We start from the raw sequence: 230686 nt of genomic DNA, 5'->3' as shown, positions 1-230686 counted from the left end.
GCGGCTGGTTCAGCTTGCGCTGCAGCCACTTCGACAGGGGCTGCCGGCACGATCACTTCAGCAACTGGGGCAACTTCTGCGGCAGGAGCGGCTTCTTCGACCTTGGCGATGTCCACGACCTTGGCCACTTCCACCACTTCCACCACTTCAGCCACGACGGCTGGCGCGGCTTCGGCGGCAGCTTCCACTGGCGCGGCAGCGACAGCGGCTTCCGGCGCCGGAGCAACCGTAAAGCTGATCACTGGCGCATCCTGGCCTTCGTTCTCGCCATTTGCCGATTCGATCAGCTCGCCCGTTTCGCGGTCGCGGCGGTTGCGGTTGCGGCCGCCACGACGACGGCGGCGGCGCGGTTCTTCGCCTTCCACGTCGTTTTCCGTCTCTTCGCCTTCAGGACCGGCATTCGCCGGTGCTTTCAGCAGGTTGGCCGGTGCGGCGTCGGATTCCGGGCCGCTGGACGGCACGACGACGTTCACTGCGCTGGCGGTGGCGCCAACCAGTGCCAGCTCTTCAGCTTTCACTTCAGCAACAACAGCCTTGTCGGCGCGCGGTTCGCGGCCTTCGCGTGGCTGGCGTGGCGGACGTTCGGCACGTTCCGGACGCTCGGCGCGCTCCGGGCGTTCCGCGCGTTCAGGACGTTCGCCCCGTTCGCGTGGTGCTGCCGTTGCATCGCCGCCTTCGCGTGCTTCACGCGGTTCGCGTGGCGGACGCGGCGGGCGTGGCGGACGGGCCGCTTTTTCCAGTGCTTCCGCTTCTTTCGCGGCATCGTCCTGGGCTGGGCGGCCCTGGCCCGGTTCGCGTTCTTCGCGGCCAGGCTTGCCGTTGCGGCCACGGCCACGCGGGCCACGGCTGTTGCGGTCGCCGCGGTCGGCGCCGGCCGGCTTGGCCGGGGCGACAGGGGCGGGTGCCGGTGCCACCGGTGCCGGGGCGCCGGTGAAGAAGCTGATGATCTTGGCGATCAGACCTTGTGGCGCGGCAGGCGCGGCCACGGGAGCCGGTTTCGCTTCGACGGGCTTGCGCTCGACCAGCGGTGCCGGCTGGTCAGGGGTGATCGTCTTGACGACGGCTTCCTGGCGCGGCTTGGCTTCTTCCTTCTGGCGCTTGCTGTACGCCATGTCGGTTTCAGCGCTTTCGGCCAGGTTGTAGCTGGCCTGGCTGTCTTCCAGACGCGGATCGTCGTGCTTGATGCGTTCGAGCTTGTAGTGCGGCGTTTCCAGATGCTTGTTCGGGATCAGGATCACGGCGATGCGGTGGCGGTTTTCGATTTTCAGCACTTCGCCGCGCTTTTCGTTCAGCAGGAAGGCGCCCACGTCCACGGGCACTTGCACGTGGATGGTGGCCGAGTTTTCCTTCATCGCCTCTTCCTGGATGATGCGCAGCACCTGCAGGGCGGACGATTCCGTATCGCGGATGTGGCCGGTGCCGGAGCAGCGCGGGCACGTCACGTGCGAGCCTTCGGACAGCGAAGGACGCAGGCGCTGGCGCGACAGTTCCATCAGGCCGAAGCGGGAAATCTTGCCCATTTGTACACGGGCACGGTCATGGTGCAGCGCATCTTTCAGGCGCTGTTCCACTTCGCGTTGATTCTTTGCCACTTCCATGTCGATGAAGTCGATGACGATCAGGCCGCCCAAGTCGCGCAAGCGCAGCTGGCGGGCCACTTCTTCGGCCGCTTCGCAGTTGGTGTTGAAGGCGGTCGTCTCGATGTCCGAGCCGCGCGTGGCGCGGGCCGAGTTGACGTCGACGGAGACCAGCGCTTCCGTATGGTCGATCACGATGGCGCCGCCCGATGGCAGCGGCACGGTGCGGCTGTACGCCGTTTCGATCTGGTGTTCGATCTGGAAGCGCGAGAACAGCGGCACGTCGTCGCTGTAGCGTTTCACGCGGTGCACCATGTCGGGCATCACGTGGCTCATGAACTGGTGCGCCTGGTCGTAGATCTCGTCGGTGTCGATCAGGATCTCGCCGATGTCGGGCTGGAAGTAGTCGCGGATGGCGCGGATGACGAGCGACGATTCCTGGTAGATCAGGAAAGCGCCGTTGGCCGACTTGCCGGCGCCTTCGATGGCGCGCCACAGTTGCATCAGGTAATTCAAGTCCCACTGCAGTTCATCGACGTTGCGGCCGATGCCGGCGGTGCGGGCAATGACGGACATGCCAGCTGGCAAGTCCAGTTTATCCATGGTTTCGCGCAATTCCTGGCGCTCTTCACCTTCCACGCGGCGCGATACGCCACCGCCACGCGGGTTGTTCGGCATCAATACCAGGTAACGGCCGGCCAGCGAGACGAACGAGGTCAGGGCGGCGCCCTTGTTGCCGCGCTCTTCCTTTTCCACCTGGACCATGATTTCCTGGCCTTCGCGCAGCGCTTCCTTGACGGAAGCGTTACGCACGTCCACGCCTTCGCGGAAGTACGTGCGGGCAACTTCCTTGAAAGGCAGGAAGCCGTGGCGGTCTTCGCCATAGCTGACGAAGCACGCTTCGAGCGATGGCTCGATGCGCGTGATCACGCCCTTGTAGATGTTGGATTTGCGCTGTTCGCGCCCGGCTGTCTCGATATCGATGTCGATCAGTTTTTGTCCGTCGACAATCGCTACGCGCAGTTCTTCTTGCTGCGTGGCATTAAACAACATGCGTTTCATTTTTATAACTCCGCGACCCGTAGGCCATCTCAAAGCCGCTTCCGGGGAAGCGGCGAAGTACAGGGATATATGCGAGAACGGGAGTGCTGGCGGGGGAAATGCCTAGGCGTGCGGAGCAACAACGCGTACGAGGTATACGTTACGGCCGCAACAGGCGCGGTGAGGTCGATCGTCATGCCGAGTGCACAGGACACCTGCAACTCATCTGAAGCAGCCCGGATGTCGGGGGCAGAGAATGCAAGTGGTCAGCAAATTCAGAGCCAAATCGTAAGCCGGCTCATTACAGGGATCGCGATGGCGAGGCTTGGCCTCAGCCTATTCATCGACAACCCTCAGTATTGTGGCCGCATACGGGGTTTGGCGAAAACGGCAAGCGTTATCAACTTCATCAACCCGCGAGCCCGACTCGATAAGTCGCGCTAACGGGTACTTATCCTTATAATCCAATACACTCACTTCAGCATCTCCACGCGTTATCCGATTACAACTACGGTGCAACCTTGATTCGCGCAGGGATGGTGCATATACATTTTTTTCCACCGAATTTGCAATTTGGCGAGGCCGGTGGAGACGCCCCTGTGTAAAATGTGCTTTTATTCTTACACTCGCAGCAGCCAGGGCCGCAGCAAAAACAATTATATATTCAAAATGAAGGACTTAGAGAGATTTCTGGGAAGACATAGTAAATGAAGAGTCAAAATGATGTTGTTCCCCCTTCAACACCCCCGGTTCAGCCGCAAGCCCAATTCGTAACGATCGCCGAGGAAGAAGCAGGCCAGCGCATCGACAACTACTTATTAAGAGTGTGCAAGGGAGTGCCTAAAAGCCACATCTACCGGATCTTGCGATCGGGAGAAGTGCGGGTTAATAAAGGCCGTATCGATCAGCTGTACCGTCTCGCCGCCGGCGACGTGGTGCGCATTCCACCCGTGCGCGTGGCCGAAAAGGCCGCCACGGGCGCGCCGGCCGCCGAATTCAAGATCATCTTCGAGGATGCGCAGCTGCTCGTCATCGACAAGCCGGCCGGCGTGGCCGTGCATGGCGGCTCGGGCGTCTCGTTCGGCGTGATCGAGCAATTGCGCGCTTCGCGCCCCGACGCCAAGTTTTTGGAACTGGTGCACCGCCTGGACCGCGACACGTCCGGCTTGTTGTTGCTGGCAAAGAAACGTTCCGCGTTGACGAATCTGCATGAACAGATGCGCGACGGCGTCACGGACAAGCGCTACCTGGTGCTGGTGGCGGGCGACTGGAAGAATGCGCGCCAGCATATCAAGTTGCCGTTGCACAAATATACGACGGCCGAAGGCGAGCGCCGGGTGGCCGTGCAGGCCGATGGCCTGGCGTCGCACACGGTGTTTTCACTGTTGCATAAATATCACAACTTCGCCTTGCTGGAAGCGGAATTGAAGACGGGACGCACGCACCAGATCCGCGTGCACCTGTCTTCGTCCGGTTTCCCCATCGCCGGCGACGATAAATATGGCGACTTTGCCCTCAACCGTGCCCTGTTGAAAGCCGACAGCACGCGCGGCGCCCTGAAACGCATGTTCCTGCACGCGCACCAGATCACGTTCACGCATCCGGAAACGGGCAAGACGATGACCTTGAACGCGCCGCTGGCTGCCGAATGCGAGCGTTTCTTGGTAAGCTTGGGCAAACCATTGGCCGTTGCCGCACGCTAAATATCCACCGTGCGCGCGACACTACCCACAAGGTAGTCAGTCGCCAGCATTCATTCTCAAGGAGCCGGCGGCTATGCCGTCGGGAAACATGGCAAGAAAGCAATTTGATCTGATCGTCTTCGATTGGGACGGTACCCTGATAGACAGTACCTCGACCATCGTCAAGTGCATCCAGGCGTCGGCCAAAGACCTGGGCTTGCCAATTCCCACCGAGTTGCTCGCTTCGCACGTGATCGGCCTGGGCTTGCAGGAAGCCATGCAGCTGGTGATGCCCGACGTGGAGCCGAAATACCATGCGCGCATGGCGGAACGCTACCGTTATCACTACCTGTCGCGCGACCATGAGCTGGCCTTGTTTCCTGGCGTCTACGAGATGCTGCAGGAACTGTCGCAGCAAGCGTATTTCCTCGCCGTCGCCACGGGCAAGAGCCGCGTCGGCCTGAACCGCTCCTTGAATGCCGTCAAGCTGCTGTCCCTGTTCGATGCGACGCGTTGCGCCGATGAAACCTTTTCCAAGCCCCATCCAGCCATGCTGCAGGAACTGACGCGGGAACTGGGGCAGGACATGCGCCGCACCGTGATGATCGGCGACACCAGTCATGATTTGTTGATGGCAAGCAATGCAGGCGCGGCCGGTATTGCCGTAGAGTATGGAGCGCATCCGGTGGCGCAGTTGCAAGCTTGCAATCCCCTGTATTCGGCCGCCACGGTGGCCGAGCTGCATCAATGGCTGAGCGAGCACGCATGATGAACGATGTTGTCGACGTTTTCATCTGTGCCGCCGACGCCGTGGCCGATGGCGGCAAGGGTGTGCGCTTTCCCGTCTCGGCCGGCGGTGAAACCACCACGGGCTTTGTCGTGCGCCATGGCGGCAAGGCGTATGGCTACCTGAACCGCTGCGCCCACGTGCCGATCGAACTGGACTGGGCGGAAGGCGAGTTTTTCGAGTCCAGCGGCTTGTACCTGATGTGTTCGACGCATGGCGCCATCTATGTGCCGGAAAGCGGCTACTGTGCGGGCGGTCCCTGCAAGGGCGGGCGCTTGCGCCCGATCGCCGTGGCCGAACGCGATGGCCAGCTGTACTGGCAACCCGACGAGTATGTCCAGCCGCTGCCGGCCTGAGGCCGGGGCAGGCCTTCTGTAATTTACGCAAAGTGAACCATGAGCGATAACACGAATGACAAGCTGGACAGTAGCGCGCCGGCCGCCGGCCACGGCGCCCCTGCGGGACACTGGGAGCGCGAGGTGCTGGAAAAGCTGGTATTTGCCACTTTGCAAGAGCAACGCGCGCACCGCCGCTGGAGCATCTTTTTCAAGGTCTTCGGCTTGCTGATCGTGCTGTTCGCCCTGTGGGTGTTTTATGACTACAACACGGCCGACGACAGCGAAACCCTGGGCCGCCACACGGCCCTGATCGACATCAGCGGCGCCATCGAGTCCGAAGGCAGCGGCTCGGCCGCCGTCGTCATCCCCGCGCTGGACAAGGCGTTTTCCGATGCCGGTTCCGTGGCCGTGGTGCTGCATATTAATAGTCCGGGCGGCAGTCCCGTGCAGGCCGGCATGATCGTCGACGAGATGCAGCGCCTGCGCAAGGGCTATCCGGACAAGCCTTTATATGTGGTGGTCGATGAAATGTGCGCCTCGGGCGGCTATTACATCGCCGCCGCCGCCGACCGCATCTACGTCAACAAGGCCAGCGTGGTCGGTTCCATCGGCGTGCTGATGGATGGCTTCGGCTTCACGGGCGTGATGGAAAAGGTGGGCGTCGAGCGCCGCCTGCTGACGGCGGGCGAGAACAAGGGCTTCATGGACCCGTTCAGCCCCCTGACGGAAAAACACAAGGCGTATGCGCAAGGCATGCTCAATGAAATCCACCAGCAATTCATCGACGTGGTGCGCGCGGGACGGGGCAAGCGCCTGAAGGAAACGGCCGATACCTTCTCCGGCCTGTACTGGACGGGCGCGAAAGCCGTGGAAATGGGCCTGGCCGACGATTTCGGCACGGTCGACAGCGTGGCGCGCGACGTCGTCAAGGCGGAAGACATCGTCGACTACACGCAGCATGAAGGCTTGCCGGAACGGGTGCTGAAGAAGTTTGGCGCCGCCATGGGGGCGGGCGCCATGAAGGCGGCCGTGCAGCAGTCGCAACCGGCGTTGCGCTGAGGACATCACTCTTGGCAGGCAGGCAAGCCAGTCGAGAATGATTTTCAATAAGGTGGTAAATTGGCTTGAAAATAGGGCTGCTTGGGCTATAGTGAAAGCGTAGTTCTTTTCAAGGAGGGGCGATATATCAACTATGTTGTCAGTACTAACTTGATTGGCAGGTCTTGGAACTACTCGCCGCATCGCAGATGTGGTTTTGAGTGAATTTACATTCCTCACTAAAGTCCCGATGGGGCTTGGGAACGGCGGCGCAATGCCGCCGTTTCCTTTTGTGCGTCGTTCATGCTCGATGGTCCGGTATCGCTGGATGGGGTTGGGCGTGCTGGCAAGGCAGGCATGCGAGGGCGTGGCATGGCTGGTCGGATGGGCCGCGCTCAGACGGCGCAGCCGTTGCAGTGCACGGGCAGGGGAGCGGCGCTGGTTTCCCGGGTCGCCGTTGCACCGGCACCAACGTTTATGCTGGTATCGGACGGCATGTCCGCCAGGGCGGGCGCGGGCGCGGTCGCGTTGTCGGCCTGCGCATCCGCGTGCGCAAAACCGCCCAGTTCCAGCCAGCACATGAAATGACATTGCGCCTCGGCATGCCAGCGCTTCTGGCTTGCCGGCGATGGCGGCGCGTCCGCATCCTGCGGCGCAGGGGCGGTGCTCCAGCGCGCCACGCCGAGTCTGACCTTATGCATGGCCGCCTGTTCTGCGGCGATGCGCAGGCGCATGTCGGCGATGCTGCCTTGTAAGGCGATGGTATCGGTATGCTCCATACGATGTCCTTGTCAGTCGTTGCCTAGTTATTATTCCTAAACCTCGTTAGGCGGATTCCTAACGAAGTTTCAGTCTATCAACGCGATATTCCGAGCGCTTGATATTTCTCAAAGGAATCAACCATTTCTCGCCAAATCTCACCTTGTTCTTTTTGGTATTTCTGCGTGCACCATGGTTTCGTGCCGCCTGGGCCGCCGCGCGGACGCCAGGCACCGCCGCTTCACGCTGCCAGCCGCTTCTGGTAAAGTCACGCCCATGAGTAAATTATCCCTAGACCGCATCCTGCAATCGCAGGGTTTTGGCACCCGTAAATATTGTCGTTCCCTCATCGAGGATGGCGATGTCGTCATCGATGGCGTCACCCAGACCAATTACCGCACCACCGTCGAGACCGAAGGCCTGGTGCTGCACGTGTTCGAAGAAGAGTGGGTGTACCGCGCGCACCTGTACCTGGCGTTGAACAAGCCCGCCAACTTCGAATGCTCGCGCAAGCCCAGCCATCATCCTGGCGTGCTGACCCTGTTGCCGGAACAATTCACCTGGCGCGAAGTCCAGCCCGTCGGCCGGCTCGACCACGATACGACCGGCATGCTGCTGATGTCCGACGATGGCCCGTTTATCCATGCACAATCGTCGCCGAAGCGCCACGTTCCGAAGGTTTACCAGGCCACCACGCAAGAGCCCGTGACGGATGAGCTGGTGGCCCTGCTGTTGGCCGGCGTGCAATTGCACGACGAGCCGGCCCCGCTGGCGGCCCTCGTCTGCGTCAAGCGCGGCGAGCACCAGCTGGAAATCGTGCTGGAACAGGGCAAGTACCACCAGGTCAAGCGCATGCTGGCCGCCGCCGGCAACCATTGCAGCGCGCTGCACCGTTCCGCCATCGGCAGCCTGACCCTGGAATCGCTGGGCATCGCCGAAGGCGAGTGGTGCTACCTCACGCCCGAGCAGATCGCGCTCCTGGCCTAGCCCCTTCCTGACCGCCAAAGCCGGGGATATCCCGGCTTTTTGGCGTCTTTAGTCTCCATTGCCTGCATTTGACGAAGTTTCCCGCACATGAAATTAGCTACCCTGAAGGATGGCACGCGCGACGGCCAGCTGGCTGTCGTCTCGCGCGACCTGAAAACGGCCCATCTGGCCGATGGCATCGCCTCGACCCTGCAAAAGGCGCTCGACGACTGGAGTTTCATCGCGCCCCAGCTCGATTTGCTGTACCAGACCATCAATAGCGGCCGCGGCCATCGCGCCTTCGAATTCGATCCCGCCAACTGCATGGCGCCCTTGCCGCGCAGCAGCCTGCGCGTGGCCGGCGCAGCCTACCTGCAGCAGATCGAGCGCGCCTGCAAGGCGGCGGGCAGCGAGGCGCCCGCCAATCTGCGCGATGCGCCGCGCCTATACCAGGGCGCCAGCGACGATTTTCTGGGCGCCCAGGACGAGATCGTGCTGGCGCACGAGCAGTGGGGCATCGACTACGAGGCGGGCATCGCCGCCATCACGGACGACGTAGCCATGGGATCGACGCCGGACCAGGCGCACCTGAACATCAAGCTGTTGATGCTGGTCAACGACATCACCCTGCGCAACCTGGCGCCGGACGAGCAGGCGAGTGGTTATGGTTTCCTGCAGGCGAAACCGGCCATGGCGTGCTCTCCTGTCGCCATCACGCCCGACGAGCTGGGGGACGCCTGGCGCGGCGGCAAGGTGCATTACGCGCTGCGCTGCAGCCTGAACGGCAAGTTGACGGGCCAGCCCCACGCGGGCGCCGACATGGCGTTCAATTACCCGCAATTGCTCGCCCATCTGTGCCAGACGCGCAACGCGCGCGCCGGCAGCGTGGTCAGCGCGGGCGGGGTCGCCAACAAGGAAGTCAAGAAAGGATTTTCCAGTATTTTTGAGCGACGTAACCAGGAGATGATCGCCGATGGCGTCGCCAGCACGCCGTATTTGCTGTTCGGCGACGTGGTCCGCCTGGAAATGCTGGGCGATGACGGCAAGTCCCTGTTTGGCGCCATTGAGCAGACCGTGAAACAGGCCGAAGCGAGGAAAAACCGTTAGGAGCCCCGAGAAAATGGCCATGACTGCGTTGCAACCCCTCGCCGTACTATTCGTACTGTCTTCGGGGCTGCGCCTTGTCCTGACCATTTTTCGGTCTCCTTTGAAGTGGGCGCCTGCGGCGCCTTGTTTCATTTAGGCAAAGGAAATACAGGGCATTTGCCCTCCTGTTCCGCTGATGGTAAACAGGCACTTGACTCGATAATGCCACATGCCCAGTCCGTATTGCGCCTAGCCAGGCTGCAGGACTTCACCGGAGTTGATTGATGTCGGAAGACAGCGACGCAGAAAAGACCGAAGCCGCGTCACCGAAGCGCCTCGAGCAGGCGCGTGAGGAAGGCGACGTTCCGCGATCGCGTGAAGTGGCTACGTTCACTGTGTTGATGGCGTCCGGCTGCTGCCTGTGGTTTGCCGGCGACGCCATCGTGCGGCGGTTGACGGCCGTCATGGTATCCGGGCTGACCCTGGACCGGGAACAGATACTCAATCCCGACGCGATGATGTTGCGCATCGGCTACGACGTGGGTTCGGTCTTGCTGACGTGCCTGCCGTACGCGCTGGCCATCATGCTCGTCGCCCTGGCTTCGCCCGTGCTGGTGGGCGGCTGGCTGTTCAGTTCCAAGGCGTTCACCCCCAATTTTGGCAAACTCAACCCGATTCGCGGCCTGGGCAACATGTTTTCGAAGAATGCGCTGGTGGAATTGCTCAAGGCCATCGCCAAGACCCTCGTCGTCGGCGTCGTCGCCTGGATGGTGATGCAGCATCAAAAGGACGCCGTGCTGGGCTTGTCGGTGGAATCCCTGCGCGCCGGTTCTGCCCATCTGATCAGTTTGCTGATCACGGCTTTCCTGCTGATCGTCGGCGCGCTGGGCTTGATCGCCGCCATCGACGGTCCGTACCAGATGTGGCATTACGCCAACAAGATGAAAATGTCCTTGCAGGAAGTCAAGCAAGAATCGAAGGAATCGGACGGCAATCCGCAGATCAAGGCGAAGATCCGCCAGATGCAGCATGAAATGTCGCGCCGCCGCATGATGGCCGACGTGCCGACGGCCGACGTGGTGGTGACCAATCCTACCCACTACGCGGTGGCCTTGAAGTATGGCGAGAATTCGCGCGGCGCGCCGCAGGTGGTGGCCAAGGGCGTCGACGAGGTGGCGGCGAAGATCCGCGAACTGGCCGGCGAACACAAGGTCGCCATCCTGGAAGCGCCGGCCCTGGCGCGCGCGCTGTACAAGCATACGGACATCGGCGACGAGATTCCCGAGGCGCTGTACGGCGCCGTGGCCGAAGTGCTGGCCTACGTGTTCCAGCTGCGCAGCTATGGCAAGGGCCAGGGCGAGCGTCCCGACAAGCCGAAGAAACTCGACGTGCCGCCCGAGCTCGACCCGCAGAATCCCGCCTCACAGACACCGCCCGCAGCCGGCGCAGAAGACAAGAATAAAGGAAGTACACCATGAACGGCCTGAGAATGCCAGCCTGGCTCAGTGGAATGGGTGGCAACGCCAGCAAGGGCATCGCCGCGCCTGTCATCATCATCATGCTGCTGGCGATGATGGTGCTGCCGCTGCCGGCCTTCATCCTCGACATCTTCTTCAGTTTTAATATCGCGCTGTCCATCATCGTGCTGCTGACGGCGCTGTACACGGTCAAGCCGCTCGACTTCATGGCGTTCCCGACCATCCTGCTCGTGTCGACCATGCTGCGCCTGTCGCTGAACGTGGCGTCCACGCGCGTGGTGTTGACGGAAGGCCATACGGGCGCCGACGCGGCCGGTAAAGTGATTGAAGCGTTCGGTCACTTCTTGATCGGCGGCAACTACACGGTCGGTATCGTCGTGTTTATCATTTTGACGATCATCAACTTTACCGTCGTGACCAAGGGTGCGGGCCGTATCGCCGAGGTGGGCGCCCGTTTCGCGCTGGACGCCATGCCTGGTAAACAGATGGCCATCGATGCCGACCTGAACGCGGGCCTGATCGGCGAAGACGAAGCGCGCCGCCGCCGCACGGAAGTGGCGCAGGAAGCGGAATTCTATGGCGCCATGGACGGCGCCAGCAAATACGTGCGCGGCGACGCCATCGCCGGCATCATGGTCACCGTCATCAATATCGTCGGCGGCCTGCTGGTGGGCTTGCTGCAGCACGACATGGGCTTTGCCGATGCGCTGAAGAACTACACCTTGCTGGCCATCGGTGACGGCCTGGTGGCGCAGATTCCTTCGCTGATCATTTCCACGGCGGCCGGTATCGTCGTCTCGCGCGTGGCCAGCGAACAGGACATCGGCACCCAGCTGGTGGGGCAATTGTTTGCGAAACCGCAAGTGTTATATATTACTGCCGGCATCATCGGCGGCATGGGCTTGATTCCCGGCATGCCGAACATGGTCTTCATCCTGCTGGCGTCCCTGCTGGCCGGCTCCGCCTATCTGATCAGCAAGAAACGCACGCAGGAAAAAGCGGCGGCCGAAAAGCCGGCCGAAGTGCCGCAAGCAACCGTGGCGCCCGAGCAGGAAGAAGCCAGCTGGCAAGACATCATGCCCGTCGATACCCTGGGCCTGGAAGTGGGCTACCGTTTGATCCCCCTGGTCGACAAGACGCAGGGCGGCGAATTGCTCAAACGCATCAAGGGCATCCGCAAGAAATTTGCCCAGGAAGTGGGTTTCCTGGCGCCGCCCGTGCATATCCGCGACAACCTGGAATTGAAACCGTCCGCCTACCGCATCACCCTCAAGGGCGTGGAAGTGGGCGTGGGCGAAGCGTTCAACGGCCAGTTCCTGGCGATTAATCCCGGCATGGCCAGCGGCACCTTGCCCGGCCTGGCCACGAACGACCCCGCCTTCGGCCTGCCCGCCACCTGGATCGACGCCAGCCTGCGCGACCAGGCCCAGTCGATGGGCTATACGGTGGTCGACGCGGGGACGGTGGTGGCCACCCACCTGAATCACCTGATCACTTCGCACGCTTCCGAGCTGCTGGGCCGCGCGGAAGTGCAATCGCTGCTCGACCACCTGGGCAAGGAGTCGCCGCGCCTGGTGGAAGACCTGGTGCCGAAGATGCTGTCCCTGTCGACCTTGCAAAAGGTGCTGCAGAACCTGCTGGCCGAGGGCGTGCACATCCGCGACATGCGCACCATCATCGAAACCCTGGCCGAGCATACGGTCAGCACGCAAGACCCGAACGACCTGACGGCGCTGGTGCGCGTGGCCCTGGGCCGCGCCATCGTGCAGCAACTGTTCCCCGGCTCGGCCGAACTGTCCGTGATGACCCTGGACAGCCGCCTGGAGCGGCTGCTGATGCAAGCGATGGGCAATGGCGGCGACGGCGCCGGCATCGAGCCGGGCCTGGCCGACACCATCGCGCACCAGGCGGGCCTGGCTGCCCAGCAGCAGGAAGCGCTGGGCCTGACGCCCGTGCTGCTGGTGCCGGCGCCGCTGCGCGCCTTGCTGTCGCGTTTCCTGCGCCGCGCCTTGCCGCAGCTCAAAGTGCTGTCGCATGCGGAAGTGCCGGAAACCAAGACCATCCGCGTCACGGCGCTGGTGGGCGCGCAGTAGTTGGCAGCATTAGTACCGGGGTCAGACCCGCCGGGTCTGACCCCAGCCCTTGTCTTTGGTCAAATAAACATCAATTTCCTCTCGGCAAACTGAATAACGGGTACTTTCCCGTCCTGTTCCTTCGATCATTTCCTGTAAGCATCGCTAATAATGGAAACTGTCCGGGTGATCTGTGTCCATGTGGAAGACAGCACTCAAGCAACAGGAGTCGACGATGGTCACACAGTTCAGCCAATATTGCGCCACCCCCGCCCTGGGAGGCCGGTCATGAATGTGAAGAAATTTACGGGCGCCTCGTCGCGCGATGCGCTGCGCAAGGTGCGCGAAGCGCTGGGCCCCGACGCCGTGATCCTGTCGAACCGCCAGGCCGATGGCGTGGTGGAAATCCTCGCGCTGGCCAATGACGACGCCGCTTCGCTGGCGTCGCCGCCGGCCGCCTCCGAAATGGCCCAGCCCCGTCCCCAGTTGCAGACCCAGTTCGCCACGCCGCAGCGTCCGGCCGCCCCGGCCCAGCGTCCGGCCGCGCCACGTCCTGCCGCGCCGCGCCAGGCTGCCTCCGAGCCAGTGGACATGGCCCGCATGCAGCAGATGATGGCCAGCGCGCTGGCGCACGTCAAGGAAAACGCCGCCGCCGAGATGAGCGGCATGATGAATGAAATCCGCGCCATGCGCGGCATGATGGAAACCCAGTTGGCGGAAATCTCGTGGGGTTCGACGCAGCAGCGCGAGCCGCAAAAAGCCGTCGTGCTGCGCGAAATGCTGGCGGCCGGCTTCTCGGCCAGCCTGGCGCGCTACCTGATCGACAAGCTGCCGGCCGGCCTCGACGGCGCGCAAAGCATGCGCTGGATCAAGACGGTCCTCAGCCGTAACCTGAATACTGTGGCCAATGAAGACGCCATGCTGGAGCAGGGCGGCGTGTTTGCCCTGGTCGGCCCGACGGGCGTCGGCAAGACCACCAGCACGGCCAAGCTGGCGGCCCGCTGCGTGATGCGCCACGGCCCGGAAAAGCTGGCCCTGATCACCACGGATGCCTACCGTATCGGCGCGCATGAACAGCTGCGCATCTACGGCAAGATCCTCGGCGTGATGGTGCATTCGGTGAAGGACGAGGCGGACTTGCGCATCGCCCTGAAAGAATTGAAGAACAAGCACACGGTGCTGATCGATACGGTGGGCGTGAGCCAGCGCGACCAGATGGTGACGGAACAGGTGGCCATGCTGTCGGGCGCCGGCGCCGACGTGAAGCGCCTGCTGTGCCTGAACTCCACGGCCACGCAGGAAACGTTGAATGAAGTGGTGCGCGCGTATCAGGGCAGCGGCCTGGCCGGCTGCATCATGACCAAGCTCGATGAAGCGGCCTCGATCGGCAATGTGCTCGACGTGGTGATCCGCCAGAAGCTGAACCTGTTTTATGTGTCGAACGGCCAGCGCGTGCCGGAAGACCTGTACCTGGCCGACCGCGGCTACCTGATCGACCGTGCCTTCAAGCTCAAGCGCGATGCGGCTGCGACGCAGTTTTCCGACGCCGAACTGCCGCTCCTGATGGCGCAGGCGGCCGCCCGCAACAATGAAGCGCGCGGGGTGCACCTTGGCTAATTTCGATTTCGACCAGGCCGAAGGCTTGCGCCGCATGCTGGCCGGCCCGCAGCCGCGCGTCATGACGTTCCTCTCGGCCACGCCGCAGGACGACAAGGGCGCCATGCTGGTCAACCTGGGCGCGTCGCTCGTCTACGGCGGCAATGACGTGCTGCTGTTCGACGCCAGCGGCGGCAGCGATGGCGTGGCATCGCGCCTGGGACTGGCGCACGGCGCCAGCCTGCGCGACGTGGCGCGCCAGCAGTGCGGCTTGAACCAGGTCATCCACCAGGTGCCGCAAGGCTTCGGCGTGGCCAGCCTGGGCGCGCGCAACCATTTGATGGACAGCATGGATTATGCGGGCGAGGATGAACTGCGCCGCCTGGGCAAGACGTTCGAGGTGCTGGCGCGCCAGAGCGGCATCGTGCTGGTCGACGGCGTCGTGGCGGACGAGGGCGCCTGCTTCCCCGTGCCACTGATGGCGTCGTCGGATATCGTCGTGCAAGTCTCGACCAGCGCCACCTCGATCAAGGCGGCGTACTGCCTGATCAAGCGCCTGAGCCAGGAACTGGGACGCCGTCCGTTCGGCATTCTCGTCACCGGCGCTTCCGAATCCGAAGCAAAAGTGGTATACGATAATATGGCGCAGGCGGCGAGCCGCTACCTGGCCGTGAAGCTGACTTCGATGGGGTCCGTGCCTGCCGACGAGTATCTGCACCGCGCGGCGCGGCTGGGCCGCAGCGTGGTCGATGCGTTTCCGCTGGCGGGAGCATCGGTGGCGTTTCGCGGACTGGCCGAGCGGCTGGCCCGTTCGGCGGCGCCGGTGCTCGGCGGCACCTTGTACCAGACGGGGAGCCCGCACCAGTTCAGCGCCTGAATCGAACCGCAGCACCAGATAAGATGAGAAAACAATAAGCAGCCTATGTACACGGTCAAAGGGAAATCGAACAAGGACTATTTGCTGACGGAGCATATTCCGCTGGTGAAGCGTCTGGCGCACCATATGAAGGCGAAATTGCCGCCTTCGGTCGAGGTCGATGACCTGATCCAGGCCGGCATGATCGGCCTGCTCGATGCCATTACGCGCTATGAAGAGACGCATGGCGCGCAGTTCGAGACGTATGCCGTGCTGCGCATCCGCGGCGCCATGCTCGACGAATTGCGCACCAGCGACTGGCTGCCGCGCAGCATGCGCCAGAACATGCGCAAGATCGAAGAGGCGATGAGCACCCTGCAGCAGCGCCTCGGCCATCCGCCGACGGAGTCGGAAGTGGCGAAGCTGCTGAAAATGTCGCTGGCCGACTACCAGGAAATGCTGGGCGACGGCGGCGGCCACCAGCTCGTGTACTACGAAGACTTTCATGACCCGGACGGCAATGACAGCTTCCTCGACCGCCACTGCGTGGACGAGGACAGCGATCCCTTGCGTTCCCTGCTCGATACCGATTTCCGGCAATCCGTGATCGATGCCATCGACGCGCTGCCGCCACGCGAGAAAATACTCATGGGCCTGTATTACGAAGAAGAGCTGAACCTGAAGGAGATCGGCGCGGTGATGGGCGTATCCGAATCGCGCGTCTCGCAGCTGCATACCCAGGCCGTCGCACGCCTGCGCGCAACCTTGAGGGAGCTGGCGTGGACTGGTCCAGCGTAATCGGGCTGGCGCTGGCGCTGGCGGGCCTGCTGGTCGGCCAGGCACTGGAAGGCGGCAAGATGGCCTCCCTGCTGCAGCCGGCCGCCTTTGCCATCGTCATCGTCGGCACCTTCGGCGCCGTGCTGCTGCAGACGCGGCTGCGCACTTTTGTCCGCGGCCTGGAAATGCTGCGCTGGGTGTTCCTGCCGCCGTCCGACACGCGCGCCGCGCTGGCGCGCGACATCGGGCAATGGAGCCTGACGGCGCGCCGCGACGGCCCGCTGGCGCTCGAACGCCTGATGGAAAACACGGCCGACCGCTTCAACGCCAAGGGTTTGCGCATGATCGTCGACGGCATCGCGCCCGACAAGCTGCGCCAGTTGCTCGACGTGGAAATCTCCGCCTACGAAATGGCCGAGCGCCAGGCCGTCAAGGTGTGGGAATCGGCGGCCGGCTATTCGCCCACCATCGGCATCCTGGGCGCCGTGCTGGGCCTGATCCACGTGATGGAAAACCTCACCGACCCCAGCAAGCTGGGCGGCGGCATCGCCGTGGCGTTCGTGTCGACCATCTATGGCGTGGGCCTGGCCAACCTGCTGTTCCTGCCGGTGGCCAATAAACTCAAGGCCATCGTTTCGCGCCGCGTGGTGCAGTATGAAATCACGGCCGCCGTGCTGTACGACATCGCCACGGGCGACCATACGCGCATCATCGAAGAGCGCGTGTCCAGCCTCTTGCACGAGCATTGACCATGATGCGGCGCGCGCGCAGGAAGTATGACGAGGAACCGGACAACCAGGACCGCTGGCTGATCTCGTACGCCGACTTCATCACCCTGCTGTTCGCCTTTTTCGTCGTCATGTATGCGATTTCGCAAGTCAACGAAGGCAAATACCGCGTCTTCCAGAATGCCATCGGCCAGGCATTCAGCCTGGAAAAGGGCGCGCCGCCCATCATCATGGAAGCGCCGCAGGCCATCCCGTTGCCGAACCCCGCCCTGAAACGCCGCACGGAAGCCATCCGCCGCGAGCGCGAACACATGACGCGCCTGGCGCAGGACTTGACGTCAACCCTGGCGCCGCTGGTCAAGGAAGGCAAGGTGCGGGTGACGCAGACGAGCCGCGGCGTGAGCGTGGAAATCAATGCCAGCGTGCTGTTCGATCCGGGCGCGGCGGGCTTGACGGCGGAGTCGGACCAGGCCTTGCGCGCCGTGGCCGTGCTGCTCAAGGACGACACGCACGACGTGCAGGTGGAAGGGCATACGGATGTGCAGCCGATCAGCAATTCGACCTTTGCCTCGAACTGGGAATTGTCGGCCGCGCGCGCCAGCGCCGTGGTGCGCCTGTTCATCGCCAGCGGCGTCAAGGCGTCGCGCCTGACGGCCGTGGGCCACGCCGACAATATCCCCGTGGCGCCGAACGCCACGCCGGAAGGGCGCGCGCGCAACCGCCGGGTCGCCGTGACGATTTTGTCGGGCATCCCCGAAACGGTGACGGAAGTGCCGACGGCGCCCGTGGCGCCTGCGCCGGCCAACTGACGCTCGTCAACTGCGGGCTGCCGCTTGGTACAATCGCGCTTTCTTCCTCTTTTATCGTTCCCTCATGAAAAGCAGCTCCCTGGGCGGTCTCGTCTATTCCACTGAAACGGGCCGCATGTGTCCCGCCTGCCGCCAGCCGCTGGCGCAGTGCGCGTGCAAGGCGCAAGCGAAGGCCGCGCCCGCGGGCGATGGCGTGGTGCGCGTCTCGCGCCAGACCAAGGGCCGTGGCGGCAAGAGCGTCACCGTGGTCAAGGGCTTGCCGCTGGACGCCGTCGCGCTGGCCCTGCTGGGCAAGCAGTTGCGCACGCAGTGCGGCTCGGGCGGCACCGTCAAGGATGGCGTGATCGAAGTGCAGGGCGACCATGTGGACGCCATCCTGGCCGCGCTGGTCAAGCTGGGCCACCAGCCGAAAAAGGCCGGCGGCTGAGCGTGCGGAGGCGTGCGGCCCGCCGCCGCGCGCCTGTGGTAACGTGCGTTTCCCATCCACGCGCTTCCTCACCATGAACGTCAAATTCACCGGCCTGGCCATCGCCGCCGCCATCGCGGCAGCGCTGGCGCTCGCGTACTGGCCCGCTCCCGAGAGCGGCGCGCCGGACGCTGCCGCCGTCTCCGCCGCTGGCGCGCCGGCGGGACGCAGCCTGGAATCGTATCTGAATATCGATGCCAGCCCGGTCGCCGATGCCGCGCCGATGCCCGTCACCCTGGCGCAGCAGCTCGCGCGCCTGGCGGCCAGCGGCAAGCCGGAAGACGCGTATGCGGCCTACAATCTGCTCGACGACTGCATTTCATTTGAGAAAGAAAGGCGCTTGCCGGGGCTGGAATTCGAGCTGGGGCGCGAGATGACGGCGCAGGAAAAAGCCGCCCAGCAGCAGCTGTGCGCGGGCCTGACGCAGCGCCAGCGCGAGGAGCGCCTCGGCTACCTGGCGACTGCCGCCAGGGCGGGCGTGCCCGGCGCGGCGACTATCTTCCTGTCGGAAGGGCCGTTCGGCGACCGCAGCGCGCTGCGCAACCGCCCCGACGATCCGCTGGTGCAGGCGTGGAAGCGGCAAGCGATCGCCCAGCTGACGGCGCAGGCGGACGAGGCGGAGCTGACCAGCGTGTCGACTCTGATGATGGCGTATCTGCGCGATGGCGAGGTGGTGCAGAAAGATGCGCCGCAAGCATATGGCTACCTGCTGGCGCTGCGCCAGGTCTACGACGACATCCTCGCGCCCGGCGTCACCAATCCCTACCAGGATGAGTACTGGCACTGGCTGCAGGCGGAACTGACGCCGGAGCAGCAAGCGACCGCCAGCGCCAGGGCGCAAGCCATCGTGGCGAAATACCGCCAGCATGCGGGGCGTCCCGCGCACGGTTGAAGGGCAAGGCGGCTGCGCCTTGCCGGGGAATTGCTGTTAACTAGGGGAAATCAGCCGATGACGACGCGCCGGCTGGCCGTGTTCGTCGTCGGTTGGCCGCTGGGGCCGTAGAAATTGCCGCTCTGGGCCGGGGGGCGCATGGCGTTCAGGGCGCCTTGCGTGTGCAGCATGTGCTTGTTGACGAGCAGGCTGTTCAGGCGGTTTTGTTCCTTGGCTTCGCGCGTCGTCTCGAGCAGGGCTTTCCACAGGGGCGCCGCGTCGGCTTCATTGGCGCCGACCAGCCAGTCTTCCATGCCCGCTTCTGCCGCCGTGAAACCGGCCGCCGCCAGCGCCTGGTGGCGTTGCGCCGCCAGCTGGCTCAATTGTCCTACCAGTGCCGTCTTGCGCGCCGTGAGCTCCGTGATTGCATCGATGTCAGCCGCAACCAGATGCCGCTGTTCTTCTTTCATCAATGCCAGCAATGTGGTCATGAGCTGTTGCTCGTCGCGCAGGCTGGAAAACGGAGTCACTGATTGCATGAGGGAACCTATCTATTTCGTGAGTGCAGCAAGTCCTTGACCGTGTCGAGGAGACCGTCCGCCACTTTTTCTGAGTTGACCTGGAACTGGCCGTCGGCGATCGCGAGCTTGATGCGTTCGACTTTTTTCGTGTCGAACACGGCGCCGCTGCCGGCAGTTGCACTGGCCGCTAATGCCTGTCCTTGCGGCGACAGGCGTACATTGTCCGACGTTGTCGGTGTTGCCTGGGCTTTCTCGGCATTCCGGGCGCCGGAGGTACTCGCGGGCGCCACCGGCAGGCCGGGATTGCTTTTAATGGTGTTATCGGTAATTTTCACAGCGTGATCCTCGTCTGGTCGAAGTCAAAAAACTCCGGGATATGTGTCATTATCGGCACCTTTTGCCGAAACTTTAGTGCGCCAGACCACAATATCGCTGTCCATCCGTGTTTAAAACGCCACCTCCACCAGGCCGCCAGCCCGCGCCACGCCGCTGATCTGCTGGCCGCTCTGCGTGCGTACCTGCACCGTCTGACCATCGCCGGCGCTGCCGATGGCGCGTCCTTCTGATGCCACCTGGAAACCGTTGCCACTCGAAACGACGCGCACCAGCTGGCCTTGCATCACCACCGGTTTGCGGCGCAGGGTGTCGAGGCGCATCGGCGTGCCTGGCGGCAAAGAAATATTCGTGCTGGCGCCCACGACCTGGGCCATGTCGGTGGCGATGCCTGCCGGCAATGCGGCCAGGTCGCCCTGCATCGTCACCAGCTGGCTGGCGTCGATGGCTTGTCCTTGCGCCAGCGGCACGGCGCTGGCCACGTAGTCGCCGACGACGGCCACGTTCGCTTGCAAATAAATAGTCCAGCTGGAGGGCGCCGTGCAGCGCACGCCGACGGTGGTCTTGCCCCAGGCGCGCGCGCCCGGCGCCATGAACGCCTGCGGCGCGGGGCAGGCAGCCAGGTTCAGGCGCGGATCGACGGCGCCGACGGTGACCGTCACCTTGCCGGGCAAGCCGTTGCTTTGCACCTGCAGGAATTGTTCCACGCTGCTGCGCAGCGCTTCCGGCGTTTGCCGGCCGGCGTTTTGCGCCTGCGCCAGCAGTGGCAGGGCGGCAAAAGCAAAGAAGAAAGCGAGCGGTGTTTTCATGGTGATAGGCCTCTGGAATAGTGCCATGATAGTGCGCGCCGCCCCGATCGAAGCGCCGATTAAGGGGTAAAAGTACGGTCTGATCCGGCGATGGTCTTGCTGGCGGGCCCCTTACTATGTTTCCTGTCATCACTAATCCGCCATCCTTCCGCCATCTCGGGCGCCAGTGGCAGATCTTTCCGGAGCCTGACATGATAGGGAAACTCGACGATTACATGCGCTTCAACGAGACGGCGCTGAGCCTGCGCTCGACGCGCCAGGAATTGCTCGCCTCGAATATCGCCAATGCCGACACGCCCAACTACAAGGCGCGCGACGTCGATTTCGCCGCCGCCCTGAAGGGGGCGATGGCGCGCAAGGATGGCGTGCCGCCGGCCCTGAAGGGCACGGCGCCGCAGCATATGCCGGGCAAGGGCGTAGCCGCAGCTGCGGGCGCACCCGGTGGCGGCAAGGTCGAGACCCTGGCCGACGGCACGCCGCTGCTGTACCGCGCGCCGGCCCAGGGCGCCGTCGACGGCAATACGGTCGACATGGATCTTGAGCGCAACGCGTTTGCCGACAATGCCATCCGCTACGAGGCGGCCGTGACGTTCCTCAATTCGCAGATCAAGGGCATGCTGACGGCCATCCAGGGAGGACAATAATCATGTCGCTATTTAATATCTTCAATGTTTCCGGTTCGGCCATGAGCGCCCAGGCGCAGCGCCTGAACACGGTGGCCAGCAACCTGGCCAATGCCGACAGCGCCACCAGCGCCACGGGCGAAGCCTACCGCGCCAAGCAGGTGGTGTTCGAAGCCGTGCCCATGGCCAACGGCGCCACGGCCGTCAAGGTGCAGAAGGTGATCGAAGACCCGTCGCCGATGAAGCTGGTCTACGACCCGAAGAACCCGCTGGCCGACGAGAAGGGCTACGTCACCATGCCCAACGTGAATACGGTCGACGAAATGGTCAACATGCTGTCGGCTTCGCGTTCGTACCAGACCAATGTGGAAACCATGAACGCGGCCAAGTCGCTGCTCCTGAAAACCCTTACGCTCGGCCAATAAGGCTGACTGATCATTATGGCAATCATCGATACGAACACCTCCAAAGTCACCGACCTGATGGCGACGATGAATCCGAAGAAGACGACGGCCGAGGCAGGCAGTGTCGAAGCGGAAACGAACAAATTCCTCACCCTGCTGGTGACCCAGCTGAAAAACCAGGACCCGATGAATCCGCTGGACAATGCACAGCTGACCAGCCAGCTGGCCCAGCTGTCGACGGTGACGGGCGTCAACAAGCTCAATACCACCGTGGAAAGTTTGAAAGCCAGCTACCAGCAAGCCGAATCGATGCAGGCGGCCAACATCATCGGCCATGGCGTCTTGACGGCGGGCAAGGACATCAACCTGAGCAAGAGCGCCGCGCTGCTGGGCGTGGACCTGGCCACGGCCGCCGACAAGGTCAAGGTCGTCATCTACAAGGATGGCAAGGAAGTCCATTCCATCGACCTGGGCGCCCAGCCGGCGGGCACCTTGCCGCTGGGCTGGAACGGTTCCACCGCCGACCTCGACAAGGATGGCAAGCCGGTCGTGCTGGCCGACGGCGCCTACACCTTCGCCGTGGAAGCGACGCGCGGCGGCACCAAGCTCAAGGATGCAACGGCGCTGATGTTCGGTTCGGTTGCCAGCGTGTCGACGGGCGCCAATGGCGTGAAATTGAATGTGCCGGGCGTGGGCAGCATCACCATGGCCGACGTGAAACAGATTTTGTAAGCCGCTTCCCCTTAGCGTGACCCTCTACCCCTAATTTCTACCAGGAGAACACAATGTCTTTCCAACAAGGCCTGAGCGGCTTGAATGGCGCCGCCAAATCGCTGGACGTCATCGGCAACAACATCGCCAACTCGTCGACCGTGGGTTTCAAGCAGTCGCAGGCCCAGTTCGCCGACATTTATGCCAACTCGCTGTATGGCGTGGGCGGCAACCAGGCGGGGATCGGCGTGTCGGTCTCGCAAATCGCCCAGCAATTTAACCAGGGTAACCTGGAAACGTCGCAAAATCCCCTCGATATCGCCATCAATGGCGGCGGTTTCTTCCGTACCAGCGTCAACGGCGCCATCCAGTATTCGCGCAATGGCCAGTTCCAGGTCGACAAGAGCGGTTTCATCGTCAACGCCCAGCTGGCGCAGCTGACCGGCTATCCGGCCGACGTCAACGGCAAGATCGTCGCCGGCGCCGTCGTGCCCCTGCAGATCGACCAGTCGGACATGAAGCCCCAGGCAACGACCAAGGTCGACACGCAAGTCAACCTCAATTCGAACACGGCCATGCCGACCACGGTGCCGTTCAAGTCGACGGACGACACCTCGTACCACAAGCAGTTCCCCGTCGAAGTCTTCGATTCGCTGGGCAATTCCCACAACATGGCCAATTTCTATGTCAAGACGGGCACCAATACCTGGGATGTCTACTCGGCCATTGACGGCACGGAAGTAACCAGCATGAAGGTCGCGGCCGCCCTGCAGACGGACCCAGCCTCGCTGGCCGCGCGCGCCGCCTACCAGGCCGCCGCCACGGCCGTGCCGCTGGTGCCGGCCAACGTGACGGCCGCCGCCGTCGCCTATGGCAATGCGGTCGGCGCCGCCGTCTCGGCCGCCGCCGCCGCCGCGGGCGCCACGCCGGCGCAACTGGCCGCCATCGCCGCCACCTACGGCAGCGCAGTGCCGAACGGCGTCAACTCGAGCCGCACGCCCGACCAGATCGACGAGGCCATCCGCAACGTGACCGTGGTGCCGGCCGTCAAGACCGGTTCCCTGGTCTTCAACACGGTCGGCAGCCTGGACCGGGCCGCCATGCTGGCCCTGACGCCGCCGCAAACCTTGCCCGTCACCGTCAACCTGCCGATCTTCCCGGCCACGGGCGCGAATGCGACCCTGTCGGTCCAGGTCGACTTCACCAGGTCGACCCAGCTGGGCACCACCACGGCGGAAAAGAAAACGGAAGCGGACGGCTACAAGGCGGGCCAGCTGAGCCAATTCATCGTCGGTGACGACGGCGTCATCCAGGGCCAGTACAACAATGGCAAGACGCGCGCCCTGGGCCAAGTGGTGTTGAGCAACTTTACCAACCCGAACGGCCTGGAGCCGCTGGGCAACAACGCCTGGGTGGAAAGCTCGGCCTCGGGCAAGCCCATCACGGGCGAACCGAAGACTGGCACCCTGGGCAACTTGCGCGCCTCGGCGGTGGAAGTGTCGAACGTCGACCTGACGGCGGAGCTGGTCAACATGATCACGGCTCAGCGCGCCTACCAGGCGAATGCGCAGACCATCAAGACGCAGGATTCCGTCCTGCAAACCTTAGTCAACCTGCGTTAAGAGTAAGGGGAGCGGTTCTTTCGGACTGCTCCCGGCTTTCGTTTTGCACGGAGAAAACACATGGACCGTCTCATCTACACCGCCGGCTCGGGCGCCAAGCACATCCTCGACAAGCAGGCGACCACGGCGAACAACCTGGCGAACGCCACCAGCACGGGTTTCCGTGCCCAGCTCGACTCGTTCCGTGCCGTGCCCGTGGTGGCCGACGGCATGATGCCGACGCGCGCCTTCGTCGTCGATTCGACGGTCGGTTCCGATTTCACGCAAGGTCCCATGCAGCACACGGGTCGCGCGCTCGACGTGGCCGTGGAAAACGGCGGCTGGATCGCGGTGCAGTCGGCCGACGGTTCCGAAGCCTACACGCGCAACGGCGCCCTGAAACTCAATGAAAACGGCATGCTGCAAACGCAGGGTGGGCTGATGGTGCAGGGCGATACGGGCCCCATGGCGATTCCGCCCGGCGTGACGGTGGCCATCGCCAGCGACGGCACGGTGGGCACGATTTCCACGGACGTGCCGCCAGGCCCCTCGACGGTGCTGGGGCGCATCAAGCTGGTCAACCCGCCCGAGCAGCAACTGGTGCGCGGCGACGACGGCCTGTTCCGCCTGAAGGATGGCACGGTGGCGCAGGCCGACCAGGCCGTCAAGCTGACCACCGGTGCTCTGGAAGGCAGCAATGTCAGTCCCGTCGACTCGATGGTCAGCATGATCGCCCTGGCGCGCCAGTTCGAAACGCAAATGAGCTTGTTGAAGAATGCCGAGAATAACGCGGCGAAAGCCACCCAGATCCTCGCTTTGAATTGATGGGGGCCACCGCATAATGGTCGCATAGAAATAGTCTACAGGGCTGGTTAGCGCTGTTATTGGAGAAATATCATGATTCGTTCCCTTTGGATTGCCAAGACCGGCCTGGAAGCGCAGCAAACGCAGATGGACGTGATCGCCAATAACCTGGCCAACGTCAGCACCACCGGCTTCAAGAAGTCGCGCGCCGTGTTCGAGGACTTGCTGTATCAAAATGTGCGCCAGCCGGGCGCGCAATCGTCGCAGCAGACCCAGCTGCCATCGGGTTTGCAGATCGGCACGGGCGTACGCACCGTGGCGACCGAACGCATCCATACGCAGGGCAATCCCCAGGCCTCGGGCAATTCGCGCGACGTGATGGTCAACGGCACCGGTTTCTTCCAGGTGCTGATGCCGGACGGCGCCACCGCCTACACGCGCGACGGCTCGTTCCAGACGGACGCCAACGGCCAGCTCGTCACCTCGGAAGGTTTCGTCATCCAGCCCGCCATCACCGTGCCGACCAATGCGCTGAGCCTGACCGTGGCGCGCGACGGCACCGTCTCCGTCACCTTGCCCGACACCGTTGCGCCATCGCAAATCGGCTCGCTGCAGCTGACCACCTTCGTCAATCCCGCCGGCCTGGAATCGAAGGGCGAAAACCTGTACATGGAAACGGGCGCCTCCGGCGTGGCGCAAACCAACACCCCGGGCACCAACGGCGCCGGCGTGCTGATGCAGGGCTATATCGAGACATCGAACGTCAACGTGGCCGAGGAAATGGTCAACATGATCCAGACGCAGCGCGCCTACGAGATCAACAGCAAGGCCATCACCACATCCGATCAAATGCTGCAGAAATTGTCGCAACTTTAATTTTCATAGTCGTCATGCCATCCGCCGCCGGATGGCAGCGGAGGTTCGCCATGCAATACCCCATCATCGCTTTGTTCTCTGCAGTCCTGCTGTCCGGCTGCGCCATCACGCCTACGTCCATCGTGCAATATCCCACCACCACGCGCGCGCCGATGCCGGAACCCGTGGTCGTCAACAACGGTTCCATCTACCAGCCGTCGACCTACCGTCCCGCCTTCGAAGACCGCCGCGCGCGCCACGTGGGCGACACCATGACGATCGCCATCACCGAGCGCACGAATGCCGTCAAGGCGGGCGCCAGTTCCGGCAACAAGTCCGGCAGCGTGGGCTTTTCCACGCCCGGCTTCGCCCAGGGCCGTTTCGGCGGTACCGTGGCGGCGAATGGCGCGACGAAATTTGCCGACGGCGACAACCAGTCCGCCAGCAACACGTTTTCCGGCACCATCGGCGTGACGGTGATCGAGGTATTGCCAAACGGAAACTTGATCGTCGCCGGCGAAAAACAGATCGCCATGAACAAGGGCACGGAATTCATCCGCTTCTCGGGCATGGTCAATCCGGATACCATCGGCACGGGCAATGTCGTGCCCTCGACCCAGGTGGCCGAAGCGCGCGTCGAATACCGCACCAACAGCCAGATCGACCGCGCCGAAATGGCGTCGATGGCGTCGCGCTTCTTCCTCAGCCTGTTGCCGTTCTGATCATGGCAACGTCGACCTTTCCCCGCTTTCTCGCCATTTTCGGCCTGGCCATCTCCCTGCTGGCGCCCGTGGCGCAAGCCGAACGCATCAAGGACCTGGCCAGCATCGCCGGCGTGCGCCAGAATCAGCTGATGGGCTATGGCCTCGTCGTCGGCCTCGACGGCAGCGGCGACCAGACCACGCAAACCCCGTTCACCATCCAGAGCGTGGCAGCGATGCTGCAGCAGCAGGGCATCAACTTGCCGCAAGGCACCAGTTTGCAGCTGAAAAACGTGGCCGCCGTGATGGTGACGACGGCCTTGCCCGCGTTTGCCCAGCCGGGCCAGTTGCTCGACGTGACGGTGTCGTCGATGGGCAATGCGAAAAGCTTGCGCGGCGGCACTTTATTGATGACGCCCCTGAAGGGCGCCGATGGCCAGGTGTACGGCATGGCGCAAGGCAATGTGCTTGTGGGCGGCGTGGGCGCGCAGGCGGCCGGCAGCTCCGTCGTCATCAATCACCTGAGCGTGGGCCGCATCTCGGGCGGCGCGACCGTCGAGCGCACCGTGCCTTCGGCGCTGGGCGCCAACAACACCATCCGCCTGGAATTGAACGCCACCGATTTCGCCACCGCCAGCCGCGTGGTCGACGCCATCAACAGCCGCTACGGCGCCGGCACGGCCGCCGCGCTCGACGGCCGCGTGATCCAGGTGCAGTCGCCGAGCGGCAGCGACCAGCGCGTGTCCTTTTTGGGCCAGCTGGAAAGCATCGAAGTCAACCCGGCCCGCCTGGCGGCCAAGGTCATCATGAATGCGCGCACCGGTTCCGTCGTGATGAACCAGTCCGTGACCCTGGAAACGTGCGCCATTTCGCACGGCAACCTGTCCGTCACCATCAATGTCGAGCCGCAAGTGAGCCAGCCGGCGCCCTTGTCGGGCGGGCGCACGGTGGTCACGCAGACGGCGCAGATCGATATCAAGAAGGAACCGGGCAAGGTCATGCTGGTCAAGGGCGGCGCCTCGCTGTCCGACGTGGTCAAGGCCCTCAACGCCATCGGCGCTTCGCCGCAAGACTTGCTGGCCATCCTGCAGGCGATGAAGGCGGCCGGTTCGCTGCGCGCCGAACTTGAAATCATTTGATGGACACGCCATGATCAGTCAAACCGACCTCAGCAATACCGCCGCCTATGACGTGAAAGGCATGGATGGCTTGCGCCAGTCCGCCAAGGCGAAGGACCCCGCCGCCCTGAAAGAGGCGGCCACGCAATTCGAAGCCATGTTCATCAACATGATGATGAAAAGCATGCGCGAAGCCACGCCGCAGGACGGCATCATGGACAGCCAGCAAAGCAAGATGTACACCTCGATGCTGGACCAGCAGACGAGCCAGAACCTGGCCAAGCGGGGCACGGGCCTGGCGGATGTGCTGATCCGCCAATTGTCGTCGTCGAACCAGGCGCTGGCCGCCGATGGCGCCGAAGCGCCGTCGCCCCGTTCCTCGAGCATGGCGCAGGCGCTGGCCGCCTTCCGCCAGCAGCAGGGCGCCCTCGCCGAGGGGGCCGGCAGCGCCGCCGCCAGCGGCAAGACCCTGAGCGACAAGGCCAACGCCACGCAGGCGCCGCACGTGCGCGCCTTCCAGGAAAAGCTGGGCGTGCATGCGGAAGAAGCCAGCCGCGCCACGGGCATCCCGGCCAAGTTCATGCTGGGCCAGGCGGCGCTGGAAACGGGCTGGGGCAAGCGCGAAATCATCAGCCGCGACGGCAGCAGCAGCCACAACCTGTTCGGCATCAAGGCTTCCAGCGACTGGAAGGGCAAGGTCACGGAAGCCGTCACCACGGAATATGTAAATGGCAAGGCGCAGCGCAAGGTGGAAAAATTCCGCGCCTATGACAGCTATGCCGACAGCTTCAAGGATTATGCGCAGTTGATTACCAACAACAAACGCTACGAAAAAGTCCTGGCCAGCGCGGGCGACGCCAGCACCTTCGCTCAGGGCTTGCAGAAAGCCGGTTATGCGACGGACCCGAATTACGCTGCCAAATTGACAAAAATTATTAAAAATTCTCTGGTCGGCTGACGCCCCGCCTTGCCCCCGTGCAAGCCGCGCGCTTCAAGTTTTCGCCGCGGCTGCCGTAAATACATTTGACGGTAACCAATAAGACACCATGACTTCGAATCTACTCAGCATCGGTAAGAGCGGTTTGCTTGCAGCGCAGGTGGGCCTGTCGACGACCGGGCATAACATCACCAATGCCAACGTGGACGGTTACAACCGCCAGGTGGTGCTGCAGCAGACGGCGCAGTTCAACAATGCCGGCTATGGCTTTGTTGGCAATGGTACCGAGGTATCGCAAGTCAAGCGCCAGTACGACGGTTTCATGGCGGCCCAGGTGAATGCCGCGCAGTCGGCCACCAGTTCGCTCGACGCGTATTACACGCAGATCACCCAGATCGACAATATGCTGGCGGACCCCACGGCCGGGCTGTCGCCGGCGATGGCCGATTTCTTCAAGGGCGTGCAGGATTTCAGCTCGAATCCCTCGTCCGTGTCGTCGCGCCAGGCATTGTTGTCGAGCGCAAACTCGCTGACGGCCCGTTTCCAGGGCCTCAGCGCGCGCCTGACGGAGATCGGCGACGGCGTCAATTCGCAGATCACGTCGAACGTCAAGGTGATCAATTCCTACGCCAAGCAGATCGCGGAACTGAATACCTCGATTACCAACCTGACCGTGAATGAAAGCAATCAACCCAACGATTTGCTGGACCAGCGCGACCAGTTGATCACGGAACTGAATAAATACGTCAAGGCAACGGTTCAGCCTGGCGCCGGCAACTCGATTACCGTGTCGATCGGCTCGGGCCAGCCGCTGGTGGTGGGCGACAAGAACTTTGAACTGGCCACCACGCCGTCGCCGACGGATCCGAATCGCCTGGACATCGGCTATGTGACGGGCTCGAGCGTCAGCAAACTGTCGGAAAGCTCCCTCAGCGGCGGCGCGCTGGGCGGCTTGCTGGAATTCCGCAGCGGCAGCCTGGACCGCATCCAGAATTCGCTGGGCAAGGTCGCCATCGCACTGGCTTCCACCTTCAATGAACAGCACAAGCTGGGCCAGGACTTGAATGGCGACATGGGGACCGACTTCTTCAAGTTGCCCGATCCCGTCATCGGCGCCGACTACCGCAACAATGCGACTAGCACGACCGTTCTGTCGGCCAAGGTCAGCGATCCGACCAAGCTGACGGCCAGCGATTATGCCGTCAAGTATGACGGCTCCAATTATGTGGTGACGCGCCAGAGCGACGGCGCGAAAACGACCATCAACCCGTATCCGCAAACCGTGCCGCAAACCATCGACGGCGTGGATTTCTCGATCTCGGGCGCGGCCGCCGAAGGCGACAACTTCATGGTCAGGCCGACGGCGCACGGCGCTTCCGACCTGGCCGTGGCGATTACCGACCGCAACAAACTGGCCGCCGGCGCGCCGATCGTCACGGCTGCGCCCGTCAGCAACACGGGTAGCGGCAAGCTGGGCGCAGGTAGCGTGGACAAGGCGTATTTGACGCCAGGCAACGCCTTGACGGGCCCCGTCACCTTGACGTACGACAAGGCGACCACTTCGCTGTCGGGTTTCCCCGCGGGCCAGGCCGTGACCGTGAAAGGCTTGAACGGCGCCACCACCACGTATCCGGCTGGCACGGCGAACATCCCGTACACGGAAGGCGACAGCTTCAGCTTTGGCGGCATCAACGTCAACATGACGGGGACGCCCGCGCAGGGCGATAAGTTCACCATCGGGCCGAACTCGGGCGGCGTGGGCGACAACCGCAATGCCTCGCTGCTGGCGGGCTTGCAGACGAAAAACATTCTCGACGGCGGCAAGGCCACGTTCCAGGGTTCGTACGCGGAAACCGTCAGTTTTGTCGGCAACAAGACGCGCGAAGTACAGGTCAGCGGCCTGGCCAGTCTTGCGTTGTTGCAACAAACCAGCACGCAGCAGCAAGCCGTCTCCGGCGTCAACCTCGATGAAGAGGCGGCCAATCTGCTGCGCTACCAGCAAGCCTACCAGGCTTGCGGCAAGGTCATGCAGATCGCCAGCACCCTGTTCGACGTGGTCATCGGCCTCGGACGTTAATTATTCAAGCGGCGGCGCCTGGCGTCCGCCGCCATCAGGAAGGGCAGCATCATGCGCATCAGTACAAAAATGATCTATGACGCGGGCAGCACGCAGCTGAACAACCTGCAGGGCGCGTTGAACCGTAGCCAGATGCAGCTGTCGGCGAATCGCCGCAACCTGACGCCGGCCGACGACCCGATCGCCTCGGCGCGCGCGCTGGAAGTGACGCAGTCGCAAACGATCAACACGCAATTCGTGACGAACCGCTCGAACGCCAAGAATTTCCTCTCGCAGGAAGAGCTGGCCCTGGCCAGCACCACCTCGCTGCTCGCCGACGTGCAGGAACTGGTGCTCAAAGCCGGTAATCCGGCCTTGAAGGATGTCGACCGCCAGAGCCTGGCCACGGAACTGCAGGGGCGTTTGACGGACCTGCTGGGCATCGCCAACACGTCCGACAACGCGGGCGGCTACCTGTTCGGCGGCTACAAGTCGACGACGCAACCGTTCAGCCAGACGCCGGGCGGCGCCACCTACGCAGGTGACCAGGGGCAGCGCGAACTGCAAGTGGGCTCGGCCCGCTACCTGGCCACCAGCGATTCGGGCGCGGCCGTGTTCGAGAATAATTTGACGGGCAACGGCAAGTTCACCACGGCGGCCGATCCGGGCAACTTCACGCGCGGCGGCGCCGGCATCATTTCCGGCGGCACCGTCACCGATCCCACCAAGTTGACGGGGCACAAGTACTCGATCGATTTCCAGGTGACGGGCACGGGCACCGCCGCCGTCACGACCTATACCGTGACGGACGTGACCCTGGGCCAGACCATCCCGAATCCGGCCGTGCCGGTGGCCTACAAGTCGGGCGATGCCATCAACTTTGACGGCCAGCAAGTCAATGTCGCGGGCAAGCCGGCCGACCTGGACAAGTTCACCCTGGAGCCCAGCAGCAAGGAATCGATCTTTAGCACGATTACCAACCTGATCGGTGTGCTGGGCCAGCCGGCCTCCGGCGACGCGGGGCAGGCGCGCCTGACGGCCGGCCTGAACGCGGCACACGACATCCTCGATACGGCCTATGACAACGTGCTGTCGGTGCGCGCGGAAGTCGGTTCGCGGCTGAAGGAACTCGACACGCTCGACAGCGCCGGCGACGACCTCGACCTGCAGTATGCGAGCACCCTCTCGGGCTTGCAGGACCTGGACATGGTGAAGGCGATTTCCCTGTTCAGCCAGCAGCAGATCACCCTGCAGGCGGCGCAGAAGTCGTTTACCTCGATCTCGGGCCTGTCGCTGTTCAATTACATCAGCTAAGCGGACCGCATCGCAGGCTGGCCGGCAAGCCGGGGCAGGGAGGAGATCTCCCTGCCCCGGCTTTTTTGCGTCCGCAAGATGGCCTCCTTGATAAGATATGCAGGCAAACTGTGCAGTCTACCTGTCTATCTGGTATAGTGGAGGCCGTTGATCCACTACATGACTGCCATGACCACCCCGCAAGAAGACCACGAACAAGTTCTGCAACTGGCCGGCGAATTGCGCATCCTGGTCGGCAAGCTGCGCCGCCGCCTGCGCGAAGAGGCGCACCTGGGCGATGTCAGCATGTCGCAGGCATCCGTGCTCAGCCGTCTTGAACGCGACGGCCCGGCCACGGCCAGCAGCCTGGCGCGCGCCGAAGGCATGCGGCCCCAGTCGATGGCCGCCACCGTGCTGGCGCTGACCGAGGCGCAGCTGGTGACGGGGTCGCCCGACCCCGCAGACGGACGCCAGACGATATTGACCCTGACGGACAGCTGCCGCGCCTGGATCGCGGCCAGCCGCGCCGCGCGCGAAGACTGGCTGGCGCGCACCATTGAAACCCGGCTCACGCCGGACGAAGTCACCGAGCTGAACCATGCGGTGGCCCTACTCAAACGCTTGGCGGAGTGATCCGCTGAATTTTCCACCACGACCCCGGCAAGGAGCCCGCACGCCCAGATGAACAACACATTCCGTTCGCTACGCATTCCCAATTACCGTATCTGGGCCGGCGGCGCCGTCGTGTCGAATATCGGCACCTGGATGCAGCGCACGGCGCAGGATTGGCTGGTGCTGAGCGAATTGACGCAGCACAATGCCAGCGCCGTCGGCATCGTCATGGCCTTGCAATTCGGCCCGCAACTGCTGTTGCTGCCCCTGACGGGCATGGCGGCCGACTTGCTCGACCGCAGGAAATTGCTGTTGTGTACGCAGGCGGCCATGGGTTTGCTGGCGCTGGGCCTGGGTTTGCTGTGCATCAGCGGCCTCGTGCAACTGTGGCACGTGTATGTGTTTGCTTTCCTGCTGGGCTGCGTGACGGCCTTCGATTCGCCCGTGCGCCAGACTTTTGTGGCCGAAATCGTCGGCGAGGAAGACTTGACGAATGCCGTGGCGCTCAATTCCACCTCGTTCAATGCGGCGCGCATGCTGGGCCCGGCCGTGGCCGGCTTGCTGATCAGCAGCGTCGGCAGCGGCTGGGTCTTCATCATCAACGCCGTCTCGTTTGCCGCCGTGATCGGTTCGCTGTTGCTGCTGCGCGTGGAATTGCTGCGCCGCGCGCCGCGCCTGAAGGCTACGCGGGCCAGCCTGGGCGACGGTTTCCGCTACGTGCGCCAGCGGCCCGACCTGATGGCCATTTTGCTGATGCTGTTCCTGATCGGCACCTTCGGCCTGAATTTCCCCATCTTCCTGTCGACCATGTCCGTGACGGCCTTCCATGCGGGCGCCGGCCAGTATGGCGTGCTCAGTTCCGTGATGGCTTGCGGCTCCGTGGCCGGCGCCCTGCTGGCGGCCGGGCGCGGCCAGCCTACGCTGGCCTTGCTGCTGGTCGCCGCAGCGCTGTTCGGCCTGGCTTGCGCGCTGGCCGCCGTGATGCCCAATTATTGGCTGTTCGGCATGATGCTGGTAGTCATCGGCATCGCCGCGCAAACCTTTACCACCAGCGTCAACAGCAGCGTGCAACTGTCGACGGCGCCCGCCATGCGGGGCCGGGTGATGGCCATCGTGCTGGCCATCTCGGCGGGCGGCACGCCGCTGGGCGCGCCCATCGTGGGCTGGGTGGCCGACACCTTCGGCCCGCGCTGGGCGCTGGGCATAGCCGCCTTGTCGGGCCTGGCGGCGGCGCTGGTCGGCGTGCGCTACCTGGTCAAGCATCACCAGCTGCGCCTGAACGTCGACATGCGGCGCTGGCGCGCGGCGCTGAGCAGTGACCCGCGGTGAGTCAGCGCGCCGGCGCGGCCGGCGCCGGAGGGCGCAAGGGATTCGGCGGCAGGGGTGGCGGCGGCCGGTCGCGCGTGGCAAAGCCGCGCGGCAGCAGACGCGCCGTTTCTATGCCGCGCAGGAACATGTTCTGGAAGGGCGTGGCCAGGTAGGGCAGGACCATACTGATCACCAGCAAGCCCACGCCCAGGGTGACGGGAAAACCGATACCGAAGATGTTCAGCTGCGGCGCGGCCCGCGTCAAGATGCCCAGCGCCACGTTGGTCAGCAGCAGGGCGGCGATGATGGGCAGCGAAATTTGCAGGCCGGAACGGAAAATTTCCCCACCCCACGCCGCCAATTGCTGGAAACCGCCGCCGCTGATGGGGCTCGATGAAATCGGCAGGCTGACGAAGCTTTCCGCCAGCGCCGCCAGCAAGACCAGGTGGCCGTTGACTGTCAAAAACATCAAGGTGGCCAGCATGACGAGGAACTGGCTGATGGCGGAAGACCTGCCCTTGGTTTGCGGATCGAAGAACGAGGCGAAGCCCAGGCCCATGGTGAGACTGCTGATTTCGCCGGCCATTTCGATGGCGGAAAACACGATGCGGATGGAAAAGCCCATGGCCAGGCCCACCAGCATCTCCTGCGTGAGGATCAGCAGGCCGGGCAAGGACATCGGGTTGACGGCAGGCAAGGCCGGCACGGTGGGGGCGATGATCATGGCCAGCAGGGCGCCCAGGCTCACCTTCACGGTGGCGGGCACGGCCGCGTTGCCGAACAGGGGGGCGGCCGCGATCAGGCCGAGGATGCGGCTAAGCGGCCACAGCAGTGCTGCGATCCAGGTATTGAGTTCGATGCTGGACAGGGTCAGCATGGCAACAAGCGCAGCACTAGCCCACCAGGTTCGGGATGCCCGTGAAGACCTGGCGCATGTAGTCGAGCATGACGGACAGCATCCAGGGGCCCGCCACGACGAGGGCGACGAAAATGCCGACCAGCTTGGGGATGAAGGACAGGGTCGCCTCGTTGATTTGCGTTGCCGCCTGGAAAATACTCACGATCAAGCCGATGATGAGGGCGACGAGCAGCATCGGTGCGGCCACCATGAGGGTGATTTCCATCGCATGGCGGCCCAGGGTCATGACGCTTTCGGGTGTCATCGTATTTCCCCTAGTAAAAACTCTGTGACAACGAGCCCAGCAGTAACTGCCAGCCATCGACCAGCACGAACAGCATCAGCTTGAACGGCAGCGAAATCGTCGCCGGCGACATCATCATCATCCCCATCGACATCAGCACGCTGGCGACCACCATGTCGATGATCAGGAACGGGATGAAGATGGCAAAGCCGATCTGGAACGCCGTCTTCAGTTCGCTGGTGACGAAGGCGGGCACGAGGATGCGCAGCGGCACGTCTTCTGGACCTTGCAGGGCCGGCGAGCGCGACATCTTGGCAAACAGGGCCAGGTCGGCCTGGCGCGTCTGCTTGAGCATGAAGGTTTTCAGGGGATCGACGCCCTTGTCCATCGCCTGCTGCATGGTGATCTTGTTTTCCTGATAAGGAAGATACGCATCCGTATAAATCTTGTCGAACACGGGCCCCATGACGAACAGGGTCAGGAACAGGGCCAGCCCCACCAGCACCTGGTTCGGCGGCGCCGATTGCGTGCCGATGGCCTGGCGCAGCAGGGACAGCACGATGATGATGCGCGTAAAGCAGGTCATCATCAGGAGGGCCGCCGGCAGGAAGGTGAGCGACGTCATCAGGATGAGCGTCTGCACCGGCAACGAGTAATTCTGGCCTCCGCCTGGGGCCGGCGTGCTGTTGAAGGCCGGAATGCCCGGCTGGGCCATGGCCCACAGCGGCAAGGCCAGGGCGGCGGCCGCCAGCAGCCAGGTCAGGGGAGTCTTCAAGGTGGACCACGCCATCTGCTGCTTATTTCCCATTGCGTTTTTCGATGGTCTGTTTCAGCCACTCGGAAAAATTGGCGGCCGCGGGGCCGTTTTGCGCCGTGGCCAGTTGCGGCAAGTCGCCTTCCTGGCGCGGCATGGTGGCCAGCGCGTTGATCCTGCCGGGCGAGGCGCCGACGACGATCCACTGGTCGGCCACTTCGACGAGGACGATGCGTTCGCGTCCGCCCAGGTTGAGCGAGCTGACGACGCGCATCTTGCTGTTGCCGCCCATGACCTTGGGGCCATAGCGCTTCATGAACCAGGCCAGGCCGATCAGGAGGGCCAGCACGAACACGAGTGCGAAGATGGTTTGCAGCAAGCTGCCGGCCGAACTGGTCGGCGCCATCGTCATCGGTGCGCCGGGCGGCATGGCGGGCAGGGCGGCGGCAGGCGCGGAGGCCGGCACCGCCGTTGCAGCCGAGGCGGCCGGCGCCGTGGCGGCTGGCGGTGTCTCGCTTGCCGCCGCGACGGAAGTGCTGGCGGCGCTGGCCGCCGGCGCTGACGCGGTTGCCGGTTCGGCGTGCGCGATGCTGCATGCCGCCAGGAACGGCAGCACAGTGGAAATCAACAGGCCAGGCTTCATTTATTCAATTTTCGGATGCGTTCGGAAGGCGTGATGATGTCCGTCAGGCGGATGCCGAACTTGTCATTCACCACCACCACTTCGCCCTGGGCGATCAGGCAGCCGTTCACCAGCACGTCCATCGGTTCGCCGGCCAGGCCGTCGAGCTCGACCACGGAACCCTGCGCCAGTTGCAGCAGGTTCTTGATGGCGATCTTGGTGCGGCCCAGTTCGACCGTCAGCTGCACGGGGATATCGAGGATGAAATCGATATCGTTGTGCGTTTCCGACTTCGATGCCTGCTTGGAAAAGTCCTTGAACACGGCGGCGCTGGCGGCGCTGGCCGTATTGGCGGCCTGGTTTTGCAGCGCTTCGGCTTCCGCCTTGGCCTGCTCGGCAATGGCCGCGCCCCAATCGTCTTCCGCGCTTTGGTCGTCTTGGTTGTCAGACATGTGTTTCTCCTGTTGTACAGATGCGGGCCGCAGCGGCCCGGGTATTTTTTAATGATTGTTCATGTTATCGGCGTTAGCCAGCAACTTTTCAACCTTCAGCGCATATTGTCCGTTCAACACGCCGTACGTGCAATCCATCACGGGCACGCCGTCGACGGTGGCGGCGATCAGTTCGGGAATATTCAGCGGGATGATGTCGCCCACCTTCATGTTCAGGATTTCATCGAACGACACGCGCGCCGTGCCCAGCGAAGCGACCAGCTCGACTTCGGCGATCTGGATCTGCTGCGTCATCAGGCGGATCCAGCGCTTGTCCACTTCCAGCGCCTCGCCCTGCAGGCTGGAGGTCAGCGAATCGCGGATCGGCTCGATCATCGAATACGGCATGCAGAAGTGGATTTGTCCGGAAACGGAGCCCAATTCCACCGTAAACGTGGACGCCACCACCACCTCGTTCGGCGTGGCGATGTTGGCGAACTGCGTGTTCATTTCTGAACGGATATATTCGAACTCTACGGGGAAGACCGGCTCCCACGACTTGGTGTAGGCCTCGAAGACGATGTCGAGGATGCGCAGGATGATGCGCTGCTCCGTCTGCGTAAAGTCGCGTCCTTCGACGCGCGTATGGAAGCGTCCGTCGCCGCCGAACAGGTTGTCGACCAGCAAGAACACGAGGCCCGGATCGAAGACCATCAAGGCCGTGCCGCGCAGCGGCTTCATGTGCACCAAATTCAGGTTGGTCGGCACCACCAGGTTACGGATGAACTCGCTGTATTTCGATACGCGCACGGAACCGACCGACACTTCGGCGCTGCGGCGCAGGAAGTTGAACAGGCCCACGCGCAGCAGCCGGGCGAAACGCTCGTTGATAATTTCCAACGTTGGCATCCGGCCGCGCACGATGCGCTCCTGGGTTGCCAGGTTGTAAGTACGAACTCCCGTGACATCTTCCGGCGCCTGCGCGTCGTCCTGGTCTCCGTTGACGCCCTTCAGAAGGGCATCGACTTCTTCCTGGGAGAGGAAATTATCGGCCATGGCTGCTTATTGAATGATGAATGCGGTAAATAATACGTCCGTCACGTCCTGCTCCGGCCCTTTGTCCTCGAACGGCTGGTTCACCTGATTGATGATTTCGGCCGCCAGTTGCTGCTTGCCTTCCACGGTATTGAGTTCGGACGCCTTCTTGCCGGACAGCAGCAGCAATAAACGGCTGCGCACTTTCGGCATGTTGACCTTGATCAAGTCCATTTCTTCCGGGCTGCTGGCCTGCAAGGTAAACGCGATTTGCAGGTATTGCTCGCCATTTTCCGGCTGCAAGTTGACGGTGAAGGCATCGATGGGCACGAAGACGGGCGGACCTGCCTTGGAAGCGGCATGTTTTTTCTTGCTGGGCGCCGATTCTTCTTTATCGACCTTGCCATGCAGGAAATACCAGGCGGCACCGCCACCGATACTGCCAGCCACCAGCACCGAGGCCAGCACGATGATCAGAAGCTTCTTTTTCGAGGCGCCGGCGGGAGCCAGGCCTGCATCTGCTTTCGGATCTGCTTTCATTTTTGGATTTGCTTTCAATGGTACTCGAGTGCATGGAAGTGGATCACGACGCCATTATGTCATTATCGGCAAATTCTGCGCAGAAGGATGCAGTGAAAAGAGGGCGGAAGCGCCCTCAACTCGCTGTTTTTAGACGAAAAGTTACGTCAGGGGGCGCGCCAGCGGCTGGTGGACGACGAATTGTCCTCAGGCAAAGGTATCCACGGCACTCAGGCTGGGCCGGCTGCGCCCGCCTGCCGCCGGCGCGATGGCGATCTCGCCACCCGCTACGCCGCCGCCCTGGCCATTGCCACGGCGTCCGCCGGATGCTTCCCGGTTACCCTGGTCCTGCTGTTCCGGCGTGCCGGCCGAGACGGTGGCGCTGCCAAAGGCGATGCCCGCTTCGCTCATCATCTCGCGCAGGCGCGGCATGGCCGCTTCCAGCGCCTGGCGCACTTCCGGCTGGGCCGACATGAAGGCGGCATCGGCCTGGTCATTGGTGACTGTCAGTACCACTTGCACAGGTCCCAGGTCGGGCGGATTCAAGGTCAGGGTGGCGCTCTGGTCGCCGCCGGCCGCCATCCACACGACTTTCTGTCCCAGTTGCTGGTCCCAGGCCGGCGTGCCGACCCGGCCCGTCAGCTTGTCGGCCGGCACCGCCACGGCGGCCGCGGCCTGTTGCAGCGCGCCCGGTTGCAACTGGGCCGCCAGGCGGCTCAGGTCGGCAGGTGTTTCCTTGAGAATCGGTTCGGCCACGGCGGCGCCCGCCTTGGCGGTGGCAGCCAGCTGGGCGTCGATGGCCAGCTTGCCAGGTTCGGCCTTGCCGGTTGGCACGCTGGCGCCCGGTGTGGCGACCGTCCTCCCCTGGGCCTGGCCCAGGCTGTCGGCAAAGTCGCCGCCGTCGGCTTGCGCGATGACGGTGGCGGCAGCCTTGCCGCTGCCCTGGCCCGCTGCCAGCAAGGGGCCTGTGGCCGGGTTCTTGCCGTCGGCCTTGATGCTGGCGCGCGCGGGCAGTTCCGGCACGGCCTTGGCGGCTGCGGCCGGCGGCTGGATGGCCAGCTGGATGCTGCCCACCAGGGCCAGCATCTCGGCGGCCGGATCGGCTGGCGGCGCGACTGTCGCGGTAACGGGGGCGGCGGGTACGCTGGCCTCGGCCGGGGCGCTGGTGTTGTCGGCGGTGGTGGGCGCAGCCGCCTCGCTGGATTGCGCTGGCGGCTGTTCGCTGCTGGCCGCCTGTTCGGTACCCGTTGGCGCCGGTTTCGCTTCGCTCGCTGGCGCCTGGGCCGGTGTGGCCGCGGGGCTGGCAGGACGTGCCGCCGGCGCAGGCGCTTGTACTTGCGCCTGCGCCATATTGCGGCTGGCCTGGCGCTGCTCGATCTGGCGGTTCAGGGTGCGCTGGAAGTCGCCCGCCGTGCCGCTGGTGGTCGGCTGGCTGCGGTTGGCGGCGCCCGGCGTGGCGTTCGGCGAGATAATCTGGGAAATCGGTGTTGGCTGGGTTTGCATGATGCTGCCTCAGTGTTGCTTAGCGTTTGTAATAGGCTTGTCGCGCCGCGTGCTCATCCATTGCTTTCTGGTCGCGTTTGTTTTCCAGCTTCAGCGCCTGTTCCTGCGCCCGGTTGTTCAGGGTGGTGTACGACATGCGCTTGCGTTCGGCCAGCTGCCAGCGCATCTTTTCATTGTCGCTGCGCGCCTGCGCATGCTCGACTACCTGCTGCTGGCCCAGGATGGCGCTGTCAAGCTTGACCATGAAGGCCTGGAAGTTGCGGTAAGCCATGGGCGTAATGCCGCTGCTCATGCTTGTCTCGAAGCGCTTGGCGTAGTCGTCGCGGTAGCCGGACAGCATGTCGAGCTTCTGGCGGCAATCGTCGAGCGCTTTCAGGGCCGCGCCCAGGCGCTTGGCGCAGTCATCCGTTTCGCGCTGGGCAAGGTCGATCAGGGTTGCAAGTTGGGAAGGAGAAGCCATGGCTGATTATATTCCCGCTATGCAAGCCCTAATCAGTCGAATAGAGCGGTAAGTTGCCCCAAGCTCTCGTCCATGCTGACCCGCTCCGTGATTTGCTGTTGCAAAAACGCCTCGATCTTTTCATGCAGGGCGATGGCCTGGTCCAGTACGGGGTCGGTGCCGGCACTGTAGGCGCCCACGCTGATCAGGTCGCGGCTGCGTTCATAGCGCGAATACAGCTGTTTCAGCTTGCGCGCCTGCTGCTGGTGTTCATGCGTGGTAATCGAGTGGGCGGCGCGCGAAATCGATTGCTCGATGTCGATGGCGGGATAATGGCCCGCTTCGGCCAGGCGGCGGTTCAGCACGATATGGCCGTCGAGAATCGCGCGCGCCGAGTCGGCGATCGGGTCTTGCTGGTCGTCGCCCTCGGTCAGCACGGTGTAGAAGGCCGTGATCGAGCCGCCGCCTTCCTCGCCATTGCCGGCCCGCTCCACCAGCACGGGCAGCTTGGCGAAGACGGACGGCGGATAGCCCTTGGTGGCGGGCGGTTCGCCGATGGCCAGGGCGATTTCGCGCTGCGCCATGGCGTAGCGGGTCAGCGAATCCATGATCAGCAGCACGTTTTGCCCCTGGTCGCGGAAGTGTTCGGCAATCGCCGTCGCATACGCGGCCCCTTGCAGGCGCATCAGCGGCGGCGTGTCGGCCGGTGCGGCCACGACGACGGAGCGGGCCAGGCCTTCGGGTCCGAGGATCTGTTCGATGAATTCTTTTACTTCGCGTCCCCGTTCGCCGATCAGGCCGACGACGATCACATCCGCCTCCGTGTAGCGGGCCATCATGCCCAGCAGCACGCTCTTGCCCACGCCGGAACCGGCGAACAGGCCCATGCGCTGGCCGCGCCCCACGGTCAGCATGGCGTTGATCGAGCGCACGCCCACGTCGAGGGTATCGACGATGGGGGCGCGGCCCAGGGGATTGGCGGGGCGTACATTGATGGGGGCGCTGTCCGTCGTGTGCAGCGGGCCCAGCTGGTCGAGCGGGCGGCCCGCGCCGTCGAGCACGCGGCCCAGCAGTTGCGGACCCACGGGCAGGTGGCGCGCGCGGTCGCTGGGGCGGCGGCGCGGGTGCGCCACGCTGCCGGGACGGGGAATGGCCGGTTCGACGGAAAACACGCGCGTGCCGGGCACGATGCCCTCGACGTCGCTTTGCGGCATCAAAAACAGGCGTTCGCCTTCAAAACCGACCACTTCTGCCTCGACCCGGCCGCCATTCGGCAGCGGCACGGTGCAGGCGGCGCCGACGGCCAGGCGCAGGCCCACGGCTTCCATCACCAGGCCGGCCACGCGCGTGACGCGGCCTGAAATCTGCATCGGTTCGACAAAGCCGACCACGGCCGTACAGTCGCTCAGGTAGGCGCGCCAGCGCGCCGCATGGGCAGCAGGGCCTTTGACGGGCTCGCTCACGGCGCCAGCCAGTCCAGGTCTTTGCCCAGCGCATGCGTCAGGCGGTGCCAGCGGGTGGACGTCTGCGCATCGATCTGGTTGCTGGCTGTGTCGATCTTGCAACCGCCACGTTCCACGGACGGGTCTTCGATGACGCGCCAGCCGCCCTTGTCGAGCTCATCGCCGATGCCGTCGCGCACCACTTGCGCATCGTCCGGGTTGAGCATCAGCAAGGCTGGTTGTTGCAGTACAGGCAAGTATTCGATGGCTTCGCGCACCATCGGCAGCATCAGCTCGGGGCGCACGGGCAGGGCCGTCTTCAGCATGCCCTTGGCCAGCTGCAAGGCCAGTTCCATCACGTCATTGGCGATCAGCTCGTCGGCCTGGTGCACGGCCGTGCCGAAGTCGACGGCGATGGTTTGCAAATGCGCCAGTTCCACGGCGGACGCCGCCTTGCCTTCCGCATACGATTGCGCATGGCCATCGGCATGCCCGGCCGCATGGCCTTCCGCATAGCCGGCCGCGCGGCCTTCGTCGAAGGCCGTGGCGCGCGCTTCCTCGCGGATGGCGTCGAGTTCTTCCTGCGTCGGGTATTCCAGCGGCGGGGCCAGTTCTTCCTGGTGCAGCTCGCCGTAGGGATCGGCTTCCGGATCGATTTCGGGCTCGGGATCCGGTTCCAGCAGCTTGCGCGCCGCCACCACGCTGGGACGCTCGTCGCCAAACGAGGTCATTTCCCAGCGCTGGTAGGCGGTTTGCTGCTCTTTGGGAATTAAACTAGACAAACGAATCCTCGCCTTTTCCGCCTAAGACAATCTGCCCCTCGTCCGCCAGGCGGCGCACGATCTGCAGGATCTGTTTCTGCTGCGATTCCACCTCCGACAGGCGCACGGGGCCTTTCGACTCCAGGTCTTCGCGCATCATCTCGCCGGCGCGCTGCGACATGTTCTTGAAGATCTTGTCGCGCAGCTCTTGCGAGGCGCCTTTCAGGGCGATGATCAGCATTTCCGACTGCACTTCGCGCAGCAGCAGCTGGATGCCGCGGTCGTCGATATCGATCACGTTGTCGAACACGAACATTTCGTCCATGATCTTTTGCGCCATGTCATTGTCGTAATTCTTGATATTGTCCATGACGGAGCCTTCTTGCTCGCCGCTCATGAAGTTCAGGATCTCGGCCGCCGCGCGCACGCCGCCCAGCGACGATTTCTTGATGTTTTCGTTACCGGACAGCAGTTTCGTCAGCACGTCGTTGAGTTCGCGCAAGGCGGCCGGCTGCACGCCGTCCAGGGTGGCGATGCGCAAGACCACGTCGTTGCGCAGGCGGTCGGTAAAGTGGCCGAGGATTTCGCAGGCCTGGTCGCGTTCCAGGTGGACGAGGATGGTGGCGATGATCTGCGGGTGCTCGTTGCGGATCAGCTCGGACACGGATTGCGAATCCATCCACTTCAGCGATTCGATGCCGGACGCATCCTTGCCGCCCAGGATGCGCGACAGCAGCACGGATGCCTTGTCGTCGCCCAGCGCCTTGGTCAGCACCTGGCGGATGTATTCGTCCGAATCGAGGCCGACGGTGGAATTGAGTTCCGTCTGTGCGCGGAAGTCGTCGAGCACCTCGACCACCTGGTCGTGCGCGATGCCCTTCATTGTGGCCATGGCGGCGCCCAGTTTCAGCACTTCGCGCGGCCCGAGGAATTTCATGACCTCGGCCGCTTCGCTCTCGCCCAGTGCCAGCATCAGGATCGATGCTTTTTGCAGTCCCGTTGTCTCAGTCATTATTGCCTATCCATGCTTTGATTACGTTGGCCACGACGCGCGGGTCTTCCTGCGCCAGTTTCCGGGCCATCGCCAGGTTTTCGCGATAACCGCGGGCCGTATCTTCTTCCAGTTCTTCCAGCTCCGCTTCGCTGAGCAGGACTTCGTTTTCTTCGCCGTCCTTGCTCAGTTCCGGCTCGATGACGGGCGGCGGGGCGCCGAAATCGTCGATCTTGCGCATGACCGGGCGCAGCATCGGGCGCACGATCTTGATGAAGATATACAGCAGGATCAGGGCCGTGATGAGGAATTTCGCCAGTTCCTTGGCCAGCGGCAAGTTGGCCGGGTCGCGCCACCACTCCAGCTTGCCTTCCGGCGCGCGGTCGATGCCGTCGAAGGGCGAGTTGGCCACGCTGAAGCTGTCGCCGCGCTCCTTGTTGTAGCCCATCGCTTCCTTGACCAGGTTATTGATCTGGATCATTTCTGCTGGGGAAATCGGCTTGACCGTGACCTTGCCATCCTTGTCGAAGCTGCGGCGGTAGTTGACGACGACGGCCACCGACAGGCGGCGCAGGCCGCCCATGGATTTCTGTTCGTAGCGCACGGTCTTGTCGACTTCATAATTCGTCGTCGATTCCTTCTGTGTCGGCGCCGTCGGCGCGCCGCCCGGGGCGCCCGGCGCCTCGGCCGTCAATGGCGCCGTGGCCACGCCTGGCGGCTGGTTCGACAGCGCGCCCGGCACGCCGGACGGGTTGGCATTGCCGGCGCCCGTCGATTCGCTCGTCTGCTGGCTGCGGATGGTGGACGCTTCCGGCGGGGAATTCGGCTTGTAGGTTTCGGCTGCCTGCTCGCTTTGCGAAAAATCAACATCGGCCGTCGCTTCGGCGCGCACATTGCCTTCGCCGACGATGGGCAGCAGGATCGACTCGACCTGCTTGATCACGCTTTGCTGCAATTGCTGCACGTACTTCAGCTGGTTCGGGTCCAGGCTCTTGATGCCGTTGGCACGGTCCTTGTCCTTTTCCTGGTTCGACAGCAGGGTGCCGGCCTGGTCCACCACGGTGACATTGATTGGCAGCAATTCCGGTACGCTGGACGCCACCAGGTGCACGATGGCGCTCACCTGCAGCTGGTCCAGGCCGCGGCCCGGGTGCAGGTTCAGCAGCACGGAAGCCGTCGGTTTTTGCTGTTCGCGCACGAAGACGGATGGTTTGGGCAGGGCCAGGTGGACGCGCGCCGTGTCGACGGCGGACACCGATTCGATCGATTTCGCCAGTTCGCCTTCCAGTGCGCGCTGGAAATTGACCTGTTCCAGGAATTGCGAGACGCCCAGCTTCTGGTTTTCCATCAGCTCGAAACCCACGTTGCCGCCCTTCGGCAAGCCTTGCGCGGCCAGTTTCAGGCGCGCGTCGTGGACTTGCTCGGATGGCACGAGAATGGCGCCGCCGCCTTCGGAAAACTTGTGCTTGATGCCCAGCTGGTCCAGCGATGCGGTGATGGCGCCGCCGTCGCGGTCCGTGTAGTTGGAAAACAGGACCTTGTATTCGGGCGGCTGGTTCCACATGTACAGGGCCACGCCGATGGCGACCAGTGCCGCCACGCCCAGGCCGCGCAGGAAATTCTTGCCCATCGGCGTCTTGGCGAACGCTTGTACGGACTCCACGGGCGAGCGGGCAGGCGCCGGTTCCGGCGGTATGCGGTTCACATCGATTTCTTCGGCTACAGCCATGATTGCCTTCCAGGGCGGTGTATTTACGTGTATTGGGTGGTGCGTGGGGGCCGCTTCCTCGGGAGGATTGGGCGATATGCAGAATTATCCGCCACTGTCACGTGCTTCAATCGTCCAAATAGAAGGCGCTTTTGCCGCCTGCTCGGCCGAGCGGCTGGCGTTGGCGCTGGTATTGTGGAACCCTGGCAACATGTGACGGAAGTTATTGTACCCGTCGTTGCCTTGCAAGCCAGGGTTTTGTTCTCTGGGTGCAACAGGCATGGAACAGTTACGAAGCACACCAGAATCGGGAGGCAAAGTGAAAACAGGCGGTATCGATAGCAGCAGGATCGAGGCGATGATCGCGCAACTGAAGTCGGCGGCCACGCGGCCGGAGGCGAAAATACCGGCGATCCAGACCGAGATGCCGGCGGCGAAGGTGAATTTCGCCGATGCCTTCAAGAGCGCGCTCGACTCCGTGAGCGGCGCGCAAAAAGCCTCGTCCGCGCTGGGCCAGCGCTTTACCATGGGCGATGAAAAGGTCAGCCTGTCGGACGTGATGGTGTCGATGCAAAAGTCGAGCATCGAATTCCAGGCGACGGTGCAGGTGCGGAATAAATTAGTTTCTGCATATCATGAAATCATGAATATGCAAGTTTGATTTTTAGCTACCCCAACGGCAGATTCCGGGGTCAGACCCGCCGGGTCTGACCCCAGCTTTCGTTTTGGGTTATCAGCCCAGCCCAGCCATGCGCGCATTCCGTTCTCGTTCGAGGCGCGTGATATAGCGCTGCACGTGTGCCAGCATGCTGCGCGGCAGGTCGACGAATTGGCAGCCGAGTCGGCGGTTCAGCTTATTGTTTAGCAAGGTCATGTCCAGCGAGTTGCGAATTTGCAAGGTCGCGGTGACGATGCCGACGTCGGGCAAGTCGATGCGGCAGCCGGGATAGTCCCTGCCGATGGTTTCGCCCAGCATCAGTTTATTGTCGAGGATAGCGATGCCGCCGCAGCTGATGTCGGCCAGCGGGAACAGGGTGTCGGCGCCGCCCAGCGAGGGCGGCAGGGGAATCGCCACGCGCACGGGATTGCTCACGGGCGTAGTCATGCGGTAATACTCGCGCCGCTGCAAACGGATCAGTGTTTCTGGAATGGCAATTTTCAAGGCGGGCGTGCCGCCGTAATTGCACTCTTCCACCAGGGCGCTGGCAAACAGGATGCGGATCTTGTCGAGCGAGGTTTCAAACGAAATGCCCTTGGCGGCCACCATGCGCCGGTTCTGGTCGGCGTTCACGGAACGGTCGAGGATGACGCTATCGTGGTCGGCATCGACTTCCAGGATGGACGTGACGCACACATCGGATTCACCGTGGATCAGCATGCGGATCAGCTGGTTCTTTTCGCCTATGCTGCGCAGCAAGGCGATGATTTCCCGCCGCGATTCCACTTCAAAATCATGCCAGTTTTCGAGGCCGGAATCCATAATATGTGCTTGCATTGATGCCTGTCTATGTATCGGTGAGGTTGATGCTGGTGTCGGGCGGCGGCGGGATGGGCCCGCCATTCGCAGATTCAATATGATATAACCAGGCCAGCAGTTCCGCAATCGCCCGATACAGGCCGGGCGGAATCTGGCGGTCCAGGTCGACATCCATCAACAACGCCACCAATTCCTTCGATTCATGCACGAAGACGCCGTGTTCGCGCGCCGTGCTGATGATCTGGTCCGCGATCAGGCCGCTGCCCTTGGCCACCACCTTGGGTGCGGGCGCGCCGCTCTGGTAGGCCAGCGCGACGGCCGTCTGCGGCACCTTGCGCTTGGTGTCGTCAAGCATCGTCCGCTTCCGTTGGCCCGGCGGCGTCCGGCTTGCCGGCGATCGTCAGCGACGTCAATGGCCAGCCGGCCGCGGCTAGCGACGCTTCCAGCGCCGCCGCATGCTGGCGCAAGGTGTCGGCGCTGCCTTCGCTGCCCGCTTGCAGCTGGATGGCCACGCGGCCGCCCTGCAAGACCACGTGCGCGGCCAGGTCGCCCAGCAGGGGAAACTGGAAGCGCACGTTGCTGCGCCAGGCCGTCGCTTCCTCGTCGCCGTCGCGCCCATCGTGCTGCTGTCCTTCCGGCGCATCCTTGCTGATATCCCACTGCATCTTCTGGCCGGGCCACGCTTCGCCCTGCCATTGCACGCGCGCCTGTTCGTGCGTATGCAGCTGCAAATTGATCAGTTGCGCCGAGGCAAGGTCGGTCCCCGTCCTGGCCGCCTCGCCTTGCGGGGCTTTCTGCATCTGCGGCTCCAGCAGCAGCGACGCCAGCGGCCGCTTGCCTTCGGCCCATTCGGCCACATGCGATTCATAGAACAGGCCGCTGCTGCCCACCGCCTCCTGCAGTTTTTGCGCCACTTGGGCCGGAGCTGCGCCCGGCGTCGTCATCAGCGGCGTCTTGCCGACCAGGGACAGGGGCGCGCCGGGCACGCTTTCCGCCTGGCTGAGCACAGTGCTGATGGCGCGCGCGGTGGTGCTCAGCTCGGGCGCGGGCGTGTCGCCCGCCAGGGCGGGCAACAGATTGGCCGGCGTCAGGGGCGCGCGGCTGAGCAGGGTGGCGGCCGTGCTGCTGGCGCGCATGCCCGCCTGGGCGGCGCCGGGCTGGGGGCCGCGCGTTTCAGCGGCGTCCGGTTCGGCTTCCGCGTCCGCATACGTCAGCAGGGCGCTGGCGGGCTGGTCGCGGTTATTGTCGATTTGAAAAGAGGGGCGGGGATTGATGCCGATCAAGGTCAGCGGGATTTCCGTGCCAGGCTGGGCGCCGGCGGGCAGCTGCATGCGGGCCGGCGTACCGGCCACGCGCACGAGAAAGCTGCCGTCGCCCATGCGGGCCAGCACCTGTCCCTGCATGGATTTGCCGATGAGTCCCTGCAGCGAGCGCTGGAACTCGGCCTGGCGCGGGTCGGCGACGGCGTCGGCCACCCGCGTGGCCTTGACCGGGGTCAGGGGCGTCATGCCGATCGCATCCATCTTCGGCAACATGATAGCGGACCTTGCCCCGTGGGCGCTTACGCGCCGTAGGCGTTTGCCAGGCGCCGCTCGGTGCCGGTGCTGCTGATCAGCTTGGACAATTGCGCCATCCACGGCATGGTGAGGTCGCGGATCTTGCGGTCGTCTTCCAGGATCTGCTTGATCAGGGCGACCTTGCGCTGGCGGCCAGCGCTTTCCAGCACGACTTTTTCTTCATTCGCCTTCAGCGCGGCCACATGCGTGCTGATACGCTGTTCCAGCGCTTCGAGCGCATCCCAGTCGGCGTTGGTGGCGGCGGTCACCATCTGGCCCGTCAGGGTCTGCATGGCTTCGTAGGTGGTCAGGACTTCTTGATTCGTCATCATGGGTCAGGCGCTCGCAAGGCTGGGCATACGTTTCAGATCGGCGCCAGGCATGGCGGCGGGGGTGGCGCCGATGGCGTTCCAGGTTTCGCGCAAGTCGGTGAGCAAGCGCTGCACTTCTTCCAGCAGGGTAATATCGTTGTGCAGGTTGGCCGTCAGCAGGCGCGCACTCATGTATTCATACAGGGCGTCGAGGCCTTCGGCGATCTGGCCGCCCGCTTCCTTGTCCAGGCTGGCGCGCAAGCCATTGTCGATGATCTGGATGGCTTTCGAGATGGACTTGCCTTTCTCCGGCACATTGCCCGATTTCATGTGCATCTGCGCGCTGAGCACGGCCACCAGGGCGCCGTCGTACAGCATCACGATCAGCTTGTGCGGCGAGGCCGAAACGATGCCCGTTTCCAGACCGACCTTGGCATAGGCGTTGACGCCGCGTTGTTGGGTTCCAAACATGTAATTCTCCTGATGAATGGGCTTAACGGTTGGCGGCGATGGCGGCCAGCTGCTGGGTCAAATAGGTTTGCATGCCCTGCAATTTATTCAGGGACACATCCAGGCGCGAGTATTGCGCGCGGTAACGCGCTTCGATGTCGGTCAGCTTCTCGCTGAACTTGTCGCGCTGCGCCGCTATCGACTTCAGGGTTTCGTTGATGCCGCTCGTGCGTCCGGTGATCATGCCTTTTGTGCCGAGGAAGGACGTGGCCAGGTTGTTCAACTGATAGGCATAGCCTTGCGAGAAACTGACCGTGCCGCGCGAACCGGTGGTGCCGCCGGTCACTTCAATTTTCAAGCCTTCCGCTGGCGAACCGGGTGCGCCCGTCAGGCTCTGGCCGGAACCGACGACCGGTTGCCCTCCAAGGGTGCCGGCTACGTCCGCGCCCTTGACGGGCTTGGCGGTGCCAAACAGGGTCTCGATACCGGTCCCCTTGCCGTTACTCAAGGCCAGATTCGATACCGAGCCATAGCGGCTCGACACCAGGACCAGTTTGCCGGTGCCGTCAATCGAAGCGGAGACCGTTGAGCCAATGTCCGAGAAAGCCTTCACCCCGTTGATCGACGATTGTATCAGCGATGCCATCTGCGCTGGAGTATAGGTGCCCGCCGGTATCGACACCTGGGCCGTATTCTTGGCGGAGCTGGGATCCGTATCGTTGAGGGTGATATTCCAGGTAGTGTCGCTGGCAATCGTGGTGCTGGCTGCCAGCACGCCGTCGGACGTGAGCGAACCCTGGCTGGCCATGGTCGTGATGCTCAGATCATAGGTGCCGGGCTTCGTGGCGGCCGTCGAACTGGTGAAGGCGACGTTGCTGTCGCTGGCCTTGCCGATGGCTGAAAACAGACCGGCGATATCATTGAAATTTGTACTGATGGCTTTGTCAAGCTTGCTGGAATCCAAGGCCAGGCTGCCATCTTTTTGGAATGAAATACCCACCTGGCTCATATTGCTCATGCCGCTGCTCAAGCCGGTAATCGGTGCGCCCAGCTGCCGGCGCAACTGGCTTTGTATCGATTGAACGGTCGAATCTCCCAGCAAGATGCCTCCCGTCTTGGTTTCGGGATTGTAGGCTGTCATCTTGCCGATCGAAGTGTTCAGCTCGTTGTAGGCCTTGACGAAGGCGGTGATGCTGGTCTTGACCGTCGTTGTATCCTTGGCCACCGACAGGCTGGACGTGCCTATCTTGGTAATGCCCAAGGTGACGCCTTCGATGGCCGTATCGACGTTGTTCGAACTGCTGGTGATGGCGATGCCGTTGACGCTGAACATGGTGTTTTGCGCCGCGCTGTTCTGCTTGAGGTTTTGCGTGCCGCCCGCATCGTACGACAGCAAGTCGTTCAGGGCGCTGTCGGCGGGCTGGCCATCGCTGCCGCTGAGCGAAATCTTCATGGCCGAATTGGCGCCTGTCTTGGTCGAACTGAGCACCAGGTGATACGGTTTGTCCGTGCCATCGGAAACGATGCTGGCGGTGACGCCCAGGCCGGCGTTATTGATGGCGTCGCGTATGCCTTGCAAGCTGTTGTTGGTGGAATCGATCACCACCGAACCCGTCGCCTGCGTGCCATCCTGGGTAAAGTTCGTGTTCATGTAGCTGCCGCCCGTGCCCGCGGTCAGCCCTGCTGCGGCAGGATTGCTCCCCCCGACGACGATGGGACTGGCGTTGCCCGAGGCGAGGGTAATCGAACTGGCAATCGTTACGTTCGAGCCGTCATTGACCGAGTTCGATGCATGGCCGATGCCGCCCTTGACCGAACCCGTCACCACTTCCTCGATGTTGAGGTTGGAGCCGTCGGCGCGCGTAAATTTCAGGGTGCCGTCGGCGGCCTTGCCGGTGACGGTAATATTCGCGGCGGCCAGTGCATTCGAGACGGCATTCGGGCCTTCGAGCGTCGTGTCGAGCGACGCGGCCGTAATGCCGGCGCCTGCGGCGACGCCGTTACCCTGGGTCACGATCTCGATGCCGCCTATCGACAGCGAGTAGGTGCCGTCCGCGCCCGTTTCGATATTGCCGAAACCGTTGAACATGGTGGCGTTGCTGGCCGTCGGCTGGGCCGTGGCTGTCACACCCGTGGTGCTGCTCTTGGCGTTGATGGCGTCCGCCAGCGCGCGTGCGCTCTTGGTACTGGCGTCCGTCGGAATAGCCGTGCCATTGATGATCAGCGAGCCGTTGCTTACGCCCGTGAGCAGGGTGCTGCCGCTCAGTGTCGTGCCCGTTACGCCAAAGGTGCCGCCGGCGAGTGAGCCCAGCTGGAAGGAAATCGTGGTCTTGGCGCCGCTGCCGATGGTCGACAGTTTGCTGGCCATGCCGCCCGACGTCAGCGTCTGCGCCTGGGCTAGCTGGGAAACATTGATGTTATAGCTGCCGGCGACGGCCTTGGCGCCGGCACTGGCCGATAGCACCAGCGGATCGGACGGCGTGGCGCTGACGGCGCGGAAGTTGCTTGAGTTGGTGAGCGCTGATAACGAGCCCTGGAAAGTGCTGACGGCGCCGCTCAGCGTGCCCAGCGCGCTGAGCTTGGCCTGGTACGAGGCCGTTTTCTTGTCAAAGGTACCCAGCGGCGCGGCTTCGGCCGTCATCAGCTTGTCGATGATGGCATTCACATCCAGGCCGCTGGCGCCGGCGCCGATGCCTATGGATGAAAGGGTAGGTGTGATGGCCACTGAATACTCCTAGGAAAACGCTAATATAAGCTGTTATCGGCAGAATCAATCAGGACTTGAGAGGGGGATTTACCGTGCTGTTTTCAGCGGGAGCAAAAAAGCGGGGAAGAGATAGGAAAATATTGTACGAGTTGCAATAAAAAACGGGGCCGGATAGCCAGGCTACCGAACCCCGTGGTCATGCTGATGCCTGCTGCCGCGATGTCGCATGTTCGTGAGCCATGCCATCATCAGGCGCTTTGGCGGATCAGCGAACCCTTGGCCGAGTCAAAGGTCTTGGCCAATTCCAGCGCTTCCCGGGTGGGAATCTGGCGCAGTACTTCCTTGGTTTCCTGGTCGATGACCTTGACGACCGTGCGCTGGCTGTCTTCATCGATGGAAAATTCCAGGCCTTGCGTCTTCATCTGCGACGACTGGTTCAGCTCCGATACCGCCTTGTCGAGCTGCTCGCGGCTGGGTTCCTTGCTGGCTTGCTGTGGTGCAACCTTGTCGGTTTCCGTGGCGGCGCGTGGCGCTGCCGGGCGGGCCGGTGATGTGTCCGCAGACACATAACTCTTGTCTATCCTGGCCGCGGAGGCGGCCGCTATCGTGTCGATAGTCATGGTGCTCTCCTAGTGAAAATTCCCCGGCCGAAAAAATCCGGCAGGGGAATCAGAGTCCTACGCTGTTGCGATACTAATCAGGGATTAGCCACGCAGCAGGCTCAGGACGCCGTTTGGCAGCGAGTTTGCTTGTGCCAGCATGGCCGTACCAGCTTGTTGCAGGATCTGGCCGCGGGTCATGTTGGCCGTTTCCGATGCAAAGTCGGTATCGACGATGCGGCTGCGCGATGCGGACAGGTTTTCCGTGGTCGATTGCAGGTTGGAAATCGCCGACGAGAAGCGCGATTGCAAAGCACCGTACTGGGCGCGTTGGCCGTTCACCGTTGCCAGTGCTGCATCGGCAATTTTCAGTGCCAACTGGGCGCCGTCAAACGACGTCACGTCCAGCGAAGCCACCGATTTCAAGTCCGATGTCTTGTTCGTGGCTTTCAAGCCCGACGTGTCGGTGATGGCAAAGCTGCCCGGCGCATCGTAGGTAACGGTGCCGTTGGCGACGGCGACCGCGTTATTGGCTTTTGCGTCGAACGCGGAACCCGTCAAGGTTTTGTCGGCCTTGTAGGAGTCGATATTGAACACCGTGTTACCGGCAGCTGCCGTGTTTTTGATGGCAATGTCGGCGCCGTCAGCATGCGTCAGTTTCATGCTGCTGGTCGATGCATCGTATTCGGCAGTGATGCCGGTTTTCGACGTTTGCGCATTGATTGCATTGATGCCTGCCGCATAGTCCGAAGCCGACTGGCCTGCGCCCACCGAGAAGGAAATCTGCGCTTCCTTGCCGGTGGCCGTATTGTCGCCCACCAGGGTGAACGAGTACGCTTCGGTGGAGCCGAGTTTCAGGCTGGTGGCGGTTTTTGCCGTTGCCGTGACGCCCGTGTCGGCGCTAACCTTGTTGACGCTGGCGGCGATGGCTTGCGCGCTGTCGTTGGCTTTGGTGGTGACGGTGGAGGTGCCGCGTGCGCCGGCGACGACCACCGAACCTGCCGTTGCCGTTGCCGAGGTGGCGAGGACGGCGGTCGCATCATTTTCCACGCGGTTATTGCCGTAGGTGCTGGTCAGGAAGTTCGCGCCGCTGGCGGAAATCAGCTGATTGGCATCTGCGCCGACCTGGAAATTGGCCGTACCCATGGTGCCGTCCAGCAGCGCCTGGCCGTTGAACGAAGTCGTGGTGGCGATGCGGTTCAGTTCCGAACCCAGCTGGCCTACCTCGGTTTGCAGCGCCTGGCGGTCGCTGGCCGAGTTGGTGGCGTTCGACGATTGCACGGCCAGTTCGCGGATACGTTGCAGGATGTCGCCCGAGCTTGCCAACGCGCCTTCAGCCGTTTGGGCCAGCGAGACGCCGTCGTTTGCATTGCGGGTGGCTTGGGTCATGCCGCGGATTTGCGACGTCATGCGGTCGGAAATTGCCAGACCTGCGGCGTCATCCTTGGCGCTGTTGATGCGCATGCCGGAGGACAGGCGTTGCAGCGAGGTGCTCAGGGCCGACTGCGAGGTCGACAGGTTGCGTTGCGAATTCAGGGACGAGATGTTGGTATTAATTACTGCAGCCATGATAATTCTCCAAACAGGTACTACATTGCGCTATGTGCTAGTCACTTTGGCCTGCCCCGCTGTTCCGGGACAATCAAGCCGCTGTTGTTTAGGGTAACGGTTGCTCTGCGGGAAAATTTATGGCGAAAAGTGCTTTAAATTTTAATTTTTAGCCCTTCAGTTTGCCGCCGGCCGCGCGCTAGACGACATGATTTAAAGAAACTTGAGGGTAAAAATAGTTTTATTTTCATACCGCGCGGACGCCGGCGGAAGGCGGGAAGGCGATGAATGTTATTGTTCTTGCCATAAAAAATGCCGTCCGGCCGGGTGGCGGGACGGCATGGCGTGAAGCGGACCGGGCTTAGTCGGCCACCACCACGCGGTTCTTGCCCGTCTGCTTGGCCTGGTACATGGCGCGGTCGGCGCGCTTGACCAGCTCGGCCTGGTCTTCGTTGGGCAGGCGCAGGGCCACGCCGGCGGAAAAGGTGATCAAGACTTTTTCGTTGTCGTGCAGGAAGAAATGCCGGGTCAGCTCGCGCTGCAAGCGCGTCATCGTCGACGAGGCGGCTTCGACCGTGGTTTCCGGCAGCAGGATGAGGAATTCCTCGCCGCCGAAGCGGGCGATGACGTCCATCGAGCGCAGGGTTTCCTTGACGATCTTCACCAGGTGTTTCAAGGCGGCATCGCCGGCAAGGTGGCCGTAGGTGTCGTTCAGGCGCTTGAAATCGTCCAGGTCCAGCATGGCGATGCACAGCGGCGTGCCGCGGCGGTCGGAGCGGGCCGTCTCGCGTTCGAACACGTCGTCCAGGCCACGGCGGTTCAGGCTGCCCGTCAGCTGGTCTTCCCGCACCAGTTCGCTCATATGCTGGAGCTTGGCTTCCAGGGTGTGGATGCGCTGTTCCGCATCCTGCACTTCCTGGCGCGCCAGCACCATCTTGTCGCGTGCGCGCAAGGCTTCGTTCTGCACCATGCGTGTTTCGCGCAAGACTTCGTCGAGAACGCTGTTCAGTTCGCTGATATTTTCCGCCTGGCTGATCTTTTCCGAATAGCCGCCGATCTTTTCATGGAAGTCGCCCGTGCTGGCCGCCACTTGCCCCAGGCGGTCGATGAAGGTCATCATCATGTTCTTGACCGTCAGCTTGACGTCGGACAGGCTGTGCTTGAGCTGGCCTTGCTTGTAGATGACTTCCTTCAGGCTGCGCGTGGCGTCTTCCAGCGCGCGCTGGTCGAGCGGGCCGGCGATCAGGTTTTGCACGGCATCGACCTGGCCGCGCAGCCAGCTGTCGTCGTCGAGCAACTGGCTGACGTTGTCCAGCAGCAACTTGAACAGGCGCAGCAGCAATTCCTGCTGCTCGGCCGTGTCGCCGCTCTTCAGCTCGATCTGGTAGCACAGCTGTTTCAGGCGCAGCGCCGCTTCGTTCAGCGCTTCTTCCGTATGGGCCAGCTTGATGGCCGCGCCCAGCGATTCGGCCTCTTCCACCAGCGCGGGCGTGCCCGTCAGCAAGGTGGCGACGGCAAAGCCCAGGGTGCGGCTGAGCAACTCGCGCAGTGTGCGCGTCTGTTCGCCGTCCGGCAGGGGCGGCAATTCGATGCCGCCGCCTTTCTTCACCTGTTTTTCCGCCAGTTGCGCCAGGGTGCGCGCATAGCTGTCCCAGTCGCGCGCTTTCAGGGCGCGCTGGAAACGCCGGCCAAAGTCGCCCAGTTCGCCCGCCGATTCGCTCATCTTGGCGGCAAACTGCGTCAGGACGTTTTCCGCGCCGCTCTCCGTGGGTGCGCTGGCGGCCAGCACCGCGGCGGGCGCGCCGGGCGTCTCCGCCGGTTCGCTGATGCCGGCGATTTCATTGTAGATATCGCGGTAGGCGCTCGGCGTCGGGGCGATGCGGCGCGTGGCCAGGCGGCGAAACGCTTCGCGGGCGATATCGGCAGGGTTCATCGCCGCAGCGGCGGCGGTATTCGTGGCGCCGGCGGGAGCGCTTGCTGGTGAAGTTGGCAATTTACTGGACATGTAGGCACAGCCTTTTTAGATATTTCTAATTATCCTCATGATATGCGAGTTGGCAAAGAACTTATTGTGCGAGAAGCAAGGAGAAGTCCTGTCAATTCGCCCGATGCCAGCGGGCATGCCGCTTTGCCGTCAATCCACCAGCTGGTTGCGGATGGCGTAATGCGTCAGTTCGGCGCTGTTCTTGAGTTTCATCTTGACGAGCAGGCGGGCGCGGTATTCGCTGACGGTTTTCACGGACAATTTCAGCTCTTCGGCGATGGCGCCCACGGCCTTGCCCGAGGCGATCATGACCAGGGTCTGGTATTCGCGGTCCGACAAGGTGTCGTGCAAGGCCGTTTCGTGGTCGTCGCCCACCGTGTTGGCCAGTTCCTGCGCCAGCGAGGCGCTGATGTATTTCAAGCCTTGCGCCACCTGGCGGATGGCCGTGACCAGTTCGCGCGGCGCGCTCTGTTTCGTCAGGTAGCCGGCCGCGCCCGCCTTGAGCGAACGGATGGCGTACTGGTCCTCGCGGTGCATGGAGAGCATCAGCACGGCCAGTTCCGGCTTTTCCTTCTTGATCTGCTTGAGTACCTCGATGCCGCTGCGGTCGGGCAGGGAGATGTCGAGCAGCAACACCTGGCATTTCGAGCCGCGGAACAGCTTGATGGCGTCGTGGCCATTTTCGGCCTCGCCGGCCACGATGATGTCCTTCGTATCGGCGAGGATTTGCTTCAAGCCCTCGCGCACGATCGCGTGATCGTCGGCGATGAATACCCGGATGGTGGCTTTTTCTTTCATGACTGCGTTGTTTCCTATCTAATTCACCCACTGGCCGCTTCTGGTGGCGGCCCGCTGTGCGCGGGCGCACTGGCTGCAGCCGCTATTATCGCCTCTCGCGGCGTGGTCAGCCGGATTTTTATGCTGAGGATGGTGCCGCCGTCCGGCCCGTCCATCAGGCTCAGGGTGCCGCCCAGCGCGCTGGCCCGTTCGGCCATGCCGCGGATGCCGAACGATTGCGGCTTGGCGCGGTCGGACAGGCGCATGCCGACGCCATTGTCGGCGATGGTCAGTCGCAGATGCTGGCGCTGCCGGGCCAGGCGCACGCTGACCTTGCTCGCCTGCGCATGCTTGGCGATATTCGTCAGCGCTTCCTGGGCGATGCGGAACAGGCTGGTAGCCTGGTCCAGCTCCAGTTCGATGTGCTGGCGGTTCGAAATGAACTGGCATTCGATGCCGGCCTGGCGCGCGAATTCCTTCACTTGCCAGTCCAGCGCGGCGACCAGGCCCAGATCCAGCATGGAGGGGCGCAAGTCCAGCGAAATGCGGTGCACGGCGTCGATGCTGCGGTCGACCAGGGCATCGACATAGTCGGCCTTTTCCTGCAGTTGCCGGTCGTCCGGCGGCAGGCGGCGCGCCAGCATGGCCAGCGCCATCTTGATCGCCGTCAAATTGCCGCCCAGGTCATCGTGCAATTCGCGCGCCAGGCGCGTGCGTTCGTGTTCCTTGACCTTGTCGATATGCGCCGTCAGCTCGGCCAGGCGGGCGCGCGACTGGCGCACTTCGCTCTGTTCCAGCCGGCTTTCCGTGATGTTCGTCATGATGCCTTCCCACTGCACCGTGCCATCGGCCAGCGCGCGCGGCGTGGAGCGCAGGTTGATCCATTTGACATCTTTCCAGGCATCGATCCAGATGCGACCTTCCCAGTTCCAGCTCCACAAGGCGTTTTTCGACGCTTGCATCGATTCCAGATACGAGGCGCGGTCGTCGGCGAGGATCAACTGGTAAAACAGTTCCGGGCGCGCGTGCAGCTGTGCCGGCCCCAGGCCCAGCAGGGCCTGGCAGCCATCGCTCAGGTAGGGGAAGGCGGCGCGCCCATCCGCATGCAGGCAGAACTGGTACACGAGACCCGGCGTATTCGAGACGATGGCGTTGAAGCGCGACTGCACCTGCGCCAGGGCGGCGGCCGTCGCCTGCGGCGTGCGCAAGTCTTCGCCCTCGGCCAGCAGCAGGGCGCGTCCATGGCGGCTGGCGCGCGACAGGTGCAGGCTGAGCGAATACAGGCTGCCGTCGCGGCGGCGCTGCTGCACGTGCAGCAGGGCTTGTGCACCGATGCTGTCGTCCAGGGTCGCCAGCACGGCGGCCAGTTGCTGCGCGTCGAGCTGCGGCGCCAGGGTGAAGGGTGTCATCGCCAGCAATTCCTTGCGCGCATACTGCAAGTTGTCACAGGCGGCATCGTTGGCGTCCAGCAATTGCAAGCTGGCCGCGTCGTACAGGTAGATTTCCGGCGGCGCCGCGCGCATGGCGGGGGCCAGGCGGGGAGTGTCGTGCATGGAATGGCCTTTCTTCATCAGCGGCGGGCGCGCCAGAAGGCGGCGAAGCGGCGCAGCACCCTGGCCGGGCGCGAATTATGGCGTCCTGGCGTACCCTTGCGCAAGCGTTGCCACCAGGCACGGCGGGCGCGGCCCAGCGCGGCCGACAGGCGGCTGACGCGGCGCCAGGGGCGCGTGGCGCGCAGGCGGGCGATCCAGCGGTCCTTGGTTTCCATGAACAGGCCATGCCAGCGGGCAAACCATGGCAAACTGAGCAGGGTGGGACGCGTCAGGCTGTACAGGCGCGCCACGGCGGCCGCGCCGCCCAGCTTGGCGATGACGATCACGCCGATGCCGGAAAAGGCATGGCCGCGCGCGATGGCCAGCAGGGCCAGCAGCTTGACGGGGAACAGCAGTACGGCCGGCAGCACGAAGATGGCCAGCGCCCAGTACGGCGGCAGGCGCTTGATCCACGCTTCCAGCGCATGCAGGGGCGGAAATTGCGCGATCACCTGCATGAGGCGTGCCCCGGTCGCCCACAGCCATTCCTCGATCAGCAGGAAGATGGCGGCCAGGTAGACCAGCGGCGCGAACAGCCAGCGCCTGACTCTGTAGAATTTTTTCATCCGTCTCCGTGTGCGGCGCAGGTTTGCCGCGATTGCCACGATGATACGTCAAAAAAGCCCGTTTGCCCCCGCATCCCGTGTGCCCGTGGCTCCCTGGCGGGGCTACAATAGACAGATGAATAAAGCCTTTGTAAAAGAATCCGACAACGACGACGATGAAGAGGCGGCCGCGCTGGCGCTGGCCATTCCCGCCGGCGCCAAGAACTACATCACGCCGGCCGGTTACCAGCGCATCAAGGATGAGCTGCTGCAGCTGATCGACGTCGACCGTCCGGAAGTGGTGCGCATCGTGCATTGGGCGGCGTCGAATGGCGACCGTTCGGAAAATGGCGACTATATCTACGGCAAGCGGCGCCTGCGCGAAATCGACCGCCGCATCCGCTTCCTGACGAAACGCATGGACCTGGCCGCCATCGTCGACCCCAGCGTGCACCATGGCAACGACCAGGTGTTTTTCGGCGCCACGGTCACCTACCGCACGAGCGACGGCGAAACGCACACCATCACCATCGTCGGCATCGATGAATTCGACCCCCTGAACGGCAAGATCAGCTGGGTCTCGCCCATGGCCCGCACCATCACCAAGGCGCGCGAAGGCGACGTGATCACCCTCAACACGCCGCTGGGCGAGCAGGAACTGGAATTGCTGGAAGTGACGTATCCGGCGCCGGGGGAGACTTGAACTGATGTGCACCACATGAAAAAACGGCTGGGCAGAGAATCTGGCCAGCCGTTTTCTAGTTGCGCTCGCGCAATATCCTATTGACCCCGGCGACCCGGCGCACATTGCGCAGCAGGGCGGCCAGGTGGACGCGGTCCTTGACTTGCACGGTGAAGCGCAGCTGGTCGAGGACGTTGTCCTTGTCTTCGTCCATGCCCACGTAGATGATGTTGGCGTCCGATTCGCCGATTTCGGCGGCGACTCGCGCCAAAATACCCCGTTCGCTGTTAATCAGCACCTTGATGCGGCAGTCGAAGCGGCGGTTCAGTTCCGTTCCCCAGCGCACGGCGATCCAGCGGTCCGGTTCCTTGGCGCGCTGGCGCTTCGCTTGCGAGCAGTCGCTCGTGTGCACGAGCAAGCCCTGATCGCGGCGCAACTGGCCGATGATCTGGTCGCCGGGAATCGGCAGGCAGCACGGCGCCAGTTGCACGGAGACGCCTTCGCTGCCGCAGATGGTGACGGGGTCGAGTTCGCTGCCGCTATTGTGTTCCACGGGCATGCTGGCCGCTTCGCCGCCGATCAAACCGAAGATGTGGCGCGCCACCAGGGTGGCCATGCGCTTGCCGATGCCGATGTCCGCGTACAGCTCGTCCATGGAATTGGCGCTCGATTCGTTGAGCAGGCGTTCGACCAGCGGCGCCTGCAGGTCGGCGTCGATGTTCAGCGCGTGCAGCGCCTGCGACAGCAGTTGCTGGCCCAGGGCGATCGATTCGGGCAGGTTGATCGTGCGCAAATGGTGGCGGATGGCCGAACGGGCCTTGCCTGTGCGCACGAACGACAGCCAGGTCGGGCTGGGGCGCGACGAGGAATCGGTGATGATTTCCACGATGTCGCCATTGTGCAGCTCGGTGCGCAGGGGCGAGGTTTCGTTGTTGATCTTGACGGCCACGGTCTGGTCGCCGATGCCCGTATGGATCGAATAGGCGAAGTCGATGGCCGTGGCGCCGCGCGGCAGGGCGATGATCTTCGACTTCGGCGTAAACACATAGACGGAATCGGGGAACAGGTCGACCTTGACGTGTTCGAGGAATTCGGCCGAGTCGCCCGTCTGCTGCTGGATGTCGAGCAAGGATTGCAGCCAGGCATGCGTGCGCTGCTGCAGGTCGGACGGGTTCGATTCGCCGCTCTTGTACAGCCAGTGCGCCGCCACGCCCGATTCGGCCGTGCGGTGCATTTCCTGCGTGCGGATCTGGAATTCGACGGGCGTGCCGTAGGGGCCGATGACGGTCGTGTGCAGCGACTGGTAACCGTTCAGCTTGCGGATCGCGATGTAATCCTTGAACTTGCCCGGCATGGGCTTGTACAGGCTGTGCAGGGTGCCCAGGGTCACGTAACAGTCGGCAAAACTGCCCACCACCACGCGGAAGCCGTACACGTCCAGCACTTGCGAGAACGACAAGTGCTTGCTGCGCATCTTTTTATAGATGTCGTACAGGGTCTTTTCGCGGCCCGTGACGTCGGCATCAAGCTCGGCCATGGACAAGGTGCTTTTTACGGCTTCCATGATCTTGTTGACCACTTCGCGCCGGTTGCCGCGCGCCGCCTTGACGGCTTTCGCCAGGGTGCGGTAGCGCATCGGATACAGGTGCGAGAACGACAGATCCTGCAGCTCGTGGTAGATGTTGTTCAGGCCGAGGCGGTGCGCGATCGGCACGTACACTTCCATGGTCTCGCTGGCGATGCGGCGCTTTTTGGCCGCCGTCATGAAGTCCAGGGTGCGCATATTGTGCAGGCGGTCGGCCAGCTTGATCAGGATCACGCGCACGTCGGACGCCATGGCCAGCAGCATCTTGCGGAAGTTTTCCGCCTGCGCTTCGATCTGGCTCTGGAATTCGATCTTTTCCAGCTTCGACAGGCCGTCGACCAGGTGCGCCACGGGCGCGCCGAAGCGCTCGATCAATTCTTCCTTCTTGACGTCCTGGTCTTCCATGACGTCGTGCAGCAGGGCGGCCATGATGGCTTGCGCGTCGAGCTTCCAGTCGGCGCAGATTTCCGCGACGGCGATCGGATGCGAGATATACGGCTCGCCCGAACGGCGCATCTGGCCCAGGTGCATTTCGTCGGAGAAGCGGTAGGCTTCCTTGACTTTCTTCAGGTCGGCGGGAGACAGGTATTCGGCCAGCTTGTCGGCCAGGTGGCTGACGGAGGCCACGCCCAAGGCGGGCGCTGGCGGTACTGCGGGGATGTTGCTGCCGGACGTGCCGACGCCGGGCGTGGTTGCGCCCTGCGATTTTGCCGCCTGGCGCGAGGCCAGGGGCGGCAATGCTGCGGAAGTCGTGTCGGCTGGGGTCAGACTCATAAAACGTCGCGTTGCTTCACAGTGTGAATAAAGAATACGGTAGAACCAGGGGTCAGCACTGTTCCGGCACGCGGGTTCCCACTTACATCGGGACCTTTTTCAGCATTTCGATGCCGACTTTACCGGCAGCGATTTCACGCAGTGCAACAACGGTAGGCTTGTCCTTGGCTTCCACCTTAGGGGTGTGGCCTTGCAGCAACTGACGTGCGCGATAAGTCGCAGCCAGGGTCAGCTGGAAACGGTTAGGGATCTGCTTCAGGCAATCTTCGATTGTGATACGGGCCATAGTAACTCCTAAAATTTTTGCGTGGTGCTGTGTGAACTGGCGTGCAGGCGAATTACTCTGCGTGCAGGCCCAGCTGGGCGAATAGCGATGCGTTGCGGGCCGCTTGTTGCGCAAACCGGCAACGGGCCGCTCTCACGATCGCGCTCAGTTCGGACAAAGCGACCGTAAACTCTTCATTGATAATAACATACTCGAACTCGGGAGCGTGTGCGATTTCGCCGCCGGCCGCCAGCAGGCGGCGCGTGATCACGTGCGGCTCGTCCTGGCCGCGCTTGTTCAAGCGTTCTTCCAGCGCATCGATCGATGGCGGCAGGATGAAAATGCCGGCCGCGCGGGGGAATTGCTTGCGTACCTGGCGCGCGCCCTGCCAGTCGATTTCCAGCAGGATATCGGTGCCGGCCAGCATTTGCTGCTCCACCATGATGCGCGACGTGCCGTAGTAATTGCCATGCACTTCCGCCCATTCCAGGAACTCGCCTTGTTCGGCGCGCGCGACGAAGTCTTCCGCCGTCGTGAAATAGTACTCGCGGCCATGCTGCTCGCCCGGACGGGGGGCGCGCGTGGTGGTCGAGATCGACAATTTGATGCCGGGCTCTTGCGCCAGCAATGCATTGACCAGTGTCGATTTGCCGGCGCCCGAGGGCGCGGCGACCACGAACAGGCTGCCGGAGAAGGCGGTAGGGTGGCTCATGCGGATCTTTCCATTTGCGTGTGATGGCGGCGTTTGCGCTTGCGTGGGTGCCGCCCAATTCGGTATTTTACCAAGAGGCAAGGCGGCGAGCCAGCCCCGCGATGCGCCTCGCCGCCCCGCTTGTGCATATTTTGCTTGTTATCCTGAGGAAATAGTTATTTAATTTGGATGGTTTTTTCTCAATAACTATTCTACCGACAGGATGCGCGCATGAAGAATTTCCCGTTTCTCAGTTCCGCCCAGGCCATGTTGTTGCTGCGTGTGGCCATCGCCGTGATGTTCATGGCGCACGCCATCACGCGCATCGCCAATGGCACCATCCCCCGCTTTGCCGGTTTCCTGGAAGACAAGGGATTTATTTACGGCCTGGCCGTGGTGTGGGCGATTACCATCGTCGAGATCGTTTGCGGCAGTTTGCTCATCGTCGGCAAATACACGCGCTGGGCGGCGGCCGGGCTGATGGTGATCTGCATCGGCGGCATCGCCATCGTGCATGCGGCCAAGGGCTGGTTCGTGGGCGAACATGGCGCTGGTGGCGTGGAATACAGCATCGTGCTGTTTGTCGCCTGCGTCGTCATCGCCGCCAGCGACCAGGGGCGCGCCGGAGCGCGCCTGGCCTGACGGGGTTTATTCCAGGTTCTGCACCTGTTCGCGCATCTGCTCGATCAGCAGCTTCAAGTCCATCGAGGCGTCGGCCAGCTCCTTGACGGACGCCTTGGCGCCCAGCGTGTTGGCTTCGCGGTTCAGTTCCTGCATCATGAAATCGAGGCGCTTGCCCACTTGCCCGCCCTTGGTGAGGATGTGGCGCGTTTCGCCCAGGTGGGCCGACAGGCGCGCCAGTTCTTCCGACACATCGATGCGGATGCCGTACAGGATGACTTCCTGGCGGATGCGTTCCATGGCGTCCTGGCGCGACAGGGCCGAATTCGAGCCCTGGCTGGCCAGGCCCAGCGCGTCCTGCATGCGCTCGATGGCTTTTTGCTGGAAGGCCGCCACCACTTGCGGAATCAGGGGCGTGATGCGTTTGACGATGGCTTCCATCGCTTCGATGCGCGACACCAGCACCGCTTCGAGCGCGGCGCCTTCGCGCTTGCGGCTGTCGACGAAGGCGGCCACGGTGCGTTTGGTCAGCGCGCCCACATCCGCCTGCAGGGACTCCTGTCCCACTTGCGCTTCTTCGATGACGCCAGGCCAGCGCAGCAGTTCGGCCACCGTCATGACGGGGGCGGAGACAAAATGCTGGCCCACTTCGTTTTGCAGGCGCGCCAGTTCTGCCAGCAGGGGCAGGTTCAGCGCCTGCGTGCCGTTTGTGGCGGCCTTGCGGCCAAAGCTCAGGCGTACCTCGACTTTGCCGCGCGTGATGGCGGACATGACGGCGGCGCGCAAGTCAGGCTCCAGGGCCCGCAGATCGTCGTTGATCCGGAATTGCAGGTCGAGAAAGCGCGAGTTGACGCTCTTGATTTCAATTGTCAGTGTGCCTGCAGCACCTTCGCTGGTGGCAACCGCGTAGCCTGTCATGCTTGAAATGCTCAAAGGATTCCCCGATTTGGTCTTGTATACAGTCACTTATACACTTAATCAGCCAGCGCAGGCAATACCGCCCGCGCCGCAAAAACAGAACCGCATGGTCTGATGGCCTGAAAATTGCTGAATAGTGTGCGTTTTACGGCATTGTAAAGAAAATTGTGTTTGGCGGGGCAGGATTGTAGGGATCATGTGTGCGCCGCCTGCCATTGCGTCTTGCGCTGTTGCATGACTGCAAATAGACGGGCGCGCGGTGGTAAAATCGCTGCCGCAACCCCAATCACACAGGACATCCCATGACATTTGAATCCCGCCCGAGCGGCCGCGCCGTCGACGCGCTGCGCGCCATCCGCATCACCCGCCAGTACACCAAGCATGCCGAGGGCTCGGTGCTGATCGAGTGCGGCGACACCAAGGTCATCTGTACCGCCAGCATCGAAGACAAGGTGCCGGGTTTCCTGAAAGGCAAGGGCCAGGGCTGGTTGACGGCCGAATACGGCATGCTGCCCCGCTCGACGCACACCCGCATGGACCGCGAAGCGGCGCGCGGCAAGCAGTCCGGCCGCACGCAGGAAATCCAGCGCCTGATCGGCCGCTCGCTGCGCGCCGCCTTTGATTTGCAGGCGTTCGGCGAACGCACGCTGCACCTCGATTGCGACGTGATCCAGGCCGATGGCGGCACGCGCACGGCGTCGATCACGGGCGCCATGGTGGCCGCGTATGACGCGTTTTCCCAGCTGCAGGCGCGCGGCGCGATCGCCGCCATTCCCGTGAAAAGCTTTGTCGCCGCCATCTCGGTGGGCGTCTACCAGGGCATGCCGGTGCTGGACCTGGACTACGTGGAAGACTCGGGCTGCGACACGGACATGAACGTGGTGATGACGGAAGCGGGCCACTTCATCGAAGTGCAGGGCACGGCCGAAGGCGCCGCCTTTGACCGCGCCGGCATGAACCGCCTGCTGGACCTGGCGCAGGGCGGCATCGCCGACCTGATCGCCCTGCAGAAGCAGGCATTGGGGATCTGATCTTTACACAGATTTACATCCGCTGGCCCGCCGCGCCGGGCAAAAAGCCCACAGTTGCCGCTTCTTGCGGCAGCTTCGGGGCGAGGTGAGGGGGGCGCAAAAGGTTTACAATGTCGGCACTTCAACCGGACTACTGACATGACTCAACGCCTCATCCTCGCCTCCAACAACGCCGGCAAGCTCAAGGAATTCAACGAGCTGCTCTCGACCATCGGTTTTTCCGTCCACGCCCAGGGCGAGTATGCCGTGCCGGAAAGCGACGAACCATTCCACACCTTCGTTGAAAACGCCCTGCAAAAGGCGCGCCACGCGTCGCGCCTGACGGGCTTGCCGGCGCTGGCCGACGATTCCGGCGTGTGCGTCAATGCGCTCGGCGGCGCGCCCGGCGTGTATTCGGCCCGCTATGCGGGCGAGCCGAAATCGGATGCCGCCAACAGCGCCAAGCTGATCGCCGACCTCGAGGCGCATGCCGACAAGTCCGCGTACTACTATTGCGTGCTGGTGTATGTGCGCCATGCGGACGACCCGCAGCCGGTGATCGCCGACGGACGCTGGAATGGCGAAATGATTGCCGCGCCGCGCGGCAACGGCGGTTTCGGTTACGATCCGCACTTCTTCATTCCCGCGCTGGGCAAGTGCGCGGCCGAACTGACGTCCGATGAAAAGAACGCGCTGTCGCACCGTGGCCAGGCCCTGCGCGCGCTGGTGGAAAAGCTGCGATGATCCCGATCAAACTGGTGGGCGCCGTTGCCAAGTCGGCAGCCAAGCCCAGTACCGCTCCCGCGCCGCAGGACGGCATTTCCGGCGCGGCCGGGGCGGCCCTGAAATACCTGCAGCCGGGCGCGCTGAACCTGACGGCCCTGCCGCCGCTGTCGCTGTACATCCATTTCCCGTGGTGCGTGAAGAAATGCCCGTATTGCGACTTCAATTCGCACGAGGTGCGCGGCGACTTGCCGGAAGCCGAATACCTGGCGGCCCTGCGCCTGGACCTGGAAATGGCGCTGCCGCTGATCTGGGGCCGCAAGATCCACACCATCTTCATCGGCGGCGGCACGCCCAGCCTGATGTCGGCGGCAGGCCTGGACCGGCTGATGTCGGACGTGCGCACCTTGCTGCCCCTGGAACCCGATTGCGAAATCACCATGGAAGCCAATCCGGGCACCTTCGAAGCGGAAAAATTCAAATCCTACCGGGCCAGCGGCATCAACCGCCTGTCGATCGGCATCCAGAGTTTCAACGGCCGCCACCTGCAGGCGCTGGGCCGCATCCATGACGACAACGAAGCGCGCCGCGCGGTGGAGATCGCGCACGCGAACTTCGACAATTTCAATCTCGACCTGATGTATGCGCTGCCCACGCAAACCCTGGCCGAGGCGCAGCAGGACCTGGACACGGCGCTGTCGTTCGCGCCGCCGCACCTGTCGCTGTACCACCTGACTTTGGAGCCGAATACGCTGTTCGCCAAGTATCCGCCCGTGCTGCCGGACGACGACGAGAGCGCCGATATCGCCGACATGGTGGCCGCGCGCGCGGCGCAGGCGGGCTATGGCCGCTATGAAGTATCGGCCTACGCGCAGCCGGGCCGCCAGGCTAAGCACAACCGCAATTACTGGGAATTCGGCGACTATCTGGGCATCGGCGCAGGCGCCCACTCGAAGATTTCGTTTCCGCACCGGGTGCTGCGCCAGGCCCGCTACAAGCAGCCGCGCGCCTACATGGACGCGGTACTGGCCGGTAACCCGGTGCAGGAAGAGCGCGAACTGGAGCGCGAGGAAATGGGTTTTGAATTCATGCTCAACACCCTGCGCCTGACGCAGGGATTTTCGCCGAACCTGTTCGCCGAGCGCACGGGCCTGGCCCTCAACGCCATCGAGCAGCCGCTGAACGCGGCCGAAGCCAAAGGCTTGCTGTACCGCGACCACCAGGTTATCCGCCCGACGGCGCTGGGACTGTCCTTCCTGAACGACCTGCAGCAAATGTTCCTGGAAGACTGACTGCCTTAATGACGCCTGCTAATGCGTGCTGGCGGCGCGCAGGCGCTGCAGCTTGGCCGCGTACAGTCCATGCTCGCCGCGCGTGGTGCTGGTGTCCATCGCCAGTTCCAGCTGGCGTCCGGCCTGCGCCAGCTGGCCCATGCGCGCATACGCCTGCGCCAGCCAGAAGTGGAATTCATGGTAATACGGATCACGCGCGATCTCGCGCTTGAACAGGCGCGCCGCTTCCTGGTAGTCGGCGGTTTCCATGGCGCGCTGGCCCAGGTTGAAAAAGTGGAAGGGCGGCTCTGGCTGCAGGGCCAGCAATTTGCGCCGCAGCAGCTGCGCTTCGCCCGTGCGTCCCAGGCCGTCGAGTGCCTGCGCCAGGTTGGACAGCAGCACGGCGTTCGATGGTGAGCGTTCCAGTGCGTAAGCGAGCGTGCGCCGCGCCGGCTCGATGTCGCCGTGGCGCAACTGGATGATGCCCAGTGTATTCAAGGCGCCCGCAAACGTGGGGTCTTGCAGGATGGCGGCGCGGGCATACCAGTAAGCTTGATCGAGCTCGCCGCTGGCCATGGTTTCGGCGGCGCGATTGTTGAGGTACATGGCCAGGATGGTTGCTTCGCGCACCTCCTGCGTGCGCTGGCCGGTGAGGTCTTCGCCCGGCAGGAAGTCGATGAGCAGGATGGCATCGGCGTCGTAGCCGACGGTATTGCTGGCGGCACGGCGTTCCAGCGCGAGATTGACGTGGCCGGCAACGAAATACATGCCGCCGCTGCGGCTCCAGCTCTCATCTCCCAGGACCACCTGGTAGTGCACATCGAGTCCCATTTCCTTGGCCAGCGCGGCCGTCATCAGCACCAGCGACAGGCAATTGCCGCTGCGCGCATCGAACGCCTGTGCCGCCGTGCGCGTCATGGCGGCATCGTATTCCAGTTGCAGCCCGGCCCGGTTGTGGAGGGCATCGGCGAGCGCCCGACGGGGATTCTTGTTGCGCGCCTCGCGCGCGATATCGACACGCACGTATTGCCGCATGGCCTCGCTCATGGCAAACGCCTGCTGCGGGTCGACCGGTATGGTGGGCGCGGCAAAGCTGGCATCGTTGAACAGGTCGGGCGGAGGCAGGGTGGCGGGCGCCGTGGCGCAGCCGGCAAGGGCTGCACACAGCAGCAAGGGGGGCAGGAAGCCCCGGCGCAGCTGTGCGCTGATGCCGCTGATACATTTCATGTTCGTACTCCCGCAGAACGATGTCGGGCGCAACACGTATTGCTGCCGGTGGAGCGCCATGCCACCTGAAACAAGTATCCTCGCGCGCCAGGGCGCTGTCAAACCCTTTCAACTGGCGCCGCCGTCAGCCTTAAAACTCTTCCCAATCCTGCTCGCCCGCTACCTGCGCCTGAGGCTTGCGCGCAGGAGGCGCACTCCTGGCTTCGCTGCCTGGCTGCCTGGCGGGAGTGTTCCTGGCCGCCGGCCTGGCCAGCTTGGCGGCAGCCGGCCGCGCGGCGCGTACCGGCGCCGCCGCGGCCATGTGTTCGAGCTGGAAGCCGGCCGCCACTTGCGCCAGGCGCGCCGCCTGGTCCTGCATGCTTTCGGCGGCGGCCGCCGCTTCCTCCACCAGGGCCGCATTTTGCTGCGTCACCTGGTCCATCTGCGCGATGGCCTGGTTGACCTGGTCGATGCCCATGCTTTGCTCGGCGCTGGCGGCAGTGATCTCGGCCATGATGTCGGTGACCCTGCGCACGCTGTCGACCACTTCGCCCATGGTGTTGCCGGCCTGCTGCACCAGCCGCGTGCCGTTGTTGACCTGCTCCACGGAGTCGCCGATCAGGGTCTTGATTTCGCGCGCCGCCGCCGCCGAGCGCTGCGCCAGGCTGCGCACTTCCGTGGCGACGACGGCAAAGCCGCGTCCCTGCTCACCAGCCCGGGCCGCTTCCACGGCCGCGTTCAAGGCCAGGATATTCGTCTGGAAGGCGATGCCGTCGATGACGCCGATGATGTCGACGATTTTCGTCGATGCCGTATCGATGGCGCCCATGGTGTCGACCACCTGGCTGACGATGCTGCCGCCCCGTTCAGCCACGCCGGAGGCGGCCACCGCCATCTGGTTGGCCTGGCGCGCATTGTCTGCATTCTGCTTCACGGTGCTGGTCAGTTCTTCCATCGACGACGCCGTCTCTTCCAGCGAACTGGCCTGCTGTTCCGTGCGCGCCGATAAATCCTGGTTGCCGGCGGCGATTTCGCCCGACGCCGTGGCAATCGCATTGGTGCCCGTCTGCACTTCCGACACCACCTTGCGCAGTGCCTCGTTCATGCCGTGCAGCGCGCGCATCAGGTCGCCGATTTCATCGCTGGCAGGCGTGCCGAAATGCGTGCGCAAGTCGCCGTCGGCCACCGTTTCGGCCACCTTCACGGCGGCTTTCAACGGTTGCGTGATCGAACGCGTGATCAGCCAGGCGCAGACGCTGCCCAGGGCCACCACCAGCGCGCACAAGGTCAGCAGCAGGGTGAAGCTGCGTTCGTTGGCCGCCTCGATGGCTTGCGCCGTGGCGTCGATGGCCTGGCGCTGCTGCGCCAGCAGGGCCTTGACGTTGTTCTGGTAATTGGTGGCGGCCGGCGCGAAGCTGTCGCGGTAGGTGCTTTCCGCCTGCGCCGCATTGCCCGCCTTGCGCGCATTCATGACCAGGGTCTTGGCATCCTGGTATTTGACGCGCTCGGCGATGGACGATTTGAAGATGGCTTTTTCTGCATCGCTGTCGAGCAGCGCCTCGATTTTCTTCAGCAGTTCGCTGCCCTGTTTCGTGCTGTCGGCGATGGTGTCGGCAAATACGTTCGACAGCGTTTCATCGGTGCTCCTGGCGATCATCGAGGTGCGCGCGATGGCCGAGTAAATCAGCACGTACCAGTCCGATACGAGGCGTTCCTTGGCCAGCGGCTTTTCCATCATTTGCCGCGTCGCTTCGGCATTCACATGGGCGCTGTACAGCGCGTACGAGGTGGAGATCACGGACAGCAGCAGCACCAGCGCGAAGCCTGCAGCCAGGCGCGTGCCGATACGAAGGTGGGAGAGGGCGTGCATGGTCGGAACTCCTGTCACAGAGGGATTGAAGGTTGCCTGTGCGACATAGTATGCACTGATAAGTGACCAATAGGCGAGGGAAAAGCGCGCTTGTTTTGGCGCCTGTTGCAGTCTCGCCCGTGCTACAGATCGAGCGCCTGGCGCAGGTCCGGCTGCTCGGCCCAGCGGGCGAAGGCGGCCGCCATGCGCTCGCTTTCCGCGATGGCGCGGCGCCAGTCGCGCATGCGCGCCGCGTGGTCTTGCCCGTAATGGGCGAAGTCGCGCCGGTCCGGCAGCTTGCCGTTGGGCAGGCTGGCCACGAAGGCGGGCGAGGGCGAGACGAGGATCATGTTGTCGAGTGCGCTATCGCCGCTGCGCGCGCGGCGCCAGGGCATGGCCTTGTCCAGCCAGCCCGGCACGATATGGTCGGCAAAGTGCGGGTACAGCACCAGGTCCGGTTCGCGCTGGTAGGGCAGGTGCAGATGGTAGTCGACCAGGCCGCCATCCCAGTAGCGCCCCGGCGGCGCGCCGGCGATGTCCGTCACGGCGTCGAGCACGAGCGGGATGGAACCGGAGGCCAGCAGCGCGTCGCGCAGGTTGTCTTGCGCCAGCGGCACGAAATGCGCATGAAAGGCGTCGAAGCGCGAGCGCAGCCAGCTGGCGCCGTCCGGCCCCGCATGGAACACCGCGCGCTCGAGCGAGGCGGCCAGGCGCGCGCGCGCCACGGCGTTACCGGCGGCAGCCAGCAGGAAGCCGCGCCGGTCGCGCCATTTGCCCGGCTGCGCCAGGGCGCCGATGCCGCGCACGGCCAGCACGGACAGGCTATGCCGCGCGTGCTGCAGCAACTGCGCATCCTGGCCATCGAGGACGGCGTCGAGCAGGGCGCGGCACGTGCGGCTGACGTGCGCTGCGTCGGGTTTGTCGGGGTAGCGCTGGCCCACGTATTCGCGCACCAGGCGGCGCTGCGCTGCCACCGGGTCGGGAAATACGGCGGCGGCCATGCGCCAGGCGCCGATCGAGGCGCCGACGAAGTGGCGCGGGCGCGGCGCTTGCGCCAGGAAGTCGCCGAACAGCCAGCAATCGAGCTGGTGCAGGATCAAGCCTTTCGGCCCGCCCGCGGCGGCAGGGACGATGGCGACGTCAAGCGCGCGCAAGCCGTTGTCGGCAATGCGGGCACGGGCGCGGCGGCCCAGGCGGATGGTGATGGCGGACGAAGCAGGCAGGGTGGAGGACATGCGCGTGGCGGCTGGTGGCGATTGCCTATTGTAGCGTCATGCCGCGCCCATGCGCGGCCGCAGGCGTGCGACAGTTGAGAGGAAAAAGCAATATTATCTGAAATGCAAAGATGCCATGCAAGCGTGCCGTCCTTGCTTTTTTGAATCATAAGGAATACATGAAACAACCAACCTGCGCCTCCCGCCTTGTTCTGCCAGCCTTGCTGGCTGCCACCCTCAGTGCCTGTGGCGGCGGCTCTTCCTCCTCCGATGCCCAGGTCGCCGTGAATCAGGCCACGCCCGTCAATCCACTCCCTCCGGTGACACCGGTTACCCCGCCGCCTGCCGGCAGCGACACGGGCAGCGTCAGCACGCCGTTTGCGAAGGGGCTGAGTCCGCGCTATCTGTTGCTGGCCGTTGCCAGCCAGGCCTACGGCACTCTGGGCAGCGTGACGCAAGACAGTTCCGGCGCCCTGAGCGGGATATCGGGCATCAGCTTCAGCGGCACGCCCGCCATCACGCGCGACGTCGTCGGCGACGCGGCATTTGCGCAGGGACGCTGGTTCACCGGCACCATCACGCGCAGCAGCGGCACTACCGTCATGAGCGGCAACAATGCCAGTGCCCATTACAGCGTCTATAACACGGTGGCGGCCTTGCCCTTCACCGGCGCCTTCCAGTGCGATGCGGGCAAGTTCACGGCGCCCAGCTACACGGGCGGCGCCAGCGTGCAGCAGGACGGCTATTTCGGCACGGCCAGCGGCAGCGCCACCTTGGCCTTCGGCGCCGCGGGCGCCGCGCTGGCCATGACGGTCGATGTCGCGGCCGGCGGCAGCACTGGCAAGGCCAGCGGCACCGGCACGATCAACATGCCGGACATGACGGTCGTCAGCGGCGGCTTCCTGGGCGGCAGCTCGGGCATGCTGCTGGCGCTGGGGGACGGCGGCACGGGAACCTACCTGGTTACGGGCGGTTACAAGGTGGTCATGGCCAACGGCGCCAATTACCAGGGCGTAGCGACCTTCCGCTGCTCCTGATGGCGCGGACATGAAAAAAGCGGCGCCGTGCACTGCACGGACGCCGCTTTTTTACGCCAGTCGTGTGCTTAGCGCAGTGCCGAGATCATCTGTTTCAGCTTGCCGGAGTCGACGCAGAAGGCGCGGATGCCTTCTGCCAGTTTTTCCGTCGCCATCGCGTCTTCATTCATCATGAAGCGGAAAGCCTCTTCGTTCAGCGACATTTGCACGATGTTGGTCGATGGCGCCGCTTCGGCGCTCAGCTTGCGCTCCACCGGCGCATCGCTGTCGGCCAGCTTTTGCAGCAGGTCGGGGCTGATGGTGAGCAGGTCGCAGCCGGCCAGTTCGAGGATTTGCGAGGTGTTGCGGAAGCTCGCGCCCATCACCTCGGTCTTGTAGCCGAACTTGCGGTAGTAATTGTAGATGCGGCGGACCGACTGCACGCCCGGGTCTTCCGCGCCCACGTAGTCGATGCCCGTCGATTTCTTGTACCAGTCGTAGATGCGGCCGACGAACGGCGAAATGAGCTGCGCGCCCGCTTCGGCACAGGCGATGGCCTGGGCCAGCGAGAACAGCAGGGTCATGTTGCAGCGGATACCTTCCTTTTCCAGGATGGCGGCGGCGCGGATGCCTTCCCAGGTGGAGGCGATCTTGATCAGCACCCGCTCGCGGGCAATGCCGGCGTTCGAATACAGGGCGATCAGGTCGCGGCCCTTGGCGACCGTGCCTTCCGTGTCGAACGACAGACGCGCATCGACTTCTGTGGAGACGCGGCCGGGGATGGTTTGCAGGATTTCCACGCCAAAGGCGATCAGCAGGCGGTCGATGATCTCGGCGGTGGAGGCATTCGGATGGTCGCGTACGGCCTTTTCCAGCAGCGGCTTGTATTCATCCTTTTGCACGGCCTTCAGGATCAGCGACGGATTCGTCGTCGCATCGCGCGGCGTGTAAGCCTGGATCGATTGGAAGTCGCCGGTGTCGGCCACCACGGTAGTAAATTGCTTCAGTTGTTCGAGTTGGTTCATGGCTGCACGGGAAAGAGTGAAGGGACTTGCCGGAGTATTGTACCGAATCCCTTGCCCGAAGCAGCGACTATTGTCTTCCCCGGCACTCCTTGTTCAATTGAATCTTGCTTTTTTAAGAACTCGCGCATAATTGCCTGGACTTGTTTATTTTGCACATTGTTTTGACAAGTAATGTGCGATGCCACTTTCCAGATGAAGAGCATCCTTTGACACAAGATATCGTTAGCGCGGTAGCCGCCTTCAATGGCGCGACGCGCCTGTATGCATTGGCCATCGGCGACGATGGCCAGGACAGCGGTTTGCTGGTCGAAGCCTTTGCCGCCGATGACCGGCTGCAGGAGCTTGGCGCGCGCGAGATTATCGCCTTGTCCACGAATGCCGACGTTGCGCTGGCCTCCCTGCTGGGCCAGCCGGCCAGCCTGCAAATCAGCCTGGCGGACGGCACGCGCACGCAGTTTTCCGGCTATATCAGCGCAGCGGCCATGCTGGGCAGCAATGGCGGCCTGGCGCGCTACCGGCTGCGCATCACGCCCTGGCTGTGGCTGCTGACGCAAGTGCGTAACAGCCGCGTATGGCAAGATCGGAGCGTGACGGCCATCGTCGACGAGGTATTGCAAGCCTATGCGCCGCATGCCCTGTGGCAATGGAGCGACGAGGTGGCGCAGTGCATGCAGCAGGCGGGAGAGCGCAGCTATTGCTGCCAGTACCGGGAATCGGACTTCGATTTCGTGCGCCGACTGCTGACGGAGGAGGGCATCGCCTGGCGCTTCGACGCGCACACACTGATTTTGTTCGCCGACAGCAGCCAGCCCTGCGCTACGCCCGAGGATGCCAGCAGCGCGCAGGGCGGCGGCTTGCGCTTTCATGGCGCCAGGGCCGGCGAAGCGAGCGACAGCGTGCAGGCGCTGTGCGCGCGGCGCAGCCTGCACGTCGGGCTGAGCAGCGTGCTGAGCTACGACTACAAGGCCAAGAAGGCGGTCGCCGCCAGCGTGCCGACGAATATGGCCATCGGCGGCCAGCATGCGCCGGTGCTGGAAAGCTACGATACGCCGGGCCAGTACTGGTATGCGAATGGCGCGCAGGCACAGCACTATGCCGCGTTGCAGATGCAGGCCCGCGAAGCGCGCGCCCAGCTGTGGCAGGCGCGCTCGACGGTACGCACCTTGCGCGCCGGCACGCGGTTTACCCTGACGCAGGGACCGTTGCCGCAGGCCGATGGCGCCGCGTCCGACTATGTCGTGCTCCGGGTGGCCAGCATCGGCATCAACAACCTGCCGGCGCCCGCCTCCCAGGCGCTGGCTGAACTGTTCGGCCCGGTGCCCGAACTGCTGGACGAAGCCATGCCCGGGCTGGGCGACGGCTTTGCCGACTTTGCCGCCGCGATCGCGCAGGCGCAAGCCAGCGGTTACGCCAATTGCATCGAGATGATCGCCGCGGCGACGCCATGGCGTCCTGTGCATGGCGACAACGACGCGCGCCACCATCCGGCACCGACGGCCCGCGGCAGCCAGAGCGCCATCGTCGTCGGTGCCGACGGCGGCGCCAGCGCCAGCAGCGGCAGCGAGATCCATTGCGACAAGCTGGGGCGGGTGCGCATCCGTTTCCACTGGCAGCGGGAGGGCGGCGCCACGTGCTGGGTACGCGTGGCGCAGCGCTCGGCCGGCGGCGGCATGGGCAGCCAGTTTCTGCCGCGCATCGGCCAGGAAGTGCTGGTGCAATTCCTGGAAAACGATATCGACCGCCCCATCATCGTCGGCGCCCTGTACAACGGGCAGGGCGAGGGCGGCGTCGCGCCCTCGCCGGGCGGGCTGGCCGAGCAACCGTCCGATGCCAGCGTATTCGAGCCGGCGCGCGACCATGCGCCGTCGGCGCAGGGCAACGTGGCCGGCGGCAACAGCCCGGTCTGGCATGGCGCGGCCGGCGGCAGCGCCGGCCACCGCAACGGCGCGGCGCAATGGGGTATCCGCAGCAAGGAATTCGGCGCCGCAGGCTACAACCAGTTGCTGTTCGACGATACCGACCAGCAGGGGCGCATCCAGCTCAAGAGCAGCCATGCGGCAAGCGAACTCAATCTTGGCCACCTGATCCATGCGGCCGACAATTACCGGGGCAGCCTGCGCGGCACGGGCGCCGAGCTGCGCACCGACGCTTACGGCGCCGTGCGGGCCGGCGCCGGCCTCCTGATTTCCAGCTACCTCGTCAACCACGACGCGCAGGCGCGCGATCCGGCCGGCGACAATGCGCCGGGCATGGTCTTGCTCAAGCAGGCGGCCAAGCTAGGTGCAACCTTCAGCGCCGCCGCCGTCACGCACAAGACGGTCGCGTATGCCAGCCACCTGGGGCCGGCCAAGGCGAATGCCAGCGTGCTCGACGAAAAGGCGGCGCCCTTGCCGGCGTTTTTGACGAGCGTCTCCGGCATGCTGAGCCAGGACGATACGGCCGCCGCCAGGCGCGACGCGGCGGGCAAGCCGACCAGCCCCGGCGATGACAAGTTGCCGCACAGCAGCGACGCCATCATCGCCATCGCCGCCCGTGCGGGCCTGGGCGTGCTGGCGGGCCAGGATATCCAGCTGGCAAATGGCGAAACCACCTCGCTAATGAGCGGCCTGGACACCCAGTTCGTCGGCGGCGGCCAGTTGCGCGTGCACAGCGGGCAGGCCATCGGCGCCCTGGCCGGCGTGGTCAAGGCGGGCGAGAACAATATCGGCCTGCAATTGATCGCCGCCAAGCAAGCCATCGACCTGCAGGCGCAGGCCGACGTGCTCAACGTGCAGGCGCGCGAGGAAGTCAACATCGTCAGCGCCGCCGCGCACATCGACTGGGCGGCGGCGAAAAGCATCCGTTTGTCGACGGCGGGCGGGGCGAACATCACGATCGAGGGCGGCAACATCACCGTGCAGTGTCCCGGCAAGATCACGGTGCATGCCGGCAAGAAGAGTTTTATCGGGCCGGAACGGCTGGCTTATCCATTGCCGGCGCTGCCTGCCAGCGTCTGCAAGGCGTGCCTGCTGGCGGCGTTGCGTAGCGGCAGCCCGTTTGTCGCGCCCACGGCAGCCTAGAAAAGGAATCCTGATGTACTTTGCCATCGATCTTCCTGACCCTGCGGTTCCAGCGCAGATCGCGCAGCAACTGCAAGCCTTGCGTGAGGAAGCGGCGGTGGCGAACGGCGGCCAGCCCTTGCACTTGCTGGCGCTGCTGGACGGCGCCTGCGATGAGGAGTTTTTCACCAAGCGCTACCCGAGCCGCTTGCGGCGCCAGTCGCTGTATGCGCACACCTCGCTGCAAAACTTCAAGAGTGCCGCACCGCATTTAATGGCGGCGCCACAGGCAAGCAGCGAGCAGGCCGAGTGGCTGCAGCGCCTGTTCTCGCTGTGCGCGGGCAAGCCCATGCTCAGCATCATCGCCAGCACGCTCGATATCGACCGGCTGGAGCAGCATCTGTGCCCCTATTTGATTGCCATCACGCCAGACACCGTCGAATGGCCCGTGCGCTGGGCCGATAGCCGCACATTGCCGGCCTTGCTGGCGGCCTTGACGCAAACCCAATATGCGCATTTGCTGAGCCCCATCTACCGCTGGTGGTCGCTGCGGCGCGATGGTTCCCTGATCAGTTGGCAGGGCGAGGCGCTGCCCAGTCCCGTTCCGGCGGAGTTTGACAAATTTCCGCTCAGCGACGCCGCCTTCGCAGCCCTGGTGGATACCGCCGAAGCCGACGCCATCCTGGCCAATCTGCATGATGTGCAGCCGGACCTGTTTCATTCCGGCACCCCGGCCGAGTGCCACGCGCGCGTGGCGCGTCATTTGCTTGTGGCAAACGCCAGCGGCATCGAGGCGGCGGGTCAGCGTCAGCATTTCAGCGCCCTGGCCTTGATGCTGGCCGACGATTTTACCGTGCATCCGGCGATGGCCAGCCTGTTGCGGCGCACGCGCCAAGGTGCGAATTACCTGTCCGAACTCGACACGCTGCCCGACGATTTCTGGCAGGCGCGCTCGGCTGCCTAGCCTTGCTCCTTCAACTGCCTATTTTTATAAAAGGAAAATCATGAAATGGATTATTTATCTTGGCACCGCCTTGCTGCTGAGCGGTTGCGCCCTCAAGACCAGGCAGGTTGAGCAAGTCGGCCCAAGTCCTACCGCGACAGCGCAGGTGGGTATTGTCAACCATACGGGGAAATATATTTATTCCGCATCGGTGGATGGGGCCGGAGGCGCCAACATGGCCAGGTGGGGGGCGGGGGGGGCAGAAATCTGTTGCGCCTCTATCCCGAGAGTGTGGTATCCGGGAATGAAAGTCCTGGTGCGTTGGAATATGCCTGAAGGGCATACCGACGTTATCAAAGAAAAAATGGTGGAAGTGGAAAAATACGATGAAACGGGAAGTATTTATATCCATTTTTTTCCAGACGATGAAGTTCGGGTTGTGGTTTCAATTTATCCCGGATATAGCACTGCTCATCCGATACGCCACTATGGAAAACCGGAAAATATCAATCCTTAGAGGTTTATTTCGATTAATGAAACTCCACTCTTGCACATTTTCCTGGTTTTTCTTAAACCATTTGCGACGCGTGGGAGTTCTATGTTTTCTATTGTCACGTGTGGCAGTAAAATGAAAAATGGCGTGGCATTTTTTATAAGGTGCAAATGATGAAATGGATTATTTATCTTGGTGCGGCCTTGCTGCTGAACGGCTGCGCCTTCAAGGCCCGGCAGGTTGAGGACGTCAATCCAAGTCCTACCGCGACGGCGCAGGTGGGTATTGTCAACCATACGGGGAAGTATATTTATTCCGCGTCAGTGGATGGAGCGGGAGGCGCCAATATGGCCAGGTGGGGAGCGGGGGGAGCTGATGTTTGCTGTGCTTCTATTCCTCGGGTATGGTATCCGGGAATGATGGTTCGGGTGCGATGGGATATGCCGGAAGAACATACGCATATTGTCAAAGAAAAAATGGTGGAAGTGGAAAAATACGATGAACCAGGGGATATCTATATGCATTTCTTCCCCAATGATGAGGTGAGAGTCGTCGTGTCAAATGCTGGAGGGGGGGCAAAAACTCATCCTATTCTTCACTCCGGAAAACCTGCCAATATTCCTTGATATTATGATCAGTGAAACTCCCCATTCCGCGCCGTTTCCCGTCGGTTTTTTTTTAAAGCCGTTGACGAAAGAGCAATCCGAAATTGCCAAGGAGGCATGTGAAAAGAAAGATGGCGCGCCGTGCAGTATTCCAGTGAGGGTTGGACTTTTCTTTGATGGAACCAATAATAATCTGGAGCGCGATAGGAATGGGGTTAGGACAGGTGTGCTCGATCCAAGAACAAAAAAGCCCATTCCTATAGCTAATGTTGTGGTCGACCCCAATAGTGCCAGCCATAGCAATGTGGCGCGGCTATTTTCGAGTTTTCCCTCGAATAAACGGGGTGCGGGATATTTTCGAAATTATATTCCTGGCGTGGGAACGCCATTTAAGGAAATTGGTGAATTGACTGAATCGGACGAGGGGAAGGCTTTTGCCAAAGGAGGGCAGCCGCGTATTATCTGGGGCTTATTGCAGGTTTTAAATGCAATTCATCGAACGGTTTATGGAGATGAAACTCCATTATATAAATCAGATAAGGCTGGCGAACTTGCCCGTACTTATGATAATGCCGTAGGCCACAAAAAGGTGCCGCATCCCTCAACCGGCAGGGAGCGCTTCATGACCCACTCGGACTGGTTCGCTGAGCATATTGAAAAACTCAAAGTGGCGGTGGCGGCACAACCCAAGCCGCATATTCCATCGCTGACCTTGTCGGTGTTCGGTTTTTCGCGTGGCGCCGCCGAGGCGGTGGCATTCTGCCAGCTGTTTGCCGATTTGCTCACGCCGGGCAAAGGTGAGGGGCAGGAGTTTGCCGGCATTCCGGCCAGCATCGATTTTCTTGGCGTATTCGACACGGTGGCAACCGTGGGCAGTTCGGCGTCTGTCGCGAAAACCACGATCGCGCCTGGCGCGATGTTCGATGGCCATTGGGCCTGGGCCAATGAATTGCTCAAGCCGCTGCCTCGCTGCGTTCAGGCAGGCTTGCATTGCATTGCCACGCATGAGCAGCGCATGAATTTCCCCGTTACACGCTTGGAAGGGAAAATCGAGGAAGTGTATTTTCCTGGCGTGCACTCCGACGTGGGAGGCGGCTATGGTCCGGGCGAGCAGGGAAAGGGACGCGGCGGACAAGCAGCCTTGTTGTCGCAAATTCCGCTGGCGCATATGTTCAAGGAGGCGCGCCTCAAGGGAGTGCCTTTGATACCGTTCAGCGAACTGGAGGCAACGGACCGAGATGATTTCCAGGTCAGTCAAGAGCTTGCCAAGGCATGGGAAGCATATACCGCCGCGCTTAACAAGCAAGGCGCCTTGCTGAGCAAGCATATGGAGCTGTATTACCGCTGGCGCGCCGTGCGCGTCAAGACCCTGGAAGCCACGGCCAGCTTCAAGGCGGCCAACGCGCAGGAGCGGGAGGATCTGGGTTCCTACAACCGTTTGCTGGCGGGCGATCTGGAAGCGCTGCGCGCACGCAAAGCCTTTCGTCATGGCGATGAGGATAAACCGTTCAGCGCCCGGGATATTGCGCGCATCAATCACTGGCAATACTATCGCGCGCAAAATCATACACCGCTGGATGACTGGGAAGCTTGGGCGCTCGACATATTCGATCACCCAAAACCACTGCCGCCCGAAGTGATGCGTTTTTTTGACGACTATGTACACGATTCCCTGGCCGGATTCTATATGGCGGGCGAAGTGACGGAATACGATAAACGGGCCAAGATCGCCTCGTTCGCCGATAAACCGCCTGAAGAAGGCTTTTATAAACGCGCGTATGAACTGAGCCGAAAGACCGAAGTTGCGCAATTGAAACAGAAGAATGGCGAAGCATTGACGCCGGAAGAGGACGCACTGGTCAAGGAAGCGCAGTACGGCACCCCCTACCCAATCCGTACGGATGCCGACAGCGCCGACATGCGCAGTGCGGTGATCACCACGCAAACCTATACGCGTCGCGAGGGTGGCGGCTATATCTTGCGCCGTGGCTACTACCCGCAAAGCGGCTTTTTCCGGAAAAGCGTGCACGAGAAGGAATTGCAACGCATGCCGACGGCCGGCATCCAGGCGGAAGAAACACCCGAAAAATTCGTGTGGAGTGAAAACTTAACACAGGATATTGCGCAGGCCAAAGCCGATGAAGAGATTTACCTGGCGCAGCAGCGCTATGCAACGCGAGCAGAGGCGCTCGCATAGGGCGTGAGTTCTGCACGGCTGGAGCCGAAAGGAAAATCATGAAATGGATTATTTATCTTGGCACTGCCTTGCTGCTGAGCGGCTGTGCGTTCAAGGGCAGGCAGCTTGAGCAAGCCGGTCCAAGTCCTACCGCGATGGCGCAGGTGGGCATCGTCAACCATACGGGGAAGTACATTTACTCCGCATCGGTGGATGGGGCAGGAGGCGCCAATATGGCCAGATGGGGAGCGGGAGGAGCCGAGGTTTGCTGCGCATCCATCCCGCGGGTATGGTATGCGGGGATGATGGTTCTAGTGCGGTGGGATATGCCGGAAGAGCATACGCATATTGTCAAAGAAAAAATGGTGGCAGTGGAAAAATACGATGAGCCTGGGGATATCTATATGCATTTCTTCCCCGATGACGGGGTGAGAGTGGTTGTGTCAAATGTGGACGGCGATAGTAAAAACCATCCTATTCTTCATTCTGGAAAGCCTGCCAATCTTCCTTGATAGGATGATCGATAAAAATTTCTTTTCTGGGCCGATTCCCATCACTTTTTCTTGAGGCATTCAAGCGTGGGCAGTCCCCTATTTTTATTGCCGTATGTGGCAGTGAAGTAGAAAAACCACGTGGCATTTTTTGCAAGGTGAAAATTATGAAATGGATTATTTATCTTGGCACTGCCCTGCTGCTGAGCGGCTGTGCCCTCAAGGCCAGGCAGGTCGAGGAAGCCCGCCCAAGTCCTACCGCGACGGCGCAGGTGGGTATTGTGAACCATACCGGGAATTTTATTTACTCCGCGTCGGTGGATGGAGCCGGAGGCGCGGATATGGCGAGATGGGGGGCGGGAGGAGCAGAAATCTGTTGCGCCTCTATCCCGAGAGTGTGGTATCCCAGAATGATGGTGCGGGTGCGGTGGGATATGCCGGATGGACTACAGCATATTATTAAAGAAAAAATGGTGGAAGTGGAAAAATATGATAGGCCAGGAGATATCTATATGCATTTTTTTGAAAATGACGAGGTGAGAGTGGTTGTGTCAAATGTGGATGGCGATAGTAAAATTCATCCTATTCTTCATTCCGGAAAACCGGCTGATATGCCTTGATGCCTGTCGCGCAAAGCAGAGGCTCCAGCGAGGCTGGAGCCGATGGGGGGATCAGCCGATGAAGGAGTCGAACTGCATGTCGAATTCCTGCAGCGCCTTCTGCGCGTTCTGCATCTTCTTGCGGAACTCCGGCCCCCGTTGCAGGGCCAGGCCCACGGCCAGCACGTCGATCACCACCAGGTAGGCCAGGCGGGCGGAAATCGGGGTGTAGGGGTCGGTGTTGAAGACCAGGTCTATCGGGATCAGCACGGTCGCCAGGTCGGCCAGCGGCGTGCCGGACGGGGCCAGCACGACGACGTCGGCGCCGCCGCGGCGCGCCAGTTTCACGGAGCGGACCAGGGCGGGGCTGTTGCCGCGCTGCGAGATCGCCACCAGGCAGTCGCCGCCGCGCAGCAGGGCTGCGGCGATGCTGTGGATGTTCGGGTCGCTGTAAGCCACCGTCGGCACGCCCGAGCGGAAGAACTTGTGCTGCGCGTCGGCCGCCACGATGCCCGACGTGCCCTGGCCATAGAATTCGATCTTGCTGGCGCGCGACAGGATGTCGAGCGCGCGCTGGATCGCTTCCGGGTTCAGGTTGTTGCGCAGGTCGAGCAGGGTGTTGATCGAGCGGCTGCAGATTTTATTCACCAGGTCGGCCGCCAGGTCGTCCTGCGCCGGCTGCTCGTTCGCGCCCGGCATGGCCAGGGCCAGACCCTGCGCCAGCTTCAGCTTGAATTCATGCCAGCCGTCGTAGCCCAGGGTGCGGCAAAAGCGCACCACGGTCGGTTCCGACACCTGTGCGCTTTTCGCCAGCGCCGTGATGTTCTGGCTGACCGTCTGGTTCGGCTGGTCAAGCACGGCCAGCGCGACCTTCTTCTCCGACTTGGAGAGCGAATCGAGTTGGGTGCGGATGGAGTCAAGCAGCATCAGGGTAATCTTCTGGGTTAGTTTTCGGGAACTCGGGGACTGGCAACGGTGAAGCAGGGAATTCGTGGAGCACCGCTCCACGCCTGCGTAACGGTCTGGCCTTGCAAGGCCAGACTCCTTGCGCTTCCAAACTAGTCTTCAGGAAGCGCCTCTTCACGCCACTGCAAGCCATCGCGGCCGATCAGGGCGCTGGCGGCCGCGGGGCCCCAGGTGCCGGCCGTGTAGGGAATCGGCGCGCTGTCGTTCTGTTCCCAGTTGTCGAGAATCGGTTCGACCCATTCCCACGCCGCTTCCAGTTCGTCGCCGCGCATGAACAGGGTCAGCTGGCCGCGCAGGACGTCGAGCAGCAGGCGCTCGTAGGCATCCATGCGCGGGGTCTTGAACGATTCGCGGAAATCGAGTTCCAGTTCCGCCGGTTTCAGACGCATGCCGTCGCCCGGGGTTTTCGCCATCAGGTTCATGCGCAAGCCTTCGTCCGGCTGCAAGCGGATCACCAGGCAGTTCGGCTGGAAGCTGGACGTTGGCTGGTTGAAGATCGAGTGCGGAATCTGCTTGAAACGCACGACGATCTCGGCCAGGCTGTCGGCCATGCGCTTGCCCGTGCGCAGGTAGAACGGTACGCCGGCCCAGCGCCAGGTGTCGATTTCCGCCTTCAGGGCAACGAAGGTTTCGGTGCGCGAGTGTTCCGGCGCGTCCGGCTCGTCGCGGTAGCTCGGCACGGTGGCGCCATCGACGTGGCCGGCGCGGTACTGGCCGCGCACGATGTTCTGCGCCAGGGTGGTGGGCGTGAATTTTTTCAGCGAGCGCAACACTTGCAGTTTTTCATCGCGCACGGCGTCCGGCGCGATCGAGGTCGGCGGTTCCATGGCGACGATGCACAGCAGTTGCAGCAAGTGGTTTTGCAGCATGTCGCGCAGCGCGCCCGAGGTGTCGTAGTAACCCATGCGGTTGCCCACGCCCAGCTTTTCGGCGATGGTGATCTGCACGTCGGAAATCCATTCGCGGCGCCACAGCGGTTCGAACAGGATGTTGCCGAAGCGCAGGGCCAGCAAGTTCTGCACGGTTTCCTTGCCCAGGTAATGGTCGATGCGGTAAATCTGCGATTCCTGGAAGACCTTGCCCACTTCGGCATTGATCTGCTTGGCGCTGGCCAGGTCGCGGCCCAGCGGTTTTTCCAGGACCACGCGCGAATTCGGCGTCACCAGGCCGTTGTCTTCCAGGTTGTCGCAGATGAGGGCGAACAAATGCGGCGGCGTCGCCAGGTAGTACACGCGCGTCAGGTCGGCATCGCCGCGCAGCGCTTCGACCAGCGGCGCGTACGTGGCCGCATCGCTGGCGTTGAGCGACACATACACGATGCGCGCGCAGAATTTGCTCCAGGTGGCGGCATTCAGGGTGCTGGCCTTGATGTGGGGACGCGAGTTGGTCTCTACCATTTTCAGGAAAGCATCCTGGCCGCTGTCCTGACGGCCCACGCAGATGATGCGCGCCGTCGGCGGCAAATCGTTCGCGACGTCGCGCGCATACATTGCAGGCAACAACTTGCGCATTGCTAAATCGCCGCTGCCGCCAAACAGGACCAGGTCAAAATCGGTAAGTGCCATAAGTGAGTGTCGTCGCAAAAGTAAAAGGGCCGGAGCGGGGAGGAAGCCGACCGGAAGTGCCAGTCTGTCGCTACTATAATCGATGGTGTAAATTTACTACGTAGAACAGGCAATTGCAAGAAATTTTACTACATTCCCTCCGCTGCCGTCGCCATTTTGCCCGGTATGCATGCCAGCGATGCCGGCATGGCCATTATATGCCGTTCGCCGGCGCCGGCGCAGCGTCCTGCTTTTCATTGGCTTTTCAAAGCAACCATGGTTGCTAGGGAAATTTTCGATTCTCTCCATCATCATTTGCGCTGTAGCAACAAGCAAATCAAGAAATACTGTCAGGATCGCTGTTGGCAGCGTAAAGTAGCTTTGAGGAAAGTAAAAAACCGTATAATTCATGCTCGAATCGATAGCAACTATTGGTTGTAAGAAATTGTACGATATACACTGCACCGCTAGCGCCGGCCATGCCCCGAACCCGCCATCCGACGTCCATGCGACGTGCAGTCCGCACTGTCCGCAGCATCAGGGCAGGCGACTTAACTTTACAAGACGGCTCAAGGGGACACAATGAATTCAATGCAGCAAGATGTCGATGAACGCACCAGCCTGACAGGCAATAACAAATTCGAACTGTTCCTGTTCAAGCTGGGCACCAGTGATCACTCGACCAGCCGCGAACTATTCGGCATCAATGTGTTCAAAGTCCGTGAAATCATGGAAATGCCGGCCATCACGGCCGTAGCCGGTTCGCACCCCCACATGCTGGGCGTGGTCAACATCCGTGGCCAGATCGTGCCTGTGATCGATTTGCCGATGGCGGTCGGCTGCAAGAGCAATGGTTTGAAGATCCTGATGGTGACCGAATTTGCCCGCTCGACACAGGCGTTTGCCGTGGAAGAGGTCGATGAAATCGTGCGCCTGGAATGGAATCAGGTGCTGTCGGCCGAATCGAGCGTCGGCGGCGGCCTCGTCACCAGCATCGCGCGCCTCGATGGCGACACGGACAAGACGCGTCTGGCCCAAGTGCTTGACGTGGAACAAATCCTGCGCAACGTGCTGCCGTCGGGCGACCCGGACGTGGACGAGAACAGCATCGGCCCGCAAGTGCGCTTGCCGGCCGGCGCCGTGATCCTCGCGGCCGACGATTCCTCGCTGGCCCGTTCGCTGATCGAGAAGGGCCTCGAAGCGATGGGCGTGCCTTTTATCATGACCAAGACGGGCAAGGAAGCGTGGGAGCGCCTGCAGGCGATCTCGGCCCAGGCCGCCACGGAAGGCAAGACGGCGAAGGACAAGGTCGCGCTGGTGCTGACCGACCTGGAAATGCCGGAAATGGATGGCTTTACCCTGACGCGCAACATCAAGAACGATGGCCGCTTCGCCAACATCCCTGTGGTGATCCACTCGTCGCTGACGGGGTCGACCAACGAAGACCACGTCAAGGGCGTGGGCGCCGATGGTTATGTCGCCAAGTTTGTGGCGGCTGAACTGGCGGAGACGATCCGTAAAGTGCTGGCGCGCTGATTTGCGCGCTTGCATGTGAAAAAGCGCCGGTACCCGCGAGGGTCCGGCGCTTTTTTTATGCGGGCAAACGATTACGCCTGATACAGGTGTTCCGGCTGTCCCGCCACGTCCACGCGCACGGACAGCACGTGGCCGCTCAAAGGGTGGTTGGCAATTTCCTCTGCCGAGCGGTTATGGCTGGCGCTGGTGATGTACAGGGTGCGCAGGTCCGGGCCGCCGAATGTCACCATGGTGGGGCAGCGCACGGGCACGGCGATTTCGCCCAGCAGATGGCCATCGGGGGCGAAGCGCAAGATCTTGCCGCCTTCAAACATGGCCGACCAGTAATTGCCTTCGCTGTCGACGGCCGCGCCATCGGGGCGCCCGCCGTAATCAAAGGCTTTCTTGTCCGTGGAAAAACGCTGGAATGGTTGCGGCGCGGAAATGGCTCCACTCGTCGCGTCGAAATCGAAGCGGTCGATGCGGTGCGTGGTGGTATCCGAGTGGTACATGGTGCGCTTGTCCGGGGAAAAGCCCAGGCCGTTCGATACGGTCATGCCGCCCGACCAGACCTTGCGCACATTGCCCTTTTCCAGCACGAACATTTCTGCCGCATCAGCGTTGCGCGGCTCAAAAATCGTGCCGACCCAGAAACGTCCGGCAGGATCGACCTTGCCATCGTTGAAGCGCGTGGTGGCCATGTCGAACGGCGCCGGGGCGATTTCCGCCAGGCTGCCCGTCTTCGTGTCGAGGTGGGCAAAGCCGCTGCGCAAGGCCACGATCAGGCCGCCGCCCGCGTTGATGGCCAGCGCCGACGGTTCCGTCGGCATGCTCCACTGTTCATGCTTGCCGCTGGCGGGGTGCAGGCGGTGCACGGCGCGGCCATCGATGTCGACCCAGTACAGGGCCGCTTCCTTGCCATGCCATAGCGGGCATTCGCCCACTTGCATGGCTTTGTCGCTGACTACTTTGATTTCGTAAATGTTCATAAACCTCAATTAAGTTAATACGCCGCCTTGGCGGCTTTCGCCAGGGCAATCAAGCCATTGGTCGAGCTGTCGTGATGGTCGGGACGGGCTTCACCCGTCAGTTCGGCCTGGATTTTCTTGGCCAGCACCTTGCCCAGTTCCACGCCCCACTGATCAAAACTGTTGACGTTCCACAAGACGCCCTGCACGAAGGTCTTGTGTTCGTACAGCGCGATCAGGGCGCCCAGGGTGGTCGGGGTCAGCTGGTCCATCAAAATGGTATTGCTGGGGCGGTTGCCGGGGAAGGTCTTGTGCGGCACCAGCGCTTCGATCTCGCTGTCCGGCAAGCCTTGCGCCTGCAAGTCAAGACGCACTTCCTCGCCCGTCTTGCCCGTCATGAAGGCTTCCGACTGGGCGAAGCAGTTCGCCAGCAGGGCGTCGTGATGGCCCGGCAAATCGTGCGTGGCGCGCAGGGCGGCGATGAAGTCGATGGGCGTGATGTCGGTGCCCTGGTGCAGCAGCTGGAAATACGCGTGCTGCGCATTCGTGCCGCAATCGCCCCAGATGACGGGGCCGGTCGGTACGTCGACGGGCACGCCATCCTTGGTGACGCGCTTGCCGTTGCTTTCCATGTCCAACTGTTGCAGATAGGCAGCAAAGCGGCTCAAGTCCTGGTGGTACGGCGCGATGGAAACGGAGCCGCAATCGAGGAACTGGCGGTTCCAGAAGCCCACCATGGCCAGCACCACGGGCATGTTCTGTTCCAGCGGGGCCTGGCGGAAGTGCTGGTCCATCGCATGCGCGCCGGCGAGGAAATCGCTGAAGTATTCAAAGCCGACGGACAGCGCCACGGCCAGGCCGATCGACGACCAGACGGAATAGCGGCCGCCGACCCAGTCCCAGAACGGGAACATGTTGTCCGGCGAAATGCCGAAGTCGACGATGGCTTGCGTGTTGGTCGAGACAGCCACAAAATGCTTGGCCAAGTCGCGTTCTTCGCCTTCGAGCAGGAACCAGGCGCGCGCCGTGTTGGCGTTGAGCATGGTTTCAGCCGTAACGAAGGTTTTCGAGGCGACGATGAACAGCGTCGTTTCCGGGTCGACTTTCGACAGGGTTGCTTCCATGTCGTGCCCGTCGACGTTGGAAACAAAGTGCATTTCCAGGCCCGGGTTGGCGTAGGAGCGCAGCGCCAGGCACGCCATTTTCGGGCCCAGGTCCGAGCCGCCGATGCCGATGTTGACGATGTCGCAAATCGGCTTGCCCGTGTAGCCGAGCCAGCTGCCATTGCGCACCTTGTCCGTAAACGCCTTGACGCGTTGCAGCACATCTTGCACGTCGGCATCGATATCCTGGCCATCGACCACCAGCTTTGTGCCGCGTGGCGCGCGCAAGGCGGTATGCAGAACGGCCCGATGTTCGGTAAGATTGATTTTCTCGCCAGTGAACATGGCTTCGCGCTGCGCTTCCACGCCGCGCTCGCGGGCCAGGTCCATCAGCAGGCCCATGGCGGTGGCGTCGATCCGGTTCTTCGAGTAATCGAGCAGCAGGCCGGCCGCATCCACCGTCATGCTGGCAAAGCGCGCGGGGTCGGCCGCGAACAACTGGCGCAGATGCACGTCGCGCAGGCTGGCGCTGTGCGCTTGCAGGGACTGGAAACTGGCGGTGGCGGTGATGGCAGGAGTAGGTGCTGGCTGGCGCATGGCGGTCGGCTTGGGTGCTTGTCTCGGTTGAAAGGAGCGCGGCGCGTTCGGGGTGGCGAACTGCGGATCCGGCGTTGATGTGAGAATAATACATCAGAAAAACGTAATTTCACTACAGTTTGTGATGTGAAGCTGATTTTGTTGTGCTTTTTTTAGCGATTGCGCCAGTGGTATACAAGAGAGGAGTTGGCCGGTGCTGATACGCGATATTGACCGGGTTTGCTTTGATACGCCGCAATCCGTGGCTTATTTGTGTTGTTGGCCCATGCAAGAGTGCTTCTTCTTCGTCATTTTGTAGTAAAATTTCACGAAATACTCATTTTTAAGGAAATCCATATGGCGCTGCATCCAGTAGTCGAATCCGTAACAGCGCGCATCATCGCGCGCAGCCGGCCATCGCGCGGCGCCTATCTGGCGCATCTGGATGCGGCCCGCATCCAGGGCGTGCAGCGCGGCGCCCTGTCGTGCACCAACCTGGCGCACGGCTTTGCCGCCTTTCCCGCCAACGACAAGCTGTCGCTGAAGGAATACAAGAAGCCGTCCGTGGCGATCGTTTCCTCGTACAACGACATGCTGTCGGCGCACCAGCCGTTTGAAGGCTTCCCGCAGATTATCAAGCAAGCCGTGCGCGAAGTGGGTGCTGTCGCCCAGTTCGCCGGCGGCGTGCCTGCCATGTGCGATGGCGTGACGCAAGGCCAGCCGGGCATGGAACTGTCGCTGTTCTCGCGCGACACCATCGCCATGTCGACGGCCGTGGCGCTGTCGCACAATATGTTCGACTCGGCCCTGTACCTGGGCGTGTGCGACAAGATCGTGCCGGGCCTGTTGATCGGCGCGCTGCACTTCGGCCACTTGCCGGCCGTCTTCGTGCCGGCCGGTCCGATGACGTCGGGCCTGTCGAACCAGGAAAAAGCCAAGGTGCGCCAGCTGTATGCGCAAGGCAAGGCCACGCGTGAAGACTTGCTCGAAGGCGAGTCGAAAGCCTACCACGGCGCAGGTACCTGTACCTTCTACGGTACGGCGAACAGCAACCAGATGCTGATGGAAGTGATGGGCCTGCATTTGCCGGGCGCTGCCTTCATCACGCCGAATACGCCGCTGCGCGATGCGCTGACCGCCGCTGCCGCCCAGCGCGCCGCCGGCATTACGGCGCAAAGCGCCAATTACTTGCCGGTCGGCCATATTGTCGACGAGAAATGTATCGTCAACGCCGTCGTGGGCTTGCTGGCCACGGGCGGTTCGACCAACCATACCTTGCACCTGGTGGCCATCGCCAAGGCGGCCGGCATCGTCATCGACTGGAACGATTTCAACGAGCTGTCGGCCATCGTGCCGATGCTCACGCGCATCTACCCGAACGGCGACGCCGACGTGAACCATTTCCACGCGGCCGGCGGCACGGGTTACCTGATCCGCGAACTGCTGGACGCGGGCTTGCTGCACGAAGACGTCAACACCATCCTGGGCCATGGCTTGCGCGCGCACTGCATGGAGCCGTTCCTGGGCGAAGACGGCAAGGTCTTCTGGAAAGATGCACCGGCTGCCAGCGCCGACGAAAATGTGCTGCGCCCGGCTTCGAACCCGTTCGCGCCGGACGGTGGCATGGTATTGGTCGCGGGTAACCTGGGCCGCGCCGTGATGAAAGTGTCGGCCGTCAAGCCGCAGCACCGCACGGTGCAAGCGCCTGCGCTGGTGTTCAATTCGCAGGAAGATTTCATGGCCGCCTACAAGGCGGGATCGCTGGACCGCGACTTTGTCGCCGTGCTGCGCTTCCAGGGTCCGCGCGCCAACGGCATGCCGGAACTGCATGCGCTGACGCCGGCGCTGGCCAACCTGCAGGATGCGGGCCGCCACGTGGCGCTGGTCACCGATGGCCGCATGTCGGGCGCGTCGGGCAAGGTGCCGGCCGCCATCCACGTATCGCCTGAAATCCTCGCCGGCGGCCCGCTGGGCCTGGTGCGCGACGGCGACATCATCCGCCTCGACGCCTTCACGGGCGTGCTCGAAGCGCTGGTGCCGGCCGACGTCTGGCATGCCCGTTCGCTGGTCACTGCCGACCTGTCGCCGAACCACATCGGCATGGGCCGCGAGCTGTTTTCCATGTTCCGTTCCACCGTCAGCGCGGCGGAAGAGGGTGCCACCACCTTCGGCCTGCCGTCGCCGATTCCCACCACCGTCGCCTTGCACGACGCCGACAATGTCGGTGACACCGTACCGGGTTCCGATGAAGACTTTTTGGCTAGGAAATAAGAGATGACCATGACACTACTGGAAATTATGCGCACCTCGAGCGTGATCCCCGTGATTGCGATCGACGATCCTGAACACGCCGTACCGCTGGCGCGCGCGCTGGTGGCGGGCGGCATCCGCGTGCTGGAAGTGACCCTGCGCACCAAGCACGGCCTGGAAGCGATCCGCGCCATGTCGGAAGTGCCGGGCGCCATCGTCGGCGTGGGCACCCTGACCCGTCCCGAGGAATTCGCGCAGGCACGCGACGCAGGCGCCGTCTTCGGCGTCTCGCCAGGCCTGACGTCCGCGCTGGTGGCGGCGGCGAAAAGCAGCGGCTTGCCCTTGCTGCCAGGCGTGATGACGCCCGGCGAAGTGATGGCGGCGCGCGAAAACGGCTTCCAGCAGCTGAAACTGTTCCCGGCCGTGCCGGCGGGCGGCATCGGCATGCTCAACGCCATCTACGGCCCGCTGCCGGACATCACGTTCTGCCCGACGGGCGGCATCTCGCAAGAGACGGCATCGCAGTTCCTGGCGTGCAAGAACGTTGCCTGCGTGGGCGGTTCGTGGCTGACGCCGAAAGACGCGATCGCGGCCGGTAACTGGGACCGCATCACGGAAATCGCGAAAGCGGCCAGCGGCCTGCGCTCGGTTTAGTCGTACCTGACATAAGCTACTGCGCGTCGCCCTTTGCGGCCTGCGATGCTCACCGTGCTCCAGCACGGTTGCGCTTCTTGGCCACAAATCGCTGCCGCTCGCTACGCTTCTGTCAGGAACTTGACGCTTTGATAATGCGGCAGGCTTGCATGCCTGCCGCGCTTTCTTCCCCTCTTCTTATGCGCGTCTTGCGCCGTCCCCTCACCATCGGCGAAACCGCCATGGCCCGCAGCGTCTTCCAGGGCGCCATCGACTACGCGCGCGTACGCGTCGTGCGCGGCTCCTTTCTACCATTCGGCTTGCAGGACCAGAACACGGCGATGACGCCGCGCGGCAGCCTGCACTTCATGCCGGCCCAGTACCGCGACGATTTTTCCCGCGAAGGCAATGGCGGCAAGCTGTTCTTCATCCACGAGATGGTGCATGTGTGGCAATACCAGCTCGGCTACAGCGTGCTGCTGCATGGTGTGTTGCTGGCGCTGTGCGGCGGCTACATCCGGCAGCGCGCCTACCGCTACGACGCGCAGGCGGGCGGCGTCCTGTCCGACTACACCATGGAACAGCAGGGCGACCTCATCGCCCACTACTTCGGCGCGCGCCAGCTGGGCATCCCCGCCTACGTGGCGAAGCTGCCGCAACTGCAGGAGATCCTGCAGGGCTTCCTGCTCGATCCCGCCGACCGCCGCCTGCTGCCACGCTGACGCCGCAGTCACAGTGCCGTGTTCGATGCCAGGCGCGCATCCGGCGCGCGCAGGCTGGCTGCCGCATCCTTGCCCAGCAATAAACGCAGGTCGGCGCCCGTGCCGATGCCGTTATCGCCGGCCGCCTGCAGTTGCGGCATGCCGCCCAATGCCAGGGCCAAGGCGGCCGCTGCCTCGGCGTGGCCGGGACGGTAGACGATGCTGCTGGCCTGGACGCCGTATGGCCGCTGGTTGCCCAGCCGCAGCACGCTGATGCCCATGCCGCCCAGCATGCCGCGCATGCGCGCCGCCATCCCCGTTTCGCCATTGCCGTTGATGACTTCCAGCCGTGGCAGCGGCGCCGCCGGCGCCACCGTTTTTGCCAGGGCTGGCAAGGCGGCGCGCGCCGCCACGGGAGCATCGCGCCAGCTCAGCGCGAAGATATTCGGCTGCAATTGCGTCAGTTGCAGGCGGCTGGCAGGCGCCGCTGGCGCCAGGTCGGGCGCGAGGGACTGCGTGGCGGCATCGCCCGCATCGGCCACATCGACCGTGCCGATGCTGCGCGCCAGCGCCGCGATGGCCAGTTCCAGGTTGGCGCGCGCCGGTTGCTGGCCGTTGTCGAGCTGCAGCGACTGGCGCAGCACGCTGGCCGCCTGGGCATACTCTCCCTGCAGGTACAGCACGTAGCCGAGGTTGTTGTAGGTCCTGGCCGTCGGCGCCTCCTGTGCCAGCGCCTGCAGCATGGTGCGGGCCGTTTCCAGTTGGCCCATCTGCGCGTGCAGCACGGCGGCGCCATTGCGCGCATCGGCCGAGTCGGGTGTCAGCAGCAGGGCTTCGCGGTACGCCGCCAACGCCGCGCGCTGATCGCCCAGTTCCTGCAGGCGCTTGCCCAGCTTGCAGAACGCGGCGGTGCGGGTGGTCGGGCTGTCATCGATGCGCGCCTGGGGTGGCGCAGCGTGACTGCCCTGGCTGGCCGGGCCGGGCAGGTGGCCGCAGGCGGGCAGCAGGCCGGCGCAGGCGAGCATGAGCATCAGGGTGGTGTGCTGTGACATGGCGGTTCTCCGGTCAGTTGCCGCTGCCCATGCTGGGCAGGAGCACGCGGTAAATTTGCAGGAAGGCTGGTCCCATCAGGACGACCAGCAGCGACGGGAAGATGAAAAAGATCAGCGGAAACAGCAGCTTGAGGGCGATCTTCGCCGCTTCTTCCTCGGCCATCTGGCGGCGCTTGGTGCGCAGCTGATCTGACTGCACGCGCAGCGAGGCGGCGATGCTGGTGCCGAAGCGCTCGGCCTGGATCAGCATGGCCACCAGCGCGTCGACATCCTCGACGCCCGTGCGCAGCGCCAGGTTGCGCAGCGCCCGCTCCTTGGTGTTGCCGGCGCGTAGTTCCAGCATCACCAGGTGGAGTTCCTCGGCCAGCACGGTGCTTTTCAGGGCGATTTCGGACGCTACCCTGGCCAGCGCCGCATCCATGGCCAAGCCCGCTTCCACGCACACCGTCATCAAGTCCAGCGCATCGGGAAAGCTTTCGAAGATATCGCGCTGGCGCCGCTTGATCATATGCGCCAGGACAATATTGGGCAGGTAGTAGCCGATGGCGGCGACGATCAGCAGCCAGAACAGCAATGCCTTGCCCGCCATCTGGCTGCCAGAGGCGCTCAGTCCCAGGAACAGCAGCAGGGGCAGGCCGATGGCCAGCATGGTCTTGGCGGAAAAGAACAGGATGGGCGCCGACGCCTGGCGCAAGCCGGCATTCATGAAGCGCCGGCGCATCACGGAGCCTTCCCAGCCCTGGTCGGGAAGCGACAGTTTGGCCAGGGGGCCGCTCAGGCGCACCATGCGCGCCAGCCAGGGGCTGGGCGCCGATGAGGCGCCAGGCGCCGCCGCGCTCTTGCCGGTGGCGTTGTCCATGCGCTGGCGCAAGGGATCGGGTGCAAAGCTGCGCATGGCCACCAGCACGGTGCCGAAGACGGCAATGAAAAGCAGGGCGAGGAAGGCGAAATGGACGGGGTTCATGAGGATTCTCCTTGCGGGCTCAGACACGGATGCGGATGATACTGCGCATGACCAGGACGCCGCACACCATCAGCAGCAGGGCGCCGACGAGCATCTTGCGTCCGCCCGGGTCGACGAACAGCATTTCCAGGAACTGCGGATTGGTCAGGTGGATCATGGCCGCCGCGCCGAAGGGCAGCAGCGACAGGATCCAGGCCGACAGCCGGCCTTCGGCCGACAGCACGCGCACCTGTCCCAGCAGCTTGATGCGCTCGCGGATGATGCGGCTGATGCTGTCGAGCAGTTCGGCCAGGTTGCCGCCCGTTTCGCGCTGGATCAGCACGGCGATGACGAAGTAGCGCAAGTCCGTGCTGGGCACGCGCGTGGCCAGGTTCATCAGGGCATCCTGCATGGCGATGCCGAAATTGACTTCGTCGAAGGTGGCGCGAAATTCCACGGCCAGCGGCGCGTTCATTTCATCGCCGACCATTTTCAGGGCGGTGGGAAAGGCGTGGCCGGCGCGCAGGGCGCGCGCCATCAGGTCCAGCGCATCGGGCAATTGCTGCTCGATGCGCTGCAGGCGCTTGGCCTTGGCGCGCAAGACCACCAGCAGCGGCAGCAGGGCCGCGCCGGCCACCAGGGGCAGGCGCAGCAGCCACGGCACGGCGAAGTAGCTGAGCAGCAAAAACGCCGCGCCGGCCGAGGCCAGCATCACGCCGGCGAAGCTGGCCACGCTCCAGCTCAGGCCCGACTGTTCCAGCAGGCGGTCGAGCGCATGCACGCGGGGCACGCTGAGCAGCACGCGCTGTAGGGCCGGGGTGTCGCTCAGCAGGCGCTTCTTGATCATCGAACTGCCCGCGTCGCCATGCGCGCCGGCCGACATGATGCGCAGGCGGCGCGCGACCCGTTCCGCTTCCGGGCCGCGCGACGTGTTCCACGCCAGGTACAGTCCCTCGATCAGCAGCACCACGGCGATGAAGGTGAGGATGGCGAATACGTAATAGAGATAGTCCATGATGCTCCCCTTAATGGTACTGGCGGGCGGGATCGAACAGGGTTTCCGGCAGGCTGATGCCGAAGGCGCGCAGGCGTTCCAGGAAATGCGGCCGCACGCCGCTGGCATGGAAATGCCCCTGCACCGTGCCGTCCTCGCCGATGCCCGTCTGGCGGAAGGTGAAGATTTCCTGCATGGTGATCATCTCGCCTTCCATGCCCGTGATTTCCTGGATCGAAATGATCTTGCGCTTGCCGTCCGTCAGGCGCGCCACCTGCACCACCACGCTGATGGCGGAACTGATCTGCTGGCGCATGGCTTTCACGGGCAGGCCCGCCGAGGCCATGCTGATCATGTTTTCCAGCCGCGTCAGCGCGTCGCGCGGGGTGTTGGCGTGGATGGTGGCCATCGAGCCTTCGTGGCCCGTGTTCATGGCGCCCAGCATGTCGAGCGCCTCGGCGCCGCGCACCTCGCCCAGGATGATGCGGTCGGGACGCATGCGCAGCGCGTTACGCACCAGCGCCCGCTGCGTCACTTCGCCCTTGCCCTCGATGTTCGCGGGCCGCGTTTCCAGGCGCACCACGTGCGGCTGCTGCATCTGCAGTTCGGCCGCGTCCTCGATGGTGACGATGCGTTCGGCCGTGCTGATGAAGCCGGAAATCGCATTGAGCATGGTGGTCTTGCCGCTGCCCGTGCCGCCCGAGATCAGGATGTTGACCTTGGCCTTGCCCAGCGCCTGCAGGGTGGTGCTCATTTCCTCCGTCAGGCTGTGCTTGAGCATCAGGTCGGCCAGGCGCAGGGGCTGGGCCGAGAAGCGGCGGATCGACATCACGGGACCGTCGATGGCCAGCGGCGGAATGATGGCGTTGACGCGCGAACCGTCGGGCAGGCGCGCATCGACCATGGGGCTCGATTCATCGATGCGCCGGCCCACGCGCGAGACGATCTTGTCGATGATTTTCATCAGGTGGGCGTCGTCGGTGAAGCAGACGTCGCTCAGCTCCAGGCGGCCATGGCGTTCGACATACACCTGGCGGTAGGTGTTGACGAGGATATCGGACACGCCGGGATCGGCCAGCAGCGGTTCGAGCGGGCCGAAGCCCAGCACCTCGTCCTGGATGTCGCGGATCAGCGAGCGCCGTTCCAGCTCGTTGATCACCACATTGTCTTCCGTGAGCACGTCGCTGACGAGGATTTTCAGCTCTTCGCGGATCTGTTCGCGCGACAGGCGCTGCATGCCCTCCAGGTCGACGCGGTCGAGCAGCGCCTGGTGGGTGCGGTGCTTGAGTTGCTGGTAGCTCTGGCTCGATGCGCCCTGGTGCGCGGCATCGTCATTCAGGCTGGCGTCATCCTGGGCATAGCCCAGGCGGTCCCGCAGGGTGAGTTTTTCGGCAGTCATGGTTGGTCTCCGGTAAATAGGGGGTATCAGGCGCGCTGTAGGGAATCAAGCGCGCGCCAGCAGCCGCGAAACCCAGCCTTGCGCGGCGGGCGGGGTCTCGCCGGCCAGGCTGGCGGCCAGTTCCTGCAGGGCGCGCGAGACGGGATTGTGCGACGCCAGCTTGAGGATGGGCACGCCCTGGCTGACGGAGGCCGCCACCGCCTCGTAGTGGTTGGGGATGGATTTGTAGACGTGCTTGCCGTACGCCGCTTCCAGGTCGGCCACGCGGATGTTGTCGCTGCTGGCATAGCGGTTCAGGATCAGGCGGATCTTGTCTTCGCGGTAGCCCAGGCCGCGGAACACGTCGAGCAGGCGCTTGCCGTCGCGCACATACGGCAGCGTTGCCTGCAGCACGGGGAAGATCAGGTCGGCCCGGTCCAGCGCGCGCACGCTGACGGGGTCGAGGCCGCGTCCCACGTCGAGCAGGATGTAGTCGTACTGGCTGCGCGCCAGGGTCAGCAAACGGTCGATATGGTCGGCTTCGACATCGGCCGCATGGGCGGGGTCGTCGGCGGCCGCCAGCACGCTGTAGGCGGGCGTGATCTGGATCATGCTGGCGCTGAGCAGCGAGGCGTCGAGGCGCACGATCTGCTGCGACAGCTGCGACAGGGTGGTGGCCGGCTTGTGGTCCGAGACGAACAGGGCGGCGTCGCCGAACTGCAGGTTCAGGTCGAACAGCGCCACCTTGCGCTGCTCGCCGGCGGCCAGCGCGTAGCCGAGGTTGGCGGCGATGAAGGTGGCGCCGCTGCCGCCCTTGCACGAGACGAAGGCCAGTACCTGGCCCTTGCGCGTGACCTGTTTTTGCAGTTTTTCCTCGATGCGGCGCAAGGCGGCGCACAGGGCTGCGTCGTCGTCCGGCTGCAGCACTTCGCGCACGCCGGCGCGCATCGAGCGCAGCAGGAATTGCGGACTTTGCTGCGTACATTGCACGATGATGGCCAGGTTCGGATGGCGCCCGCCCAGCAGTTCCAGCTGTTCCAGCTCCGCTTCGCCCGTCTGCTCCTGCTCCAGCAGCAGCAAGTCCGGCGTGACGCCGTTGTCGAAGACATCCGGTATGCTCGCCAGCAGCGCGACGCGGTCGGCCGCGCTGCGTTCGCGCAGCAGGCGGGTGAGCCGCTTGAGCTGGGCTTCATTTTTCGAGACGATGACGATATTCACGTGGTACTCCTGGTAAAGGCGTTCAGTTGATCTGGAAGCCCAGGCTTTCGGCGTGCATGACCACCACCGAGGCGGGCACGGCAATATTGAGAAAACCGAACAGGCTGACCATCGGCGTATAGCTGACGTTGTCGATCGACACGCGCACGCTGTCGATGCAGCTGGCCGTGCGCGTGTTGTCGCCGCAGGCCGACAGGTTGTCGCCGGGATCGGTGGGCGGCGAGGTCACTTCGGCGCCGCTCTTGTTCAGGTAGCTGATGGTGATGTTGGCGGCCGTCAGTTCCGGGGCGGCCGGCAGGGCCGTGCCGCCGAACAGGGCCAGCGTCTTGACGGCGTCGGTCTGGTCGATCCAGCGCACCACCGCTTCGCGCGCGGCGCGGCGGCTCACTTCCTGCACCGTGTTGTACAGGTACAGCATGCGGCCAAATTCGAGGATGCCGAACAGCAGGGTGAAAAACAGCAGCGCCACCAGGGCGAATTCGACGGCGGCGGCGCCGTGCTGGCGGCCGGCCCGGGGTGCAAGCGGAAGGCGGTGGCGCATGGCGTTCTCCTTACAGCATGTAGCGCATGGTGGTGCGCGGCGACAGCGGCGTGGCATAGCTGCTGGCCGCGCCGATGACGAAGGGCAGGTACTGGCCCACCGACAGCGTGTAGTTGACGACTTCGACGCGGATGCCGCCCGGCGCCGTGCCATCGGTGCAGCTGCTGTCGTTGAAGCTCGCGTCCAGGCAGGTGACCGTCACGTTGGCCGTGGTGAAGCCGCTGATGCCGGCGCTGACGGCCGCATCGACCACCGTCTGCCTGGCTGCCGGCACGCCCTGCGAGGAGATGCTCGCCTTGGCCTTGACGGACATGTTGCGCGCCGCGTCGCGCGTGGCCTTGGTCAGCGCGTCGTAGTACCAGAAGGCGCGGCCGAAGCCGAAGATACCGGCCAGCAGGGTGACCAGCAGGGCCAGCACGATGCCGAATTCGACGGCGGCGCCGCCGCGCTGCCTGAGGGGGGAATGGGGGATGCGCATGGCCGCCTCACTTGTAGAGTTTGATTTCGGAATTCGGCACGGGCTCGATCAGGCCCGCGAACTCGACGTCGAGGCGCGCGCCGCCGCTGAAATCGGCCTTCATCGTCATGAAGAATTTGCCGATGCCCACGGCATCCATGGCGCCGCACGAGGCCGGTCCCACGGGCGCCGTGCGGCAGTCGACCAGCACCACGTTGAGGATGCGCCGGTTGTTGCGGCCCGGATGGGCTGCCGAGGGCGCCTGGAACGTGGGGCCGCTGGTCTGGTTGTACGGCGAAGGCGGCGTACTGGCAGGAAAGCTTGCACCGGGACTGACGGGGTAGCTGGCCGTGTCGAAGTAGTTCGCCTTGGCCGTGCTGTACATGGGATTGGCGTTGGCGTCCGCGACGCTGTAGGCCGTGCCGGCTTTGGCCGGGGTGGCGCCATTGCTTTGGTAGGCGGGGCCGTAGGACCACAGCACGCCGTAGCCGGCGAACTGCGCCTGGGCCGCCGTCACGGGCGTCGTGAAGGCCGGCGGCAGGCGGTAGTTCGGCTTGTTGCCGGACAGGCTGACCGATTGCTGGCTGGGCAAGGTGCTGGCGCCCGGTTCCATCCAGCCGGTGGGCGGCGAGTTGGCGGCGCTGGCGACGCAGGGCGATCCGCCGCCCTTGCATGGATATTCCTTGATGTTGGTATCGGGCGGCGCCGTGGCGGGGTCGCACACGGAAGGCGAGGAATAATCGTCGAAGCGCGAATTGAGGGCGGCTGCGATCTTGCCGGCGCTCAAGCCCGTGTTCGTGTAGACCTTGCCCGAGCCGCTGCTGACGACGGCGCTGCTGCCCGTGCACATGAACGGCGCGGTGGAATTGGCGCTGGCATGCGACGCGTCGCAGGCGCCAGGGGGCGCGTCGACGGGGTTGATCAGGTAGGGATCGGACGAGCCGCCCAGCGGATTGAGACCGAACAGGTTGTAGGTGACGCCGCGGCGAAAGCCGAATTCCAGCAGTTCCGTCAGGCCCGTGCCGGCCGGTGCGGCCGGATACGTGTATTGCGCCGTCTTGTTGGCCGGATCGACGGCGCACACGCCGATCGGCGTGACGTCGTTGACGAAGCGGCCCGCCACCGCCACGCCCGAGGCGCTGGTGCTGGCGATGCCGGCGATGCCCATCAGGTAGGTGGCGAAGGTCTTGCTGCCCGTGTCGACGCGGATGAAGGTCTGGCCCTGGGGGCTGGTGCGGGCGCTGGCGCCGGACGACCATGGCCCGTCCGGGCTGGGGCCGAAGCTGATGTTGGCGGCCGTGATGGTCAGGGTGGTGGAAAAATCGTAGCGGTTCTTTTGCGCGATGGCGATGGCCTTCGTCTGCGCATTGTCGATGCCGGCGGCGCTTTGATCGAGTTCCACGGCGCCTGCCAGCGCCGAGCTGTCGGCGCCGTTCTGCAGCTCCGTCTTGGCGATGTACAGGTGGCCCAGGTCCAGCACCAGGCCGCCCATGGCAAACAGTACCACCAGGGTCAGCCCCAGCACGATGGCGATCGCGCCCTGCTGCTTGTCGTGCCTGCGGAATGCGGTGTTCATGGCTGTCTCCTGGTGGCCTGGGGGAAGTGCATCGCGGGACCGGCGCCTACTGGCGTCCGCCCACGCCGATGGTGAAGACATTCGGTTGCGGGTCCGGCGCCGCGAACGATTTCTGGTAGCGCTGGTAGGCGCTGGCGCCGGCCTTGCCGTCGATGCCGCTGACGGGGTTGGTATTGCGGTAGGCGTCCGGATACATGATCTGCTGGGCCTTGAGCAGGGCCACCGATTCGCCGAAGTGCGAATCGAGCACGGGCGTGGTGGTGGCGGTGCAGCCGGCCAGCAGGCATACCAGGGCGGCGCAAGGCAGGCAATGAGCGGTTTTCATGGTGTTCTCCTATTTGAGGTCGAAGCCGGCGGCAGGCTGGGGCGCGGCCGCTTGCGGCTGCATGGGGGCTGCTGGCGCTGCGGGGGCGGGCGCAGGGGCGCTGCCTTCCATTTTTCCCTGCATGAACATGTCGCCGCGCGTCGGCTGGATGTAGCCGTCGGTGGGCAGCTTGTAGTCGGCCGGCAGCGGTTTGACCAGGTGCGGCGTGATGATGAAGACCAGTTCCGAACGGTCCGTCTGGAAGTCCGTGCTGCGGAACAGGGCACCCAGCACGGGCACTTCGCCCAGGCCTGGCAAGGCCTTGATATTGCTGGTCACGTTGTTCTTGATCAAGCCGCCGATGGCGAAGCTCTGGCCGTCGAACAGCTGCACCGTGGTGGTGGCGCGCCGCGTCGTAAACGAAGGCAGGACGGCGGTGGCCGAGATGCCGGTGGCGGTGATGCCGATGCCGTCCTTGTTCAGGTCCGACACTTCCGGCGCCACCTTCAGGTTGATGCGTCCCCCTTCGAGCACGGTGGGCGTGAATTTCACGGCCACGCCGAATTCCTTCTCTTCCAGGGTGATGGTGGGCACGCCGCCATTGTTGGTCTGGCTGACGGGGATGAAGATTTTGCCGCCGGCCAGGAAGCTCGCCTCCTGGCCGCTGATGGCCATGATGTTCGGTTCGGCCAGCACCTTGATCAGGCCATCGCGTTTTTGCGCGTCGAGGTTGAAGAAGTTGTTCTTGCTGGCGCCGCTCAAGCCGCTGGGATTGTTGCTGAGCAGGCTGGACAGCAGCGAATACGACCAGCTGCCGATGGTCTTGTTGATGCCCAGGCTGGCGCCCAGCTGGTCGACCAGCACCTTCGACACTTCGGCCACCTTCACTTCCAGCATCACCTGCTGCGGCGCGGCGATCGACAGCAGGTTGATCACGCGCGGCATGCCCGCATCGGGCGCAGGGGCTGGAGCGGCGGCGCCTGCGGCCGGCGCTGCGCCGGAGGTGGCGCCGCCGCTGCGGGTGCTGCGCTGCACATAGGCGTTGGCCAGCGACAGGGCCTGGTCGGCCTTGACGACATCGCTGACCATGCCCGACAGGATCAGGGTGTCGCCTGCCACCGTGACGTGGATCTTTTCGTTCGGCAGCAGCTCGGCCATGCGTGCCTGCAGGCTGCTGCTGTCGATACCGACGGCCAGGTCGATGATGGTGGCGTCATTGCTCTTGTTCCACAAGATCAGGTTGGTGGTGCCGACGGAGCGCCCCAGCAGGTACACCTCGGTGGGGTTGAGCAGGATCACGTCGGCGATGCGCGGATCGCCGACGGACATGCGGCTGGCGGCGAATGGCAGGCGCACCAGGGTCGATTTGCCTTCGGCCAGGCTCATTTGCGGCGCCATCTCGGTGCGGCCGGCGCGCGATTCGCTTTGCGGCGGCGTGGACTTGGGACGGACGGCGGCCCGGCTGCTCCTGGCGGCGCCCGTTTCGGCAGCGGCGGCGGTAGCGGTCGTGGCGGCGACTGGCTCGGCGTGCGCCCGGGGCGCCAGGGCGCCGATGGCGGCGATGGCAAGCGCCAGGCGCAGGCCCCGGATGCCGCTTGCTGTGCGATATGTACTCATGGCTAGGCTCCTCTGGTGCAGGTTAGAATTGTTGGGAGCTGCGTTCCAGCCCCTTGATGACATCGACGCGTGGACCGGCCTGTGGCGCAGCTGCTGCGGCAGGACGGCGGCGGGGGAGCGGCTTGGCTTGCACCATGGCGGCGGGGGCTGCCATGGCGACTTTTTCATCGAGCAAACTGGACTTGGTGGCGCCTTCCGTGTTGACGGGCTTGTCCTCGACCTGGTTGCGCAGCACCAGCGACAGGGTGCCCACGCTGCGCGCCAGGTCGAGTTTTTCTGCCTGCTCCGGCGTCAGCTCCAGGGTCACGGCGTTGACCACCTTGGGCTTGGTGTCGTCGCGGCTCGATTCCTGGGCGATGGCCAGCACGAGGATGCGTTCGAGCACGATCTTGGATATGTTCGGATCGCGGTCCGGTGTCTTGCGCGCCCCTTCTCCCTGGGTATTGACGAGGATGTCGACGAAGTTGCCGGGCAGGGCGAAGCCGGCCACGCCCACCACATCGTTGACGCGCACGGTCATGGCGCGCTTGCCCTCGGCGACGACGGCCGACAGGCCGCCTTGCGTGCCGGGAGGCGCCAGCTTGCCTTCCATGATCGGTTCGCCGTGCTGGATGCTGGTGCGCGTGACGCGCGTTTCCAGCAGTTTCGGATCGTTGACGGCGCCCGGCGGCAGCGCGTTCGATGGCCAGTCCACCATGCGGACCATGTCGGGCGTGAGGCGCGCGCCCAGGCTGATGTCGACCTGGGCCACGGCCACCTTGTTGATGTTGCCCGAGGCTTGGGCATTGATCCAGCGCGCGGCCACGATGACCGCGGCGAACGCCAGGATGACCGCAATGGCCATCATCGTCAGAGCGCGTGCGTTTCTCATTTTGCTTCCCCTTTGTGCTGGACCGCTGCCGATCCGTTATGTGTGCTTGCAAGGTCGTCATCGCTGCCGAAATAGTTTTTCCATGCCCACAGCAGCACTTCCGGATTCAGCTGCGCCGCGTGGTCTTCATAGCGCGCCTGGTCGCACACCTGCGCCAGGATGTCGCGCGGATAGCAGGCCAGCAAGGGCCGCTGGTACTGGCTGTGCAGGTGCAGCAGGTAGGTGTAGGAGGCTTCGTCGAAATTGATGCCCAGCTGGGCGCAGGTGCTGCGGAACACGGCCAGGTAGTGGTAGGCGCTCAGGGGGCCCACGTGGATCTTGTAGCCGATGCGGCGCAGGAAGGAGTCGTCGGCCAGATGCTGCGGCGCCAGGTTCGACGAGAACACGACGATGACGTCGAAGGGCACGGGGAATTTGTAGCCCGTGTGCAGCGACAGGTAATCGATATGCCGCGCCATCGGCACGATCCAGCGGTTCATCAGTTCCACGGGCGAGCAGCGCTGGCGGCCCAGGTCGTCGATGATGAAGATGCCGTTGTTGGCCTTCAGGTGCGGCGGCGCCTGGTACAGGCGGTTACCCTGGTCGAATTGCAGGTCCAGCATGTCGAGCGTCAGCTCGCCGCCCGTCAGCACGGCGGGACGCTCGGCGCGTACCCAGCGCGGGTCGGGCGGCACGGAGCCGCCGTGCGACAGGGTGTGCAGCATGGGGTCGAGGAAGGGCAGCACTTCGCCGTCGACCATCACGGCATGGGGCAGGGCGATGGCGCCGCTGAGCAGGCCGTTCAGGCGCTCGGCCAGGTAGCTCTTGCCGCTGCCGGCGGGGCCGTGGAAGAACAGGGCGCGCCCGGAATTCATGGCCGCGCCCAGCTGGTCGAGCACGGCCGAACTGGCCACCACGTCGCGAAATTCGCGCTGCACGTCGTCGCGGGTGACCTGCATGTCCGCCACGCTTTGCGCCAGCACCTGGTTGCTGTAGTCGGCCAGGGTGACGGGGGCGGGACCGCTGTAGGCATTGCGGCGCATGTATTCGGCGGCGCGCAGGCGGCCCTGGTCGCCCAGCAGGTAATACAGGTCGGCGTCGGTGCCGCTGCCGCCGTTGCGGCGTGCCTCGCACAGCTTTTCGGCGCGCATGAAGGTCAGCAGCGGTTCGAGTACGCCGGCGCCCAGTTTCACGTGCGTCGACAGGGCGGGCAGGCCGATCTGGCCGCGCAGGAAGAGTATCTTGACCAGCAGTTCGACCAGGAACAGGAAGGGCAATCCCGTTTCCTCGACCGTGCGTGGCGCGCGCCTGGCCGCCGGCTCGATGCCGCCGCCGTCGCTGCGTTCTGGATAGGTGTCAGGCATGATAATTACTCCTCTTGCTTGGGTGGCCGGTTATCAGAAAATGAAGGGCAGCAGGCGGTACTTCACCTGCCGCATGTAGACGCGGTAGCGCACGTCGGTGGACAGGAAGCGCTCTTCGCGCAGCAAACGCGCTACCAGCATCAGCATGGCCAGCACGTACACGACGCCGTTCACGGGCGAGGTATTGGCCAGCAGGTAGCCGCTCAGGGAAATCAGGTAGCTGGCATACAGCGGATGGCGCACCACGCGGTAGGCGCCGCCCGTCTTGATTTCGCGCTGCGCCGCCACCAGGCCGAAGCTGCGGTTCAGCGACAGCAGGCCGGCGATCTGCAGCAGGCTGCCGAGGGCCAGCAGGTAGCGCGCGCCGGGCCAGATGGCCATGTCGGCGGGCGAGAGCAGGAAGGGGGCGAAGGTGGCGCCGATGGCCAGCAGCCAGTCGCCCGCATCGGTGGAGACGCTGACGGGGGCCGAGCGCACGATGAAGAACAGGGCGGCGAGGGTTTCGGCGGCGCAGAACAGCAAATAGCTCCAGTCGCCGCCCTGCAGGAATCCCACCACGTGGGCACTGGCGAAGAAGGTCCACAGGCAAGCCATGGCGATGCTGGTGAACAGGCTGGCGTGGCGCGAGTGGCAGAGGGTGGCGAGGGTGTGCATGGTCGGGTCCTGTGGTGGCTGGTCGTCGGAGCGGCGCGTTTCAGCGCAGGCTCCACAGATGGTGGTATTGCAGGAACACCTGCAGCGCGGTGCCGCTGGCAATGGCGAAGGCGTAGGCCAGCTTGCCGGTGGCTGGCGGCGGCTCGGCGATCGTGGCGGCGCCGCCGGCAAGGCTGTGCAGCAGCGCGCCCAGCATCATGTGATAGGTGTTGCGCAGCACCAGGCGCAGGCGGCGGCCTGCCAGCGCGGCGGCCAGGGCCAGCACGCCGCCGCACAGGAAGGTCAGCAGGGCCGCTTCCAGCACCGCATCGGGACCGAGGAAGGCGCCGCACATGGCCATCAATTTGACGTCGCCGGCGCCGAGGGCACGCAGCAGGTACATGGGCAGCAGCAGGGCCAGTCCGGCGCCGGCGCCGGCCAGCGCCTGCAGCAGGCCCAGGCCGCCGAAGGAGGCGTCGAACAGGCCGTCGCCGGATGGCACGAAGCTGTTCAGGATCAGCCCCGCCAGCGTGCCCCACAGCACCAGCAGGTTGGGGATGCGGCGCGTGCGCAGGTCGTGCCACAGCGCGGCGGCGAGCAGGGCGGCCAGCACGGCCAGGCACAGCAGCATGGGCAGGTGGGCGCTCATGATGTCAGTCCTCCCTTGCTCAGGCAGGGCGCCGTGGCCAGGTTCATGGCAGGGGCTGCGGCCTGGCTGCCCAGCATGCGTCCTACCAGGTGCCACACCAGCGCCGCGCCGGCCGCACCCACATAACCGTCGAGCGCATAGTGCCAGCCCAGGTGGATGGAGCCGAGCAGGATCAGCACGGCGAAGGCGGACAGGGCGAGCCCGGCGGCGCGGCTCACTTTCCAGCCCATGATCGCCATCAGCACGGCCGTGGCCACATGCATGCTGGGCATGGCGGAGATGCCCAGTTCGCCATTCGTGCCCTTGCTTTGATAGCCTTGCCACAGCATGTCCTGCACTTGCAGGGCCCAGACGGGGACGTGCTGGTTGGCGTCATGCAGGTAGGCCATCAGCGGCGCATACGGGTCGCTGGCGTGCAGGTGGGCGTAGTAGCAGGGACCGACCGAGGCAAACAGCACGGCCAGGATGCTGCCCAGGGCGATCCAGGTCAGCGCAAAGCTGAGCAGGAACTGCATGCGCAGCAGCGGCCGGCGGGTATCGAGGATGAGCCAGTACAGGATGGCGTAGAACAGGAAGAACCAGAAGTGGTAACTGAAGTTGAGCAGGCCCGTGATGAGCGGGTGGCCCAGCAGCGGCTGCAGCCTTTCCCATGGGGCCTTGCCGCCATGCAGCGCCATGTCCCAGGCGGACAGGCTGGCATCCCAGGTGTACGGATGCAGGCGGGGGATGGCGGCCTTGAAGACGGTGAAGCTGGAGGCGAAGACGGGGATCAGCAGCATGGCCGGCAGCGCGTGCAGCAGGCGCTCGTTGCTCAGGTAGTGGCGCAGATCGTGGTACAGATAGTGGCACAGGCGGTGCGGGCGTTTCACCACCATGACATGGATGGTGTAGCCGCACAGGATGAAGACGGGGCCCGTGAGGATGGCCACGAGGAAGCCGGCCAGTACGTTGAGGGTGTCCGAGGCGCTGGGCAGGCCGCCGGCCAGCAGTGCCGCGGCGGCGGCATACAGCAGCACGATCAGCAGCAGGGCGCGGTGGGTGCGCAGCGAGGCGCGCAGGGTATTCATGACAGGGCCAGGACCACTTGGTCCTTGACGTAGACAAACAGCAGCTTGACCTGGTCACCGAGCAGGGTGATCGTGATCACCAGCACTGCCGCGATCAGGCCCGCCAGCAGCGCGTACTCGATCGCCGTGACGGCGGACTCGTCGGATAAACGGCTGAAGAGAGTTTTCACGATGGGCCTCTGATAGGTGAGCAGGGGGAAACTTGCCTGTGGCATTGACCTGGCGGTAACCGGACTGGCGACGTGCCAGCCCGGAGTACCGTGTTCAGGCGGCAGCGGTATTGGCGGAGGTGAGCTTGGTGCCGATGGTGCTGAACGTTTTTTTCAGCTGCGTGCCGACGATGGTGACGGCAGCGATGATCACTACGGCAATCAGGGCAGCGATCAGGCCATACTCGATTGCGGTGACGCCATCTTCTTCGCGGATAAAGTTTTTGATGAGGTTCATGACAACTCCTGGTGGTGGTTAAGGTACAGCGGTGGGTAAAACGGCATGGCAGCGTTGCTTCCTGGCGCACTCATGGACTTTCGCCCAGTGCCAGCAGTCCGATGATGCAGACCACCGCCATGAGGGCCGCCACAAGTGCATAGCGGTAGAACGCAGCCTTTTCCTTGCCCTGTAAATAGGTGATCAGGGCTGTCGGAAGAAACTTGTCAAAGCGCATGCTGTGCTCCGTGTTGTGGTGGGCCGCGCGGTGATTTGCACTCCGGTAAATCCACTATAGAAGTCGGCACCTTGATCTACATCAGAAGAACATCCTTTTATTGCGAGGAGGAACTGCTTGTTTTTTTCGTGACAATTGTCATGGTCGAGTTTGGCGCGCAGGGGCGAAGGAAGGCCGAGCCGGTGGCTGGCGCAGGGAGGTGGCGGGGAAGGACTTGCGCGGCCATGCAGTGGCCGGGCAGGGGGAGCGGCGGCGTCAGGCGCCGGGCGGCAGTTGGCCCAGCTGGTGCTTGGTGGCGTAGGCGTACAGTTCCAGGCGGTTGTACACGCCCAGCTTGCGGTAGATCGACGTCAGGTGATTGCGCAAGGTGTGTTCGGAGATGAACAGCTGGTCCGCCAGCAGCTTGGCCGGCGTGCCGCTGCCGTGCACCAGCGCGGCGATGATCTTTCTTTCCTTGAGGGTCAGGCTGGCGACGGCGATGGCTTGCGCCGAGCCGCCGCCGGGCTGGGTCAGCTGCGTCAGCATGCGTCCCAGCATCGCGTGTTCCAGCCACAGTTCGCCCTGATACACCTTTTCGATGGCTTTCAAGACCATTTCCGCCGGCGCATCCTTGCTGACGATGCCGCGCGCGCCTTTCAGCACCGTCTGGTCCAGGATGGCCTGGTCGTGGCTGGCCGTCAGCACCAGCACGCGCGTGCTGCCGCACTGCGCCAGCGCGGGCAGGATGGCCAGCGAGCTGATGCCGCCCAGGTCCAGGTCCAGCACGATCACATCCGGTTGCAGCGCCTTCGCCTGCTCCAGCGCCTCGGCGCTGTCGGAGGCCGTGGCGACCACGCGCATGCCCGAGTGCTCGCCGCCGATCAGCCGCTCCAGGCCCCACAGCATGGTCTTGTGATCGTCCACCAGCATGACGCTGATGACATGGCCGGCCGGAGGGATGTGGCGTAAGTCATTCATATGGGGATCTCGATCTGCACGGAGGTGTTGCCCAGCATGCCATGCGTGACGCGGGCGGTGCCGCCCAGGGCGGCGGCGCGCTCGGCCAGCGAGTCGGGCAGGAAGTCGGGGACGTGCGCGGCGGCGCATTCGTTGTCGATGCTGATGTGCAGTGCGCCCTGCACGCAGGTCAGCTTGACGGCGCCGTGGCGCGCCGACGTATGCTTGCGGATATTGCTCATGCCTTCGTTGACGATCTGGAACACTTCGGCCGCCAGGCGGTCGTTGATGTGCAGGTCGCCTTCGATATGCAGGGCGATGTCGATGCCATAGAATTCGCGGATCTGCGTGGCCTGGCGGCGCAGCGCGACCAGCAGTTCCGGCTCGCTTTGCACTTGCCCATTCTTGAACGTGCGCGCGTAGCTGCGCAGGTCGGTGATCACCTGGCCCGACATGATGATCAGCTTTTCCAGCTCCGGCAGCAGCGGGTTGCCCGGCGTGGCTTCGTTGCGCAGGGCGGCCAGGCCATGGCGCAAGCCGATATACGGCTGCACGGCCGTGTCATGCAGGTCGCGCGCGATCTTTTCGCGCTCGCGCGAGGCCGCCTGCGACGCCAGGCGGTCGAGCAGATCGATGTTTTCAATGACGGGGAACGCCTGCGCGCCGATATGGCTGAGAAACAGGGCGTCCGTCTTGCTCATGCTGGTGGCGGACACGATGAAGATGCGGCCCTTGCCATTGCGCAAGGGCAGCGGCGCGCTGATGAAGGCGTGCGCTTCGAGCAGTTCGGCCAGGCGGCCGCCTGCCGCGTCGTCGTGCCGCAGCCAGCGCCCGCTGTCGGGCTCGAGCATGCGCGCGCCGCCTGACCATGGCAGCCAGCGGCCGGCGGGCTGGTTGTACAGGGCGATCTTGTCGTACGGGAAAGCGAGCAGGGGACTGGCCGCATCGTCGCTGAGGATCGAACTCGTATGCACGACGCCCGTGCCCGTATGAATCACGCTGCGCAGCGACCAGACCCGCGTGCCCTTGTCCTGCATGATCAGCAGGCAACTGCGGCCGTTGAAATAACTGCGGGTTTTTTCCAGCACCGAGGTGATGGTCTGGTCGACGCCGAAGCGCGGATTGGACAGCTGGCTGACATCGCGCAGCAGCGCCAGGTGGCTGCGCTGGGTGATGGCCGAGCCGCCCCAGTAGGCGATCATGTAGCCGAGCGCCAGCAGGAAAGTGGTGCGCAACAGCAGGCGCGACAGCTCCGCATCCGTTTCGCCGAACAGGGCGGTGGCGGCAAACAGGCCGGCCGAGGCCAGGGTGACGCGCGCGCCTTCCTCGAAGCCCCGCTGGAACGACGAGGTCAGGATGGCAAAGAAAAAGAACAGGAAGAATAAATTGTTGTGGCTGCTGGTGGAAAACACGATCAGCGCATACCAGGCCACGTCCAGCCAGTACAGCAAGATATCCTGCGGCAGGCTGAGGCCCAGCAGGGTCAGCAAATAGAGCAGCAGGCTGTGCATGGTGTAGGCGGAAAAGATCAGCCAGGTGATCTTGCTCAGCTTGCCGGCGCTTTCGGGGTCGATGAACAGGGTCAGCAAGGTGGCGCTCGACAGCAGCAGGCGCATGCCGTTCACCATGGTCGTATCCATGCCGGCACCCGGCAAGCCGGATATGAGGGGAGGATCGAGATTCACAAGCGCTCCTGGCCATGTCCCGCATGGGTGGGCCATGCGCAGGGATAGATACCACAGATAAATTCTTGTTATTGTTGCTGCAATCAGTGACGAGTCTACGCACACGCCGTAAAGATGTCTACTGGAATCCTTTGCCCTGCGTTGCTTTTTTTATAGCGGCTGCGCCATCACGCGGTTGCGCCCGGCGCCCTTGGCCTGGTACAGGGCGCGGTCGGCGGCGCCGATCAGGGCGGAGATGGCCAGCGGCTGCTGCGGGTACTGCGTGGCGATGCCGATGCTGACCGTGATGTGCTTGACCTCATTGCCCGTCTTGGCATGCGGAATGCGCAGGTCGGCCGCATGCTGGCGGATCGCCTCGGCCATGCGCAGCGCCTGCGCCGCGTCCGTATCGGGCAGGATGGCGGCAAACTCTTCGCCGCCATAGCGGGCCAGCAAGTCGGTGGGGCGCTGCAGCATGGCGGCCAGCTCGGCTGCCACGCGGATCAGGCAATCATCGCCCTGCTGGTGGCCGTAATGGTCGTTGTAATCCTTGAAATGGTCGATGTCGATCATCAGCAGCGACAGCGGGCTGCTGGTGCGCATGGCGCGCCGCACTTCCTTCTCGATCGCCACGTCGAAGTGGCGGCGGTTGGCGATGCCCGTCAAGCCGTCGGAAAAGGTTTGCGAGCGCAAGACCATGGTCTGTTCGCGCAGCAGCTTTTCGCGTCCCACGGCGATGGTGACGTCATTGATCTGGATCAGGCAGTGGCGCGGCGAATCGGGTAAATTGATCGGTGTGACGGCGATGGCTTGCTGCATGCGTTCCTCGGCGTCGTTGCCGCCCGTGGCCGCGCCATGCGTGTACAGCGCAAACGGCGCCTTGTGCAGGGTTTGCGACAGCAGCGACTGGAAATTGTCGCGCAGGGCCTGGGTGATGGCCGAATCGATGCGCTTGTGTCGCATTTCCGGGAAGACGGCGAAGAAATCCTGGCCCAGCACGGCGTCGGCCTGGCGGGCCGAGTGGCGCGCCATCCAGCTGTTCCACAGCACGATGCGGTGCTGTTCATCGAGCACGATGGCGCCCAGGTTCACGGCGCCGAGTATGCTCTCGAGCAGGGCGAGTCGATGCAATGCATCCGGCATGATCGTCACGCCTGTCCCAGGACCTTGGCCAGGTAGCGGCTGACCTGCTGTTTCAGGTCGTGCAGGGCGGACAGGTCGAGCACGAAGGCCACATAGCCATGGATCTGGTGCTTGGACAGCACGAAGTCGATATGCAGCATCAGCACGACGGCTTCGTCATCCTGGCCGCCGAACGAGGACAGGATTTCCGCACTGGTGCCCACGTGGTACAGGGGCAGCGAGCCATGCAGTTCGCTGTCGAACAGGTTGGCCAGGGTTCCGACGCAGGAGTTGAGGATGATGTTGCCGATCTCGCTCATCGCCTCCTGTTCCATCTCCGTCAGTTCCTGCAGCGGCATGGCGTCGCCCACCATCAGGCGCACGATTTCCAGGCTCTTGTCCTCGGGAAACATCAGGATGGCTTCGGTGGCGAAAGCGCCATCGTAATGCTGGCTGACGCCGCAGATGCGTTCGCCATCCTTCTTGCTGCCCAGCAAGGCGGCCGCGTCGGCACGGTTCAGGAAGGTGATCGACGGCACCGACATGGTGACTTCTTCATTCACGATCTCGCTCATGGCCGCCGCCGCATGGCCCACCCCGATGTTGAATATCTCTACCAGGGCATCATTCTCGAGTTCGGAAAGATTGACCATGCTCACAGTCCCAGTGATTCGATCAGCTGGTGGATGCGCGTTTCCGTGATCGGTTTTTCCATGAAGCCGACGCCCAGTTCGCTGGCGCGGTTGCGGGTGGCGTTCTGCACATTGGCCGTGACGAGAATGATGTGCGTCTGCGGACACAGCGCGCGCAATTGTTCCGCCGCCGCGATGCCGCCCATGCCGGGCATGTTGACATCCAGTAGTATCAGCACAGGGGTGGCGGTCTTGACTTTTTCCAGGGCTTCCTCACCCGTCGCCGCCTCAATCACTTGCCAGTCGGCATGTTTGCTGAGGATGAACTGATGCGACATCAAACGTGAAACCCGGCTGTCATCGACAACAAGTACCTGTTTACTGTGATTCATGTGCTATTCCTGAAACGTCATATCGGTCAATCGTGCCATTTTCGCATATTTTAAAGGGCATAGAGTGTAAATGGACGCGCAATTGCCTTAGGGCAAGGTTTTCGCGCTTGCCTGTTGTATCGCGGCGCCTTGTCGGTCATGATGGCCGGCTGGCCGGGCTGGCAATCCGTTAAAATAGCGCCATTCCTCACTTTAGCCTGAATGCCATGACCCAAGACGAATTGAAGCAAGCCGTAGCCCGCGCCGCCATCGACTACGTAGTAAAAGGTGAAATCATCGGCGTCGGCACCGGTTCCACCGCCAATTTCTTCATCGATGAACTGGCCAAGATCAAGGACAGCATCAAAGGCACGGTTGCGTCGTCCGAAGCGACGGCCGCGCGCCTGGCCGGCCATGGCATTCCCGTCTTCGACTTGAACGATGTCGAGTCGATCGCCGTCTACATCGACGGCGCCGATGAAATCACGGCCGGCGGCGCCATGATCAAGGGCGGCGGCGCGGCATTGACGCGTGAAAAGATCGTTGCTTCCGTATCCAAACAGTTCGTCTGCATCGCCGACGGCTCCAAGCTGGTGGAAACCCTGGGCGCCTTCCCGCTGCCGGTGGAAGTGGTGCCGATGGCGCGCGCTGCCGTGTCGCGCCAGCTGGCCGCGCTGGGCGGCACGCCCCGCCTGCGCCTGAAGGCAGGCACCACCGAAGCGTTCATTACGGATAACGGCGGCGAGATCATCGACGTGCTGGGCTTGAAAATTGCCGACCCGGTGGCGCTGGAACAGCAGATCAACCAGATCGTCGGCGTCATCGCCGTCGGCCTGTTCGCCGTGCGCGGCGCCAACGTTTGCCTGCTGGGCATGCCGGATGGCGTGCGTACCCTGGCGTACTAAGATGATAGCCGGCGTTCGCCGGCATAGATGTGTTAAACGGCGGCCCCTTGCGGGCCGCTTGTCATGTGTGCCTGGCGGTACACGGCCACGGTGCGCAGCAAGCCGCCGAGGAAGATGCCGCTGAAGCAGCCATAGGCGAGGCAGACAGGTACGATGAAGCTGGCCGCATGGGCATAGGCGGGGGCGACGGCCAGGGTCACGGCGACTGCATATTTCATGCAGAAAATGCTCATCATCAAGATCATGGGTACCCAGCTGCCGGGGCGCTGCACGCTGCCCCGCTGGGGAATGGCCACGATGGTGTCTGTCTTGGTCAGCGACCATGCCAGCGCCGCGCCGGCGAGGGCGCCGGCGACCCAGGCGAACGGCGCCACGCCGGCCAAGCCGAAACTGCCATGCACGCCGCTCAGCGACAGGGCCAGCATGACCAGGGGAATGATGCACAGCTTGCGCAAGCTCACTTCGCGGGCGCGGCTGGCCAGCACGCCGCGGTAGACGAGAAAGCCCAGGATGGCCCAGACGTAGAGGGGAGTGTGGCTGAAGATTTGCTGCAACATGGTGTCCGCCTTGGTGTGAGGTTGTCGATGGACGTACTGTGCCAGCCGGCGGCGTGGGCGGCGAGCGGCTTGCGACGAAACGGGGAGGAGGTGCCGTGAAACGGCGGGGAAAGGCGTGAAACGAAGGCGTAACTGCCCGTGACGTGGTCACGGGCAAGCGATAAAGCTTATTCCGTAGGTGGAACGTAACCCATGGCCGCATCGGCGCCATCGCCGAAGAAATGCTTTTCCATCTGCGTGGCCAGGTATTTGCGGGCGCGCGCGTCGGCCAGGTTCAGGCGGTTTTCATTGACCAGCATGGTCTGGTGCTTGAGCCAGGCAGCCCACGCTTCCTTCGACACGGATTCGTAAATCTTCTTGCCCAGTTCGCCCGGGTACGGCGGGAAATCCAGTCCTTCGGCTTCCTTGTTGAGTTTGATGCAGTGGATCGTGCGGGCCATCTGTGCTCCTGAATCAGTGTAGAGATAAAGCGTGATTATAAGGCACTTTGCGCCTGCCCTCGCGGGGCCGTCGCGGCCTGGCGACAAGCCGTTTGCCGCGCCCTTGCGCTGGATCAAATTTGATCTGCGCCGCCCTAGCTAGTAAGATGCCTTATCGCGCCAGCCGCTGGCGGCGCCTCTTCCAACCAAGTAGTAACAATTAACCAATATGGAATCCCTATGACCTCAGTGAAAGTCCATGGCATCGATGTCAGCAATACAGGCAGCTTTGCGCTGTTTGGCGGCATCAACGTGCTCGAATCGCGCGATCTCGCCATGCGCGCTTGCGAAGAATACGTGCGCGTCACGCAAAAACTGGGCATTCCATATGTGTTCAAGGCCAGTTTCGACAAGGCCAACCGTTCATCGATCCATTCCTACCGCGGTCCGGGCCTGGAAGAAGGCATGCGCATCTTCCAGGATGTGAAGGCGGCGTTCGGCGTGCCCGTGATTACCGACGTGCATGAACCATGGCAGGCGCAGCAGGTGGCCGAAGTGGTGGACGTGCTGCAATTGCCCGCCTTCCTTGCACGCCAGACGGACCTCGTCGTGGCCCTGGCGAAAACCGGTAAAGTCATCAACATCAAGAAGCCGCAATTCCTCAGCCCTGGCCAGATGGCCAATATCGTGGAGAAATTCAAGGAAGCGGGCAACGATCAACTGATCCTGTGCGACCGCGGCACCTGCCTCGGCTACGACAACCTGGTGGTCGACATGCTGGGCTTTGGCGTCATGAAGAAGACGTGCGACGACTTGCCGATCATCTTCGACGTCACGCATGCGCTGCAGCAACGCGACCCCGGCGGCGCCGCTTCGGGCGGCCGCCGCCAGCAAGTGGCGGACCTGGCCCGCGCCGGCCTGGCCGTCGGCATCGCCGGTCTGTTCCTGGAAGCCCACCCTGATCCCGACAACGCCCGCTGCGACGGCCCCAGCGCCTTGCCGCTGGACCAGCTGGAGCCGTTCCTGGCGCAATTGAAGGCACTGGACGACCTGGTCAAGTCGTTTGCCCCGCTGAACATCAAGTAATGGTGTTTCAGTAAAGGTGTTTCAGTAAAGAAAAAGCCCGGCATGCCGGGCTTTTTCAGTTTTACAGTGTCTTGATCAGCACCTGGGATTTACGTTGCCAGTTATACATATGCTGGCGGTCCTTCGGCAAATCGTCGACCGTAGCCGGCACGAAGCCCCGTTTCTTGAACCAGTGCGAAGTGCGCGTGGTCAGCACGAACAGCTTGTTCAGGCCGGCGGCGCGCGCGCGGTTTTCCATGTGTTTCAGGATGCGCTCGCCATCGCCTTGAGCTTGCACTTCCGGGTTGACCGTCAAACATGCCATTTCTGCCATCTTTTGCGCGGGGAACGGGTACAGGGCGGCGCAGCCGAAGATCACGCCATCATGCTCGATGACGGAGAAATAATCGATTTCGCGCTCGATCAGCTCGCGGCCCCGCTTCACCAAAGTGCCGTCCGCTTCCAGCGGCTCGATCAGTTTGATGATGCCGCCCACGTCTTCGATGGTGGCCTGGCGCAAGCTTTCCAGGTTTTCATGGCTGATCATGGTGCCCACGCCATCATGGGTAAACAATTCCAGCAGGGCGGAACCATCCATCGAGAACGGCACGATGTGCGAGCGCTCGACGCCGTTGTGGCATGCTTTGACGCAATGTTTCAGGTAAAACGCCGTGGCATCGGGCAAGAAGCCCGCCATCAGCACGGCTTCGGCCTGGTGCGACGACAGTTCGCGGATTTCCACGCCCGTCGCGTCTTCCATCATCGGTGTTTCCGTGATGAAAATCAGCTTGTCCGCGTGCAGGGCGATGGCGGCGCTGCACGCCACATCTTCCATGGTCAGGTTGAACGCTTCGCCCGTTGGCGAAAAGCCCAGCGGCGAGAGCAGCACCAGGCCGTCCGAACCGAGGATGGAATGGATGGTTTCGGCGTCGACCTTGCGCGTGATGCCCGTCAGTTCCAGGTCCACGCCATCGATCACGCCCAGCGGGCGCGCCGTGATGAAGTTGCCGGAAATGATACGGATGGCCGCATGCGACATGGGCGTGTTCGGCAAGCCCTGGCTGAACGCGGCCTCGATATCGAGGCGCAGTTCGCCGGCGGCTTCCTTCGCGCATTCCAGCGCGGCGATATCCGTGATGCGCACGCCGTTGTGGAAGCGGCCTTCGACGTTACGCAAAGCCAGTTGTTCCGCCACCTGCGGCCGCGAGCCGTAGACGACGGTGACATTGATGTCCAGCGCATGCAGCAGGGACAAATCATGGGCCAGCACCTGCAGCGCCCCGGCGCTGACGAGTTCACCGGGGAAGGCGACCACGAAGGTCTTGCCGCGAAAGGCGTGGATGTAGGGCGCGACTGAGCGCAGCCATTGGACGAATTGGGTAGGGTTTTCCATTAAGCGCATTATAATTCGCTGCGCGATGTGCGCGCTTAAAATACCTGTAAAAAACAATGTCTTCAGCCAGCAATAAGTCTTCCCCTCCTTCCACCGTTGCAAATGTGCCCGCCAGCGGGGATGTTTCCGCGCCTGCGCAGGGCCGCCAGCGCCCGCCCGTGAGCCAGCAAAGGCAGCAGCCTCCGCGCGCGGAACAGCAGAAACAGCAACAGCAGCAGCGATCGGGAGAGGGTAAACTCCACGCCGCGCGCCCGCCGCGCGAGGGGCAGGAAAGCCGCGAAGCCCTCGATGCGGCCCGCGCCGCGCGCGAGGCGGAAAAGGCTTTCCGCAACCCGCTGCCGCCGATCACGTATCCGGAAGACTTGCCCGTCTCGGGCCGGCGCGAAGAAATCGCCAAGGCCCTGACGGAAAACCAGGTGATCATCGTCTCGGGCGAGACGGGTTCCGGCAAGACGACCCAATTGCCGAAGATTTGCCTGGAACTGGGACGCGGACAGAAGGGCCTGATCGGCCACACGCAGCCGCGCCGCATCGCCGCCTCGTCGACTGCCAAGCGCATCGCGCAGGAACTGGGCACGCCGCTGGGCGAAACCGTGGGTTTCAAGGTGCGCTTTGCCGACACCTTGACGAAGGGCGCGTCCGTCAAGCTGATGACGGACGGTATCTTGCTGGCCGAGACGCAGACCGACCCGTTGTTGAAAAATTACGACACCATCATCATCGATGAAGCGCACGAACGCAGCCTGAACATCGATTTCCTGCTCGGCTATCTGAAGCAGTTGCTGCCGCGCCGGCCGGACCTGAAAATCATCATCACCTCGGCGACCATCGATGCGGAACGCTTCGCGCGCCATTTCGGCACGCCGGAAAAACCGGCGCCCGTGATCGAAGTGTCGGGCCGTTTGTACCAGGTGGAAGTGCGCTACCGCCCCGTGGAACGGGAGCAGGTGGCCATGCCTGGTGCCGGCGCGGGTAGTAGCGGTGCCGACAAGCCGGGCCAGCGCACGGCCGCCGCGCGCGAAAAGCGCGACTTGATGGATGCCGTCGTCGATGGCGTGGAAGAACTGTGCCGCATCGGTTCGGGCGACGTGCTGGTGTTCTTGCCGGGCGAGCGCGAAATCCGCGACTGCGCCGAAGCGCTGCGCAAGCACCATCCGCCGCATGTGGAGATTTTGCCCCTGTTCGCCCGCCTGTCGGCCGAAGAGCAGGAGCGCGTGTTCAAGACCAGCAATGCGCGCCGCATCGTGCTGGCCACCAACGTGGCGGAAACGTCGCTGACGGTGCCCGGCATCCGCTACGTGGTCGACGCGGGCCTGGCGCGGGTGAAGCGCTACAGCTACCGCAACAAGGTCGAGCAGCTGCAGGTTGAGCCGATCGCCCAGTCGGCCGCCAACCAGCGCGCCGGGCGTTGCGGCCGCGTGGCCGACGGCGTCTGCATCCGCCTGTACGAAGAGCAGGATTATCTGCTGCGGCCGAAATTCACGGAACCGGAAATCCTGCGCTCCTCGCTGGCGGCCGTCATCCTGCGCATGAAGTCATTGCACCTGACGGACGTGGAAACTTTCCCCTTCATCGAGCCGCCGCTGGCGCGCGCGGTGGCCGACGGCTATCAGCTGCTGCAGGAACTGGGCGCCGTCGATGAAGTCAATAAACTCACGCCGCTGGGCAACAAGCTGGCCAAGCTGCCGCTGGACCCGCGCGTGGGCCGCATGATCCTGGCCGCGCTCGACAACGCCTGCCTGACGGAAGTGCTGATCGTCGCCTCGGCCCTGTCCGTGCAAGACCCGCGCGACCGCCCGATGGAGCACCAGCAGGCGGCCGACGAGGCGCACAAGAAGTTTGCCGACGAAAAATCGGAATTCCTCAGCTACCTGAAAATCTGGCGCTGGTTCGAATCGGCCATCGAGCACAAGAAAACCAACCGCCAGCTGCAGGACAATTGCCGCACGAATTTCCTGTCGCAGATGCGCTTGCGCGAATGGCGCGACGTGCACTCGCAGTTGTTGACCATCGTCAAGGAACAGGGCTGGCGCCTGAACGAAGCACCGGCTACCTATGATAATCTGCACATGGCCTTGCTGACTGGCTTGCTGGGCAATATCGGCTTCAAGGGCGAGGACGAGCCGGGCGCGGGCTACCTGGGTGCGCGCGGCATCAAGTTCCATATCTGGCCCGGTTCCTCGTTGCTGAAAAAACCGGGCAAGTGGATCATGGCGGCCGAGCTGGTCGACACGACGCGTTTGTACGCGCGCTGCGTGGCGCAGATCCAGCCCGAATGGCTGGAAAAGGTGGGTGAGCACCTGCTGAAGAAATCGTGGGGCGAGCCGCGCTGGGAAAAACGCTCGGCGCAGGTGACGGCGTCCGAACGGGCAACCCTGTATGGCCTGGTGGTGTACAGCCAGCGGCGCATCAATTACGGCAATTTCAACTTGCCGGAAGCGCGCGAAATCTTCATCCGCGATGCGCTCGTGGGCGGCGACTTCGACACGCGCGCGCCATTCTTTGCGCACAATCATAAACTGATCAAGGACATCGAAAACCTCGAGCACAAATCGCGCCGCCTGGACGTGCTGGTCGACGATGAACTGATCGCCGCCTTCTACGACAAGCTGCTGCCGGCGGACGTGTGCAATGGCGCCGGTTTCGAGAAATGGCATAAAGAGGCCATACGCGACAACCCGAAGCTGCTGTACCTGAACCGCGAAGAGCTGATGCGCCACGAGGCGGCCGGCGTGACCACCGACCTGTTCCCGAAAACCATGTCCGTGACGGGCCTGGAAATGGGCCTCACGTATCACTTCGAGCCGGGCAGCGTGCGCGATGGCGTGACGTTGTCGGTACCCCTGTATGCCTTGAACCAGTTGCCGCGCGAACGCTGCGAATGGCTGGTGCCCGGCATGCTGAAGGAAAAAGTGCATCTGCTGCTCAAATCGCTGCCGCAAAAGCTGCGCCGCCACTGCGTGCCGCTGCCCGATTACGCGGCCAGGTTCTGCGAGCGCGTGCATGCAGCGGGCGTGTTCGGCCGCGGCGATCTTGTAGACGCCATCATCCTCGACATCCGCACGCAGATCACGATCAATGTGCTGACGACGGATTTCAAGCCGGAAACTTTGCCTGCCCATCACTTCATGAATTTCAAGGTGATCGACGAGCATGGCCGCCAGCTGGACATGGGCCGCAACCTGGCCACCCTGCAAGCGGAATTCGGCGGCCAGGCGCGCCAGAGTTTCCAGAAACTGGCCGAAGTGTCGGGCGTGTCCGGCACGGGTACGCCGGGTGCCAAGGTGGCGGTCGCGCAAGTGGCGTCGCGGCTGCAGGCGCAAGCGCAGGGTGCCAACGCGGCGCCAGGCAAGGGCGGCGCGCCGGCCAAGGGCGCAGCCGCCGCTGCGGCGCCGGCGTCAGGCAATGCCACCGTCTCGCAGCACATGGGCTTGACGGGCTGGACCTTTGGAGAATTGCCGGAGTTGCTCGAAATCGTGCAAGGCAAGCTGACCCTGATCGGCTTCCCCGCCCTGGTCGACAAGGGCACGCATTGCGACCTGGAAGTGTTCGACGATCCGACGGTGGCCGCCCGCACGCACAAGGTGGGGTTGCGCCGCCTGTTTGCGCTGCAAATGAAGGAGCAGATCAAGTACGTCGAGAAAAGCATCCCCGGTTTGCAGCAGATGGGCATGCAATTCATGGCCCTCGGTTCGCAGGAAGAGTTGCGCGAGCAAATCATCAACAAGGCGCTCGATATTGCTTGCCTGCAAGATCCGCTGCCGCTGGACGCTGCCTCGTTCGCCAAGCGCCAGGCGGAGGGCAAGTCGCGCCTGGTCTTGCTGGTCAATGAAATCGCCCGTTTGCTGTCGCAAGTGCTGACGGAATTCCACGGCTTGCCCAAGCGCCTGCAGAATATTCCTGCGGCGGCGGCCACCGATATCCAGTCGCAGCTGCAGGGACTCGTGCATAAGCGTTTCCTGACGGAAAACGAGTACACGCAGCTGGCGCATTTCCCCCGTTACTTAAAAGCGATCAACGTGCGCCTGGAAAAGCTGCGCGCCGACCCTGCGCGCGACACCAAGTTGATGGCCGAGTGGCAATCGGCGGCCGCGCCGTATTTGCGCCAGGCCAAGGACCGCCAAGCTGGCAAGAACACGGACCCGAAACTGGTCGACTTCCGCTGGATGCTGGAAGAGCTGCGCGTGTCGCTGTTCGCGCAGGAATTGCGCACGCCGATGCCTGTTTCGGCCAAGCGCCTGCAGAAGGTATGGGAGTCGATGCAGCGGTGATAGTACCTCTATAAACCTACTGCGCAACTCACTATTGCGTCGGCGTTGCTCACCGTACTAGAGTACGGTTGCGCTACTCAACGCAATATTGAGCTTGCTCGCTACGGTTTCTAGAGGCACCGTGACACTAACGATGGGCGGCTATAGTCGCTTGTTCGCTAAATTCTGAAGCGTTTTCTGCCGGATTAGCAGAGCCGCCGAGGCGAAGCGCCGCGTACTCTGCGCTACTTAAGACCTTTTTCGTCAACTACGCTTATCCATCTTGTCATCGCCGAGCGCCGAACGCGAGCCCAGGTCGCCCTGGCTGCTGCCCGTGCCGGCGCGGCTGCCGCTCATGGAGGTGCCGGACATGCTGCCTTCGCTGCCCGATTGCAGGCTGGCGCTGCCGCGCAGGTCGCTGCCCGATGGCATGCGGCTGCCTGCCATGGCGCCGCTGCCGTAGCGCGTGCCGCTGCCATAGAAGGCTTCCATCTGCTGGTTCCACGCTTCGCTGCCCATGTCGGGCCAGTTGTTCTTGTCGAAGCCGGGGGCGTCTTTCAGCAAGTCTTTGTCCACGTTGAGCAGGAAGCGCTTGTTGACGGTGTCCAGGGTCAGGCGTTCCCAGGGCACGGCAAACAGCTTGTCGCCCATGCCCAGGATGCCGCCGAAGGACAGCACGGCATAGGCGATCTGGCCCGTGCGCATGTCGAGCATGATTTCCTTGATGTCGCCCAGTTCCTCGTCGTTGTGATTGTAGACATCGTCGCCGAGCAGGGTATCTGCCCCCATCAGTGCCGGCCCCGGGCCGTCGTGGTTGCGGTACATGCCCAGGATGTCGCGGTCCAGATAGCTCATGGTTTCTCTCCTCTGGTGAAGTGCGGATCGAACATCCAGATTAAGCATGCGCACGAGGTCGCGCTTGATCTGCCTCAATCGTGCCAGCGGCACTTTTATCCGTGTGCAAACGTACGGTGTTGCCAGACAATTGCGGTACTCTATGCATTCTACGGAGGAGGCCGCACATGCTGACGATGCAACGATGCAGTGGGATGAACTTGCGGTACGCTCCACCACGCCATGCGCGCCGCTTGCCATGGTAAAGCCCGCCACCAAATGGCTGCGCGGGCTGCTGCGCGCCGGTAAGGCGCAGCAGCGCACGGCCAGCAAGCTGGCCAAGGTGCTGTTCGGGCCCGTGCCGGCCAAGCCCAAGGCCAAAGCCCGCAGCAAGGTCGTGGCCAAGACCACGCAGGCGAGCCACAAGCCGCGCGCCAGGCCCGCCAGCGACGCCGTGTCCGCCCTGGCGCCCTTCGCCACGCCCCTGTCGCCATCGCGCGTGCGCAAGCGAACGGCGCCCCCGCCGGGCAAGTGGCTGGCCGCCCACTATGCGCCGTTGCCGGAACTGGGGCAGTTGCCGGGCCGGCGCCTGCCATATTTCCTGTACCTGCCCGAGAAGGCGCCGAGCGCCGCCATGCGCAGCCGGGGCCGGCCGCTGCTGGTGATGCTGCACGGCTGCGAGCAGAGCGCCACGCAGTTTGCCGAAGGCACGCGCATGAACCGCCTGGCCGAGCGCAAGGGCTATGCCGTGCTGTATCCGCAGCAATCGCTGCGCTCGCATGCGCGCCGCTGCTGGAAGTGGTACGACAAGCTGACGCAGGACGGCGGCGGCGACGTGCGCCTGATCGTCGGCGCCATCGAGCAGGTGGCGGCCCGCTATGCGATCGACCGCGCGCGCATCTATATCTGCGGCATTTCCGCCGGCGCCGGCATGGCGCATATCGTGGCCCTGAACCATCCGCAGCTGTTCGCCGCGCTGGGCCTGCATTCCGGGCCCGTGTTTGGCGCCGGGCATAACCTGATCGGCGCGCTGGGCGTGATGCAGCATGGCGCGGCCGCCCGCGCCGACGCGGCCATCGATGAAGTGCTGGCGCGCCAGCCCGCGTTTCCCCGCCTGCCCACCATCCTGCTGCAAGGGCTGGCTGACAAGGTGGTGCGGCCCATCAACCAGACGCAGCTGGTGCGCCAGAGCGTGCGCGTCAACCGCTTGCCGTTTGACACTGTGGTGACGGCGCAGCGCCTGCCTGGCGGCGCGGCGGGCGGACGCAATCCGGCCCATGCGTATGGGCTGCACGATTATCAGGTGGACAAGCAGGTGCTGCTGCGCGTGGCGCAGGTCGAGCACCTCGAGCACGCCTGGAGCGGCGGCGACGCCAGCCTGCCGTTCAACGACAAGGCCAAGCCCGACGCCAGCAAGATGCTGCTCGATTTCTTCGCCAGCCACCGCCGCCGATAAGCCGCCGTGCCGCGCGCCGCAATGGTGCGCAGGCACTGGTACGCATCGTTCTTCCCTTCCTCGCAGGGCCGCTGCCGCGCGCCGGCACGCTGGCCGCACCCTTTCCAGTGCCGATTTCCAATGCCGCAGTAGCAGGGATTTTTCTCAAGTGGTATTGCTGCGGTATTTAAAAATAACAAAAACAGGCGCTAAAAATACTAACTGGTATACAATTGGTACACGTTTTCAGTGAAGTCGTGTCCGCCGTCCCATGCCCCGACAGCCGGTACGCACTGACGGCAGCCACCCACGTTACGGAACGCGCCATGTCCATCAAGTCCAAGCAGTTGCTGTGGTTTTTTGCGTTTTTCCTCGTCTTTGAACTGAATATCTATCTGTCCAACGACATGATCATGCCGGCCATGCTGGGCATCGTCGGCGAGTTCCAGGCGGAGGCGAAATTCGTCCCCTTGTCCCTGAGCCTGTATCTGCTGGGCGGCAGTTCCCTACAGATTTTCCTCGGGCCCCTGGCCGACGCCATCGGCAAGCGCAAGCTCGTGTTGACCGGCAATACCTTGTTCCTGCTGGCCACGTTGGCCGTGCCATTGACCGCTTCGATCGAGCAATTTCTCGTCGCGCGTTTCATCCAGGGCATGGGCTGCTGCTTCATCTTCGTCGGCTATGCCATGATCCATGAACTGTTCGACGACATGGCGGCCGTCAAGCTGAGCAGCATTCTGTCGAGCACCACCATCCTCGCGCCCCTGGCCGGCCCCATCCTCGGCAGCGCCATCATCAGCCGGCTGGACTGGCGCTACGTGTTTTTCCTCTCCGGCCTGCTGGCGCTGCTGTCCTTGCTCGGCCTGTGCAAGACCATGCCGCGCGCGGCCCCCAGGGTCGCGCGGCTGGACCTGGGCGCCATCGCGCGCAGCTATGGCGCCATTTTCAGCAACCGGCGCTTCATGTTCGGCATGTTCACGGCCGGGCTGGCCACCGTGCCCCTGACGGCCTGGATCGGCTTTTCACCCCTCTTCGTGCTGCAGGAAATGGGCGCCTCCTACGCCACGTATATCGCCCTGCAATGCGTGATCTTGTCCGGCTTTGTGCTCAGCAGCATCGCCATCCAGCGCCTGCGCCAGGATTTCCCCCTCGTGTCCCTGTTGCGCCTGGGCGGGCTGATCGCGGCCGCCGGCATGCTGGGCGCCGGCGCGGGCCGCCACCACGTCGACGTGTTTGCGGCCTGCATGTTTGTCTATTCCATCGGTTTCGGCCTGTTCAACGGCGCCCTGATCCGCAGCGCGCTCACGGCCAGCAAGGAATCGATGACCTTGACGACGGCCGCCATGAGCTTGCTGTACTGCATTTATCTGTCCGCCTGGCTGCAGCTGTACAACGTGCTGTGCCAGCGCTTCGGCTATGCGCTGGAAACGTATGCGCTGCTGAATATCCCCGTCATCGTGGTCATCACGGCCTGCCTGCTGCTGTTTACACGGGGCATGGCGGGGCGCCGGGAAAGCGAGGTGCTGCTCGCCCGGCACTGATGGCGCAACGATGCGCATGTTGTCGACCTTGTTTTATCTCCTGCGACGTTTATTGACACTCTCCTGCGGAAAATGGTGCGCCCATGAAAATAGATGACCTGGCCTCGAAACACGATCAAGCAAAGATTTTCAACCTGGAATACGAGTTTCGCATCAACCGGCTGAAACTCGATTACATCACCCTGGCCGATGTCAGGCCGGCTGGCAGCAACCTGGAGCAATTGGCCGCGGAGCACCAGGCGGGCATCGCGGCCCTGCGCAGCTTCGTCGCCCTGAACTTCAACCATTTCAATGCGGCAAGCTGTTCCTCGCTCAGCTGCATCCCCACGCGCGCGCTCGGCGAGGACGAGCGCTACCTGCACCGCATCTGGATGGGCGGGCCCTTGCCGGCCATCGCCTGCGAGGCGATCCAGCAGTGGGGCGCGGCGCTCGACGACGTGCGCTGCAACGGCGGCGCGCCGTATGTCTCCATCCTGTGGGTGTGGGACGCGCAGCAGCTGCGCGATGACGAGCGATTCAGCCCCACGGGCGGCGCCGGGCGCTACACGATAGGCCGCTACGACATCGGCGGCACGACCCTGCATATCAATTCGCTGCGCGCGCTGGCGCTGGACTTCGCGCCGGCCCGCTTCGATATCCTCGATACCCTGCATACGCAGCGCTATTTCGCCACCTTGTCCGATTATTTCCGCATCCTCATCATGTGCGAATACGGCGGCCTGTATATGGATGTCGATACGATCCCGCACAATCCGGCGACGATTTTCCTGATGAAGCCGGAAGTGCCCGATTATTTCCAGCGCAAGGATGATGACAGCGAAGAGCGCCGGCACGTCAGCTGGATGAATTTGTTTCTCGATGAAACGGGCATGCTGATCGCCAAGAAGAACGATGCGGCGCTGCGTGTGATCCAGCGCAATGTGAACCGCGCGTATGCGGACATCGACCGGCAGATTCCCCGTTCCTGCCCGCAATTCGAGGCGCGGCTGTTCGGCCAGTTTTATGCCGAATGGAAGAAAAACCTGGGCGTTACCCTGCTCAGCCATGCCGAGTTTTACCAGCGCTATTGCGTGCTGTATGACGGCGCGCGGGAAGCGGTGGCGGGCGGCATCCGCGGCATGCGCTTGCTGGACGATATCATTACCGACATGCACATCCCCTTGAGCGATGAGGAACGGCGCGCGTATGCGCGCTGCGTGGCGCGGCTCGACGAAATCGGCTGGCAACTCGACGATCCTTTGATCCTGCCCAATATCGTCGACGTGTTCGATATCGAGGAAGTGCCGCGCATGGCGTATGCTGCCCAATTGCGGGCGGATATCGAGCATTTCCACTATTACTCGGTGCTGTCGGACGATCCGCAGCTCGACCGCGTGAATGACGTCTTTTGCCGCTACCTGCTGGCCCATCGTTCGCAGCATATTGCCGCCGGCAACTTCTGGCGCCCCACCGTGGGCCGCCACGGCAGCCGCATGCCAACCGCCGGAGATGCCTTCCCGCCAGGTGACGAAGTTCAGGCTCAGGCGGGCTTGCTGTCGCATGCGCCGCTCACGCTGGTGCCGGGCGAGCTGCTGGGCGACGAGGCGAAGAACCGCATGGCCAAATTGCTGTTTGCCACCAGTTACCTGGAATACTGTTCGTTCGGCAATAAACTCAATCTGCAGTTCGTTGAATTGCAGCGGCGGCAGAACATCGACCCTTACCTGGCGCATATCCACGGCCTGCATGACGAGGACGGGCGCTTCATCGGCTTTTTCACGGCCGCGACGATGGACGAGTTCCAGGCGTGCGGCGCCGTCTCGTATTACCGCGATGACATGAAGGCGCTCGACGATGCGTATGACGCATTCGTGCTCGCGCATGCGCGCGCCGACGACTGTTTCGTCAGCAGCTTGGCCATCGACGAAAAATACCGGGGCCAGGGTTTATTCAGGCAGATGTTCCACGAAATCCGCGACCTGTCCAGCCGCAAGGGCTGCGGGCGCATCACCTTGACGGTGTGGGAAAAGAGCGAAGCGCTGCAAGTGTATCTGCACAAGGGTTTTCGCAGCGTGGGCACGTTTGACTATGCCTACAGCCTGTTCTATGACCGGCTGCATTTCCTCGTGTATGAAGGAAACTGAGGAAGGTAACTGAGGAGGGAAAACGAGGGAGAACAGGGGCGGCCGGCAGCCGCCCCGTGTAGTGTCTTACAGGGCCAGGAAGGCCAGGCCCGCCACGGCCGTCGGCAGCAGGGCGCCCGCCAGCAGGCCGACGGCGCCGATCGATTCATCCTTGAAGCCGCGGCGCAGCAGGGCCACGCCGGCCGGGTTCGGCGCATTGGCGATGACGGTCAGGCCGCCGCCGGCCACGGCGCCCGCCATCAGCATGTATTTCGCTTCGTCCGTCATGCCGACGATCAGCGAACCGAGGTAGGTGAGGGCCGCATTGTCGGTAATCGCCGTCAAGCCCAGGGCGCCGAAGAACAGGGCCAGCGGTTTCAGGCTCGAAACGATGGGCTGCAGCCACCATTGCTGCATGCCGCCCAGCACCACCAGGCCGCCCAGGAAGAAGCCGACCAGCAAGCCTTCCTTGAGGATCAGCGGGCTTTGATAGCGCTCATACGCCTGCACGAAGCCGAGGAAGAACAGGAACAGGCCGATGAACAGGACCGGATGGTGCGCCAGGGTGACGACGCCGGCCAGCACGATCATGTGCACCAGGCTGACGGCCAGCGGCACTTTCGGCGCTTCCACTTCGCCAGCCTTCGGCTTGATGTCGGAGGTGTTGCTGTGCAGATATTTGCGCAGCAATATGCTCACGCCCGTGGCGTTGACCAGCACGGCGATGGCGGCCTTCCAGCCGAAATGGGTGGCCATGTAGGCGCTGTCCCAGTTCCACGTGGTGGCCACCATCAGCACGGGCGGCGCCGCGTACGAGGTGAGGGTGCCGCCGATGGAAACGTTGACGAAGAGCACGCCCAGCGCACCGTATTTCAGCCATTCAGGGATGCCCGGACGGAAGATTTGCGGCGCCAGCATCAGCGCGGCCAGGGTCATGGCGGCCGGTTCCGTGATCAGGGAGCCCGTCAGGGGCACGAGCGCCAGGCCCAGCCAGACGAGGGCCAGTTCCGTGCGCAGCGGCATCACGCGCGCCACGCCCTTCAACAGGCGCTGCACGGCGTCGAGCACGGGGCGTGAGGCGGCCACGACCATGACGACAAAGACGAACAGCGGCTCCGTGTAATGGCGCGACTCGGCATACTCGATGGCCGCATCGCCGCCCGAGACAAAGGCCATGATGATGATCAAAATGAAAGCCCAGAAGCCGAACACGACTTCCACTTCGCCCAGCAAATGCAGCAAGCCCGCATGGCGGGGATGGCGCCGCGATAATGTTTCAAACGACTTGGCGGCGAAGGTATGGATGAGCGCGAGGCCGAAGACGATGGCGCTGATGAGTTGGATGGTGGTCAAATGCGTTTCCTTATGGACGGAGGAAGCCGCCCGGTGCATTGCCGAGCGGTAAGGAGAGTGCTTATGGTACAGCAATCGATGTGAAAAACGGTGTTTTTCGGACGTCGCGGGACGGCCCCCGGATGGGGATGCGCAGATATGCCTTGCCAAAAGGGGGACTGGATAGTACTGTATATGCATACAGTATTCATCTTCATATTCAATTATGCAACATTCCCAATTGATGGCCTCGCCGGAAGCCTTGCACCCGTCCCTGTGGCGCGCATCGCAGCTGGGGCAGGGCGCCACGCGCTGCCTGGACACGGGCTTTGCCGCCCTGTCCGCGCAGCTGCCCGGCGGCGGCTGGCCCTGCGGCAGCCTCATCGATCTGCTGGTGCAGCAGCCGGGCAGCGGCGAAGTGCGGCTGCTGGCGCCTGCGCTGGCGCAGCTGCCGGGCTTGCCCATCGTGCTGCTGCAGCCGCCCCACCCGCCGCAGGCGCTGGCCCTGGCCGCGCATGGGCTGGCCCCGTCGCAACTGCTGTGGCTCAAGAGCGCCGGCAGCAAGGATGCCCTGTGGGCGGCGGAAAACATCTTGCGCAGCGGCACGTGCGGCGCCTTGCTGTTCTGGCAGCCGCACGTGCGCGCCGACAGCCTGCGCCGCCTGCACCTGGCCGCGCAGTCCGGCAACACCCTGTTCTGCATGCTGCGCCCGCTGCACGGCGCGCAGGATGCGTCGCCGGCGCCGTTGCGCCTGTCCGTGCGCCCGGCCGCCGGCGGCATCGAGATCGGCTTCATCAAGCGCCGGGGACCGCAGCGCGACGCGCCCCTGTTCCTGCCCCTGCAACCTCCTTCATTACTGCTACGCCATGCGACTCTGGATCGGCCTGTACCTGCCCCGGCTCCCGCTCGAAGTGTTTTGCCCGCGCTGGTCGGCTGACCTTCTCGGCGTGGTGCTGGAGCAGGAGCAAGTGATGGCCGTGTCGCCGCTGGCGCGGGCGGCCGGCATCCGGCCGGGCATGCGCCGCGCGGGCGCGCTGATGCTGGCGCCGCAGGCGCGCCTGCACGAACGCTCTTTGGAACGGGAGGCGCAGGCGCTGCAAGCGGTGGCGCTGGCGCTGCTGCAATATTCGCCGCTGGTGGCGCAGGGCGAGGAAGCGACCCTGCTCGTCGATGCGGGCGCCAGCCTGCGCCTGTTCGGCGGCGTGCGCGCCCTGTGCCGGCAGATTGCGGCCAGCTTACGCGCGCTGGGCTACACGGCCCAGCTGTCGTGCGCTCCCACGGCGCGCGGCGCCTGGCTGCTGGCGCGCGCCGGGACGCGCCGGGGCCGCGTGCTGGGCATGGAGAGCCTGGTGCGCCGTCTCGACCGCCTGCCGTGCGCCTTGCTGCCGCCCGCGCGCCCCTGGCTGGAATGGCTGGACGGCATCGGCTGCCGCACCCTGGGACAGTTGCGCCATTTGCCGCGGCCCGGCTTGCAGCGCCGTTGCGGCGGGGCCTTGCTCGGCATGCTCGACGATGCGCATGGCCACGGCACGGAACTGTACCTGTGGCTCGAAGCGCCGCCCACGTTTTGCGCCAGCCTGGAACTGTTCGACCGCGTGGAGCACGCGGAAGCGCTGCTGTTCGGCGCGCGCCGCCTGCTGCAGCAAATGACGGGCTGGTTGTGCGCGCGGCAATTCGCCGTCGAACGCATCCAATTGCTGCTGGCGCACGAGCGGGGCAGGGTGGCGCGCCCGCCCACCGTCATCGACCTGGCCCTGGGCGAGGCCGTCTGGCGCGACGAGCATTTATTGCGCTTGCTCAAGGAGCGCCTGGCGCAGCTGGTGCTGGACGCGCCCGTGATCGGCCTCACCCTGGAAGCGCTGCAGGTGCAGCCGATGGCGCCGCCCAGCGACACCCTGTTCCCCGAGCCGGGCGGCACGCCGCAGGAGCGCCAGCGCTTGCTGGAATTGCTGGTGGCGCGCCTGGGCGCCGAGAATGTCTTGCAGGCGGCGCCGCGCGCCGATTACCGCCCCGAGGCGGCCAACCAGTGGCTGCCGCTGCCGGCCAGGCCAGGCGCACAAAACGCGCAGCCGGACTTGCCGCCCGGCTTGTCCGGCATGCCCCGTCCCGGCTGGCTGCTGGCCCAGCCCATCGCCCTCCTGATGCGCGAACACCGGCCGTTTTATGGCTCGCCGTTGAAAATGGTGTCCGTCGCCGAACGCATTGAGGCGGGCTGGTGGGGGCAGTCGCAGGCGCGCGATTATTTCATTGCCGAAGGACTCGATCACGCCCATTACTGGGTTTACCGCGAACGCATCGCCGGCAGCGGAGAAGATGCCGCGCCGCGCTGGTTTTTGCATGGCTTGTTTGGCTGAATGCGTTGTCCTGCTGAAACTGTCATGCTTGGCTATACTTGCCTGCTTGTGCCACGTCATACACCTCAAAAGGATTTCCATGTCCCAACTTTCCGACTTCCCCATCACCCAAAAATGGCCTGCCCGGCATCCCGAGCGCTTGCAGTTGTACTCGCTGCCGACGCCGAACGGCATCAAGGTCTCCATCCTGCTGGAAGAGCTGGGCCTGGCGTACGAGCCGCACCTGGTCAGCTTCGAGCAAAACGACCAGCTGTCGCCCGCCTTCCTGTCCCTCAATCCAAACAACAAGATTCCCGCCATCCTCGACCCGGATGGTCCCGATGGCAAGCCGCTGGCCCTGTTCGAGTCGGGCGCCATCCTGCTGTACCTGGCTGAAAAGACGGGCAAGTTCATCCCGCAGGACGCGGGCTTGCGCTATGAAACGATCCAATGGCTGATGTTCCAGATGGGCGGTATCGGCCCCATGTTTGGCCAGGTGGGCTTCTTCCACAAATTCGCCGGCAAGGATTACGAGGACAAGCGGCCGCTGGAACGCTATATCGGCGAAGCGAAGCGCCTGCTGGGCGTGCTCGAGCAGCGCCTGCAGGGCCGCGACTGGATCATGGGCAGCCAGTACACGATTGCCGACATCGCCATCTTCCCGTGGGTGCGCTGCCTGGTGGGATTCTATGGCGCGGGCGACCTCGTCGGCTTTGCCAACTTCCCGAACGTGCAGCGCGCGCTGGACGCCTTCCTGGCCAGGCCAGCCGTTGCCAGGGGCGTGGATATTCCCAAGCGTGATTGAAGCTTGCCAGCCGCCAGCGGCGCCGGCCGGGCGGCGCTACAATGCGCCTTCGGCCGCCCTGCGCGGCAGCTTTGATCTGAGACAATGAAATCCACCCGGCAAGATTTTCCCGGCGCGCACGGCCATGTGCTGGCGGCGCGGCTCGATGCGCCCGACGGCGCCATCCGCGCCTATGCGCTGTTCGCCCACTGTTTTACTTGCGGCAAGGACGTGCTGGCCGCGCGGCGCATCGCGCAAGGTCTCACGGAACACGGCATCGCCGTCTTGCGCTTCGACTTCACGGGGCTGGGCGCCAGCGAAGGCGAGTTCGCCGCCACCAATTTCTCGTCGAACGTGGACGACCTGGTCGCCGCCGCCGATTTCCTGCGGGTAAAACATGCCGCGCCGCAATTGCTGATCGGCCATAGCCTGGGCGGCGCCGCCGTGCTGGCCGCCGCGTCGCAAGTACCGGAAGCCACCGCCATCGCCACCCTGGCCGCGCCCAGCACGCCCGCGTACGTGACGCGCATGTTCAGCGAGCACCTGGAGCAAATCGCCGCCGAAGGCGAAGCGCTGGTGCAGCTGGAAGGGCGGCCCTTCCGCATCCGTCAGCAATTCGTCGACGACGCAGGCAGCCACAGCCTGAAGACCCACATCACCGGCCTGCGTCGCGCCCTGCTGGTGATGCACGCGCCGAACGACACGACGGTCAGCCTGTCGAACGCGATGGAGATATTTACGGCCGCCAAGCACCCGAAAAGCTTCGTTTCGCTCGACGATGCCGACCACCTGTTGACGGGGCGCGATGACGCGGCCTATGTCGCCAACGTCATCGCCGCCTGGAGCGCGCGCTATATCAGCTAAGTAAGCAAGCGGTCGCCCATGAAAAACGCCGCGGCAGCAGAAGCTGGCGCGGCGCGGATACTATTGGTACTTTACAACACCTGACAAAATCGTAGCGAGCGGCAGTGATTTGTGGCCGGGAAGCGCAGCCGTGCTAAAGCACGGTGAGCATCGCCGGCCGCAAAGCGCGACGCGCAGTAGATTTGGTCAGGTGTTCTCAGTCTTCGTCAAATTCGGCGGATAGATCCTTCCAGCCCTTGCTCACGGCAAAGGCCGAAAATTCCTCGGGCGCTTCCAGGACGATCAGTTTCTTGTCTTGCAAGCCCAGGTCGCCATGGCCGAAGTCGGGGCCTACATAGCCAAGGCTGCGCAGGCGGGCCAGGATGTGGCCGACCAGGGTCTTGTCCTTGCAGGCGCCCGCTTCGAGCGGGGCGGCGAAATCGACGTAGACGTCGATGATGCCGTAGCCTTCGTCGAAGATGCGGATGGCTTTGATGTCGTGGGCACGGCCGGAGCCGTCGGTGGCCTTGAAGGGGCCGCTGAGCTGGATGTCGGTGTCATTGTTCATGCCGCCAGCATACACCAAAAGCCGGCCCTGCATGAGGGGCGTCATGCAAGCCATCTCTGGATGGGGCATGTAAAAATTTCTTACAAATTCTTTGCCGTCTGGGGCGTTTTTCGCCAATTTCAAGGTCTTGAAAGGGCGTTGGCAGGCCGTATATCGGTAACAGGCGGATGCTCATGGTGAGGTCCGCCCCTCTTATCGCTTTAATGAAAAGGATATTTATCATGCGTACTTTTGACCTTGCTCCCCTGTACCGTTCCGCCATCGGCTTCGACCGCCTGGCGCAATTGCTCAACGAACAGCGCGCCGATGCACAGCCCAGCTACCCGCCCTACAACATCGAACTCGTATCGGAAGACAAGTACCGCATCGTGATGGCATTGGCCGGCTTCTCGCGCGAAGAGATCGACATCATCACGGAACGCGATTCCCTGCACGTCACGGGCCGCAAGCAGAAGGATGGCGTCGAGCGCACGTTCTTGCACCGCGGCATCGCTGCCCGCGATTTCGAACAGCGTTTCCAGCTGGCCAACCACGTGAAGGTCACGGGCGCCACGTTTGAAAACGGCATGCTGACCATCGACCTGGTGCGCGAAGTGCCGGAAGCGCTGAAGCCGCGCAAGATCGAGATCGGCACCACCACTGGCGCCACCGTCAGCACTTTGGAACAGCGTCAGGCAGCCTGAGCTGAGCTGAGCTGAGCTGATCCCGGCGCCACGCGCCGGCATCGGCGGGAGGGAACAGCGCTTCCCCATGCAGTAGAATACTGGCCGGTCGATCCGGCCAGTGTCACGTCCGGAGCCCGTTCGGGCCGCATTCAGGGCTTCCATTGGTTGCCCATGCCACGCAAGATTAAACCCCGCTTAAAGGCGCAAATGCCTGTTTCCAAATGGAAAAATGTTAAGCACCGCCTAAGACTCGTGGCCCACTATTGCATACATCAAAATCTCATTGAATGAGGAGCAATTCATGGAACAGCAAACGAATACCGCATCGCTGAAAATCAAACGCACCGTAGCCGCGCTGGCCGCGATCGGTGTGCTGGGCGCCGGTGGCGCCATGGTGATGCATCAGAACAATGCCGGCGCGAATGCCACCGCAGGCACTCCCGCCGCACCCGTGGCCGCCGCCGTGGCGCCTGCAGCAAGCGCGCCGCTGGTGGCCTTGCCCGACTTTAGCCAGATCGCCGCGCGCAACAGCCCGGCCGTCGTCAATATCAGCGTCACGGGCAGCACCAAGGTGGCCTACGACCCATCGGCCCAGGCCGGCAATGACGACTTCGGCAACGACCCGTTCCTCGAATTCTTCCGCCGCTTCCAGGGCCCGCAAGGCGGGCAGCGCGGTGGCCGCGACGTGCCCACGCACGGCCTCGGCTCCGGCTTCATCGTCAGTCCGGACGGCATCATCATGACGAATGCCCACGTGGTGCGCGATGCGCGCGAAGTGACCGTCAAGCTGAACGACCGCCGCGAATTCCGCGCCAAGGTGCTGGGCACGGATCCGAAGACGGACATCGCCGTGCTGAAGATCGACGCCAACAACCTGCCCATCGTGCCGCTCGGCCATTCCAGCGACCTGAAAGTGGGCGAATGGGTGCTGGCCATCGGTTCTCCTTATGGCTTCGACAGTACGGTGACGGCTGGCGTCGTCAGCGCCAAGGGCCGTTCCTTGCCGGACGACAGCAATGTGCCGTTCATCCAGACGGACGTGGCGGTGAACCCCGGCAACTCGGGCGGTCCCCTGTTCAACACGCGCGGCGAAGTGGTCGGCATCAATTCGCAGATCTACAGCCAGACGGGCGGCTTCCAGGGCTTGTCGTTCGCCATCCCCATCGACCTGGCCGGCCGCATCAAGGACCAGATCGTTGCAACGGGCAAGGCCAGCCACGCCAAGCTGGGCGTGACGGTGCAGGAAGTCAACCAGGGCTTTGCCGACTCGTTCAAGCTGGCCACGCCGGAAGGCGCGCTGGTGGCCAACGTGGAGCGGGGCAGCCCGGCCGACAAGGCGGGCCTGAAGTCGGGCGACGTGGTGCGCAAGGTGAATGGCCAGCGCATCATCGGCTCGGCCGACTTGCCGGCGCTGGTGGGTACGTCCTTGCCAGGCGACAAGATCAGCATGGATGTCTGGCGTGACGGCAAGATCGTCAGCCTGACGGCAACCCTGGGCAATGCGGCCGACAAGGTGGCCGAAGTGGCGAAGAGCGACAGCGCCGCCGGCAAGGTAAAGCTGGGCCTGGCCCTGCGTCCGTTACAATCGGATGAAAAACGCGAGGCGGGCATCAGCGCCGGCCTGCTGGTGGAAGATGCGGGCGGCGCCGCCGCGAATGCCGGAGTGCAGCCGGGCGACGTGCTATTGTCGGTGAATGGCCGTCCCGTCAACACGGTCGAGCAGGTGCGCGACGTGGTGGAAAAATCCGCCAAGTCGGTGGCCTTGCTGATACAGCGCGGCCCCGATAAGATCTTCATTCCCGTGCGCCTCGGTTGATCTGGCGCAGGATGCAAGGTCGATAAAACAGTCAAGATGAAGGAGTAGGGCATGCGCTTATTGCTGGTAGAAGACGATACGATGATCGGCGAGGTGGTGCTCGATTTGCTGCGCGCCGAGCATTACGCGGTGGATTGGGTCAAGGATGGCGACATGGCCGATACGGCCCTGCAGACGCAAACCTACGACCTGGTGCTGCTGGACCTGGGCTTGCCCCGCAAGGATGGCCTCGACGTGCTGCGCTCGATGCGCTTGCGCAAGCTTGACACGCCCGTGCTGGTGGCCACGGCGCGCGACGCCATCGAGCAGCGCATCGCGGGCCTCGACGCGGGCGCCGACGATTACGTCTTGAAGCCGTATGACCTCGACGAATTGCTGGCGCGCATACGCGCCCTGCTGCGGCGCGCCTCGGGGCGGCCGGAACCGATCTTCGAACACCAGGGCGTCTCCATCAATCCGCTGACGCGCGAAGTGATCGCCGAGGGCCACCCGGTCAACCTGTCGGCGCGCGAATGGGCCGTGCTGGAAGCCTTGATCGCCCGCCCCGGCATCGTGCTGTCGCGCGCGCAGCTGGAAGAAAAGCTGTACAGCTGGAAGGATGAAGTCAACAGCAATGCCGTGGAAGTGTATATCCATGGCTTGCGCAAGAAACTGGGCAGCGACCTGATCCAGAACGTGCGCGGCCTCGGCTACATGGTGCCCAAGGCATGAGGATGAAGGTCACGGTGACGCATTCGCTGCGCGGCCGCCTGCTGTGGTTTTTGCTGGCGGCCATCATCATGGCGGCCCTGGCGCAAGCCTCGATCGCCTACCGCAGCGCCCTGTACGACGCCGACCAGATCTTCGATTACCACATGCAGCAGATGGCCCTGTCGCTGCGCTCCGGCGCGCCGCTGGCCAACCATGCGCAAGCGTTGCCGGCCGACCCCGTCAACAACGACATGGTGGTGCAGGTGTGGACGCCGGACGGCGTGCAGGTGTTCCGCTCGATCACGCGCGCGGAATTGCCGCAGCGCGCCGTGCTGGGCTTTTCCAACGTGAAAGCCAACGGCACGACGTACCGCATCTTTTCAGTGCAGACCAGTTCCCAGACCGTGCAGATCGCCCAGGACATGGCCGTCAGGAAGCGCATGGCCGGCAGCCTGGCGCTGCGCACGGTGGGGCCCATCGCGCTGATGGCGCCTATTCTGATGCTGGTCGTCTGGTGGGTCGTCAGCGGTTCGCTGGCGCCCGTCTCGCGCGTGCGCAAGCAGGTGGCGGCGCGCCAGGCGGACGATCTGTCTCCCGTCTCGGAAGCGGGCTTGCCCGATGAAGTGCGCCCCCTCGTGCATGAACTGAATTTGCTGTTTGGGCGCGTCAAGACGGCGTTCGACGCGCAGCAACATTTCGTTGCCGACGCCGCGCATGAATTGCGCACGCCGCTGGCGGCCCTGAAACTGCAGGTATTGAGCCTGGAGCGGGCCGAATCCGAGGAAAAACGCAGCCTGGCGATTTCCCGCGTGAGCGCCGGCATCGAGCGGGCCACGCGCCTGGTCGAGCAGCTGCTGGTGCTGGCCCGCCAGGAAGCGAGCGCCGCCAGCGGCGACCAGCTGCAGGCGGTGGATTTGAACGATGTCGTCAAGCGCGCGCTGGGCGACATGGCCGGCATCGCGCAGGCGCGCAAGATCGACCTGGGCCTGCATCACATGGATCCGGCCAAGGTGGCGGGGCAGGCCGATGCGCTCAACATCATGCTGCGCAACCTGGTCGACAACGCCATCAAGTACACGCCGCAGGGCGGCACGGTCGACATCGACCTGCGCGCCAGTCCCGTCGGCGTGACGTTATCCGTGGAAGACAGCGGCCCCGGCATCCCGCCCGAAGAGCGCGAGCGCGTCTTCAGCCGCTTCTACCGCGTGCCCGGCACGGACGCCAACGGCAGCGGCCTGGGGCTGGCCATCATCAAGGCCATCGCCGAACGCCATGGCGCGCGCCTGGTGCTGGACAAATCCGAGCGCCTGGGCGGCCTGTGCGTGCGCGTGGAATTCCCGCAAGCCGTGAAATGAGCATTTTGACCATGATCTTTGGCATGTTGCATTGACGCGCGCGCCGTGGCCCTATATTGTCTGCGAAACAAGCAGAACCAGACCACGGAGCGCAGCATGCAGAAGATCGGATTTTCAGGAACCCTCGACCCCATCACCAACGGCCATATGTGGGTGATCGGCGAAGCGCGTTCGCTCGCCGACGAGGTGATCGTGTTCCTGTCGCAAAACCCCGCCAAGAAGCCGCAATTTCCCGCCGAAGACCGCAAGCGCATCATCGAGCAGAGCGCGCGCGAGTGCGGCTGGGACAATGTACAGGTGGTCATCGTCAAGGGCGACTACACGGCGCGCGCGGCGAAAAAGCATGGCTGCGACTACCTGATCCGCGGCATCCGCACGACGGCCGATTTCGACTATGAAAACCTGATCCAGCAAACGAATGTGGACGTGCTGCAGGGCGCCAAGACGATTTTCGTCATGCCGCCGCGCGACCTCGGCTCCGTCAGCTCCAGCTTCGTCAAGGCGCTGGAAGGCCCCGTCGGCTGGAACTGGACCATGAAGAAATTCGTCCCCGGCCCGGCCTACCAAGCGTGGATACTCGACTGCCTGCGCAAGGAGTGGGAAGCGCTGTGGAACTATGCGACAGCCTCGCAAGCGGATATCGCGCTGGCGGATCACTGGTTCGCCCACCTGACGGGGCCGCAGGCGTATGGCGGCGCGGACCGCCACTATCACAACCTCGACCACCTGGTGCACGGCCTGTCCGAAATCCGCGTGTGGGCCGACAATACCTATGCGCCCAAGCGCGACAGCGCGCTGGTCAAGAAAGCGTTCTGGTTCCACGACGCCGTCTACAGCCACGACGACGACGCCCTGTATTCGAGCGAAGAGGCGAGCGCCCAGCTGTGGCTGGCCAGCGGCCTCGATGCGGGCGACAACCTTGATGTGGCGCAATTGATACGCGTCACCGATCATTTCCAGGGACCGGGCATCAGCCACCCGCTGAAAGACGCCATGCTCAGCGCCGACCTGGCCATCCTGGGCCAGGATGACGAGGTGTACCAAGCCTACACGCAAGCCATCGGCCGCGAATACGCGCACGTGGACCCCGTGCGCTTCAACGAGCAGCGGGGCCTGGCGCTGCAGCATCTGTGCGGCAAGGCGCAGGCGGGCCAGCTGTTCGGCGATGCATACTTTGCCAACCAGTACAACGAACGGGCCATTGAAAACATGCAGAAGGAAATCGCGGCGCTGGCCGGCTGATTATCGTCAGGGGAGGGCGGCGGCATGCGCCAGCGCATCGTCGAGCCGGTCGTTGCCCCAGAAGAGTTCGCCGTCGCTGAGGAAGCTGGGCGCGCCGAACAGCTCCAACGCTTGCGCCTGCTCAGTCTGGCGGCGCAGGCGCAGCTTGTTGTCCTGTGTCAAAGCCAGCGCCACGATGGCGCGCGCATCGAGGCCCAGCCCTTCCAAGGCCTCGCTGACGGCTTCGAGGTTGTCGATGTCGCGGTCTTCGGCGAAATTCATCGCCATCATGCGGCGCGCAAACGGCGCGATCCAGCCCTGGTCCGCACCGACCAGGGCCACGCGCATGGGCAGCAGGGCCGTGCGGGGAAAGGAGCTCGGTTGCTGCCATGGCAATGCATACTTTTCGCACTGGCGCGTCATGTCGCGCCACGTGTAGTCGCCCTTGATTTTTTGCAAGACGAACGGCGACGTTTCCCAGCCCAGCGCCTTGAAGACGACGCCCAGCAGGAAGGGTTTCCAGATCACTTGCACCTTCTTTTCATGCGCCAGCGCATCGATGCGCATGGCGCTCAGGTAGCTGTAGTTGCTGCCGAAGTCGAACCAGAATTCCAGTGTGGCCATGGTCTCTTTTCCATGCGGTCGCGCAGGGTTGATCCCTGCGCCGGGGCGCGAAGGCCCCGGTTTTTCGTCCTAGCGCTTGGCCGCCTTGGCGCGCGCCGCGTGCAATTTCTTGAAGCTGTCGATCAGGCGCTGGTGCCGGTCGAGGCCTTCCAGTTGCAGGCTGGTCGGGGTCAGGCCGAAGAAGCGCACGCTGCCGTCCACCGAGCCCAGCACCGCATCCATACGGGCGTCGCCAAACATGCGCCGGAAATTGACGACGTAATCGTCCAGCTCCAGCTCGTCATCGAGTTCCACTTCCAGCACCACGTTCAATGCTTGATAGAACAGTTTGCGCTCGAGCGTGTTGTCGTTGTACTGCAGGAAGGTTTCCACCAGCTCTTTCGCTTCCTCGAATTGCTGCAGGACGAGCTGTATCAGCAGCTTCAATTCCAGCGTCGTCAGCTGGCCCCACACCGTGTTTTCGTCAAACTCGATGCCGATCAGGGTGGCGATGTCGCCGTACTCGTCGAGCTCGCTGTTTTCCAGGCGGTCGAGCAAGTCTTCCAGGCTGGCATCGTCCAGGCGGTGCAGGTTCAGGATGTCGGCGCGGAACAGCAGCGCCTTGTTGGTATTGTCCCAGATCAAATCCTCGACCGGGTACACCTCGGAATAACCGGGCACGAGGATGCGGCAGGCGGTGGCGCCCAGCTGGTCATACTCGGCCGTGTAGACTTCCTTGCCCATGCCGGCGAGGATGCCGAACAGGGTCGCCGCTTCCTCGGCATTCGAGTTTTCGCCGTGGCCGGAAAAATCCCACTCGACAAAATCGTAATCGGCCTTGGCGCTGAAGAAGCGCCACGAGACGATGCCGCTGGAATCGATGAAGTGCTCGACGAAATTGTTCGGCTCGGTGACGGCTTCGCTGGCAAACGTCGGTTGCGGCAAGTCGTTGAGGCCTTCGAAGCTGCGGCCCTGCAGCAATTCCGTCAGGCTGCGCTCGAGCGCCACTTCCAGGCTCGGGTGCGCGCCGAACGAGGCAAACACGCCGCCCGTGCGCGGGTTCATCAGGGTGACGCACATCACCGGATACACGCCGCCCAGCGACGCATCTTTCACCAGCACGGGGAAACCCTGTTCTTCCAGTCCCTGGATGCCGGCCAGGATGCCCGGATATTTCGCCAGCACTTCCTGCGGCACGTCGGGCAGGGCGATCTCGCCTTCGATGATTTCGCGCTTGACGGCCCGTTCGAAAATTTCCGACAAGCATTGCACCTGTGCTTCGACGAGGGTGTTGCCGGCGCTCATGCCATTGCTGACGTACAAGTTTTCAATCAGGTTCGATGGGAAATACACGGTCTCGCCATCGGACTGGCGCACATACGGCAGCGAGCAGATGCCGCGCTCCGCGTTGCCGGAGTTGGTGTCGATCAGGTGCGAGCCGCGCAGCTCGCCATCGGCATCGTAGATGTCGCGGCAGTAGGCGTCGAGAATCTCCTTCGGCAGCGCATCCTTGCGGCCCGGCTTGAACCAGCGCTCGTTCGGGTAATGGACAAAATCCGCGTTGGCGATGTCTTCGCCCCAGAACGAACCGGCGTAGAAATGGTTGTTGCTGAGGCGTTCGATATACTCGCCCAGGGCCGACGCCAGCGCGCTTTCCTTGGTCGCACCCTTGCCGTTGGTGAAACACATGGGCGAATGCGCATCGCGGATGTGCAGCGACCACACGTTGGGAATGATGTTGCGCCATGAAGCGATTTCAATCTTGATGCCCAGGCCAGCCAGCAGGCTGGACATATTGGCGATCGTCTGTTCCAGCGGCAAGTCCTTGCCGACGATATAGGTGCTTGCGCCAGGGGCGGGATTCAAGGCCAGCAAGGCCTGGGCATCGGCGTCCAGGTTCTCCACTTCTTCAATGACGAACTCCGGCCCCGCCTGCACCACTTTTTTTACCGTGCAACGGTCGATCGAACGCAGGATGCCCTGGCGGTCCTTGTCCGAGATATCGGCCGGCAACTCGACCTGGATCTTGAAAATCTGCTGGTAGCGGTTTTCAGGATCGACGATATTGTTTTGCGACAGGCGGATATTTTCAGTGGAAATATTGCGCGTATCGCAATACAACTTCACGAAGTAGGCCGCGCACAGTGCCGATGATGCCAAAAAGTAATCGAACGGGCCGGGCGCCGAACCATCGCCTTTATAGCGGATGGGCTGGTCGGCGATGACCGTAAAATCGTCGAACTTGGCTTCGAGACGCAGCTTGTCGAGAAAGTTGACTTTAATTTCCATGAGGTAATCCAATACTGTGCTTATGAGTTAGCCGCTATTATCCGTGCTTTCCGCCGCAGGGCAAAGATTGTTCGCGGCGGCCGTGCTGGCGGGGAGCCGCAAGACCAGGCCGGCAGGGCAGGCAAGGGGCAGGTTCCCCCATGAAGCGGACGGATAAATGTGCGAGGCGATCTGACTGGACATGCGAATAACATTAATGAGACACGGCGAGCCCCGACTCGCCAAAGGGCGCTGGATAGCGCCGCTGCAAATGGGACAGTGGATTAATCTCTACAATCAATCGATCATCAAAGAAGGTGGCATCCCTGCGCAGTGCGCTGCGGCAGCGCTTTCCGCGTCGACCATCGTGGCCAGCACGGCACCGAGGGCATGCTCATCGGCCAGGGCATTGGGTGACTTGCCATTCATGCAAGAGGCGATGTTCTCTGAAGCAGGGTTGCCCTTTGCGCTCTGGAAGGCCCCTTGGCTGCCGGCTGAAGCCTGGGCAGCGATTTTTCGCCTGCTCTGGTTGTTCGGTTATGCGCGCGGATCGGACTCGTTGCAGATAACCCGGCGGCGCGCCAGGGCCGCCGCCGAGCGGCTGGTTGCGCTCGCCGCCAGGGGGCCCGTGCTGCTGGTCGGGCATGGCATCATGAATCGATTGATCGGCAAGGAGTTGCAGGCCTTGGGTTGGCTTGCCCGCAACAGGCAAGGCAGCCGGTACTGGAGTATGGGAGTGTATGAGCTGTGAAAACCTGTGACGAATGCGGCAGCCGATACCGTGACGACGCCGAAGGCATGGCCAGCCTGTGCCCGGAATGCGCCTCTGTCATCTATGGCTTGCCACGGTGTGAGCACGTGTTCGAGGCAGGCCGATGCCGGAAATGCCTGTGGGATGGCCGGAAAAGTGACTTTGTGCGAAAACTGGAGCAGCAGGGGCGTTGACGCGATATCCGTGTCTGTGGGGGCAGCGTCCATCGGCGCTCACCGGTGTTTTCGTGACAATGCATGAGTTTTTCGGATGGATAATTGGCTATCCTCCATGGGGGCTGCCTGCAGCCACTGCTGGACGGTTGACGGCATCTGAATCTCCTGCCGGTGACCGCTCCGTCAATTTCGCTTTGCCTAACCTGATGCAAGGATGAGCTGATGCAATTATCCAATTATCTTTTCTTTACTACCACTTGCGAACAAGCCTTGGCGTTCTACACGCAATGCGGGCTGGGCAAGATAAGCGATGTCTTGCGCTTTGGCGTGGATGGCATGCCGCTCCGTCATGAAGCCATGCGCGGGAAAATCATGCATGCCCGATTTGAAGGACCAGGCGTGTTGTTTTTTGCTTCTGACAATGACGATGCCGAGCCCATGCGCGGGTCCGCACATATTTTGCAAATGCATGACAGGCAGTTAACGAAACAGCTTTTTGACAAGCTGGCGTATCAAGGCGTGGTGACGACACCGCTCGCCATCCAGGTATGGGGCGATTATTACGGTAAATTGACGGACCAGTTCGGGGTGCAGTGGATGCTGAACTGTTCGGCTTAACTAAAAAACAGCGGCTGCCCATGCTGGCGCAGCCGCTGTTTCTTCAGGCGGGCAGAGTGATCAGAACTTCACCCACAGCCGCCCGAAGTACGAGGCGCCGTTCAGGCCGAACTGCACGCTGTCGTACTTGAAGCCGTTGTCCGTCTCGTCCGCGTTTTGCGTGGTGGGCTTGACGTTGAAGATGTTGTTGCCGCCAAAGGTCAGCTTGGTATTCTTGCTGATACTGTAGGTGAAGCTCAGGTCGGCGGACGTCTTGGCTGCGTAACGGGCATTCGGCACGCCTTCGGCCGTGCCGCTGAAGGTGCCCAGGGTTTGCGGGCCAAAATAAATGATGCGCAAGTCCGATTCCAGCTTGCCCGTGATGTAGTCGAAGCCCAGGGTGGCTTTCGCGCGCGGACCGCCCTGTTCGATGAACAGGCGTTCGCGCTCGGACAGCAGCACGTCTTCAAAGCCCGTCAGCGAGGCGGGCGTCTTGACCTTCGTCACTTCCGTCTTGCTCAAATTCAAGGCCAGGAAGGTGTTCAGGCGGTTGCCGGCTAATTCTCCCTTGTGCGAAGCCGTCAGGTCCAGCCCGCGCGTGCGCGTGTCGATGGAATTGACGAAGAATTGCGCCTCGCCCACGCCCAGGAGGGCCAGGCGCGCGGCCAAGTCCGGGTAGTTGTCGGCATTGAAGCGGCCCGACAGCACGATGCGGTCCTTGATCTTGATGTTGTACAAGTCGGCCGTCACGGAAATGGCTTGCGTCGGCGTCCAGGTGGTGCCGAAGGTAAAACTGGTCGACTTTTCTTCCTTCAACTTCGGAATGCCGGCCGCGTTGGCGACGGCGCCGCCATTCGGCGCCAGCACCACGTCGGTGGGCACGCCGCCGATGAAGTCGGTGAAGGTGGACGAGAAATACACTTGTTGCAACGATGGCGCGCGGAAACCCGTGCTGGCCGAACCGCGCAGCAGCACGTTGGGTGCCACTTTATAGCTGGCGGCCAGCTTGCCCGTCACGGTGGAGCCGAAATCGCTGAATTTCTCATAGCGCAGGGCCGCCTGGGTTTTCAGGCGTTCCGTCCAGTCCAGTTCCACGTCGCCATACGCGGCGATGCTGTGGCGCTTGGCCTTGGTGGCGTCGCCGGGCTGGAAGCCGGGAAAGCCCTGGCTGCCCGCATTGCCGCCCACGCCCACGCCGTCGGCGTCGTTGTAGGAGCCCGGTTCGCCGGCCATGATCTTGTATTCCTCGCTGCGGTATTCGGCGCCGAAGGCCACGTTCATGCCGCGCATCACCGTGTCGTAGTAGCGGCTGAAGTCGGCGTTGCTGGTCAGTTGCTGGAACGAAAAGCCGCCCGCATCAAAACGGCTGGGGCTGACGCCCTTGCCGCCGTTCATCAGGTCGAGGTTGGCGATCGAGGCATTCAGCGTGTTGCTGATGTCGTAGCGCATCTTGTTGTAGCCATAGGTTTGCGAAAAATCAGCATGCCATTCGCCGATCTGGCTGCGGTGGCCGATGGTGGCGTACTGGTCGTCGATCTTGCCATTGATGAAAGGCACGAAACCGTCCGGATACATGGCGGCCGAATTGCGCGATGGAATGTCGTCGCTGCCGATGCCGCCCCGGCCGAACGCGGCGCTGGACGCGTCGCGCGTTTGCGCGCCGGCCGTGAAGTACAGCTTGCCCGTGGGGCTGGTGGCGTAGTCGCCATTCACGTACAGGGTCTTGTTTTTGGATTTGGTGTCGCCGATGATGCGCATGCTGTCCGCATCGGCCCGGTTCGAGCGGCCGCGGTCCAGGTATTCTCCCGTGATGGCCAGGGTGCCCTTGTCGCCCAGCGCGATGCCGCAATAGGCGGAAGTCATGTAATTCTTGCCGTCGCCTGCGGAATACTGGCTGTAGCCGGCCACGGCTTCGCAGCCCAGGCTTTTCTTCAGTTCGATGTCGATCACGCCGGCAATGGCGTCCGAACCGTACTGGGCGGCGGCGCCGTCGCGCAGCACTTGCACGTTCTTGATCGCCAACAAGGGAATCGCATTCATGTCCGTGCCCGTGTTGCCGCGGTTGCGCGCGCCGAACAGGTTGACGAGCGCCGTCGTGTGGCGCCGCTTGCCGTTCACCAGCACGAGGGTCTGGTCGGAACCGAGGCCGCGCAGGGCGGCTGAATCGATCAGGTCGGCCCCGTCGGCGCCCGTCTGGCGCGTGGAGTTGAACGAGGGCGAGATGTATTGCAGCGATTGCGCCAGATCAAACTGGCCGCCTTGCTCGGCCACCTTGGAAATGGGAATGATATCGACCGGCACCATGGTATCCGTGGCGGAACTGGCGACCCGGCGCGAGCCGACCACGCTGACCGTTTGCACGGGGCCTTCCGTGGCGGCCGCTTCCGTGTTCTGGGCCATGGCGGCAGGACTGAAAACGGCCAGGGCGGCGCTGCCGTACAGGCTGATGAGGATGGCTTGACGCAAGGTGGTGAGGGTCGGCACGCAGTATCTCCAAGTGGCTGATGAGCAAGATTCGTGACTTGATTCTAGTGCCATCATTTCAGCATTCACCAGCGATACTTTGTTTTGTTATTACAAATTTGCTGTAACTGTTGTTTCCTGGTTGATTATCTTTTGGCCACCGCCTGGCTTGCCTTGTGCTGGTGCGGCATGCCCCATTCAGGTGCTGCGTTGCACCATGCCGCCCACCCAGATCGCTTGCGTGCTGTATTGCACTTCGATCAGACAGGGTTGCTGCGTCACATGGCCCTGGTGCAGGCGCAGCGACTGCTGCAAGTGCGCTGCCAGCGCGCCCGCCGCCACGCCCGTGGCGCTGTCTTCCAGCGCCGGGTCGAGGTGGTTGAAGTTGCGCCCCTCGTACTCGTGCTCGCCCGTGCGGCAATATGCATAGCAGCCGTTGACCTTGTGCAAGGCGCTCCAGTCGGCGATCAATTCCAGGTTCGGCCGCAGCGCGCGCAGGGTGGTGCGGTCGGCCACTTCCAGCAGCAGCTTCGGGCTGCCGACGGACGCGACCACGGGCGGCGACAGCAAGTGCATGTGCTGGCCCATCAGCTCGGACGGCACATACTTTTCCACCAGGACGGCAGGCGCCGGCTGCGGTGCCAGGCCGATGAACAATCCCTCCGCGCGGCGCACCAGCTGCAGGGCTTGCCCGTGCATGGCGGTCGTCACCGTCAGCGCCGCCGGCGCGCCGGGCGCCGCCAGCAGCACATGCGCGGCCGCCAAGGTGGCGTGCAGGCACAGGGGACTGCGCGTGTGCGGATAAAAATAGTCGAGCACGAGGCATCCCTCCGCGCCGTCCGCCTGGCGGTCGAGGAAGACGCAGGCGCTGACCTGGCGTTCGCGGGCAAAGGCCTGGCGCTGCGTTTCGCTGGCGTGGTCGTTTTCCACGACCAGCGCCGCATTGCCGCCACCGGGGGCGGCGCCGAAACATTTTAATGAGTGGACGATCATGGCGGGCACTGTGCAAGGTAAAACCCCAGCATAACTGAGATGGCCGTTTTCAGATGAGTATAATATACTGTGTTTATATACAGTATTGAGGTAGATCATGGGGAGCGCAGTCTTACCCGAGTATGCTGAGTTGTACTGCCTGAGTAATTTCAGCTTCCTGCATGGGGCCTCGCATGCGGAAGAGCTGGTGGCGCGCTCTGTTCAGCTTGCTTACCGGGCGCTGGCCATTACCGACGAATGCTCGCTGGCGGGTGTCGTGCGCGCGCATGCGACGGCCAAGCGGGCCGGTTTTCCCCTGATTATCGGCGCGCATTTTCACTTGACGCAGGCCGACGGCAGCCCGGGGCCGTCCCTGCTGGCGCTGGTGCGCGATGCCGATGGTTACGGCAACTTGTCGGAACTGATCACCATGGCGCGCACGCGGGCGGCCAAGGGCCGCTATCTGTTGACGCCCGACGATTTCGCCGCGCCGTCGGCGCAGTTTGCCCATTTGCAAGGGCTGCCCGGCTGTTTGATGATCTTGCTGCCTGGCTATCCGGCCCAGCCTGCGACGCTGCGCGCGCAGGGGGCGTGGATGCTATCCACCTTTGGCGGCGAGCGCAGCTGGATAGGCTTGAACTTGCTGCAGCGGGCGCAGGATGACGCCCACCGCAGCGCCGTGCAGGACGCCGCGCAGGCGCTGGGCTTGTCCGTGGTGGCTGTCGGCCATGTGTGCATGCACGTGCGTTCGCGCAAGCCGCTGCTCGACACCCTGTGCGCGATCCGCGTGGGCAAGCCCGTGGGCGAGTGCGGGTATGCGCTGGCGCAAAACGCGGAGCAGCATCTGCGCGCGCGCTTGCGCCTGGCCAATGTGTATCCGCCGCAGGCGCTGGCGGAAACCCTGCACATCGCGGACCTGTGCACATTCTCGCTCGACAGCTTGCGCTATGACTATCCCGACGAGCTGGTGCCGCACGGCCACACGCCGGCGACGTATCTGCGCGAAGAAACGTATGCGGGCGCGCGCATACGCTTTCCGCTGGGCATTCCGGCCAACGTGCAGGAGCAGGTCGAACAGGAGCTGGAACTGATTGCGGAGCTGTCGTATGAAGCCTACTTTTTGACCGTGTACGACATCGTGCGCTTTGCCCGCTCGCAAGACATCCTGTGCCAGGGCAGGGGGTCGGCCGCCAATTCGGCCGTCTGCTATTGCCTGCACATCACGGAAGTGGACCCGGCGCGCGGCAATTCATTGGTCGGGCGTTTCATGTCGCGCGAGCGCAACGAGCCGCCCGACATCGACGTCGACTTCGAGCACCAGCGGCGCGAAGAAGTGATTCAATATATCTACGGCAAGTATGGGCGCGAGCGGGCCGCGCTGGCGGCCGTGGTGATCAGTTACCGTCCGAAAAGCGCCTTGCGCGACAGCGGCCGGGCGCTGGGGATCGACCTGGCCATCGTGGAAAAGGTGGCCAAGGCGCACCGCTGGTTCGACGGCAAGCGCGATCTGCTGGAGCGCCTGGCCGAATGCGGGCTGGACCCGGAAGCGGCATTGTCGCAGCAGTGGGCTGGCCTGGCGCAGCAATTGCTGGGCTTTCCCCGCCATCTGTCGCAGCATCCGGGCGGCTTTGTGATTGCGCAAGGAAAGTTGTCGCGCCTGGTGCCCATTGAAAACGCCGCCATGGCCGAGCGCAGCGTCATCGAGTGGGACAAGAACGACCTGGAAGAGCTGGGCTTGATGAAGGTCGATGTGCTGGCGCTGGGCATGCTGTCGGCCCTGCGCCGCGCCCTGGAACTGGTGAGTGCGCGGCGCGGCGAGCCACTCCGCCTGCAGGATATTCCGGCGGAAGACTCCGCCACCTACGACATGATGTGCGAGGCCGACACCATCGGCGTGTTCCAGATCGAGTCGCGCGCGCAGATGAGCATGCTGCCACGCCTGCGTCCCCGTGAATTCTATGACCTCGTCATCGAGGTGGCGCTCGTGCGTCCCGGCCCCATCCAGGGCGGCATGGTGCATCCGTATCTGCAGCGGCGTCAGCAGAAAGAGCCGGTCGATTATCCGAAGGGCCTGGAAAAGGCGCTGGGGCGCACCCTGGGCATTCCCATTTTCCAGGAGCAAGTGATGCAGGTGGCCATCATCGCGGCCGGGTTCACGCCTGGCGAAGCGGACCAGTTGCGGCGCGCCATGGCGGCCTGGAAACGCAAGGGCGGCATGAACAATTACCATGACCGCATCGTCAATGCCATGGTGGAGAATGGTTACGGCAAGGAGTTTGCCGAGGCCATCTTCAGCCAGATCGAAGGCTTTGGCGAATACGGTTTTCCCGAGTCGCACGCGGCCAGTTTCGCGCTGCTGACGTACGCCAGTTCCTGGCTGAAATGCCACGAACCGGCCGCCTTCCTGTGCGCCTTGCTCAACAGCCAGCCCATGGGTTTTTACAGCCCCTCGCAACTGGTGCAGGATGCGCGCCGGCATGGCGTGCCAGTGCTGCCCGTCGACGTGACCGTCAGCGGCTGGGAGGCGGCATTGGAAGCAGGGCAAGACCCCGCGCCCGCCGTGCGCCTGGGCTTGAACAGCCTGTTCGGCATGCGCGCCGAGGCGGCCAGGCGCATCGAGGATGCGCGCGCCATCGCCGCCTTCGTCGACGTGGCCGACCTGGCGCGGCGTGGCGGCCTGGATCGTCATGACTTGCAGGTCTTGGCGGCAGGCAACGCGCTGCACGCGCTGGCCGGGCACCGGCGCGCGGCGCTGTGGCAGGCGGCCGGCGCCGTGCCCGACAGGGATTTGCTGCGCGTCACCACGCCAGAGGAAGACTTGCCCGTGCTGGCCGCGCCGACGGAAGGCGAGAGCATCGTCAGCGACTACCGCGCGCAAGGCCTGACCCTGGGCCGCCACCCGCTGGCGCTGCTGCGCAGGCAATTGCTGGAGCAGCGTTTCCTGCCGGCATCCGCGCTGGCCAGCTACACGGATGGCCAGCTGGCGCGCGCCTGCGGCATCGTCACCGTGCGCCAGCGTCCGGGCACGGCCAAGGGCGTCATCTTCATGACCCTGGAAGACGAGACGGGCACGGTCAACGTCATCGTCTGGCCCGACCTGGTGGAAAGCCAGCGCCGCGAAGTGCTGAGCGCGCCGCTGCTGGGCGTGTACGGCGTGTGGCAGCGCGAGGGGCTGGTGCGCAACCTGGTGGCCAAGCGCCTGGTCGACATGTCGCATCTGCTGGGGCGTTTGAGGACCAGCAGCCGCGATTTCTGTTGATGCTTGTCAATGTCGGCCAGGCGGTGGCATGATTATCATATGACTACTTTGCCCGAACCGACACTGCGTCCCGCCCTGGTCGCCGACGCGCCCGCCATCGTCGCCCTGATCGACGACTTGATGCCTTTTTTGACCCTGCACCCGGACGGCGTGGGGGCGGAAAAGTTCATCGAACATTGCCGCCAGCCGGCCATCGAAAATTACCTGTCGCTATCCAACTATCATTACCAGCTGGCGCACATCGACGGCGAACTGGCCGGCGTGGTGGCCATGCGCGACAACACGCACCTGTTCCACATGTTCGTGCCGCGCGCGCTGCACCGGCGCGGCATGGCGCGCCGTCTGTGGCGGGCGGCCCGCGATGCATCCTTGGCCAGGGGGAAGGTCACGGCGTTTACCGTCAATTCCTCGGCCTATGCCTTGCCCCTGTACGAAAGCCTGGGCTTTGTCGCCACGGGGCCGAAGGTGGAGACGGGCGGCATCGCCTTCGTGCCGATGCGCATGGAATGGACGGCCTGATTACCAGCGCACGATTTTGCCCGGATTCATGATGTTCTTCGGATCCAGCGCGTGTTTCAGGGCGCGCATGGTGTCGATGGCGCCCTCGCCATGTTCTTCCACGAGAAAGGCCATCTTGTGCATGCCCACGCCGTGTTCTCCCGTGCACGTGCCGTCCATGCCGATGGCGCGCGTGACCATGTCGCCGTTGACCTTTTCCGCGCGCGCGATGTCGTTTGGGTCGTCCGGGTCGACCAGCATCTGCACGTGGAAGTTGCCGTCGCCCACGTGGCCGATGATGGCGTAGACGAGGCCTTGCGCTTCGCAATCGGCCTGGGTGGCGAGGATGCATTCGGCCAGGCGCGAAATGGGTACGCAGCAATCGGTGGAAATGGCGCGGCTGCCGGGGCGCATCTGCAGCAGGGCGAAGTATGCGTTGTGGCGCGCGGCCCACAGGCGCGAGCGGTCTTCGGGGCGGCTTGCCCACTCGAAATCGCTGGCGCCGTGTTCGGCCGCGATGGCTTGCACCAGCTGCGCCTGCTCAGCCACGCTGGCCGGCGTGCCGTGGAATTCAAACAGCAGCAAGGGTTTTTCCGGCAAGGCCATCTTGTCGTAGGCGTTGATGGCTTTCACGCCGTTTTCATCGAGAAACTCGACACGCGCCACGGGAATACCCATCTGGATGGTCTGGATCACGGCGCTGACGGCCTCGCCCGTGCCGGGGAACGAGCACACGGCCGCCGAGATTGCTTCCGGCAGCGGATACAGTTTCACCGTCACTTCCGTGATGATGCCCAGGGTGCCTTCGCTGCCGACGAACAGGCGCGTCAGGTCGTAGCCGGCCGACGATTTCTTTGCCCTGGTTCCCGTCTTGATGATGCGCCCATCGGCCGTCACCACCGTCAGGGCCAGCACGTTTTCGCGCATGGTGCCGTAGCGCACGGCGTTCGTGCCCGAGGCGCGCGTGGCGGCCATGCCGCCCAGCGAGGCATTGGCGCCCGGGTCGATGGGGAAGAACAGGCCCGTGTCGCGGAGCTCCTCGTTCAGCTGCTTGCGCGTGACGCCCGCCTGCACGGTGGCCGTCAAGTCTTCACTATGCACTGCTACCATCTGGTTCATTTGCGACAGATCAATTGTCACGCCGCCATGCAGGGCCAGCACGTGGCCTTCCAGCGAAGTGCCGCTGCCGTAGGCGATGACGGGCACGTCGTGCGCGCTGCACAGCTTGACGGCGGCCGCCACTTCCTCGGTGGAATGGGCGAAAATGACGGCGTCCGGCAGCATGGGGGGATAGCTCGACTCGTCGCGGCCATGGTGTGCGCGCATGGCTTGCGTCATGGAAAAGCGGTCGGCAAAGATCAGGGAAAGTACGGCAGCAAGGGATACGGGCAGCGGTTTTTTCAGTACCGCCAACTGGTCAGTTTGATTCACGCAAGTCCTCCGTTTTTTTTATTCTACTCCGCGCCCGGGGATTTCACCGAAGCACCATATTGATTTTTTGCCAGTTGTAAAAAAATCCGCATGGTTCGCCGCGCTTTGGTTGTAAATGAGAATCATTTCTATTAGAATGCCCGCCTATACCTATTTTGCAACAGTTTGACCCGCAGCTCAGACCCCGAAAGGCCATGCCATGAAATTCCCCCTGTCCTTCTCCGCAGTCCTGCCCGCCTGTGTGCTGGCGCTGAGCGCCTGCAGCAGCGTGGCGCCAGCGACGGACGCTGCCACCGGCGCCGCCGCAGCGTCCGCTGCGCAAGACGTGCGCCAGCTGGGCGAAATCGTCGACTTGCGCAGCGGCCAGCGCGTGACTGCCGAACAATTGCTGGCCCAGCTGGCCGCCGCGCCCCGGGTCATCGTGGGCGAACAGCATGACCAGCTCAGCCATCACCAGATCGAGCAATGGCTGCTGCAGCAATTGCAGGGCCAGCGTCCGCAAGGCAGCGTGTTGCTGGAAATGCTGAACCCGGACCAGCAAGCCAAGGTGGACAAGGTCAAGCCGTGGCTGCAGACGGACCCCGTCGTGCGCCCCGAACACGTGGCCGAGCTGCTGGCCTGGCAGCCCAGCTGGAAGTGGGCGCAATATGGCGACCTGGTGATGACCGTGATGCGTGCGCCGTATCCCGTCTGGTCGGCCAACCTGGACCGCAGCGAAATCAAGCAATTGTTTATCGACAAGCCAGCCGTGCAGGGCAAGCATTCGAACCTGGCCAACGATGGCAGGGTGCATGAGAAACTGAAAGACATCATCCGCGTCATGCATGACAACCAGATCGACGAGCCGCGCCTGGCCGCCATGCTGTCGGTGCAGCAGCAGCGCGACCGCCGCATGGCCGAGCGCCTGCTGGCCGCGCCCGCGCCGGCCGTGCTGATCGCCGGCGCCTACCATGCGCACAAGGACCTGGGCGTGCCGCTGCACGTGCAGGACTTGACGGGCGGCCCGGCGCCGCTGGTGCTGGTCCTGGCACAGCAGGGCGCCACGGTGCTGGCGCCCCAGGCGGATTTCGTCTGGTTCACGCCGGTTGTCGCGCCCGCCGTCGCCAGCGCCAAGTAAGCCGTTTCACCTCCGCCGGGCGGTCAGCCCGGCACTCTCCCCCAGCAAGCTCCCCCATGGCAGCCAGGTAGTTCGTCCGATTTTTTTGCATGCGCGTGCGCGCCGTTGGCGCAGCCATGCCTGTTACCTGTCAAAGTTCTCATGCGTATCCCCTTGTTCCGTATCAAAGCCGCCAGCTGCGGTGTCGTTCTTTCCCTGTTGCAGGCCACCGCGCAAGCGTCCGCCTTACCCCATGACATGTCGCCGCTGGGCATGTTTTTCGCCGCCGACCAGATCGTCAAAAGCGTGCTCATCGGTTTGCTGGTCGCCGCGCTGGCCACCTGGGTGGTCTTGCTGGTGAAGGGCGCCAGTTTGCTGCAAGCCCGGCGCGAGGCGGCGCACGCCGTCGCCATGCTGAAGACGGCCACCTCCTTGCCGGACGCGGCCGTCAAAGTGGAGGGCGCAGGAGCCATTTCGCTGGCGCAACAGTTGCTCGCTGATGTACAGCAAGAACTGAGTCTGTCGCACGCCAGCGCGCCGGCGGCGGCCCTGAAGGAGCGGGCCGGCTTTCGCCAGGAACAGTTCATTGCGCAGCAGGTGCGCGCCATGACGCAAGGCATCGGCTTGCTGGCCAGCATAGGCGCCGTGGCGCCGTTCGTCGGCCTGTTCGGCACCGTGTGGGGCATCATGAACAGTTTTATCGGCATCGCCGTCAGCCAGAGCACGAACCTGGCCACCGTGGCGCCGGGCATCGCGGAAGCCTTGCTGGCCACCGCCCTGGGCCTGGTGGCGGCGATCCCCGCCGTCGTCATCTATAACGTCTTGAGCCGTGGCATCAACCAGTACAAGGCGCAGTTGCGCGCCGCTTCCGCGCAAGTGCTGCTGATGCTGAGCCGCGACCTCGACACGCGCCAGCAGGCCTGAGCCATGGCTTCCCTGTTTCCCTCCCAGTACGACGACACGGCCGACATGCCGGAGTTGAGCGAGATCAATGTCACACCCTTCATCGACGTGATGCTGGTGCTGTTGATCATCTTCATGGTCGTCTCGCCGTTGGCCACGGTCGACTTGAAAATCGACTTGCCGGCCGCCACGGCCAAGCCCGAACCCCGTCCCGAGAAACCGTTGTTCGTGTCGCTGAAGGCGGACCGCAGCCTGTACCTGGGCGAGTCTCCCGTGGCGCGCGAGCAGCTGGGCAGCCTGCTCGACGCGCAAACGGGCGGCGACCGCCAGCGCACCCTGTTTTTCCAGGCCGACAAGCAAGCCGCGTATGAAGACGTGCTGGGCGTCATGGATGCCCTGCGCCAGGCCGGCTATCTGAAAGTGGGCCTGGTCGGCCGGGAGGGCGGGTGAGTCCGCAGTCCGGGCCGGCGCCGCGCCCCCTATTGAGCTGGGGCATCGCCACGTCGCTGGTGGTGGCCGCGGCGCTGGCGCTGCTGCTGTGGGCCGGCTGGCAGCCCGTCGCCGTGGCGCCCGCCAATCCGGCGGCCAGCGTGATGGTGGTCTTTGCCGCGCAAGCGATGTCGCCGGAGACGCAGGTGGCGCACGCCGTGGGCGCGCGCCAGTCGGCCGCGTCCAGCGCCGCCCGGCCGCCAAAGAGTGCAATCAAGCAAGAGGCGCTGCCGGTGCTGGCGCGCGCCGCCGCGCCGGAGATCGTCGCGGCGGAAAAAGAGGAAAAGGCGGCGGCCAGTCCGTCGGCGGAGCCGGGCAAGGATGCCGCGAAGGAAGCCTCCGTGCCCGCGCAGGCCAGCAGCAGCGCCACGCCGGCGCCGGCCGCCGTGCGCGGTCCGCAGGCGGCGCCGTTCAACAGCGACACGCCGTCAAGCAGCGCGGCGCCGGCCAGCTGGCAAAGCCAGGTGCTTGGCCACCTGGCGCACTTCAAGCGTTATCCGGGCGATGCGCGCCAGCGCAAGCGGGCTGGCGCCGCCTGGGTGCGCTTCCAGGTGGACCGCGACGGCAAATTGCTGGCCAGCGAGCTGGTCACGTCGTCGGGCACGGTGCTGCTCGACCGCGAAGCCTTGCAAGTGCTGCAGCGCGCGCAGCCGCTGCCGGCGCCGCCCGACAACGTATTGCGCCAGGGCACGGTGACGGTGACCTTGCCCGTGTCGTTCAAGCTCGACGCCAGCTGAATTTCAAATTTTTCAATAACATAACAAATCGAGGGTGTATGCATATCAAGACAATGACGCAGGCCGTGGGCATCTGCATGGCCTTGCTCGCGCAGCAGGCATGGGCGCAACAGGCGCAAGACAGTGGCAAGGTGGAATTCTCGCCGCTGAATGTATCGGGTGAAACGGTACCTGCGGAACGGCAGGCGCTGGAAAAGCCGGGCGCCGTCAGCGCGCGCGGGGCCGATACGCGCTTGCAGCCCGTGGACCAGATCGTGCGCAGCATGCCGGGCACGTTTACCCAGATCGATCCGGCGCAGGGCGCCGTCAGCGTCAACATCCGCGGCTTGTCGGGCCTGGGGCGCGTCAACATGATGGTCGATGGCGTGAGCCAGAATTACTATGGCAGCGCGCCGTCGTCCGTGTCGCACGGCGGCGTGCCCAGCAGCCAGTTCGGCGCGCTGATCGACCCGAATTTCATCATCGGCGTGGATGTGTCGCGTGGCAATGTCGTCGGCGGCGACGGCGTCAATGCGCTGGCCGGCAGCGCCAATTTCCGCACCATCGGCGTCGATGACGTCGTCTTCGCCGGGGAAAAGACAGGAGCGCGCACGAAGATGTGGACCGGTAATAACGGCGTGGGCCGCAGCGCCATGCTGGCCGTGGCCATGAAAAACCCCGCCTTCGATGGCGGCAGCGTGGGCTTCATGGCCGCCACCAGTGCGAGCGTGATCGGCAACAACTACAAGAATGCGAAGGGTGTCAACAGCGAGGAATTCGGTTTCGGCTACAACCGCTATTACAAGCAAAAGCCCAAGTCGCAATTGCTCAAGCTGGACCTCAAATTGAGCGACTTCCATGCGCTGGAACTGTCGGCACGCGATTACCGCAGCACGTTTACGCGCCGCGACATCCACAGCGATGACTACTACGTAAAATATCACTACACGCCGTTTTCCGAGTTGATCGACCTCAATGTGGTGGCCAGCAGCAGCCGCGGCAACCAGAAATACATGCCCGAGGCGCTGACCAATTTCATCAACACGAATGCGGCCAACCGCGCCGACGCGGTCGACATCAACAACACCAGCAGCTTCAGGCTGGCCGGCGGCGATGCGCTGGTGACCATCGGCGGCAAGCTGATGCGTAATAAATACAGCAAGCACGTGGAAAGCCTGGTCGACGATCCGGACAACCCGGATGCGAACCAGCAATCGATCGAAAACAATACGTTCGGCCCCGAGGGCGTGCAAAAGATCAACAGCCTGTATGCGGGCCTGCAATACAACCGCGGCATTGTTCAAGTCAATGCGGGCCTCAACTACACGCACTTTGATTTGACGGGTCACAAGCCCCCCTGCGACTTGCGCGTGCAGTGCTTCCCGCAAGGGGCAAGCAATATTGCGTTGAAGGAGCATGGCATCAATCCCTCGCTGCTCGTTTCCGCGCAGGTGACGCCGTGGTTCCAGCCGTTTGCCAGCGCCGAGCGCACCATGCGCGGGCCGAATCCGCAGGAAGTATTTTTCTCGAATGACGGCGGGGCGTCGATGAACCCCTTCCTGAAGGGCGAGCGGGCCAGCACCTACCAGCTGGGTTTCAATTCCAGCCTGCATGGCTTGCTGAGCGCCAACGATGCGCTGAACTTCAAGGCCCTGTATTTCAAGAGCAAGATCGACGGCTATATCACCAGCCAGTCCTTCCTCGTGTGCGACAGCGGGCGCAAGTGCAATATCGCGGAAGTGATCGCCAAGGACTGGCAGAATGTGGATGAATACGTGACCAATATGTATATCTACATCAACTCGGCCACGCCCGTGTATACACGCGGCTGGGAACTGGAAGCGCAATATCACCTGGGGCCGGCGTATGCGCGCCTGTCGTACACGCGCGAAACGACGCGCCAGCCCACGTCGATCGCCAGCGCCTGGTTTGGCGCGGCCGACATCAGCGAACTGCCCAGCGTGTACTACAACCTCGACGTGGGCACGCGTTTGCTGGACAACAAGCTGGAAGTGGGCGCCATCCTCAAGCACACGGGCTCGAACCGCCGCCTGTCGCCGGACAATGACGCCGATGAAGCGACGGGGGAAGTGCTCAAGGCCGACAATCCGAAGATCCCGGCCGTGATCGACTTGTATGCGAGCTACCAGGTCAGCAAGAACCTGTTCCTGCGCCTGTCCGTGCAAAACGCCATGAACAAGGATTTCTCGGAAGCGCTGAACCGCCTGAACTCGATGCCGTCGCAGTCGCAGGAGAATACGCCGCTGAGCACGGCGCGGGGCAGGACGTATGTGGCAGGGCTGGAGTACCGCTTTTAAAGCAGGCCCAAGCCCCGCGCCTTGGCTTAATTAATACTCGCGCGGCGTCGTTCCATAATAGCTATGGATCGACGTCGCCCAAGCGCTGTCCGCCATGTTCGGCCAGTTATCCGTGTCGAAGCCGGGGGCGTTTTCGATGCGCTCCTTGTCGACGTTGAGGGTAAAGCGCTTGTTGACGGTGTCGAGCAGCAGCGCTTCCCACGGCACGGCGAACAGCTTTTCGCCGATGGTGAAGACGCCGCCGTGCGACATGACGGCGTAGGCGATCTTGCCGCTGCGCATGTCGAGCATGATTTCCTTGATTTCGCCCAGGTGTTCATCCTTGGCATTGTGCACATGGTCGCCGATCAGGGTGTCGGCGCCCATCAGTTCAGGGCCGGGGCCTTTGTGGCCGCGGTTGACATACATGCCGTAGGCGTCGCGTTCTTCGTAGCTCATGATGGACCTCCTGTTGAAAAATCCCAGTCTGCCGCCGGGGCGCGGCAGGGTCTGTTCGCTCGCCCACACAACATATGGAATTGGAAATATTTCAATTATTGTTATTGGGTAATTTTGTTGCGCGTAGACAGCAGGAGGGGGAGGGATAGTCGGTATTTGGCGCAAATTTCCGTGCGCGGGGAGCGACGCAGGCGGGCTTTAGTGTATAATTTCAATTTCCCGCACGTGCCGTTCGGCACCATCTGCAATGACCAAATTTGTCTTCGTCACTGGTGGCGTTGTGTCTTCCCTTGGAAAAGGGATTGCCGCCGCCTCCCTCGCCGCGATCCTCGAATCGCGCGGCCTTAAAGTCACCATGCTCAAGCTCGACCCGTATATCAACGTCGATCCTGGCACGATGAGCCCTATGCAACACGGTGAAGTATTCGTCACCGATGACGGGGCCGAAACCGACCTCGACCTCGGTCACTACGAGCGCTTCATCTCCACCCGCATGAAAAAGGTGAATAACTTCACCACTGGCCAGATCTATGAATCGGTGATCCGCAAGGAACGCCGGGGCGAATATCTGGGCAAGACCGTGCAGGTGATTCCGCATATCACCAATGAAATCCAGGATTACATCCGCCGTGGCGCCGAAGGCTACGACGTGGCCCTGTGCGAAATCGGCGGCACCGTCGGCGATATCGAATCCTTGCCATTCCTGGAAGCGGCACGCCAGCTGAGCCTGCGCGCCGGCCGCAAGAACACGGCCTTCGTCCACCTGACCCTGGTGCCTTACATCGCCTCGGCCGGTGAACTGAAAACCAAGCCGACCCAGCACTCGGTGCAAAAGCTGCGCGAAATCGGCATCTTGCCGAATGCGCTGCTGTGCCGCGCCGACCGCGCCATCCCGGAAGACGAGCGCGCGAAAATCTCGCTGTTCTCGAACATCGAGGAAGACGCCGTCATTTCCGTGTGGGACGTCGACACCATCTACAAAGTGCCGCAAATGCTGCACGACCAGGGCCTCGACAAGATCATCTGCGACGCGCTGGACCTCGATCCTGCACCGGCCGACCTGTCGATCTGGAGCAAGTTGATCTACACGATGGAGCACCCGAAGGCGGAAGTGACCGTCGGCATGGTCGGCAAGTACGTCGAGCTGACCGAGTCGTACAAGTCGCTGATCGAAGCGCTGCGCCACGCCGGCATCCACACGGAAAGCCGCGTCAACATCGAGTACATCGATTCGGAAGAAATCGAAACGACCGGTTGCGACAACCTGGGCAAGTACGATGCCATCCTGGTACCGGGCGGCTTCGGCAAGCGCGGTGTGGAAGGCAAGATCAAGGCGGCCCAGTTCGCCCGTGAAAACAAGATCCCTTACCTGGGCATCTGCCTGGGCATGCAAGTGGCCCTGATCGAATACGCGCGCAACAAGGCAGGCATGCCGAACGCGAATTCGACCGAGTTCGACCTTGATACGGATCAACCTGTCGTTGCACTGATCAATGAGTGGCAAAACCACGATGGTAAAGTCGAGTTGCGCGATGAAAACTCGGACCTGGGCGGTACCATGCGCCTGGGCGCGCAGACCTGCGCCGTCAATCCGGGCACCCTCGCCGCCGAGATCTACGGCAGCGTGGTGACCGAGCGTCACCGTCATCGCTACGAAGCCAATAATCATTACCTGGCCCGTGTCGAAGCGGCTGGCCTGATCGTCTCGGCCCGCACGCCGAGCGAAGATTTGTGCGAAATCATGGAATTGCCACGCACGGGTGAAAATGCCCACCCATGGTATATGGGCGTGCAATACCATCCCGAGTTCAAGTCGACGCCACGCACCGGCCATCCGTTGTTTACCTCGTTCATCAAGGCAGCGCTGGCGCACAAAGAAGCCAACGCCGCTGCGCAATAACGCGGTCGATCGCGACAGTATTACCCGTAAGACAGCTCCCGGCCAGATGGTTCCCGCCGGGAGTTTCTTTGCCCCTTTGTGCAATTGCGCATCAGAACGCAGTGTGCAGCCCCCTGTTACGCTTAACTTTGGAGAATGACATGAGTGCTATTGTTGATATTATCGGTCGCGAAATCCTGGACTCGCGCGGTAACCCGACCGTCGAATGCGATGTGTTGCTGGAATCGGGCGTGATGGGCCGTGCGGCCGTACCGTCGGGTGCGTCGACCGGTTCGCGCGAAGCCGTGGAATTGCGCGATGGCGACGCCAAGCGCTACTTCGGCAAGGGCGTGCTGCAGGCATGCGAAAACATCAATACCGAAATCTCCGAAGCCATCATGGGCCTGGACGCCAATGAGCAGGCTTTCCTGGATCGTACCCTGATCGACCTGGACGGCACGGAAAACAAATCGCGCCTGGGTGCCAACGCCATCCTGGCCGTGTCCATGGCTGTCGCCAAGGCTGCCGCCGAAGAAGCCGGCTTGCCGCTGTACCGCTATTTCGGCGGTTCGGGCGCCATGCAGATGCCGGTGCCGATGATGAACGTCATCAACGGTGGCGCGCACGCCGACAACAACCTGGACATCCAGGAATTCATGATCATTCCTGTGGGCGCCCCGTCGTTCAAGGAAGCCGTCCGCTACGGCGCGGAAGTGTTCCACACGCTGAAAAAGATCCTGCACAAGAAGGGCCTGAACACCAACGTGGGCGACGAAGGCGGTTTCGCGCCATCCTTGGCCAACCATGAAGAAGCCATCAAGCTGATCATCCAGGCCATCGAAGAAGCAGGCTACGAGCCAGGCACGCAGATCGCCATCGGCCTCGATTGCGCCGCGTCCGAGTTCTACAAGAACGGCAAGTACGAAATGGAAGGCGAAGGCCTGAGCCTGACGGCCACCGAGTTCACCAACCTGCTGGCGACCTGGTGCGACAAGTACCCGATCATCTCGATCGAAGACGCGATGCACGAAGGCGACTGGGACGGCTGGGCGATCCTCACCAAGGAACTGGGCAAGAAAGTGCAACTGGTCGGCGACGACCTGTACGTCACCAACACCAAGATCCTGAAAGAAGGCATCTCGAAAGGCATCGCCAACTCGATCCTGATCAAGATCAACCAGATCGGCACCCTGACGGAAACCTTCGCCGCCATCGAAATGGCCAAGCGCGCCGGCTACACGGCCGTCATTTCGCACCGCTCGGGCGAAACGGAAGACTCGACCATCGCCGATATCGCCGTTGCCACGAACGCCCTGCAGATCAAGACCGGCTCGATGTCGCGCTCGGACCGCATGGCCAAGTACAACCAGCTGCTGCGTATCGAGGAAGACCTGGGCGACATCGCCAGCTACCCTGGCCGCGATGCGTTCTATAATCTGAAGTAAGCTGATGTAAAACCCACTGGCCGGCCGGAGATATCCGGCCGGTTTGTTAACTGAATGTCCCATGCGCCTGATTACGCTCGCCCTGGCAGCCCTGCTGCTGTTGATACAATTTCCCCTCTGGCTGGGTAAAGGCGGCTGGCTGCGTGTTGCCGACATGGAAGCCCAAGTGGCGGTGGCCAATAAAAAGAATATGGAATTGAAGGCGCGCAACGCCAAGCTCGAATCCGAAGTGCGCGACCTGAAGGATGGTACGGGCGCCGTCGAAGAGCGTGCCCGCTATGAGCTGGGCATGGTCAAACAGAATGAGATTTTCGTGCAGATCGTGCGCAAGGGCCAGACCCCGCCACTGCTGGAAACGCCGGTGGACGCCGCAGCGCCCCACTGAGTACGGATCACTTCCCGCTTGCCAGCCTGGACCGATTGCCAGGCTGACATATCACTTTACTTCCTTGTACTTATTACCTTGTACTGCTGCACACGATTGGCCGCATGGCGCGGCGTGGTGCGATTGCTTGCTGCTTGCCGATCAGAAACGGGCTTTGCCTGTCGTGATCAGGTAAAAATGGATGCCGGTGACCACGACGGCCACACTTACCAGTACGGTTTCGAGAAATATCATAAAAATTCCTTGTTAATAATTATTTAGGTAAAAAACGTCCAGGGCCAGGCGCCAAGCCGAAGACAGTACGAACGTACGGCAAGGCGCAGGCAACGCACTTTTGGACAGGCGTTTAGTCAGCATAAAAAAACGTCCAGGGCCAGGCGCCAAGCCGAAGACAGTACGAACGTACAGCAAGGCGCAGGCAACGCCGCCTTGGGCGTTTTTTTAGCCGCGCGAAGCGAGGAAGCGCAGTTCGGCTGCCAGATTCGGCATCAGTTTTTCGTAGCGGTTCGCTTCCGAGTTCAACAGGGCGAAATCGCGCTTGCTTGGACGCACATAGCGCTCGTCGTCGGCGCTGGTCGTCGGGGTGGCGATGACTTCCTTCTGCGCCAGTTCGCTGTATGGCTTGGAAGCGAGCAGGGCTCCCAGAAAGGCGCGCGTGGCGCGGCCCAGGTTGCTGAAGTAGTTGTCGTTGTCGTTGCTGTAGGTGTTGGTAAAAGTGGACATATGCCCTCCATGAATGGTCTGTTGTTGCATTGCACAATAATGGAGTTCGCGATATATGTCTAATTCCAAATTCCAATTTCAGAAATTCAAGAAACACATAATAAGGGCGTAGCCGCTGGCCACGCCCTGGAAAAGAATTTGTTACGAAATGTTTATCCGGCGGCGATGCGTCCCAAACCGGGATCGTCGCTGAAAAAGCCGTCCAGTCCCGTCTCGATATAGCGGCGCATTTCCGCCACGGATCCCGCTTCGTTGCGCGCGTTTTCTCCATTGCCGTCGCGGAAGTCGGCCGCCAGGAAACGGTTTTCCGGACGGAAGGTCCACGTGTGCAGCAGCAAGCCCGCCTGGTGCGCATCGTCGACGATGGATGAGGGCTTGGCCAGGCGCTGGTCGGCGCCCAGCGGGATGACGCCCCGCGTGGGCGGCGCCACCACGTCCGCGTAGGCGGCGATGTCGCGCAGGCCGGCCGGCGTGATCATTTGCCCGAAGGTCAGCTTGCCGCCCGCCTTGGCCACGTCCATGGGGCGCACGTCGCCGCCCACCACCAGTTGCATCAGGCGCACGTTGGCGCGCCGTCCCAGCTTGTCGCGCAGGTATTTCAAATTCGCCACTTCGAAGGACTGGATCTCGATCGGCGCGCGGCGCGTGTATTCGTGCGCCAGCATGGTCGACAGGAAACGGTCTTCCAGCGCCAGGCCCGCATCGCGGAAATACGTCGAGCTTTTCAGCTCGGGCACGAGGCCGATGATGCGGCCGCTGGCGGCCGATTGCGCTGCAACAAAATCGATGATTTCTTCCCAGGTCGGGATCTGGAATTGTCCATCGTACAAGGTGTTGCCGGTACGTACTTTCGGCAGCCGTTCGATGGCGCGCAGGGTTTTCAATTCCGCCAAGGTGAAATCGTCGACGAACCAGCCTTCGTGCCATTCGCCGTCGACCAGTTTCTTGCCGCGCCGGCTGGCGAACTCGGGACGCCGCGCCACGTCGGTGGTGTCGACCAGATTGCTTTCATGGCGCGCCACCAAAATGCCGTCGCGCGTGGCGACCAGGTCCGGCTCGACGTAATCGGCGCCGTCGAGGATGGCCTTGGCGTACGACGCCAGCGTATGCTCGGGACGCAGGGCGCTGGCGCCACGGTGCGCGAAGACGAGCGGACGCGACGGTGGCGTGGCCAGCAGGCCGGCGGCAAAGCCGGGCGCGGCCGCCAGGGCCAGGCCGCCGGCGGCCGCCCGGACGAAGTTGCGGCGCGAAAAATGCCGCTGCGGGAGGATGGGCGTACGCATCAGAAGTCCGCCGTCAGGGTCAGGAAGCCCTGGCGCGGGGCGATGGGGAAGGTGTTGTAGGTCTTGTCTGCGGCGCCCACCACCACGTTCAGCGAACCTTCGCGGTTGGCCAGGTTGCTCACATTCACGCGCCAGCGCGGATTTTTCAGCCAGCCGGCCAGGGCCGGCAGCTTGCCCGACACGCCCAGGCCCATCAGGAAATAGCTGGGGACGGACAAATCGTTGGTGTACGTCGCGTAGCGCTTGCCCACATAGTCTCCCGTCAGTTGCACTTCGATATCGCCAACCGTGGCCGAAGCAACAAACTTGTTCAGCCATTCAGGCGAGCCTGGCACGTTCTTGCCCGCCGTCAAGACCAGCGCGGCGCCATTGTTGTAATTGTCCGCGTACTGCGAGCGGTTGTACGACAGGGCATTGTAGAACGAAAAATTATTGCCGAAGTGAACGGTTCCGGCGATATCGATGCCGTCCGTGCGCACGCTGCCCACGTTGGCCAGCACGGGGTTGCCGCCAATGATGGAGGAAATCACGGGCGTTGGGCTGATCTGCAGCAAACGGTTGCTGAAATCGACGTGGTAGACGTTGACCTGGCCATCGATGGCCGTGATGGCGCCCAGGCTCAATGGGTGGCTGCCGCGCACGCCCACTTCATAGGTGAGGGCCGTTTCCGGCTTGGCGTCGCGCTTGAACAGGTCGAAGGCTGCCTGGCTCGACAAGCTCCATGGCGACGCGCCGCCGCCGCCATAGGTGACGAACTGGCGCATGTTTTTCTGGATATTGAAGTACAGCTGGTCTTGCGGCGTGAAATCCCAGCGCGCGCCCACTTGCGGCAAGAACCATTTTTTCGTGTTGATGGTGCCGACCGGCAAGGCCGTCGAGCCGCCGGCGATGGCGCCCTTGGCCGGCTGCACGGGGAATTGGCCATCGGCAAATTGCAGGCTGGACTTGAAGCCGGCTTGCAGGGCGATATCGGGGCGGATGCGCCATTCATCCTGCAGGTGCAGCTGCACCACCTTGTTGTCGATCTCGCTGCCGTACTGCGTGATCAAGGGATTGCTGGGGCGGTCGTACGGCGACGTCGGGTTGTTGACGTCCAGCGCATACCAGCGGCGGTAGGCGGACGAGCGGTTCTGTTCCAGCCACAGGCCCGCTTCCAGCTGGTGATTGCCGATTTCCTTGCGCAGGGTGGAAAGGAAGCCGCCCCGCTTGATGTCGTATTCCGTCGTGCGCACGGCGTAGCCCGAGTTGCCGAACACCTGTTTCAGGTTCTGCTTCGGGTAGTACACGCTGAACAGGCCCGGCAAGCCTGCCACGCCGATGGGGCCGGCCACCACGCCCGCGCCGTCATCCTTGTGGTAATACACCTGGTTCGACCACGTCATGCCTTCGGCCAGGTTGGCGTCGAACTTGGCGTAGGCCAGGTAGTCGGTGCGCTGCGCATCGCTGTAGTAGTTGCGGTAATTGTTGCCGTCCGCGGCAGGCGTGGCGCCCGTCGGCGACAGGTAATTCAGGGCCGCCTTGAAGTCCGGATACAGGAAGGGGCGCGTGTATGGCGCGCTCGTTTCGCCCGCCACGTGCACGGTGCTGTCTTCGTTCGGCTCGATCTTGTCCGAGTAATTGAAGAACAGGGTCAGCTTGCCCGCCTCGCTGCGGTTGACGTATTTTGCGTTGAACTGGTCGCCGCCCTGGCGCGCATCGAAGTCCCAGGCGCGCGCTTCATGGTGCAGGATGGAAAAATAGGCGCTGCTGCCATCGCCGAAGGCGCCCGTGTCATAGCGGGCAAACGTGCGCGACGTGCGGTGGCTGCCCACCGTTTGCTGCACGCTGGCGCCCTGCGTGGCCAGCGGGTCGCTGGAATAGGTTTCGATGGTGCCGCCCAGGTTGCTGGTCGACGCCGTGGCCAGGTCGCCCGCGCCCGAGGACAGCACGACGCTGCGCACGTTTTCGCTGATCACGGCGCGCTGCGGCGACAGGCCGTTGTAGTTGCCGTATTGCTGGTCGCCCAGCGGCACGCCGTCCATGGTGTAACCCAGTTGCTGGCCGGAAAAACCATGCACGAACAGCGACAGGTTTTGCTCGTTGTTGCCCCACGGGTCGGCCGTCTGGAAGCTGACGCCAGGCAAGGTTTGCAGGGCCTTTAACGGATTCGTGCCGGGCAGGATCTTCTGGATTTCATTCTTGCTCAGGGCGACGGAAGAACGCGTCTTGCGCGAGGAAATCTCCACGGTGGCCATCGGAGCATTGTCATCGGCAGCGGGGGCGGCGGCCATGTCGGTGGCGGAGGACGCCACGGCGGCGGCGACGGCCGTTTGCGCCAGGGCCGGCAAGGAGAGGCCTGCGGCGCAAGCGCCCAGCAACACATGGAAGGAATGGCGGCGCAGGGCCAGCGTCAAGTGGGTATTCATCATCAGCCTGTGGAAAGTATTGGAAGTAATACAAGCTGCGCAGCGTAACGGCGGCGCGTGACGGGCTGATGACGAACTGATGACGGGAAGATGACAGCAGAAACAATTGCGCCGCCTGAGGGGCGGCGCGGGGATTATTACAATTAGTTAATACTTGCCGCAGGGGGGATCAAGACTTCGGCCGGCGCATCCGTGATGAACAGCTGCGCGCAATCGACCTTGTCGAATTCATAGTGCTGGCCGCAGAAATCGCAGTTCACGCCCACCTGGCCCACTTCTTCCAGGGTGCTGTTGACTTCTTCCTCGCCCAGCATCTTGAGCATATTGCCCACTTTTTCGCGCGTGCAAGTGCAATGGAAGCTCGGGTGCAGCGGGTCGAAGACGCGGATCGTCTCTTCCCAGAACAGGCGCTGCATCAGGGTATCGATGTCCGTCGACAGGATTTCCGCCTCTTTCAGGGTCGACGCCAGCATCACGGCGCGGTTCCACGTGTCCAGCGCGTCTTCTTCCGACACGGGCGTCGCTTCGGCCTTGCCGCCATGGTGGGGCAGCTTTTGCAGCAGCAGGCCGCGCGAGACGCTGTCGTCCGTGGCCAGCCACAGGCGGGTGTCGAGCTGTTCCGAACGCAACATGTAGTTTTCGATCACGGTGGCCATGTCGTCGCCGTCCAGCGGCACGATGCCCTGGTACGGTTGCTGGCCCGGCACCTTGTCGGCCGGGTCCAGGGTGATGATGAAGCGGCCCTTGCCCGTGGCGTTGAGCAATTGCGGCACGGTGGCCACGTCGGGAATGGTGGCGTCCGGGTCCAGCTTGGCCGTGGCGCGCAGGCGCAGGTCGGAGTCGCACTCGACCACCATCAGGCGCACGGGGCCGTCGCCATGGATTTGCATGATGATGGAACCGTTGAATTTCAGGTTGGCCGACAGCAGGGCGGCGGCAGCCACCATTTCGCCCAGCACTTTTTTCACGGCCGTCGGGTAGGCGTGGCGCGACACCACTTCCTGCCACGTGGTCGAAACGTCGATGAACTGGCCGCGCACGGCGGCATTGTCGAAAATAAATTTTTGCAGGGTATCCTGGCCCGGAAGGGCTGCGCTGACAGCGCCTGTGGTTTCAGTCGTCATTCTTTTATCCAATCTTCTTGAGTTGCGTATTAAATAGCTGGCCGCGCTGCACATAGTTCACGGCGTTGCCTTGTAGCCTGGTGATATCGTCTGCCGTCAGGGCCCGCACGGCTTTCGCCGGTGAGCCGAGGATCAGCATATTGTCGGGAAATTCCTTGCCTTCCGTGACCAGGGCGCCCGCGCCGACCAGGCAGCCCTTGCCGATCTTCGCGCCGTTCAGGATCACGGCCTGGATGCCGACCAGGGCGCCATCGCCGATCGTGCATCCATGCAACATCGCCTGGTGGCCGATGGTCACGTTCCGGCCGATGTCCAGCGGGTAGCCCGGGTCCGTGTGCAGCACGGCGCCTTCCTGCACATTGCTGTTGGCGCCCACCGTGATGCGTTCGTTGTCGCCGCGGATCGTGGCGCCGAACCATACGGACGTATTCGCTTCCAGCGTGACCTTGCCGATCACATTGGCCGTGTCGGCAACAAAAGCGGAAGCATCAATCAGCGGCGCATCGGCGCCCAATTGGTAGAGTGTCATCGTTAGCCTGTGGCGGTGGTGGAAGCGCCGGGCACGGCCGGACGCGGAAGTTTTGCGCTATTTTACGCTGTTGCAGGGCAAGTCCGAGCGCCGGCCGCTAATCCGGTATAATTATCGAACGGTCGTACTTTTATGTGCGCCCTATCTACAGACACAGCATGTGGCGCCATCTGCGCCACTTTCAAGGCAGGCATCCGATGAAACCCATGAAACTTTCCCGTTCCGAATTCATCAACATCCGCGGCGCCCGTACGCATGTGCGCCATTGGGGCCGCGAAGGCGCGCCCATCCTGTTCATGGTGCACGGCTGGATGGACGTGGCCGCTTCGTTCCAGTTCGTCGTCGACGAGTTGCAGGGCGACTGGCACGTGATCGCGCCCGACTGGCGCGGCTTTGGCCTGAGCGACTACACGCAATCGGACACCTACTGGTTCCCCGACTACCTGGCGGACCTGGACGCCATGCTGCTGCATTATTCGCCGGATGCGCCCGTCAACCTGCTGGGCCACAGCATGGGCGCCAACGTGGCCGGACTGTACGCGGGCGTGCGCCCGGAGCGCATCAGCCGCTTCATCAACCTGGAAGGCTTCGGCATGATGGCAACGCAGCCGGAGCAGGCGCCGGGCCGCTACGCCAAGTGGCTGGACGAATTGCGCGAGCCGCCCGCCATGCGCAGCTATCCTTCGCAGCGCGCCGTGGCCGAGCGCCTGCAAAAGACCAATCCGCGCCTGCCGGACGAGCGCGCGGCCTTCCTGGCCGAACACTGGTCGGCGCGCAACGAGGCGGGCGAGTGGGACATCCTGGGCGACCCGCAGCACAAGCGGGTCAATCCCATCCTGTACCAGGTGGAAGAAGTGATGGCGTGCTGGCGCCGCATCACGGCGCCCGTGCTGTGGGTGGAGGCCGATGACACGAATATGTGGCAATGGATGGGGCCAAAGGAACAGGCGCGCATCGAAATCGACCGGCGTTTGGCCTGCATCAAGGATGTGCGCTGCGAGATGATGGCGGATGCGGGCCACATGCTGCATCATGATCAACCGCAGGCACTGGCGCGCCTGGTGGAAGCGTTTTTGGCCTGATGTGTGTCGGGAACGCTGCAGCGCGATTGGCCAAGCAGCGTACAATGAAAACTTCTTCCATGCTGAGCCCGTGCAGGGTATTGTTTTCACATGCTTAAAGTCGACCTGCATTGTCATTCGAATATCTCCGACGGCGTGCTGTCACCGGCCGCCGTGGCCGCTTACGCGCGCAAGGCGGGCGTGGACGTGTGGGCGCTGACGGACCACGATGAAGTGTCCGGCGTCGCCGCCGCGCGCACGGCCGCGCTGGACCTGGGCATGCGCTTCGTGGCCGGCGTGGAAATTTCCATCACGTGGGCCGGCGAAACCGTGCACATCGTCGGCTTGCAAGTCGATGAAAACAATCCGGGTCTCGTGCAGGGCTTGCACCGCACGCGTTCGGGGCGCGACGCGCGCGGCCGCGAAATCGCCCGCCAGCTGGACCTGGCCGGCATCCCCGACGCCTATGAAGGGGCCTTGAAATTCGTCGGCAACCCGGACCTGATGTCGCGCACGCACTTTGCCCGCTACATCGTGGAAACGGGCAAATGCGCGAACATCCCCGACGTGTTCAAGAAATACCTGTCGGAAGGCAAGCCGGGCTACGTCGAGCATCGCTGGGCCACCCTGGCTGAAGCGGTCGGCTGGATCCGCGGCGCGGGCGGCGTGGCCGTCATCGCCCATCCGGGCCGCTACCGCTTCAGCGACATGGCGCAAGGCGTGCTGTTCGATGAATTCAAGCAACTCGGCGGCGTGGCCATCGAAGTCGTCACGGGCAGCCACAGTCCGGACCAGTATCCGGAATACGCGCAGCTGGCCAATGCCTACGGCTTCCTCGCCTCGCGCGGCACGGATTTCCATGCGCCGGGCGAGTCGCGCGTGGATTTTGCCATGTTGCCGCCATTGCCATCGAATGTCACGCCAATCTGGCACGACTGGTTCTAGGGCGCGGCTGGCCTGCGCCTGCCGCGCGGGCTTGAAAAGTCGCGACTGCATACTTATCTTTTAGTTATTCTTGTTTTCCGGAGCCATCGCCCATGAAACGTATCGTCCTGTTTATTGCAACCAACCTGGCCGTGATGCTGGTGCTGTCGCTCGTGCTCAGTTTGCTGGGCGTGGGCAATCCGGCGCGCGGCAGTACCCTGAACCTGGGCAGCCTGCTCGTGTTTTCGCTGGTGGTGGGCTTCACGGGCTCGATCTTTTCGCTGTTGATCAGCAAACCCATGGCCAAGTGGAGCACGGGCGCGCGCGTGATCGACAATCCGACGTCGTCGACGGAGTTGTGGCTGGTCAATACCGTGCGCGCGCTGTCCGAGCGGGCCGGCATCGGCATGCCGGAAGTGGCCGTGTACGAAGGCGACGCGAATGCGTTCGCCACGGGCGCCTTCAAGAATTCGGCGCTGGTGGCCGTGTCCACGGGCTTGCTGCAAAGCATGAACCGCGATGAAGTGGAAGCCGTGCTGGGCCACGAGATCGCCCACGTCGCGAATGGCGACATGGTGACCTTGACCCTGATCCAGGGCGTGGTGAATACCTTCGTCGTCTTCATGGCCCGCGTGGTAGGTTTCTTTGTCGACAATGTCCTGTTGAAAAATAACAACCGCGAAGGCGGCGGACGCGGCATCGGTTACTTTGTGACCGTGATGGTGTGCGAAGTGATCTTCGGCTTGCTCGCTTCCATCATCGTGGCCTGGTTCTCGCGCCAGCGCGAATTCCGCGCCGACGCCGGTTCCGCCAAGCTGCTGGGCAGCCCCACGCCGATGATGCATGCGCTGGCCCGCCTGGGCGGCGTGCCGCCGGGCGAGTTGCCGCAATCGATGCAGGCGCTGGGCATCAGCGGCGGCAATGGCGGCTGGGGCGCGCTGTTCGCCACCCATCCACCGCTGGAACAACGCATCGCCGCGCTGCGCAGCGTACAATAATGCCAACTTAACAAGCTGGTTCGCCAGAACGCTTACACATGAGTCAATTTTTTCATATTCACCCCGACAATCCGCAATTGCGCCTGATCAAGCAGGCGGCGCAGATCATCCAGTCCGGCGGCGTGGTGGCCTTGCCCACCGACTCCTGCTACGCGCTCGTGTGCCAGCTCGACGACAAGGGCGCCGTCGAGCGCCTGCGCCGCATCCGTGGCGTGGATGAAAAGCACCATTTGACCTTGCTGTGCCGCGACTTGAGCGAGCTGGGCGTGTACGCCCGCGTGGACAACCGCCAGTTTCGCCTGCTCAAGGCGGCCACGCCCGGCGCCTACACGTTCATCCTGGAAGCGACGAAGGAAGTGCCGCGCCGCCTCAGCCATCCTTCGCGCAAGACCATCGGCCTGCGCGTGCCGCAGCACCGCATCGTGCAATGCCTGCTGGAAGAGCTGGGCCAGCCCCTGCTGGGCGCGACATTGACCTTGCCGGGCGACGAAGACAGCCTGACGGATGCCGACACGATCCGCGAGCGGCTGGAAAAACTGGTCGACCTGATCGTCGACGGCGGCGTCTGCGCGCATGGTCCCAGCACCGTGATCGACCTGACGGGGCCGGAGCCGGAAGTGGTGCGTGTGGGGCGGGGCGACCCGGCCGTGCTGGGTTTGTAGGCGGCATTGCGCGCCCGTACTGGCGCCGGTCTTCACCTGTTCTTAATGACAACGTAAGAAAGGGGCTGGGACTGCTCTGGTAGAATCGCGGTCATGAGCGATTTCAATACGATAGTCCAGACCGTTGCGGTCTACCTGGTGCCGGTGCTGTTTGCCATTTCCCTGCATGAGGCGGCGCACGGCTACGCGGCCCGCTATTTCGGCGACCCCACGGCCTCGAACGAGGGCAGGCTGAGCCTCAATCCCATGCGGCATATCGACCCTTTCGGCACGATCTTGCTGCCCTTGATGCTGTATTTCACGATCCAGGTGCCGTTCGGCTATGCCAAGCCGGTGCCCGTCGATTTCAGCCGCCTGCGCAATCCGAAGAAGCAGATGGCCTGGGTGGCGTTTGCCGGGCCTGGCGCCAATTTCGTCATGGGCCTGGGCTGGATGATCGCCTTTGTCGTGCTCAGCGTCCTGCCGCCGACGGAAATGGGCATGTTTTTCCGCAAGATGGCGGGCGCCGGCGTCAGCGTGAATGCGGCCATGTTCGTCTTTAACCTGATTCCCGTGCCGCCCCTCGATGGCGGACGCATCATGACGGGCTTGCTGCCGATGCAGCTGGCGCGCCCTTACGCCAGCATCGAGCGCTACAGCCTGTATGTCTTCGGCGCCCTGGTGCTGCTGATGTACACGGGCATCTTGAACCGCGCCTTGCTGGCGGCGATCGAATTTGTCATCGGCATTTTTGTCACCCTGGTCACGCCCCTGACGACGATATTGACTTGATGCCCGCAACTGGATGGACGCACATAATTGATGGAAGTACCGATGCAAGCAACTGAACCAATATTAGAAACCGAAGCGATTTCCGGCTGGCTGCGCCGCTGGGCGCCCCTGATCCCGGGCGGCGAGGTGCTGGACCTGGCCTGCGGCGCAGGCCGCCACGCGCGCCACCTGGTAAGCCTGGGCCACCCCGTGATCGCGCTCGACCATGATCCGGAAATGCTGGAAAAGGCGGCTGGCACGGGCATCACCACCTCGCTGGTGGACCTGGAAGCGCCGGGCGCCGTGTGGCCTTTCGCTCCCGGCCGCTTTGCCGGCATCGTCGTCACCAATTATCTGCACCGGCCGCTGCTGGACGCCATGGTGGCCAGCCTGGCGCCCGATGGCGTGTTGCTGTATGAAACGTTTGCCGAGGGCAATGAACAGTTCGGCAAGCCGTCGAATCCGAAATTCCTGCTGAAGGAAGGCGAAATGCTGACCTGGGCGGTGCAGCACGGCTTGCGTGTGGTAGCGTATGAGGATGGGCGCGTGGAACAGCCAAAAGCTGCTCTGGTGCAACGAATTTGCGCCGTCCGGCCGGATTTTCCACGGTTGGCAGCCCTGCTGCCGACGTTTTGAGCGGCCATACTATGTCAGAATGCACCACAGGCGCGGGCTATCCGCTACAATCGTTGTTTTATTTATCGGCGCTATAAACTTACTATGATCAAGGGCAGCATTGTAGCAATCGTCACCCCGATGCACGCAGACGGCAGTCTGGACTTTCCAGGTCTGCGCAAGCTGATCGACTGGCATATCGCCGAGGGTACGGACGGCATCGTCATCGTTGGCACGACGGGCGAATCGGCAACAGTCAGCGTGGAAGAACACTGCGAACTGATCCAGTTGACCGTCGAACATGCCAAGGGACGCATTCCTATCATCGCCGGCGCCGGAGGCAACTCCACGGCCGAGGCCATCAAACTGACGCGCTACGCGAAAGAAGCGGGCGCCGATGCTGTCTTGCAAGTGGTGCCGTACTACAACCGTCCTACCCAGGAAGGCATGTACCAGCACTTCAAGGCCATCGCCGAAGCCGTCGACATTCCCGTCATCCTGTACAACGTGCCTGGCCGTACGGTTGCCGACATGAGCAACGAGACCATCGTGCGCCTGTCCGCCATCCCGAATATCGTCGGCGTGAAAGATGCGACCGGCAATATCGGCCGCGGCATCGACCTGCTGCGCCTGGTTCCAGCGGACTTCGCCGTGTACTCGGGCGACGATCCGACGGCCATGGCGCTGATGTTCTGCGGCGGCCACGGCAACATTTCCGTGACGGCCAACGTTGCGCCGCGCGCCATGCACGAACTGTGCGTGGCAGCCATGGCGGGCGAGCGCGCCACGGCGATTGCCATCAATAACAAAGTGTTCCCTTTGCACCAGAAATTGTTTGTCGAGCCCAACCCGGTGCCCGTCAAATGGGCGCTGGCCGAAATGGGCCTGATGCCAGCCGGCATACGCTTGCCGCTGGTGCCGCTGGCTGAAAATTGCCATGCCACCGTGCGCGATGCCTTGCGCGACGCTGGCATCCTGTCTTAAGCCGAACTTCAAGCCCGGGCTTGACCAGCCCGGACCTTTCCTGATTCCAGCTGCTACTTAGCTTCTTATCCAGTTACGACATGACTAATTGCAAGAAAACCAAACCGGCGCCTGCCACCATCGCCGTCCGCGGCATCGTCATCGGCGCCGTCGCAGCCAGCCTCGCGGGCTGCGGCATGATCAGTTCGGTAGTCGGCGGCGACAAGGTCGACTACAAGTCGGTCAAGAAAGCCAGCACCCTGGACGTGCCGCCTGACCTGACGCAATTGCAGCAGGACAACCGTTATTCCTTGCCGGATTCGAAAAACGGCGTGGCCACGGCTTCCGGCTACAACGCGCAGCGCAACGCCACGGCCGGCACGCCCGTCATCGTGGGCGCCGACGGCGTGGTGGGTGTCGTGCCCGTCACGGCCGGTGGCGTGAAGGTCGAGCGCGCGGGCAACCAGCGCTGGCTGGTCGTCAAGCAGTCGCCTGAAGTGCTGTGGCCGCAACTCAAGCAATTCTGGGAAGATTCGGGCTTTACCGTCGCCATCGACCAGCCTACGGCTGGCATCATGGAAACCGAGTGGAACGAAAACCGCGCCAAGCTGCCGCAGGACTTTATCCGCAACACCATCGGCAAGGCCTTCGATTCGATGTACTCGACTGGTGAAAAAGACAAGTTCCGCACCCGCGTGGAGCGCCTGGCCGATGGTTCGACCGAGATCTACATCAGCCACCGTGGAGTGGAAGAGGTCGTCACGGGCCGCGACAAGGAAACCACCACCTGGACCGCGCGTCCTAACGATCCGGGCCTGGAGGCGCAATTCCTGGCCAAGCTGATGACGCGCCTGGGCGCGGCCAGTGACGAAGCACAGGCGAAGACAGCCGTTGATGGCGCCATCGTGCAGCCGCTGCACGCCAAGCTGGTTGGCGACGCCGCCACGCCGGCGCGCGCCATCGAAGTCGATGAAGGTTTCGACCGCGCCTGGCGCCGTGTCGGCCTGGCGCTGGACCGCGTCGGCTTCACCGTGGAAGACCGCGACCGCACGCAAGGCACGTATTTCGTGCGTTACGTCGATCCGGACGCGGTCAAGAAGGATGGTTTCTTCTCGAAACTGTTCAGCTGGGGTTCGTCGTCCGACAAGGACAAGGAAGCGCAGCGCTACCGCGTCCTGGTCAAGGCCGGCAATGGCTCGACCAGCCTGGTCAGCATTCTCAGCAACGAAGGCCAGCCCGATGTCTCGCCAGTGGCCGAGAAGATCATGGGTTTGCTGAACGAGCAGCTGAAGTAAGCGGTGCATTCGCGGCGGGTATCGCAACCTGCCGCGCAATAAAAAAGGCTGATCCGGGAAACCGGCGCAGCCTTTTTTATTGCCTGCGTCCGGCCTTATATCCTGCGGATAAAACGCCGGACGCAAAAAAGCCGACCCGAAGGTCGGCTTTTCCTAGTGCAGGGTGCTAAATTACTTAGCAGCCGATGCAGCAGCCGAAGCAGCCGAAGCAGCGTCGGTAGCAGCCGAAGCGGCAGCCGAAGCAGCAGCAGCAGCGTCGGTAGCGGCCGAAGCAGCAGCGTCAGCAGCAGCAGCTGGAGCAGCTTCAACTGCTGGTGCTGGTGCTGGGGTTTCAACTACTGGTGCTGGTGCAGGAGCTTCTTCTTTTTTGCTGCAAGCAGCCAGAGCAACAACCATCAGGGAGGCGATCAGCAGGGATTTTTTCATTTGTTTTCCTTAATTATTTCAAAAAATAAATCAATATTGTTGCGATGAATAATTACCGGTAATTATCGCTCGTTAGGTCGTCTTCGAAGGCTTTTCGTACCAGGTGGTGCCTGCCAGACAACGGAAACTTCCTAACCGAATATTATAGCGATTTTTGGTGCGTCGCAATAGGAGCAAGAGGCAAATTCGCAACTATTTTGTGATATCGCAATATTTGCCGAAGCAAATTGCAAGCAAGTGTAAGCGATTTGCGAAAGCGCGACAAAACGATATAAAAATAATATGTTTTATTGCGCTAACGCAGATGCTGTTATTTTACCTACTGTAATACCACTTTGCTACGCCGCCCCCATTCAAGCCAGTTCGAGCCAGCCATCCTGATACCACGTATATAACGCATCCATCACGTCATCGGAAGCCTGGGCTACGGCGGCGCCATCGAGGGCGCGTTCGTTGGCCAAGGTTTCCAGGGCCGCTTTATCGGCCTTGCCAATGGCAAACGATTCGCCATTGATGAAGACATTCTTGCCACGATACAGCATCAGAGTCTTGCGCGACAACACGACACCCTTTTTCTGTGCGGCGTCCGCGAAGCGGCCTACCGTCAGCGGCTTCGACAGCGGCGTGAAAAATACATTGTGCTTCGGTTCCGACAGGTGTTCACCGAGGAAAATGGTCACGTCTTCTTCCGTGAAGCGCACCTTGTTCATTTCTTCCGCGATGGTGCTGAGCATTTCACGGGGGATTTCCGCCGGTTTGCCCGACGCTTTCAAGTCCGGATCGCTATAGATGCCCGGCAAGTCGATCGAGTCGGCCATGAATTGCAGGAACGCTTCGCCCAGCTCCTGGAACGTGGGCGAGCGGAAGCCGATCGAATACGTCTGGCAATCGCCGATGGCCACGCCGTCGTGCGCGTAGTGGGGCGGCAGATACAGCATGTCGCCCGGTTCCAGCGTGAATTCTTCATCGGGCGTGAAGTTGCTGAGGATTTTCAGCGGCAAGCCGTCGATCAGGCTCAGGTCTTTTTGCGCGCCGATGCGCCAGTGGCGCTTGCCCTGGCCTTGCAGCAGGAATACGTCATAGGAATCGAAATGCGGGCCCACGCCGCCGCCATCGGTGGCGAAGCTGACCATCAGGTCGTCCAGGCGCGCGTCCGGCAGGAAGCGGAACTGGCGCAGCAGGGCGTCGGCCTTGGCGCTGTGCAGGTTGGCGCCCTGCACCAGCAGGGTCCATTCCTTCTGTTTCAGCGAGGGCAGGCTGGTCAAAGGGCCTTGCTGCATGTTCCAGTGGCCGTCCGCATGGCTGACCAGGCGCGATTCGACGTGATCGAGGGTAGCCAGCTCGGCCAGGGCCTTGAAATCGAACAGCGCCTTGAAGCCAGGCACGGCTTGACGGATCAACAAGGGTTTTTTATGCCAGTAGTCGCGCAGGAATTGCGCCGGCGTGATATCGCCGAGGAGAGTTAATGTTTTCATGCGCCCATTATAACAACCGGAAATGCAGGAATGCGCCTGCCGTTGGCGGCGTGAAGGTATAATTTGCCAGCTTATACAATGAAAGGAAGCATAATGAAGATTGCCAAAAATACGGTCGTGACTGTCAACTACAAACTGTCAGACGCGCAAGACAATCTGATCGAAGACGGCCGTCAGCCGATGGTCTACCTGCACGGTGATTATGAAAACACCCTGCCGAAGATCGAAGAAGAGCTCGACGGCAAGGAAGTTGGCTATTCCAACACGATCCAGATCGAACCGGATGATGCTTTCGGTGAATACGATCCAGCCCTGGTGAAGGTCGAGCCGCGCAATCGCCTGCCTGAGCCGCTGGAAGTGGGCATGCAGTTCGAAGGCATGCCGGAAAGCGATTCGCCGGATGAAGAAGCGATGATCTTCACGGTCACCGATATCGCCGACGACAAGGTCGTGCTGGACGGCAACCATCCACTGGCCGGCATCGCGCTGCGCTTCTCGCTGACCGTCGCCGACGTGCGCGAAGCCACCGAAGAAGAAATCGCCCATGGCCACGTGCATGGCGCACACGGCCATGACCATGGCGATGAAGATGATGAAGGCGAAGGCGAAGAGGGCGACCACTTCCGTACGCATCCGATTCATTAATACTGCTTGTTCCAGGCCGGCTCTATGCCGGCCTGTTCGTTTGTGCGCTGTTACTAACGGCGCACAGTCGACGCCTTGGTTCGCGCTTGCGTCGATGGCCGCGTGGCGCGTTGACGTACCTCAAAGAATGGGGTCTTGCCGGGCCGGACGGCGATGGCGGACCAGTCGTTGTCGATGCTGACGTGGCCCAGGTTACCTTTCCAGCTGATTTTCGGCCCGCCTGCCCTGGCTGCGGCCTTTTTACTTTTCCCCTCCTTGCCATCCGCGTCGCCATCGCGCTGCGTATCGACCAATAACACCTTGCCGCTGAACTTCTTGGCCAGGGTGCGGATCTGCTTGCGCGGTCCGGCAAAGCCATCCTGTTTCGAACTGAAGCTGGGCAGCAGCGAATTGTCGTCTTCATCGAGCACGCCCACGTCGCCATCGGAAAACAGCACGATGCCGTCGAGCTGCTTGCGCTGCGCCATGGCGAACAATCGTTGCAGCCAGGAACGGTTGGCGACCAGGCGGTCTTCGAATTCGCTGTTGCGTCCCGCTTCCGGCAAGAAATGGTTGTTATTCGCCGGCAGATTCACGGTGGCAAACAATACGCCGCCGTATTCCCAGTGGGCATTTTCCGCATAGCTGCGGAATTTTGCCGTCGATGACAGCCGCGACAGGGTCAGCTTGTGCTGGCCCAGGCTTTGGTCATCGGCGAAATACACGTCGCGCAAGCGGTTCAGGCGTTCGATGGCGTTGACCCTGCCGCGCGAATTGCGGCAGTTGGCCCAGTCGCTGGCCGACAGCGAGACGATCAGCGGCGGGCCGCTGGCGTCGAGCAAGTCCTTGCGCTGGCCATACAGCTTGTCGCTGCACGACTCGCTGGCGGCCTTGATGCCGGTGGCCACGACGAAGGAGGCATTGAAGGCGCTCGTTTCCGCGATGGCTTTTTTCAGGGGGCCGTCGTCCGGCCCCGCGTTGAAGGAGTGGCCCAGCACGGCAAACTCGAAGCCGGCCTGCTCGCCCGGGGCGGCCAGCGCCTGCCATGGCAGGCTGGCAGCGAGCAAGCCGGCGGCCAGCAGGCGTATCGAACTGCGCCGGCAGGTCATGCGGCGGCCAGCCGTTTCAACTGGTACAGCTGCTCCAGTGCATCGCGCGGGGTGAGCGCATCGGGATCGAGGTCGGCGATGGCGTCGAGCAAGGCTTGCTGCGCCGCGTTCAGCGCGGCCAGCGGCGCCGCCGCTTCCTCTTCTTCCTCTTGCGCATACGGATCGGCGGAGGGCAGCGCGAACAGGTCGCGTTGCGGCGTGGCGTCGAGCGCCTGCGCTTCCAGGCGCGCCAGGTGTTTGCGCGCCGCCTTGATCACGGGCTGCGGCACGCCGGCCAGTTGCGCCACCTGCAAGCCATAGCTTTGCGAGGCGGGACCGGCTTGCACGGCGTGCAGGAAGACGATGCTGTCCTTGTGCTCGACGGCGGACAAATGCACGTTGGCGGCGCTCGGATGACTGTCTGGCAATTGCGTCAGCTCAAAGTAATGTGTGGCAAACAGGGTGAAACTACGGCTGGTGTCGATCAAATGGCGCGCGATGGCCCACGCCAGGGCCAGGCCGTCGAAGGTGGAGGTGCCGCGGCCCACTTCATCCATCAGCACCAAGGAATGCTCGGTGGCGCCGTTCAGGATGGCGGCCGATTCCGTCATTTCCACCATGAAGGTCGAGCGTCCGCCCGCCAGGTCGTCGGTGGCGCCGATGCGCGTGAAGATGCGGTCGATGGGGCCGATGGTGGCGGACGCGGCCGGCACGTAGCTGCCCACGTAGGCCAGCAGGGTGATCAAGGCCACCTGGCGCATGAAGGTCGATTTACCGCCCATGTTCGGGCCGGTGATCAAGAGCAGCCGGCGCTCGTTGACGAAGCGGCAATCGTTGGCGATGAAGCGTTCGATCTGCTTTTCCACCACGGGGTGGCGGCCTTCGACGATGTTGATGCACGGCTCGTCGACCAGTTGCGGCGCGGCCCAGTTGTGCTGTTGCGCATGTTCCGTCAGCGCATTCAGGGTATCGAGCTGGGCCAGGCCTTGCGCAATCGTCTGCAGGGTGCCGATGTGCGGCGCCAGTTCGGCCAGCAGCAGGTCGTACAGCATCTTTTCGCGCACCAGCGCCTTGTCTTGCGCCGACAGGGCCTTGTCTTCGAACACTTTCAGTTCGGGCGTGATGTAGCGCTCGGCGTTTTTCAGGGTTTGGCGGCGGCGGTAGTCGTCCGGCACCTTGTCCGTCTGGCCGTGCGTGACTTCGATGTAGAAGCCATGCACCTTGTTGTATTCGACGCGCAGGTTGGCGATGCCCGTGCGCGCGCGTTCGCGTGTTTCCAGGTCGAGCAGGAACTGGCCCGCGTTTTCCGACAGCGCGCGCAATTCATCGAGTTCCGCGTCGAAACCGGTGGCAAAGACGCCGCCGTCGCGCACCATGGCGGCCGGTTCCTGCGCCACGGCGCGCACCAGCAAGTCCAGGCAGGCCGTCGGTGTGGCCAGGGCAGCATGGATGGCGGCCAGCAAGCCGCTTTCGCCGCCCTGGCCATGGCCATAGCAGCGCACCACGTCGCCGCGCAGGGCCGGCAGTTGCAGCAAGCCGTCGCGCAGGGCGGCCAGGTCGCGCGGACGGGCCGACAGCAGGGCGATGCGCGTAGTGATGCGTTCGATGTCGGGCACTTGCGCCAAGGTGGCGGCGAGCGGACCGGCCGCTTCGCTTTGCGCCAGCGCGGCGATCGCTTCATGGCGCGCGCGCGCCACGTTCTGGTCGCGCCGCGCATGGTGCAGCCAGTGGCGCAGCATGCGCGAACCCATGGCCGTGCGGCAATGATCCAGCAAGGAGAACAAGGTCGGCGATTCCTGGCCGCGGATGGTTTCCGTCAATTCCAGGTTGCGGCGCGTGGCCGCATCCAGGCCGATGAATTCGCTTTCCGTTTCCGTGATCAAAGAGCGCACGTGCTGCAAGCCGCGACCCTGCGTCGATTGCGCATAGCGCAGCAGCGCGCCGGCCGCGCCGAACGCGGCGCCGAGGCCATCGGCGCCAAAGCCCGTCAGGGTCGCCACGCCCAATTGGTCGAGCAGGGCCTTGTGGCCGCCCACCACGTCGAAATGCCAGTCCGGCACGCGGTTGATGTGCGTGCCTGCATAGTCGTCGAACAGGTTGCCGTTGTCGCCGCTCAAGATTTCGGCCGGCACGATGCGTTCCAGTTCCTGCTGCAGGCGCACGGCCACGGTGGCGCTGTCGCCGGAAAACTCCATCAGCTTCAAGGCACCGCTGGCCAGCGACAGCCAGGCCAGGCCCGTGGTGACCGTCTTGCGCTGCGTGATGCTGCACATGGCCAGCAGCGGGCGCTCGGCCTTTTCAGGCAGCAAGTCCGCATCCGTCAGGGTGCCGGGCGTGACGACGCGCATGACCTTGCGCTCGACGGGGCCCTTGCTGGTGGCCGGATCGCCGATCTGTTCGCAGATGGCCACCGACTCGCCCAGCTTGACCAGCTTGGCCAGGTAACCATCGAGCGAATGAAACGGCACGCCGCACATCTTGATGGGGTTGCCGCTGGCCACGCCGCGCGCCGTCAGGGTAATGCCCAGCAGGCGCGAGGCTTTTTCCGCGTCCTCGAAAAACAGCTCGTAGAAATCGCCCATGCGGTAGAAAACCAGCATCGTCGGGTGGTTTTCTTTAATACCAAGATATTGTTGCATCATTGGCGTAAGCTTTTCAGCGGAATTCTTCTTTGCCGCGGCGGCGTTGATTTCTTTGGGGACGGTGGTCATGTGTTCTTTGTCGTTGGTCCGGCGGCAGGAAACGCATGCCTGCCGGGCTGTGGGTGGTGCTGTGTGCATTCAAGGCCGCGCCAGGGGGCGGAGCTTGGGTTCAAGGCCGTCATTTTACCGCTTTCGGCGGGCGGGGCGGCGTATTGCGTGCGGATGTGAAAAAGCCGCGCCGATGGAGGTGGCGCGGCTTGGATATCCGGTAGTACTAACTGTTGGTTGAAAAGTATCTGTTGATGGTGTAAGGATTACGTCTCGACGTTCCCACCCACAGATGCTTCCGGATCAAAACTGAAGACGCGCAATTCCGGCAAGTCTTGCTCACCTCGAATAATGCGCACGGTCAGTACGAACGAAAGTTCCCAGCGGCCCTTGCTCTGACCCACGTCAAGGTTGTGTTTCCATTCCTGGCGGATGCGGCGCAGATCGGGCAGGGCTGGATCAGGCGGCAATACATGAGATTCAAAATCCAGGGGCAGCTGATAGGCGGCGCCGGCGGCTTGCAGGAAGGGCGAAGGCAGCGAATAGCGGGTGGGTACGTCGGGGCCGATCTGGGTCAGCTGGGGTACGCTGATCAGGCAGCAATCGACTATTTGGAAGGAGGTAAAGCCACTTGCCTTTGTGCCACAGCAGTTGACTTCCAGGTAGACGTGCTGGCCTTGCTGGAAGTGCACTCCTCCCATGTAGGGGCCATGGCGTGGGTCCGCGCTGCCGTCACAAGAAGTAAACGCATAGTCAAGCTGGTTGGTGATTTGGTCTGCATCAAAATGCACGGATAACTTCATCCAGGGGCTTACAGGCGTCATTTTTTATTGTCTCTTTCCAGGTTGATGAGAAATTGTTGGTAGCGAGCATCTCGCCGTAGTGTCAACAGATCAGGTGCCGATTCGATCAGGTTGATGGGGTAGCCGCGCTCCATCGCCTGTTTCAAAGCCGCCATCGCTTCGTTGCGCTTGCCTAACAGCTCATAGGTCAGCGCCGCCCTGAAATGGATATCGGGCAATGTGGGCGCTAGCCGGATGGCTTGCGTTACATGCCATAGCGCATCGTCTCGCAAGCCCGCATAGGCTGCATACAATGCCAGCCGGGAGTTGACCTTGGGGTCGTCCGGAGAGTGTTGCAGCATGACTTTGATCAAAGTGATGGCACGGCGGTAGGAATCGCGCGACAGTTCTATCTGACCAGGCACCCAGCGTTGGGCGTCCGCCAGATTTGCCCATAGCAGGTAGTTACCAGGGTTCCCTTTGTTTTCTGAGACGGCATTTTTAAAGGACTGGACTGCTCCCAGATAGTCGCCCTTGTTAAACAGGGCATTCCCTAGGTTGGTATACAGTTCCCAGTCGGGATGCACCTGCAATCCTTGCTGCAGGACTTGCAGGGCTTCATTGCCGCGATTCAGGCGTTCAAGCGTAGCGCTAAGCTGGGCATACGCATTGGCCACCTGCGGATCCATTTGTATGGCTTTCCGAAAGAGTTTTTCAGCTTCCGCGTAATTGCCCTGGTTGTAATTCATCCTGCCCAACATCGAAATAAAAAGGCGATCACGGGGATACAGGGCGATGGCCTTGTCAAGCACATCCCTGGCTTGATCAAATTTTTGTGCGTAGATGAGCAGGCGTGCCTTGCCGTACATGCCCAGCGGATTGTTTGGGTCCAGATTCAGTGCCGTAGTAATTTCCTGCATTGCTTGCCGACGGTCGCCATGATGTTCAATAGCCCAGGCTTGCGCCACATGGGCCAAAGCTAATTGGTCGTCTGTAGTCAATGCCTGTTTCGCAGCGACGTCCGCGCGTTGCAGCCAGGTTTCATCCCGGTTGCTGCCTAAATAGCGCAGTGTGAAAACCAGCGACAGGCCAGCATTTGCCGCAGCATGCTCTGGATTATGTTTAAGTACAGTGCTGAAATGTTCAATGGCCTGTGTCTGCGCGTCTTCTCTATCAAACACCCGCAACGCTTCCATCCCCGCCGCCATGCTGGCCATTTCCGAATACGGCGCGGGCGCTTTTTCGCCCGTGACGAACGATTTGACGGCAGGAAGGATATTGGGCAGCTGCCATCCCGCCAGTACGGCCAGCAGCGCCACGCCCGCGCCCCATTTAAGCGTGCGCTTGCGGGGCAGGGGCAGGCGGATGGAGACGCTGGCGGGGGGTTCTTCCTTCGCGGGTATCTCGTCGGCAAGGGGCGTGGCCAGGGTGGGCGGCTCCCCGCGCTGCGCCCCGATCGCCTCGCGCACGTCGCGCATGGTGCGCGGCCGTTCGGCCGGGTCGTGCGCCGTCATCGCGCGCACGAGGGCGTTGATGGCGGGCGGGACGGAGTCGGGCAGGTCGGGCCATGGTTCCGTCGCCTGCATGTGAGCGGCGGCCAGGGCCAGGCCGTTCAGGTGGGCGAAGTGGCGCTGGCCGGCCAGCATTTCGTACAGCATGGCGCCCAAGGCATACACGTCGCCGCGCGTGTCGGGCAGGCGGCCCATCAGGCGTTCGGGCGCCATGTAGGCGATGGTGCCCTGCAAGTCGCACAGGGTGGTCGTTTGCGTGGCTTGCGGGTCGATGTGGCGCGCCAGGCCGAAGTCGAGGATGCGCACCTTGCCGTCCGCCTCCAGCATCAGGTTCGACGGTTTCAGGTCGCCGTGGACCAGGTCCATGGCGTGCGCCTCGTCCATGGCGTCGGCGATCTGGTAGGCGATGTCGAGCGCCCCCTGCAAGTCGGCCTTGCCGCTGTGCATGAACTGCCCCAGGGTCTGGCCTTCGACCAGTTCCATGACGATGGACTGGCTCGTGCCCTGGCCCTCGATGGCGAAGATGCGCACGAAGGCGGCATGCTTGAGCGAAGCGGCCAGGCGCGCTTCATTGATGAGTTTTTCCGGATGCAGCACGTCGGCTTGCGGTTTCAGGCGCTTCAGCGCCACGCTACGGCACAGCTTGGCATCCCAGGCTTCGAATACATGGCCGAAACCGCCTTCGCCCAGCAAGCGGCGCACTTCATAGTGCCCGCTGATCGTGTCGTCTTGCGGCGGGGTCTGACGCAGGGAGTCGAGCAGTTCCATATACCTTGGCTTCAGAGTGCATCAACGTGGGCATCCAGCATCGAGAGGGTCAATGCGATGTTGGAATGCTCAAGATGATTGATTTTGAGTAACTTCCTGATTTAAAACGATTGTTTCGAATAAGTCAATTAATATTGACAAGGAGTGAACAAAAGCTGCCATTGACGCCGATTGCCATTTCGGCGCCCGGCAAGCCGTCAATGTGTTCGAACGCAATGACGACCGTTGCGTAGCATCCGATAATGCAGGCGGGAGCGGCCCGTATGGACAGGTGCCGCGCTATGCGTTGGACAGGGAGAGGAGGCAGTATGCGTGGCGTGATCCGCTTGAACGACCCCACCAGCCATGGCGGCAAGGTGGTGGGCGCGGCGCCGAAGAGTACCGTGCTGGGCGTGGCCGTGGCGCGCAAGGGCGATCCTTGCGTCTGCCCGATCAAGGGCCACGTGCGCTGCGTGATCGCCGAGGGCGATCCGCTGGTGCTGATCGACGGCGTGCCCGTGGCCTTCGACGGTCACAAGACCAGCTGCGGCGCCAGCCTGATGTCCACCGTGGGCGACAGCGGGCGCGCTTAGGCCACGCTCGTGTCGATGGCCGCGCCCAGCTTGTCGACGATCTCGTCGACATGGCTGGCGTCGATGATGTAGGGCGGCGCCAGCAGGATGTGGTCGCCGTGCAGGCCGTCGATGGTGCCGCCCATGGGGTAGCACATCAGCCCGTTCTGCATGGCGTGCGCCTTGATGCGCGCGTGCAGGCGGCGGGCCGGGTCGAACGGCTGCTTGGTATTGCGGTCCTGCACCAGTTCCAGGCCCAGGAACAGGCTGCGGCCGCGGATGTCGCCCACGTGCGCATGGTTGTCGAAGCGCTGGTGCAGCCGCTCTTGCAGCAAGGCGCCCATGGCGCGCACATTGGTCAGCAGATCGCGTTCCTCGATCTGCCGCTGCACGGCCAGCGCGGCGGCGCAGGCCGTGGCGTGGCCGATGTAGGTGTGGCCGTGCTGGAAGAAACCCGTGCCGGCGCGAATCGTGTCGCGGATGTCTTGCGACACCATCACGGCGCCGATGGGCTGGTAGCCGGCGCCCAGGCCCTTGGCGATGCAGATCAGGTCAGCCGTGACGCCTTCCTGCTCGCAGGCGAACAGGCTGCCCGTGCGCCCCATGCCGCACATGACTTCGTCGAGGATCAGGAGGATGCCGTGGCGCTGGCAAATGGCGCGCATGCGCTGGAAGTAGCCGGCAACGGCGGGCAGGGCGCCGGCCGTGGCGCCGACGATGGGTTCGGCGATGAAGGCCATGACCTTGTCCGCGCCCAGCGCGGCGATATGCTCTTCCAGCTCCCGGCCCAGGCGCGCCACGTAGTCGCCGTCCGTTTCATGGGCTGCCTGGTCGCGCCAGGCATAGCAGGGCGACACGTGGGTGACGCCAATCAGCAGCGGTTCGAACTGCTGGCGGCGCCAGGCGTTGCCGCCCGTGGCCAGCGCGCCCAGGGTGTTGCCGTGATAGCTCTGGCGGCGCGCGATGACGTGGCGGCGCTGCGGCTGGCCCCGTTCGACGAAATACTGGCGCGCCATTTTCAGCGCGCTTTCCACCGCTTCCGAACCGCCCGAGACGAAATACACGCTGTCGATGCCGGCAGGCGCCCGGGCGACGAGGAAATCGGCCAGCTGCTCCATCGGCTCGGTGGTAAAGAAAGAGCTGTGCGCATACGCCATGCTGGCCACCTGCTGCTGCACGGCGGCGATCACGGCCGCATCCGAATGGCCGAGGCAGGAGACGGCCGCGCCGCCGCAGGCATCGAGGTAGCGCTTGCCATCCGCATCGATCAGGTAAGGGCCGTCGCCGCCCGTGGCGACGGGATAGCTGGCGGTCAGGCTGCGGTGGAAGACATGGCTCATGGCGTCGCTTTCTTATCGGCAAGGGGGAAGATGGCCGATTATAGGATGCGCCACGTCATATTACAACGTTTGATGTGTTTGTATTTAATTTACATCATTCGATGTTTTTACGTAAGCGCCCAGCGCCCGCAATTGCTGTTCCGCCGCGCCGATGGCCGTGACGGCATCGGGCCCCGCGCGCGCCACCAGCAGTTCCACCAGGCTTTCCACGGCCGCGACGCCGGCCACGATGGAGGGGAAGAACGAGGGGCTGTCGACGGCGATGACGATGCTGGCGTCGGCCTGCAGAGCCAGCGGCGACATGGCGCTGTCGCTGATGGCGACCACCCGGCAGCCGGCCTGGCGCGCCGCCTGCGCCACCAGCAGCGCTTCGCTCGAATACGGTGCGAAGCTGACGACGACGACGGCTTCGTTCGCCTGCAGGGCGCGCAAGTCCATTTCCAGGGTGCCGCCCTGGCCGCTCAGCAGCTGCACGCTGGGGCGCAGCAGCCGGTACAGGTAGTGCAGGGTGTAGGCGATGGGGTGGGCGGCGCGAAAGCCGGCCACGTGCACGCGGGGCGCCGCCAGCAGCAGATTGGCGGCCCCGTCCAGGGCGGCGTGGTTGGCGCTTTCCGTGGCGGCCAGGTTGCGCTGCTGCACTGTGAACACTTCGGTGACCAGGTCGCGCTCTTTCCCCTCTTTGCCGGCCAGCGCGCCGGCTTTTGCCGCGTAGCCGCTTGGTCCCGCGCGCAGGCGCTCGACGAAGATGGCCTTGAGTTCGGGCCAGCCGGCAAAGCCCAGCTGCTGCGCCAGGCGCACGAGGGCGGCCGATTGCACCTGCGCCCGCGCGGCGATGCTGCGCATCGACGAGACGGCCACTTCGTCCGGGTGATCGGCCAGGTAGCGGGCGCCGGCCTGGAATTGCGGACTCAGCTGCGCATGGCGCGCCTTGATCAGGTCCATCAGTGCCGCATAGGAATCGTGGGGTGTCGCTGCCTGCATCGCCGTGCCTCAGTTGATAGGTTGCGGCGATGGTACAGGATTCGTCAGCGCGCCGGTAGCGGCGCGCCTTGCACCCGGGCGGCCGTGCGTGGACGCAGGCGGGCAAACAGGTGCGGCCCGGCCGGTTTGCGGCGCGGTCCCGTCGTCAGCACGCGCAGGGCGGTGGGCAGCGGCACGTCGTGGCAGTGCAGGAACAGGGCGGCGGCGCCCGTGCCGGCCATTTCCTGCAAGGCCAGCGCATGCTCGACCAGCGCCGCCGTGCGCATGTCGAGCCGTACCGGGATGTCGGGTTGGAATAACTGTGTGTCGATGGGCCGTGCATTGCGCATGCTGTCCCCCGCCGGGTTCGCTAGTCAAGCCGCCAGCATAAAAGCGCCCCGGCGCCACCACTTTGCGCCAGATCAATTCCACTGTCGGATAGATTCCATAGAGCAAAAAAAACGCCAACCGTTGCCGGCTGGCGCTGAAAACCCTCGAAGGAAGAAAGGGTGGGGACGGGCTAGTAGCTCCAGCGGACTGAGATACCTACAACCTTGTCATAGCGCCGCACATCGCGCACATAGTCCGGCGTGTCGTGATAGTCGCGGTAGGTCGAGTCGAGCAGGTTGTTCGCGTCCAGCGTCACCGTGGTATTCGGGTTGAGCTTGTACGAGACCGACGCGTCCAGGGTCTTGGTGGGCGCCACGGTCAGGTGGATGCCCTTGCCGCGGTAGTTGTAGTCGTCGACGTACTTGTCGCGCCAGCTGTAGGCCAGGCGCGCCGACCACGGTCCCTGTTCGTACAGGCCGACGATATTGGCCGACCATTTCGACATGCCCGTGAACGGATGCGCGCTGCCATTCAATTCTTCCAGCTCGCCCGTCATGTAGGTGGCGTTCGCCTGCAGGCCCAGGCCGCTCATCCAGCCGGGCAGCTTGTCGTAGAACTGCTGGTAAGCCATCTCCACGCCTTGCAGATGGCCCTTCGAGGTGTTGCGCGGACGCGTGATGTCGTACTCGATGCCGTCATACGTTTCCTTGGCCGAACCGGACAGGATGTAATTCTTGAAATTGTGGCGGAACACGGTGGCCGTGACGGAACCCGTCTGCGCGAAATACCATTCCAGCGCCGCATCGAGGTTCTTGCCTTCCACGGGTTTCAGGTCGGGATTGCCGCCGCTGCCCGTCGGACGCACCATTTCCAGGCTCTTGCCCAGGGTCACGCCGGGGTTGAAGTCGGCGAAGTTCGGGCGCTGCACCGCCTTGCCGGCCGTCAGGCGGGCGACCAGGTCCTGGCGCAGCATGGCTTTCAGGGTCAGGCTGGGCAGCACGTCCGTATCGGACGTTTTCACGCGCACGGGCGTGACGATGCCGTCTTGCGAGGAATTGCCTTGCAAGTCCTGCTTGGTCTGCACCACGCGCACGCCCACGGTGCCGTCGACCGGCACTTGCGCCAGATCAAAGCCGATGCGCGCCTTGCCGTAGACGGCATTGGTTTTTTCCACATCCTTGAAGTGGGTCATCGGATCGTCCGGGCTGCGTTCGCTGCTGCCCGTAAATAACTGGCGCAAGGTGTCCGTGTTGTTGAGCATGTAGTCGCGGCACGGCGTGAGCCAGCTTTGCAGGCCGAAGTTGCCCGTGTTCTTGTGCGAGGTGCATGCCAGGCCGGGCAGGGCGTCCGCAGTCATGATCGACGTCAGTCCGCCTTGCACGTTCTTTTCGCGGATCGATTCGGCCTTGCGCTTGGCCAGGCGCACGCCGCCCGAGAATTCACGGAAGAAGCCCGTGCTGTCCATGTCGTAGGTGACGTCGCCGCGCCAGTCGGTCGAGCTGCCTTCGTCGTGGCTGTGGTTATCGTAGAAGCCGAGCAGCGTGTAGTTCTTCGGGTCCAGCATGTTGTAGCCGGGGTAGCTGATTTGCGCGCCGCCGTTGACGTTCGTGCTGCCGATCACGCTGGTCGGATGGGCGAGGAAGTCGAGGATGGGAAATTCGCGCTCGAAGTTGCTGACCGTGCGCGCCAGTTCCGTCGTGGCGCGCAGCTGCGGCGTGATGTCCCAGCGCGCGCCGATGGCGCCTTGCGAACCGATCGAGCGGTCGCGCCGCGCCTGGGTCGAACCGAGCGTGAACGGCGACCAGGGGCCGTCGATCTTGCCCACCGTGGCCGCCTGATTGGTGCCGGGGATCAGGGTGATGTCCGGGTTCTGGCCCCAGGGCAGTGAACCGACGAAGAACTGGCTGTCGAACGCGTGCTTGATCAGGGTCGACATGCCTTCCGCATACACTTCCACCTGCGAGTTCGGGCGCCACTGGAAGGCGGCATTCGCCGCGTAGCGCTTGCGGTCGCCCACGGTGGGGATCATGCCGACGGAATCGGGACCCGTGATGTTGCCCGCGTCGGGGCGCTTGACGGGTTCGGCGTTCCAGATCGTCTCGTCATAGTATTTGCTGCGCTGGTAGGACAGGCCGAGCAGGGCGCCGAATTCGCCATATGCGGTCTTCCAGCGGTTCGAGACCATGCCGCTGACGTTCGGATCCGTCGAGCCGGACTTGTCGCGGTGCTCGGCGCGCACGTTGCCCGACGCCGTAAAGCCCTTGAAATCGAACGGGCGGTTGGTGCGCACGTCGACCACGCCGGCCGTGCCGCCTTCGACCATGTCGGCGCCCTGCGATTTGTACACGTCCACGCGCTGCAGCATGGCCGTCGGGATGTCGGCCAGGTACAGGCTGCGGCCCACGGAGGTGAACATTTCACGGCCGTTGAGCAGGGTCACCACGCCGGGCAGGCCGCGGATGATGACGGAACCCGCTTCGCCGCCTTCGCGGCGGATTTGCACGCCCGTCACGCGGCCGAGGATTTCGGCCACGTTCTTGTCGGGGAATTTGCCGATTTCATCGGCGACGATGGAGTCGACCACCTGGTCGTTGTTCTTCTTGATCGTTTGCGCGCTCTGTGCCGCCCTGCGCACGCCCGTGACGGCGACGACGGCGATGCCGGTATTGTCGGCTGGCGCCGGTGCCGCCGTTTCCACCGTTGCTACCGCTTCCACGGCGGGCGCCTGTTGCGCCCAGACGGACGCGCTGCTCAGCAGGCCGGCGCCGGCCAGGGCGGCCACCGTGGCCTTCAAGGTCAGCCGTGTGTTTTGCTTGGGCGTGCGGGTGCCCGTTGCCATCGATTGCTTCATCTTGTCTCCACCTGTATTTTAGTTATGTTGAGAACGCCGCGGCAGTCGCCGCCAGAGCTGGAACTTGCTCAGAAACATGGTAGGTGGGAATGACTTTGCCCCACAAATGACTTCTTTTGCGATGTCAATACCAATTCCGGTATCCCTGCTGCATTCATGCGCCCTGGCGGCGCGCCGCGCGTTGTCGACCCTGGCGCGGGCGCGTTGCGGACGCTCCACAGCAAGTGTCAGGCGGCGCAGGGCGCGGCGCTGTGCGCCAGCCAGGCCATGAAGTGCGCCTGCGGCATGGGGCGGGCAAAATAGTAGCCCTGTAATTCATCGCAGCCGGCGTGGCGCAGCACGTCCGCATCGGCCGCGCTTTCCACGCCCTCGGCGGTCACCGTCAAGCCCAGGGTATGGCCCAGGCCGATGATGGTTTTCGTCACCGCCAGGTTTTGCGGCGAGCCGTGGATGTCCTGCACGAAGCTCATGTCGATTTTCAGCTTGTCGAGCGGGAAGCGGCACAGGTAGTTCAGACTCGAATAGCCGGTGCCGAAATCGTCGATCGACAGCGCGAAACCCAGCGCCTTGATGGCGTGCAGGGTGGCGATGGTGTCGTCCACATTGTCCATCAGGATCGATTCCGTGAGTTCGAATTCGATCTGTCCCGGCGTGACGGGAAACTCGCGCAGCACCTCGCGCAAGGTGGCCACCAGGCCGCCGCTTTTCAGCTGGATGGCCGACAGGTTGATCGACACGGCGATGTCGCCCGCGCCCGCCTCGCGCCAGGCCAGCTGCTGGCGGCACGCCTCGCGGATGACCCACGCGCCGATGGCGACGATCAGGCCCGATTCCTCGGCGGCGGGAATGAAGCTGTCGGGCGCGATCAGGCCGTGCTGCGGGTGCAGCCAGCGGATCAGGCTTTCCACGCCATTCAGGCGGCTGCTTTTCGCATCGATGCGCGGCTGGTAGTACAGCACCAGTTCCTGCCGCTCGATGGCGTGGCGCAGATCGCTTTCCAGGTGCAGCTGCTGCAGCTGCTGTTCCTGCATCTGCGGCGTGAACATGCGCGCGTGATCGCGCCCGCCGCTCTTGGCCTGGTACATGGCCGCATCGGCGTGGCGCATCAGGGTATCCATGTCGCCGCCGTGGTCCGGGTAGATGGCCACGCCCACGCTGCACGAGACATACAGCTCGTTGCCTTCCACCTGGTGCGGCTCGCGCATGGCGGGGATCAGCCGCGTGTCGAGCAGGGCGGCGATGGATGCGGCATCGCCGACGCCGTTGAGGATGACGACGAATTCATCGCCGCCCAGGCGGCTGACGGTATCGCCTTCGCGCACCAGCTGCAGCAGGCGCTTTGAGACCGATTGCAGCAGCGCGTCGCCCACGTGGTGGCCCAGCGCGTCGTTGACGTGCTTGAAGCGGTCCAGGTCGACGAACAGCACGCCCACCTTTTCGCCGCTGCGGCGCGCCTGCGCGATGGCGGCCGCCAGGCGCACTTTCGACACGTGGCGGTTCGCCAGTCCCGTCAGCGCATCGTGGTGGGCCATGTGCTCGATCTGCCGCTCGCTGGCCTTGCGTTCGCTGATGTCGAGCGAGCTGGCGATGAAATGCGTGGTGACGCCGTCGAGGTCGCGCACGGCGTTCATCACCAGCCAGGCGGGATAGCTTTCCAGCGACTTGCGCTGCACCCGGATTTCGCCCTGCCAGTAACCGCGCCGCGCCAGGGTCTGGCGCAGGCTGTCGAGCTGCTCGGGCGGGTTCTCCGGCGCGAGCAGGAAGGCCGGGCGCTTGCCGATCAGCTCCACCATGTCGTACAGCGAATGGCGGCGGAAGGCCTGGTTGACGGTGATGATGCGCATGCCGGCGTCCATCACGATCAGGCTTTCGGCCGATGCCTCGAATACCTTGGCCCACAGTTCCAGGCGCGACTCCATCAGCTTCATCTTGTTGATCGGCGTGAAGGTCGACAGCACGGCGCGCTGGCCCTGGTAGTCGATCAGGCGCGCGGAAATCAAGGCCCACGTGGGCGTGCCGCCGCCGCTCCAGCACACCTCGAATTCATCGACGGCGCCCAGGTCGCTCAAGCGCTGGAAGAAGCGCGAACGGGCTTGCGGATGCATGCCGCCCACCCACGGGTCCAGTTCCAGGCCGCCCTGCCACGCGTGCGCGGCCTGGTTCGCGTGCAGCACCTGGTGATGCGGGATCGAGGTGACCATCAGCGGGATGGGAATGGCGTCGACCAACTGGCGCTGCGCATCGGCCGCGCTGGCGCGCGCCACCAGCTCCTGCTGCGCCATGCGCTGGAAGTCGAGCTGCTGCAGCATGGTATTGAAGGCGCTGACCAGGCGGCCCGTTTCATCCTCGCTGTCCCAGATGGCGCGCAGGCTATGGTCGCCCGTTTCGCGCACTTCCTGCGCCACGCGCGCCAGGCGGCGGATGGGCAGGGCGATCTGGCGCGCGACGAAAAACACCAGGCCCAGTATCGTCACCAGCAGCAGCACGGCCGTGCCCAGGTGCAGCCACATGCGCGTGAAGAAGCCGTCCACGCGCAGCTGGATCAGACGGTGCAATTGGCCTTCCGCCGCGCGCCAGGCACGCTGCAGGGCCGCTGCGGCCACCGCATCGCGGCGCAGCAGTTCCTGCGTGCCTGCGGGGTTGGCTTGCGCGCCGGCCAGCGCCTGGGTACTGGCGCGTAACTGCGCCACGGCTTGCCGCAGGGCCGCGCGCGAGCCGTCCAGGTGCTGGCGCAGCAGCGGCGTGCTGGCCGCGAACGCCTCCGTGTAGTCGCTGCCGATGCCGGCCATGGTGGCGTCCATGCGTCCCTCCAGTATCAGGAACTGGGTCTGCAGGCGCTGGCGCTGCGCGCCTTCGGCCGTCGCCAGTTGCAGGGCCAGGGCGCGCGTGCTGTTGATCACTTCCAGCAGTTCGGGGAAGCGCAGGATCACCAGCGACATCGTGTAGTAGCTGTCCAGGTCCGGGTCGAGGATCAGGTTCGATTGGTTGCCCACGCGCGTGAGCAGTGCGCGCCCGGCCACGAAGGCGGGCGAGGGCGCGATGCTGTCGTCCGGCGCAGCGGAAATGCTGCCGGCCTGGCGCAGCAGGGCGGCAAATTGCGCATTCAGTTCGGCGCTGCGCATGCCGGCGCCGAAGCGGCTTTCGGCCTGTTCCACGGCCGCTGCCTGCGCGCCCGGCTGCGCCGTGCTGCGCGCCAGGGGCAGCAGCGCATCGCGGATCGTGGCAATGTAGTCATTGCCCGCCATCTCCTTGCGCGAGAAATCGATGGCGATGTATTTTTCGTTGATGAGGATGCCGGAAATGAAGATCACGGCGGACAGGTCGAGCAAATAGATCAGCGCCAGTTTGCGCCCCACCGTCAATTTCCCGATCATGCGCGAGATTCTGCCCACCATGCGTGCCCCACCTTCTCGTCAGCCCATTTATGTTTTCTTATGAGCAATTTTCATGCCTGAATTTACAAGCTTGCAAGGGGACTTTTGCACCATGCAGGTGCGCGGCGGGAGACGGTGGAGGATAAAAAAAGGCGGCCCGCAGGCCGCCCTTGTGTGCACTGTTACAGCGCTCAGGCTTCGGCGACGCGCTTGGCAATGTGCGCCAGCGCTTCTTCCACCTGGTCGATCAGGATCAGGCACAAATCGCCTTCGCCGAGGCGTGCCAGGGCCTTGTCGATGGCGACGAATTCGCCGTTGATTTCATCGATATGGCTGGTGCGCTTGGCGCCGTCCAGGCCCTGGCGCAGCAATGCCACCACTTCGCCGTCGGCGCGGCCGCGCTGGCACTGGTCCTGGTACAGCAGCACGTCGTCAAACGCGGCGCCGAGGATTTCCGTCTGCTGGCGGATGTCTTCGTCGCGGCGGTCGCCGGCGCCGCTGATGACCACCGAGCGGCGCTTGGCCGGCATGCTTTCCACGGCCTGCACCAGCGCCAGGATGGCGTCCGGATTGTGACCGTAGTCGGCGATCAGGGTGGCGCCCTTATAATCGAAGACGTTGAAGCGGCCCGGCGCATTGTCGGCTTCATTGGCGAAGGTTTTCAGGCCCAGCGCGATGGTTTTCCAGTTCAGGCCCACGGCCCAGGCGGCGGCCAGCGACGCCATGACGTTGTCGACCTGGAAGCCGATGGCGCCGTTGCGCGTGATCGGCACTTGCGACAGGGCGATTTCGTGGCGCTCGTTGCCTTGCGCCGCGACCAGCTTGCCGTCTTCCACGTACACCACGCGGTTGCCTTGCGCGCGGTGCGTGGCCATCACGGGATGCGTCTTGTCGGCGGCGAAGAAGGTCACCGTGCCACTGCAATTCTTGGCCATGCGCGCCACCGCAGGGTCGGTGGCGTTCAGCACGGCCACGCCGCTGTCGGCCACGTTCTGCACGATCACGCGTTTCAGGACCGCCAGGTCTTCCACGGTGGTGATGTAGTTCAGGCCCAGGTGGTCGCCCGCGCCGATATTCGTCACCACGGCGACCTGGCAGCGGTCGAAGGCCAGGCCTTCGCGCAGCATGCCGCCGCGCGCCGTCTCGAACACGGCCGCGTCCACGTCCGGGTGCAGCAGCACGTTGCGCGCGCTGCGCGGGCCGCTGCAGTCGCCGCTGTCGATCTGGCGCCCTTCGATGTACACGCCATCCGTGTTCGTCATGCCCGTGCGCAGGCCGGAAGCCGTCAGCAGGTGGGCGATCAGGCGCACGGTGGTGGTCTTGCCGTTGGTGCCGGTGACGGCAACGACGGGGATGCGGCCATCGTCGCCTTCGGCGAACATGGCGGCGATGATGGCTTCGCCCACTGGGCGCGGCTTGCCGAACGACGGCGCCAGGTGCATGCGCAAGCCCGGCGCGGCGTTCACTTCCACGATACCGGCGTTCTGCTCTTCCAGCGGTTTCAAAATGCTTTCGGAGACGACGTCGACGCCGCAGATGTCCAGGCCCACCATGTGCGCGGCCGCGACGGCGCGCGCCGCCACTTCCGGGTGCACGTCGACGGTGACGTCGGTGGCCGAGCCGCCCGTTGACAGGTTGGCGTTATTGCGCAAGATCACGCGCTGGCCCACGGGCGGCACGGATTCGGCCACGTAGCCCTGCTTGGCAAGGCTGGCCAGGGCGATGTCGTCGAAGCGGATTTTCGTCAGTGAGGTGGCGTGGCCGCTGCCGCGGCGCGGGTCCAGGTTGACCTGGTCGACCAGTTCGCGCACCGTGTGCTGACCGTCGCCCACAACTTGCGGCGGGTCGCGGCGGGCCGCCGCCACCATCTTGTTGCCGATGACGAGCAAGCGGAAATCGTGGCCCGGCAGGTAGCGCTCGACGAGGATATCGTCGCGGAATTCCTGCGCCGCGAGGAAGCCGGCCGTCAGCTGTTCGCGCGTGGTGACGTTGACGGTCACGCCTTTGCCCTGGTTGCCATCCTTCGGCTTGACGACGACGGGCAGGCCGATCTCGCAGGCGGCGGCCCAGGCGTCGTCCGCATCGATGGCGACACGGCCGTGCGGTACCGGCACGCCGGCAGAATCGAGCAGTTTTTTCGTCAGTTCCTTGTCTTGCGCGATGGCTTCCGCGATGGCGCTGGTGCCGTCCATTTCGGCGGCCTGGATCTTGCGCTGCTTGCTGCCCCAGCCGAACGTCACCAGGCTGCCTTCGGTCAGGCGGCGGAACGGGATGTTGCGGGCCACGGCGGCGTTGACGATGGCGCCCGTCGAGGGGCCCAGGCGCACGTCTTCATCGAGTTCCTGCAACTGGTGCAGGGCGCCGGCCAGGTCGAACGGCGCATCGGCCAGGGCCGCCTGGCACAGCTGCTGCGCCAGTTCCAGGGCCAGGCGGCCAACGGCTTCTTCCGAGTATTCGACGACGACCTGGAAGATGCCCGTTTCCAGGGTCGGCGTGGTGCGGCTGAAGGTGACGGGGCAGCCGGCTTGCGCCTGCAGGCCCAGCGCCGCCAGTTCCAGCACCTGCGCCATCGGCGCGGCGTTGTAGTTGCCCAGCGGTTGCAGCGGGCTCAGTTGCGGGAAGAGCGCGCGCAGGCGGGCTTCGAAGCCGGGCAGCTGGGCGATGTCGAGTTCCTGCGTGGTGCAGGAAACAATGGCTTCCACGGCGGTGTCGTGGCTCCAGAGGTTAGGGCCCCGCAAGGCCCGTACGCGAGATACTTCCATAATTAAACCGTAATCCTGTTGTGTTCTTGTGGGCCCGGCCGTGCTGGCCGGGCTTGAGTGCTGCTTTGCCTTAGTTGCCGATGCAGCCGGGGGCGGCGTCGAAGGTGCGCAGACCTGCGCAAATCAGGTCGACGGGCAGGTTCAGGGCCCAGGCGGCGGCCGCGACGGCCAGCACGCTGTCGACATTGCCGGCCGTGGCCGGTTTCAGCAGGTCCAGGCACAGCAGGACCGTTTCGATGCCGCCTTCGGCCAGCACGATGTGGTTGCCGCGCACGAACACGGCGCGCTGGCCGGCGGCCAGTTGCGCCGCGATGGCGGCCAGGCTGCCATCCTGCGCATACAGCGTCACGCTGCCGTCGCACAGCTCGGCCAGTTCCAGCACGTGCGCGTTGGCGGCGTTCAGCACGGCCACGCCCGTCGGCACCACCACGTCGACCTGGCTGCGCACGGCCTTGTACAGGCCCGCTTCGTCCAGCACGTCGAACTCCTTGACGCTATCGAGGCTGCCCATGTCCGTGACGACGCCGATCTGGCACTTGTCGTAGGCCAGGCCTTCGGCCAGGATCATGCGCGGATTGCTTTCGAACAGGGCCGTCTGCACGGTGCGGTTGAGCAGCAGGCGCTGGCCCGCATCCCAGTTCACGCAATCGCTGCTGACGACGCGGCGCTGGTCCAGGTACATGCCTTCGCTGCAGACGGCGCCCGTGTGCAGGCCCGACAGGTTGAGCAGCTTGCACAGCATGCGCACGATCAGGCTGGCGCCGCGCGTGCCCGTCACGCCGATCAGCGGAATGCGGCCCGTTTCCTCGGCGGCGAACAGGTGGTCGACGATGGCCGCGCCGACAGGGCGGGGCTGGCCTACGCCCGGCTTGATGTGCGCCAGCAGGCCGGGGCTGGCATTGACTTCGATGATGGCGCCGCGCTGTTCTTCCAGCGGACGCGTGATGTCGGTGGTGACCAGGTCGATGCCGGCGATATCCAGGCCAACCACGCGCGCGGCCAGCAGGGCCGCATGCACGACGGACGGATGCACGTCGTCCGTGACGTCGATGGCCACGTTGCCGTTCGGTTGGATCAGCACTTTCTGGCCCGCCTGCGGCACGGACAGGGCGGTCATGCCCTGGCGCTGCAGTTCCAGCACGATTTCGCCCGATTCATGCGGCTTGACGGTACCCAATGGGAAATCCTCGCCTTCGCCGCGGCGCGGGTCGGTATTGATCTGCGTGTTCACCAGTTCCAGCACGGTGGAAACGCCGTCGCCGTCGACCCACAGCGATTCGCCCTTGGCGGCCGCGATCAGCTTGTTGCCGACGACGAGCAGACGGTGTTCGTCGCCCGTGATGAAGCTTTCCACCAGCACGGCCGAGCTGTCGCCCTTGCGTGCGGCCAGGTCGTAGGCTGCCTTCACGTCGGCTTCCGTCATCAGGTTGAGCGACACGCCGCGGCCATGGTTGCCGTCATACGGCTTGACGACGACGGGCACGCCGATGTCCTGCGCTTCTTCCCAGGCCGCTTCGGCGCTGCGCACCAGACTGCCCTCGGGGACGCGCACGCCGCACGATTTGAGCAGGAATTTGGTCAGGTCCTTGTCGCTGGCGATGCCTTCGGCAATCGCGCTGGTGCGGTCCGTTTCGGCCGTCCAGATGCGGCGCTGCGCGGCGCCGTGGCCCAGCTGCACCAGGTTGCCGTCGTTCAGGCGCAAGGAAGGGATGCGGCGCTCTGTGGCGGCATCGACGATGCTGGCCGTGCTCGGGCCCAGGCAGCGCGAATCGACCATGTCGCGCAGGGGCGCCAGGGCCGCTTCCAGGTCGTAGGCTTCATCGTTGATGGCGGCCATCAGCAGTTCGCGCGCGGCGGCCAGGGCGGCGCGGCCCACGTGCTCTTCGCGCGTGCGGAAGGCCATCTTGTAGACGCCGCGCTGGCTGGTCGAGCGCGTCTGGCCGAAGCCCGTGCGCATGCCTGCCAGGTTTTGCAGCTCCAGTACCACGTGTTCGAGGATGTGGGCCGACCACGTGCCTTCGCGCAGGCGCTCGAAAAAGCCGCCCCGTTCGCCCACGCCGCAGCGGTGCTCGATCATGCCGGGGAGCCACGCCACCAGGCGTTCGTACAGGCCGGGCAGGGTATTGGATGGATAGTCTTCCAGTTCGCCGATGTCGACCCAGGCTTCAATCACCGGGCGGTAAGTCCAGATGTTGGGGCCGCGCAAGTGGGTGACGCGGGCAAATTCGATGTTCTTCTTCTTGATCATGTAAGTGGTTTCTTGATAACAAGCCAGGCGTCTGGGCGCCAGATACTTTATGTTGGCTCTACAGAGTCTTTTCAGGCTCGTGCTTGGTTCTTTATCCCGGGTATGCGCAGTGTGCCACTTTTAGAGGCCTCTTGTCGCGTTTGCTTCTCGTATTCTGCTGGTGTTGTCATTCTAATTGTTACTAATTGTTGTCATACTTGTTATAAAGATACCGACTCCGGGCTAAGCTGGAGCATTTGCGCAACAGCGGGCTGTTGTATACTTGCTCCGTATCGCGGCCGCGTTGCAAAAGCGCCGCGCCTGCCTGGCACTTCCTGCGACAGCCGCGCATTTTTTTTGCGCCGTTTTGCCATCATTCCTTACCGGCAGGCATCCATTCGATACAATACAGGAAATTGCCACTGGTGCATCCACCTCGCCATCGCGCAGTACACAAACATTGATCGGGCGTCTGCCCCATCCCCCAAATCCCGCCCTGAAGGGCTTGGCCTCGAGCCGGAGTATGCTTTACGATGACAACTGAACTGAGTGTTCCTGCAACAACTATTCCCCTCACCTCGCTGCCGGAACACTGGCTGGCGGAAGTCGAGAGCAACCTTTCTCCAGGGGAGAACGTTTTAAGTAGCGTTGAGGTTGACCTCGATGCGCGATTACGTTTCACAAAAGGCATAATTGTTGTCACTGAGAAGCGTTTACTGGCTCGTTCGCCGGGCGATACGGCCTGGAAAAGCTGGTCTTTCCGCCCTGGATTGCGCCTGACGCACCACGACCACGCCGGTGTTGGCCACCTGGAACTGTTCGACGACCACGGCCGCCTGGCTTCGTGGCGCTTCACCCTGGGCCAGAACCTGCACGCCATCCGCGTGCTGGAACAGTTCGTCGAGCGCCTCGACAGCCACCTGACGGGCCAGCCCGTGCTGGAAGCGGAGCAGGAAGTGTGTCCTAGCTGCAAGGCCCCGCTGGAGCCGGAGCAGGAAGAATGCCCGATCTGCGCCAAGGTGCTGTACACGCCGCCATCGACCTGGACCCTGTTCCGCCTGTGGCGCTTCGCCCATCCCTACCGCGGCCAGCTGGCCCTGGGCTTCCTGTTGATGCTGCTGAGTACGGCCGCGCACATGATTCCGCCCTACCTGACGGCGCCGCTGATGGACAATGTGCTGATCCCGTATCAGAACGGCAAGCATATCGACCCGTGGCTGGTGGTGTACTACATGAGCGGCTTGCTCGGTTCGGCCCTGCTGGCCTGGCTGCTGGGCTGGGGCAAGACGTATGTGCTGGCCCTGGTGTCCGAACGCATGGGCGCCGATTTGCGCTCGGCCACGTATGAACATCTGATGAAACTGTCGCTGGAATTCTTTGGCGGCAAGCGCACGGGCGATCTGATGGCGCGCATCGGCAGCGGCAGCGACCGCATCTGCGTCTTCCTGTCGCTGCATTTGCTCGATTTCGCGTCCGACGTGTTGATGATTATCATGACCGGTGTCATTTTGTGGTCGATGAACCCGTGGCTGGCCATCATGACCCTGGCGCCATTGCCCTTCATCGCCTGGATGATCCACCTGGTGCGCGACCGCCTGCGCACGGGCTTTGAAAAGATCGACCGCGTGTGGAGCGAAGTGACCAACGTGCTGGCCGATACGATTCCCGGCATCCGCGTGGTGAAGGCGTTTGCGCAGGAAAAACGCGAAGCGGCCCGCTTCCGCGACGCCAACGCGCACAATCTGGCCGTCAACGATAAATTGAACAAGGTCTGGTCGCTGTTCTCGCCCACCGTGTCCTTCCTGACGGAGATGGGCTTGCTGGTCATCTGGTGCTTCGGCATCTGGCAGTTGTCGCGCGGCGAAATCACCGTCGGCGTGCTGACCGCCTTCATCGCCTACAGTACGCGCTTCTATGGCCGCCTCGATTCCATGAGCCGCATCGTCTCCGTGACGCAGAAATCGGCGTCCGCCGCCAAGCGCATCTTCGACATCCTCGACCACGTGTCGAGCGTGCCGGAGCCGGCGCAACCGGTGAAACTGGATAAAATCGAAGGACGCATCGATTTGCGCGAAGTCGGTTTCCGCTATGGCAACCGCGCCGTCAACCGCGGCATCACCCTGAACATCAAGGCGGGCGAGATGATCGGCCTGGTGGGCCACAGCGGCTCGGGCAAGAGCACCCTGGTCAACCTGATCTGCCGTTTCTACGATGTGTCGGAAGGCGCGATCTTGCTCGACGGCGTCGATATCCGCTCGTTCGCCGTGTCCGACTACCGCCGCAATATCGGCCTGGTGCTGCAGGAGCCGTTCCTGTTCTTCGGCACCATCGCGGAAAATATCGCCTACGGCAAGCCGCACGCGACGCGCCAGGAAATCATCGCCGCCGCGCGCGCCGCGCATGCGCACGAATTCATCCTGCGCCTGCCGCAAGGCTATGATTCGATGGTGGGCGAGCGTGGTCAGGGCCTGTCCGGCGGCGAACGCCAGCGCATCTCCATCGCCCGCGCGCTGCTGATCGACCCGCGCATCCTGATCATGGATGAAGCCACATCGTCGGTAGACTCGGAAACGGAAAAAGAAATCCAGAAGGCGCTGGACAACCTGGTGCAGGGCCGCACGACGATCGCCATCGCGCACAGGCTGTCGACCCTGCACCGCGCCGACCGCCTGGTGGTGCTGGACCGCGGCCAGGTCGTCGAAGTGGGCAGCCACGATGAATTGATGGCGAAAGAGGGCGCCTATTTCCGCCTCTACGAAGCACAGGCGCGCAACAACGAACTCGCCCTGGATGACAAGGAATAAGCATGGCCAGTACAACTTTTACATTACACCGCGACACCTTCGGCAAGCTGGTGATGACGGACGCGGACGGCCAGGTCTTTGAAGGCGTGGCGCCCGTGCGCGCCTTTCCCATCCAGTCGCCCGACGAAGGCATTTCGCTGGTGCTGGGCAATGGCAAGGAAGTGGCGTGGATCGACCATGTCGACACCTTGCCCGAGCCGGCGCGCAGCCTGCTGCAGGAAGAGCTGGAAGGGCGCGAATTCATGCCCGAAATCGCGCGCGTGAAAAGCGTCTCCAGTTTCGCCACGCCGTGCACCTGGTACGTCGACACGGACCGGGGCGAGACGCAGTTCGTGCTGAAGGGCGAGGAAGACATCCGCCGCATCGGCGCCGCGTCGCTCTTGATCGCCGATAACCACGGCATTCACTTTTTGATCCGCGACATGTTCAATATCGACAAGACGACGCGCAAGATCCTCGACCGCTTCCTGTAAGCGATGCAACAATAAAAAACGGCGCCTTGAAGGCGCCGTTTTTTTTATTGGAAGGCCACTTCCGCAAAGCTGCGCAATTTGCGGCTGTGCAGCCGGTCCACGCCCTGGCGGCGCAGCAGTTCCACGGCGCGGATACCGATGCGCAGGTGCTGGTCGACGCGTTCGCGGTAGAAGTGGTTGGCCATGCCGGGCAGCTTGATTTCGCCGTGCAGCGGCTTGTCGCTCACGCACAGCAGGGTGCCGTACGGGACGCGGAAGCGGAAGCCGTTGGCGGCGATCGTCGCGCTTTCCATGTCCAGCGCGATGGCGCGGCTCTGGCTGAAACGGCGCTCCGGCGTACGCTGCGGCAGCAGTTCCCAGTTGCGGTTGTCCGTGCTGGCCACGGTCCCCGTGCGCATGATGTGTTTCAGATCATGCCCTGTCAGCTGGGTGATTTCCGCCACCGCCGTTTGCAGCGCCTGCTGGATTTCCGCCAGGGGCGGGATCGGTACCCACAGCGGCAAGTCTTCGTCGAGCACATGGTCTTCGCGCACGTACGCATGCGCCAGCACGTAGTCGCCCAGGCTTTGCGTGGTGCGCAGGCCGGCGCAATGGCCCAGCATCAGCCAGGCGTGCGGGCGCAGCACGGCGATATGGTCGGTGATTGTCTTCGCATTCGCCGGTCCCACGCCGATATTGACCATGGTGATGCCGCTGCCGTCCGCGCGCAGCAGGTGGTAGGCGGGCATCTGCGGCAGGCGCAGCGGGGCGGCGCCCAGCGCATCCTCGCTTTCCACCGTCTGTCCCACCCGGCGCGTGACCACGTTGCCCGGTTCGACGAAGGCGATGTAGCCGTCGTCGTCCGAGGGCGCGGCGGCGTCGGGCGCGCGGTCCATCAGGGCGTGGCCCAGGCGGATGAATTCGTCGATGTAGAACTGGTAATTGGTAAACAGGACGAAATTCTGGAAATGCTGCGGCGAGGTGCCGCTGTAGTGGCGCAGGCGCTGCAGCGAGTAATCCACGCGCGGCCCCGTGAACAGCGACAGCGGCTGCGCTTCGCCATGCGCCGGTTCGTGCGTGCCGTTGGCGATGCCGTCGTCCATGGCCGACAGGTCGGGCAGGTCGAACAGGTCGCGCATGGCCAGGCGGCGGCCCGCATCCATATTGCCTTCGATATGGTCATGCTCGGCGAACGAGAAATGCACGGGGATGGGCTGGGCGCTCACGCCCACTTCCAGGTGCACCTTCTGGCCGCTGTTATGGTTTTTCAGCAGCAGCGTGAACTGGTCGAGGTAATAGTCGCCGAACAGGTCGGGGCGCGTCAGGGTGGTCTCGAACACGCCGGGGCCGGCGACGAAGCCGTAGGCCAGCGGCGAGTCGGCGCGCGCCACGGTGTCCGTCTGGATGCGCACGAAGGGGTAGCAGGCGCGCACGCGCTCGTGCATGTCTTCGCCGGCGACAAAGCGCTGCAGCGCATCGCGCAAGTGTTCGATGCTGCTGCGGTAAATGGCTTGCACTTGGGCCAAAGCCAGGCGTGGATCATCGAAGCGGGAGGAGGCGATGAAGGGGGGCGTAAGCAAGCGGATTCTCCTTGTAGCGGTTCGTGCATACCATTGTAAGGCAGCAAGGCAAGTCGCGTTGGACGCGTTTTTCAGCGAACGGGGCCGCTTGACGGATTCAAATAGAATCTGTATTCTATTTGAATGGTCAGACTAGCCAAATTCAACGAAAACAACTTCATCGACAGCGCGATTGCCGTCGCCGCCCAGTGCGGCGTGGGCGCCGTCTCGATGGCCGCCATCGCCGTGAAGGCCGGTGCGCCCATCGGCTCCGTGTATCACCGCTTCGATTCGCGCAACGCCATCCTGGCGCGCGCCTGGCTGCGCGTGAAAAGCGACTTCCGCGAGGAAGTGGCCAGCCGCTGGCTGGGCGGCGATACGTGGGCCGGCGTGCACGGCTTGCTGGACTGGTGCCGGCGCAAGCCCGTGTATGCGCGCTTCCTGCTGCAATGCGCGGACAGCCCCGATTTCAGCAGTGGCCTCAGCGAGGAATTGCTGGCCGCCGTCGAAGAGGAGCAGGCGGCACTCGATGCCTGCTTTGTCCGCTGCGCCGAAGCCATGCCCGCCACCACGGAGCTTGACCTGGATCACATGCTGCTCAAATTCGTGCTGATCGACGCCCCCGTGGCCGTCGTCAAGCCTTACCTGACCCAGGAGCGGCCGATCCCCGCCAGCGTCGACGCCATGCTGCGCGCCTCGCACGACGCCGTGCGCGGCTGGGCCGCCCACACCACACACTAACCAAGAAGAAAACCATGCGCTATTCCACCCAGCTTGAACACGGCAAGAAAATCCCCCTGCACGACGAAGAAGGCTTCATCGGCATGCGCGCGGCCGGCGGCATCGCCGCCGACACGCTCGACTACATCGCGCCCTTCGTGAAACCGGGCGTCTCGACGGCCAAGCTTGACGCCCTGTGCGAGGAATTCATGCGCGCCGCCGGCGCCATCCCCGGCACCATCGATTACCACGGCTACAAGCACGCCAGCTGCATCTCCGTCAATCACGTGGTCACGCACGGCATCCCGTCCGAGACCAAGATCCTGAAAGTGGGCGACATCCTCAATATCGACGTGACGCCAAAATTCAACGGCTGGTTCGGCGACACCAGCCGCACCTTCAAGGTGGGCGCCGTCTCCATCCTGGCCAACCGCCTCGTCAACACGGCGTATGAGGCCATGATGGCCGGCATCCGCACCGTGCGTCCAGGCGCCACCCTGGGCGACGTGGGCGCCGCCATCGAGGCGGTGGCCAAGGCGCAGGGCTTTTCCTCCGTGCGCGACTTCTGCGGCCATGGCGTGGGCCAGGTCTTCCACGACACGCCGCAAGTGCTGCACTATGGCCGCGCCGGCACGGGCATCGTGCTGGAACCGGGCATGATCTTCACGATCGAACCGATGCTCAACGTGGGCAGCTACCAGGTCAAGGTCTTGCCCGACAAATGGACGACGGTGACGAAAGACCGTTCGCTGTCGGCGCAGTTCGAGCACTCGCTGGCCGTGACGGAAACGGGTTTCGAGATTTTCACCCTGACCGGCTCGACCGACCCGCTGGTGTAAGCATGGATGACGCGCGCCGGCGGCAGCTCACCGATATCGTCGCCGCGAAAGCGGGCGTGGATGTCGCTTGCGCGGCGCGCCACCTGGCGCTGCATGACGACGACGTGGCGGCCGCGCTGCGCGGCATCGACATCGAACGTTTTACGCTCACGCAGCGCCTGCTGAACAAGTACCGGCGCGATCCGGAAGACGCGCTGCAGCACGTGGCGCTGGCCGTGCTGCAGCACGAAGATATCCGCAGCGACAGCGTGCTGCGCCTGGAGCGCATCGCGGCCCTGGCGCCGCCCGTCGCCGGCGTGGTGATGCTGGCCGAGTGGCTGGCCTATGCGGACTGGGAAGGCTTCGACAGCGCCCTGTACGCGAATATCGACGCGGTGGCGGCGTTCATCGGCGGTGCACTGGACTTGCCCGAGGTGGCCGCCAACCTGCTGCAAGCGCGCGATGCAGACGTGTTTGAAACGCGGCGCCCGGCGCTGGCTGCCTCGGCCCTGCTGTTCATCGAGCGCCACACTACGCAGTTTCCCTGACGGCTGGCGCTTTGCCGCCGGCGGGCGCGCGTCTTACAATGGCGGCAAGCACTGTTGCCCCATTTTGAAGACTTCCGCATGAGCGATTTTCCCGAAGATATCTACACCGAGCCGTCCGCCGACGTGCACACCCTGAACAACCTCGGTCCCCTGACCGGCATGGCCGGCATCTGGACGGGCACGCGCGGCCTGGACGTCAAGCCGAAAGCCGACGGCCCGCGCAAGCAGGCATTCGTCGAGCGCATCGAACTGCAGCCGATCGACCCCGTCACCAATGGCCCGCAACTGTTCTACGGCTTGCGCTACTACATCCACATCACCAAGCCGGATCAGGTCAAAACGTATCATGAGCAGGTGGGCTACTGGCTGTGGGAACCGGCCACGGGCGCCGTGATCCAGACCCTGGCCATCCCGCGCGGCCAGATCGCCATGGCGTCCGGCACGACGACGGCGGACGCCACCAGTTTCGAACTGGTGGCCAAGCGCGATTCGACGGCGTACGGCATCTGCTCGAACCCCTTCCTCGAACACGCATTCACCACCGTCGAATACCGCATCAAGGTCGATATCCACGCCGATGGCACCTGGGGCTACGACGAGGACACGGTCATGTTGATCCGCGGCAAGGACGAGCCGTTCCACCACACGGACCGCAACCTGCTGACCAAGGTCGGCGAGCCGACGCCGAACCCGATGGCCCTGCAGGCGCTGGCGGCAGCCGCCTAAGGTTTTCCTTGCGCCACCGCCTTGACCGCGCGCTCCTCGCCCATGGCGGCGGCGATCTTCCAGCGCTGCATGGCGCTGGCGCGGTCGGGGCGTTTCAGGCCCGCGCCTTCCCAGTCCATCAGGCCCAGGTTGTAGATGTCGCCCGCGCTGCCCTTGTCGGCGGCCAGGGTGAACCATTTGCGCGCTTCCTTGTGGTTGACGGGAATCTGGTAGCCGCGCACGTGGTACAGGCCCAATAAGTGCATGGCTTGCGCATTGCCCTTGTTCGCGGCCTGTTTCAGCAGGTCCAGGCCGCGCGCCATGTTGCGCGGCTCCTGCCAGCCTTCGGCCAGCATCACGCCCTTCGCCGTCAGCGCATAGCTGTCGTTCTTCACCAGTCCCTTGCCGATCAGGGGCTTGGCGGCCACCTGGCGCGCTTCGCGCTGCTGCGCCGTTGGCGCGGTGATAGGGCCAGGCTTGCCTTCGCCCATCAGCAGCATCCAGCCGTACAGGCCATACGCGCCCGCGTCGCCCTTGCCGACCAGGCTTTCCAGCATGGCCAGCGCCTGCGCCTTGTCGCCATTTTCATACAGCTTGACGGCCTTGGCGCTGCTCGCGTCCTGCGGCACGGCGGCCGGCGCATGGGGCGCGACGGGCGCCGACGCCATGGCCGTTTGCTGTGGCGCGGAAACCGGGCGCACGCGCACGGGCAAGCCGTAGCTGGCGGCCAGCACGGCCAGGCTGGCGGGGGCGAGGATCAGCACTTGCGCCAGCTGGTTGCGGCGGCCCTTGCCGGCGATGCCCATGGCCCGTTCGGCCTGCCGTTCGCCGCCCAGCGCCTCGCTGAGTACCGTCTTGACCTTGCGGTTGAACAGCCAGTAACCGGCGCCCGTGACGAGCAGTCCGGCCACGGCGGCGGCACCGCGGCCGGCGAAGAACCAGGCGGCGATGGCGGCGGCCAGCGCAGCCAGCGCGCTTTTCCACCAGAATTGCTTGGCCAGCCGCGTGTAGACCTGGCGCAAGGCGCCCAGCACGCAGGTGCGCACGTTCTGCGCATAGTCGGCGGAAACGACGTCGACGTGCGCGTGGTCCGCGTCGCCGCTGAGGACGGACTCGATCACGTCCGCATTCAGTTCCGAGGCGGCCACGTCGCGCAGCGGCGTCAATAAACCCTGGACGTGGGCCGAGAACAGGCCGTCGTCGGCGCTGCCGGCCAGCGCATCGCTGAGTGCCTTGAGGTCGCCGCGCAGCAGCTTTTCCACGATGTCATCGAGCGTCAGCCAGCGCAAGTCCGTGCCGTACGCCACCAGGTGATGTTTTTCCGCGTTGCACGATGCATCCAGGCGCACGATGCGCAGCTTGCCGCCATACAGGGCGTCGACTTCCTGCGGCTGGTCTTCATTGTAAATGCTCACTTTCGCCAGGGCCAGGCTGCTGGCGATGGCCGCCAGTGAGTGCACGCTCTCCTTGTCGCGGATGCGGCGCGCGTCGTCCGGCGCCTGCTTGGGCAGGCTGACGCTGTAGCCGGGCGCCACGTGCACGTCGACCCAGGCCGCCTTGCCCACCTTGCCGGAACCGTCGCAGGGGTTGCAGCGCAAGTCGCCCACGCCGCTGCACGTGCGGCACGTAACCTTGCCGCTGGCGCGGCAGGTGCCGCAATTGATGTTGCCGGAACCGTGGCACGTGTTGCAGCTGACCTTGCCGAAGCTGCAATGGTAGCAAGAGCGATATTCGGTGCGGTATTGCGTGCGCGTTTCGCTGTGGTAGCTGGTGTGCGAGCTGCCGTTGCTGTAGGTGGTAGTGGGCACTTGCACCGTGACGTAATCGGTGACTTGCTCGGACACCGTGCCGCTGCCGCTGCAATACGAGCACGACACCTTGCCGCTGCCGTAGCAGCCATAGGCGTCGCAGCTGACGGTGCGCCCGCCGTGGCAATTCCAGCACGTTTCCGTCGTCGCGCCATAACAGGTGTGGCAGCCGATGCGGCCTTTGCCGGAACAGTTGCTGCAGGTATCGAGGTGCCAGTACTTGACGGCGTGCGGCAGGTAGACGCCCGCCTCGACGCCGTTGTAGGCATGGCCCGCCTGGCGCAAGGCATTGTCGAGCTTGCCCGCCGCGCGGCGCAGCCGCTCCTTTTCCTGCGCGTGAGCGAGTGCTCCCACTTCGTGCGAGCCACAGTGGCAGTCATTGCCCGCCGGCGCGAAATAGCCATTGATGACGCGCTGCTCGAAGCGCGCCTCGAGCGCGTAATTGGCTTGCAGGGAAAAATCCTGCAGCACGTCTTCCTCGCCCAGCGGCGTGATGTCGTGCGGCTCGAAGCGCGTCTTGTCCTGCACCAGGGTGCGCAGTTTGCCCAGCACGGTGGGCATGTCTTCCTTGTCGAGCTTGATGGGCGCAGGCGCCGTCACGGCCGTTGCTGATGCCTGGGGCATGTCCTCGCTGCCTTGGGTATCGGTGGCCGTGTCGGTGCTGGGGTTCATGCGCGTCCTTTTGCTCTCTGGAAAGATGTTTGAATTTTAGCATCCCCATATGACAAGGCGGCTACCCCTGGCTCCCTTTTTCAGCGCAGGCCGCGGCGGAACTGGTCCGGCGTGCCGCCGCCTTGACGGCGGAACATGGCGATGAAGGCCGAGGCCGTGCTGTAGCCCAGTTCCAGCGCGATCGCCTGCACGGTCGCTCCCTGTTCCAGCAGGGGCAGGGCGGCCAGGAAGCGCTGGCGCTGGCGCCATTCGCCGAACGGCATGCCCAGTTCGCGCTGGCAGCGCCGGGCCAGCGTGCGCTCGGTCACATGCAATTGCGCGGCCCACTCGGCCAGTGAGCGGTTACTGCCGGGATCAAGCTGCAGGGCGGCCAGCAGCGCCGCGATGACGGGTTCGTCGCTGCCGGGCAAATAGTTGCGGCTGCACGGCGCCAGCTGCAACTGGTCGACCAGTACTTGCGCCAGGCGCTGGTCGGCGGCCGTGGCGGGCGTGGTGACGCCCCGTTCGGCAAAGTCGCCGAGGATGGCCTTGAGCAGGGGACTCAATACCAGCGCGCACGGCTGCGCCGGCAACTGCGCGCACAGGCTGGCATCGATATACGCGGAGTGAAACACGACGTCCTGGCGGATATAGCCATCGTGCAAGGTCTCGGGAGGTATCCACACGGCGTACTGGGGCGGCGACAGGTAGCGCTGGCCTGCCACCATGATTTCCATCACGCCCGTGGAACAATACGTGAGCTGGCCCCACGGATGGCTCTGGTAATCGAATTGCTGGTGCGCGTGATAGTCGTCGAGGCGAAAGTACACGGGATAGGGCAGGGCGTCGGAAACGGCGGGAAAGTGCTGGTTGCTGGCCATCGGATCTCCTGTTTTGTCCTGTTCTTTGCATCGTTTGTCCGATATGCATTATATCCATGGAATCGGACCATGCGAAAATGGTGCTCGTTGAATAGTGGAGTTCCTGCATGAAAGCCAAGCATTATCTGTTTCCCGTGATCGCCGTGCTGATCTGGGCCATCAATACCATCGTCAGCAAGATGGCCGTGGGCGTGATCGATCCGGCCGCCATCTCGTTTTACCGCTGGCTGCTGGCCGGCGTGCTGCTGGCGCTCGTGTTTGGCCGCGCCGTGTGGAAGCAGCGTGTCGTGGTGAAACCATATCTTGGGAAACTGTTTGTGCTGGGCATGTTGGGCATGGTCATGTACCAATGCCTCGCCTACATCGCGGCGCAAACGACGACGGCCACCAACATGGGCATCCTCGCTTCGCTGATGCCGCTGCTGGCCGTGGGCCTGTCCGTCTTGCTGCTAGGCGAGGCGCCTACCGTGGGCGGCGTGTTTGGCGGCTTCGTGTCCTTGCTGGGACTCGGCTACTTGCTTAGCCATGGCGACCCGGCCGCCCTGATCGCCCATGGCGCGGCCGTGGGCGACGCCCTGATGCTGCTGGCGTGCCTGTCGTATGCGGGCTATGGCGTGCTGCTCAAGCGCTGGAAGATTCCGCTGAATAACTGGCACTCCCTGCTGATCCAGGTGTGGTGCGCCGTGCCCGTGCTATTCGTGTATTACCTGAGCCAGTCCGCGCCGCCCGTCACCGGCGCCGGCTTGCCGCTGGTGCTGTTCGCCGGCATCCCCGCGTCCATCGTCGCGCCGTTCTTGTGGATGCATGGACTGGCCAAGCTGGGCCCGAGCCGCGCCACGACTTTGATGAATCTGCTGCCCGTGTTCACGGTGATCATCGCCATGCTGTTCCTCGGTGAAACCTTGCACAGCTACGATGTGATTGGCGGCGGCGTGACCCTGCTGGGCGTGGTGATGGTGCAGTACCTGAAACGCCCATTGAAGCGCGCACAAGCGTAGTATTTTTGCTATGCTGATGTTTTGCACAAGGAGACGGCATGCACAGCATCGATACCCTCGATACCCTGTTAAGCGAACTGGAAGCATTCGGTAACACCAATGATGCGGCGCATACGGAGCGTGCCAGCCGCATGCTCAATATCACGCGCGACACGGGTGAATTGCTGGCCGTGCTGGTGCACGCGCGCGGTGCGCGGCGGGTGCTGGAAATCGGCACCTCGAACGGCTATTCCACCCTGTGGCTGGCGCGCGCGGTACAGCCGCTTGGCGGCAGCGTGGTGACGGTGGAAAAGGCGCAGGACAAGTTCGACATGGCGCATGCCAACTTTGTGCGCGCGCAACTGCAAGGCGTGATTGGCCAGTTGCTGGCGGACGCGGGCGACGTGCTGCGCGATGCGGCTGACGGCGCCTACGATTTCATCTTCCTCGATTCCGCGCGCCAGCAATATCAGTCCTGGTGGCCGCAGCTGGACCGCGTGCTGGCGGCCGGCGGCGTGCTGGTGGTCGACAATGCCAGTTCGCATTACGCGGACATGGCCGGTTTTATCGACGCCATCCGCGCCGACAGCCGCTACACGGCGTGCCTGGCGACGGTCGGCAAGGGCGAATTCATCGCCGTCAAGGCGGGCAACTGATTATTCGGCAACGATAGCCGCTTCCAGCACGCGCACCAGCGATTCGACGCCTTGCGCGTCGACGTCGTCGAAGCGGCCGGGCAAGGGGCTGTCGAGGTCGAACACGCCGATGATTTGACCCTGCGCAAACACGGGCACCACCAGTTCCGAGCGGGAATTGACGTCGCAGGCGATGTGGCCAGGAAACGCGTGCACATCCTGCACGACGATGGACTTGCCTTCGACCACCGTGGTGCCGCACACGCCGCGGCCCTTCTTGATGCGGATGCAGGCTGGCTTGCCTTGGAACGGTCCCAGCACCAGTTCCTCGCCTTTCAGGAAGTAAAAGCCGGCCCAGTTGAGGCCCGGCATCGTGTTGAAGACCAGCGAACTGAAGTTGGCCGTATTGGCGATAAAATCGCTCTCGCCGGCCAGCAAGCCTTGCAGCTGCGAGCGCAGGTCCGCATACATGGCGTGCTTGGCTGCGGGGGTATCGGTGCCGTAGGCGGCGTCGCTGATGGTAAACGTCATGGTCGTGGTGGCGCTGAAAAATGGGGAAGGCGCCATGGTAGCGCGTCTGGCGCATCCGCGCGCGGCCTTCACTTTTTCAAATGTTCTTGCGCCAGCTGGCGCAGCAGGGGCAGGGCCGCATGGCCGTGCTCTTCCCGCCAGGCCAGGCCGATGCCGGCCGCCAATTCCTCGCCTTCCACCAATGGCCGGTAGACCACGCCAGCCAGGCGCAGCGCGCGGAACGAGTCGGCCAGCAGCGCCATGCCCTTGCCGGCAGCCACGTCGCCGAGCAGCACATGGTGGTCGGGCGCTTCGCGCAGGAAAATCGGCGCGAAACCATGCCGGCGGAAAACTACCTGGCAATGGTCGAAGAAGGCGGGCTGGCGCGCCCGCTCGAACCAGTAGACGGATTCCTGGGCGATATCCAACAGGCTGAGCTTGCGCCTTTGCGCCAGCCGGTGCCCGGCGGGCAGGGCCAGCATCATGGGCTGGTGCGCCAGCGGCTGCACGGCCAGCTCGAAGGTGGCGCTGGGCAAGGCCAGCAGGGCTGCATCGAGCTGGCCCTTGCGCACGCCGGCCACCAGGCGCGGCGAGGGGGCGGACGTCAGTTCCAGGCGGATACTGCCCAGTTGTCCTTCCAGCGCCGCCAGCAAGGGCCGGAACAGGCCGGCCGCCACGGAACTGGTCAAGCCCAGGCGCAGGCGCGCGGGCGCGCTGTCTTGCCGCAACGACGTTTGCGCAATATCAAGCAAATCGAGGATGTGCAGCGCCTGCGGCAGCAAGGTATGCCCCGCCTGCGTCAGGGCCACGCCCTGCGTGTCGCGTTCGAACAATCGCGCGCCCAGCCGCTCTTCCAGCGCCTTGATGGCGCGCGACAGGGGCGGCTGGGTCATGTGCAATTGCTCCGCCGCCTGGCGGAAGTTCAGGCAGCGGGCGACGGCGCAAAACAGGCTCAAGGCATGGGTATCGAGGGCTCTCATACCAGAAAGGTATCACGAAATCGCCCATTCCCCCGCCGGCCGGCACGGCCTAGACTGGCTGCATCGAGTCAACACGTGAGGAGAGCAGCATGCAACAACGACGCATCGGCAATAGCGGTTTGACCAGCTCGGCACTGGGCCTGGGCTGCATGGGCATGTCGGAATTTTATGGTGCCACGGACGAGGCGCAATCGCTGGCCACCCTGGAAGCGGCCCTGACGGCAGGCGTGACCCTGTTCGACACGGCCGACGCCTACGGTTTCGGCCACAACGAGCAATTGCTGGGACGTTTTCTGAGCAACCATCGCGGCCAGGCCCTGGTCGCCACCAAGTGCGGCCTGGCGCGCGAGGCGGGCAGTTATGCGCGCCGCGTCGACAATTCCCCCGCCACCATCCGCCAGGCGTGCGAAGCGTCGCTGGCGCGCCTGGGCGTGGAGGCCATCGACCTGTTCTACCTGCACCGCCTGAACCTGGAGACGCCGCTGGAGGAATCGATGGGTGCGCTGGCGCAGCTGCTGCAAGCAGGAAAAATTCGCGCCGTGGGCCTGTGCGAAGTGAGCGCCGCCACCTTGCGGCGCGCGGTGGCGCTTTGCCCCGTGGCGGCCGTGCAGAGCGAATACTCGCTGTGGACGCGCGAACCGGAGCAGGGCGTGCTGGCCGCCTGCCGCGACGTGGGCGCCAGCTTCTTTGCCTACAGCCCGCTGGGGCGCGGTTTCCTGACGGGCGCCATCGCCGATGCGGCCAGTCTCGACGCGGGGGATTTCCGCCAGTTCAATCCCCGTTTTTCATCCGACAGCCTGGCGCGCAACCAGGCCATCGTCGCGCAGGTCCGGGACCTCGCGCGCGCAAAAGGCTGCACGCCGGCCCAGCTGGCGCTGGCCTGGCTGCTGGCGCAAGGCGACGACCTCATTCCCATCCCCGGCACCAAGCGCATCGCGTATTTGCACGACAACCTGGGCGCGCTGGCCGTGCGGCTGGACGGCGCGGAACTGGCGGCGATGAATGCCGCCTTTCCCTTGGGCATGGCGGCGGGCGCGCGTTATACGGAGGAAGGCATGAAGGGCGTGGATGCCTGAAAAAGATGGCGCAGTGTACGCCAGCGTACCTAACTGACACTTTCCTTGCGGGATAATCGCCGGCGATCTGCTAGCATTTGGCAGTGACTGCATGGTGTGCGTTGCACCGTGTTCAACGGTCAGGTATCCGATGAGGTGGATGTTGTTAGATGACGATATTTTCGATATAGAACTGAAATTGTTGCTTGAGGGAATCTTGTTGAGGTATCAGCACGATTTCCGCGATTATTCGGTGGCGTCGCTGCGCCGGCGCATGCGTCAGGCCATGGAGCGCTTCGGCTGCGCCAGCCTGTCGCAATTGCAGGACCGCATCTTGCACGAGCCGGCCATGTTCGCGCAGATGCTGCAGTTTTTCACGGTGCAAGTGAGCGAGATGTTCCGCGATCCCGCGTATTTCCGCGCCTTGCGCGAAAAAGTCGTGCCCATCCTGCACACCTATCCTTCCATCAAGATCTGGGTGGCCGGCTGCAGCAGCGGCGAAGAGGTGTGGTCGCTGGCCATCTTGCTGGAAGAGGAAGGCTTGCTTGAACGTAGCATGATTTACGCGACCGATATCAACGTGGAAGCGCTGGCCGCCGCCGAAGCGGGTATCTATCCGATCGAGCGCATCGCCCAGTTCAGCGAGAATTACCAGTTGGCGGGCGGCAAGCGCTCGCTGTCCGACTATTACACGGCTGCCTACAAGGGCGCCATCTTTGAGCGGCGCTTGCGGCGCCAGTTCGTCTTCGCCGACCACAGCCTGGCGACGGACAGCGTGTTTTCGGAGGTGCACATGGTTTCCTGCCGTAACGTCATGATTTATTTCAATAAAGACTTGCAAGACCGCAGCCTGGGCCTGTTCCACGAAGCGCTGGTGAACCGGGGCTTCCTGGGGCTGGGCATGAAGGAAAGCCTGCATTTCAGCCGCCATGCGGCCAGCTTCAACGAGCTGAGCCCGGCTGAACGCATCTTCCAGCGTGCCTGACATGTTGCCGACCTGCGACGTCGCGCCGCCGCCCGCCGGCCTGCGCCTGATCGCCATCGGTGCCTCCGCCGGCGGCGTGGAAGCGCTGGGCATCGTGCTGCGCGCCTTGCCCGCCACCTGCCGCGCGGCCGTGGTGGTGGTGCTGCACCTGGCGCCGGGCCGTTCGAGCCAGTTGCCGCAGCTGTATGCGGAACGTTGCCAGCTGCCCTTGCGCGAAGCGCAGGACAAGGAACCCTTGCAGGGCGGCACCGTGTATTTCGCGCCGCCCGATTACCATTTGCAAGTCGAACCCGATGGCAGCTTTTCCCTGTCGCAGGAAGCGCCCGTGTATTTTTCGCGCCCGTCCATCGATGTCTTGCTGGAAACAGCCGCGTACGCCTACCGGCGCGCCATGCTGGCCATCATCCTGACGGGCGCCTCGGCCGACGGCGCGGCGGGCCTGGCGCGCGTGCGGCAGCTGGGTGGTAGTGCCTGGGTGCAAGACCCGCAGTTGGCCAGTTGTGGCATCATGCCGGCCGCCGCGCTCAAGCGGGCCGGCGCCGACCGCGTGCTCGATTTGCCGCAGATGGCTGCCAGCCTGGCCTTGCTCGGCGATGGTGAACACAAGTGAATGGGAATGGTGTAGTGCGTGTAATATATGTGAGAATTGAAACAATGTTTATGTCCATATCGAAACACGATGGCATCTTGCCGTTGCGATGCCTGAAGATGATTCCGTGACCGCCCCTATCCATATCCTCGTCGTTGACGACATCGCGCAAAACCTGGTCGCCGCCGAAGCCGTGCTGGCGCGGCCCGGTATTGTCATCCTGAAGGCCGGCTCGGGCGCCGAGGCGCTGGAATTGCTGTTGACGCATGACGTGGCGCTGGCCCTGATCGACGTGCAAATGCCGCAGATGGATGGTTTCGAGCTGGCCGAGCTGATACGCGGCAGCGAACGCACGCGCAGCATTCCCTTGATTTTTCTCACGGCCGCGTCGCGCGAACCGAGCTACAGTTTCCGTGGCTACGAGGCGGGCGCCGTCGATTTCCTGTACAAGCCCATCGACGTGAAAGCCTTGCAAAGCAAGGTGGCCGTGCTGGTCCAGCTGTACCAGCAGAAACGCGAGTTGTCGGCCCAGCTCGACGAGCTCAAGCATGCGCTGCACCTGAATGAATTGTTCACGGCCGTGCTGGGCCACGACTTGCGCACGCCCCTGTCGGTCGTGATGAACGGCGCCATGCTGTTGCCGATGATGAGCGACCACCCGAAGGTGATCGTCACGGCGCAGCGCATCGAAAGCAGCGCCAAGCGCATGGCGCGCATGGTCGACCAGTTGCTGGACCTGGCGCGCATCCGTTCCGGCACGATGGAGTTGCGCAGCAGCACGCACGACTACCTGGCGCTGGCGCGCGCCATCGTCGAGGAATTCGAGACGGCCGGCCAGGCGCCCCTTGTTGAGCTCAGCAGTGTTGGCGAGCTGCACGGGCAATGCGACGCGGGCTTGCTGTCGCAAGTCATCTCGAATCTGTTATGCAACGCCCTCACGCATGGCGAGGCGGGCGCGCCGGTGCAGCTGGCCCTCGACGGACGCGACGCCGACAGCATTGAATTGCGCATCGCTAATCGCGGCGTCATTCCCGCCGCCTTGCTGCCGACCCTGTTCGAGCCGTTCCAGCAGGCAGGCGAAAAGCGCAGGACGGGGCAGGGCCTGGGGCTGGGCTTGTACACGGTGAACATGTTCGTCAAGGCCCATGGCGGCACGGTCGAGCTCAGTTCGACGGAGGCGCAGGGCACGCTGGCGACGGTGCGCATCCCGCGCCAGTGCCAGGTGCGCGTGCAAGCGGGATTGGCCACATGAGCGCGCCAGCCTGGCCGCGCGGCGGCGGCAATATGGGCGAGCTGGTGCGCCAGCGCGACTGGTCCGCCACCAGCCTGGGCGCCCTCGATGGCTGGCCCGCCAATTTGCGCACCAGCGTCGACATCGTCCTCAATTCGCCGATGGCGATGGTGCTGATGTGGGGCCCGCAGCATGTGATGATTTACAACGACGACTACATCCAGATCGCCGGGGCGCGCCATCCGGCGGCGCTGGGAGGCACGGTGCCGGCCGTCTGGCCCGAAATCTGGGACTGGAACGCGCGCATCCTCGACGCGGGATTGCGCGGCGAGACGCAGGTGCACCGCGAGTGCTGCCTGCCGCTGTTGCGCGGCGGACAGCACGCGGACGTCTGCTTCGACCTGTTTTACACACCCGTGCATGGCGCCGGCGGCCAGGTCGATGGCGTGCTGTGCACGGCGCTGGAATTGACGGCGCGCATGGAGGAGGGGCGCCAGCTGAAGCTGGCCACGGCCGAACTGGGCGAGCTCAACACCACCTTGCAAGCCGAGAGCGAGGCCGTGCGCGCGGCCAACCGCCGCCTGGGCGAGGAGCGCGCGCTGCTGCGCGCCCTGTTCCAGCAGGCGCCCAGCTTCATGGCCATGTTGCGCGGGCCGCAACACGTGTTCGAATTGGCGAATGAACATTATCTGCGCCTGGTGGGACGCCCCGAACTTGAGCTGCTGGGCAAGACAGTCGAAGTGGCCTTGCCCGAAGTCAAGGCGCAAGGTTTCATCGCGCTGCTCGACCAGGTCTATCGCACGGGCGAACCTTACGAAGGGCGCCAGGTCAAAGTGGATTTGCAGACGGCGGACGGGCAGACGGGCCAGCGCCACATCGATTTCGTCTACCAGCCCATCAAGGATGACGAGGGCGTGGTCACGGGCATCCTCGTCGAAGGCATCGACGTCACCGAGCGCATGGAAGGCGAGGAGCGGTTGCGCCTGGCCCAGCAGGCGGGCGGCATCGGCACCTTCGAATGGTTCCCCGAGACGGGCGCGATGCTGGTGTCGCCTACCTTCCGCCGCCTGTGGGGCATTGCCGACGAGACGGAAGTGACGGAACGGCTGCTGGTGAGCCTGGTCGATGCGCGCGACCAGCAAAAAGTCGGACCGAGCAAGCTGGATCTGGCGCCCAATCCCCTCGAATACGTGGAATACCGCATCCGCCGTCCCGCCGATGGCGCGCTGCGCTGGATCGCGCGCCAGGGCGAGGTGGTGGCCGGCCGCGTGCCAGGCCAACGCCGCTACGTGGGCGTGTCGTTCGACGTGACGGAGCGGCGTCAGATCGAGGATGAACTCAACGCCAGCCAGGAGCGCATGGCCGCCATTTTCGGCCAGGCTTCCGTGGGCTTGTCCGAGCTGGGCCTCGATGGTCGTTTCCAGCGTGTCAACGGCGCCCTGTGCCGCATGCTGGGCCGTTCCGCCGAAGAACTGCTGAGCCTGAACATGAACGACATCATGCATCCGGCGGACGTGCCTGGCAACGGCGTGCTGTTCCAGCGCCTGGTGGAAACGGGCGAGTCGTTCTCGCTGGAAAAGCGCTACCTGAAGCCCGATGGCTCGCAAGTGTGGGTGTCGAGCAATGTCAGTCGCCTGGTCGATGAGCAGGGTCATACGCGTTCCTTGATCGCCGTTAAGACGGACATCACGGACCGGCGCCGCGTGGAAAAGGCGCTGCATGAATTGAACGAAACGCTGGAACACCGGGTCGAACAGGAAGTGAACGAGCGCACCAAGGCCGAAGACGCCTTGCGCCAGGCGCAAAAGATGGAAGCCGTGGGCCAGTTGACGGGCGGCATCGCACACGACTTTAATAATGTGCTGCAAATCATTTCCGGTAATTTGCATTTGCTGCAGCACCTGGCGGGCACGGATGGCCTCATGCGCCAGCGCCTGGACACGGCGATTGCCGCCGTCGAGCGGGGTGCCAAGCTGTCGTCGCACCTGCTGGCGTTTGCGCGGCGCCAGCCCTTGCAACCGGTGGTGGCCGACCTGACGCGCGTGGTGCGCAACATGGATGCGCTGTTGCGGCGCGCCCTGGGCGAAGCGATCGACATCGTGCTGGTGGGCGGCGGCGGACTGTGGAATACCCTGGTCGACCGCAGCCAGATCGAGAACGTCATCCTCAACCTGGCCATCAATGCGCGCGACGCCATGGATGGCGTGGGCAAGCTGACCATCGAACTGGGCAACGTCGTGCTCGACGAACAGTATGTGCACAACCTGGTCGACGTGCCGGCGGGCCAGTACGTGATGCTGTCGGTGACCGATACGGGCCGCGGCATGAGCGGGCCCGTGCTGCAGCGTGCCTTCGAACCGTTCTTCACCACCAAGCCGGAAGGCACGGGCACGGGCCTGGGCCTGTCGATGGCGTACGGCTTCGTCACGCAAAGCCGCGGCCATATCCGCATCTACAGTGAACCTGGCGTGGGCACGGGAGTCAAAATCTATTTGCCCCGATCCCTGATGGCCGAAGCGGACGAGGAACTGGAATTGAGCGGCGTCGTCACGGGCGGCACGGAAACGGTGCTGGTGGTGGAAGACGACGTGGGCGTGCGCACCACCGTGGTCGACATGCTGGGCGCGCTCGGTTACAAGGTGCTCAAGGCCGAGGATGGCGAAAGCGCGCTGGCCGTGCTGCACAGCGGTGCGCAGATCGACGTGCTGTTTACGGACGTGATCATGCCCGGTCCCGTCAGCAGCACGGAGATGGCGCGCCAGGCGCGCGAGTTGCAGCCCGATATCGCCGTCTTGTTTACCTCGGGCTACGCGCAGGATGTCATCGTGCACGAAGGCCGGCTCGATGCGGGGGTGGAATTGCTCAGCAAGCCATACCGGCGCGAAGAGCTGGCGCGCAAGCTGCGCCATGTGCTGGCCAACCGCCAGCAGCAAATGCGCGCGCGCCAGTTCGAACGGTCCGGCGCACCCGTGGCCGGCACGCTGGCAAGCGGCAGCACGGCGGCCGGCGTGCTGGGAGGCGGCACGCCGGGGCTGGACTTGACGGGCCATGCCTTGGTGCCGCAGGGGGACATGCCGACTTCGATGAAGATACTCGTGGTGGAAGACAATCTCGATTCCCAGCTGATGGTGTGCGAGCTGGTGGGCATGCTGGGCCACACGGTCAGCGGCGTGTCCGATGGCGAAGCGGCGTGGGAGTTGCTCAACGAGCAAGACTTCGATATCCTGTTTACGGATGTCAGCCTACCCGGCATGTCCGGCATCGCGCTGGCACGCATGGTGCTGCGCGATAAACCGGACATGCGCATCATCTTTTCCACCGGCTATGGCAAGGAATCGATGGATGAGCTGGGCTTTTCCGCCAGCGTCTTGCGCAAGCCCTATGATTTGATGGAGTTGCAAGCGGCACTCGACCAACCCTGACGGGCATGCGCCGGCACGGCCAGCCTGTCCCACCCTGCAGAGGTAAGGCATGACTCCTGAACTGACGATGCTGGCCTGTACCCTCGTGCTGGCGCTGGTGCAAATCCTGTTGCCCGCGCTGTTTCGCACGCGCGAGACGGGCACGGCGTATAACGTGAGCGCGCGCGACGGCGAAGGCCCGCCCGTGGGCAAGATCACGGGCCGCTTGCAGCGGGCCCAGGCGAACCTGTTCGAAACCCTGCCCCTGTTCGCCGCCGCCGTGCTGATCGCCCACGTGACGGCGCAGGAAAGCGCGCTGACCCTGTATGGCGCCGCCCTGTACCTGGCCGCGCGCGTGCTGTACTTGCCCCTGTATGCGTTTGGCGTGCCCGTCGTGCGCACGCTCGTGTGGTGCGTGTCGATTGCCGGCTTGCTGATGCTGTTCTGGGCCATCCTCTTCGCTTCCTGAATTCCCCGCCGCTGGCGTCCCGCGGCCGCGTGTCGGAGGCGATGCGCGGCAAGTTCCGATGCCGCCGTTCTCCAGCCACCCCGGCGGCTGGCCGCGTGCGCTGCCTCGCTAACTGCTGAGTATCTGGTACTTTTGGTGGAAAACTGAAAGTAACTGCGCCACCACGGGCGGGACTCATCCTACATGCGCTCTTGGCATCCTCCTATTTCTTGCACCCCATGCGCGCACTAAGATGACGGTTCCCTTGCCATGCGAGGGGAAAGAATTGCATGGTTTGCACTGTTTCTGATTCCATCGATCAAGGAGATCATCATGGCCACATCGAGCGACAATAAACAGCAAGGTAGTAAAACCAGTAGCAGCAGTAGCGGCGGCAGCAAGCAAAGCGATACCAGCAAACGGGGTTTCGCTTCCATGGACCCCGCCCAGCAGCGCGAAATCGCCAGCGAAGGCGGACGTGCCGCGCATGAAAAGGGTACGGCGCATGAATTCACGTCGGAAGAGGCACGCCGCGCAGGCAGCCAAAGCCACAAGAACGATGCCAGCCGGCAAAGCGCCTCCAGCTCCAGCTCCAGCGGCACGCGCGACAATGCCAGTATGAACCAGGAGGGCAACCGCGACAGTGGCAACAAGCAAAGCGGCGGTTCGGGGTCGGGTTCGGGTTCCGCGGGTTCGCGCAACAAGTAGCAGCAAGTGGTAATGAGCGGTAGCGGTGACCATGGTCAGCGGCAGGCACGCCGCTGGTCATGGCCGCATCTGTCCGGTCGCCGCAAAATTTTGATGCAATGCAGCAGGCATGGACTATGATGAAATAGCTGCGCTGGCAAGGTGCAATCGCCTGGCAATCGCCGCGCAGTCAACTTGCATTGATGATCAGGGAGAAGATAATGGGCAACGCGAATACGCCGCAACCGGGCAATAGCCAGGGCGGCACGCCATCCACGGCGGGCAGCAAGCAAAGCACGGCCGACTCGGCCGAAAACTTTGTACTGGTCGATAGCGAGCAAGGCCTCGATATCGGCGACGATCTGTTTTCCATCGGCGAAGTGCGGCGCGCCGACCGCTTGCCGCATCACCAGTCCGGCTCCGCCGGGCAAAGCCGGCAGAGCGCCGACGATGCGCCCGACACCACGGGCAGTACGGGCGTCTGAGCTTCCCTTCCTGACTGTCTGACAATTTCCGTAGGGTCAGCCGCCGGGCGTGTTCGCGCACGGCGGCTGGCCGTTTCCCCTTGCGCGCGGACAATGTCGCCTGCTTGCCGGTGCGGGTCAGACTGGCGACCCGGCTACAGGTCGACCCGTCCGTGTTCGCCCAGATCCTTTGGCGGTTCGCCCGTGATGGCGGCCTTGGCCATTTCATAGAATTGCATCATCTTGCTGGCGCTGCTATCCCAGTATTCGGCTGACTGTATTGTTACCTTGATCAGCGACAGCTTCGGATCGTCGAGTCCGCCTGGGAACCAGGCTTTTAGCAGCGGGTTCCACAATTCTTCCGCCTTGGCGCGGTCCTTCAGCAACTGCGCGTGACCGCAGACGGATACATACAGGCTGTCGCCCGTATCGACAAAGCTGACGTTGACTTGTGGATTGTTCAGCAAGTCGCGCGTGTAGGCGGCTTCGTCCGAGACAAAGAACCAGATGTGCCCTTCGCTGTCGACCTGCTGCTGCGTCAGTGGCCGGCTGGTGAGAGTGCGCATGTCATCGCTGGTGGTCAGCATGCCGAATTTGACGTCCTTGATCCTGGCCGCGATGCTGGCCAGTTGTTCGCTGGAATATGCTTGCATGGGTGCTCCCTTGATGGTTGTCCTGAACAACAGCATAGGCGGGCGCGGCAGGCGGCTCTGTACGGCAGCTTACGTAGTGGCGACTGCCTGCCTCGCGCCATGTTTCAAAGCTGTTACAAAACGCTGGCCCGACGGGGCGCCCATGTATTGACTTAATAAATGATAATCATTATCATTTGTTTGAAAATGAGGCATGAACTTTGATTGAAGGATGGGAATGAAGCACACTGACTTGTCGCGCCACCTGGCCCGCTCCTTGCCGGGAGCGCTCGATGGGTAATGCGGGCGCAGCAGACAAGGCCAAGAACAACGCCAGCCGCGCCGTCTGGCTGAAGAACTTGCATCAATGGCACTGGATCAGCTCAGCGCTTTGCCTGCTGGGCATGTTTCTGTTCGCCATTACCGGCATCACCTTGAACCACGCCGGCCAGATCGAAGCCAAGCCGGCGGTCACGCGCCAGAAGGCGGCGTTGCCGGCACCCCTCGTCACGCAGCTGGCCGCGTATGCCGCCAAGCACGATGGCGCCAATGCGCCCATGCCGGCCGACGCCGAAGCCTGGCTCAAGCAGCAGTGGTCGCTCAATGCGGGCGGCCGTCCCGCCGAATGGTCGATCGACGAAGTCTACCTGCCGCTGCCCAGGGCGGGTGGCGACGCCTGGGTGCGCATCGGCCTGGAAGACGGGGCCGCCGAATACGAATTGACGGACCGGGGCTGGGTCTCCTGGCTCAACGATGTCCACAAGGGCCGCAACACGGGCGTGGCGTGGAGTTGGTTCATCGACATCTTTGCCGGCGCCTGCATCGTGTTTTGCCTGACGGGCTTATTGATTTTGAAGTTCCACGCGGCCAACCGGCCATTTACCTGGCCGATGGTTGGCCTCGGTATCTTGATACCCTGCGCGATCGCCTTGCTGTTTATTCACTGATCGTTTTTACTCTTACTTTTTTACAGGCACACCATGAAATTACGCTACACCCTGGCGCTTGGCCTTCCCCTGATCGGTACGTCGGCGATGGCGGCCGACCTGTCCCTCAAACTTGAACTCCCGCAATTGAACGTGGCGGAATACCACCGTCCCTACGTGGCGGCATGGCTGGAAACGGCGGACCAGAAGGTGGTTGGCAACCTGGCCGTGCTGTATGACGTGAAAAAGAAAGACAAGGTCGGCGAGAAGTGGCTGAAGGACATGCGCCAATGGTGGCGCAAGAGCGGCCGCGACCTGGCCATGCCCGTGGACGGCGTCAGCGGCGCCACGCGTGCGCCGGGCGAACATACCTTGACCTTCCCAGGCGCCAAGGCCTTGCTCGACAAGTTGCCGGCCGGCGAATACCAGGTGGTGGTGGAAGCGGCGCGCGAAGCGGGCGGACGCGAACTGGTGCGCGTGCCGTTCCAGTGGCCGCTGAAATCGGCCCAGTCCGTGCCAGCCAAAGGCAAGGAAGAACTCGGTAATGTCGTCGTCCAACTCAAACCATAAGGCGCACCCCATGTTCAAGCAATTCAACAAACCCCTGATCGCCCTGGCCCTGGCTGGCCTGGCCATGAACGCCCACGCCCACCGCGGCTGGATGGTGCCATCGAGCACAATGGTGGAAAGCAAGGACGCCTGGGTGACGGTGGATGCCGCCGTCTCCGACGGCCTGTTCGAGATCGACCACCAGCCGCTGCGCCTGGACGCGCTGCAAGTCATCGGCCCGGACGGCGCCAAGGTCGCGCCAGCAAATACGCTGACGGGCCGTTTGCGCAGCGTCTTCGACGTGAAAATGGAAAAGCCGGGCACGTACAAGGCGGCCATCGTGTCGCAAAACGTGATGGGCAGCTACACCGTGAACGGCGAGCAGAAGCGTTTCCGCGGCAACGAGGAAACCTTCAAGAAAGACGTGCCGGCCGACGCCAAAGACGTAAAAATCACGCGCACGGCAGCGCGCCTGGAAACTTTCTTCAGCAATGGCGAAACCAGCACGGAAGTATTCAAACCGACGGGCGTGGGCCTGGAATTCGTGCCGGTGACGCACCCGAACGACTTGCGCGCGGGCGAGAAAGCCACCTGGCGTTTCTTGATCGACGGTAAGCCGGCGGCGAACCAGGCGTTCAGCCTGGTGCCAGGCGGCGTGCGCTATCGTGGCGTGCTGGGGGAAATCCGCCAGAGCACGGATGCCAAGGGCGAGATCACGTTCACCGTGCCGGCCGCCGGCATGTATTATCTGAGCAGCACCTGGCCAGCGGCCGCCCCAGCCGTGGCCGGCCAGCCGCCCGTGATGCCGGAGCGCCGCGCCACCTACGCGGCTTCCGTGGAAGTGCTGCCGCAGTAAGCGGCGGCATCTTCGCGAGCGAGAGCGCCGATGCGCCGGGTCCTGCTGCCGCAGCATATTTCCGATCAGGTCGCGCCGCCCGGCGCCGCGATCCGGGACTTGCGCGGCCTGTCGATGGGCACCAGCTGGTCGGTGCGCTTGCTGGAACCCTCCATGCCGGGACGCGCGGGCAGCGCCGACCTGCAGCAGGGCTTGCAGCAGCAGCTGGATCTTGTTGTAGCGCAAATGAGCCACTGGGACGAGGACTCGGACCTGGGCCGTTTCAACCGGGCAGAACCCGGCAGCTGGCACAGCCTGCCCGCCGCCTTTTGCGAGGTGCTGGGCTTTGCCATGCACGTGTCGCAGGCGTCCGGCGGCGCGTATGACCCATGCGCCGGTACCCTCGTCAACCTGTGGGGCTTCGGCCCCCGCAAGCGCTACGACGAGCCCGGCTTCCTGCCGCCGAAAGACGATACCGTGGCGCTGCTGCTGGCGCAGCGCCAGCGCCGCCGCCTGGAACTGGACTTGCCGGCCCGCCGCGCGCGCCAGCCGGGCGGCTTGCAGCTGGATTTGTCCGCCGTGGCCAAGGGCTATGGCGTGGACCGCCTGGCCCGCTACCTGGACAGCCAGGGCATCCACCATTATCTGGTCGAAGTGGGCGGCGAGCTGCGCGGCGCCGGCAGCAAGCCCGACGGCCAGCCGTGGTGGGTGATGCTGGAACAGGTCGATGGCGCCGCCGATAATGCGCAGCATCCGCCGGAAATGCTGCTGGCGCTGCACGGCTTGTCCGTGGCGACCTCGGGCGATTACCGGCGTTTCTTCGAGGATGGCACGGTGCGTTTCTCGCACACCATCGACCCGCGCAGCGGCATGCCGATCGCCAATCAACTCGCCTCCGTCACCGTCGTGCACGCCGAATGCATGGCGGCCGATGCCTGGTCGACGGCCTTGGCGGTGCTGGGCCCGGAAGCCGGCATGGCGCTGGCTGAAGAGCAGGGCCTGGCCGCGCGCTTCCTGCAGCGCGACGGCGATGGCTACCATGAAACGCTGAGCAGCCACATGCTGGCCATGCTCGACGAATGAACGATTGATTCCATGATTTTTACGCACGATACGACGCGGCTGGCCTTGCTGGCCGCCCTGTCCCTCAGTTATGCGGGCGTATGCCTGGCGCCCTGGCTGCGCGCGCGCGCCAGGCGCCGCGCGTCCGACGCCGCGAAGGCGGCGCTGGCCAACAGTCCCGCCTGGCTGGTGGCGTATGCGAGCCAGACGGGCAATGCCGAGGAACTGGCCACGCAAACGGCGCAGAGCCTGCAACTGGCCGGCATTCCCGTGCGCCTGTGCGCGCTGGCCGACCTCACGGCCATTGATCTGCAACAAGCGGAACGGGCCTTGTTTTTGGTCAGCACCTATGGCGAAGGCGATGCGCCCGACAATGCGGCCGCCTTCATGGGCCGTTTGATGACGGGCGAACTGGCGCTGCCGCAATTGCACTACGCCGTGCTGGCCCTGGGCGACCGCAGCTATGGCCAGTTCTGCGGCTTCGGCCGCGCGCTCGATGCCTGGCTGGCGGAGCAGGGCGCCTCGCGCCTGTTCGAGCGCATCGAAGTCGACCGCAGCGCCAGCGCCACCATCGAGCAATGGTTCCAGCACCTGAGCCACCTGGCCGGCACCAGCGACGCACCTGACTGGAGCGCGCCCGCATTCGGCGACTGGCGCCTGACGCGTCGGCAGTTGCTCAATCCCGGCAGCGCCGGCGGCCCCATCTATCACGTGGAACTGGCGCCCGTGGCGGGCAGCCTGCCTGACTGGCAGTCGGGCGATCTGGTGCAGGTGGCCGCGCCGCTTGATCCTGCGCAACCGCGCGAATATTCGATCGCCTCGATTCCGCACGACGGCGGCGTGCACTTGCTGGTGCGCCAGCATGCGCATCCCGACGGCAGCCTGGGCCTGGCCTCGGGCTGGCTCACGGCGCAGGCCGCTGTCGGCGACGTGGTGCAACTGCGCTTGCGCCAGCACCGGCGTTTCCGCCTGGAAGACAATGCCCAGCGGCCCCTGATTTTAATTGGCAACGGCAGCGGCATCGCCGGCTTGCGCGGCCATTTGAAAAGCCGCGTGCTGGCAGGGCAGCGGCGCAATTGGCTGATCTTTGGCGAACGCAACCTTGACCACGATTTCCATTATCGCGAGGAAATTGAGCACTGGCATGCCAGCGGTGACTTGCCGCGCCTGGACCTGGCGTTTTCGCGCGACCAGGCGGAGCGGACCTACGTGCAGGACCGCTTGCGCGGCAATGCCGATGAAATCAAATTGTGGCTGCAGCAGGGCGCGGCCATCTACATTTGCGGCAGCCTGGCCGGTATGGCGGGCGGCGTCGACCAGGCCCTGCAGGAGATGCTGGGACGGCCCGCGCTCGACGCGCTGGCAGCGGAAGGGCGCTACCGGCGCGACGTCTACTGAGTTGTTGACGCCGCCAGCGCGTTCGCGCACACACGGCTATCATGATTGTTTTATCCGCCGAGGAGATACATCATGAGCGACAGTATTTACGACATTCCCTTGCGCCGCATCAATGGCGAACCCACCAGCCTGGATGCCTATCGCGGCAAGGTCGTGCTGGTGGTCAATGTCGCCTCCGCCTGCGGCTTGACGCCGCAGTACGAAGGACTGGAAAAGCTCTACGCCGACAAGCAGGCCGAGGGCCTGGTGGTGGCCGGTTTTCCCGCGAATGAATTCGGCGCGCAGGAGCCGGGCAGCAATGCCGAGATCGCCGATTTCTGCCGCGGGACCTTTGGCGTGCAATTTCCCATGTTTGAAAAGATCGTCGTCAAGGGGCCGGGCCAGCATCCGCTGTACCAGCGCCTGGTGCAGGAGCAGCCGCGGGCGCAGGAAAAACCGGGCAGCGATTTCCGCGCCAAGCTGGCCGGCTACGGCATCACGCAGGAGCAGCCCAGCGACGTGCTGTGGAATTTCGAGAAGTTTTTGATCAGCAAGGACGGCAAGGTGGTGGGGCGTTTTGCGCCCGACACCACGGTCGATGATGCGCTCTTGCGCGAAGCGATCGCGCGCGAGTTGCAGGCCTAGGTTTAGGCCTGGTTTAGTCGGCGGCGTCCAGCGCGGCCGGCTCCATCTCGCCACTGACTTCCTGCAAGCCCCGTGCCAGGCTGGAGATGCTGGGGTTGTCGATGAAGACGCAGCGCTTGCCCGTGCGCTTGCAATAATCCTTCACGCGCCAGTAGGCGCTGTGGCTGATGCAGCCCGTCTGGCAAATCACCAGGTCGGCCGCCGCCAGGCTCGAATCGAGCAGGTTGGCATTGTCTTCCAGGCCGCCGTCGTGGTGGGCGAATTGCGCGCCGACCCGCTCGATCAGGGCGCGGTAGGTGGCGACATTGCCGCTGCGTCCGCCTACGCACAGGACGCTTTGATCGACGAGGCGGATCGGCATTTTCAGCTTGCCGCCCGTCGGCACTTCCAGCTTCGGCGCCGGTGGCGGCACGGCCGCGGTCGGACGTGGCTGGGCTTGCTTCAAATCCGCGATTTGCTGGCGCAAGTCCTTTTCGCGCTCATCCATTTGCGCCAGGCGCTCGACCAGGCGCGTGCGCGATTCCAGCGCCGGAATGGCCGCCTGCAATTGCGCCAGTTCCGCGCGCAAGCCGTCGATCACGCTATCCTTGCCGATCGCCTCGGCACGCGTGCGCAGCAGCACGGCTTCCTGGCGTTCCAGTTCGCCCGTTTTTTCCATCAGTGCGGCCTGGCTGCGCTGTTGCAGCTTGGCCAGTTCGTGCGTCAGGCGCGCATTTTCTTCCTGCAAGGCCGTAAACTTGCCCATGTCGGCGCGCACGCAGGCGCCGGCCTGGTGCTGGATCATGTGCAAGTCTCTGCACATCTGCTCTTCCAGCTCGGCATCGCAGCGCGGGTGCGTCAGGCCGGCCCAGAAAGCGCCCGACACGTCGCCGTTGGCGACGGCCGTGCGCCACAGTTCGGCCACTTGCTCCGTCGTCTTGGCGCCGCGAAAGCGCAGGATCACGGGGGCGTAGCGGCGTTCGAGTTCCTTTTGCAGCGCTTCGGACAGGCGGTTGCGCGCGCCGCATTCCGTCACGGCGCCCACGTGCACTTCGTAATCGTCGGCCAGCACGCGCCCGCCCGTCATCTTGCCCACCAGCTTGCGCAGGTATCCCAGGGGCAAGCCCACGCCGACCAGCGGGCAATGACAGGTATGCGACAGTTCCCACAGCCGGCGGCGGCGGGAAGCGAGCGCGGCCGGTTCGGCCCCGCCGCTGGAACAATTGCTGATGACGGGCAGGGACTGGTCTTTGTCACACATGGCGATATCCTGTTGGGCGATGGGGGATGGAAAAGAAATTATTGCGCCAGGGGCGAGGCGGGGCGCTTGGCGCTCAGCATGCGTGCCAGGCGCTCAAGCCAGCTGGTCCTGGGTGGCGCGGGCCGGTGCAGCGCCACCAGGGCAGCCCATTGCTGCGACAGTTGCTGGCAGGTCGCTTGCAGCACGGGGCCCAGGCCGGGCGAGTTTGACAGCACTTGCAGATGGCGTTCGATGACACCCGCCAGTTTCTCGCAGGGACTGCCCGCATGGTAGTGCGACATCAGGTGCAGCACGGCCGACAGCAGCAGTTCAGGCTGTTGGCCTTGCGGAGGAGGAAACATCGGGGAAGGTCGGTCGTTCGCCATCAAACACTCCTGTGCGGTGGTTTGGCTGGCTGCGCGCACGGGGCGCGACTGGCTGGCGAGTGTGGTGACTGGCTGCCGTGCTGCTTCAGGCAGTCAGGATCAGCTTGTTCAATTGGGTGACGCGCAGGCGATAGATCTTGCCGCTGTGCTCAATCTCCACTTCGCGGCCCTGCTGCAGCAGCGCTTCGCTGGTGATGCGGCGCGCCGGCTGGGCCATGCTGACGGGAGGACGGACGTGGGCGGTAGCGGCATCCTGGATCAAGGCTGGTTTTGAGCTTTGCATGTTGGGCTTTCTTTGTCTCAGTTGAGAATGATTCGTATTTGCATTATTGTTGAATGTGGCCCGAAAAGCAAGGCTTATTTGTGCGGAATCCGCGCTTTTTTACGGTGGGACGGCAGCGTGGGAGAGAGTGCTGCGCAAAGGCGGCCGCTGGCGCGGCGCGGAAGGGGGCGGCAGCAAAAAAGACCCGGCAAGGCAGTGCGCCTTGGCCGGGTCAAGCCTGTGCCAAGCTTGAGGAAATCGGGATGAAGCTAGATGGTGGCCAGCAATTGCGCCGAGGCGCTGGCGGCCGCGGTGGTATCGGCCTTGAGCTTGGCGGCGGCCAGCTGCTTGGCGCGCGAGCGCGACGGCGGCAGGCGGCGCAGGGTTTTCAGGGCGTCCGGATCTTTGATGCCGATGGTGCGCTGGTCAACCGTGATCAGGCCGATTTCATTGAAGGCGGACAAGGTACGGCTGACCGTTTCCAGCGTCAGGCCCAGGTAGCTGCCGATTTCGTGGCGCGTCATGCGCAGGTTGAACAGCTTGCTCGAGTAGCCCATCTGCGCAAAGCGGTCGGCCAGCGAGACTAGGAAGCGCGCCACGCGGGCTTCGGCGCTGAGGGCGCCCAGCATGCCGATCATGGCTTGCTCGCGCACCAGTTCGCGGCTCATCACGCCGTACATGACATTTTCCAGTTCCAGGTGGACACGGCCCAGCGCCGTGAGTTTCTTGAACGGCAGCAGGATCAGGTCGCAGTCGGACAGGGCCACAGCTTCCGAGGAATAGTGGCGCGAGTGGATGCCGTCGACGCCCAGCATGTCGCCCTTCATGGGAAAGCTGAGCACCTGCTCATTGCCGAACTCATCGATGAGCACGGTTTTCAGGAAGCCCGAATTGACGATGTACAGGGTGTCGAACGGCTGGCCGATCGTGTGCACGCGCTGGCCCGTCTTGAATTGCACGTGCTGGAACAGCAGTTCGTCGGCGGCGATGGTGCAGGCGCTGGAGATATGCAGCAGGTCGCACACCTCCTTCAGGTTCGACCAGAGCCGGCCCTGGCGCTGGCGTCCCGCTTCCATCGGAGCGGAGGGGGCCAGCGATGGTGAGGCGGCGCGGGTGTCGGGCATTTGCGTGGACAGCATGTTCATCTCCTGGTGACAGGTAGTTCAGAGTTGAATGACGGGGTGCACGGGACGGCGGGCAGGCGTGGGCCGGCGGCGCGCGTTCGGGCAGGTAATGCTCAATTCGCTGAAGACTTGCTGTGTGATGAAATAACTTTCCAGCAACTTGATTACTGGTTTCAGTATGCCAACAAGCGTATGCAATTAATATCAGCAGTGGCTGAATATGGCAGTAGGAGCTGTGGTAGATGAAGTAGGATTGTTCCTACAGTCGACGCGCGGGCGCGCGCCGCCGTATTCAGGTCTTGAAGGGGGAGAGCAGGCGGTGCGCCACGGCATACTGGACCATTTCTGACAGGGAACTCATGCCCATCTTTTGCATGATGCGCGTCTTGTGCGTACTCACCGTCTTGACGCTCAGATGCAGGTTGTTGGCAATTTCCGTGATCGACTTGCCTGCCACCAGCAGGGAAAAGACTTCGAATTCGCGGTCCGACAGCTGTTTATGCAGCAAGCTTTCATTCGGCATCATGATGTTGAGCACGAGCTGCTCCGCCACCTCGGCGCTGATGTAGGGACGTCCCGACGCCACCTTGTGGATGGCGCCCACGAGCTGGGTGCCCGCGCTTTCCTTGGTCAGATAGCCTTGCGCGCCGGCGCGGATGGCGCGCACCGCATATTGCTCTTCCTCGTGCATGGTGAGGATCAGGATGGACAGCTTGGGCGCCTCGCTGCGGATTTGCCGGATCAGGTCGACGCCGCTGCGGCCCGGCATCGACAGGTCGAGCAGCAACAGGTCGAAGCCGCCCTGGCGCACATGGTTGAGTACTTCAAAACCGTCGATGGCTTCACCCACGATGTCGATATCCGGCGCGCCGTCAAGGATGCGCTT

The 230686-nt window shown here is 63.5% G+C and carries 213 protein-coding genes (2 of these 213 only partly in view); 105 read left to right on the top strand and 108 right to left on the bottom strand.

Annotation, left to right across the window (positions count from 1 at the left end):
• Window positions 1-2639, bottom strand: partial view of an Rne/Rng family ribonuclease gene (locus OX460_RS11195; protein WP_289898660.1) — the 5' portion only. The gene continues 466 nt to the left of window position 1, outside the view; 2639 of the gene's 3105 nt are visible here — the first part of the coding sequence; its start codon is at window positions 2637-2639; its stop codon lies off the left edge, out of view.
• Between the two features lie 686 nt (window positions 2640-3325).
• Between OX460_RS11195 and OX460_RS11190 the strand changes: the two genes are divergently transcribed.
• The 4 genes from OX460_RS11190 (at window position 3326) to OX460_RS11175 (ending at window position 6484) form a co-directional block, all read left to right on the top strand.
• Window positions 3326-4321: an RluA family pseudouridine synthase gene (locus OX460_RS11190; protein ID WP_077407877.1), complete on the top strand. Its 996-nt coding sequence runs from the start codon at window positions 3326-3328 to the stop codon at window positions 4319-4321.
• 88 nt (window positions 4322-4409) lie between these two features.
• On the top strand, window positions 4410-5069 hold the full coding sequence (locus OX460_RS11185) for an HAD-IIIA family hydrolase (protein WP_035821424.1): 660 nt from the start codon (window positions 4410-4412) through the stop codon (window positions 5067-5069).
• Entirely contained in the window at window positions 5066-5443 is a 378-nt protein-coding gene (locus OX460_RS11180) for a Rieske 2Fe-2S domain-containing protein (protein WP_099666844.1), read from the top strand. Before OX460_RS11185 ends, OX460_RS11180 begins: the two co-directional genes overlap by 4 nt.
• A gap of 39 nt (window positions 5444-5482) precedes the next feature.
• Window positions 5483-6484 (top strand): S49 family peptidase, encoded by a 1002-nt coding sequence (locus OX460_RS11175; protein WP_099666845.1) that lies wholly within the window; start codon window positions 5483-5485, stop codon window positions 6482-6484.
• A 374-nt stretch (window positions 6485-6858) separates the two neighbouring features.
• On the opposite strand, the gene OX460_RS11170 is transcribed toward OX460_RS11175, so the two are convergent.
• Window positions 6859-7242: a hypothetical protein gene (locus OX460_RS11170; RefSeq protein WP_289898659.1), complete on the bottom strand. Its 384-nt coding sequence runs from the start codon at window positions 7240-7242 to the stop codon at window positions 6859-6861.
• Window positions 7243-7498: 256 nt separating this feature from the next.
• Between OX460_RS11170 and OX460_RS11165 the strand changes: the two genes are divergently transcribed.
• From OX460_RS11165 to OX460_RS11115, 11 genes are all read left to right on the top strand, one after another.
• On the top strand, window positions 7499-8209 hold the full coding sequence (locus OX460_RS11165; protein ID WP_289898658.1) for a 16S rRNA pseudouridine(516) synthase: 711 nt from the start codon (window positions 7499-7501) through the stop codon (window positions 8207-8209).
• An 87-nt stretch (window positions 8210-8296) separates the two neighbouring features.
• Window positions 8297-9295, top strand: a complete 999-nt coding sequence (locus tag OX460_RS11160) for a fumarylacetoacetate hydrolase family protein (RefSeq protein WP_251350709.1) — start codon at window positions 8297-8299, stop codon at window positions 9293-9295.
• Between the two features lie 263 nt (window positions 9296-9558).
• Window positions 9559-10752 (top strand): flagellar biosynthesis protein FlhB, encoded by a 1194-nt coding sequence (gene flhB, locus OX460_RS11155; RefSeq protein WP_092608479.1) that lies wholly within the window; start codon window positions 9559-9561, stop codon window positions 10750-10752.
• Window positions 10749-12845: a flagellar biosynthesis protein FlhA gene (gene flhA / locus OX460_RS11150; RefSeq protein ID WP_077407865.1), complete on the top strand. Its 2097-nt coding sequence runs from the start codon at window positions 10749-10751 to the stop codon at window positions 12843-12845. The genes flhB and flhA overlap by 4 nt, the downstream gene beginning before the upstream one ends.
• A 267-nt stretch (window positions 12846-13112) precedes the next feature.
• On the top strand, window positions 13113-14441 hold the full coding sequence (gene flhF / locus OX460_RS11145; protein WP_034785293.1) for a flagellar biosynthesis protein FlhF: 1329 nt from the start codon (window positions 13113-13115) through the stop codon (window positions 14439-14441).
• Window positions 14434-15297: an antiactivator of flagellar biosynthesis FleN protein gene (locus tag OX460_RS11140; protein ID WP_289898657.1), complete on the top strand. Its 864-nt coding sequence runs from the start codon at window positions 14434-14436 to the stop codon at window positions 15295-15297. The genes flhF and OX460_RS11140 overlap by 8 nt, the downstream gene beginning before the upstream one ends.
• Window positions 15298-15342: 45 nt before the next feature.
• Window positions 15343-16074, top strand: coding sequence for an RNA polymerase sigma factor FliA (locus OX460_RS11135; RefSeq protein ID WP_077407859.1), 732 nt, complete (start codon window positions 15343-15345; stop codon window positions 16072-16074).
• Window positions 16056-16802 (top strand): flagellar motor protein, encoded by a 747-nt coding sequence (locus tag OX460_RS11130; RefSeq protein WP_099666849.1) that lies wholly within the window; start codon window positions 16056-16058, stop codon window positions 16800-16802. The genes OX460_RS11135 and OX460_RS11130 overlap by 19 nt, the downstream gene beginning before the upstream one ends.
• Window positions 16803-16807: 5 nt before the next feature.
• Entirely contained in the window at window positions 16808-17590 is a 783-nt protein-coding gene (motD, locus tag OX460_RS11125) for a flagellar motor protein MotD (RefSeq protein ID WP_077409251.1), read from the top strand.
• A 64-nt stretch (window positions 17591-17654) separates the two neighbouring features.
• Window positions 17655-18017 (top strand): translation initiation factor Sui1, encoded by a 363-nt coding sequence (locus tag OX460_RS11120; RefSeq protein ID WP_251350711.1) that lies wholly within the window; start codon window positions 17655-17657, stop codon window positions 18015-18017.
• Window positions 18018-18060: 43 nt separating this feature from the next.
• Window positions 18061-18948: a hypothetical protein gene (locus OX460_RS11115; protein WP_289898656.1), complete on the top strand. Its 888-nt coding sequence runs from the start codon at window positions 18061-18063 to the stop codon at window positions 18946-18948.
• A gap of 50 nt (window positions 18949-18998) precedes the next feature.
• Here the strand turns inward: OX460_RS11115 and OX460_RS11110 are convergent, their stop codons facing one another.
• The 3 genes from OX460_RS11110 to flgA form a co-directional block, all read right to left on the bottom strand.
• Complete coding sequence (locus OX460_RS11110) at window positions 18999-19466, bottom strand: flagellar protein FlgN (RefSeq protein ID WP_099666853.1); 468 nt, start codon at window positions 19464-19466, stop codon at window positions 18999-19001.
• An 8-nt stretch (window positions 19467-19474) separates the two neighbouring features.
• Window positions 19475-19783: a flagellar biosynthesis anti-sigma factor FlgM gene (flgM, locus tag OX460_RS11105; protein ID WP_034787161.1), complete on the bottom strand. Its 309-nt coding sequence runs from the start codon at window positions 19781-19783 to the stop codon at window positions 19475-19477.
• Window positions 19784-19894: 111 nt separating this feature from the next.
• Complete coding sequence (gene flgA, locus OX460_RS11100) at window positions 19895-20590, bottom strand: flagellar basal body P-ring formation chaperone FlgA (protein ID WP_289898655.1); 696 nt, start codon at window positions 20588-20590, stop codon at window positions 19895-19897.
• A 191-nt stretch (window positions 20591-20781) separates the two neighbouring features.
• On the opposite strand from flgA, the gene flgB reads away from it, so the two are divergent.
• From flgB to OX460_RS11035, 13 genes are all read left to right on the top strand, one after another.
• Complete coding sequence (gene flgB, locus OX460_RS11095; protein WP_099666855.1) at window positions 20782-21234, top strand: flagellar basal body rod protein FlgB; 453 nt, start codon at window positions 20782-20784, stop codon at window positions 21232-21234.
• A gap of 2 nt (window positions 21235-21236) precedes the next feature.
• Complete coding sequence (gene flgC / locus OX460_RS11090) at window positions 21237-21638, top strand: flagellar basal body rod protein FlgC (protein WP_071075845.1); 402 nt, start codon at window positions 21237-21239, stop codon at window positions 21636-21638.
• 15 nt (window positions 21639-21653) lie between these two features.
• Complete coding sequence (locus OX460_RS11085) at window positions 21654-22349, top strand: flagellar hook assembly protein FlgD (RefSeq protein WP_099666856.1); 696 nt, start codon at window positions 21654-21656, stop codon at window positions 22347-22349.
• Between the two features lie 53 nt (window positions 22350-22402).
• Complete coding sequence (locus tag OX460_RS11080; RefSeq protein WP_099666857.1) at window positions 22403-23950, top strand: flagellar hook protein FlgE; 1548 nt, start codon at window positions 22403-22405, stop codon at window positions 23948-23950.
• A gap of 60 nt (window positions 23951-24010) precedes the next feature.
• Complete coding sequence (locus tag OX460_RS11075) at window positions 24011-24754, top strand: flagellar basal body rod protein FlgF (RefSeq protein ID WP_070253727.1); 744 nt, start codon at window positions 24011-24013, stop codon at window positions 24752-24754.
• 72 nt (window positions 24755-24826) lie between these two features.
• The gene (gene flgG / locus OX460_RS11070) at window positions 24827-25609 is read left to right on the top strand and encodes a flagellar basal-body rod protein FlgG (RefSeq protein ID WP_034754070.1); all 783 of its coding nucleotides are present in this window, start codon (window positions 24827-24829) and stop codon (window positions 25607-25609) included.
• 50 nt (window positions 25610-25659) lie between these two features.
• Window positions 25660-26310: a flagellar basal body L-ring protein FlgH gene (locus OX460_RS11065; RefSeq protein ID WP_099377950.1), complete on the top strand. Its 651-nt coding sequence runs from the start codon at window positions 25660-25662 to the stop codon at window positions 26308-26310.
• A gap of 2 nt (window positions 26311-26312) precedes the next feature.
• Window positions 26313-27428, top strand: a complete 1116-nt coding sequence (locus OX460_RS11060; protein ID WP_099666858.1) for a flagellar basal body P-ring protein FlgI — start codon at window positions 26313-26315, stop codon at window positions 27426-27428.
• A 10-nt stretch (window positions 27429-27438) separates the two neighbouring features.
• A complete protein-coding gene (gene flgJ, locus OX460_RS11055; protein WP_289898654.1) occupies window positions 27439-28365 on the top strand; it encodes a flagellar assembly peptidoglycan hydrolase FlgJ in 927 nt (308 codons plus the stop codon).
• 88 nt (window positions 28366-28453) lie between these two features.
• Window positions 28454-30421, top strand: coding sequence for a flagellar hook-associated protein FlgK (gene flgK, locus OX460_RS11050; RefSeq protein ID WP_289898653.1), 1968 nt, complete (start codon window positions 28454-28456; stop codon window positions 30419-30421).
• Between the two features lie 51 nt (window positions 30422-30472).
• On the top strand, window positions 30473-31714 hold the full coding sequence (gene flgL, locus OX460_RS11045; RefSeq protein WP_180278709.1) for a flagellar hook-associated protein FlgL: 1242 nt from the start codon (window positions 30473-30475) through the stop codon (window positions 31712-31714).
• A 168-nt stretch (window positions 31715-31882) separates the two neighbouring features.
• Window positions 31883-32326, top strand: a complete 444-nt coding sequence (locus OX460_RS11040; RefSeq protein WP_251350716.1) for a MarR family transcriptional regulator — start codon at window positions 31883-31885, stop codon at window positions 32324-32326.
• A gap of 48 nt (window positions 32327-32374) precedes the next feature.
• On the top strand, window positions 32375-33634 hold the full coding sequence (locus OX460_RS11035; protein WP_251350717.1) for an MFS transporter: 1260 nt from the start codon (window positions 32375-32377) through the stop codon (window positions 33632-33634).
• A gap of 1 nt (window position 33635) precedes the next feature.
• On the opposite strand, the gene fliR is transcribed toward OX460_RS11035, so the two are convergent.
• The 14 genes from fliR to OX460_RS10965 form a co-directional block, all read right to left on the bottom strand.
• Window positions 33636-34490, bottom strand: coding sequence for a flagellar biosynthetic protein FliR (gene fliR, locus OX460_RS11030; RefSeq protein ID WP_251350718.1), 855 nt, complete (start codon window positions 34488-34490; stop codon window positions 33636-33638).
• A gap of 16 nt (window positions 34491-34506) precedes the next feature.
• Entirely contained in the window at window positions 34507-34776 is a 270-nt protein-coding gene (gene fliQ, locus OX460_RS11025) for a flagellar biosynthesis protein FliQ (protein WP_035821365.1), read from the bottom strand.
• A 10-nt stretch (window positions 34777-34786) separates the two neighbouring features.
• Complete coding sequence (gene fliP, locus OX460_RS11020) at window positions 34787-35470, bottom strand: flagellar type III secretion system pore protein FliP (RefSeq protein ID WP_233516144.1); 684 nt, start codon at window positions 35468-35470, stop codon at window positions 34787-34789.
• Window positions 35471-35552: 82 nt separating this feature from the next.
• Window positions 35553-36152: a flagellar biosynthetic protein FliO gene (gene fliO, locus OX460_RS11015; protein ID WP_289898652.1), complete on the bottom strand. Its 600-nt coding sequence runs from the start codon at window positions 36150-36152 to the stop codon at window positions 35553-35555.
• The gene (fliN, locus tag OX460_RS11010) at window positions 36149-36583 is read right to left on the bottom strand and encodes a flagellar motor switch protein FliN (protein WP_034754038.1); all 435 of its coding nucleotides are present in this window, start codon (window positions 36581-36583) and stop codon (window positions 36149-36151) included. Before fliN ends, fliO begins: the two co-directional genes overlap by 4 nt.
• A gap of 48 nt (window positions 36584-36631) precedes the next feature.
• Window positions 36632-37618: a flagellar motor switch protein FliM gene (fliM, locus tag OX460_RS11005; RefSeq protein WP_034754035.1), complete on the bottom strand. Its 987-nt coding sequence runs from the start codon at window positions 37616-37618 to the stop codon at window positions 36632-36634.
• Between the two features lie 6 nt (window positions 37619-37624).
• Complete coding sequence (fliL, locus tag OX460_RS11000) at window positions 37625-38137, bottom strand: flagellar basal body-associated protein FliL (RefSeq protein ID WP_289898651.1); 513 nt, start codon at window positions 38135-38137, stop codon at window positions 37625-37627.
• Between the two features lie 186 nt (window positions 38138-38323).
• Window positions 38324-39619, bottom strand: coding sequence for a flagellar hook-length control protein FliK (locus OX460_RS10995; RefSeq protein ID WP_289898650.1), 1296 nt, complete (start codon window positions 39617-39619; stop codon window positions 38324-38326).
• A 19-nt stretch (window positions 39620-39638) separates the two neighbouring features.
• The gene (gene fliJ, locus OX460_RS10990) at window positions 39639-40079 is read right to left on the bottom strand and encodes a flagellar export protein FliJ (RefSeq protein WP_077407817.1); all 441 of its coding nucleotides are present in this window, start codon (window positions 40077-40079) and stop codon (window positions 39639-39641) included.
• 32 nt (window positions 40080-40111) lie between these two features.
• Complete coding sequence (fliI, locus tag OX460_RS10985) at window positions 40112-41428, bottom strand: flagellar protein export ATPase FliI (protein WP_233516143.1); 1317 nt, start codon at window positions 41426-41428, stop codon at window positions 40112-40114.
• 89 nt (window positions 41429-41517) lie between these two features.
• A complete protein-coding gene (locus OX460_RS10980; protein ID WP_099666869.1) occupies window positions 41518-42231 on the bottom strand; it encodes a flagellar assembly protein FliH in 714 nt (237 codons plus the stop codon).
• Between the two features lie 43 nt (window positions 42232-42274).
• Window positions 42275-43273 (bottom strand): flagellar motor switch protein FliG, encoded by a 999-nt coding sequence (gene fliG / locus OX460_RS10975; RefSeq protein WP_077407811.1) that lies wholly within the window; start codon window positions 43271-43273, stop codon window positions 42275-42277.
• A complete protein-coding gene (gene fliF / locus OX460_RS10970; protein WP_251350721.1) occupies window positions 43266-44981 on the bottom strand; it encodes a flagellar basal-body MS-ring/collar protein FliF in 1716 nt (571 codons plus the stop codon). Before fliF ends, fliG begins: the two co-directional genes overlap by 8 nt.
• An 84-nt stretch (window positions 44982-45065) precedes the next feature.
• Window positions 45066-45422: a hypothetical protein gene (locus OX460_RS10965; RefSeq protein WP_253192922.1), complete on the bottom strand. Its 357-nt coding sequence runs from the start codon at window positions 45420-45422 to the stop codon at window positions 45066-45068.
• Here OX460_RS10965 and fliE point away from each other — a divergent pair.
• On the top strand, window positions 45319-45621 hold the full coding sequence (gene fliE, locus OX460_RS10960; protein WP_230539976.1) for a flagellar hook-basal body complex protein FliE: 303 nt from the start codon (window positions 45319-45321) through the stop codon (window positions 45619-45621). The two genes, OX460_RS10965 and fliE, sit on opposite strands and share 104 nt — an antisense overlap.
• 72 nt (window positions 45622-45693) lie before the next feature.
• On the opposite strand, the gene OX460_RS10955 is transcribed toward fliE, so the two are convergent.
• The 12 genes from OX460_RS10955 to OX460_RS10900 all read right to left on the bottom strand — a co-directional run bounded on the left by OX460_RS10955 (window position 45694) and on the right by OX460_RS10900 (window position 58527).
• Window positions 45694-46440, bottom strand: coding sequence for a flagellar brake protein (locus OX460_RS10955; protein WP_099666871.1), 747 nt, complete (start codon window positions 46438-46440; stop codon window positions 45694-45696).
• A gap of 25 nt (window positions 46441-46465) precedes the next feature.
• Complete coding sequence (locus OX460_RS10950) at window positions 46466-46792, bottom strand: EscU/YscU/HrcU family type III secretion system export apparatus switch protein (RefSeq protein WP_099666872.1); 327 nt, start codon at window positions 46790-46792, stop codon at window positions 46466-46468.
• Complete coding sequence (locus OX460_RS10945; protein ID WP_289898649.1) at window positions 46785-47972, bottom strand: flagellar hook-length control protein FliK; 1188 nt, start codon at window positions 47970-47972, stop codon at window positions 46785-46787. Before OX460_RS10945 ends, OX460_RS10950 begins: the two co-directional genes overlap by 8 nt.
• Before the next feature lie 26 nt (window positions 47973-47998).
• Window positions 47999-48325 (bottom strand): flagellar protein FliT, encoded by a 327-nt coding sequence (locus OX460_RS10940; protein ID WP_099377935.1) that lies wholly within the window; start codon window positions 48323-48325, stop codon window positions 47999-48001.
• Between the two features lie 3 nt (window positions 48326-48328).
• Window positions 48329-48775, bottom strand: a complete 447-nt coding sequence (fliS, locus tag OX460_RS10935; RefSeq protein ID WP_077407797.1) for a flagellar export chaperone FliS — start codon at window positions 48773-48775, stop codon at window positions 48329-48331.
• A 22-nt stretch (window positions 48776-48797) separates the two neighbouring features.
• Window positions 48798-51479, bottom strand: a complete 2682-nt coding sequence (gene fliD / locus OX460_RS10930) for a flagellar filament capping protein FliD (protein WP_289898648.1) — start codon at window positions 51477-51479, stop codon at window positions 48798-48800.
• A 230-nt stretch (window positions 51480-51709) separates the two neighbouring features.
• Window positions 51710-52081 (bottom strand): flagellar protein FlaG, encoded by a 372-nt coding sequence (locus OX460_RS10925; RefSeq protein ID WP_099666874.1) that lies wholly within the window; start codon window positions 52079-52081, stop codon window positions 51710-51712.
• An 84-nt stretch (window positions 52082-52165) separates the two neighbouring features.
• A complete protein-coding gene (locus OX460_RS10920) occupies window positions 52166-53629 on the bottom strand; it encodes a flagellin (protein ID WP_289898647.1) in 1464 nt (487 codons plus the stop codon).
• A 340-nt stretch (window positions 53630-53969) separates the two neighbouring features.
• Window positions 53970-55541, bottom strand: coding sequence for a GGDEF domain-containing protein (locus tag OX460_RS10915; protein WP_077407790.1), 1572 nt, complete (start codon window positions 55539-55541; stop codon window positions 53970-53972).
• A gap of 201 nt (window positions 55542-55742) precedes the next feature.
• Window positions 55743-56390, bottom strand: coding sequence for a response regulator transcription factor (locus tag OX460_RS10910; RefSeq protein WP_077407788.1), 648 nt, complete (start codon window positions 56388-56390; stop codon window positions 55743-55745).
• A gap of 23 nt (window positions 56391-56413) precedes the next feature.
• Window positions 56414-57922, bottom strand: coding sequence for a PAS domain-containing sensor histidine kinase (locus tag OX460_RS10905; protein ID WP_289898646.1), 1509 nt, complete (start codon window positions 57920-57922; stop codon window positions 56414-56416).
• 17 nt (window positions 57923-57939) lie between these two features.
• Window positions 57940-58527 carry a hypothetical protein gene (locus tag OX460_RS10900; RefSeq protein ID WP_289898645.1) on the bottom strand — a complete coding sequence of 196 codons (588 nt, stop codon included), beginning with the start codon at window positions 58525-58527 and terminating at the stop codon, window positions 57940-57942.
• 115 nt (window positions 58528-58642) lie between these two features.
• Here OX460_RS10900 and greB point away from each other — a divergent pair, with 115 nt between their 5' ends.
• Complete coding sequence (gene greB / locus OX460_RS10895; protein ID WP_289898644.1) at window positions 58643-59209, top strand: transcription elongation factor GreB; 567 nt, start codon at window positions 58643-58645, stop codon at window positions 59207-59209.
• A gap of 55 nt (window positions 59210-59264) precedes the next feature.
• Here greB and OX460_RS10890 read toward each other — a convergent pair whose 3' ends face one another.
• From OX460_RS10890 to gmk, 3 genes are all read right to left on the bottom strand, one after another.
• Window positions 59265-61547 carry a bifunctional (p)ppGpp synthetase/guanosine-3',5'-bis(diphosphate) 3'-pyrophosphohydrolase gene (locus OX460_RS10890; RefSeq protein WP_099666876.1) on the bottom strand — a complete coding sequence of 761 codons (2283 nt, stop codon included), beginning with the start codon at window positions 61545-61547 and terminating at the stop codon, window positions 59265-59267.
• A gap of 82 nt (window positions 61548-61629) precedes the next feature.
• Window positions 61630-61833: a DNA-directed RNA polymerase subunit omega gene (rpoZ, locus tag OX460_RS10885; RefSeq protein WP_010400723.1), complete on the bottom strand. Its 204-nt coding sequence runs from the start codon at window positions 61831-61833 to the stop codon at window positions 61630-61632.
• 52 nt (window positions 61834-61885) lie between these two features.
• A complete protein-coding gene (gene gmk / locus OX460_RS10880; RefSeq protein ID WP_099666877.1) occupies window positions 61886-62524 on the bottom strand; it encodes a guanylate kinase in 639 nt (212 codons plus the stop codon).
• Window positions 62525-62734: 210 nt separating this feature from the next.
• Between gmk and OX460_RS10875 the strand changes: the two genes are divergently transcribed.
• Window positions 62735-63145 carry a DoxX family protein gene (locus OX460_RS10875; protein WP_099666878.1) on the top strand — a complete coding sequence of 137 codons (411 nt, stop codon included), beginning with the start codon at window positions 62735-62737 and terminating at the stop codon, window positions 63143-63145.
• A gap of 6 nt (window positions 63146-63151) precedes the next feature.
• On the opposite strand, the gene OX460_RS10870 is transcribed toward OX460_RS10875, so the two are convergent.
• Window positions 63152-64042: a YicC/YloC family endoribonuclease gene (locus OX460_RS10870; protein WP_099666879.1), complete on the bottom strand. Its 891-nt coding sequence runs from the start codon at window positions 64040-64042 to the stop codon at window positions 63152-63154.
• Between the two features lie 302 nt (window positions 64043-64344).
• Between OX460_RS10870 and rph the strand changes: the two genes are divergently transcribed.
• The 3 genes from rph (at window position 64345) to hemW (ending at window position 67067) form a co-directional block, all read left to right on the top strand.
• On the top strand, window positions 64345-65073 hold the full coding sequence (gene rph, locus OX460_RS10865; RefSeq protein ID WP_034787067.1) for a ribonuclease PH: 729 nt from the start codon (window positions 64345-64347) through the stop codon (window positions 65071-65073).
• Between the two features lie 138 nt (window positions 65074-65211).
• Window positions 65212-65796 (top strand): RdgB/HAM1 family non-canonical purine NTP pyrophosphatase, encoded by a 585-nt coding sequence (rdgB, locus tag OX460_RS10860; RefSeq protein ID WP_099666881.1) that lies wholly within the window; start codon window positions 65212-65214, stop codon window positions 65794-65796.
• Entirely contained in the window at window positions 65793-67067 is a 1275-nt protein-coding gene (gene hemW / locus OX460_RS10855) for a radical SAM family heme chaperone HemW (protein WP_289898643.1), read from the top strand. Before rdgB ends, hemW begins: the two co-directional genes overlap by 4 nt.
• An 18-nt stretch (window positions 67068-67085) precedes the next feature.
• Here hemW and OX460_RS10850 read toward each other — a convergent pair whose 3' ends face one another.
• The 3 genes from OX460_RS10850 to OX460_RS10840 form a co-directional block, all read right to left on the bottom strand.
• Window positions 67086-68273 (bottom strand): tetratricopeptide repeat protein, encoded by a 1188-nt coding sequence (locus tag OX460_RS10850; protein WP_099666883.1) that lies wholly within the window; start codon window positions 68271-68273, stop codon window positions 67086-67088.
• A gap of 130 nt (window positions 68274-68403) precedes the next feature.
• The gene (locus OX460_RS10845; protein WP_289898642.1) at window positions 68404-70122 is read right to left on the bottom strand and encodes a methyl-accepting chemotaxis protein; all 1719 of its coding nucleotides are present in this window, start codon (window positions 70120-70122) and stop codon (window positions 68404-68406) included.
• Window positions 70123-70244: 122 nt separating this feature from the next.
• The gene (locus tag OX460_RS10840; protein WP_289898641.1) at window positions 70245-71336 is read right to left on the bottom strand and encodes a patatin-like phospholipase family protein; all 1092 of its coding nucleotides are present in this window, start codon (window positions 71334-71336) and stop codon (window positions 70245-70247) included.
• Window positions 71337-71494: 158 nt separating this feature from the next.
• Here OX460_RS10840 and OX460_RS10835 point away from each other — a divergent pair, with 158 nt between their 5' ends.
• Window positions 71495-72352: a hypothetical protein gene (locus OX460_RS10835; protein WP_289898640.1), complete on the top strand. Its 858-nt coding sequence runs from the start codon at window positions 71495-71497 to the stop codon at window positions 72350-72352.
• A gap of 68 nt (window positions 72353-72420) precedes the next feature.
• Here the strand turns inward: OX460_RS10835 and tal are convergent, their stop codons facing one another.
• Entirely contained in the window at window positions 72421-73356 is a 936-nt protein-coding gene (tal, locus tag OX460_RS10830) for a transaldolase (protein ID WP_131687779.1), read from the bottom strand.
• A gap of 206 nt (window positions 73357-73562) precedes the next feature.
• Here tal and OX460_RS10825 point away from each other — a divergent pair, with 206 nt between their 5' ends.
• The 7 genes from OX460_RS10825 (at window position 73563) to OX460_RS10795 (ending at window position 81722) form a co-directional block, all read left to right on the top strand.
• On the top strand, window positions 73563-76415 hold the full coding sequence (locus tag OX460_RS10825) for a type VI secretion system Vgr family protein (RefSeq protein WP_289898639.1): 2853 nt from the start codon (window positions 73563-73565) through the stop codon (window positions 76413-76415).
• A gap of 13 nt (window positions 76416-76428) precedes the next feature.
• A complete protein-coding gene (locus OX460_RS10820; protein ID WP_289898638.1) occupies window positions 76429-77358 on the top strand; it encodes a DUF4123 domain-containing protein in 930 nt (309 codons plus the stop codon).
• Between the two features lie 40 nt (window positions 77359-77398).
• Window positions 77399-77854, top strand: coding sequence for a DUF3304 domain-containing protein (locus tag OX460_RS10815; RefSeq protein ID WP_180278710.1), 456 nt, complete (start codon window positions 77399-77401; stop codon window positions 77852-77854).
• Window positions 77855-78000: 146 nt separating this feature from the next.
• Window positions 78001-78456, top strand: a complete 456-nt coding sequence (locus OX460_RS10810) for a DUF3304 domain-containing protein (protein ID WP_099666891.1) — start codon at window positions 78001-78003, stop codon at window positions 78454-78456.
• Window positions 78457-78460: 4 nt separating this feature from the next.
• Window positions 78461-80632, top strand: a complete 2172-nt coding sequence (locus OX460_RS10805; protein WP_289898637.1) for a DUF2235 domain-containing protein — start codon at window positions 78461-78463, stop codon at window positions 80630-80632.
• 38 nt (window positions 80633-80670) lie between these two features.
• Entirely contained in the window at window positions 80671-81123 is a 453-nt protein-coding gene (locus OX460_RS10800) for a DUF3304 domain-containing protein (protein WP_289898636.1), read from the top strand.
• Between the two features lie 146 nt (window positions 81124-81269).
• A complete protein-coding gene (locus OX460_RS10795) occupies window positions 81270-81722 on the top strand; it encodes a DUF3304 domain-containing protein (RefSeq protein ID WP_099666894.1) in 453 nt (150 codons plus the stop codon).
• A 51-nt stretch (window positions 81723-81773) separates the two neighbouring features.
• Here OX460_RS10795 and OX460_RS10790 read toward each other — a convergent pair whose 3' ends face one another.
• The 3 genes from OX460_RS10790 to OX460_RS10780 all read right to left on the bottom strand — a co-directional run bounded on the left by OX460_RS10790 (window position 81774) and on the right by OX460_RS10780 (window position 84622).
• Window positions 81774-82628: an SIS domain-containing protein gene (locus OX460_RS10790; RefSeq protein ID WP_034750862.1), complete on the bottom strand. Its 855-nt coding sequence runs from the start codon at window positions 82626-82628 to the stop codon at window positions 81774-81776.
• Between the two features lie 131 nt (window positions 82629-82759).
• A complete protein-coding gene (gene zwf, locus OX460_RS10785) occupies window positions 82760-84232 on the bottom strand; it encodes a glucose-6-phosphate dehydrogenase (protein ID WP_034750861.1) in 1473 nt (490 codons plus the stop codon).
• Between the two features lie 96 nt (window positions 84233-84328).
• On the bottom strand, window positions 84329-84622 hold the full coding sequence (locus OX460_RS10780; RefSeq protein WP_289898635.1) for a hypothetical protein: 294 nt from the start codon (window positions 84620-84622) through the stop codon (window positions 84329-84331).
• A 171-nt stretch (window positions 84623-84793) separates the two neighbouring features.
• On the opposite strand from OX460_RS10780, the gene OX460_RS10775 reads away from it, so the two are divergent.
• Window positions 84794-85747, top strand: a complete 954-nt coding sequence (locus OX460_RS10775; protein WP_070281275.1) for a chemotaxis protein — start codon at window positions 84794-84796, stop codon at window positions 85745-85747.
• A gap of 71 nt (window positions 85748-85818) precedes the next feature.
• On the opposite strand, the gene OX460_RS10770 is transcribed toward OX460_RS10775, so the two are convergent.
• Together OX460_RS10770 and pgi are read right to left on the bottom strand one after the other, a co-directional pair.
• Entirely contained in the window at window positions 85819-86715 is an 897-nt protein-coding gene (locus OX460_RS10770; protein WP_289898634.1) for an SMP-30/gluconolactonase/LRE family protein, read from the bottom strand.
• Window positions 86716-86729: 14 nt separating this feature from the next.
• A complete protein-coding gene (gene pgi, locus OX460_RS10765; RefSeq protein WP_289898633.1) occupies window positions 86730-88394 on the bottom strand; it encodes a glucose-6-phosphate isomerase in 1665 nt (554 codons plus the stop codon).
• Between the two features lie 336 nt (window positions 88395-88730).
• On the opposite strand from pgi, the gene edd reads away from it, so the two are divergent.
• The 3 genes from edd to OX460_RS10750 all read left to right on the top strand — a co-directional run bounded on the left by edd (window position 88731) and on the right by OX460_RS10750 (window position 91978).
• Complete coding sequence (gene edd / locus OX460_RS10760) at window positions 88731-90644, top strand: phosphogluconate dehydratase (protein WP_289898632.1); 1914 nt, start codon at window positions 88731-88733, stop codon at window positions 90642-90644.
• 3 nt (window positions 90645-90647) lie between these two features.
• Window positions 90648-91277, top strand: a complete 630-nt coding sequence (gene eda, locus OX460_RS10755; RefSeq protein WP_035821279.1) for a bifunctional 4-hydroxy-2-oxoglutarate aldolase/2-dehydro-3-deoxy-phosphogluconate aldolase — start codon at window positions 90648-90650, stop codon at window positions 91275-91277.
• 188 nt (window positions 91278-91465) lie between these two features.
• The gene (locus OX460_RS10750; RefSeq protein ID WP_289898631.1) at window positions 91466-91978 is read left to right on the top strand and encodes a Rhs element Vgr protein; all 513 of its coding nucleotides are present in this window, start codon (window positions 91466-91468) and stop codon (window positions 91976-91978) included.
• 8 nt (window positions 91979-91986) lie between these two features.
• On the opposite strand, the gene OX460_RS10745 is transcribed toward OX460_RS10750, so the two are convergent.
• The 23 genes from OX460_RS10745 to OX460_RS10635 all read right to left on the bottom strand — a co-directional run bounded on the left by OX460_RS10745 (window position 91987) and on the right by OX460_RS10635 (window position 112010).
• The gene (locus OX460_RS10745) at window positions 91987-93009 is read right to left on the bottom strand and encodes a LytR C-terminal domain-containing protein (protein ID WP_289898630.1); all 1023 of its coding nucleotides are present in this window, start codon (window positions 93007-93009) and stop codon (window positions 91987-91989) included.
• A 13-nt stretch (window positions 93010-93022) separates the two neighbouring features.
• Window positions 93023-93973 (bottom strand): type II secretion system F family protein, encoded by a 951-nt coding sequence (locus OX460_RS10740; RefSeq protein WP_289898629.1) that lies wholly within the window; start codon window positions 93971-93973, stop codon window positions 93023-93025.
• Between the two features lie 19 nt (window positions 93974-93992).
• Window positions 93993-94967, bottom strand: coding sequence for a type II secretion system F family protein (locus OX460_RS10735; protein ID WP_099666902.1), 975 nt, complete (start codon window positions 94965-94967; stop codon window positions 93993-93995).
• Between the two features lie 10 nt (window positions 94968-94977).
• The gene (locus OX460_RS10730; RefSeq protein ID WP_099379045.1) at window positions 94978-96345 is read right to left on the bottom strand and encodes a CpaF family protein; all 1368 of its coding nucleotides are present in this window, start codon (window positions 96343-96345) and stop codon (window positions 94978-94980) included.
• Window positions 96346-96390: 45 nt separating this feature from the next.
• Entirely contained in the window at window positions 96391-97542 is a 1152-nt protein-coding gene (locus tag OX460_RS10725; RefSeq protein ID WP_099666903.1) for an AAA family ATPase, read from the bottom strand.
• Between the two features lie 22 nt (window positions 97543-97564).
• Window positions 97565-98083 carry a TadE family protein gene (locus tag OX460_RS10720; protein ID WP_099666904.1) on the bottom strand — a complete coding sequence of 173 codons (519 nt, stop codon included), beginning with the start codon at window positions 98081-98083 and terminating at the stop codon, window positions 97565-97567.
• A gap of 10 nt (window positions 98084-98093) precedes the next feature.
• Window positions 98094-98561, bottom strand: a complete 468-nt coding sequence (locus tag OX460_RS10715) for a TadE/TadG family type IV pilus assembly protein (RefSeq protein WP_289898628.1) — start codon at window positions 98559-98561, stop codon at window positions 98094-98096.
• Window positions 98562-98568: 7 nt separating this feature from the next.
• Entirely contained in the window at window positions 98569-100116 is a 1548-nt protein-coding gene (locus OX460_RS10710; RefSeq protein ID WP_289898627.1) for a TadE/TadG family type IV pilus assembly protein, read from the bottom strand.
• A gap of 46 nt (window positions 100117-100162) precedes the next feature.
• Entirely contained in the window at window positions 100163-100441 is a 279-nt protein-coding gene (locus tag OX460_RS10705; protein ID WP_099666907.1) for a pilus assembly protein, read from the bottom strand.
• A 9-nt stretch (window positions 100442-100450) separates the two neighbouring features.
• A complete protein-coding gene (locus tag OX460_RS10700; RefSeq protein ID WP_099666908.1) occupies window positions 100451-102037 on the bottom strand; it encodes a type II and III secretion system protein family protein in 1587 nt (528 codons plus the stop codon).
• A 22-nt stretch (window positions 102038-102059) separates the two neighbouring features.
• Complete coding sequence (gene cpaB / locus OX460_RS10695; protein WP_099666909.1) at window positions 102060-102908, bottom strand: Flp pilus assembly protein CpaB; 849 nt, start codon at window positions 102906-102908, stop codon at window positions 102060-102062.
• Window positions 102905-104251: an ATP-binding protein gene (locus tag OX460_RS10690; RefSeq protein ID WP_289898625.1), complete on the bottom strand. Its 1347-nt coding sequence runs from the start codon at window positions 104249-104251 to the stop codon at window positions 102905-102907. Before OX460_RS10690 ends, cpaB begins: the two co-directional genes overlap by 4 nt.
• A 33-nt stretch (window positions 104252-104284) precedes the next feature.
• Window positions 104285-104905, bottom strand: coding sequence for a methyltransferase (locus OX460_RS10685; protein ID WP_251350348.1), 621 nt, complete (start codon window positions 104903-104905; stop codon window positions 104285-104287).
• Between the two features lie 40 nt (window positions 104906-104945).
• Window positions 104946-105533, bottom strand: coding sequence for an A24 family peptidase (locus tag OX460_RS10680; RefSeq protein WP_289898624.1), 588 nt, complete (start codon window positions 105531-105533; stop codon window positions 104946-104948).
• On the bottom strand, window positions 105530-106600 hold the full coding sequence (locus OX460_RS10675; RefSeq protein WP_289898623.1) for a phosphatase PAP2 family protein: 1071 nt from the start codon (window positions 106598-106600) through the stop codon (window positions 105530-105532). The genes OX460_RS10680 and OX460_RS10675 overlap by 4 nt, the downstream gene beginning before the upstream one ends.
• Complete coding sequence (locus OX460_RS10670) at window positions 106597-106770, bottom strand: Flp family type IVb pilin (RefSeq protein ID WP_077407717.1); 174 nt, start codon at window positions 106768-106770, stop codon at window positions 106597-106599. Before OX460_RS10670 ends, OX460_RS10675 begins: the two co-directional genes overlap by 4 nt.
• 94 nt (window positions 106771-106864) lie before the next feature.
• A complete protein-coding gene (locus tag OX460_RS10665) occupies window positions 106865-107047 on the bottom strand; it encodes a Flp family type IVb pilin (RefSeq protein WP_035821247.1) in 183 nt (60 codons plus the stop codon).
• A 70-nt stretch (window positions 107048-107117) separates the two neighbouring features.
• Window positions 107118-107264: a hypothetical protein gene (locus OX460_RS10660; protein ID WP_158300249.1), complete on the bottom strand. Its 147-nt coding sequence runs from the start codon at window positions 107262-107264 to the stop codon at window positions 107118-107120.
• Window positions 107265-107519: 255 nt separating this feature from the next.
• Window positions 107520-108221 (bottom strand): response regulator transcription factor, encoded by a 702-nt coding sequence (locus OX460_RS10655; RefSeq protein ID WP_251350351.1) that lies wholly within the window; start codon window positions 108219-108221, stop codon window positions 107520-107522.
• Window positions 108218-109885, bottom strand: coding sequence for a histidine kinase (locus OX460_RS10650; protein WP_180278712.1), 1668 nt, complete (start codon window positions 109883-109885; stop codon window positions 108218-108220). Before OX460_RS10650 ends, OX460_RS10655 begins: the two co-directional genes overlap by 4 nt.
• Before the next feature lie 150 nt (window positions 109886-110035).
• The gene (locus OX460_RS10645; protein WP_289898622.1) at window positions 110036-111007 is read right to left on the bottom strand and encodes a diguanylate cyclase; all 972 of its coding nucleotides are present in this window, start codon (window positions 111005-111007) and stop codon (window positions 110036-110038) included.
• Window positions 111008-111012: 5 nt separating this feature from the next.
• Window positions 111013-111639 (bottom strand): chemotaxis protein CheC, encoded by a 627-nt coding sequence (locus OX460_RS10640; protein ID WP_034786994.1) that lies wholly within the window; start codon window positions 111637-111639, stop codon window positions 111013-111015.
• A 2-nt stretch (window positions 111640-111641) separates the two neighbouring features.
• Window positions 111642-112010, bottom strand: coding sequence for a response regulator (locus tag OX460_RS10635; RefSeq protein WP_077407710.1), 369 nt, complete (start codon window positions 112008-112010; stop codon window positions 111642-111644).
• Window positions 112011-112216: 206 nt separating this feature from the next.
• Between OX460_RS10635 and rpiA the strand changes: the two genes are divergently transcribed.
• Entirely contained in the window at window positions 112217-112894 is a 678-nt protein-coding gene (rpiA, locus tag OX460_RS10630) for a ribose-5-phosphate isomerase RpiA (RefSeq protein WP_289898621.1), read from the top strand.
• A 32-nt stretch (window positions 112895-112926) separates the two neighbouring features.
• Here rpiA and OX460_RS10625 read toward each other — a convergent pair whose 3' ends face one another.
• On the bottom strand, window positions 112927-113496 hold the full coding sequence (locus tag OX460_RS10625) for a DUF6622 family protein (RefSeq protein ID WP_354669827.1): 570 nt from the start codon (window positions 113494-113496) through the stop codon (window positions 112927-112929).
• A gap of 122 nt (window positions 113497-113618) precedes the next feature.
• Complete coding sequence (locus OX460_RS10620) at window positions 113619-113891, bottom strand: oxidative damage protection protein (RefSeq protein ID WP_034750797.1); 273 nt, start codon at window positions 113889-113891, stop codon at window positions 113619-113621.
• A gap of 219 nt (window positions 113892-114110) precedes the next feature.
• Here OX460_RS10620 and kdsA point away from each other — a divergent pair, with 219 nt between their 5' ends.
• On the top strand, window positions 114111-114956 hold the full coding sequence (kdsA, locus tag OX460_RS10615; protein WP_034750794.1) for a 3-deoxy-8-phosphooctulonate synthase: 846 nt from the start codon (window positions 114111-114113) through the stop codon (window positions 114954-114956).
• Window positions 114957-115017: 61 nt separating this feature from the next.
• Here kdsA and argA read toward each other — a convergent pair whose 3' ends face one another.
• Complete coding sequence (argA, locus tag OX460_RS10610; protein ID WP_046685875.1) at window positions 115018-116328, bottom strand: amino-acid N-acetyltransferase; 1311 nt, start codon at window positions 116326-116328, stop codon at window positions 115018-115020.
• Window positions 116329-116384: 56 nt separating this feature from the next.
• On the opposite strand from argA, the gene hrpA reads away from it, so the two are divergent.
• A complete protein-coding gene (gene hrpA, locus OX460_RS10605) occupies window positions 116385-120599 on the top strand; it encodes an ATP-dependent RNA helicase HrpA (protein ID WP_289898619.1) in 4215 nt (1404 codons plus the stop codon).
• Window positions 120600-120842: 243 nt separating this feature from the next.
• Here hrpA and OX460_RS10600 read toward each other — a convergent pair whose 3' ends face one another.
• A complete protein-coding gene (locus OX460_RS10600) occupies window positions 120843-121433 on the bottom strand; it encodes a PRC-barrel domain-containing protein (RefSeq protein ID WP_099666915.1) in 591 nt (196 codons plus the stop codon).
• Window positions 121434-121671: 238 nt separating this feature from the next.
• Between OX460_RS10600 and OX460_RS10595 the strand changes: the two genes are divergently transcribed.
• The 3 genes from OX460_RS10595 (at window position 121672) to OX460_RS10585 (ending at window position 126511) form a co-directional block, all read left to right on the top strand.
• Window positions 121672-122868, top strand: coding sequence for a PHB depolymerase family esterase (locus OX460_RS10595; protein WP_289898618.1), 1197 nt, complete (start codon window positions 121672-121674; stop codon window positions 122866-122868).
• Between the two features lie 305 nt (window positions 122869-123173).
• Window positions 123174-124388, top strand: coding sequence for an MFS transporter (locus tag OX460_RS10590; protein ID WP_289898617.1), 1215 nt, complete (start codon window positions 123174-123176; stop codon window positions 124386-124388).
• A gap of 83 nt (window positions 124389-124471) precedes the next feature.
• Window positions 124472-126511, top strand: coding sequence for a GNAT family N-acetyltransferase (locus OX460_RS10585; RefSeq protein WP_289898616.1), 2040 nt, complete (start codon window positions 124472-124474; stop codon window positions 126509-126511).
• A 66-nt stretch (window positions 126512-126577) separates the two neighbouring features.
• Here OX460_RS10585 and OX460_RS10580 read toward each other — a convergent pair whose 3' ends face one another.
• Window positions 126578-127843, bottom strand: coding sequence for a putative Na+/H+ antiporter (locus tag OX460_RS10580; protein WP_099666919.1), 1266 nt, complete (start codon window positions 127841-127843; stop codon window positions 126578-126580).
• A 205-nt stretch (window positions 127844-128048) separates the two neighbouring features.
• Here OX460_RS10580 and imuA point away from each other — a divergent pair, with 205 nt between their 5' ends.
• The 4 genes from imuA to OX460_RS10560 all read left to right on the top strand — a co-directional run bounded on the left by imuA (window position 128049) and on the right by OX460_RS10560 (window position 131803).
• Window positions 128049-128759, top strand: a complete 711-nt coding sequence (gene imuA / locus OX460_RS10575; RefSeq protein WP_289898615.1) for a translesion DNA synthesis-associated protein ImuA — start codon at window positions 128049-128051, stop codon at window positions 128757-128759.
• Complete coding sequence (locus OX460_RS10570; RefSeq protein ID WP_289898614.1) at window positions 128689-130176, top strand: DNA polymerase Y family protein; 1488 nt, start codon at window positions 128689-128691, stop codon at window positions 130174-130176. The genes imuA and OX460_RS10570 overlap by 71 nt, the downstream gene beginning before the upstream one ends.
• 79 nt (window positions 130177-130255) lie before the next feature.
• Complete coding sequence (locus tag OX460_RS10565; protein ID WP_251350362.1) at window positions 130256-130960, top strand: glutathione S-transferase N-terminal domain-containing protein; 705 nt, start codon at window positions 130256-130258, stop codon at window positions 130958-130960.
• 84 nt (window positions 130961-131044) lie between these two features.
• A complete protein-coding gene (locus OX460_RS10560; protein WP_289898613.1) occupies window positions 131045-131803 on the top strand; it encodes an alpha/beta hydrolase in 759 nt (252 codons plus the stop codon).
• Between the two features lie 196 nt (window positions 131804-131999).
• Here the strand turns inward: OX460_RS10560 and OX460_RS10555 are convergent, their stop codons facing one another.
• A complete protein-coding gene (locus tag OX460_RS10555; RefSeq protein ID WP_099668403.1) occupies window positions 132000-132350 on the bottom strand; it encodes a hypothetical protein in 351 nt (116 codons plus the stop codon).
• A 221-nt stretch (window positions 132351-132571) separates the two neighbouring features.
• On the opposite strand from OX460_RS10555, the gene OX460_RS10550 reads away from it, so the two are divergent.
• The 5 genes from OX460_RS10550 (at window position 132572) to coaD (ending at window position 138118) form a co-directional block, all read left to right on the top strand.
• Window positions 132572-133033, top strand: a complete 462-nt coding sequence (locus OX460_RS10550; protein WP_034783311.1) for an Hsp20 family protein — start codon at window positions 132572-132574, stop codon at window positions 133031-133033.
• Between the two features lie 283 nt (window positions 133034-133316).
• Window positions 133317-134831: a Do family serine endopeptidase gene (locus OX460_RS10545; protein WP_099668404.1), complete on the top strand. Its 1515-nt coding sequence runs from the start codon at window positions 133317-133319 to the stop codon at window positions 134829-134831.
• A 51-nt stretch (window positions 134832-134882) separates the two neighbouring features.
• A complete protein-coding gene (locus tag OX460_RS10540; protein ID WP_034783312.1) occupies window positions 134883-135542 on the top strand; it encodes a response regulator transcription factor in 660 nt (219 codons plus the stop codon).
• A gap of 2 nt (window positions 135543-135544) precedes the next feature.
• The gene (locus OX460_RS10535) at window positions 135545-136876 is read left to right on the top strand and encodes an ATP-binding protein (RefSeq protein WP_070291769.1); all 1332 of its coding nucleotides are present in this window, start codon (window positions 135545-135547) and stop codon (window positions 136874-136876) included.
• 96 nt (window positions 136877-136972) lie between these two features.
• Entirely contained in the window at window positions 136973-138118 is a 1146-nt protein-coding gene (coaD, locus tag OX460_RS10530; RefSeq protein WP_289898612.1) for a pantetheine-phosphate adenylyltransferase, read from the top strand.
• 6 nt (window positions 138119-138124) lie between these two features.
• On the opposite strand, the gene OX460_RS10525 is transcribed toward coaD, so the two are convergent.
• Window positions 138125-138721 carry a 2-hydroxychromene-2-carboxylate isomerase gene (locus tag OX460_RS10525; protein ID WP_289898611.1) on the bottom strand — a complete coding sequence of 199 codons (597 nt, stop codon included), beginning with the start codon at window positions 138719-138721 and terminating at the stop codon, window positions 138125-138127.
• Window positions 138722-138790: 69 nt separating this feature from the next.
• Window positions 138791-140989, bottom strand: coding sequence for an OsmC domain/YcaO domain-containing protein (locus OX460_RS10520; protein WP_289898610.1), 2199 nt, complete (start codon window positions 140987-140989; stop codon window positions 138791-138793).
• A gap of 196 nt (window positions 140990-141185) precedes the next feature.
• Between OX460_RS10520 and OX460_RS10515 the strand changes: the two genes are divergently transcribed.
• Both OX460_RS10515 and OX460_RS10510 read left to right on the top strand, forming a co-directional pair.
• Window positions 141186-141719, top strand: coding sequence for a histidine phosphatase family protein (locus tag OX460_RS10515; RefSeq protein WP_251350368.1), 534 nt, complete (start codon window positions 141186-141188; stop codon window positions 141717-141719).
• Window positions 141720-142117: 398 nt separating this feature from the next.
• Window positions 142118-142513, top strand: a complete 396-nt coding sequence (locus OX460_RS10510; protein WP_251350369.1) for a glyoxalase/bleomycin resistance/extradiol dioxygenase family protein — start codon at window positions 142118-142120, stop codon at window positions 142511-142513.
• A 60-nt stretch (window positions 142514-142573) separates the two neighbouring features.
• Here the strand turns inward: OX460_RS10510 and OX460_RS10505 are convergent, their stop codons facing one another.
• Together OX460_RS10505 and OX460_RS10500 are read right to left on the bottom strand one after the other, a co-directional pair.
• Window positions 142574-144976 (bottom strand): TonB-dependent receptor, encoded by a 2403-nt coding sequence (locus tag OX460_RS10505; RefSeq protein WP_289898609.1) that lies wholly within the window; start codon window positions 144974-144976, stop codon window positions 142574-142576.
• Window positions 144977-145153: 177 nt separating this feature from the next.
• The gene (locus tag OX460_RS10500) at window positions 145154-145948 is read right to left on the bottom strand and encodes a PhzF family phenazine biosynthesis protein (RefSeq protein WP_289898608.1); all 795 of its coding nucleotides are present in this window, start codon (window positions 145946-145948) and stop codon (window positions 145154-145156) included.
• 97 nt (window positions 145949-146045) lie between these two features.
• On the opposite strand from OX460_RS10500, the gene OX460_RS10495 reads away from it, so the two are divergent.
• Both OX460_RS10495 and OX460_RS10490 read left to right on the top strand, forming a co-directional pair.
• The gene (locus OX460_RS10495; RefSeq protein ID WP_289898607.1) at window positions 146046-149186 is read left to right on the top strand and encodes an error-prone DNA polymerase; all 3141 of its coding nucleotides are present in this window, start codon (window positions 146046-146048) and stop codon (window positions 149184-149186) included.
• A 39-nt stretch (window positions 149187-149225) separates the two neighbouring features.
• Entirely contained in the window at window positions 149226-149705 is a 480-nt protein-coding gene (locus OX460_RS10490) for a GNAT family N-acetyltransferase (RefSeq protein ID WP_289898606.1), read from the top strand.
• Here OX460_RS10490 and OX460_RS10485 read toward each other — a convergent pair whose 3' ends face one another.
• Entirely contained in the window at window positions 149706-151022 is a 1317-nt protein-coding gene (locus tag OX460_RS10485) for an FAD-linked oxidase C-terminal domain-containing protein (protein ID WP_289898891.1), read from the bottom strand.
• Window positions 151023-151314: 292 nt separating this feature from the next.
• On the opposite strand from OX460_RS10485, the gene OX460_RS10480 reads away from it, so the two are divergent.
• From OX460_RS10480 to OX460_RS10460, 5 genes are all read left to right on the top strand, one after another.
• Complete coding sequence (locus tag OX460_RS10480) at window positions 151315-152232, top strand: ChaN family lipoprotein (protein ID WP_289898605.1); 918 nt, start codon at window positions 151315-151317, stop codon at window positions 152230-152232.
• Between the two features lie 153 nt (window positions 152233-152385).
• Window positions 152386-153135: a tonB-system energizer ExbB gene (gene exbB / locus OX460_RS10475; RefSeq protein WP_289898604.1), complete on the top strand. Its 750-nt coding sequence runs from the start codon at window positions 152386-152388 to the stop codon at window positions 153133-153135.
• Between the two features lie 3 nt (window positions 153136-153138).
• The gene (exbD, locus tag OX460_RS10470; RefSeq protein WP_289898603.1) at window positions 153139-153564 is read left to right on the top strand and encodes a TonB system transport protein ExbD; all 426 of its coding nucleotides are present in this window, start codon (window positions 153139-153141) and stop codon (window positions 153562-153564) included.
• Window positions 153561-154340 (top strand): energy transducer TonB, encoded by a 780-nt coding sequence (locus OX460_RS10465; RefSeq protein ID WP_289898602.1) that lies wholly within the window; start codon window positions 153561-153563, stop codon window positions 154338-154340. Before exbD ends, OX460_RS10465 begins: the two co-directional genes overlap by 4 nt.
• A 38-nt stretch (window positions 154341-154378) precedes the next feature.
• The gene (locus OX460_RS10460) at window positions 154379-156637 is read left to right on the top strand and encodes a TonB-dependent receptor (RefSeq protein ID WP_289898601.1); all 2259 of its coding nucleotides are present in this window, start codon (window positions 154379-154381) and stop codon (window positions 156635-156637) included.
• Window positions 156638-156667: 30 nt separating this feature from the next.
• Here OX460_RS10460 and OX460_RS10455 read toward each other — a convergent pair whose 3' ends face one another.
• Window positions 156668-157075 (bottom strand): PRC-barrel domain-containing protein, encoded by a 408-nt coding sequence (locus tag OX460_RS10455; RefSeq protein ID WP_251350379.1) that lies wholly within the window; start codon window positions 157073-157075, stop codon window positions 156668-156670.
• Window positions 157076-157322: 247 nt separating this feature from the next.
• Here OX460_RS10455 and OX460_RS10450 point away from each other — a divergent pair, with 247 nt between their 5' ends.
• The 3 genes from OX460_RS10450 to ftsB all read left to right on the top strand — a co-directional run bounded on the left by OX460_RS10450 (window position 157323) and on the right by ftsB (window position 160784).
• A complete protein-coding gene (locus tag OX460_RS10450) occupies window positions 157323-158975 on the top strand; it encodes a CTP synthase (protein WP_099408972.1) in 1653 nt (550 codons plus the stop codon).
• Between the two features lie 140 nt (window positions 158976-159115).
• Window positions 159116-160399 carry a phosphopyruvate hydratase gene (eno, locus tag OX460_RS10445; RefSeq protein ID WP_070260371.1) on the top strand — a complete coding sequence of 428 codons (1284 nt, stop codon included), beginning with the start codon at window positions 159116-159118 and terminating at the stop codon, window positions 160397-160399.
• A 61-nt stretch (window positions 160400-160460) separates the two neighbouring features.
• The gene (ftsB, locus tag OX460_RS10440) at window positions 160461-160784 is read left to right on the top strand and encodes a cell division protein FtsB (protein WP_035821182.1); all 324 of its coding nucleotides are present in this window, start codon (window positions 160461-160463) and stop codon (window positions 160782-160784) included.
• Window positions 160785-161225: 441 nt separating this feature from the next.
• On the opposite strand, the gene OX460_RS10435 is transcribed toward ftsB, so the two are convergent.
• From OX460_RS10435 to OX460_RS10415, 5 genes are all read right to left on the bottom strand, one after another.
• Window positions 161226-161507 carry a hypothetical protein gene (locus tag OX460_RS10435; protein WP_289898600.1) on the bottom strand — a complete coding sequence of 94 codons (282 nt, stop codon included), beginning with the start codon at window positions 161505-161507 and terminating at the stop codon, window positions 161226-161228.
• 152 nt (window positions 161508-161659) lie between these two features.
• On the bottom strand, window positions 161660-162790 hold the full coding sequence (locus tag OX460_RS10430) for a glycerophosphodiester phosphodiesterase (protein WP_289898599.1): 1131 nt from the start codon (window positions 162788-162790) through the stop codon (window positions 161660-161662).
• Window positions 162790-165198: a TonB-dependent receptor gene (locus tag OX460_RS10425; protein ID WP_289898598.1), complete on the bottom strand. Its 2409-nt coding sequence runs from the start codon at window positions 165196-165198 to the stop codon at window positions 162790-162792. Before OX460_RS10425 ends, OX460_RS10430 begins: the two co-directional genes overlap by 1 nt.
• A gap of 140 nt (window positions 165199-165338) precedes the next feature.
• Complete coding sequence (hslO, locus tag OX460_RS10420; protein WP_289898597.1) at window positions 165339-166319, bottom strand: Hsp33 family molecular chaperone HslO; 981 nt, start codon at window positions 166317-166319, stop codon at window positions 165339-165341.
• Between the two features lie 4 nt (window positions 166320-166323).
• Window positions 166324-166848 carry a gamma carbonic anhydrase family protein gene (locus OX460_RS10415; RefSeq protein ID WP_289898596.1) on the bottom strand — a complete coding sequence of 175 codons (525 nt, stop codon included), beginning with the start codon at window positions 166846-166848 and terminating at the stop codon, window positions 166324-166326.
• 206 nt (window positions 166849-167054) lie between these two features.
• On the opposite strand from OX460_RS10415, the gene OX460_RS10410 reads away from it, so the two are divergent.
• The 8 genes from OX460_RS10410 to bamC all read left to right on the top strand — a co-directional run bounded on the left by OX460_RS10410 (window position 167055) and on the right by bamC (window position 174116).
• Complete coding sequence (locus OX460_RS10410; protein WP_251350382.1) at window positions 167055-167930, top strand: alpha/beta hydrolase; 876 nt, start codon at window positions 167055-167057, stop codon at window positions 167928-167930.
• Between the two features lie 90 nt (window positions 167931-168020).
• Window positions 168021-168854 carry a 3',5'-nucleoside bisphosphate phosphatase gene (locus OX460_RS10405; protein ID WP_099666946.1) on the top strand — a complete coding sequence of 278 codons (834 nt, stop codon included), beginning with the start codon at window positions 168021-168023 and terminating at the stop codon, window positions 168852-168854.
• A 92-nt stretch (window positions 168855-168946) separates the two neighbouring features.
• Window positions 168947-169831, top strand: coding sequence for a protease HtpX (gene htpX, locus OX460_RS10400; protein WP_099666947.1), 885 nt, complete (start codon window positions 168947-168949; stop codon window positions 169829-169831).
• 38 nt (window positions 169832-169869) lie between these two features.
• Window positions 169870-170493 carry an L-threonylcarbamoyladenylate synthase gene (locus OX460_RS10395; RefSeq protein WP_077407642.1) on the top strand — a complete coding sequence of 208 codons (624 nt, stop codon included), beginning with the start codon at window positions 169870-169872 and terminating at the stop codon, window positions 170491-170493.
• 93 nt (window positions 170494-170586) lie between these two features.
• On the top strand, window positions 170587-171264 hold the full coding sequence (locus OX460_RS10390; RefSeq protein ID WP_289898595.1) for a site-2 protease family protein: 678 nt from the start codon (window positions 170587-170589) through the stop codon (window positions 171262-171264).
• Between the two features lie 42 nt (window positions 171265-171306).
• Complete coding sequence (locus tag OX460_RS10385) at window positions 171307-171879, top strand: class I SAM-dependent methyltransferase (RefSeq protein WP_289898594.1); 573 nt, start codon at window positions 171307-171309, stop codon at window positions 171877-171879.
• A gap of 84 nt (window positions 171880-171963) precedes the next feature.
• Window positions 171964-172842, top strand: coding sequence for a 4-hydroxy-tetrahydrodipicolinate synthase (gene dapA, locus OX460_RS10380; protein ID WP_099666950.1), 879 nt, complete (start codon window positions 171964-171966; stop codon window positions 172840-172842).
• An 80-nt stretch (window positions 172843-172922) separates the two neighbouring features.
• On the top strand, window positions 172923-174116 hold the full coding sequence (bamC, locus tag OX460_RS10375) for an outer membrane protein assembly factor BamC (RefSeq protein WP_289898593.1): 1194 nt from the start codon (window positions 172923-172925) through the stop codon (window positions 174114-174116).
• Between the two features lie 171 nt (window positions 174117-174287).
• Here bamC and OX460_RS10370 read toward each other — a convergent pair whose 3' ends face one another.
• Both OX460_RS10370 and OX460_RS10365 read right to left on the bottom strand, forming a co-directional pair.
• The gene (locus OX460_RS10370; protein ID WP_034783358.1) at window positions 174288-174542 is read right to left on the bottom strand and encodes a hypothetical protein; all 255 of its coding nucleotides are present in this window, start codon (window positions 174540-174542) and stop codon (window positions 174288-174290) included.
• Between the two features lie 353 nt (window positions 174543-174895).
• Complete coding sequence (locus OX460_RS10365) at window positions 174896-176017, bottom strand: cupin domain-containing protein (RefSeq protein ID WP_251350385.1); 1122 nt, start codon at window positions 176015-176017, stop codon at window positions 174896-174898.
• Between the two features lie 93 nt (window positions 176018-176110).
• Between OX460_RS10365 and OX460_RS10360 the strand changes: the two genes are divergently transcribed.
• The gene (locus tag OX460_RS10360) at window positions 176111-176662 is read left to right on the top strand and encodes a peptidylprolyl isomerase (RefSeq protein ID WP_099666953.1); all 552 of its coding nucleotides are present in this window, start codon (window positions 176111-176113) and stop codon (window positions 176660-176662) included.
• 53 nt (window positions 176663-176715) lie between these two features.
• On the opposite strand, the gene OX460_RS10355 is transcribed toward OX460_RS10360, so the two are convergent.
• The 4 genes from OX460_RS10355 to OX460_RS10340 all read right to left on the bottom strand — a co-directional run bounded on the left by OX460_RS10355 (window position 176716) and on the right by OX460_RS10340 (window position 183480).
• Window positions 176716-177750 (bottom strand): hypothetical protein, encoded by a 1035-nt coding sequence (locus OX460_RS10355; protein ID WP_289898592.1) that lies wholly within the window; start codon window positions 177748-177750, stop codon window positions 176716-176718.
• On the bottom strand, window positions 177747-180440 hold the full coding sequence (gene mutS, locus OX460_RS10350) for a DNA mismatch repair protein MutS (RefSeq protein ID WP_289898591.1): 2694 nt from the start codon (window positions 180438-180440) through the stop codon (window positions 177747-177749). The genes OX460_RS10355 and mutS overlap by 4 nt, the downstream gene beginning before the upstream one ends.
• 245 nt (window positions 180441-180685) lie before the next feature.
• Window positions 180686-181243 carry a hypothetical protein gene (locus tag OX460_RS10345; protein WP_251350388.1) on the bottom strand — a complete coding sequence of 186 codons (558 nt, stop codon included), beginning with the start codon at window positions 181241-181243 and terminating at the stop codon, window positions 180686-180688.
• Window positions 181240-183480, bottom strand: coding sequence for a serine/threonine-protein kinase (locus tag OX460_RS10340; protein ID WP_285817151.1), 2241 nt, complete (start codon window positions 183478-183480; stop codon window positions 181240-181242). The genes OX460_RS10345 and OX460_RS10340 overlap by 4 nt, the downstream gene beginning before the upstream one ends.
• Window positions 183481-183788: 308 nt before the next feature.
• On the opposite strand from OX460_RS10340, the gene OX460_RS10335 reads away from it, so the two are divergent.
• On the top strand, window positions 183789-184052 hold the full coding sequence (locus OX460_RS10335) for a PAAR domain-containing protein (RefSeq protein ID WP_289898590.1): 264 nt from the start codon (window positions 183789-183791) through the stop codon (window positions 184050-184052).
• On the opposite strand, the gene OX460_RS10330 is transcribed toward OX460_RS10335, so the two are convergent.
• From OX460_RS10330 to cphA (OX460_RS10300), 7 genes are all read right to left on the bottom strand, one after another.
• Window positions 184049-185371, bottom strand: a complete 1323-nt coding sequence (locus OX460_RS10330) for an aspartate aminotransferase family protein (RefSeq protein ID WP_289898589.1) — start codon at window positions 185369-185371, stop codon at window positions 184049-184051. The two genes, OX460_RS10335 and OX460_RS10330, sit on opposite strands and share 4 nt — an antisense overlap.
• An 84-nt stretch (window positions 185372-185455) precedes the next feature.
• On the bottom strand, window positions 185456-186352 hold the full coding sequence (locus OX460_RS10325; protein ID WP_289898588.1) for a MurR/RpiR family transcriptional regulator: 897 nt from the start codon (window positions 186350-186352) through the stop codon (window positions 185456-185458).
• A 44-nt stretch (window positions 186353-186396) separates the two neighbouring features.
• Window positions 186397-186681 (bottom strand): hypothetical protein, encoded by a 285-nt coding sequence (locus OX460_RS10320; RefSeq protein WP_077407612.1) that lies wholly within the window; start codon window positions 186679-186681, stop codon window positions 186397-186399.
• Between the two features lie 170 nt (window positions 186682-186851).
• Window positions 186852-189512, bottom strand: a complete 2661-nt coding sequence (locus OX460_RS10315; RefSeq protein WP_289898587.1) for a TonB-dependent receptor — start codon at window positions 189510-189512, stop codon at window positions 186852-186854.
• A gap of 227 nt (window positions 189513-189739) precedes the next feature.
• Window positions 189740-192886 (bottom strand): EAL domain-containing protein, encoded by a 3147-nt coding sequence (locus OX460_RS10310; protein ID WP_289898586.1) that lies wholly within the window; start codon window positions 192884-192886, stop codon window positions 189740-189742.
• 191 nt (window positions 192887-193077) lie between these two features.
• Window positions 193078-195648 (bottom strand): cyanophycin synthetase, encoded by a 2571-nt coding sequence (cphA, locus tag OX460_RS10305; protein ID WP_289898585.1) that lies wholly within the window; start codon window positions 195646-195648, stop codon window positions 193078-193080.
• A 70-nt stretch (window positions 195649-195718) separates the two neighbouring features.
• Entirely contained in the window at window positions 195719-197896 is a 2178-nt protein-coding gene (gene cphA / locus OX460_RS10300; RefSeq protein WP_289898584.1) for a cyanophycin synthetase, read from the bottom strand.
• A gap of 512 nt (window positions 197897-198408) precedes the next feature.
• On the opposite strand from cphA (OX460_RS10300), the gene OX460_RS10295 reads away from it, so the two are divergent.
• Window positions 198409-200679, top strand: coding sequence for an ABC transporter ATP-binding protein (locus OX460_RS10295; RefSeq protein ID WP_251350402.1), 2271 nt, complete (start codon window positions 198409-198411; stop codon window positions 200677-200679).
• Window positions 200680-200681: 2 nt separating this feature from the next.
• Window positions 200682-201152 (top strand): DUF1854 domain-containing protein, encoded by a 471-nt coding sequence (locus tag OX460_RS10290; protein WP_099666965.1) that lies wholly within the window; start codon window positions 200682-200684, stop codon window positions 201150-201152.
• A 44-nt stretch (window positions 201153-201196) separates the two neighbouring features.
• On the opposite strand, the gene OX460_RS10285 is transcribed toward OX460_RS10290, so the two are convergent.
• Window positions 201197-202711: an AMP nucleosidase gene (locus OX460_RS10285; RefSeq protein ID WP_289898583.1), complete on the bottom strand. Its 1515-nt coding sequence runs from the start codon at window positions 202709-202711 to the stop codon at window positions 201197-201199.
• A 123-nt stretch (window positions 202712-202834) separates the two neighbouring features.
• On the opposite strand from OX460_RS10285, the gene OX460_RS10280 reads away from it, so the two are divergent.
• From OX460_RS10280 to OX460_RS10265, 4 genes are all read left to right on the top strand, one after another.
• Entirely contained in the window at window positions 202835-203431 is a 597-nt protein-coding gene (locus OX460_RS10280; protein ID WP_034783384.1) for a TetR/AcrR family transcriptional regulator, read from the top strand.
• A 14-nt stretch (window positions 203432-203445) separates the two neighbouring features.
• A complete protein-coding gene (gene map, locus OX460_RS10275; protein WP_251350404.1) occupies window positions 203446-204249 on the top strand; it encodes a type I methionyl aminopeptidase in 804 nt (267 codons plus the stop codon).
• A gap of 2 nt (window positions 204250-204251) precedes the next feature.
• Window positions 204252-204776 carry a hypothetical protein gene (locus OX460_RS10270; protein ID WP_289898582.1) on the top strand — a complete coding sequence of 175 codons (525 nt, stop codon included), beginning with the start codon at window positions 204252-204254 and terminating at the stop codon, window positions 204774-204776.
• Window positions 204777-204854: 78 nt separating this feature from the next.
• Window positions 204855-205502: a heme-binding beta-barrel domain-containing protein gene (locus OX460_RS10265; RefSeq protein WP_251350406.1), complete on the top strand. Its 648-nt coding sequence runs from the start codon at window positions 204855-204857 to the stop codon at window positions 205500-205502.
• Here the strand turns inward: OX460_RS10265 and OX460_RS10260 are convergent.
• Together OX460_RS10260 and OX460_RS10255 are read right to left on the bottom strand one after the other, a co-directional pair.
• Window positions 205499-207961 (bottom strand): hypothetical protein, encoded by a 2463-nt coding sequence (locus OX460_RS10260; RefSeq protein ID WP_289898581.1) that lies wholly within the window; start codon window positions 207959-207961, stop codon window positions 205499-205501. The two genes, OX460_RS10265 and OX460_RS10260, sit on opposite strands and share 4 nt — an antisense overlap.
• An 80-nt stretch (window positions 207962-208041) precedes the next feature.
• Window positions 208042-208821: a helix-turn-helix transcriptional regulator gene (locus OX460_RS10255; RefSeq protein WP_289898580.1), complete on the bottom strand. Its 780-nt coding sequence runs from the start codon at window positions 208819-208821 to the stop codon at window positions 208042-208044.
• A gap of 107 nt (window positions 208822-208928) precedes the next feature.
• Here OX460_RS10255 and OX460_RS10250 point away from each other — a divergent pair, with 107 nt between their 5' ends.
• On the top strand, window positions 208929-209819 hold the full coding sequence (locus OX460_RS10250; protein WP_289898579.1) for a DMT family transporter: 891 nt from the start codon (window positions 208929-208931) through the stop codon (window positions 209817-209819).
• Between the two features lie 38 nt (window positions 209820-209857).
• Window positions 209858-210454, top strand: a complete 597-nt coding sequence (locus tag OX460_RS10245; protein WP_289898578.1) for a class I SAM-dependent methyltransferase — start codon at window positions 209858-209860, stop codon at window positions 210452-210454.
• On the opposite strand, the gene OX460_RS10240 is transcribed toward OX460_RS10245, so the two are convergent.
• Entirely contained in the window at window positions 210455-210904 is a 450-nt protein-coding gene (locus tag OX460_RS10240) for a GAF domain-containing protein (protein WP_289898890.1), read from the bottom strand. It lies immediately after the preceding gene.
• A 128-nt stretch (window positions 210905-211032) separates the two neighbouring features.
• Window positions 211033-211923, bottom strand: coding sequence for a LysR family transcriptional regulator (locus OX460_RS10235; protein WP_289898577.1), 891 nt, complete (start codon window positions 211921-211923; stop codon window positions 211033-211035).
• 89 nt (window positions 211924-212012) lie between these two features.
• Between OX460_RS10235 and OX460_RS10230 the strand changes: the two genes are divergently transcribed.
• From OX460_RS10230 to OX460_RS10195, 8 genes are all read left to right on the top strand, one after another.
• Entirely contained in the window at window positions 212013-212999 is a 987-nt protein-coding gene (locus OX460_RS10230) for an aldo/keto reductase (protein WP_289898576.1), read from the top strand.
• Window positions 213000-213129: 130 nt separating this feature from the next.
• Window positions 213130-213963, top strand: coding sequence for a CheR family methyltransferase (locus OX460_RS10225; RefSeq protein WP_034783398.1), 834 nt, complete (start codon window positions 213130-213132; stop codon window positions 213961-213963).
• A gap of 1 nt (window position 213964) precedes the next feature.
• Complete coding sequence (locus OX460_RS10220; RefSeq protein ID WP_099666975.1) at window positions 213965-214573, top strand: chemotaxis protein CheB; 609 nt, start codon at window positions 213965-213967, stop codon at window positions 214571-214573.
• Between the two features lie 106 nt (window positions 214574-214679).
• Window positions 214680-215804 carry a hybrid sensor histidine kinase/response regulator gene (locus tag OX460_RS10215; RefSeq protein ID WP_289898575.1) on the top strand — a complete coding sequence of 375 codons (1125 nt, stop codon included), beginning with the start codon at window positions 214680-214682 and terminating at the stop codon, window positions 215802-215804.
• Window positions 215801-219205, top strand: coding sequence for a PAS domain S-box protein (locus OX460_RS10210; RefSeq protein ID WP_289898574.1), 3405 nt, complete (start codon window positions 215801-215803; stop codon window positions 219203-219205). The genes OX460_RS10215 and OX460_RS10210 overlap by 4 nt, the downstream gene beginning before the upstream one ends.
• A 49-nt stretch (window positions 219206-219254) precedes the next feature.
• Window positions 219255-219653, top strand: a complete 399-nt coding sequence (locus OX460_RS10205; RefSeq protein WP_099666977.1) for an MAPEG family protein — start codon at window positions 219255-219257, stop codon at window positions 219651-219653.
• Between the two features lie 312 nt (window positions 219654-219965).
• Window positions 219966-220340 (top strand): KGG domain-containing protein, encoded by a 375-nt coding sequence (locus OX460_RS10200; protein ID WP_289898573.1) that lies wholly within the window; start codon window positions 219966-219968, stop codon window positions 220338-220340.
• A 200-nt stretch (window positions 220341-220540) separates the two neighbouring features.
• Window positions 220541-220804 carry a hypothetical protein gene (locus OX460_RS10195; RefSeq protein ID WP_077407571.1) on the top strand — a complete coding sequence of 88 codons (264 nt, stop codon included), beginning with the start codon at window positions 220541-220543 and terminating at the stop codon, window positions 220802-220804.
• A gap of 134 nt (window positions 220805-220938) precedes the next feature.
• Here the strand turns inward: OX460_RS10195 and OX460_RS10190 are convergent, their stop codons facing one another.
• Window positions 220939-221436 (bottom strand): pyridoxamine 5'-phosphate oxidase family protein, encoded by a 498-nt coding sequence (locus OX460_RS10190; RefSeq protein WP_099666979.1) that lies wholly within the window; start codon window positions 221434-221436, stop codon window positions 220939-220941.
• 272 nt (window positions 221437-221708) lie between these two features.
• Here OX460_RS10190 and OX460_RS10185 point away from each other — a divergent pair, with 272 nt between their 5' ends.
• The 6 genes from OX460_RS10185 to OX460_RS10160 all read left to right on the top strand — a co-directional run bounded on the left by OX460_RS10185 (window position 221709) and on the right by OX460_RS10160 (window position 226809).
• Window positions 221709-222362 carry a PepSY-associated TM helix domain-containing protein gene (locus OX460_RS10185; RefSeq protein ID WP_251350418.1) on the top strand — a complete coding sequence of 218 codons (654 nt, stop codon included), beginning with the start codon at window positions 221709-221711 and terminating at the stop codon, window positions 222360-222362.
• 33 nt (window positions 222363-222395) lie between these two features.
• Entirely contained in the window at window positions 222396-222911 is a 516-nt protein-coding gene (locus OX460_RS10180; protein WP_077407565.1) for a DUF2271 domain-containing protein, read from the top strand.
• Between the two features lie 10 nt (window positions 222912-222921).
• Window positions 222922-223746 (top strand): DUF4198 domain-containing protein, encoded by an 825-nt coding sequence (locus OX460_RS10175; RefSeq protein ID WP_099666981.1) that lies wholly within the window; start codon window positions 222922-222924, stop codon window positions 223744-223746.
• Between the two features lie 30 nt (window positions 223747-223776).
• Window positions 223777-224808 (top strand): FAD:protein FMN transferase, encoded by a 1032-nt coding sequence (locus OX460_RS10170; RefSeq protein WP_289898572.1) that lies wholly within the window; start codon window positions 223777-223779, stop codon window positions 224806-224808.
• Window positions 224809-224820: 12 nt separating this feature from the next.
• Window positions 224821-226185: a sulfite reductase subunit alpha gene (locus tag OX460_RS10165; RefSeq protein ID WP_289898571.1), complete on the top strand. Its 1365-nt coding sequence runs from the start codon at window positions 224821-224823 to the stop codon at window positions 226183-226185.
• A gap of 72 nt (window positions 226186-226257) precedes the next feature.
• Window positions 226258-226809, top strand: coding sequence for a glutathione peroxidase (locus tag OX460_RS10160; protein ID WP_099666984.1), 552 nt, complete (start codon window positions 226258-226260; stop codon window positions 226807-226809).
• A 13-nt stretch (window positions 226810-226822) separates the two neighbouring features.
• Here OX460_RS10160 and OX460_RS10155 read toward each other — a convergent pair whose 3' ends face one another.
• The 5 genes from OX460_RS10155 to OX460_RS10135 form a co-directional block, all read right to left on the bottom strand.
• Window positions 226823-228049, bottom strand: coding sequence for a DUF2325 domain-containing protein (locus tag OX460_RS10155; protein WP_289898570.1), 1227 nt, complete (start codon window positions 228047-228049; stop codon window positions 226823-226825).
• Between the two features lie 38 nt (window positions 228050-228087).
• Window positions 228088-228414, bottom strand: coding sequence for a hypothetical protein (locus OX460_RS10150; protein WP_289898569.1), 327 nt, complete (start codon window positions 228412-228414; stop codon window positions 228088-228090).
• An 85-nt stretch (window positions 228415-228499) separates the two neighbouring features.
• Window positions 228500-228697 (bottom strand): hemin uptake protein HemP, encoded by a 198-nt coding sequence (locus tag OX460_RS10145; RefSeq protein ID WP_034750559.1) that lies wholly within the window; start codon window positions 228695-228697, stop codon window positions 228500-228502.
• Between the two features lie 248 nt (window positions 228698-228945).
• Window positions 228946-229752: a helix-turn-helix domain-containing protein gene (locus tag OX460_RS10140; protein ID WP_035821063.1), complete on the bottom strand. Its 807-nt coding sequence runs from the start codon at window positions 229750-229752 to the stop codon at window positions 228946-228948.
• A 340-nt stretch (window positions 229753-230092) separates the two neighbouring features.
• Window positions 230093-230686, bottom strand: the 3' portion of a protein-coding gene (locus OX460_RS10135) for a response regulator transcription factor (RefSeq protein WP_034783426.1). 51 nt of this gene lie beyond the right edge of the window; only the last 594 of its 645 coding nucleotides appear in the window; the start codon falls outside the window, past its right edge — the gene reads right to left on this strand; its stop codon occupies window positions 230093-230095.

It is taken from the genome of Janthinobacterium sp. SUN033 (assembly GCF_030397595.1).
GTDB lineage: Bacteria > Pseudomonadota > Gammaproteobacteria > Burkholderiales > Burkholderiaceae_D > Janthinobacterium > Janthinobacterium kumbetense.
This window is presented reverse-complemented; position numbering and strand designations above follow the sequence as displayed.

Coding starts and splice junctions, on each gene's coding strand:
- OX460_RS10320 (WP_077407612.1), bottom strand. CDS start 186,681: ATGCGCAATGCACGGCCCATCGACACACAGTTATTCCAACCCGACATC.
- OX460_RS11080 (WP_099666857.1), top strand. CDS start 22,403: ATGTCTTTCCAACAAGGCCTGAGCGGCTTGAATGGCGCCGCCAAATCG.
- OX460_RS10355 (WP_289898592.1), bottom strand. CDS start 177,750: ATGACCTGCCGGCGCAGTTCGATACGCCTGCTGGCCGCCGGCTTGCTC.
- OX460_RS10270 (WP_289898582.1), top strand. CDS start 204,252: ATGGATGACGCGCGCCGGCGGCAGCTCACCGATATCGTCGCCGCGAAA.
- OX460_RS10645 (WP_289898622.1), bottom strand. CDS start 111,007: ATGCCGGATGCATTGCATCGACTCGCCCTGCTCGAGAGCATACTCGGC.
- OX460_RS10205 (WP_099666977.1), top strand. CDS start 219,255: ATGACTCCTGAACTGACGATGCTGGCCTGTACCCTCGTGCTGGCGCTG.
- OX460_RS10510 (WP_251350369.1), top strand. CDS start 142,118: ATGCAATTATCCAATTATCTTTTCTTTACTACCACTTGCGAACAAGCC.
- OX460_RS10495 (WP_289898607.1), top strand. CDS start 146,046: ATGGGGAGCGCAGTCTTACCCGAGTATGCTGAGTTGTACTGCCTGAGT.
- OX460_RS10325 (WP_289898588.1), bottom strand. CDS start 186,352: ATGCAGGCAGCGACACCCCACGATTCCTATGCGGCACTGATGGACCTG.
- OX460_RS11120 (WP_251350711.1), top strand. CDS start 17,655: ATGAAAAGCAGCTCCCTGGGCGGTCTCGTCTATTCCACTGAAACGGGC.
- OX460_RS10735 (WP_099666902.1), bottom strand. CDS start 94,967: ATGGACTATCTCTATTACGTATTCGCCATCCTCACCTTCATCGCCGTG.
- OX460_RS10295 (WP_251350402.1), top strand. CDS start 198,409: ATGACAACTGAACTGAGTGTTCCTGCAACAACTATTCCCCTCACCTCG.
- tal (WP_131687779.1), bottom strand. CDS start 73,356: ATGAACCAACTCGAACAACTGAAGCAATTTACTACCGTGGTGGCCGAC.
- eno (WP_070260371.1), top strand. CDS start 159,116: ATGAGTGCTATTGTTGATATTATCGGTCGCGAAATCCTGGACTCGCGC.
- OX460_RS10190 (WP_099666979.1), bottom strand. CDS start 221,436: ATGCAAGCATATTCCAGCGAACAACTGGCCAGCATCGCGGCCAGGATC.
- OX460_RS11060 (WP_099666858.1), top strand. CDS start 26,313: ATGGCAACGTCGACCTTTCCCCGCTTTCTCGCCATTTTCGGCCTGGCC.
- OX460_RS10385 (WP_289898594.1), top strand. CDS start 171,307: ATGCAAGCAACTGAACCAATATTAGAAACCGAAGCGATTTCCGGCTGG.
- fliO (WP_289898652.1), bottom strand. CDS start 36,152: ATGAAGCCTGGCCTGTTGATTTCCACTGTGCTGCCGTTCCTGGCGGCA.
- greB (WP_289898644.1), top strand. CDS start 58,643: ATGAATAAAGCCTTTGTAAAAGAATCCGACAACGACGACGATGAAGAG.
- OX460_RS10435 (WP_289898600.1), bottom strand. CDS start 161,507: ATGTCCACTTTTACCAACACCTACAGCAACGACAACGACAACTACTTC.
- OX460_RS10185 (WP_251350418.1), top strand. CDS start 221,709: ATGGGTAATGCGGGCGCAGCAGACAAGGCCAAGAACAACGCCAGCCGC.
- flgJ (WP_289898654.1), top strand. CDS start 27,439: ATGATCAGTCAAACCGACCTCAGCAATACCGCCGCCTATGACGTGAAA.
- OX460_RS10250 (WP_289898579.1), top strand. CDS start 208,929: ATGAAAGCCAAGCATTATCTGTTTCCCGTGATCGCCGTGCTGATCTGG.
- OX460_RS10740 (WP_289898629.1), bottom strand. CDS start 93,973: ATGAACCCCGTCCATTTCGCCTTCCTCGCCCTGCTTTTCATTGCCGTC.
- OX460_RS10540 (WP_034783312.1), top strand. CDS start 134,883: ATGCGCTTATTGCTGGTAGAAGACGATACGATGATCGGCGAGGTGGTG.
- OX460_RS10910 (WP_077407788.1), bottom strand. CDS start 56,390: ATGAAAGAAAAAGCCACCATCCGGGTATTCATCGCCGACGATCACGCG.
- OX460_RS10840 (WP_289898641.1), bottom strand. CDS start 71,336: ATGTCCTCCACCCTGCCTGCTTCGTCCGCCATCACCATCCGCCTGGGC.
- OX460_RS10430 (WP_289898599.1), bottom strand. CDS start 162,790: ATGCGTACGCCCATCCTCCCGCAGCGGCATTTTTCGCGCCGCAACTTC.
- OX460_RS10195 (WP_077407571.1), top strand. CDS start 220,541: ATGGGCAACGCGAATACGCCGCAACCGGGCAATAGCCAGGGCGGCACG.
- OX460_RS10520 (WP_289898610.1), bottom strand. CDS start 140,989: ATGGAAATTAAAGTCAACTTTCTCGACAAGCTGCGTCTCGAAGCCAAG.
- bamC (WP_289898593.1), top strand. CDS start 172,923: ATGACTAATTGCAAGAAAACCAAACCGGCGCCTGCCACCATCGCCGTC.
- rpiA (WP_289898621.1), top strand. CDS start 112,217: ATGACCCAAGACGAATTGAAGCAAGCCGTAGCCCGCGCCGCCATCGAC.
- OX460_RS10150 (WP_289898569.1), bottom strand. CDS start 228,414: ATGGCGAACGACCGACCTTCCCCGATGTTTCCTCCTCCGCAAGGCCAA.
- OX460_RS11035 (WP_251350717.1), top strand. CDS start 32,375: ATGAACAACACATTCCGTTCGCTACGCATTCCCAATTACCGTATCTGG.
- OX460_RS10775 (WP_070281275.1), top strand. CDS start 84,794: ATGAATTCAATGCAGCAAGATGTCGATGAACGCACCAGCCTGACAGGC.
- OX460_RS10710 (WP_289898627.1), bottom strand. CDS start 100,116: ATGAACACCGCATTCCGCAGGCACGACAAGCAGCAGGGCGCGATCGCC.
- gmk (WP_099666877.1), bottom strand. CDS start 62,524: ATGAGCCACCCTACCGCCTTCTCCGGCAGCCTGTTCGTGGTCGCCGCG.
- dapA (WP_099666950.1), top strand. CDS start 171,964: ATGATCAAGGGCAGCATTGTAGCAATCGTCACCCCGATGCACGCAGAC.
- ftsB (WP_035821182.1), top strand. CDS start 160,461: ATGCGCCTGATTACGCTCGCCCTGGCAGCCCTGCTGCTGTTGATACAA.
- OX460_RS10545 (WP_099668404.1), top strand. CDS start 133,317: ATGGAACAGCAAACGAATACCGCATCGCTGAAAATCAAACGCACCGTA.
- OX460_RS10330 (WP_289898589.1), bottom strand. CDS start 185,371: ATGAGCCATGTCTTCCACCGCAGCCTGACCGCCAGCTATCCCGTCGCC.
- OX460_RS10460 (WP_289898601.1), top strand. CDS start 154,379: ATGCATATCAAGACAATGACGCAGGCCGTGGGCATCTGCATGGCCTTG.
- OX460_RS10225 (WP_034783398.1), top strand. CDS start 213,130: ATGAGGTGGATGTTGTTAGATGACGATATTTTCGATATAGAACTGAAA.
- OX460_RS10680 (WP_289898624.1), bottom strand. CDS start 105,533: ATGAGCGCCCACCTGCCCATGCTGCTGTGCCTGGCCGTGCTGGCCGCC.
- OX460_RS10390 (WP_289898595.1), top strand. CDS start 170,587: ATGAGCGATTTCAATACGATAGTCCAGACCGTTGCGGTCTACCTGGTG.
- OX460_RS10550 (WP_034783311.1), top strand. CDS start 132,572: ATGCGTACTTTTGACCTTGCTCCCCTGTACCGTTCCGCCATCGGCTTC.
- OX460_RS10915 (WP_077407790.1), bottom strand. CDS start 55,541: ATGAACCCTGCCGATATCGCCCGCGAAGCGTTTCGCCGCCTGGCCACG.
- OX460_RS10875 (WP_099666878.1), top strand. CDS start 62,735: ATGAAGAATTTCCCGTTTCTCAGTTCCGCCCAGGCCATGTTGTTGCTG.
- cpaB (WP_099666909.1), bottom strand. CDS start 102,908: ATGAGAAACGCACGCGCTCTGACGATGATGGCCATTGCGGTCATCCTG.
- eda (WP_035821279.1), top strand. CDS start 90,648: ATGACCATGACACTACTGGAAATTATGCGCACCTCGAGCGTGATCCCC.
- flgG (WP_034754070.1), top strand. CDS start 24,827: ATGATTCGTTCCCTTTGGATTGCCAAGACCGGCCTGGAAGCGCAGCAA.
- OX460_RS11185 (WP_035821424.1), top strand. CDS start 4,410: ATGGCAAGAAAGCAATTTGATCTGATCGTCTTCGATTGGGACGGTACC.
- OX460_RS10365 (WP_251350385.1), bottom strand. CDS start 176,017: ATGAAAACATTAACTCTCCTCGGCGATATCACGCCGGCGCAATTCCTG.
- OX460_RS10635 (WP_077407710.1), bottom strand. CDS start 112,010: ATGAATCACAGTAAACAGGTACTTGTTGTCGATGACAGCCGGGTTTCA.
- OX460_RS10525 (WP_289898611.1), bottom strand. CDS start 138,721: ATGGCCACACTGGAATTCTGGTTCGACTTCGGCAGCAACTACAGCTAC.
- OX460_RS11180 (WP_099666844.1), top strand. CDS start 5,066: ATGATGAACGATGTTGTCGACGTTTTCATCTGTGCCGCCGACGCCGTG.
- OX460_RS10370 (WP_034783358.1), bottom strand. CDS start 174,542: ATGAAAAAATCCCTGCTGATCGCCTCCCTGATGGTTGTTGCTCTGGCT.
- OX460_RS10745 (WP_289898630.1), bottom strand. CDS start 93,009: ATGTCACAGCACACCACCCTGATGCTCATGCTCGCCTGCGCCGGCCTG.
- flgA (WP_289898655.1), bottom strand. CDS start 20,590: ATGAAAACACCGCTCGCTTTCTTCTTTGCTTTTGCCGCCCTGCCACTG.
- OX460_RS10360 (WP_099666953.1), top strand. CDS start 176,111: ATGAAGATTGCCAAAAATACGGTCGTGACTGTCAACTACAAACTGTCA.
- fliR (WP_251350718.1), bottom strand. CDS start 34,490: ATGCTGACCCTGTCCAGCATCGAACTCAATACCTGGATCGCAGCACTG.
- OX460_RS11190 (WP_077407877.1), top strand. CDS start 3,326: ATGAAGAGTCAAAATGATGTTGTTCCCCCTTCAACACCCCCGGTTCAG.
- OX460_RS10690 (WP_289898625.1), bottom strand. CDS start 104,251: ATGCCTGACACCTATCCAGAACGCAGCGACGGCGGCGGCATCGAGCCG.
- OX460_RS11075 (WP_070253727.1), top strand. CDS start 24,011: ATGGACCGTCTCATCTACACCGCCGGCTCGGGCGCCAAGCACATCCTC.
- OX460_RS10770 (WP_289898634.1), bottom strand. CDS start 86,715: ATGAACATTTACGAAATCAAAGTAGTCAGCGACAAAGCCATGCAAGTG.
- flgC (WP_071075845.1), top strand. CDS start 21,237: ATGTCGCTATTTAATATCTTCAATGTTTCCGGTTCGGCCATGAGCGCC.
- OX460_RS10595 (WP_289898618.1), top strand. CDS start 121,672: ATGGTAAAGCCCGCCACCAAATGGCTGCGCGGGCTGCTGCGCGCCGGT.
- OX460_RS10835 (WP_289898640.1), top strand. CDS start 71,495: ATGAAACAACCAACCTGCGCCTCCCGCCTTGTTCTGCCAGCCTTGCTG.
- OX460_RS11175 (WP_099666845.1), top strand. CDS start 5,483: ATGAGCGATAACACGAATGACAAGCTGGACAGTAGCGCGCCGGCCGCC.
- OX460_RS10280 (WP_034783384.1), top strand. CDS start 202,835: ATGGTCAGACTAGCCAAATTCAACGAAAACAACTTCATCGACAGCGCG.
- OX460_RS10980 (WP_099666869.1), bottom strand. CDS start 42,231: ATGACCTCGTTTGGCGACGAGCGTCCCAGCGTGGTGGCGGCGCGCAAG.
- OX460_RS10705 (WP_099666907.1), bottom strand. CDS start 100,441: ATGAAAACCGCTCATTGCCTGCCTTGCGCCGCCCTGGTATGCCTGCTG.
- hemW (WP_289898643.1), top strand. CDS start 65,793: ATGATCCCGATCAAACTGGTGGGCGCCGTTGCCAAGTCGGCAGCCAAG.
- flhA (WP_077407865.1), top strand. CDS start 10,749: ATGAACGGCCTGAGAATGCCAGCCTGGCTCAGTGGAATGGGTGGCAAC.
- flgK (WP_289898653.1), top strand. CDS start 28,454: ATGACTTCGAATCTACTCAGCATCGGTAAGAGCGGTTTGCTTGCAGCG.
- OX460_RS10515 (WP_251350368.1), top strand. CDS start 141,186: ATGAGACACGGCGAGCCCCGACTCGCCAAAGGGCGCTGGATAGCGCCG.
- cphA (WP_289898585.1), bottom strand. CDS start 195,648: ATGGAAGTATCTCGCGTACGGGCCTTGCGGGGCCCTAACCTCTGGAGC.
- OX460_RS10455 (WP_251350379.1), bottom strand. CDS start 157,075: ATGAGCTACGAAGAACGCGACGCCTACGGCATGTATGTCAACCGCGGC.
- OX460_RS10480 (WP_289898605.1), top strand. CDS start 151,315: ATGAAATTCCCCCTGTCCTTCTCCGCAGTCCTGCCCGCCTGTGTGCTG.
- OX460_RS11040 (WP_251350716.1), top strand. CDS start 31,883: ATGACCACCCCGCAAGAAGACCACGAACAAGTTCTGCAACTGGCCGGC.
- OX460_RS11110 (WP_099666853.1), bottom strand. CDS start 19,466: ATGCAATCAGTGACTCCGTTTTCCAGCCTGCGCGACGAGCAACAGCTC.
- OX460_RS10565 (WP_251350362.1), top strand. CDS start 130,256: ATGTCCCAACTTTCCGACTTCCCCATCACCCAAAAATGGCCTGCCCGG.
- hslO (WP_289898597.1), bottom strand. CDS start 166,319: ATGACGACTGAAACCACAGGCGCTGTCAGCGCAGCCCTTCCGGGCCAG.
- OX460_RS11135 (WP_077407859.1), top strand. CDS start 15,343: ATGTACACGGTCAAAGGGAAATCGAACAAGGACTATTTGCTGACGGAG.
- OX460_RS10995 (WP_289898650.1), bottom strand. CDS start 39,619: ATGCAAACCCAGCCAACACCGATTTCCCAGATTATCTCGCCGAACGCC.
- fliM (WP_034754035.1), bottom strand. CDS start 37,618: ATGGCCGATAATTTCCTCTCCCAGGAAGAAGTCGATGCCCTTCTGAAG.
- OX460_RS10920 (WP_289898647.1), bottom strand. CDS start 53,629: ATGGCTGCAGTAATTAATACCAACATCTCGTCCCTGAATTCGCAACGC.
- OX460_RS10425 (WP_289898598.1), bottom strand. CDS start 165,198: ATGATGAATACCCACTTGACGCTGGCCCTGCGCCGCCATTCCTTCCAT.
- OX460_RS10450 (WP_099408972.1), top strand. CDS start 157,323: ATGACCAAATTTGTCTTCGTCACTGGTGGCGTTGTGTCTTCCCTTGGA.
- OX460_RS10535 (WP_070291769.1), top strand. CDS start 135,545: ATGAAGGTCACGGTGACGCATTCGCTGCGCGGCCGCCTGCTGTGGTTT.
- OX460_RS10230 (WP_289898576.1), top strand. CDS start 212,013: ATGCAACAACGACGCATCGGCAATAGCGGTTTGACCAGCTCGGCACTG.
- OX460_RS10715 (WP_289898628.1), bottom strand. CDS start 98,561: ATGCGCATCCCCCATTCCCCCCTCAGGCAGCGCGGCGGCGCCGCCGTC.
- OX460_RS10335 (WP_289898590.1), top strand. CDS start 183,789: ATGCGTGGCGTGATCCGCTTGAACGACCCCACCAGCCATGGCGGCAAG.
- OX460_RS10815 (WP_180278710.1), top strand. CDS start 77,399: ATGAAATGGATTATTTATCTTGGCACCGCCTTGCTGCTGAGCGGTTGC.
- OX460_RS10260 (WP_289898581.1), bottom strand. CDS start 207,961: ATGAACCCCAGCACCGACACGGCCACCGATACCCAAGGCAGCGAGGAC.
- fliQ (WP_035821365.1), bottom strand. CDS start 34,776: ATGACACCCGAAAGCGTCATGACCCTGGGCCGCCATGCGATGGAAATC.
- OX460_RS10170 (WP_289898572.1), top strand. CDS start 223,777: ATGCGCCGGGTCCTGCTGCCGCAGCATATTTCCGATCAGGTCGCGCCG.
- OX460_RS11085 (WP_099666856.1), top strand. CDS start 21,654: ATGGCAATCATCGATACGAACACCTCCAAAGTCACCGACCTGATGGCG.
- OX460_RS10485 (WP_289898891.1), bottom strand. CDS start 151,022: ATGACGCAAGCCATGCGCGCACACCATGGCCGCGACGAGTCGAGCTAT.
- fliS (WP_077407797.1), bottom strand. CDS start 48,775: ATGTTTGGAACCCAACAACGCGGCGTCAACGCCTATGCCAAGGTCGGT.
- OX460_RS11165 (WP_289898658.1), top strand. CDS start 7,499: ATGAGTAAATTATCCCTAGACCGCATCCTGCAATCGCAGGGTTTTGGC.
- OX460_RS10555 (WP_099668403.1), bottom strand. CDS start 132,350: ATGAACAATGACACCGACATCCAGCTCAGCGGCCCCTTCAAGGCCACC.
- fliI (WP_233516143.1), bottom strand. CDS start 41,428: ATGCAGATTTCAGGCCGCGTCACGCGCGTGGCCGGCCTGGTGATGGAA.
- coaD (WP_289898612.1), top strand. CDS start 136,973: ATGCAGAAGATCGGATTTTCAGGAACCCTCGACCCCATCACCAACGGC.
- OX460_RS10585 (WP_289898616.1), top strand. CDS start 124,472: ATGAAAATAGATGACCTGGCCTCGAAACACGATCAAGCAAAGATTTTC.
- OX460_RS10175 (WP_099666981.1), top strand. CDS start 222,922: ATGTTCAAGCAATTCAACAAACCCCTGATCGCCCTGGCCCTGGCTGGC.
- OX460_RS10405 (WP_099666946.1), top strand. CDS start 168,021: ATGCTTAAAGTCGACCTGCATTGTCATTCGAATATCTCCGACGGCGTG.
- flhF (WP_034785293.1), top strand. CDS start 13,113: ATGAATGTGAAGAAATTTACGGGCGCCTCGTCGCGCGATGCGCTGCGC.
- OX460_RS10950 (WP_099666872.1), bottom strand. CDS start 46,792: ATGCTTGACGACACCAAGCGCAAGGTGCCGCAGACGGCCGTCGCGCTG.
- kdsA (WP_034750794.1), top strand. CDS start 114,111: ATGACCTCAGTGAAAGTCCATGGCATCGATGTCAGCAATACAGGCAGC.
- OX460_RS10570 (WP_289898614.1), top strand. CDS start 128,689: ATGCGACTCTGGATCGGCCTGTACCTGCCCCGGCTCCCGCTCGAAGTG.
- map (WP_251350404.1), top strand. CDS start 203,446: ATGCGCTATTCCACCCAGCTTGAACACGGCAAGAAAATCCCCCTGCAC.
- OX460_RS10490 (WP_289898606.1), top strand. CDS start 149,226: ATGACTACTTTGCCCGAACCGACACTGCGTCCCGCCCTGGTCGCCGAC.
- rdgB (WP_099666881.1), top strand. CDS start 65,212: ATGACTCAACGCCTCATCCTCGCCTCCAACAACGCCGGCAAGCTCAAG.
- OX460_RS10620 (WP_034750797.1), bottom strand. CDS start 113,891: ATGGCCCGCACGATCCACTGCATCAAACTCAACAAGGAAGCCGAAGGA.
- fliF (WP_251350721.1), bottom strand. CDS start 44,981: ATGGCTGTAGCCGAAGAAATCGATGTGAACCGCATACCGCCGGAACCG.
- rph (WP_034787067.1), top strand. CDS start 64,345: ATGACATTTGAATCCCGCCCGAGCGGCCGCGCCGTCGACGCGCTGCGC.
- rpoZ (WP_010400723.1), bottom strand. CDS start 61,833: ATGGCCCGTATCACAATCGAAGATTGCCTGAAGCAGATCCCTAACCGT.
- OX460_RS10925 (WP_099666874.1), bottom strand. CDS start 52,081: ATGACTATCGACACGATAGCGGCCGCCTCCGCGGCCAGGATAGACAAG.
- OX460_RS10180 (WP_077407565.1), top strand. CDS start 222,396: ATGAAATTACGCTACACCCTGGCGCTTGGCCTTCCCCTGATCGGTACG.
- OX460_RS10240 (WP_289898890.1), bottom strand. CDS start 210,904: ATGTATGCGGACCTGCGCTCGCAGCTGCAAGGCTTGCTGGCCGGCGAG.
- OX460_RS10675 (WP_289898623.1), bottom strand. CDS start 106,600: ATGAATACCCTGCGCGCCTCGCTGCGCACCCACCGCGCCCTGCTGCTG.
- OX460_RS10820 (WP_289898638.1), top strand. CDS start 76,429: ATGTACTTTGCCATCGATCTTCCTGACCCTGCGGTTCCAGCGCAGATC.
- OX460_RS10780 (WP_289898635.1), bottom strand. CDS start 84,622: ATGAATTATACGGTTTTTTACTTTCCTCAAAGCTACTTTACGCTGCCA.
- flgL (WP_180278709.1), top strand. CDS start 30,473: ATGCGCATCAGTACAAAAATGATCTATGACGCGGGCAGCACGCAGCTG.
- flhB (WP_092608479.1), top strand. CDS start 9,559: ATGTCGGAAGACAGCGACGCAGAAAAGACCGAAGCCGCGTCACCGAAG.
- OX460_RS10220 (WP_099666975.1), top strand. CDS start 213,965: ATGTTGCCGACCTGCGACGTCGCGCCGCCGCCCGCCGGCCTGCGCCTG.
- fliJ (WP_077407817.1), bottom strand. CDS start 40,079: ATGGCTTCTCCTTCCCAACTTGCAACCCTGATCGACCTTGCCCAGCGC.
- OX460_RS10890 (WP_099666876.1), bottom strand. CDS start 61,547: ATGAGTCTGACCCCAGCCGACACGACTTCCGCAGCATTGCCGCCCCTG.
- htpX (WP_099666947.1), top strand. CDS start 168,947: ATGAAACGTATCGTCCTGTTTATTGCAACCAACCTGGCCGTGATGCTG.
- OX460_RS10340 (WP_285817151.1), bottom strand. CDS start 183,480: ATGGAACTGCTCGACTCCCTGCGTCAGACCCCGCCGCAAGACGACACG.
- OX460_RS10655 (WP_251350351.1), bottom strand. CDS start 108,221: ATGAATGACTTACGCCACATCCCTCCGGCCGGCCATGTCATCAGCGTC.
- zwf (WP_034750861.1), bottom strand. CDS start 84,232: ATGGCACTTACCGATTTTGACCTGGTCCTGTTTGGCGGCAGCGGCGAT.
- OX460_RS11160 (WP_251350709.1), top strand. CDS start 8,297: ATGAAATTAGCTACCCTGAAGGATGGCACGCGCGACGGCCAGCTGGCT.
- OX460_RS10235 (WP_289898577.1), bottom strand. CDS start 211,923: ATGAGAGCCCTCGATACCCATGCCTTGAGCCTGTTTTGCGCCGTCGCC.
- OX460_RS10395 (WP_077407642.1), top strand. CDS start 169,870: ATGAGTCAATTTTTTCATATTCACCCCGACAATCCGCAATTGCGCCTG.
- cphA (WP_289898584.1), bottom strand. CDS start 197,896: ATGATCAAGAAGAAGAACATCGAATTTGCCCGCGTCACCCACTTGCGC.
- OX460_RS10345 (WP_251350388.1), bottom strand. CDS start 181,243: ATGACGCCTGTAAGCCCCTGGATGAAGTTATCCGTGCATTTTGATGCA.
- OX460_RS10415 (WP_289898596.1), bottom strand. CDS start 166,848: ATGACACTCTACCAATTGGGCGCCGATGCGCCGCTGATTGATGCTTCC.
- OX460_RS10900 (WP_289898645.1), bottom strand. CDS start 58,527: ATGAAAAAATTCTACAGAGTCAGGCGCTGGCTGTTCGCGCCGCTGGTC.
- OX460_RS10730 (WP_099379045.1), bottom strand. CDS start 96,345: ATGACTGCCGAAAAACTCACCCTGCGGGACCGCCTGGGCTATGCCCAG.
- OX460_RS10210 (WP_289898574.1), top strand. CDS start 215,801: ATGAGCGCGCCAGCCTGGCCGCGCGGCGGCGGCAATATGGGCGAGCTG.
- OX460_RS11065 (WP_099377950.1), top strand. CDS start 25,660: ATGCAATACCCCATCATCGCTTTGTTCTCTGCAGTCCTGCTGTCCGGC.
- OX460_RS10940 (WP_099377935.1), bottom strand. CDS start 48,325: ATGATGACGAATCAAGAAGTCCTGACCACCTACGAAGCCATGCAGACC.
- fliL (WP_289898651.1), bottom strand. CDS start 38,137: ATGAAAGCAGATCCGAAAGCAGATGCAGGCCTGGCTCCCGCCGGCGCC.
- OX460_RS10590 (WP_289898617.1), top strand. CDS start 123,174: ATGTCCATCAAGTCCAAGCAGTTGCTGTGGTTTTTTGCGTTTTTCCTC.
- OX460_RS10255 (WP_289898580.1), bottom strand. CDS start 208,821: ATGGCCAGCAACCAGCACTTTCCCGCCGTTTCCGACGCCCTGCCCTAT.
- OX460_RS10905 (WP_289898646.1), bottom strand. CDS start 57,922: ATGCACGACACTCCCCGCCTGGCCCCCGCCATGCGCGCGGCGCCGCCG.
- fliP (WP_233516144.1), bottom strand. CDS start 35,470: ATGGCCCAGCCGGGCATTCCGGCCTTCAACAGCACGCCGGCCCCAGGC.
- imuA (WP_289898615.1), top strand. CDS start 128,049: ATGCAACATTCCCAATTGATGGCCTCGCCGGAAGCCTTGCACCCGTCC.
- OX460_RS10845 (WP_289898642.1), bottom strand. CDS start 70,122: ATGCACGCCCTCTCCCACCTTCGTATCGGCACGCGCCTGGCTGCAGGC.
- OX460_RS10145 (WP_034750559.1), bottom strand. CDS start 228,697: ATGCAAAGCTCAAAACCAGCCTTGATCCAGGATGCCGCTACCGCCCAC.
- mutS (WP_289898591.1), bottom strand. CDS start 180,440: ATGACCACCGTCCCCAAAGAAATCAACGCCGCCGCGGCAAAGAAGAAT.
- OX460_RS10155 (WP_289898570.1), bottom strand. CDS start 228,049: ATGTGTGACAAAGACCAGTCCCTGCCCGTCATCAGCAATTGTTCCAGC.
- OX460_RS11170 (WP_289898659.1), bottom strand. CDS start 7,242: ATGGAGCATACCGATACCATCGCCTTACAAGGCAGCATCGCCGACATG.
- OX460_RS10700 (WP_099666908.1), bottom strand. CDS start 102,037: ATGAGTACATATCGCACAGCAAGCGGCATCCGGGGCCTGCGCCTGGCG.
- flgB (WP_099666855.1), top strand. CDS start 20,782: ATGATAGGGAAACTCGACGATTACATGCGCTTCAACGAGACGGCGCTG.
- OX460_RS10790 (WP_034750862.1), bottom strand. CDS start 82,628: ATGCTGCTTGACTCCATCCGCACCCAACTCGATTCGCTCTCCAAGTCG.
- OX460_RS10500 (WP_289898608.1), bottom strand. CDS start 145,948: ATGATCGTCCACTCATTAAAATGTTTCGGCGCCGCCCCCGGTGGCGGC.
- OX460_RS10165 (WP_289898571.1), top strand. CDS start 224,821: ATGATTTTTACGCACGATACGACGCGGCTGGCCTTGCTGGCCGCCCTG.
- exbD (WP_289898603.1), top strand. CDS start 153,139: ATGGCTTCCCTGTTTCCCTCCCAGTACGACGACACGGCCGACATGCCG.
- OX460_RS10140 (WP_035821063.1), bottom strand. CDS start 229,752: ATGGAAGCGGGACGCCAGCGCCAGGGCCGGCTCTGGTCGAACCTGAAG.
- OX460_RS10200 (WP_289898573.1), top strand. CDS start 219,966: ATGGCCACATCGAGCGACAATAAACAGCAAGGTAGTAAAACCAGTAGC.
- edd (WP_289898632.1), top strand. CDS start 88,731: ATGGCGCTGCATCCAGTAGTCGAATCCGTAACAGCGCGCATCATCGCG.
- OX460_RS10850 (WP_099666883.1), bottom strand. CDS start 68,273: ATGAAATGTATCAGCGGCATCAGCGCACAGCTGCGCCGGGGCTTCCTG.
- hrpA (WP_289898619.1), top strand. CDS start 116,385: ATGTCTTCAGCCAGCAATAAGTCTTCCCCTCCTTCCACCGTTGCAAAT.
- OX460_RS10640 (WP_034786994.1), bottom strand. CDS start 111,639: ATGGTCAATCTTTCCGAACTCGAGAATGATGCCCTGGTAGAGATATTC.
- OX460_RS10160 (WP_099666984.1), top strand. CDS start 226,258: ATGAGCGACAGTATTTACGACATTCCCTTGCGCCGCATCAATGGCGAA.
- OX460_RS10265 (WP_251350406.1), top strand. CDS start 204,855: ATGAGCGATTTTCCCGAAGATATCTACACCGAGCCGTCCGCCGACGTG.
- OX460_RS10685 (WP_251350348.1), bottom strand. CDS start 104,905: ATGCACACCCTCGCCACCCTCTGCCACTCGCGCCACGCCAGCCTGTTC.
- OX460_RS10720 (WP_099666904.1), bottom strand. CDS start 98,083: ATGCGCCACCGCCTTCCGCTTGCACCCCGGGCCGGCCGCCAGCACGGC.
- OX460_RS10600 (WP_099666915.1), bottom strand. CDS start 121,433: ATGAGCTATCTGGACCGCGACATCCTGGGCATGTACCGCAACCACGAC.
- OX460_RS10955 (WP_099666871.1), bottom strand. CDS start 46,440: ATGGATTCCGGCCTCGAAAACTGGCATGATTTTGAAGTGGAATCGCGG.
- OX460_RS10315 (WP_289898587.1), bottom strand. CDS start 189,512: ATGAAGCAATCGATGGCAACGGGCACCCGCACGCCCAAGCAAAACACA.
- OX460_RS10310 (WP_289898586.1), bottom strand. CDS start 192,886: ATGATCGGGAAATTGACGGTGGGGCGCAAACTGGCGCTGATCTATTTG.
- OX460_RS10290 (WP_099666965.1), top strand. CDS start 200,682: ATGGCCAGTACAACTTTTACATTACACCGCGACACCTTCGGCAAGCTG.
- pgi (WP_289898633.1), bottom strand. CDS start 88,394: ATGCGCCAGCCAGCACCTACTCCTGCCATCACCGCCACCGCCAGTTTC.
- OX460_RS10245 (WP_289898578.1), top strand. CDS start 209,858: ATGCACAGCATCGATACCCTCGATACCCTGTTAAGCGAACTGGAAGCA.
- fliE (WP_230539976.1), top strand. CDS start 45,319: ATGATCGCGCAACTGAAGTCGGCGGCCACGCGGCCGGAGGCGAAAATA.
- OX460_RS10665 (WP_035821247.1), bottom strand. CDS start 107,047: ATGAACCTCATCAAAAACTTTATCCGCGAAGAAGATGGCGTCACCGCA.
- OX460_RS10410 (WP_251350382.1), top strand. CDS start 167,055: ATGAAACTTTCCCGTTCCGAATTCATCAACATCCGCGGCGCCCGTACG.
- argA (WP_046685875.1), bottom strand. CDS start 116,328: ATGGAAAACCCTACCCAATTCGTCCAATGGCTGCGCTCAGTCGCGCCC.
- fliN (WP_034754038.1), bottom strand. CDS start 36,583: ATGTCTGACAACCAAGACGACCAAAGCGCGGAAGACGATTGGGGCGCG.
- OX460_RS10805 (WP_289898637.1), top strand. CDS start 78,461: ATGATCAGTGAAACTCCCCATTCCGCGCCGTTTCCCGTCGGTTTTTTT.
- OX460_RS10810 (WP_099666891.1), top strand. CDS start 78,001: ATGATGAAATGGATTATTTATCTTGGTGCGGCCTTGCTGCTGAACGGC.
- motD (WP_077409251.1), top strand. CDS start 16,808: ATGCGGCGCGCGCGCAGGAAGTATGACGAGGAACCGGACAACCAGGAC.
- OX460_RS10795 (WP_099666894.1), top strand. CDS start 81,270: ATGAAATGGATTATTTATCTTGGCACTGCCCTGCTGCTGAGCGGCTGT.
- OX460_RS10870 (WP_099666879.1), bottom strand. CDS start 64,042: ATGACAGGCTACGCGGTTGCCACCAGCGAAGGTGCTGCAGGCACACTG.
- OX460_RS10800 (WP_289898636.1), top strand. CDS start 80,671: ATGAAATGGATTATTTATCTTGGCACTGCCTTGCTGCTGAGCGGCTGT.
- fliG (WP_077407811.1), bottom strand. CDS start 43,273: ATGACTGAGACAACGGGACTGCAAAAAGCATCGATCCTGATGCTGGCA.
- OX460_RS10945 (WP_289898649.1), bottom strand. CDS start 47,972: ATGTTGCCGAAGATGGATGCGATCGGCATGACGCCCCTGACCCCGGTC.
- OX460_RS10660 (WP_158300249.1), bottom strand. CDS start 107,264: ATGCGCTTTGACAAGTTTCTTCCGACAGCCCTGATCACCTATTTACAG.
- OX460_RS10560 (WP_289898613.1), top strand. CDS start 131,045: ATGAAATCCACCCGGCAAGATTTTCCCGGCGCGCACGGCCATGTGCTG.